General features: G+C 68.5%; 136 protein-coding genes and 2 pseudogenes. 61 read left to right on the plus strand and 77 right to left on the minus strand.

Going from position 1 to position 194,824, the window contains the following annotated elements:
• Nucleotides 1-184: 184 nt before the first annotated feature.
• Nucleotides 185-964: an acyl-CoA desaturase gene (locus HUW62_RS00005; protein WP_163868741.1), complete on the minus strand. Its 780-nt coding sequence runs from the start codon at nucleotides 962-964 to the stop codon at nucleotides 185-187.
• Between the two features lie 86 nt (nucleotides 965-1,050).
• Between HUW62_RS00005 and HUW62_RS00010 the strand changes: the two genes are divergently transcribed.
• Complete coding sequence (locus tag HUW62_RS00010; protein ID WP_176433173.1) at nucleotides 1,051-1,689, plus strand: TetR/AcrR family transcriptional regulator; 639 nt, start codon at nucleotides 1,051-1,053, stop codon at nucleotides 1,687-1,689.
• A 168-nt stretch (nucleotides 1,690-1,857) separates the two neighbouring features.
• Entirely contained in the window at nucleotides 1,858-3,117 is a 1,260-nt protein-coding gene (locus tag HUW62_RS00015; RefSeq protein WP_176433174.1) for a GAF domain-containing sensor histidine kinase, read from the plus strand.
• A gap of 81 nt (nucleotides 3,118-3,198) precedes the next feature.
• Here the strand turns inward: HUW62_RS00015 and HUW62_RS00020 are convergent, their stop codons facing one another.
• The 4 genes from HUW62_RS00020 to HUW62_RS00035 form a co-directional block, all read right to left on the minus strand.
• A complete protein-coding gene (locus HUW62_RS00020) occupies nucleotides 3,199-5,217 on the minus strand; it encodes a hypothetical protein (protein ID WP_176433175.1) in 2,019 nt (672 codons plus the stop codon).
• A 264-nt stretch (nucleotides 5,218-5,481) separates the two neighbouring features.
• Nucleotides 5,482-6,417, minus strand: a complete 936-nt coding sequence (locus HUW62_RS00025) for an alpha/beta fold hydrolase (protein WP_163868738.1) — start codon at nucleotides 6,415-6,417, stop codon at nucleotides 5,482-5,484.
• Nucleotides 6,418-6,424: 7 nt separating this feature from the next.
• A complete protein-coding gene (locus tag HUW62_RS00030) occupies nucleotides 6,425-6,790 on the minus strand; it encodes a MerR family transcriptional regulator (protein WP_176433176.1) in 366 nt (121 codons plus the stop codon).
• Between the two features lie 47 nt (nucleotides 6,791-6,837).
• Nucleotides 6,838-7,770, minus strand: coding sequence for a LysR family transcriptional regulator (locus HUW62_RS00035; protein ID WP_176433177.1), 933 nt, complete (start codon nucleotides 7,768-7,770; stop codon nucleotides 6,838-6,840).
• A gap of 103 nt (nucleotides 7,771-7,873) precedes the next feature.
• On the opposite strand from HUW62_RS00035, the gene HUW62_RS00040 reads away from it, so the two are divergent.
• On the plus strand, nucleotides 7,874-8,278 hold the full coding sequence (locus HUW62_RS00040) for a RidA family protein (RefSeq protein WP_163868735.1): 405 nt from the start codon (nucleotides 7,874-7,876) through the stop codon (nucleotides 8,276-8,278).
• Nucleotides 8,279-8,351: 73 nt separating this feature from the next.
• Here HUW62_RS00040 and HUW62_RS00045 read toward each other — a convergent pair whose 3' ends face one another.
• The 3 genes from HUW62_RS00045 to HUW62_RS00055 form a co-directional block, all read right to left on the minus strand.
• A complete protein-coding gene (locus HUW62_RS00045) occupies nucleotides 8,352-9,341 on the minus strand; it encodes an aldo/keto reductase (protein WP_163868734.1) in 990 nt (329 codons plus the stop codon).
• A 66-nt stretch (nucleotides 9,342-9,407) separates the two neighbouring features.
• The gene (locus HUW62_RS00050) at nucleotides 9,408-10,160 is read right to left on the minus strand and encodes a carboxymuconolactone decarboxylase family protein (RefSeq protein ID WP_163868733.1); all 753 of its coding nucleotides are present in this window, start codon (nucleotides 10,158-10,160) and stop codon (nucleotides 9,408-9,410) included.
• A 192-nt stretch (nucleotides 10,161-10,352) separates the two neighbouring features.
• Nucleotides 10,353-10,514: a hypothetical protein gene (locus HUW62_RS00055; protein ID WP_240356829.1), complete on the minus strand. Its 162-nt coding sequence runs from the start codon at nucleotides 10,512-10,514 to the stop codon at nucleotides 10,353-10,355.
• Nucleotides 10,515-10,565: 51 nt separating this feature from the next.
• On the opposite strand from HUW62_RS00055, the gene HUW62_RS00060 reads away from it, so the two are divergent.
• Nucleotides 10,566-11,957, plus strand: coding sequence for a hypothetical protein (locus HUW62_RS00060; RefSeq protein ID WP_163868727.1), 1,392 nt, complete (start codon nucleotides 10,566-10,568; stop codon nucleotides 11,955-11,957).
• A 12-nt stretch (nucleotides 11,958-11,969) separates the two neighbouring features.
• On the opposite strand, the gene HUW62_RS00065 is transcribed toward HUW62_RS00060, so the two are convergent.
• Together HUW62_RS00065 and HUW62_RS00070 are read right to left on the minus strand one after the other, a co-directional pair.
• Nucleotides 11,970-12,434 (minus strand): hypothetical protein, encoded by a 465-nt coding sequence (locus HUW62_RS00065; protein WP_163868732.1) that lies wholly within the window; start codon nucleotides 12,432-12,434, stop codon nucleotides 11,970-11,972.
• A 113-nt stretch (nucleotides 12,435-12,547) separates the two neighbouring features.
• Nucleotides 12,548-14,143: a PKD domain-containing protein gene (locus HUW62_RS00070; RefSeq protein ID WP_163868731.1), complete on the minus strand. Its 1,596-nt coding sequence runs from the start codon at nucleotides 14,141-14,143 to the stop codon at nucleotides 12,548-12,550.
• Nucleotides 14,144-14,459: 316 nt separating this feature from the next.
• Between HUW62_RS00070 and HUW62_RS00075 the strand changes: the two genes are divergently transcribed.
• Nucleotides 14,460-16,211, plus strand: a complete 1,752-nt coding sequence (locus HUW62_RS00075) for an ATP-dependent endonuclease (RefSeq protein ID WP_176433178.1) — start codon at nucleotides 14,460-14,462, stop codon at nucleotides 16,209-16,211.
• A 64-nt stretch (nucleotides 16,212-16,275) separates the two neighbouring features.
• On the opposite strand, the gene HUW62_RS00080 is transcribed toward HUW62_RS00075, so the two are convergent.
• The gene (locus HUW62_RS00080) at nucleotides 16,276-16,425 is read right to left on the minus strand and encodes a hypothetical protein (RefSeq protein ID WP_176433179.1); all 150 of its coding nucleotides are present in this window, start codon (nucleotides 16,423-16,425) and stop codon (nucleotides 16,276-16,278) included.
• A gap of 185 nt (nucleotides 16,426-16,610) precedes the next feature.
• On the opposite strand from HUW62_RS00080, the gene HUW62_RS00085 reads away from it, so the two are divergent.
• Nucleotides 16,611-17,840: a M56 family metallopeptidase gene (locus HUW62_RS00085; protein ID WP_240356828.1), complete on the plus strand. Its 1,230-nt coding sequence runs from the start codon at nucleotides 16,611-16,613 to the stop codon at nucleotides 17,838-17,840.
• 59 nt (nucleotides 17,841-17,899) lie between these two features.
• On the opposite strand, the gene HUW62_RS00090 is transcribed toward HUW62_RS00085, so the two are convergent.
• On the minus strand, nucleotides 17,900-63,739 hold the full coding sequence (locus HUW62_RS00090; RefSeq protein WP_176433180.1) for a non-ribosomal peptide synthetase: 45,840 nt from the start codon (nucleotides 63,737-63,739) through the stop codon (nucleotides 17,900-17,902).
• Between the two features lie 560 nt (nucleotides 63,740-64,299).
• A complete protein-coding gene (locus tag HUW62_RS00095; RefSeq protein ID WP_176433181.1) occupies nucleotides 64,300-64,905 on the minus strand; it encodes a TetR/AcrR family transcriptional regulator in 606 nt (201 codons plus the stop codon).
• Nucleotides 64,906-65,063: 158 nt separating this feature from the next.
• Between HUW62_RS00095 and HUW62_RS00100 the strand changes: the two genes are divergently transcribed.
• Complete coding sequence (locus tag HUW62_RS00100) at nucleotides 65,064-66,152, plus strand: alkene reductase (protein WP_163866598.1); 1,089 nt, start codon at nucleotides 65,064-65,066, stop codon at nucleotides 66,150-66,152.
• 45 nt (nucleotides 66,153-66,197) lie between these two features.
• Here HUW62_RS00100 and HUW62_RS00105 read toward each other — a convergent pair whose 3' ends face one another.
• Nucleotides 66,198-67,451 (minus strand): cytochrome c, encoded by a 1,254-nt coding sequence (locus tag HUW62_RS00105; protein WP_176433182.1) that lies wholly within the window; start codon nucleotides 67,449-67,451, stop codon nucleotides 66,198-66,200.
• 21 nt (nucleotides 67,452-67,472) lie between these two features.
• Entirely contained in the window at nucleotides 67,473-68,051 is a 579-nt protein-coding gene (locus HUW62_RS00110; RefSeq protein ID WP_176433183.1) for a hypothetical protein, read from the minus strand.
• Nucleotides 68,052-68,485: 434 nt separating this feature from the next.
• Here HUW62_RS00110 and lepB point away from each other — a divergent pair, with 434 nt between their 5' ends.
• The 6 genes from lepB to HUW62_RS00140 all read left to right on the plus strand — a co-directional run bounded on the left by lepB (nucleotide 68,486) and on the right by HUW62_RS00140 (nucleotide 82,232).
• Entirely contained in the window at nucleotides 68,486-69,319 is an 834-nt protein-coding gene (lepB, locus tag HUW62_RS00115) for a signal peptidase I (protein ID WP_176433184.1), read from the plus strand.
• Between the two features lie 143 nt (nucleotides 69,320-69,462).
• Nucleotides 69,463-71,472 carry a TonB family protein gene (locus tag HUW62_RS00120; RefSeq protein WP_368670309.1) on the plus strand — a complete coding sequence of 670 codons (2,010 nt, stop codon included), beginning with the start codon at nucleotides 69,463-69,465 and terminating at the stop codon, nucleotides 71,470-71,472.
• A 272-nt stretch (nucleotides 71,473-71,744) separates the two neighbouring features.
• Nucleotides 71,745-73,418: a hypothetical protein gene (locus HUW62_RS00125; protein WP_163866600.1), complete on the plus strand. Its 1,674-nt coding sequence runs from the start codon at nucleotides 71,745-71,747 to the stop codon at nucleotides 73,416-73,418.
• Between the two features lie 51 nt (nucleotides 73,419-73,469).
• Nucleotides 73,470-74,039 (plus strand): hypothetical protein, encoded by a 570-nt coding sequence (locus HUW62_RS00130; protein WP_163866601.1) that lies wholly within the window; start codon nucleotides 73,470-73,472, stop codon nucleotides 74,037-74,039.
• 232 nt (nucleotides 74,040-74,271) lie between these two features.
• Nucleotides 74,272-81,423 carry an RHS repeat-associated core domain-containing protein gene (locus tag HUW62_RS00135; RefSeq protein WP_176433186.1) on the plus strand — a complete coding sequence of 2,384 codons (7,152 nt, stop codon included), beginning with the start codon at nucleotides 74,272-74,274 and terminating at the stop codon, nucleotides 81,421-81,423.
• Nucleotides 81,424-81,824: 401 nt separating this feature from the next.
• Nucleotides 81,825-82,232: a cytochrome c oxidase assembly factor Coa1 family protein gene (locus tag HUW62_RS00140; RefSeq protein WP_176433187.1), complete on the plus strand. Its 408-nt coding sequence runs from the start codon at nucleotides 81,825-81,827 to the stop codon at nucleotides 82,230-82,232.
• Between the two features lie 19 nt (nucleotides 82,233-82,251).
• Here HUW62_RS00140 and HUW62_RS00145 read toward each other — a convergent pair whose 3' ends face one another.
• On the minus strand, nucleotides 82,252-83,136 hold the full coding sequence (locus HUW62_RS00145; RefSeq protein WP_176433188.1) for an SDR family oxidoreductase: 885 nt from the start codon (nucleotides 83,134-83,136) through the stop codon (nucleotides 82,252-82,254).
• 121 nt (nucleotides 83,137-83,257) lie between these two features.
• Here HUW62_RS00145 and HUW62_RS00150 point away from each other — a divergent pair, with 121 nt between their 5' ends.
• Both HUW62_RS00150 and HUW62_RS00155 read left to right on the plus strand, forming a co-directional pair.
• A complete protein-coding gene (locus tag HUW62_RS00150; RefSeq protein ID WP_176433189.1) occupies nucleotides 83,258-83,980 on the plus strand; it encodes a TetR/AcrR family transcriptional regulator in 723 nt (240 codons plus the stop codon).
• Between the two features lie 71 nt (nucleotides 83,981-84,051).
• The gene (locus tag HUW62_RS00155; RefSeq protein WP_176433190.1) at nucleotides 84,052-84,306 is read left to right on the plus strand and encodes a hypothetical protein; all 255 of its coding nucleotides are present in this window, start codon (nucleotides 84,052-84,054) and stop codon (nucleotides 84,304-84,306) included.
• Nucleotides 84,307-84,348: 42 nt separating this feature from the next.
• Here HUW62_RS00155 and HUW62_RS00160 read toward each other — a convergent pair whose 3' ends face one another.
• Nucleotides 84,349-85,383 (minus strand): DUF3592 domain-containing protein, encoded by a 1,035-nt coding sequence (locus HUW62_RS00160; protein WP_176433191.1) that lies wholly within the window; start codon nucleotides 85,381-85,383, stop codon nucleotides 84,349-84,351.
• A 79-nt stretch (nucleotides 85,384-85,462) separates the two neighbouring features.
• The gene (locus tag HUW62_RS00165) at nucleotides 85,463-86,245 is read right to left on the minus strand and encodes an SDR family oxidoreductase (RefSeq protein ID WP_176433192.1); all 783 of its coding nucleotides are present in this window, start codon (nucleotides 86,243-86,245) and stop codon (nucleotides 85,463-85,465) included.
• Nucleotides 86,246-86,366: 121 nt separating this feature from the next.
• Between HUW62_RS00165 and HUW62_RS00170 the strand changes: the two genes are divergently transcribed.
• Nucleotides 86,367-87,161 carry a helix-turn-helix domain-containing protein gene (locus HUW62_RS00170; protein WP_368670313.1) on the plus strand — a complete coding sequence of 265 codons (795 nt, stop codon included), beginning with the start codon at nucleotides 86,367-86,369 and terminating at the stop codon, nucleotides 87,159-87,161.
• A gap of 3 nt (nucleotides 87,162-87,164) precedes the next feature.
• On the opposite strand, the gene HUW62_RS48340 is transcribed toward HUW62_RS00170, so the two are convergent.
• The 4 genes from HUW62_RS48340 to HUW62_RS00180 form a co-directional block, all read right to left on the minus strand.
• Nucleotides 87,165-87,677, minus strand: a complete 513-nt coding sequence (locus tag HUW62_RS48340; RefSeq protein ID WP_255203126.1) for a hypothetical protein — start codon at nucleotides 87,675-87,677, stop codon at nucleotides 87,165-87,167.
• Nucleotides 87,674-87,898, minus strand: coding sequence for a DUF3592 domain-containing protein (locus HUW62_RS48345; protein WP_255203127.1), 225 nt, complete (start codon nucleotides 87,896-87,898; stop codon nucleotides 87,674-87,676). Before HUW62_RS48345 ends, HUW62_RS48340 begins: the two co-directional genes overlap by 4 nt.
• Entirely contained in the window at nucleotides 87,895-88,035 is a 141-nt protein-coding gene (locus HUW62_RS48350; RefSeq protein WP_255203128.1) for a hypothetical protein, read from the minus strand. Before HUW62_RS48350 ends, HUW62_RS48345 begins: the two co-directional genes overlap by 4 nt.
• Before the next feature lie 86 nt (nucleotides 88,036-88,121).
• Complete coding sequence (locus HUW62_RS00180; RefSeq protein ID WP_163866609.1) at nucleotides 88,122-88,859, minus strand: SDR family oxidoreductase; 738 nt, start codon at nucleotides 88,857-88,859, stop codon at nucleotides 88,122-88,124.
• Between the two features lie 133 nt (nucleotides 88,860-88,992).
• Between HUW62_RS00180 and HUW62_RS00185 the strand changes: the two genes are divergently transcribed.
• The gene (locus tag HUW62_RS00185; RefSeq protein ID WP_176433194.1) at nucleotides 88,993-89,817 is read left to right on the plus strand and encodes an AraC family transcriptional regulator; all 825 of its coding nucleotides are present in this window, start codon (nucleotides 88,993-88,995) and stop codon (nucleotides 89,815-89,817) included.
• A gap of 61 nt (nucleotides 89,818-89,878) precedes the next feature.
• Here HUW62_RS00185 and HUW62_RS00190 read toward each other — a convergent pair whose 3' ends face one another.
• The 3 genes from HUW62_RS00190 to HUW62_RS48355 form a co-directional block, all read right to left on the minus strand.
• Nucleotides 89,879-92,782: a PQQ-dependent sugar dehydrogenase gene (locus HUW62_RS00190; protein WP_255203129.1), complete on the minus strand. Its 2,904-nt coding sequence runs from the start codon at nucleotides 92,780-92,782 to the stop codon at nucleotides 89,879-89,881.
• 508 nt (nucleotides 92,783-93,290) lie between these two features.
• The gene (locus HUW62_RS00195) at nucleotides 93,291-94,037 is read right to left on the minus strand and encodes a hypothetical protein (RefSeq protein ID WP_163866612.1); all 747 of its coding nucleotides are present in this window, start codon (nucleotides 94,035-94,037) and stop codon (nucleotides 93,291-93,293) included.
• Between the two features lie 122 nt (nucleotides 94,038-94,159).
• Nucleotides 94,160-94,294 carry a hypothetical protein gene (locus HUW62_RS48355; protein ID WP_255203130.1) on the minus strand — a complete coding sequence of 45 codons (135 nt, stop codon included), beginning with the start codon at nucleotides 94,292-94,294 and terminating at the stop codon, nucleotides 94,160-94,162.
• A gap of 190 nt (nucleotides 94,295-94,484) precedes the next feature.
• On the opposite strand from HUW62_RS48355, the gene HUW62_RS00200 reads away from it, so the two are divergent.
• Entirely contained in the window at nucleotides 94,485-95,228 is a 744-nt protein-coding gene (locus HUW62_RS00200; RefSeq protein WP_163866613.1) for an SDR family oxidoreductase, read from the plus strand.
• Between the two features lie 40 nt (nucleotides 95,229-95,268).
• On the opposite strand, the gene HUW62_RS00205 is transcribed toward HUW62_RS00200, so the two are convergent.
• Nucleotides 95,269-97,929, minus strand: a complete 2,661-nt coding sequence (locus tag HUW62_RS00205; protein ID WP_176433196.1) for a GAF domain-containing protein — start codon at nucleotides 97,927-97,929, stop codon at nucleotides 95,269-95,271.
• A gap of 55 nt (nucleotides 97,930-97,984) precedes the next feature.
• Nucleotides 97,985-98,413 (minus strand): response regulator, encoded by a 429-nt coding sequence (locus HUW62_RS00210; protein WP_163866615.1) that lies wholly within the window; start codon nucleotides 98,411-98,413, stop codon nucleotides 97,985-97,987.
• 347 nt (nucleotides 98,414-98,760) lie between these two features.
• Between HUW62_RS00210 and HUW62_RS00215 the strand changes: the two genes are divergently transcribed.
• A complete protein-coding gene (locus HUW62_RS00215) occupies nucleotides 98,761-99,507 on the plus strand; it encodes an ATP-binding protein (RefSeq protein ID WP_176433197.1) in 747 nt (248 codons plus the stop codon).
• Nucleotide 99,508: 1 nt separating this feature from the next.
• The gene (locus HUW62_RS00220) at nucleotides 99,509-102,058 is read left to right on the plus strand and encodes a response regulator (protein WP_176433198.1); all 2,550 of its coding nucleotides are present in this window, start codon (nucleotides 99,509-99,511) and stop codon (nucleotides 102,056-102,058) included.
• Between the two features lie 96 nt (nucleotides 102,059-102,154).
• On the opposite strand, the gene HUW62_RS00225 is transcribed toward HUW62_RS00220, so the two are convergent.
• Together HUW62_RS00225 and HUW62_RS00230 are read right to left on the minus strand one after the other, a co-directional pair.
• Nucleotides 102,155-102,529 carry a hypothetical protein gene (locus HUW62_RS00225; RefSeq protein WP_163866618.1) on the minus strand — a complete coding sequence of 125 codons (375 nt, stop codon included), beginning with the start codon at nucleotides 102,527-102,529 and terminating at the stop codon, nucleotides 102,155-102,157.
• A gap of 116 nt (nucleotides 102,530-102,645) precedes the next feature.
• Nucleotides 102,646-102,981 carry a putative quinol monooxygenase gene (locus HUW62_RS00230; protein ID WP_163866619.1) on the minus strand — a complete coding sequence of 112 codons (336 nt, stop codon included), beginning with the start codon at nucleotides 102,979-102,981 and terminating at the stop codon, nucleotides 102,646-102,648.
• A 191-nt stretch (nucleotides 102,982-103,172) separates the two neighbouring features.
• Here HUW62_RS00230 and HUW62_RS00235 point away from each other — a divergent pair, with 191 nt between their 5' ends.
• Nucleotides 103,173-103,373, plus strand: a complete 201-nt coding sequence (locus tag HUW62_RS00235) for a hypothetical protein (RefSeq protein ID WP_176433199.1) — start codon at nucleotides 103,173-103,175, stop codon at nucleotides 103,371-103,373.
• A gap of 36 nt (nucleotides 103,374-103,409) precedes the next feature.
• Here the strand turns inward: HUW62_RS00235 and HUW62_RS00240 are convergent, their stop codons facing one another.
• Entirely contained in the window at nucleotides 103,410-104,324 is a 915-nt protein-coding gene (locus tag HUW62_RS00240; protein WP_176433200.1) for an NmrA family NAD(P)-binding protein, read from the minus strand.
• 104 nt (nucleotides 104,325-104,428) lie between these two features.
• Here HUW62_RS00240 and HUW62_RS00245 point away from each other — a divergent pair, with 104 nt between their 5' ends.
• Nucleotides 104,429-104,980, plus strand: a complete 552-nt coding sequence (locus HUW62_RS00245; RefSeq protein ID WP_176433201.1) for a TetR/AcrR family transcriptional regulator — start codon at nucleotides 104,429-104,431, stop codon at nucleotides 104,978-104,980.
• A 78-nt stretch (nucleotides 104,981-105,058) separates the two neighbouring features.
• Nucleotides 105,059-105,619, plus strand: a complete 561-nt coding sequence (locus tag HUW62_RS00250; RefSeq protein ID WP_240356465.1) for a DapH/DapD/GlmU-related protein — start codon at nucleotides 105,059-105,061, stop codon at nucleotides 105,617-105,619.
• A gap of 49 nt (nucleotides 105,620-105,668) precedes the next feature.
• Here HUW62_RS00250 and HUW62_RS00255 read toward each other — a convergent pair whose 3' ends face one another.
• On the minus strand, nucleotides 105,669-106,775 hold the full coding sequence (locus tag HUW62_RS00255) for a helix-turn-helix transcriptional regulator (protein ID WP_163866624.1): 1,107 nt from the start codon (nucleotides 106,773-106,775) through the stop codon (nucleotides 105,669-105,671).
• Between the two features lie 221 nt (nucleotides 106,776-106,996).
• Between HUW62_RS00255 and HUW62_RS00260 the strand changes: the two genes are divergently transcribed.
• On the plus strand, nucleotides 106,997-108,697 hold the full coding sequence (locus HUW62_RS00260; protein ID WP_176433202.1) for a discoidin domain-containing protein: 1,701 nt from the start codon (nucleotides 106,997-106,999) through the stop codon (nucleotides 108,695-108,697).
• Between the two features lie 50 nt (nucleotides 108,698-108,747).
• On the opposite strand, the gene HUW62_RS00265 is transcribed toward HUW62_RS00260, so the two are convergent.
• The 4 genes and pseudogenes from HUW62_RS00265 to HUW62_RS49585 all read right to left on the minus strand — a co-directional run.
• A complete protein-coding gene (locus tag HUW62_RS00265; protein ID WP_163866593.1) occupies nucleotides 108,748-109,122 on the minus strand; it encodes a hypothetical protein in 375 nt (124 codons plus the stop codon).
• A 190-nt stretch (nucleotides 109,123-109,312) separates the two neighbouring features.
• Nucleotides 109,313-110,803: a glycoside hydrolase family 5 protein gene (locus HUW62_RS00270; RefSeq protein ID WP_176433203.1), complete on the minus strand. Its 1,491-nt coding sequence runs from the start codon at nucleotides 110,801-110,803 to the stop codon at nucleotides 109,313-109,315.
• 349 nt (nucleotides 110,804-111,152) lie between these two features.
• Complete coding sequence (locus HUW62_RS00275) at nucleotides 111,153-111,731, minus strand: TMEM175 family protein (RefSeq protein ID WP_176433204.1); 579 nt, start codon at nucleotides 111,729-111,731, stop codon at nucleotides 111,153-111,155.
• A gap of 22 nt (nucleotides 111,732-111,753) precedes the next feature.
• Nucleotides 111,754-111,861: pseudogene (locus tag HUW62_RS49585) on the minus strand (PEP-utilizing enzyme); the annotation flags it as partial.
• A gap of 32 nt (nucleotides 111,862-111,893) precedes the next feature.
• On the opposite strand from HUW62_RS49585, the gene HUW62_RS00285 reads away from it, so the two are divergent.
• The 6 genes from HUW62_RS00285 (at nucleotide 111,894) to mxcH (ending at nucleotide 118,233) form a co-directional block, all read left to right on the plus strand.
• Nucleotides 111,894-112,025, plus strand: coding sequence for a cadherin-like domain-containing protein (locus HUW62_RS00285; protein WP_163866628.1), 132 nt, complete (start codon nucleotides 111,894-111,896; stop codon nucleotides 112,023-112,025).
• Between the two features lie 162 nt (nucleotides 112,026-112,187).
• On the plus strand, nucleotides 112,188-113,426 hold the full coding sequence (locus HUW62_RS00290; protein WP_176433205.1) for an MxcI: 1,239 nt from the start codon (nucleotides 112,188-112,190) through the stop codon (nucleotides 113,424-113,426).
• Between the two features lie 61 nt (nucleotides 113,427-113,487).
• Nucleotides 113,488-113,817, plus strand: a complete 330-nt coding sequence (locus HUW62_RS00295) for a hypothetical protein (RefSeq protein ID WP_163866630.1) — start codon at nucleotides 113,488-113,490, stop codon at nucleotides 113,815-113,817.
• Complete coding sequence (locus HUW62_RS00300) at nucleotides 113,814-114,089, plus strand: hypothetical protein (RefSeq protein WP_368670310.1); 276 nt, start codon at nucleotides 113,814-113,816, stop codon at nucleotides 114,087-114,089. Before HUW62_RS00295 ends, HUW62_RS00300 begins: the two co-directional genes overlap by 4 nt.
• Complete coding sequence (locus HUW62_RS00305; protein ID WP_163866631.1) at nucleotides 114,086-115,636, plus strand: PepSY domain-containing protein; 1,551 nt, start codon at nucleotides 114,086-114,088, stop codon at nucleotides 115,634-115,636. Before HUW62_RS00300 ends, HUW62_RS00305 begins: the two co-directional genes overlap by 4 nt.
• A 113-nt stretch (nucleotides 115,637-115,749) precedes the next feature.
• Nucleotides 115,750-118,233, plus strand: a complete 2,484-nt coding sequence (gene mxcH, locus HUW62_RS00310; RefSeq protein WP_217911006.1) for a TonB-dependent siderophore myxochelin receptor MxcH — start codon at nucleotides 115,750-115,752, stop codon at nucleotides 118,231-118,233.
• An 81-nt stretch (nucleotides 118,234-118,314) separates the two neighbouring features.
• Here mxcH and HUW62_RS00315 read toward each other — a convergent pair whose 3' ends face one another.
• The 10 genes from HUW62_RS00315 to HUW62_RS00360 all read right to left on the minus strand — a co-directional run bounded on the left by HUW62_RS00315 (nucleotide 118,315) and on the right by HUW62_RS00360 (nucleotide 130,288).
• The gene (locus HUW62_RS00315; protein ID WP_163866632.1) at nucleotides 118,315-120,198 is read right to left on the minus strand and encodes an IucA/IucC family siderophore biosynthesis protein; all 1,884 of its coding nucleotides are present in this window, start codon (nucleotides 120,196-120,198) and stop codon (nucleotides 118,315-118,317) included.
• Entirely contained in the window at nucleotides 120,195-121,784 is a 1,590-nt protein-coding gene (locus tag HUW62_RS00320) for an MFS transporter (protein WP_163866633.1), read from the minus strand. The genes HUW62_RS00315 and HUW62_RS00320 overlap by 4 nt, the downstream gene beginning before the upstream one ends.
• Nucleotides 121,781-123,217: a lysine N(6)-hydroxylase/L-ornithine N(5)-oxygenase family protein gene (locus HUW62_RS00325; RefSeq protein WP_176433206.1), complete on the minus strand. Its 1,437-nt coding sequence runs from the start codon at nucleotides 123,215-123,217 to the stop codon at nucleotides 121,781-121,783. Before HUW62_RS00325 ends, HUW62_RS00320 begins: the two co-directional genes overlap by 4 nt.
• Nucleotides 123,214-123,801 carry a GNAT family N-acetyltransferase gene (locus HUW62_RS00330; RefSeq protein WP_255203131.1) on the minus strand — a complete coding sequence of 196 codons (588 nt, stop codon included), beginning with the start codon at nucleotides 123,799-123,801 and terminating at the stop codon, nucleotides 123,214-123,216. Before HUW62_RS00330 ends, HUW62_RS00325 begins: the two co-directional genes overlap by 4 nt.
• Nucleotides 123,798-125,582, minus strand: a complete 1,785-nt coding sequence (locus HUW62_RS00335; protein WP_176433207.1) for an IucA/IucC family siderophore biosynthesis protein — start codon at nucleotides 125,580-125,582, stop codon at nucleotides 123,798-123,800. The genes HUW62_RS00330 and HUW62_RS00335 overlap by 4 nt, the downstream gene beginning before the upstream one ends.
• A complete protein-coding gene (locus HUW62_RS00340) occupies nucleotides 125,579-127,144 on the minus strand; it encodes a pyridoxal-dependent decarboxylase (protein WP_176433208.1) in 1,566 nt (521 codons plus the stop codon). Before HUW62_RS00340 ends, HUW62_RS00335 begins: the two co-directional genes overlap by 4 nt.
• Before the next feature lie 227 nt (nucleotides 127,145-127,371).
• Nucleotides 127,372-127,677, minus strand: coding sequence for a hypothetical protein (locus tag HUW62_RS00345; RefSeq protein ID WP_176433209.1), 306 nt, complete (start codon nucleotides 127,675-127,677; stop codon nucleotides 127,372-127,374).
• Nucleotides 127,678-128,307: 630 nt separating this feature from the next.
• A complete protein-coding gene (locus HUW62_RS48360) occupies nucleotides 128,308-129,117 on the minus strand; it encodes a protein kinase (RefSeq protein WP_255203132.1) in 810 nt (269 codons plus the stop codon).
• A 46-nt stretch (nucleotides 129,118-129,163) separates the two neighbouring features.
• Nucleotides 129,164-129,409 carry a zf-HC2 domain-containing protein gene (locus HUW62_RS48365; RefSeq protein ID WP_255203133.1) on the minus strand — a complete coding sequence of 82 codons (246 nt, stop codon included), beginning with the start codon at nucleotides 129,407-129,409 and terminating at the stop codon, nucleotides 129,164-129,166.
• A 207-nt stretch (nucleotides 129,410-129,616) separates the two neighbouring features.
• Nucleotides 129,617-130,288, minus strand: coding sequence for a TetR/AcrR family transcriptional regulator (locus tag HUW62_RS00360; RefSeq protein WP_176433210.1), 672 nt, complete (start codon nucleotides 130,286-130,288; stop codon nucleotides 129,617-129,619).
• A 107-nt stretch (nucleotides 130,289-130,395) separates the two neighbouring features.
• Between HUW62_RS00360 and HUW62_RS00365 the strand changes: the two genes are divergently transcribed.
• The gene (locus HUW62_RS00365; protein ID WP_176433211.1) at nucleotides 130,396-131,562 is read left to right on the plus strand and encodes an NAD(P)/FAD-dependent oxidoreductase; all 1,167 of its coding nucleotides are present in this window, start codon (nucleotides 130,396-130,398) and stop codon (nucleotides 131,560-131,562) included.
• Between the two features lie 49 nt (nucleotides 131,563-131,611).
• Here HUW62_RS00365 and HUW62_RS00370 read toward each other — a convergent pair whose 3' ends face one another.
• Nucleotides 131,612-132,490, minus strand: a complete 879-nt coding sequence (locus HUW62_RS00370) for an aldo/keto reductase family oxidoreductase (protein ID WP_163866639.1) — start codon at nucleotides 132,488-132,490, stop codon at nucleotides 131,612-131,614.
• A 91-nt stretch (nucleotides 132,491-132,581) separates the two neighbouring features.
• Here HUW62_RS00370 and HUW62_RS00375 point away from each other — a divergent pair, with 91 nt between their 5' ends.
• Nucleotides 132,582-133,490: a LysR family transcriptional regulator gene (locus tag HUW62_RS00375; protein ID WP_163866640.1), complete on the plus strand. Its 909-nt coding sequence runs from the start codon at nucleotides 132,582-132,584 to the stop codon at nucleotides 133,488-133,490.
• Between the two features lie 20 nt (nucleotides 133,491-133,510).
• Here HUW62_RS00375 and HUW62_RS00380 read toward each other — a convergent pair whose 3' ends face one another.
• Together HUW62_RS00380 and HUW62_RS00385 are read right to left on the minus strand one after the other, a co-directional pair.
• Complete coding sequence (locus tag HUW62_RS00380; protein WP_176433212.1) at nucleotides 133,511-133,789, minus strand: hypothetical protein; 279 nt, start codon at nucleotides 133,787-133,789, stop codon at nucleotides 133,511-133,513.
• A gap of 472 nt (nucleotides 133,790-134,261) precedes the next feature.
• On the minus strand, nucleotides 134,262-135,392 hold the full coding sequence (locus HUW62_RS00385; protein ID WP_176433213.1) for a M12 family metallopeptidase: 1,131 nt from the start codon (nucleotides 135,390-135,392) through the stop codon (nucleotides 134,262-134,264).
• Between the two features lie 199 nt (nucleotides 135,393-135,591).
• Here HUW62_RS00385 and HUW62_RS00390 point away from each other — a divergent pair, with 199 nt between their 5' ends.
• The gene (locus HUW62_RS00390) at nucleotides 135,592-136,221 is read left to right on the plus strand and encodes a DUF2306 domain-containing protein (protein ID WP_255203134.1); all 630 of its coding nucleotides are present in this window, start codon (nucleotides 135,592-135,594) and stop codon (nucleotides 136,219-136,221) included.
• Here HUW62_RS00390 and HUW62_RS48370 read toward each other — a convergent pair.
• The 3 genes from HUW62_RS48370 to HUW62_RS00400 all read right to left on the minus strand — a co-directional run bounded on the left by HUW62_RS48370 (nucleotide 136,170) and on the right by HUW62_RS00400 (nucleotide 138,154).
• A complete protein-coding gene (locus HUW62_RS48370) occupies nucleotides 136,170-136,817 on the minus strand; it encodes a hypothetical protein (RefSeq protein ID WP_255203135.1) in 648 nt (215 codons plus the stop codon). The two genes, HUW62_RS00390 and HUW62_RS48370, sit on opposite strands and share 52 nt — an antisense overlap.
• 111 nt (nucleotides 136,818-136,928) lie before the next feature.
• Nucleotides 136,929-137,060: a hypothetical protein gene (locus HUW62_RS48375; RefSeq protein WP_255203136.1), complete on the minus strand. Its 132-nt coding sequence runs from the start codon at nucleotides 137,058-137,060 to the stop codon at nucleotides 136,929-136,931.
• A 224-nt stretch (nucleotides 137,061-137,284) separates the two neighbouring features.
• Entirely contained in the window at nucleotides 137,285-138,154 is an 870-nt protein-coding gene (locus HUW62_RS00400; protein ID WP_163866643.1) for an aldo/keto reductase family oxidoreductase, read from the minus strand.
• A 57-nt stretch (nucleotides 138,155-138,211) separates the two neighbouring features.
• On the opposite strand from HUW62_RS00400, the gene HUW62_RS00405 reads away from it, so the two are divergent.
• The 4 genes from HUW62_RS00405 to HUW62_RS00420 all read left to right on the plus strand — a co-directional run bounded on the left by HUW62_RS00405 (nucleotide 138,212) and on the right by HUW62_RS00420 (nucleotide 141,516).
• The gene (locus HUW62_RS00405; protein WP_176433214.1) at nucleotides 138,212-139,183 is read left to right on the plus strand and encodes a LysR family transcriptional regulator; all 972 of its coding nucleotides are present in this window, start codon (nucleotides 138,212-138,214) and stop codon (nucleotides 139,181-139,183) included.
• Nucleotides 139,184-139,321: 138 nt separating this feature from the next.
• Nucleotides 139,322-139,651 (plus strand): PadR family transcriptional regulator, encoded by a 330-nt coding sequence (locus HUW62_RS00410; protein ID WP_176433215.1) that lies wholly within the window; start codon nucleotides 139,322-139,324, stop codon nucleotides 139,649-139,651.
• A gap of 1 nt (nucleotide 139,652) precedes the next feature.
• Nucleotides 139,653-140,012, plus strand: coding sequence for a DUF1048 domain-containing protein (locus HUW62_RS00415; RefSeq protein WP_176433216.1), 360 nt, complete (start codon nucleotides 139,653-139,655; stop codon nucleotides 140,010-140,012).
• 310 nt (nucleotides 140,013-140,322) lie between these two features.
• Nucleotides 140,323-141,516, plus strand: coding sequence for a serine hydrolase domain-containing protein (locus HUW62_RS00420; protein WP_368670311.1), 1,194 nt, complete (start codon nucleotides 140,323-140,325; stop codon nucleotides 141,514-141,516).
• Between the two features lie 86 nt (nucleotides 141,517-141,602).
• Here HUW62_RS00420 and HUW62_RS00425 read toward each other — a convergent pair whose 3' ends face one another.
• Nucleotides 141,603-142,694 carry a hypothetical protein gene (locus HUW62_RS00425; RefSeq protein ID WP_176433218.1) on the minus strand — a complete coding sequence of 364 codons (1,092 nt, stop codon included), beginning with the start codon at nucleotides 142,692-142,694 and terminating at the stop codon, nucleotides 141,603-141,605.
• Nucleotides 142,695-142,828: 134 nt separating this feature from the next.
• On the opposite strand from HUW62_RS00425, the gene HUW62_RS00430 reads away from it, so the two are divergent.
• A complete protein-coding gene (locus HUW62_RS00430) occupies nucleotides 142,829-146,437 on the plus strand; it encodes a serine/threonine-protein kinase (RefSeq protein WP_176433219.1) in 3,609 nt (1,202 codons plus the stop codon).
• Nucleotides 146,438-146,443: 6 nt separating this feature from the next.
• Here HUW62_RS00430 and HUW62_RS00435 read toward each other — a convergent pair whose 3' ends face one another.
• A complete protein-coding gene (locus HUW62_RS00435) occupies nucleotides 146,444-147,019 on the minus strand; it encodes a hypothetical protein (protein WP_176433220.1) in 576 nt (191 codons plus the stop codon).
• A gap of 54 nt (nucleotides 147,020-147,073) precedes the next feature.
• A complete protein-coding gene (locus HUW62_RS00440) occupies nucleotides 147,074-148,669 on the minus strand; it encodes a sigma 54-interacting transcriptional regulator (protein WP_176433221.1) in 1,596 nt (531 codons plus the stop codon).
• A 284-nt stretch (nucleotides 148,670-148,953) separates the two neighbouring features.
• Here HUW62_RS00440 and HUW62_RS00445 point away from each other — a divergent pair, with 284 nt between their 5' ends.
• Nucleotides 148,954-150,315: a GON domain-containing protein gene (locus HUW62_RS00445; protein ID WP_176433222.1), complete on the plus strand. Its 1,362-nt coding sequence runs from the start codon at nucleotides 148,954-148,956 to the stop codon at nucleotides 150,313-150,315.
• A gap of 134 nt (nucleotides 150,316-150,449) precedes the next feature.
• Here the strand turns inward: HUW62_RS00445 and HUW62_RS00450 are convergent, their stop codons facing one another.
• Entirely contained in the window at nucleotides 150,450-151,595 is a 1,146-nt protein-coding gene (locus HUW62_RS00450; RefSeq protein WP_368670314.1) for an acyltransferase family protein, read from the minus strand.
• 230 nt (nucleotides 151,596-151,825) lie between these two features.
• Between HUW62_RS00450 and HUW62_RS00455 the strand changes: the two genes are divergently transcribed.
• On the plus strand, nucleotides 151,826-152,125 hold the full coding sequence (locus HUW62_RS00455) for an alpha/beta fold hydrolase (protein WP_217911007.1): 300 nt from the start codon (nucleotides 151,826-151,828) through the stop codon (nucleotides 152,123-152,125).
• 120 nt (nucleotides 152,126-152,245) lie between these two features.
• On the opposite strand, the gene HUW62_RS00460 is transcribed toward HUW62_RS00455, so the two are convergent.
• The gene (locus tag HUW62_RS00460) at nucleotides 152,246-153,940 is read right to left on the minus strand and encodes an LVIVD repeat-containing protein (protein ID WP_176433223.1); all 1,695 of its coding nucleotides are present in this window, start codon (nucleotides 153,938-153,940) and stop codon (nucleotides 152,246-152,248) included.
• A gap of 602 nt (nucleotides 153,941-154,542) precedes the next feature.
• Here HUW62_RS00460 and HUW62_RS00465 point away from each other — a divergent pair.
• From HUW62_RS00465 to HUW62_RS49810, 3 genes and pseudogenes are all read left to right on the plus strand, one after another.
• Nucleotides 154,543-155,736 (plus strand): hypothetical protein, encoded by a 1,194-nt coding sequence (locus HUW62_RS00465; RefSeq protein ID WP_255203137.1) that lies wholly within the window; start codon nucleotides 154,543-154,545, stop codon nucleotides 155,734-155,736.
• Between the two features lie 162 nt (nucleotides 155,737-155,898).
• Nucleotides 155,899-156,216 (plus strand): annotated as a pseudogene (locus HUW62_RS49805) (putative quinol monooxygenase); the annotation flags it as partial.
• The gene (locus tag HUW62_RS49810; RefSeq protein WP_163866868.1) at nucleotides 156,202-156,534 is read left to right on the plus strand and encodes an antibiotic biosynthesis monooxygenase; all 333 of its coding nucleotides are present in this window, start codon (nucleotides 156,202-156,204) and stop codon (nucleotides 156,532-156,534) included. The pseudogene HUW62_RS49805 and the gene HUW62_RS49810, both read left to right, overlap by 15 nt.
• A 73-nt stretch (nucleotides 156,535-156,607) precedes the next feature.
• On the opposite strand, the gene HUW62_RS00480 is transcribed toward HUW62_RS49810, so the two are convergent.
• On the minus strand, nucleotides 156,608-157,504 hold the full coding sequence (locus HUW62_RS00480; RefSeq protein ID WP_176433224.1) for a LysR family transcriptional regulator: 897 nt from the start codon (nucleotides 157,502-157,504) through the stop codon (nucleotides 156,608-156,610).
• Between the two features lie 212 nt (nucleotides 157,505-157,716).
• On the opposite strand from HUW62_RS00480, the gene HUW62_RS00485 reads away from it, so the two are divergent.
• Nucleotides 157,717-160,809, plus strand: coding sequence for a hypothetical protein (locus HUW62_RS00485; RefSeq protein WP_176433225.1), 3,093 nt, complete (start codon nucleotides 157,717-157,719; stop codon nucleotides 160,807-160,809).
• A gap of 83 nt (nucleotides 160,810-160,892) precedes the next feature.
• Here the strand turns inward: HUW62_RS00485 and HUW62_RS00490 are convergent, their stop codons facing one another.
• Together HUW62_RS00490 and HUW62_RS00495 are read right to left on the minus strand one after the other, a co-directional pair.
• The gene (locus HUW62_RS00490; RefSeq protein ID WP_176433226.1) at nucleotides 160,893-161,240 is read right to left on the minus strand and encodes an STAS domain-containing protein; all 348 of its coding nucleotides are present in this window, start codon (nucleotides 161,238-161,240) and stop codon (nucleotides 160,893-160,895) included.
• Nucleotides 161,228-161,677, minus strand: a complete 450-nt coding sequence (locus HUW62_RS00495; RefSeq protein WP_163866657.1) for an ATP-binding protein — start codon at nucleotides 161,675-161,677, stop codon at nucleotides 161,228-161,230. Before HUW62_RS00495 ends, HUW62_RS00490 begins: the two co-directional genes overlap by 13 nt.
• Before the next feature lie 283 nt (nucleotides 161,678-161,960).
• Here HUW62_RS00495 and HUW62_RS00500 point away from each other — a divergent pair, with 283 nt between their 5' ends.
• Complete coding sequence (locus HUW62_RS00500) at nucleotides 161,961-163,118, plus strand: serine hydrolase (RefSeq protein ID WP_163866658.1); 1,158 nt, start codon at nucleotides 161,961-161,963, stop codon at nucleotides 163,116-163,118.
• Between the two features lie 164 nt (nucleotides 163,119-163,282).
• On the opposite strand, the gene HUW62_RS00505 is transcribed toward HUW62_RS00500, so the two are convergent.
• Nucleotides 163,283-163,867 (minus strand): hypothetical protein, encoded by a 585-nt coding sequence (locus tag HUW62_RS00505; protein ID WP_163866659.1) that lies wholly within the window; start codon nucleotides 163,865-163,867, stop codon nucleotides 163,283-163,285.
• Between the two features lie 281 nt (nucleotides 163,868-164,148).
• On the opposite strand from HUW62_RS00505, the gene HUW62_RS00510 reads away from it, so the two are divergent.
• The gene (locus HUW62_RS00510; RefSeq protein WP_176433227.1) at nucleotides 164,149-165,177 is read left to right on the plus strand and encodes a hypothetical protein; all 1,029 of its coding nucleotides are present in this window, start codon (nucleotides 164,149-164,151) and stop codon (nucleotides 165,175-165,177) included.
• 50 nt (nucleotides 165,178-165,227) lie between these two features.
• Here HUW62_RS00510 and HUW62_RS00515 read toward each other — a convergent pair whose 3' ends face one another.
• The gene (locus HUW62_RS00515; protein ID WP_176433228.1) at nucleotides 165,228-165,656 is read right to left on the minus strand and encodes a YciI family protein; all 429 of its coding nucleotides are present in this window, start codon (nucleotides 165,654-165,656) and stop codon (nucleotides 165,228-165,230) included.
• A gap of 282 nt (nucleotides 165,657-165,938) precedes the next feature.
• Between HUW62_RS00515 and HUW62_RS00520 the strand changes: the two genes are divergently transcribed.
• The 3 genes from HUW62_RS00520 (at nucleotide 165,939) to HUW62_RS00530 (ending at nucleotide 168,654) form a co-directional block, all read left to right on the plus strand.
• Nucleotides 165,939-166,472: a hypothetical protein gene (locus tag HUW62_RS00520; RefSeq protein ID WP_176433229.1), complete on the plus strand. Its 534-nt coding sequence runs from the start codon at nucleotides 165,939-165,941 to the stop codon at nucleotides 166,470-166,472.
• 83 nt (nucleotides 166,473-166,555) lie between these two features.
• Entirely contained in the window at nucleotides 166,556-167,491 is a 936-nt protein-coding gene (locus tag HUW62_RS00525) for a serine hydrolase domain-containing protein (protein WP_176433230.1), read from the plus strand.
• A 317-nt stretch (nucleotides 167,492-167,808) separates the two neighbouring features.
• Entirely contained in the window at nucleotides 167,809-168,654 is an 846-nt protein-coding gene (locus HUW62_RS00530) for a C-type lectin domain-containing protein (RefSeq protein ID WP_176433231.1), read from the plus strand.
• A 100-nt stretch (nucleotides 168,655-168,754) separates the two neighbouring features.
• Here HUW62_RS00530 and HUW62_RS00535 read toward each other — a convergent pair whose 3' ends face one another.
• Nucleotides 168,755-169,720 (minus strand): AraC family transcriptional regulator, encoded by a 966-nt coding sequence (locus HUW62_RS00535; protein WP_240356474.1) that lies wholly within the window; start codon nucleotides 169,718-169,720, stop codon nucleotides 168,755-168,757.
• 93 nt (nucleotides 169,721-169,813) lie between these two features.
• Here HUW62_RS00535 and HUW62_RS00540 point away from each other — a divergent pair, with 93 nt between their 5' ends.
• Entirely contained in the window at nucleotides 169,814-170,242 is a 429-nt protein-coding gene (locus HUW62_RS00540) for a nuclear transport factor 2 family protein (protein ID WP_176433232.1), read from the plus strand.
• Complete coding sequence (locus HUW62_RS00545; protein ID WP_176433233.1) at nucleotides 170,239-171,090, plus strand: NmrA family NAD(P)-binding protein; 852 nt, start codon at nucleotides 170,239-170,241, stop codon at nucleotides 171,088-171,090. The genes HUW62_RS00540 and HUW62_RS00545 overlap by 4 nt, the downstream gene beginning before the upstream one ends.
• Nucleotides 171,091-171,135: 45 nt before the next feature.
• On the opposite strand, the gene HUW62_RS00550 is transcribed toward HUW62_RS00545, so the two are convergent.
• Both HUW62_RS00550 and HUW62_RS49815 read right to left on the minus strand, forming a co-directional pair.
• Nucleotides 171,136-172,614: an FAD-dependent monooxygenase gene (locus HUW62_RS00550; RefSeq protein WP_163866668.1), complete on the minus strand. Its 1,479-nt coding sequence runs from the start codon at nucleotides 172,612-172,614 to the stop codon at nucleotides 171,136-171,138.
• A 308-nt stretch (nucleotides 172,615-172,922) separates the two neighbouring features.
• A complete protein-coding gene (locus HUW62_RS49815; protein WP_368670312.1) occupies nucleotides 172,923-173,279 on the minus strand; it encodes a hypothetical protein in 357 nt (118 codons plus the stop codon).
• A gap of 183 nt (nucleotides 173,280-173,462) precedes the next feature.
• On the opposite strand from HUW62_RS49815, the gene HUW62_RS48385 reads away from it, so the two are divergent.
• A complete protein-coding gene (locus tag HUW62_RS48385; RefSeq protein ID WP_255203146.1) occupies nucleotides 173,463-173,795 on the plus strand; it encodes a PPC domain-containing protein in 333 nt (110 codons plus the stop codon).
• A gap of 147 nt (nucleotides 173,796-173,942) precedes the next feature.
• Here the strand turns inward: HUW62_RS48385 and HUW62_RS00560 are convergent, their stop codons facing one another.
• Nucleotides 173,943-174,407 (minus strand): nuclear transport factor 2 family protein, encoded by a 465-nt coding sequence (locus HUW62_RS00560; RefSeq protein WP_217911008.1) that lies wholly within the window; start codon nucleotides 174,405-174,407, stop codon nucleotides 173,943-173,945.
• Between the two features lie 81 nt (nucleotides 174,408-174,488).
• Between HUW62_RS00560 and HUW62_RS00565 the strand changes: the two genes are divergently transcribed.
• Nucleotides 174,489-175,091, plus strand: coding sequence for a TetR/AcrR family transcriptional regulator (locus HUW62_RS00565; protein WP_163866671.1), 603 nt, complete (start codon nucleotides 174,489-174,491; stop codon nucleotides 175,089-175,091).
• A gap of 91 nt (nucleotides 175,092-175,182) precedes the next feature.
• On the opposite strand, the gene HUW62_RS00570 is transcribed toward HUW62_RS00565, so the two are convergent.
• Nucleotides 175,183-175,983, minus strand: a complete 801-nt coding sequence (locus HUW62_RS00570) for a hypothetical protein (RefSeq protein ID WP_176433235.1) — start codon at nucleotides 175,981-175,983, stop codon at nucleotides 175,183-175,185.
• 150 nt (nucleotides 175,984-176,133) lie between these two features.
• Nucleotides 176,134-177,036, minus strand: a complete 903-nt coding sequence (locus HUW62_RS00575) for a LysR family transcriptional regulator (protein ID WP_176433236.1) — start codon at nucleotides 177,034-177,036, stop codon at nucleotides 176,134-176,136.
• Between the two features lie 61 nt (nucleotides 177,037-177,097).
• On the opposite strand from HUW62_RS00575, the gene HUW62_RS00580 reads away from it, so the two are divergent.
• Nucleotides 177,098-177,814 carry an SDR family oxidoreductase gene (locus HUW62_RS00580; RefSeq protein ID WP_163866674.1) on the plus strand — a complete coding sequence of 239 codons (717 nt, stop codon included), beginning with the start codon at nucleotides 177,098-177,100 and terminating at the stop codon, nucleotides 177,812-177,814.
• Between the two features lie 8 nt (nucleotides 177,815-177,822).
• Here the strand turns inward: HUW62_RS00580 and HUW62_RS00585 are convergent, their stop codons facing one another.
• From HUW62_RS00585 to HUW62_RS00595, 3 genes are all read right to left on the minus strand, one after another.
• A complete protein-coding gene (locus HUW62_RS00585) occupies nucleotides 177,823-179,214 on the minus strand; it encodes an SH3 domain-containing protein (RefSeq protein ID WP_163866675.1) in 1,392 nt (463 codons plus the stop codon).
• A 381-nt stretch (nucleotides 179,215-179,595) separates the two neighbouring features.
• Nucleotides 179,596-179,955: a YciI family protein gene (locus HUW62_RS00590; protein ID WP_163866676.1), complete on the minus strand. Its 360-nt coding sequence runs from the start codon at nucleotides 179,953-179,955 to the stop codon at nucleotides 179,596-179,598.
• A gap of 93 nt (nucleotides 179,956-180,048) precedes the next feature.
• Nucleotides 180,049-180,432 (minus strand): helix-turn-helix domain-containing protein, encoded by a 384-nt coding sequence (locus HUW62_RS00595; protein ID WP_163866677.1) that lies wholly within the window; start codon nucleotides 180,430-180,432, stop codon nucleotides 180,049-180,051.
• A 211-nt stretch (nucleotides 180,433-180,643) separates the two neighbouring features.
• Between HUW62_RS00595 and HUW62_RS00600 the strand changes: the two genes are divergently transcribed.
• A complete protein-coding gene (locus HUW62_RS00600; protein ID WP_176433237.1) occupies nucleotides 180,644-181,423 on the plus strand; it encodes an SDR family oxidoreductase in 780 nt (259 codons plus the stop codon).
• A 27-nt stretch (nucleotides 181,424-181,450) separates the two neighbouring features.
• Here the strand turns inward: HUW62_RS00600 and HUW62_RS00605 are convergent, their stop codons facing one another.
• Nucleotides 181,451-182,482 carry an AraC family transcriptional regulator gene (locus HUW62_RS00605; protein WP_163866679.1) on the minus strand — a complete coding sequence of 344 codons (1,032 nt, stop codon included), beginning with the start codon at nucleotides 182,480-182,482 and terminating at the stop codon, nucleotides 181,451-181,453.
• 133 nt (nucleotides 182,483-182,615) lie between these two features.
• Between HUW62_RS00605 and HUW62_RS00610 the strand changes: the two genes are divergently transcribed.
• Entirely contained in the window at nucleotides 182,616-183,485 is an 870-nt protein-coding gene (locus tag HUW62_RS00610) for an alpha/beta fold hydrolase (RefSeq protein WP_176433238.1), read from the plus strand.
• Nucleotides 183,486-183,563: 78 nt separating this feature from the next.
• Here HUW62_RS00610 and HUW62_RS00615 read toward each other — a convergent pair whose 3' ends face one another.
• From HUW62_RS00615 to HUW62_RS00625, 3 genes are all read right to left on the minus strand, one after another.
• Complete coding sequence (locus HUW62_RS00615) at nucleotides 183,564-185,030, minus strand: hypothetical protein (protein WP_176433239.1); 1,467 nt, start codon at nucleotides 185,028-185,030, stop codon at nucleotides 183,564-183,566.
• 106 nt (nucleotides 185,031-185,136) lie between these two features.
• Nucleotides 185,137-185,433: a hypothetical protein gene (locus HUW62_RS00620; RefSeq protein WP_176433240.1), complete on the minus strand. Its 297-nt coding sequence runs from the start codon at nucleotides 185,431-185,433 to the stop codon at nucleotides 185,137-185,139.
• Nucleotides 185,434-185,551: 118 nt separating this feature from the next.
• Nucleotides 185,552-187,000, minus strand: a complete 1,449-nt coding sequence (locus tag HUW62_RS00625) for an FAD-binding protein (protein WP_176433241.1) — start codon at nucleotides 186,998-187,000, stop codon at nucleotides 185,552-185,554.
• Nucleotides 187,001-187,215: 215 nt separating this feature from the next.
• Here HUW62_RS00625 and HUW62_RS00630 point away from each other — a divergent pair, with 215 nt between their 5' ends.
• Nucleotides 187,216-187,791: a hypothetical protein gene (locus HUW62_RS00630; RefSeq protein ID WP_163866684.1), complete on the plus strand. Its 576-nt coding sequence runs from the start codon at nucleotides 187,216-187,218 to the stop codon at nucleotides 187,789-187,791.
• A gap of 212 nt (nucleotides 187,792-188,003) precedes the next feature.
• Here the strand turns inward: HUW62_RS00630 and HUW62_RS49590 are convergent, their stop codons facing one another.
• Nucleotides 188,004-189,455, minus strand: coding sequence for a zinc-dependent metalloprotease (locus HUW62_RS49590; RefSeq protein WP_303626810.1), 1,452 nt, complete (start codon nucleotides 189,453-189,455; stop codon nucleotides 188,004-188,006).
• A gap of 286 nt (nucleotides 189,456-189,741) precedes the next feature.
• On the opposite strand from HUW62_RS49590, the gene HUW62_RS00640 reads away from it, so the two are divergent.
• Both HUW62_RS00640 and HUW62_RS00645 read left to right on the plus strand, forming a co-directional pair.
• Nucleotides 189,742-190,566, plus strand: coding sequence for an AraC family transcriptional regulator (locus HUW62_RS00640; RefSeq protein ID WP_163866685.1), 825 nt, complete (start codon nucleotides 189,742-189,744; stop codon nucleotides 190,564-190,566).
• A 36-nt stretch (nucleotides 190,567-190,602) separates the two neighbouring features.
• On the plus strand, nucleotides 190,603-191,202 hold the full coding sequence (locus tag HUW62_RS00645; protein WP_163866686.1) for a hypothetical protein: 600 nt from the start codon (nucleotides 190,603-190,605) through the stop codon (nucleotides 191,200-191,202).
• A 51-nt stretch (nucleotides 191,203-191,253) separates the two neighbouring features.
• Here the strand turns inward: HUW62_RS00645 and HUW62_RS00650 are convergent, their stop codons facing one another.
• The gene (locus HUW62_RS00650; protein WP_163866687.1) at nucleotides 191,254-192,159 is read right to left on the minus strand and encodes an AraC family transcriptional regulator; all 906 of its coding nucleotides are present in this window, start codon (nucleotides 192,157-192,159) and stop codon (nucleotides 191,254-191,256) included.
• Between the two features lie 112 nt (nucleotides 192,160-192,271).
• On the opposite strand from HUW62_RS00650, the gene HUW62_RS00655 reads away from it, so the two are divergent.
• Both HUW62_RS00655 and HUW62_RS00660 read left to right on the plus strand, forming a co-directional pair.
• Nucleotides 192,272-192,616, plus strand: a complete 345-nt coding sequence (locus HUW62_RS00655; RefSeq protein WP_176433242.1) for a putative quinol monooxygenase — start codon at nucleotides 192,272-192,274, stop codon at nucleotides 192,614-192,616.
• The gene (locus tag HUW62_RS00660; RefSeq protein WP_176433243.1) at nucleotides 192,613-193,791 is read left to right on the plus strand and encodes a metallophosphoesterase; all 1,179 of its coding nucleotides are present in this window, start codon (nucleotides 192,613-192,615) and stop codon (nucleotides 193,789-193,791) included. The genes HUW62_RS00655 and HUW62_RS00660 overlap by 4 nt, the downstream gene beginning before the upstream one ends.
• A 244-nt stretch (nucleotides 193,792-194,035) precedes the next feature.
• On the opposite strand, the gene HUW62_RS00665 is transcribed toward HUW62_RS00660, so the two are convergent.
• Nucleotides 194,036-194,824: hypothetical protein (locus HUW62_RS00665; RefSeq protein WP_217911009.1), on the minus strand; the 789-nt coding region annotated here is incomplete at its 5' end.

Consider the following 194,824-nt stretch of genomic DNA (forward strand, 5'->3'; position numbering starts at 1 on the left):
GGCGAGGTTTGGGGAAGGGCCGGAAGTCGTCCGGTCCGTGACGTGACTTCCCTAGAGCACGGCGTGTGCCAGCCTCTCGCCGTCCTCCCCGTGTGCCGTTTCCCCTCTGAAGCGCCTCGTCCAGGTCAGCCTCCGGGGCCCTGTCCCCGGTGTCCGCGGTCATCGAGGGTGATGACCGCTGTCATCAGGCCCGGGCCTGCGTCGCGTCCAGTTGCTCGGGCCGGGGGATGAGGTAGGCGCGGTCGATGGTCGCCAGCCCCAGCCGCTCCAGCGCGAGGCAGGCCACGAAGCCCAGGTCCACCTCGTAGCGGTGGTGCGAGAAGGACGCCGAGCCCGGATAGGCGTGGTGGTTGTTCTGGAAGCCCTCGCCCATGATGAGCCAGGCCGTCAGGTGGTTGTTGCGCGAGTTGTCCCGGGTGTCGAAGTTGCGCCCGCCCACCGCGTGCCCCAGCGCGTTGACGAGGCCGCCCTGCACCGGGTGGCTCATCATCCCCAGGAAGTACGCCGCGCCCAGCACCCAGCCCACGCTCAGCGCCAGCGCGAGCCCCACGCCCGCATGCAGCGCGTACGGCAGCCACCAGAGGTTGTTTCGGTTGAGGGCGTTGAGCGGGAAGTCGAGGTCCTTCGCGTACTTCGTGTACTCGGGCTTCTGGCGCATCAGCCCGACGATGACGCGCTTGTAGTTGCGAAGCTGCTCGCCCGCGATGCCCAGGAGCCCCACGTTCATGGGGGAGTGCGGGTCCAACGGGGTGTCGGAGTGCTCGTGGTGCAGCCGGTGCATCACCACCCACGCCTTGGGGTCCAGCCCGGTGAACCAGTTGCCTCCCACCACGAGCAGGCGACGCAGCGCCGGGTGCAGCCGGACCGCCTTGTGGGCGAGCGCGCGGTGGTAACCCACGGTGATGACGAGGATGTTGAGCAGGTAGGCGCCGGCGAAGACGAGGCCGCAGAGGATGAGGTACACGGAAGGTCTCCCGAAAACCGGCGGGTAGCCTACTTGCCGGTAACTTACGATTCGGTAACCTACGCTCCAGTAGCCTAGAGGTCAAGGTGGCCAAGAAGCAGCGTCTGACGGGGCCGCAGCGGCGCGCCCAATTGCTGGAGGTGGGCCGCGAGCTCTTCGCCTCGCGGGGCTACGAGGCGACGGCCATCGAAGAGGTGGCGGCGCAGGCGGGGGTCTCCAAGCCCATCGTCTACGAGCACTTCGGGGCGAAGGAGGGGCTCTACGCGGCCATCGTCGAGCGGGAGATGGACGGGCTGGTGCAGCGCATGTCGGACGCCATCGCGCAGGGCAGCGCGCGCGAGCGCTTCGAGGGCGCGGTGGTGGCCTTCCTCTCCTACGCGAAGGAGGAGCCCGCGGGCTTCGCGGTCCTCACGCGGGACTCGCCCACGTCGAGCGCCCGGCGGGGCCTCACCCGCGTCATCGACGACCTGGCGCAGCGGGTGGGAGACATCTTCCAGGCGGAGTTCAGCCGCGCGGGCTTCAACCCCAAGGTCGCTCCGGTGTACGCCAACGCGCTCGTCGGCATGGTGACGCAGGTGGGGGTGTGGTGGGCGGCGGAGGGCCGTCCCATCTCGCTCGAGCACGTGGCGAGGCACGTGGTGGCGCTGGGCTGGATGGGCCTGCGGCACCTGCCGAGCGAGCCCGACGCGCAGGGGTCCCGGCCCAAAGGCAAACACAAGAGTTGAGCCGCGGGGTGCCCAGGCGTCTTCTCTTCGCTCTCAGTGAAGAAAAGAGGGGGAGGCGCCGCGAAACATCCCATTCCCCTTGTCTCAAGTAGGCTGGTCAACAGACGGAGGAGCGGGCGTGGGGATTCCAGCAGTCCTCCGCGCGGCTCCTCGCATTAAGGTCGTCGCATGAAATTTCTGGGTGAGCTGGACGCGGCCTCGCTGGCGCGGACGCAACGGTGCAACCGCCGCCTCGGGGATCCGAACCGGTTGCAGGCCATCCGGGAGACGGGGCTGATGGACACGCCCCCGGAGGAGGCTTTTGATCGCCTCGCCCGCCTGGCGGCGCAGCTCCTCGATGTCCCGTTGACCATCATGTCCCTGGTGGACGCGGACCGGCAGTTCTTCAAGGCGGACTACGGCCTGGCGTCTCCGTTCAAGGAGACCCGGACGTTGCCGATTGACGCTTCGCTGTGCCGCTACACGCTCGAGGGAGAGCCCATCATCTCCTCGAACGCGCCCGCCGACGTGTTCCTGAAATTCCATCCCTCGACAGGGCCTTGGGGAATCGTCGCCCTCATCGTGCTCCCGTTGATCAACCCGGAGGGACACGTGCTGGGGACGTTCTGCTGCATCCAGCCCAAGGTGCGCGAGTGGACCGAGCAGGACCTCACGGTGATGCGGGAGCTGACGGCGTCCATCATGACGGAGGTCAACCTCCGCAATCAGATAAAGAAGCTGAAGACCGAGCAGAACCTCCGGGACACGTTCGTCGCGGCGCTCACCCATGACCTCCGCACGCCCCTGACGGCGGCGAAGATGAGCGTGCAACTGCTGGGCAGGCGCCATGCGGACCTCGCGAGCGTCCAGACTTCTGTGACTCGCGTCAGCGGGAGTCTGGACCGCGCGGAGCGCATGATTCAGAACCTGCTGGACGCAAGCCGCATCCAGGCCGGCAAGCAGGTGGCGCTGGAGATGGGCGAATGCGACTTCCACGCCGTCACGGCGCAGACGCTGGACGAGCTCGCGGCGCTCTACCCGGAGCGCTTCGTCCTGAAGGCGGAGGGCGTGTTCAAGATGAAGGCGGATCCGCTCGGGCTGCGCCGCATCGTCGAGAACCTGGCCTCCAACGCGGCGAAGTACGGCGCGCCGGGCACCCCGATTGAGGTCCTGTTGGACCGGAGCGAACGCCAGGTGTCGCTCCAGGTGCGCAACCAGGGCCTCCCCATCGCCGCGGACGAACTGCAGACCATCTTCGAGCCGTTCCACCGCACGAGGTCCGCGGCGGAGAGCGCCGAGAAGGGCTGGGGCCTGGGGCTTCCCCTGGTGAGGGGCCTGGCCGAAGCGCACGGGGGAAAGGCCACGGTGACGAGCTCCGCCGAGCAGGGCACCTGCTTCACCGTGACCCTTCCGCTTGACACGACGTCCGAGCAGCGGCGCTCGGCATGAAGGGGCCGGCGTCTGTTCCAGGGGCGCGGGCGAAGTCACCCCGCGCTCCCTGGGCTCATGCCTGGAGCCAGGCTCCGTCCCTCAATTCACGTTGAGATAGTAGAGACCGCAATGGCTGTTGTACCCATCCATGTTGACCAGCACGGTCTGTCCTTGCTGGAGGTTGATGCTGACCGAGGACTGGAGTGAGGTGCCGTTGTCGTCGTTGCAGGCCAGGGACGTGCCGCTCGCCAGGTCGAGGACCTCGATGACCGTGTCATAGTTCGAACCCGCGCTGGAGAACGTGTAGGCGCGGGTCGCGGGAGCCGTCCAGAGCGCGCTGGAATCGAGCGCGGAGGGGCTGTACGCGCAGGTCGGGCTCCAATCATTATCGCCGAAGCATGTATCGCTCGACATGATGGGAGAGCCCAGGCTCGACCCCACATTCAGGCCAATCCTGTGGATGTTCAGCTTGAAGTCGCCGCACGCCGAACTGAAGCCATCCACGAAGATGCGCAGGCGCTGACCCGGCACGAGGAAGGGGGTCTGGACCATGGATTGACGCGTGTTGCTGGCATCGTCATTACAGCCCAGGACTTCACCGGTGTCGGCGTCAGTGATGGCCAGGATGGTGTCAAAGGTCGAGCCAAACGTCGAAATCACGTAGTATGAATTGCCTTGAGGAGGCGCAGTCCAGTAGAAGCCCTGGTCCGGCGCGAAGCTCGACACGCAAGTGGGCTGGTAGCTGTTGGACCCGCCGCACGTATTGCCTTGCGCGACATTGGGTCCCAATACCACGCCAAGGTCGAGATCTCCGATGCGCTCGGATGCGGAGACGAGGGCGTAGGACGTTCCTCCCTGAGAGACTTCGAACATGGAGTAGAAGGCCTGGTTCGCGTTCTCCCAGAACAACGCACTGCCAGCGCGTCCATTGCTGGACATGAGGACGAGTGAGGAGTCCAACCAGGTGGGAGCGGCGCTCGTGGAGGTCCACGTCCCGGTTCGATACTGGGTGGGTCCATATCCATTGCTGCCGAGCGTGAAGTCCGAAATCACGATGCGGAACTGGGACTGCCCTGCCCGGGTGGCGGAGTTGACGTCGATGATGGCTCGACGCGGCAGGAGCAGATGGTTGCGCCAGGTGTCACTCGGGTCTCTCGCGTTCTCGTAGCGCAACTCGGTTCGCTCGCTGCCATTGATGATATCGCTCGTCGCCAGGTAGAAGTCACCCGTCGAGCGGTTCGCCGTCAACGAGAGCGCGACGGAGCCTGTCTGGCTTGCTCCAGCGGGGGTGCTGGTCGCGAGGACGTTGGGCCAGTAGATGGGCGAAGGGGTCGAGGGCTTCTCCGCCACGGACAGTCCGAAAAATCCTTCGCTGCCGCATCCGGCGTAAGGAGTCGAGTAGCTATACCAGGCAATGCGCACGATGGGCGCCGACGAGGGCGTGGCACCGTCAGAGACGGCGATGCTGGGGTATGTGATGCTGTGGCTGTAGCAGAGGGTGAAGAGATTCACGTCGGAAGCCGTGGGGACAGGCGCCGTCTGGCTTGCCGGAAACGTTGCGTAGACCACCTGGGAGCCGGTCGACCAGGTCAAGTGGACGTCGCTCCCATGCGCTGCAATCGATGGGTTCCTGGCGGTGCCACTCTTGAAGTCGGAGGTCACCTTGAAGGGAGTGCTCCATGCTCCACTTGGGCTCCTCGAGCGATAGTGGACCTGGCCGGTTCCGTTGCCGTCCACCACGTTCCGGACATAGACGAGCCCGAGAGTCCCATCGTCCGTGGCGGCGAGCGAGGGGCGCACCGCCAGGGAAGGCTCCAGCACGATGGGGTTTGACCAGGACACCCCATCCGCCGAAGCCGAGTAGTAGATCGTTCCATTCAACTCCCAGACGGAGTGCAGCCCGCTGGAGGTCGCGACAGCTTTCTTGCCATTGACGTAGGAGAGGACCGTGTTCGTCACCAGGTTGGAGTATTGAGTGATTGTCGCCAACCCCAATCCTTGTTCCAGCTCTCCAAGTTCGGAAGGGGGCGTGTCCTCACCTGGGCCACAGTTCACCGCGGCAATCATGCCAATGCACAGCAATGAGAGACGGTAGAGGCGGTTGGGAATAGGCAGCATGCCGGAACCTCCATGAGTCGTGGCATATTTCATGGGTCGACGTCCGTGTTCGATGCAAGTAGAGTGCAGGCCTGGATTTCATGCAAGTCAATATTATATTGCAAGACATGTGGTAGGGTGCGGCCGGGTGTCGGGCAATGTGCCGAGGCGTCACTCGGCGTTTCGAGGGGGCCATCATCAAACGTCGCGACAATGAGCTGCGCGCCTCTTGCTGCGAAAAGGCAATCCTCACTTCATCCGCTTCAGCTTGTGTCTGCCCGAATCTCAGTGAAGACCGTCGAGGAGCGCGACGAGCGCTTCCGGCTGTGAGGCGAATGGAGAGTGAGAGGCCGCCAATGACTCGACGGTGAAGGCATTGCCGGGGGTGAAGGCGTTGGCCTCGCGAATCATCAACTCCTGGAGCGCGGGGGCCAGGGCGCGGTCCTGGGTGCAGCGGATGTAGCCGCGAGGAATGCGGCCCCAGCGTTCCTTCGTCGCTCCGACCTTGGAGGTCCAGAGCGACAAGGGGAGGTCCGGCGTCAGGGAGAATGCGAAGGGCAGGAAGTCCGCCATCGGCACGTCCTGGTAGTACGCCGCGCGAAGGGCCTCCAGGTACTCCGTGCCGCCGCGAGGGTTGATGCGCACCGCGCCCAGCTTCCCCGGGTCGCCGAGGAACAGCGTCTCTCCGTAGCCGGTGCGCGCCTCGGGCAGTGCCGCGTAGCCACTGGGGCTGCCCAGGCGCAGCGGGCAATACGCGCTCAGGTAGACGAGCCGACCGATGTGCTGTGGCGCCAGCTCGCCTGCCCGGGTGATGACTGCGCCACCCACGCTGTGGCCCACGAGGACGGGCTTCGTTCCGCCGGCTCCCTGGCGCAGCTTCTCCAGCGCGGCGACCACTGCCGCGGCGCAGTCCTCCAGGGTGAGGTCCGCCTGGAGTGAGCGCTCGTCGCGGAGGCTCACCGTGTCGCCCTTCACATAGGCCGAGGGAAAGCGCGCATTGAGGCCGTGCCCGGGCAGGTTGATGGCCACCACCTGATGACCTCGCGCGGAGAGCGCCTCCGTGACGCGCGTCCAATGGAGGGCGTTGTGCCAGGCGCCATGCACGAGGAGGAATGCGCGACGAGGTTGCTTGCCCCGCTCGGGCGTGGCGGCGAGGGCGGCTTGCAAGGGGAGCGTGCCCGCGCCCAGGAGGGCGGTCTTCATCAGGTCGCGACGCTTCATGAGGTCCTTATCGGGTGGGGGGCTCGGAGCGGGCGTTCGCGCCGAGTGCGCGAGCGAGCCGGTCTCGACGCGCCGTGAGCTCCAGGAGTTGCCGGTCGAACTCCGCCAATCGCTTGCGGTGGAGCGCGAGCGCCTGCGGGCAGACGACATCCGTGACGTCGCGGAGCATGCAGGAGGGAAAGGTGGTGATGTCCACCAGGGAGAATCCCCGTTGGATGAGGTGGGCCACCTGCATCACCCGGGGGACCGACTGCGCGTCGAACTCCCGATAGCCATTCGCGCGTCGATTCGACGTGAGCAGTCCCGTCTTCTCGTAGTGACGGATGGAGCGCGCACTGCAGCCCGCGCGTCTGGCGAGTTCTCCGATGTTCATCCGGCTCTCCTGGAAACGAACGTTAGCCCCTGACACCAGTGTCAAGGTCAAGGCCTGCTGTCGACGGGCTGGGCGAGAGGTGACTTCGCGCTCCATTGCTTGGCCATCAGGTCAATGAAGCGCCGCACCTTCGCTGGCAGATGACGCTTGTTCGGATAGAGCGCCATGATGGGGACGAACTCCGTCTCGCAAGAGGGCAGCAGCGCCTCGAGTCGTCCGCTCGCCAGGTCTTCGTCGACCAGGAAATCGGGCAGGTAGGCGATGCCCAGTCCCGCGACGGCCGCGTCTCGAATCGCCTCGCCGCTGTCGAGCCGAAGGCGGCTCTTCCCCTCCACCATCACCCACGCGCCGCCCTTCTCGCGCAGCCGCCAGCGCTGTCGTCGAGCCCCGCTGCTGAAGAGCAGACACTCATGCGTCGCGAGCTCCTCCAGCGTCGCGGGCTCGCCACGCGCATCGAGATAGGAGGGCGCGGCGCAGATGACCACGCGGTGTTGGGCGACGACTCGGGAGACCAGTCGCGTGTCCGAGCTCGTCACGTTGATGCGCACGGCCAGGTCGTAGCCCTCCTCGATGATATCCGCGACGCGGTCGCTGAAGCTCACCTCCGCCTGCACCTCGGGCCAGGTCCGCAGATAGTCCCGCAACAAGGGAAGGACGAGCAGTCTGCCGAAGGCGCCGGGCAGGGTGAGCCGCAGCACGCCACGGGGTTTGCCCGTTCGCTGCCCGACACTGGCTTCCGCGTCGTCCAGGGCCGCGAGGACCTGCTTGCAATGCGCATGGAAGACGCGGCCGTCGTCGGTGAGGCTGAGGTGGCGCGTCGTGCGATTCAGCAGGCGCACTCCAAGGCGGGACTCCAGCCGGGTCAGGGCCTTGCCGGCCGCCGAGCGGGTCAGTCCGATGGCTCGGCCACCCCCGACGAAGCTGCCCGCTTCCACGACGGACATGAAGGTGAAGATTTCATCCATCTGGGTGCGTTTCATCGTGGCCAGCGACTGTAGCGCCCGCGTCGCTGGAGTGGGGAACGCCGTTCGTCAATGGACTGGGTATATGAGTCCCACAATCACTTCCTCATGGAGACCTCACATGCCAGTGACCTTGCTCAATCCCGACGGCCTCTTGAAGACCGACGTGTACCGACAGGTGGCGATTGCCACCGGCACCCGGCAGGTGCACATCGCGGGACAGGTTGCGTATGACGCCGAGGGGCAGCTCGTCGCGCGGGGGGACCTGGCGGGACAGGTGGCCCAGGCCTATCGCAACGTCGCCATCGCCCTCGCCGCCGCAGGGGCGACGTTCAGCGATGTCGTTCGACTGACGTTCTACGTGGTCGACTGGAAGCGAGAGCTGATGCCCGACTTCCTCGCCGGCATCGCACGCGTCTCCGAGGAGTTGAAGATTGTCCCCGCGCCGGCCTCGCTGATTGGCGTCTCCGTGCTCTTCGAGCCGGGGGTCCTCGTGGAGATTGAAGCCACCGCGGTCGTGGGCTGACGCACGCGGCTCCCTCGCTCATGAGCGCCCCACCGCCGTCGCATCCGAGGGTGGGGCGCGACGCTCGTCGGCCTCAGAGGCCCGTGCGCTTCTCCATGGCTTCGGTGTAGCGCTCGCCTTGCACGGTGATTCGCGCGGCTTCGTCGTCGAGAGTCCGCAGCTCGTCTGGCAGGAGCTGGAGCTCCGCCGCGCCCAGGTTCTCTTCCAGCCGGTGCAGCTTGGTCGTCCCAGGGATGGGCACCATCCAGGCCTTGCGCGCGAGCAGCCAGGCGAGGGCCACCTGGGCGGGCGTGGCGGTCTTCTGCTTCGCCACCTGCCCGATGAAGTCCACGAACCGCTGGTTGGCCTTGCGGGCCTCCTGGGTGAAGCGCGGCACGGTGTTGCGGAAGTCGCCCTTGGCGAAGGAGGTCTTCTCGTCAATCGTGCCCGTGAGGAATCCCCTGCCCAGCGGGCTGAAGGGGACGAAGCCGATGCCCAGCTCCTCCAGCGTCGGGATGACCTCCTCCTCGGGCTTGCGGAACCAGAGCGAGTATTCACTCTGCAGCGCCGCGACGGGTTGCACCGCGTGCGCGCGGCGGAGGGTCTTCATGCCCGCCTCCGACATGCCGAAGTGGCCCACCTTGCCCTGCTGGATGAGCTCCTTCACCGCGCCGGCGACGTCCTCGATGGGGACGTTCGGGTCCACGCGGTGCTGGTAGAAGAGGTCGATGCGGTCGGTCTTCAGACGCTTGAGCGAGGCTTCGGCGACACGTCGGATGTTCTCTGGGCGGCTGTCGTTGCCCACCTGCCTGCCGCTCGCGTCGTAGCTGAAGCCGAACTTGGTGGCGATGACCACCTGCTCACGGACGGGCGCGAGCGCCTCGCCCACCAGCTCCTCGTTGGTGAAGGGGCCGTACGCCTCCGCGGTGTCGAAGAAGGTGACGCCGCGCTCGACAGCGGCGCGCAGCAGCGCGATGGCATCCTTGCGCGCCATCGCCTTCCCGTAGGCGAAGTTCAGGCCCATGCAGCCGAAGCCGATGGCGGAGACTTCGAGGTTGCTCTTCCCAAGTTTGCGCTTCTGCATGGTTCGCTCTCTCTCCAGCTCTCGCGCGACGGGCACGGGAGGCAGGCGGTGACATGATGTCCTGAATCAGGGGGACGTGCCTTCGTTGATGACCCGGAGCGCGTTGAGTGTTCGGGGGTAGCCGATGAACGGCAACAGATGGGTGACGGTGCTGACGAGGACCTTCCGGTCGTTGCCGGCCGCCAGGTTCCCGGCGACGTGTCCGGCGAGCTGGGCCTCACACCCGCCCAGGGCCGCGAGCATCGAGACGGTGAGCAGCTCGCGCGTCTTCAAGTCCAACCCCGTGCGCGTGAGATAGTCACCGAAGCAGTTGGCGGAGAGGAACGCCTGGATGTGGAGCTGGTCCTTGGGCGACTTCTTGTAGAGCTGGTCGACCGTGTCGCCAAAGAGGCGCCGCTGCACGTCGAGCCCCTTCTCCCGGCGACTCTCCGGGGTCGTCGTGGACTGGCCCTCCAGTGGCAGAGGGACTCCGCGCGCCTTCAACACCTCGTTGGTCGCGTGGATGAAGTCGAACACCTTGGCCATCCCGACGTAGGGCACGGCCTGGTAGAGGATCTCCTTGGCCTCCACCGGCGTGACGCCGACGTTGAGCGCGCCACCCAGCATCACCCGGTACTCATTGACGGCGTGGGAGGCGATGAGCGCCGCCAGTTGCACCATCAGCCGCGTCCTCGCGTCCAGGACGGACTCACGAAGTACCTCGTCGAAGGCCCAGTTGTCGAAGACCTCTATCAACTCGGGGTCGGTGACCTTCAATGTCGACGTGTGATTCGGGAACAGGGCGTCGTGGTTGCGCTGCGCTTCCTCACTGATGGCCATGACGGGTTCTCCTCGGAGGGGCGGTGGCGCCTGGCCGCACGGCAGGCACGGCGCTCTGTGTCGACACGAGAAAGCTAGGTCGTGGCTTCGTCGTGGACTATGCGCCGGGACCGCAAAAGGCCCTGAAGCCCAGGTTCACAAAGGAGGAGTGTTCCCGCACCCAGGCTCTTCGACTGGCGCCCCGCGGGCCGCCTACATGTGCTCGCCGGGCAGTTTGCTGGCCTGCTTCACCCATGCGGTGAACTGGGCTTCGTCGAGCGAGTCATCCTCGCGAATGTCGAGGTAGCGCGTGTTCGGGGTCTTCGACTCGCCGGGAGGAAGGGGGCGCAGCGAGCTGCCGTTGAGGAAGGCCACCTTGACGTACTTCGTGAAGCAATGGATGCCGAGGAACCAGCCAGGGATGCGGTGCCTTGGACCTCGAGGTGCTACGCGGGAACGACGAAGCAGGTCAACCTTCACATCGAGCGCCCGTGCGCGGAATGGTTCTATTCTAGCGGGATGGGCTACTTCTTCTCCGGGGGCGCCAACCTTCCATCGCGGCTCTTCTGGCGACTGCTGGGCGCACTCCTTCTCGCCGCGCTGTCGGGCTGTCGCGCCAGCTACGTGCAACAGACCGCGCAGATGCGCGTGCTCGCGGACGTCGGGCGCTACGACGACGCGCTGAAGGAGCTGGACGCCGCCACCACGCGCGAGGAATTGGACCCGCTGCTCGTCGCGGCGGACCGGGGAGGGCTGCTCCACCGCGCGGGAGATTGGGAGGCCAGCAGCCGGGTGCTGGTCCAGGCTTCGGCGCTCGCGGATGAGCACGAGCATGTCCGGGTGTCGGAGGAGTTCACCGGCAACATCCCCTGGCGCATGGGGGCCCTGGAGCGCCAGATGCTGCACACGCTCAACGCCCTGAACTACCTCCAGCTCGGGCGGCCCGAGGATGCGGCCGTGGAGGCGCGGCTGTCGAACGCGCTGAACCTCCAGCGGCACCTGGAGCTGCGGCTCCACGTGAAGATGGAGCGGCACCTCAACGTCATTCCCATCGACGAGGAGCTGCGCCCCTACCTGGTGCAGAGCGCCATGGGGCTCTACGTGAGCGGGTTGGCGCATGAGTTGGCGGGGAACGAGGAGTCGTCCTTCCTCGACTACCTCGCCGCCTGGCGAATCACCCGGAGCGCCCCGCCCGGAGCTCCCTCCCGACTGACCCACCTGGAGCCCAGGCTGCTCGCGGAGGCACGCCGACTCGGGCGTCCGGAGCTCGCGGAACTGGAGCGGCTCATTCCGACACCTGACGCGTCCGCTCCGGGGAGTGAGGCCGGAGCGTTGGTGGTCGTCGTGGAGGTGGGAAAGCTCCCGGAGCGGTGTGTCCTGCCACGTTCGAAGGAGGCCAGTGTCTGGACTGTCTGCCCCCGGCCCTGGAGCCGCGGACAGGTCCGCGTCGAGGTGGCGTCAGGAAGCTGGGGCGCGGAGTCCGTCACCTCCCTGGAGAACATCCTGCTGCGCCGTGGTGCCCTGGGCGTGAGCTCTGATTCGACGCGTGAGGCGAACCTGTGGGCGCGGGTCGGGTCCCTGTCCCTCTTCGTGCTCATTCCTCCGCTGGGCGGCTATCTGCTCGTGCGCTCCGCCATCGAACACGGGACGTTGATGGAGCAGGGCTGGCTCAGTCTTCCCGCCGAGTTCCAGGTCGTTCGCCTGTCGCTCCCACCGGGGAGGCACACCGTGCGCATCCTCGGGGGCGACCAGGAGGAGGCTCGCGAAGTCGACATCGGTCCTCGGGGCACCCAGGTGCTCGTCGTGCCGCTGCGCTGAAGCTCCGCGTCGCTACCGGGCGCGCTGTCCCGCCCGTCTGGCTCCCTCCCGGAACTTCGCCGCATCTTCTGGAGCGAAGCGAGTGAGCAGGTCCAGCTCCGCGGTCACCTCCCGGAGTTCGATGTCATGGGGTTGCATGGAGGGGCCGTGGCCTCCCGAGAGGAACTTCACGTAGCTGCGCCCTGCTTCTTCCCAGCCGCGCATGTACAGCACCTGGATCGCCGTCTCGTCGCGCCATACGACTCGGCGGATGGAGACCACCGCTGTCCGGACGCCATCCTCGCTTCGCGACTCGCTGTGGACGGACTCCGCCATCTGCTTGCCCGCCTCCCAGACCGTGTCCAGCGGGACGTCGTAGGCGTAGTCGTAGAGCTGCTGTCGCAGGTACTCGTCCTCGCCCATCATGTGGCGGATGCCACCACACCCCGTGGCGCAGAGGAGGGAGACGACGAGGAGGCAGCGCGGCGCGAGACTCATGGGCCATCACTCAAGCCCGTGGAGCCTCCCCTCCGCAAGCAGGGGGGCCCGTGTGACTGGAGGTACAGCGCCGACCCGCGAGGGTGTCGCGGGCCGGTGTCCTTCTCGAAGGGTCAGCGGACCTCGAACTCGTAGAGGCGCGTCGCCGGGTCTCCGTTCTGGGTCGGCGTCGTCACGTTGAGCTTGATGTAGCGCGCGGACGTCGCGGTGATGGCGTGGGTCGACGTGCTGTCGGTGTTGCTGCTCACGGTGACGGGCGTGCTCCACGTGGTTCCGTTGCTCGAGGTCTGGATGGTGAAGGCCCGGGTGTTCCAGCCCGTCGATTCGCCGCCCGCGCCCGCATGCTTGAGGGTGAAGCTGCTGACCGTCTGCGCCGAGCCCAGGTCCACCTGCATCCACGACGGGGAGACGAGTGAGCAGAACTTGTCGGTGGTGCCGCCCGAGACGCTGCCGTTGACCGCCTTGGCCGCCGACTCGCTGCTGTTGCATGCCGTCGAACTGGTGGTGGGCTTGTTCAATGCCAGGTTGGTGAAGCCCGCGCCGACCGACACCGTCTGCGTCTTGGTGTGGCTGGTGCCGGCGTTGTCGGTGACAGTCAGGGAGACGTTGTAGTTGCCGGCGCTCGCATAGGTGCGCGAGGGGTTCGTGGCGGTGGAGGTGGTGCCGTCGCCGAAGTTCCAGCCGCGCGAGGTGATGGTGCCGTCGGCGTCGGTGGAGGAATCGGTGAAGGTGGCGGTGAGGCTGCTGACGGTGACGCTGAAGTTCGCCACTGGCGGGGTGTTGCCGCTGACCGCGGTGTTGATGGCCGCCGCGTACTGCGCGCTCGTGCCCTGGGCGGAGCACCGCTGGATGTCGTCGTACAGCCACATGAAGCCGCCACGGATGCCCGCGCTGGTCTTCCATCCGCTCATCCGAGTCTGCACCGAGGCCGGGCTGTCGCCCGCAGTGCAGCCAGTGCCATGCCGGGACCACAGGCCCGGGTCCACCGTCATGCCCATCGCGGTGTTCCAGCTCGCCGGGTTGTTGCCGGCGCCGCCGTCGTACACCTGAAGGTAGATTTTATCGACCGCGCCGCCGAGGTTGTCCCGGAGGTTCCGCCAGAAGGTCTGCTGGGTGTACGGCGCGAAGGTGATTTTGTACCCCTGGCCAATCAGCATCTGTCCGAAGGTGGTGGTCGGGGCCAGGTCGTAGGCGCTCTCGTCATCGAAGTTCACCGCATCCGCGCCGGTGGCGGTCTTCAGCGCCTGGAAGTTCCTGTACAGGATGCTGTTGCTGCCGGTGCCGCAGACCAGGGTGGTTCCGCATCCGGCGGCGGTGCCGTTGACGAGCCTCGCCATGCGCTCGAAGTCCGGGACGCTCCAGGCGCCGATGGACACTTCGATGCGATTGACCGAGGTCGGCGCGGTCTTGAGCGTGGCCAGCCGGGTGGGCCATGCGGCGTCGCCCATGTAGGCGCCGTTCCTGACCACGGGGATGTCGTTGTAGACGAGGTCGCCGTTGTCCTCGATGTGGAAGCTCCACAGGATGATGGTGGTGAAGCCGGAGGCGCGCAGGTCGTCCATCACAGCGGTGCCGCCGGAATAGAACGGGCCTCCGCCGTAGACCGCCGAAGCGGCATTGGCGGTGGGCGCGGTGAAGACCAGGGCGAGCGCGGCGAGTGCTGGCAGCAGGCGGAAGAGGGGTGGCGCGGACTGGCTTGGTTTCGACATGGAGGGCTCCTCGGAATTGAACGACGCGATGGACGACGATGCGCGTTCGAGGGTGAGAGCCATTGCGCTCGCTCACACCCGCACGCGCTCCGGGTCGCCAACGTCGGCGACAGGCCAACCTTGGGAGCGGCGAATTCGCTGTGTCAATCTTTGGATGGATTCAAGCCAGGCAGGAACGTTGAAGTGCGAGTAGAGAAAGGCAGTCTCTGAACGGCCAAGACACGACCGACTGGCCTGGCGCTGCTCGCTGCATGGGTAGGAGGAACACTCCTATTCACTCGCCGAACGTGTCAGCATGGCACCACAAGGTGACTTGATGAGCCCGACCCTCTTCATTGAGCAGCTCACGTTCAGCGGTGGTGCGAGCGTCACGCTCGAACCCGACTCTATCGTCGTCATCGTCGGGCCCAACAACGCCGGAAAGAGTGCGACACTTCGCGATATCCTGCGACTTGCGCCCTCGCGGAGGCATGGCGGAGCGGCGACCCAAGTCGTCACTGACCTGATGGTGGGTCGCTCCGGGACGGTCGATGACTTCCTGGCGCGGATGGCTCCCTATCGTCTGCCGAATTCTCAGAATTATAGCCTCAAGGCGCTTGAGGACTCGACGCCACCCTTGTCACCGCATGAGACAAAATTCCGGGAACTCAACGTCGAACAGGTACGCGAAAACGAGCTCCGAACGTTCTGGGAGCAGAAAGAGGCATCTAGCGTACTCACCGAGTTCTTCTTCTTCCTGCTCGAGCCGTCTACTCGCTTCAGGGCCATTGAGCCTGCCAAGGTCTTCAATCTCGCGACAGACATTCCGTTCTATCCCATCCAGAAGATGTGTGTGGACTCAGCCCTGGCGAATCGGCTTAGTCGCTACTTTCAATCCGCTTTCGGCCAATCACTCATCGTGAATCAGACTGCTGGCTCCAGGATGCCGCTCCATTGCGGCGAGATTCCCATCCTGGAACCCGGCGAAGATCGGATCTCCCTCAGCTACGCCCGCAAGCTTGAGAAGCTCCCGCAGCTTCAGAACCAGGGCGACGGGATGCGCAGTTTTGCCGACTGCCTGCTCCATGTCGCGGCGGTCGACAAGACAGTCGTCATGATCGACGAGCCCGAGGCTTTTCTCCATCCGCCTCAAGCTCGATTCCTTGGAGCGCTGTTGGCGAGGGAGAAGCCCGCTGGCCGCCAGTTGATTATCGCGACCCACAGTGGAGATCTGCTTCGTGGCCTCCTGGATGCCAATCCCTCGTCCCTCAAGATCATCCGGCTCACCCGCGAGGGGGACCTCAACCACGCTCGTGCACTGGATACGGACAAGATTCGCACGCTTTGGGATGATTCCATCCTTCGCTTCTCCAACACCTTGGACGGCCTGTTCCATGAGCAGGTTGTACTCTGCGAGGCAGACGGGGATTGTCGCTTTTATGCCGCGCTTCTGAATGCAAGCCAGCCCGTGGACACGGGCGAGCGTAGGCCCGACGTGATGTTCACGAGCACCGGGGGAAAGCACAAGATTCCGAAGATTGCCGCAGCCCTTGTCAGTATTGGCGTTCCCACCCGCGCAGTTGTCGACTTCGATGTCTTGAACAGCGACTCCCCGCTCCAGGGCGTCATCGAAGCACTTGGCGGCAAATGGAGCGACTTCCATGGGAGCTGGAAGCAGGTCAAATCAGGCATTGAGCAACTCAGGCCGGAGCTGGAGACCGCTTACGTCAAGAAGGAGATCGAAAAGCTCCTGCAGGAGGTTAGTGGCACTACATTTCCGAACGAGACCGCCAAGCAAATCCAGGAGGTGATCAAGCGCGCCTCTCCCTGGGATTCGGCGAAACGGAATGGTCTGGGCGCGGTACCCACTGGGCAGGCGCTTCAGATGGCCGAGAGTCTCCTCGCTGACCTCAAACAGCTTGGTCTCTTTGTCGTCGATTGTGGCGAGATGGAGAGTTTTTACCGCACCATCGGTGGTCATGGAAACGCCTGGTTGGAGAAGGTGTTGCTCAAGGACCTCCATCAGGACCCGCGTCTCGAAAATGCGAGGAAGTTCGTTCGCGGACTTTTTTCCCTCAATCCTCCCTGACTCATTTGGACCTTATGTGGCGAGGCGGGCCCAGGCTTGTGGCCAGGGCTCCGTGTGACTCACGTCACGACGACGTGTCCGCCCTCTCCCGAGCGAGCTGCTCCACCAGCGCGGAGACCCGGAGTGAGCTCAGCATCGTGAAGTGGTCGCCCGCGATGTCATGCACCGTGAGACTTCCGGTGAGCCATTCGCGCCAGCCGAGGTCCTCGCGCACTGGGCCTCGGTGAGTGAGGGGCTGGTTGACGTTGAGGCGATTCAGGTGGCGCGCGGAGCTGCTTGACTACGGATGTAGTCACGCGTACCTTTTGACTACAGGTGTAGTCAAGCGGAAGGGTCCATGGCGGTTCCAGGACGTCGTGGCCCCGCTGAAGTCTCGGAAGCAGGGGAAGGAGTGCGCCCATGGGTACTGAATGGCTGATGACGGACTTTGGCTGGTGGGGCTCCGCGCTGGAGTGTCTGTGGCGGGCTTCCTGGCAGGGGGCGCCGTGGGCCGCCCTGGTCTGGGCGCTGACCCGCGCGGTGCCGCGCATGCCCTCCGCCCTGCGCGCGGGACTGTGGTGGCTGGTCTCACTCAAGTTCGTGCTGTCCCTGGGGACGCTGAGCCCGGTGCCACTTCCCCTTCTGCCCATGCCGGTTCAGGCGGGAGTGGAGTCGATGGGGCAGGGAGCGAGCATGGCCGCCCCGCTCCCCGTGGCTCCCAGCCGCGATGCGCTGCCCTGGCGACAGGTGGGCGCGGCGGTGCTGCTCGTTGCGTGGGGGTTGGGCGTGGTCTGGCAGCTCAAGGGACATGTGCGCGCCTGGAACGCCATGCGTCGCCTGCGCCTTCGCGCGGTGCCCCTGCGCCAACCCGACATCGAGAAGGCCCTCCGCGAACTCTCCTCCGCCGCGGGACTGCGCCGGGTGCCCTGCCTCCTGATGTCCGAGGAGGTGACGAGCCCTCTCGCCATGGGAATGCTCTCACCGGTGGTCGTGCTGCCCGCGCAGGGGGTCCGGTGCCTGGACCTGGAAGCATTGCGGATGGCATTGGCGCATGAGCTGGCCCACTTCCAGCGCCGCGACCTGTGGCTCGGCTGGGTGCCAGCACTCGCGGAGAGCGTCCTCTTCTTCCACCCACTCGTGCGCAAGACAGCCCGGGAGTATGCGCTGGCACGAGAGGAGGCCTGTGATGCCGAGGCTCTGCGTCTCACGGGGGCCGCGCCCGGTGACTATGGACAGCTCCTCCTCGCCTTTGGCGTCACCCGCACCCAAGGCACCGCCGCTGCGCTCGGTGCCTCAGCTCACATCCACACGTTGCACAGGAGGTTGTCCATGCTGGAACACGTCGATGTCTCCGCTCCGCGACGCCGGACTTCGTTGCGAGCGGCGCTGCTGCTCCTGGGCCTCGCGGTCCTCCTGCCGTTCCAACTGGTCGCTCGCGAGCAGCCCGAGTCGCAGCGGGCTCGCTCGGACTCGGCCGCCCAGGAGCTCGCGACTCCGGTTGCCGTTGCCCCGGAGGTGACGGCGGCGATGGCCCCTCCCGCGCCGCCGGCCGCACCGAGCCCCGAGACTGTCCCGGTTCCGGTTCCGCCCAAGCTTCCGTGGACACCCGATGAGGCGCTGTGGGCACCCGAGAGAGCCGACAGGTGCTGAAGAAAGTCCCGTGAGAGGGACGGGCCCGGGCTCATGGCCCGGGCCCTGGGTGAATCACATCACGAGGACGCATCCTCCAGGTCTCGAGCGAGCTGCTCCACCAGCGCGGAGACTCCCGGTGCACTCAACATCGTGAAGTGGTCGCCCGCGACGTCGTGCACCGTGAGACTTCCGGTGAGCCACTCGCGCCAGCCGAGGTCCTCGCTCACAGGGGCTTCGCCAGGAGCCCTGGTGGCTCGGAAGAGCACGGTCCGACCCGTGTAGACGCCGCCGGGCACGTGGCGAAGCTGGGCCTGGGTGAGTCGCTGGTAGACGTTGAAGAGCCGCTCGGCCGTGTCGAGCTCCAGCGTGTGCAATGCCGGAGTGGAACGACGCAGATGTGGGAGTGCCCGAGCCAGCACCTCTCGCGCGCCCAGTCGCTCCAGTTGATTCACGTCCAGCGAGAGGTTTTCCCAGGACACGCCGAGCATCTGTCCGAAGCCCGCGAGCAGCGTGAGCGTGTCGGGCTCGGGCAGCGGCTGCCGGGTGGGCGCATGACTGTCGAACATCACCAGCAGGTCCACCTTCTCGCCCGTGGCTTCGAGCAACCGCGCCATCTCGTGGGCCACGACGCCGCCGAAGGACCAGCCTCCGAGGAGGTAGGGACCCCGTGGCTGTACCGTGCGGAGCTGTGCGAGGTAGTCGCGCGCCAGCGCCTCCACGGAGGACTCGGGCAGCTCGCCGCCGTCCAGCCCGGACGCGGACAGGCCGTAGATGGGCCGCTGCGTGCCGAGCCCACGGACAAGCTCGGTGTAGCCCAACACCGTGCCTCCTCCTCCGTGGACGAGGAAGAGGGGCCGCTCCGTCGACGTGCCCGTGTCCAGGCACACGAGGTTGGGCGTGGGCCGGGGGCCCTGCTCCCGCTGCTCCACCTGTCGGGCCAGTCGCTCCACCGTGGAGGCCTGGAAGAGGGCGGACACCGGCAGCGAGACACCCAATCGCTCACGCAGCAGCGCCATCAGGCGGACGGCCATCAGGGAGTGACCCCCCAGGGCGAAGAAGTCATCGGTGGCTCCGACCTTGCTCACACCGAGCAGCTCCATCCAGAGCGCCGCGACGGTCTCCTCGCCGGGATTGCGCGGGGCGACGTACTCGATGCTCGTGTCGGATGTGTCCGGAGCGGGCAGGGCCCTCCGGTCCACCTTGTCGCTGGAGTTGAGCGGGAGCGCCGCCAGGAAGACGAAGGCGGAGGGCACCATGTACTCGGGGAGTGACTGGTGCAGCACCTCGCGCACCGCCGCGAGGTCCAGGGCACGACCTTCGTCGGTGACGAGGTATCCGACGAGGCGCTTGTCCCCGGGCCGGTCTTCCCGCGCGAGGACGACGGCGCGGCGGACTCCGGAGATGGCTTCCAGCGTGGCTTCGATTTCCCCCAACTCAATCCGGAAGCCGCGCAGCTTCACCTGGAAGTCGAGGCGGCCGAGGTACTCGAACTCGCCGGTGTCCAACCTGCGCACCTTGTCGCCCGTGCGGTAGAGGCGGGCGCCAGGCGAGGACGAGAACGGGTCCGGGAGGAACCGCTCGGCGGTGAGGTCGGGCCTGTCGAGGTAGCCCCGGCCGACCCCCGCGCCTCCGAGGAAGAGCTCGCCGGGAACCCCCAGGGGAACGGGCTGCATGCGCGCATCGAGCACGTGCGTCTGGATGTTGATGAGCGGAGGGCCGAGGACCGGCCGGGATGTTCCGCGTATCGGGTGGCAGGAGGACTCCACCGTGCACTCGGTGGGGCCGTAGGCGTTGAAGGCCTCGAGGTGCTCGTGGGTGGAGAGCTTCGCCCAGAGGGACTCCTCGATGGCCTCTCCGCCCACCAGCACGCGCAGGCGGCGATGCGACGCCAACCCCTCGTCCAGGAGCAGGCGCAGGTGCGAGGGCGAGCAGTCCATCATGTCGATGCCGTGCTTCTCCACCCAGGCGCACAGCAGGGCCGTGTCCTGTCGCCCGGCCTGGGGCACGACACCCAGTGCATGGCCGTCCGTCAGGTGCACGAGCATCTGGACGGAGGCATCGAACGCCAGCGGAGCGTTGATGGCGAGCCGCAGCGGGCCCTCTCCCTTCGAGAACACCCTCTCGGCGAGGGCGACACGCAGGTTCATCACGGAGGCGTGCTGAATCATGGCGCCCTTGGGCCGGCCGGTGGAGCCCGAGGTGTAGATGACGTAGGCGAGGTTCTCGGGTGTGGTGATTCGTGTCGGATTGCTCTCGGGCTCTCGACTCAGTGCCTCGGCGACACTTGGGTCGTCCAGGCACACGACCTCCAGGCCCGGCGTTTCGAGCCGCTCGGCCAGGTGCCGTTGCGTGAGGACGAGGCGCGCACCGGAGTCCTGGAGGATGAAGGTGAGGCGCTCACGCGGGTACGTCGGGTCCGTGGGGACGTAGGCCCCACCGGCCTTGAGGATGGCGAAGAGGGCGACGAGCGCGTCGGCGCCACGCTCCATGCAGAGGGCGACGCGGACCTCGGGCCCGACTCCGCGCGAGCGCAGCCAGTGCGCCAGCCTGTTGACGCGGCGGTTGAAGATGTCGAAGGAGAGCGACCCGCTGTCATCGAGGATGGCCAGGGCGTCGGGAGTTCTTAGGACCTGCGCCTCAAGTCGCTCGTGGATGGCGCCATCCCAGGGCAACTCACGGTGGGTGTCGTTCCATCGCGTCAGCACCTGCTCGCGCTCGGCGACGGGCATCAGCGGCAGCTCGCCCACGTGTTTTTCGGGGGCGTGGACGGCGGCTTCCAACAACGTGGCGAAGTGCCCGGCCATGCGAGTGATGGTGCGCTCTTCGAACAAGTCAGTCCGGTAGGTGAATGCGCCGGAGAAGCCCTCCGGCGTTTCGGCGAGCGACAGCGTCAGGTCGAAGTGGGTGGACCGGACGTCGGGTGCGACGGCTGCGACGCTCAGCGCCTCGGCGCCTTGCCCGGCCTCCAGCGCACCCGTGGGGGTGTTCTGGAGGGTGAACATCACCTGGAAGAGAGGTGAGTGGCTGAGGCTGCGCTGGGGCTGGAGCTCCTCGACGAGCTTCTCGAATGGAACGTCCTGGTGCTCGTAGGCGGTGAGCGTGGAGGAACGGACCTGGGAGAGCAGCTCGCGGAAGGAGGAGCGTGGGTCGACACGGGAGCGGAGGACGAGGGTGTTGACGAAGAAGCCGATGAGGCCCTCCAGCTCGGAAGCCCTGCGGCCGGCGATGGGAGAGCCGACGGAGATGTCGTCCTGCCCGGAGTAGCGGGAGAGCAGGAGCTGGAAGGCGGTCAGCATGCCCATGAAGAGGGTGCTGCCCTCCTGCTTGCAGAATGCTTCCACGGCGCGGGAGAGGGCCTGGGGAAGTTGGAAGTCGACGGTGCGACCGTGGAAGGACTGGAGCGGGGGCCGTGGGAAGTCGGTGGGCAGATCGAGGACAGCGGGTGCCCCGGCGAGCTGGTGCTTCCACCAGGTCACCTGACGGGCCAGCACCTCGTCCTTGAGCCACTGACGTTGCCAGACAGCGTAGTCGGCGTACTGGAGCGGCAGCTCGGGAAGGGGAGACGGGAGGCCCTGGCTGTAGGCCTCGTAGAGGGACGTCACCTCCCGGACGAGCAGACCCATGGACCAGCCATCGGAGACGGCGTGGTGGAGGTTGAGGAGCAGGACGTGCTGCTGGGGCGCGAGGCGCAGCAGCGAGGCTCGGAGCAAGGGGCCGCGACTCAAGTCGAAGGGACGGGCCGCGTCCTGATGTGCCCGCTCACGTGCGAGGGGTTCACGCTCTTCGACAGAGGAGAGATCCTCCAGTGAGAGGGTGAAGAGGGACGGAGGAGAGATTCGTTGGAACGGGGACCCGTTGTCCTCGACGAAAGAGGTGCGGAGGGCTTCGTGGCGGCGGATGAGCTCGGAGAAGGCGCGCTGGAGCGAGACGACGTCGAGAGGGCCCTCGAGACGGAGGGCGGCGGGCATGTTGTAGGTGGGAGTTCCGGGCTGGAGCTGTTCGAGGAACCAGAGGCGCTGCTGCGCGAAGGAGAGGGGCAGCGGTGCGCCGTCTCGCGGGGCGGGGAGCAGCGGCGGGAGAGAGGCTGACTCAGTGGCGCGCTCGACGCGGAGGGCGAGCTGTTCGAGGGTCGGTGCCTCGAAGAGGGCGCGCAGGGGGATTTCCAGCGAGAAGGCGGAGCGGATGCGCGCCATCAACTGGGTGGCCAACAGGGAATGTCCGCCTCGCTCGAAGAAGTGGTCGTGGCGACCCACGGAAGGCAGGCGAAGAATGTCGGCCCAGAGGGCAGCGAGGCGCACCTCGGTGGGCGTGAGCGGAGCGACGAAGGCGTCAGCGCCAGGTGTCGCATCGGGAGAAGGCAGGGCCTTGCGGTCCACCTTTCCGTTGGTCGTCAACGGGAAGGTCTGCAAGGCCACGAGCGCACCGGGGACTTCGTAGGCCGGGAGCCTCTCCGCGAGGAAAGCGCGGAGCGAGGCGGGCTCGGGCGAGCGGGCGTGAGAGGTGAAGTATGCGACGAGACGTTGGTCGCCGGGGACGTCCTCGCGCAAGATCACGAGGGCTTCACGGACGTCGGGGTGGAGAGAGAGGGTGGCTTCGATTTCACCCAACTCAATCCGGAAGCCGCGCAGCTTCACCTGGAAGTCGAGGCGACCGATGAACGCGAGCTCTCCGGTTGGCAGCCAGCGGACTTTGTCCCCCGTGCGGTACATGCGCGCGCCGGGGACGGAGCTGAACGGATTGGGAAGGAAGCGCTCCGCGGTGAGGGACGGGCGCGCGAGGTAGCCACGCGCCACGCCGTCACCAGCCAGGAACAGCTCTCCGGGGACACCGACGGGGACGGGCTGGAGGTGGGCATCCAGGACGTATGCCCGCACATTCGCCAGCGGCGTGCCGAGCGAAGGACGCGGCGCGCCTCGCACCGCGCGGGCCGTGGAGTCCACCGTGCACTCGGTGGGCCCGTAGACGTTGAAGGCGGTGATGTGAGGGTGGGTGGCGAGCTTCTCCCAGAGCGCGTCGTCCACCGCTTCTCCTCCGACGAGGATGCGCAGGGGGCGACGGGAGGCCAGTCCTTCTCCGAGCAGCACGCGGAGGTGAGAAGGCGCGCAGTCGAGTACGTCGACGTGGTGTTGCTCCACCCAGTTCACCAGGAGGGCCGCGTCTTGACGGATGGCCTGGGGCACCACGCACAAGGTGTGGCCATCGGAGAGCTGGACGAGTTGCTGGACAGACGCGTCGAAGGCCAGCGGGGCGTTGAGGCTGACTCGCAGCGGACCCTGAAGACCGGCGAGGGCCGTGGACGCGAGGGCCGCACGCAGGTTCATCACGGAGGCGTGCTGAATCATCACGCCCTTCGGGTGGCCCGTGCTGCCAGACGTGTAGATGACGTAGGCGAGGTGCTCGGGTGAGGTGATTCGTGTCGGGTTGCTCTCGGGCTCTCGGCTCAGTGCCTCGGCGACGCTCGGGTCGTCCAGGCACACGACCTCCAGGCCCGGCGTTTCGAGCGGCTCGGCCAGGTGCCGCTGCGTGAGGACGAGGCGCGCACCGGAGTCCTGGAGGATGAAGGTGAGGCGCTCACGCGGGTACGTCGGGTCCGTGGGGACGTAGGCCCCACCGGCCTTGAGGATGGCGAAGAGGGCGACGAGCGCGTCGGCGCCACGCTCCATGCACAGCGCGACGCGGACCTCGGGCCCGACTCCTCGCGAGCGCAGCCAATGCGCCAGCCTGTTGACGCGGCGGTTGAAGAGGTCGAAGGAGAGCGACCCGCTGTCGTCGAGGACCGCCAGTGCATCGGGCGTGCGCGCGGCCTGGGCTTCGATTCGCTCGTGCAGCGCACCTTCCCAGGGCAGCTCCCGGTGAGTGTTGTTCCAGTTCGTCAGCACCTGCGCGCGCTCGGCGACGGGCATCAGCGGCAGCTCGCCGACGTGCGCCTCTGGAGCGTGGATGACGGCTTCAATCAGCGTGGCGAAGTGCCCGGCCATACGAGTGATGGTGCGCTCTTCGAACAAGTCAGTCCGATAGGTGAATGCGCCGGAGAGGCCCTCCGGCGTTTCGGCGAGCGACAGCGTCAGGTCGAAGTGGGTGGACCGGACGTCGGGTGCGACGGCTGCGACGCTCAGCGCCTCGGCGCCTTGCCCGGCCTCCAGCGCACCCGTGGGGGTGTTCTGAAGGGTGAACATCACCTGGAAGAGAGGTGAGTGGCTGAGGCTGCGCTGGGGCTGGAGCTCCTCGACGAGCTTCTCGAATGGAACGTCCTGGTGCTCGTAGGCGGTGAGCGTGGAGGAACGGACCTGGGAGAGCAGCTCGCGGAAGGAGGAGCGTGGGTCGACACGGGAGCGGAGGACGAGGGTGTTGACGAAGAAGCCGATGAGGCCCTCCAACTCGGAAGCCCTGCGGCCGGCGATGGGAGAGCCGACGGAGATGTCGTCCTGCCCGGAGTAGCGAGAGAGCAGGAGTTGGAAGGCGGTCAGCATGCCCATGAAGAGGGTGCTGCCCTCCTGCTTGCAGAAGGCTTCCACGGCGCGGGAGAGGGCCTGGGGAAGCTGGAAGTCGACGGTGCGACCGTGGAAGGACTGGAGCGGGGGCCGTGGGAAGTCGGTGGGCAGGTCGAGGACAGCGGGTGCCCCGGCGAGCTGGTGCTTCCACCACGCGACCTGCCTGGAGAGGACGTCATCCTTGAGCCACTGACGTTGCCAGACAGCGTAGTCGGCGTACTGGAGCGGCAGCTCGGGAAGGGGAGACGGGAGGCCCTGGCTGTAGGCCTCGTAGAGGGAAGTCACCTCCCGGACGAGCAGACCCATGGACCAGCCATCGGAGACGGCGTGGTGGAGGTTGAGGAGCAGGACGTGCTGCTGGGGCGCGAGGCGCAGCAGCGAGGCTCGGAGCAAGGGGCCGCGACTCAAGTCGAAGGGACGCACGGCATCCTGGTGCGCTCGCTCACGGGCCAGGACTTCACGCTCCTCGGCAGAGGAGAGGTCCTCCATGGGAAGAGAGAAGGAGGACGGGGGGGAGATGGTCTGGAAGGGAGTTCCGTTGTCCTCGACGAAGGAGGTGCGGAGGGCTTCGTGACGGCGGATGAGTTCGGAGAAGGCGCGCTGGAGGGCGAGGACGTCGAGAGGGCCCTCGAGACGGAGGGCGCCGGGCATGTTGTAGGTGGGAGTTCCGGGCTGGAGCTGCTCGAGGAACCAGAGGCGCTGCTGCGCGAAGGAGAGGGGCAGTGGCGTGCCATCTCGCGGGGTGGGGAGCAGCGGAGGGAGAGCGGCTGACTCAGTGGCGTGCTCGACGCGGAGGGCGAGCTGCTCAAGGGTCGGCGCCTCGAAGAGGGCGCGCAGGGGGATTTCCAGCGAGAAGGCGGAGCGGATGCGCGCCATCAACTGGGTGGCCAACAGGGAATGGCCGCCTCGCTCGAAGAAGTGGTCATGGCGGCCCACGGAGGGGAGCCGGAGGACTTCAGCCCAAAGGGCGGCGAGGCGCACCTCGGTGGGCGTGAGCGGGGCGACGAAGGCGGCGGCGACGGGTGTCGCATCGGGAGAAGGCAGGGCCTTGCGGTCCACCTTTCCGTTGGGCGTCAGCGGGAAGGACTCCAGGGCCATGAGCGCGCCGGGGACTTCGTAGGCCGGGAGTCTCTTGGCGAGGTAGGCGCGGAGGGCAGCGGCCTCGGGCGGGCGTGACTGAGAGGTGAAGTAGGCGACGAGGCGTTGGTCGCCGGGCACGTCCTCTCGGAGGAGGACCAGGGCTTCACGGACGTCAGGGTGGCCCGAGAGGGTGGCTTCGATTTCACCCAATTCAATCCGGAAGCCGCGCAGCTTCACCTGGAAGTCGAGGCGACCGATGAACGCGAGCTCTCCATGGGGGAGCCAGCGCACCTTGTCGCCCGTGCGGTACATGCGCGCGCCGGGGACGGAGCTGAACGGATTGGGAAGGAAGCGCTCCGCGGTGAGGGACGGGCGCGCGAGGTAGCCACGCGCCACGCCGTCGCCGGCCAGGAACAGCTCTCCGGGGACACCGACGGGGACGGGCTGGAGGTGGGCATCCAGGACGTACGCCCGCACATTCGCCAGCGGTGTACCGAGCGAAGGACGCGGCGCGCCTCGCACCGCGCGGGCCGTGGAGTCCACCGTGCACTCGGTAGGGCCGTAGACGTTGAAGGCGGTGATGTTCGGGTGGGTGGCGAGCTTCTCCCAGAGCGCGTCATCTACCGCTTCGCCTCCGACGAGGATGCGCAGGGGGCGACGGGAGGCCAGTCCTTCTCCGAGCAGCACGCGGAGGTGAGAAGGCGCGCAGTCGAGCACGTCGACGTGTTGTTGCTCCACCCAGTTCACCAGGAGGGCCGCGTCCTGACGGATGGACTGGGGCACCACGCACAAGGTGTGGCCATCGGAGAGCTGGACGAGCTGTTGGACAGACGCGTCGAACGCGAGCGGTGCGTTGAGGCTGACTCGCAGCGGGCCCTGAAGACCGGCGAGCGCCGTGGACGAAAGGGCCGCACGCAGGTTCATCACGGAGGCGTGCTGAATCATCACGCCCTTCGGATGGCCGGTGCTGCCCGACGTGTAGATGACGTAGGCGAGGTGCTGTGGCGAGGAGACCCGGGACGGCGTGGTGTCCGCTTCACCGGCGAGTGTCGTGGTCACGCCCGGGTCATCCAGGGGGACGACCTTGACGGATGGCGTCTCCAGCCGATCGGCGAGGAGCCGCTGCGTGAGGACGAGCGTGACGCCGGAATCCCGGAGCACGAAGGCGAGCCGCTCGCGAGGATGGGCGGGGTCCAGGGGGACGTATGCGCCGCCCGCCTTGAGGATGCCCAGGACGGCGACAATCATGTCGACGCCGCGCTCCATGCAGAGGGCGACGCGCGACTCGGGCCTGACGCCGTGAGCGCGCAGCCAGTGGGCGAGCCTGTTGGCCTGGCGGTCGAGCTGCTCGAAGGTGAGCGACGTCGTGTCGTCGAGGACCGCCAGCGCATCGGGCGTGCGCGCGACCTGCGCTTCGATTCGCTCGTGCAGCGCGCCTTCCCATGGCAGCTCCCGGTGCGTGTCGTTCCTCGCCACGAGGAGCTGCTCCCGCTCCGCGTCGGAGAGCAGTGACAGCGAACCCAGGTCCGCATCGGGCGCGGCGACCACGGCCTTCAGCAGGGTGACGAAGTGCTCCGCCATGCGCGCGACGGTCCTCTCGTCGAACAGCTCCGTGCGGAAGTCGAGCGCTCCTCCGAGCCCCTGGGACGTCCGGGCAAGCGAGAGCGAGAGGTCGAACTTCGCCGCCAGCCCCTGCGCCTCCATCGGCGTGAGCTTCAGTGCTTCCAGCCCGCTCTCTTCGGAGCGAAGCGCCAGCGCCTGTCGAGGCGTGTTCTGGAGCGAGAGCATCACCTGGAAGAGCGGCGAGTGGCTCAGGCTGCGCTGGGGCTGGAGTTCCTCGACGAGCTTCTCGAAGGGGACGTCCTGGTGCTCGTAGGCCGCGAGGGTGGAGGCGCGCACCTGTGCGAGCAGCTCGCGGAAGCTGGCGCGCGGTGCGATGCGGGAGCGCAGGACAAGGGTGTTGACGAAGAAGCCGATGAGGCCCTCCGTCTCCGCGCGGTTGCGGCCCGCGATGGGCGAGCCGACGGAGATGTCGTCCTGTCCGGAGTAGCGCGAGAGCAAAAGCTGGAAGGCGGCCAGCACGCCCATGAAGAGCGTGGCCCCTTCCGCTTGAGTGAAGGACTCCAGGGCTTGGGTCAGCTCCTCGGGCAGGTGGAACGGCAGCGCGTCACCCTTGGAGGACTGGACCGCGGGGCGGGGCCTGTCCGTGGGCAGCTCCAGCACGGCGGGCGCATCCGCGAGTTGGTGCTTCCAGTAGTCGAGCTGTCGTTGAAGCACGTCACCGCGCAGCCACGCGCGCTGCCAGGCGGAGAAGTCGGCGTACTGCACCGGCAGTGGCGCGAGAGCGGGTGACGTGCCCGTGGCCAGGGCCGAGTAGAGCGCGACGAGCTCGCGCACCAGCACCTCCATGGACCAGCCGTCGGAGACGATGTGGTGCATCGTCACCAGCAGCACGTGCTCCTTCGCGTCCATCCGGAGCAGCGAGGCGCGCAGGAGCGGGCCGGTGGCCAGGTCGAAGGGCCTGAGGGCTTCTTCGTTGATGAGCCGCTGAGCCCGGGTCTCACGCTCTTCTCCTTGCGTGTCGCTCAGGTCCACGAGCGGCAGCGAGAAGGCAGGGGCCGGGCGGATGACCTGCACGGGCTCGCCCTCATGCGAGGAGAACGTGGTGCGGAGGGCCTCATGGCGCCGCACCAGGGCGTCGAAGCTGGCCTCCAGTGCGTTCGTGTCCAGCGCCCCTTCGAGCCGCAGCGCGGCGGGCATGTTGTAGAGGGCACTGCCGGGCTCGAGCTGGTCGATGAACCACAGCCGCTGCTGCGCGAAGGACAGCGGGAGCGCACTCGTGCGCGGCACGGGTACCAGCGACGGCGCGGTCAGCGGGTTCGACTGGGAGGTGGCGTCGATGCGCGCGGCCAGGGTCGCCGGTGTGGGGCTCTCGAAGAGGGCGCGCAGCGGCAGTTCGACGTCGAGTGCCGCTCGAATGCGGGAGACGAGCTGGGTGGCGAGGAGGGAGTGGCCGCCGAGCGAGAAGAAGGAGTCGCTCGCTCCGACGCGCTCGACGCGCAGGAGGTCGGCCATGAGCCTGGCCAGGGTCTTCTCGGTGGGGGTCGACGGCGGGTTCCACGCGGACTGCTCGGAGGCAACGGCCGCGGGAGGCGGCAGGACGTCGCGGTCCACTTCGCCGTCTGGCAGGCGCGGGAGTGCCGCCAGGGACACGAAGGACGACGGCACCAGGTACTCGGCGAGCCGCTCCTCCAGGAAGGAGCGCAGCACCGTCAGGTCGAGCGCGCCCTGGGGCACGAGATAGGCGACGAGGCGCTTCTTGCCGGGGACATCCTCGCGGACGAGGGCGACGGCCTCACGAACGTGAGGGTGGGAGCGCAGCGCGGCCTCGACGTCGTCGCGTTCGCCTCGCGCGTCTCGCGGTGTAGCGCGAGGGGCGACCTGTCCCAGGTTCTCGAGAGAGCCGTCCGCGCGCCAGCGGACCTTGTCGCCGGTGCGGTACAGGCGCGCACCGGACAGGCCACTGAGTGCATCCGGGAGGAAGCGCTCGGCCGTGATTTGCGGACCCTGCCCGTAGCTGAGCGCGTGGTGCACTCCGCCCAGGAACAGCTCCCCGGGGACGCCCACGGGGACGGGCTCCAGGTGCGCATCGAGGACGTAGGCCCGCGTGCTCGAGGTGGTGTCATTCCACTCCACGAGGAGGCGGTGCCGCTCGGTGGAGTCCATGAGCGGCAGCGTGGAGACGGGCGCCTCCGGGTGCTTCACGGCGGCGCGGAGCAGGGTGAGGAAGTGAGCCACCATGCGCGTGGCCGTGGAGGCATCGAAGAGCGCCGTGGCGACCTGGAGCGAGCCCTCGTAGCCAGAAGGCGCTTCGGCGAAGGAGAGGTCGAGGTCGAACTTGGCGGGCGCGTCCCCTCGGTCGACGGAGAGCAGGCGCAAGCCGGGCAGCTCCAGGTCTCCCATGGGCGTGTTCAGCAGCGAGAACATGACCTGGAAGAGTGGCGAGACGTCGAGGCTGCGCTCGGGTTGGAGCTCCTCGACGATCTTCTCGAAGGGGACGTCCTGGTGTTCGTAGGCCCCCAGCGTCGTGGCGCGCACGCGCTCCACCAACTCGCGGAAGGACGCTCGCGGGTCGATGCGCGCGCGGAGCACCAGCGTGTTGACGAAGAAGCCGATGAGGCCCTCGGTCTCCGCGCGGTTGCGTCCCGCGATGGGCGAGCCCACGGAGATGTCGTCCTGCCCGGAGTAGCGTGAGAGCAGGAGCTGGAAGGTGGCCAGGAGCGTCATGAAGGGCGTCGCGCCCTGGCGCTGCGCGAGTGACCTGACGGCGTCGGACAGCTCGGCCCCCAGCGAGATGGGGAGGATGGCGGCCTCACGCGACCCGAGGGCGGCGCGCGGCCTGTCGGTGGGCAGCTCCAGGAGCGCGGGGGCTCCACGGAGCTGCTGCTTCCAGTAGGCCAGCCGTGTCCGCAGGGCTTCGTCACGCAGCCAGCCGCGCTGCCACGCCGCGAAGTCGGCGTATTGCACGCTCAACGCCGGAAGCCTGGCGGGTTCGCCGGACAGATGCGCCGCGTAGAGCGTCCCCAACTCGCGCACCAGCACGCCGGAGGACCAGCCGTCGGAGACGATGTGGTGGACGTTGGTGATGAGCAGGTGCTCGCGCTCCGCCAGCTTGACGAGGCAGAGGCGGAACAGAGGCCCGGAGGTCAGGTCGAAGGGGCGCTCCACCTCTTGCGCCGTCAGTCGTCGGGCCTCGGCCTGACGGTCGGCCTCATCCAGGTGCTGGAGGTCGATGAGCGGAATGGAGAGGGGTGCCGCGGGGTGGATGACCTGGGACGGTTGCCCGTCGATGGAGGCGAAGGTGGTGCGGAGCGCCTCGTGGCGCGAGACGACGTCGGAGACCGCGCGCTCCAGGGCGGCGACGTCGAGCGCTCCTTCGAGGCGAAGCGCCGTGGGGATGTTGTAGAGGGCGCTGCCGGGCTCGAGCTGGTCGATGAACCACAGCCGCTGCTGCGCGAAGGACAACGGCAAGGCGCCGGTGCGAGGCACGGGCATCAGCGGTGGGACTTCCTGCCCCTGTTGCTCCTGCCGCGAGGACTCCAGATACCGGGCCAGTCCGGCGACGGTGGGCGCCTCGAAGAGCTCCCTCAGTGGCAGCTCGACGTTGAAGGCGGAGCGGATGCGGGAGACGACCTGGGTGGCGAGGAGGGAGTGGCCTCCCAGCTCGAAGAAGTCGTCGCTCGGCCCTACTCGCGGGACGCCGAGCACCTCGGCGTAGATGCCCGCGAGCGCTGCCTCCGTGGCGGTGCGGGGCGCTTCGGGTGCCTCTTCCTGAGACGGGGTGCCGACTCCGGGCGGCGGAAGGGCCTTGCGGTCGACCTTGCCGTTCGCCGTGAGCGGCAGCTCGGTCATCGTGACGATGGCCGACGGCACCATGTACGCGGGGAGCCGTTCCTCGACGAAGCCGCGCACGGCGCTCGCGTCCAGTCCCTGCTCCGAAGGCACCACGTAGGCGACGAGTCGCTTGTCGCCCGGCACGTCCTCGCGCACGACGACGATGACCTCACCGACGCTCGGGTGTTGGCGCAGGGCGCTCTCCACTTCACCGGGTTCGATGCGGAAGCCGCGCACCTTGACCTGGAAGTCGGCGCGGCCCTGGAACTCCAGCGTGCCGTCCGTCCGCCACCGAGCCTTGTCGCCCGTGCGGTAGAGCCGCGTGCCCGGAGCCCCGAAGGGATGGGGCACGAAGCGCTCCGCCGTGAGGTCGGGCCGTCCGAGGTAACCCCACGCGAGGCCGTCGCCTCCGACGTAGAGCTCTCCCGTCACGCCGGGAGGAACCAACTGGAGGGCGCCGTCCAGCACGAAGGCCGAGGAGTGGGGCACCGGCCGGCCGATGGGGACGGAGTCGCCCACCGCGTCACCCGCGCGCAGGGCGTGGGTGGCGGAGAACGTGGTGTTCTCCGTGGGGCCGTAGCCGTTGATGAGCACGCCGCCCGGAGGCAGCAGCGCGAGGTGTTCGCGCACGCGCCGCGCGGGCAGCACGTCTCCACCCGCGAGCACCTGGGAGACGCCGGCCAGGGCCTGTGGCTGGTACGTCACCATCTGCTCGTAGAGGGCAGCGGTGAGCCAGAGCGAGGTGACGCGGTGTCGCGCGAGCAGCGCCCCCAGCTCCTCCAGGGACAGCGCGCCAGGGGGCGCGAGGACGAGCCGGGCGCCGTGAAGCAGCGCGCCCCACAGCTCGAGCGTGGAGGCGTCGAAGGCGACCGGCGCCGCCTGGAGCCAGACCTCGTCGGGCCCGAAGCGGATGACGCCGTGGGGCTGCACGAGTCGGACGACTCCCCGGTGCGGCACGGAGACGCCCTTGGGCTCGCCGGTGCTCCCCGAGGTGAACATGACGTAAGCCAGGGCGTCCGCGCTCGCGGGCACCTCCGGAGCCGAGTCCGGCTGGCGGGCGATGTGCGCGGCCTCTTCGTCCAGGACGACGAGCACGACGCCCAGCTCCGGCAGCTCATCCGCCACCGAGGACTCGGTCAGCAGCACGGCGGCGGAGGACTGGCGCAGGACCCACGCCATGCGCTCGGTCGGCCAGGTGGCATCGAGCGGGACGTAGGCGGCTCCCGCCTTGAGGGTGCCCAGCAGCGCGACCACCAGGTCCACGGAGCGCTTCAGGTGCACGGCGACGCGGCCGCCGGGCTGCACGCCCAGTCCGCGAAGATGACGGGCGAGCCGGTTCGCGCGCGCTTCGAGCTGCGCGTACGTGAGGAGCGCGTCCTCGGATTCGACGGCGACGCGGTCCGGTGTGAGCGCCGACTGTCGGGCGAAGAGCTGGTGGATGGCCGCGTCACGCGGGTACTCCCCGGTGACGGCGTTCCACTGCGCCAGGACCTGGTGCCGCTCCTCGGAGGACAGCAGTGACACGAGGCCCAGCGGGCGCTCCGGTGCGGCCGTGACTGCCTCCAGCAGCACGGCGTAGTGGCGCATCAGCCGCTTCACCGTGTCCGCGTCGAAGAGGTCGGTGTTGTAGTTGAGGGCGCCGGAGAAGCCCTGGGGCCCCTCTTCCAGCAGGAGGCTGACCTCGTACTGCGACGTGGTGACGTGCGCGGTGAGCGGAGTGAAGGAGAGCCCCGGGAGCGGGGTGGTCTCGACGGGGGTGTTCTGGAGGGTGAGGGTGGCCTGGAAGAGCGGGCTGCGCGCGAGGTCGCGCTGGGGCTGGAGTCCCTCGACGAGCTTCTCGAAGGGGATGTCCTGGTGCTGGTACGCGGCCAGCGTGGCACCGCGCACGTGGGCGAGGAGCTGGAGGAAGGAGCCTCGCGCGTCGATGCGCGAGCGCAGGACGAGCGTGTTGACGAAGAAGCCGATGAGGCCCTCCGTCTCCCCCTGCTGGCGGTTGGCGATGGGGAAGCCGACGGAGACGTCGTCCTGTCCGGCGTAGCGGGAGAGGACGAGCTGCCAGGCCGCGAGCAGCACCATGAACGGCGTGACGCCCTCACGCTGGGCCAGCGCGCGCACGGAGGCGCTCAGCCCACCCGTGAGCTCGACGGGGAGGAGGGTGCCCTTGTGGGACTGGACGGCGGGACGGGGCCTGTCCGTGGGCAACTCGAGGACACCCGAGGAACCCGAGAGGTGCCCCTTCCAGAAGTCGAGCTGACGCTGGAGCACGTCGCCGCGCAGCCATGAGCGCTGCCACGCCGCATAGTCGGCGTACTGGACAGGCAGCGGTGGCAGCCTGTCCGGAGTGCCCGTGGTCCGGGCCACGTACAGGGTAGCCAGCTCGCGCACGAGGACGCCCGTGGACCACGCGTCGGAGACGATGTGGTGCATCGTCACCAGGAGCACGTGGGCCCGAGGGCCATGCTTCAGCAGCGAGGCTCGCAGGAGCGGCCCCGTCGAGAGGTTGAACGAAGCGAGGGCGTCCTCTTCGATGAGGGCCTGCGTCCGAGCTTGTCGCTCCTCTTCGGACAGCGCGCTCAGGTCCACCACGGGCACGTTGAAGCCCGAGGCGGGACGGATGTGCTGCACGGGCTCACCGCCGCGCACGGCGAAGGTGGTGCGCAGCACCTCGTGGCGGTTCACCAGGGCGTTGAAGGCGTGCTCCAGTGCTCCGACATCCAGTGCCCCGTCCACGCGCAGCGCCGTGGGCAGGTTGAAGAGCGGCGTGCCCGGAGAGAGCTGGTCGATGAACCACAGGCGCTGCTGGGAGAAGGAGAGCGGCAACGCCTCCGTGCGAGGCACGGGCACCAGGGACGGCGCCGCCGGAGTCGTCTCCCCCCGGCTGGCGTCGATGCGCGCGGCGAGGCCCGCCACCGTGGGCTCCTCGAAGAGGGCTCGCAGGGGCAGGTCCACCCGGAACGCGGTCCGGATGCGCGAGGCGAGCTGGGTGGCGAGCAGCGAGTGGCCTCCCAGGGTGAAGAAGCTGTCCTCGGCCCCCACCCGCTCGACGCGGAGGATGGCGGCCATCAGCTCCGCCAGCGTCTGCTCCGTGGGCGTGCGCGGAGCAATCCACGAGGCCTCCACGTCGACGTGCGCGTCCGGCGCTGGCAGCGCCTTGCGGTCCAGCTTGCCGTTCGGCGTGAGCGGCAGCGCCTCCAGCACCACGAAGGCGGCGGGCACCATGTACTCCGGCAGGCCCGTCAGCAGGCCTCGCCGGAGCTCCGTGGCGTCGAGCGTGCTCCCCGCTCGCGGAACCACGTAGGCGATGAGCAGGTCGTCGCGCACCAGCACGGCGGCCTCCTGGAGGCCCGGCTGACGCAGGAGCGCGGCTTCGACTTCACCCAGCTCGATGCGCAGGCCGCGCAGCTTCACCTGGAAGTCGATGCGGCCCAGGTAGTCGAGCGTGCCATCCGCCCGCCACCGCACCTTGTCGCCCGAGCGGTAGAGGCGCGCGCCGGGCCGGGTCGTGAAGGGGTCGGGGACGAAACGCTCGGCGGTGAGGTGGGGCTGATGCAGGTAGCCGCGCGCCAGACCCTCTCCGCCCAGATACAGCTCGCCGGGCACGCCCGTGGGAACAGGCCGCAGGTCCGCGTCCAGGACATAGGCCTGGGTGTTGGACATGGGCCGGCCGATGGGGGCCACCGGCCCGGTGAAGCGCTCCACCGGCCACGAGGTGGCGTCGATGGTGGCCTCCGTCGGGCCGTAGTTGTTGTCCAGGCTCACGCTCGGCAACACCTCGCGCACGCGTGGCGGCAGGTCCGCCGGCAGCGCCTCGCCACCGGAGATGATGCGGCGCAGGCTCGTGGCGGCGCGCAGTCCGGGCTCCTCCAGCAGGACTCTCAGCAGCGACGGCACCACCTGGAGCACGGTGCCGTGGTGTCGCACCACGGTCTCCACCAGGAGGGACGCATCGCGGTGGGCCTCCAGCGGCGCGATGACCAGCGTCGAACCGGACAGCAGCGTGGCGAACAGCTCGGCGACGGACACGTCGAAGCTGAGCGAGGTGAGCAGCAGCGGCCGTGCACCGGGCCCCAGGTCGAACCGGGAGCGCATCCACGCGGCGTGGTTGGAGAGGGAGCGGTGGGTCAGCACGGTGCCCTTGGGCCGCCCCGTGCTGCCAGATGTGTAGATGACGTACGCCGCGCTCTCGGAGGGCACCCACTCACTCAGGGGCGCCTTTGCGTCGGCGAAATCGGTCTCCCAGCCGGCGTCGAGGCACACCACGGCGGGGCCCTCGGGCAACACTCCGAGGAGGTGACGCTGGGTGAGCAGCACCGGGGCAGAGGTGTCCTGGAGCATGAAGGCCAGCCGCTCACGCGGGTAGGCCGGGTCCAGCGGCACGTAGGCGCCACCGGCCTTGAGCACGCCGAAGACGGCGACGGGCACCTCCAGCGAGCGCTCCATGCACAGCGCCACGAGCGTCCCGGGCTTCACGCCCAACGAGCGCAGGTGCGAGGCGAGCTGGCTGGAGCGCGCATCGAGCTGGGCGAAGGTGAGCGAGCCCGCGTCGGAGACGACGGCGAGCGCGTCCGGAGTGAGGCCGGCCCGGGCGGAGAGCTGCTGGTGGACGCAGGCATCAGCGGGGACCGGCGCCGCGGTGTCGTTCCACTCCCGGAGGACGCGTCGCAGCTCGGCCTCGTCCATCAGCGGCAGGGCGGAGAGCGACTGCTCGGGGTTGGCCACGGCCGCGCGGAGCAGGGTGAGCAGGTGCTCCACCATCCGCTCCATGGTGGCGCCGTCGAACAGGTCGACGTTGTAGTCGAGCGAGCCCACGAAGCCCGCGGGCGTCTCCACGAGAGAGAGGTCCAGGTCGAACTTGAGGGGCATCTCGTTGTCCCCGAGTCCCTCCAGCCGCAGCCCGGGTAGCTCCAGCGCGCCCATGGGGGTGTTCAGCACGGAGAACATGACCTGGAACAGCGGCGAGTAGCTGAGGCTGCGCTCGGGCTGCAGCTCCTCGACGAGCTTCTCGAAGGGCACGTCCTGGTGGTCGAAGGCCTCCAGCGTGGTGCGCTTCACCTGCGTCAGCAGCGAGGCGAAGGAGGCGTGTGGCTCCAGCCGCGCGCGCAGCGCCAGGGTGTTGACGAAGAAGCCGATGAGGCCCTCGGTCTCCCCTCGGTTGCGGCCTGCGATGGGCGAGCCGACGACGATGTCGTCCTGGCCGGAGTAGCGCGCGAGGAGCACCTGGAACGCTGCCAGCAGCGTCATGAAGGGTGTGGCGCCGTGCCGCTGGGACAGAGCCTTGATGGCGTCGGAGAGCTCCGCCGACAGCACGACGGCGCGCTGAGCGGCGTTGCGCGTCTGGACGGACGGACGGGGCCTGTCGGTGGGCAGCTCCAGCAGCGCCGGAGCGCCTTCGAGCCGCCGCTTCCAGTAGCCCAGGCGCGTGTGGAGCGCCTCGTCGCGCAGCCAGCCTCGCTGCCAGGCCGCGAAGTCGGCGTACTGCACCGGCAGGGGCGGCAGCTCCGCCCGTGTTCCGGACAGGTGCGCCGCGTAGAGGGCGCCCAGCTCGCGCACGAGCACCCCCGTGGACCAGCCGTCGGAGACGATGTGATGCATCGTCGACAGCAGCACATGCTCCCGTTCCTCCACGCGCAGCAACGCGACGCGGAAGAGCGGGCCCGTGGTGAGGTCGAAGGGCCGCAGGGCCTCTTCGCGGGCACGGCGGTGCACCTCGGCCTCGCGCTCGGAGGCGGGCAGGGTGCTCAGGTCCACCACCGGCAACCTCACGGGCGCGGCCGGGTGGATGTGCTGTACGGCCTCTCCGTCGCGTGAGGCGAAGGTGGTGCGCAGCGCCTCGTGGCGCTCCACCACGTCGGAGATGGAGCGCTCCATCGCCTCCACGTCCAGGTCGCCGACGAGCCGGAGCGCGGAGGGCATGTTGTACAGGGGGCTGCCCGGCTCCAACTGGTCGATGAACCACAGGCGCTGCTGCGCGAAGGACAGCGGCAGCGCCTCCGTGCGCGGCACGGGCACGAGCGGGGGCAGGCCCAGGCCCCGTCGCTCCAGGCGCAGGGCATCCACCTGCCCGGCGAGTGTGGAGAGCGTCGGAGACTCGAACAGCTCACGCAGGGCCAGCTCCAGGTCGAACGTCGCCCGAATGCGGGAGACGACCTGGGTGGCGAGGAGCGAGTGTCCGCCCAGCTCGAAGAAGTCGTCATCGCGCCCCACGCGCGGGACGCCCAGCACGTCGGAGAAGATGCCGGCCAGCGCCACCTCGGTGGCACCCACGGGCACCGCGAAGGCGTCGCCGCCCGAGCCCTCCAGCTCCGGCGCCGGCAGGGCCCTGCGGTCCACCTTGCCGTTCGGCGTCAGCGGCAGGGACTCCAGGCACACCAGGGCCGAGGGCACCATGTACTCGGGCAGCTTCTGGCGCAGGAAGTCCTTCAGCCCCGCCACGTCGACGTCGGGCGCCACGACATAGGCGACGAGGCGCTTGTCGCCCGGCGCGTCCTCTCGCACCACGACGATGGCCTCGCTCACGCCGCCGTGCAGACGCAGGACGCTCTCCACCTCGCCCGGTTCGATTCGGAAGCCGCGCACCTTGACCTGGAAGTCCGTGCGGCCGAGGAACTCCAACGTGCCGTCGTCCGTCCAGCGCACCTTGTCGCCCGTGCGGTAGAGGCGCTCTCCCGCCTTGAACGGGTGGGGCACGAAGCGCTCGGCCGTGAGGTCTGGACGGCCCAGGTAACCCCAGGCCAGACCATCGCCCCCGGTGAACAACTCACCCGGCGCACCGGGGAGCACCGGCTCGAACCACTCATCCAGCACGTAGACGCGAGTGTTGGAGATGGGACGGCCAATGGGCACGGAAGCGCCGACGACGTCGCCCGACTCCAGGCGGTGGCACGCCGTGAAGGTCGTGTTCTCCGTGGGGCCGTAGCCGTTGACGAGCACCGCGCCGGGAGCCACGCGCGAAAGGTGCTCGCGCACGCGCCGCACGGGCAGCACATCGCCTCCCGCCAGCACCTGTCTCACGGAGGCCAGGGCCTCGGGCTGGTGGAGCGCCATCTGTTCGAAGAGGGCCGCCGTCAGCCACAGGGTGGTGATGCGGTGACGCACCAGCACCGCGCCAAGCTCTTCGAGAGTGGGCGTGTGAGGCGGAAAGAGGACCAGGCGGGCCCCATGCAGCAGCGCGCCCCAGACCTCCAGCGTGGAGGCGTCGAAGGAGCTGGGGGCGAGTTGGAGGAAGACCTCCTCGGGCCCGAAGTGGATGAAGTCGCCGCTCATCACCAGCCGGGTGATGCCGCGGTGGGGAATGGCGACGCCCTTGGGCTGTCCCGTGGAGCCCGAGGTGAACATGACGTACGCGAGGCTGTCCGCGTCAGCGCAAGGCGCGAGTGGCGTCACGGGCTGGAGGGCCACCTGCTCCCACTCGGAGTCGAGGCAGACGAGGAGCGGGACATAGGCGGGCAGCTCATCGGCGAGCCGCTCCTGCGTCACGAGGACGGAGGCCCCCGTCCCCGCGAGCATGGCGTTCAGGCGCTCCGCCGGATAGGCGGGGTCGAGCGGAACGAAGGCCGCGCCCGCCTTGAGGATGCCCAAGAGGCCCACGGGCAACTCCAGGCTCCGCTCCAGGCACAGGGCCACGCGCGTCCCCGGCGTGACGCCCAGGGTGCGCAGATGATGCGCGAGCTGGTTGGAGCGCTCGTCGAGCTCTCGGTACGTGAGCGTGCCCACCGTGGACTCGACGGCGATGGCGTCCGGTGTGCGCGCCGCCTGCGCGGTGAAGAGCTGGTGCACTCCGGCTTCGCGCGGGTAGTCGCGGTCCGTCTGGTTCCACTCCACCAGCACGCGCTCGCGCTCCTCCTGAGTGACGAGGGAGAGCGAGGACAGGAGGGCCTGGGGCCGGGCCAGCATGGACTCCACGGCCGTGGCCCAGAGGCGCAGCACGCGCTCCAGCACGGAGGTCTCGAAGCGCTGCTTGTCGTAGACGAGGCGCAGCTCCATCCGGGTGCCGGGCAGGGCGATGGCCACGAAGGGCATGTCCGACTGCTCGGTGCTGGCGAGGTCGCGGACCTGGAAGTCGCTGCCACCGGAGTAGACGGCGTCGTCGACGGGGTAGTTCTCGAAGACGTACAGGCTCTCGAACAGGGGCTGGCCGCGAGGCACGTCGCTCCAGCCCTGGATGCGTGCCAGCGAGGCGTGCTCGTGCTGATTCAGCGCCTGCATCTGCGCGTGGTGCGAGGCGAGCCACGCCACCACCGGCAGGTCGGGCTCCAGTCGGGTGCGCAGGGGCAGCGTGTTGATGAACAGGCCCACCATGTGCTCGATGCCGCTCACTTCGGCGGCGCGGCCCGAGACGGTGGTGCCGAAGACGACCTCGCGCTCACCGGAGTAGCGGGCGAGCACCAGGGACCAGGCGCCCTGCAGCACGGTGTTGGCCGTGAGCAGGTGCTGGCGCGCATACGCATTCAGGGCATGGGTCGTCTCCGCGCTCAGGAAGAACGAGCGCTCGCCCTGTGCATACGGCGCGTCCTGCGTGTCGGGGAGCCGGGCGCCGGGGAGCGGCGTCGGCGCGGTGAAGCCCTGGAGGGCCTCGCGCCAATAGACCTCGCTGCGCGCGGTGGGGTCTTCGCGCAGCCAGGAGATGAAGTCCCGGTACGCGGGAGCGGCCGCCAGCGCGGGACGCTCGCCCTTCGACGCTGCGTCGTAGGAGGCGAACAGCTCCTTGAAGACGAGTCCGAGGCTCCAGCCATCCATCAACAGGTGATGCGAGGACCAGAGGACGCGGTGCAACCCATCGTCCAGCTTCACCACCGTCAGGCGCATCAGCGGCGACTGACGCAGGTCGAAGCCACGGACGCGGTCCGAGGCCATGAGGGCGTCGAAGCGGGCCCTCTGCTCATCCGGTGTCAGGCCGCGCCAGTCGAGCTCCTCCCAGGGCAGCGCGACGCGAGGACTCACCACCTGGAGGGGCTCATCCAGCCCTTCCCAGACGAACGCGGTGCGCAGGGGCGCATGGCGCTCCACCACCGTCTCCCAGGCGCGGCGGAAGAGCCCCAGGTCGATGCGCGCGCCGAACGTCCAGCCGAACTGCGTGACGTACACGCCCGAGCCCGGCCCCATCAGAGAGTGGAACAGCATGCCCTGCTGGAGGGCGGACAGCGGGTAGACATCCTCCACGGGCATGCCCGGTGGCAGCACCCTGTCCTGCGTGGCCTGCGTCAGGCGAGCCAGCGGGAAGTCGGCGGGCGTGTATCGCAGGGCATCGGGCGTCGCCCGGCCGGAGATGAGCAGGCGCAGCGCGTCCCCGAAGGCTTCAACGAGCGCGCGCGCGGTGGCCTCGTCGTGGAGGTTGCGGCTGTAGGTGAGGGAGAGGCGGAGTTGTCCTCCCTGGACGACGGCCGACACGTCGAGCAGATGCGCGCGCGGCGCACGCGGGCTGATGGACGGGCCCTGGGACTCCGGAGCGAACGTGAACAGCGAGGCGTCGCTGGAGGTGGAGTCCACCTGGCCCAGGTAGTTGAGGGACACCTCGGGGACGGGCAGCGCACTCAGGCGTTCACGGGTGTCGTCTTCGCGCAGGTGGCGCAGCAGGCCGTGTCCCAGGCCGTTGGCGGGCAGGGTGCGCAGCGCGTCGCGCGTGGCACGCACGGTGTCACCGGGGCTGTCTCCGGCGCCCACCTGGAGCAGCACCGGGTACAGGGACGTGAACCAGCCCACGGTGCGTGACAGGTCCACGTCGGTGAAGAGGTCCTCACGGCCGTGGCCTTCGGCCTCGACGAGGAAGCGCGACTGTCCCGTGCGAGCGGCCAGGGCGCGGCCCAGCGCGGCCAGCAGCACGTCCTGGAGCCGGGCGCGGTACGCCGCGGGCACCTCACGCAACAGCAGTCCCGTGTCCCCGGCATCCAGGCTCGCGGAGACGGTATGCGACGAGGCGACGGTGTTCGCCCCTTCCGCCCTGTCCCGGGGCAGCGGAACGACGCGGGCGCGGGCCTCGTCGAGCCAGAAGGAGCGCTCGGCGTCGAGCGCTTCGGAGCGGGCATGTTTGTGCAGGCGCTCGGCCCACGCCTTGAAGGACGTCGTCTTCGCCGGGAGAGAGAGCGCTTCGCCACGCCGGGCCTGCCGGCAGAGGGTCTCCAGGTCCTCGACGAGGATGCGCCAGGAGACGGCGTCGACGACGAGGTGGTGCGCCACCAGCAACAGGCGCGCGGACTCACCCGGGCCGAAGTCGAAGTGGACGGCGCGCAGGAGCGGCGCCGAGCCCAGGTCGAAGGAGGTCTGCGCCTCGGTGGCGATGGCCTCCACTCTCGCGGCCCGCGCATCTTCAGACAGTGAGGACACGTCCTCGCGGCGCAGTGAAGGCGCGTGCTCCAGGTCCGTGTTGTGCTGGCTCCACCGGCCGTCCTCCTGCACGAAGCGGATGCGCAGGGCGTCGTGGTGCTTCACCAACTCGCGCAGGGCGGCTTCGACAACCGAGGGCTCCACCGCCTCGCGCAGCCGCAGCATCAGCGCCTGGTTGTAGTGGTGCGGCTCGGGGTTCGCGTCTTCGAGGAAGGCGCGCTGGATGGGCGTGAGAAGCACCGGGCCGACGACGGGCGTCTGCTCGGCGGTGACGGCCTGCAGCCGGGAGACCTCGGGAGCCAGGGTGGCGATGGTCTGCGATTGGAAGAGCTGCCGGGGCGCGAAGTGCAGCCCGGCGCGGCGGGCGCGCGCGACGAGCTGAAGGGTGATGATGGAGTCGCCGCCGAGCTGGAAGAAGTTGTCGTGGATGCCGACGCGCGGGACGCGCAGCACCTGGGCCCATACCGTGGAGAGGGCCTCCTCCACCTCGTTGCGAGGCGCGACGTAGGAGTCGGTGCTCACCGAGTCCGGCGAAGGCAGCGCGGCGCGGTCGACCTTGCCGTTGGAGGACAGCGGCAGCGTCTCCAACGTGACGATGGCCGAGGGCACCATGTACGCCGGGAGCCGCTCACCCAGGTGAGTCCGCAGCGCGCCGATATCCGGAAGCGAAGCACCGGTGTGCGGCGCGACGTAGGCCACGAGCCGTGCGCCCGAGGGGCCGTCTTCGCGCACCACCACGACAACGTCACCGACGGAGGCATGCGTCCGCAGCGCGGACTCAATCTCTCCCAGTTCGATGCGGTAGCCACGGACCTTCACCTGGAAGTCGGCGCGGCCCAGGTACTCCAGCCGCCCATCGACGCCCCAGCGGACGCGGTCGCCCGTCCGGTACAGCCGCGCTCCGGGCCGAGTGCTGAAGGCGTCGGGGATGAAGCGCTCCGCGGTCAACTCGGGTCGCCGCCAGTAGCCTCGTGCCACTCCCGCGCCGCCGATGAACAGCTCGCCCACGACACCCACCGGCACCGGGCGCAGGTGCGCATCCAGGACGTACAGACGGGTGTTGGCGATGGGCCGGCCGATGGAGATGGGGCCGCTCGCCGCATCTCCAGGGGCCACCGTGTGGATGCTGCAACCCACCACCGTCTCGGTGGGGCCGTACTCGTTGATGAGCAGCGTGTCTGGAGCATGCTGGCGCCAGAAGGCGACGCCCTCGGCCGTCAGGGCTTCGCCACCGATGACGAACGCACGCGTGCGACCGGCGGCCTCGCCCGGCGTGAGCTGGGACGCGAGCAGGTGCAGGTGCGTGGGCGTCAGCTTCACGAGGCTGAAGTCGTTGCCCTCGCGCAGGGCCTCACCCAGCCCCTCCACGCCCGCCTCCTCGGGCACGAGCACCACGGGCCTCCCCGCGACGAGCGGAGCGATGAGGCTGGTGACGGTCAGGTCGAAGGAGAGCGGCGAGTGGACCGGGGAGCCGGAGCCCTCCGCGATGCGGTACGTGCGCAGGGCCCAGGTGAGGTAGTTCACGACGCCGCGGTGCTCCACCATGACGCCCTTGGGGAGACCGGTGCTGCCGGAGGTATAGATGAGGTAGGCGAGGTCATCGGCGGTGGCCAGGGGTGCCGGCGCCGTCGTGGGCTCCTTCTCCACCGTGACGTCCCAGTCCTCGTCGACGCGGAGGACATTGAGCGCGCTCGCGGGCAGCGCATCCGCGAGCACCGACTCGGTGAGGACGATGGCGACGTGGGTGTCGTCCAGGAGGAAGGCGATGCGTGAGTCGGGCAGAGCCGGGTCGAGAGGCAGATAGGCGGCACCCGCCTTGAGCGTGGCCCAGAGGGAGACGACCATCTCGGGCGAGCGGCGGAAGTACAGGCCCACTCGGGACCCTCGTCCCACACCCAGTCCCCGCAGGGCGTGCGCGAGCTGGTTGGCCCGGGCGTCCAGCTCACGGAAGGTGAGCCGTGCGTCGCCCATGGAGATGGCAACGGCGTCCGGAGTGCGAGCGACGGCTTCCTCGAAGAGGGCGTGGACGGTGGTGTGCGCCGGGAAGTCCGCGTGCGTGTCGTTCCACTCCATCAGGACGCGGCGCTCTTCGGCCTCGTCCATGAGCGGCAGGGACGCGACGGGTGCATCCGGCTGGTCCACCACGGCGCGGAGCAACGTGAGGAAGTGGGACGCCAGCCGCGAGATGGTGGAGGCGTCGAACAGCGCCGTGGAGAACTGGAGCGCGCCCTGGAAGCCCGACGGCGTCTCGACGAGGGAGAGGTCCAGGTCGAACTTGGCGGCGGCGTTGCCGAAGTCGACGGGGAGGATGCGCAGGCCGGGCAGCTCCAGGTCCCCCATGGGGATGTTGAGGAGGGAGAAGAAGACCTGGAAGAGGGGCGAGAAGCCGAGGCTGCGCTCGGGCTGGAGCTCCTCGACGAGCTTCTCGAAGGGGACGTCCTGGTGCTCGTAGGCCTCCAGCGTGGAGGCGCGCACCTGGGCGAGCAGCTCGCGGAAGGAGGCTCGCGGGTGGATGCGCGCGCGCAGCACGAGCGTGTTGACGAAGAAGCCGATGAGGGGCTCGGTCTCCGCGTGGTTGCGGCCGGCGATGGGCGAGCCGACGGTGAGGTCGTCCTGCCCGGAGTAGCGCGAGAGCAGGAGCTGGAACGCCGCCAGCAACGTCATGAAGGGCGTGGCGCCTTCGCGCTGGGAGAGCGCCTTCACGGCCTCGGAGAGTCGCGAGCCGAGCGAGAGCGGATGGGACGCGGCCTCACGCGATTGGATTGCGGGGCGGGGCCTGTCGGTGGGCAGCTCCAGCAGGGCCGGAGCCCCGTGGAGGTGTTGCTTCCAGTAGTCCAGCTCCGCGCCGAGCACCTCGTCGCGCAGCCAGCCGCGTTGCCATGCGGCGAAGTCGGCGTACTGCACACGCAGCGGCGGCAGCGTCGCCGGTACACCCGACAGATGCGCCGCGTAGAGCGCACCCAGCTCCCGCACCAGGACGCCGGTGGACCAGCCATCCGAGACGATGTGGTGGACCGTGAAGAGCAGCAGGTGCGCGTGCTCCTCCAGGTGGACGAGGGAGAGGCGGAAGAGAGAGTCCGAGGTCAGGTCGAACGGACGAGCGGACTCCTCCAGGGCCAGGGTCCGCTCCTCGATTGAACGGGAGGCCGGGTCGAGGTGGCGCAGGTCGATGCGAGGAATGGTGACGGGAGCCGCCGCGCGGACTCGCTGGAGGGGTTGCCCATCGGCGGAGGGCGTGAAGGTGGTGCGCAGCACCTCGTGTCGGGCGACGACCTCGGAGACGGCGCGCTCGAGGGCCGCGACGTCCAAGGCGCCTTCGAGGCGCAGGGCGATGGGGATGTTGTAGAGGGCGCTCCCCGGTTCGAGCTGGTCGATGACCCACAGGCGCTGCTGAGCGAAGGACAGCGGCAGTGCCTCGGTGCGAGCCACGGGGACGAGAGGAGGCGTCGCCGACGTGCTCCCACGAGCGCTCGCGTTGATGCGCGCGGCCAGGGACGAGACGGTGGGAGCCTCGAAGAGGGCGCGGAGCGGCAGCTCGACCTGGAAGGCCGCGCGGATGCGTGAGGCGAGCTGGGTGGCGAGGAGCGAGTGTCCGCCGAGCGCGAAGAACGAATCCTCGGCGCCGACGCGCTCCAGGCGCAGCAGCTCCGCCATGAGGGAGGCCAGCGTGCGCTCGGTGTCGGTGCGAGGCGCGACGTAGATCTCGGTGAGAACCGCGTCGAGGGCCGGCAGGGCGCTCCGGTCGAGCTTGCCGTTGGCCGTGAGGGGCAGGGCCTCCAGCGGCACGAGGACAGCGGGCACCATGTACTCGGGCAGCCGCGCCAGGAGGAAGGTGCGCAGGGCCGCGACGTCCAATGTCGCGCTGGCCACGACGTAGCCCACGAGGTGCTGGTGGCCCGGTGAGTCCTCGCGAACCAGCGCGACGGCTTCACGAATATCGGTATGGGCCAGGAGCGCGGCCTCGACTTCACCCAGTTCGATGCGCTGGCCCCGCAGCTTCACCTGGAAGTCGAGGCGGCCGAGGTACTCCAGGGTGCCGTCCGCGAGCCAGCGCACCTTGTCTCCGGTGCGGTAGAGGCGGCCACCCGGCTCGACGCTGAACGGGTCCGGGATGAAGCGCTCGGCGGTGAGGTGCGGGCGGTGGAGGTAGCCGAGCGCGAGCTGGGCACCCGCGAGGAACAGCTCTCCTGGGACACCCGTGGGCACGGGCTGGAGGAGCGCGTCGAGGACGTAGGCCCGGGTGTTGGAGACGGGCCGGCCAATGGGAATGGCCGCGCGAGACTCCGACGGTGAGGCGTAGGCGAACGTGGAGTCGATGGTGACTTCGGTGGGGCCGTAGAGGTTGAAGAGGTGGGTCCTGGGGAGCCTGGCGCGGAGGCGGCGCGAGAGGTCGGAAGGCAGGGCTTCGCCGCCGCAGAAGAGGAAGCGGAGGTGGGAAGCCGTCGCGAGCGCGTCCTCTTCGAGGAGGAAGCGCAGCAGGGAGGGGACGAGTTGGAGGACGGAGACGCGGTGCCGCAGGACGCTGGCGAGGAGCGAGGCCGGGTCGCGATGAGCGTCGACGGACGCTAGGACCAGGGGATTTCCCGTGAGGAGCGGCGCCCAGATTTCCCAGACGGAGGCGTCGAAGCTGAGCGGCGTCTTGAGGAGGACCCTGTCGCCGGGCAGGAGCGGGAAGGCGGAGAGGAACCAGGCCATGTGATTGGCGAGGGCCTGGTGCGAGATGAGCGTGGCCTTGGGCTGGCCGGAGGAGCCGGAGGTGTAGATGAGGTACGCGGGGCTGGAGGGCGCCACGGCCACTTCGGTGACGTAGCTGCTCACGCCTTCATCCGCCTGCGCGCCCCACTGAGGGTCGAGGCAGATGACCGTGGGGCCCGCGGGCAAGGCGTCCTGGAGGTGGGGCTGGGTGAGGAGCACCGGGGGCGCGGCGTCCTGGAGCATGAAGGCCAGTCGCTCACGGGGATAGGCCGGGTCGAGAGGGAGCCACGCGGCGCCCGCCTTGAGGATGGCGAGCAGGGCGATGGGCAGCTCGAGGGAGCGCTCCATGAAGACCGCGACAAGGGAGCCCGGACGGACCCCGGCTTGGAGGAGCCGGGCGGCGAGACGGCTGGCGCGGACCTCGAGCTGGGAGAAGGAGAGTGCACCATCGTCCGAGATGAGGGCGGTGGCGTGCGGAGTGATTTCAGCCCAGGTGGAGACCTGACGATGGACGGGGCTGTCGAGCGGGAAGTCGATTGCGGTGTCGTTCCACTCGACGAGGAGGCGGTGTCGCTCGGCGGCGTCCATGAGCGGCAGGGAGGAGACAGGCACCTCCGGCTGCGCCACGGCGGCGTGGAGCAGGGTGAGGAAGTGCGTCGCCAGCCGCGCGACGGTGTCCGCGTCGAAGAGGGCGGTGGAGAACTGGAGCGCACCCTCGAAGCCCGTGGGGGATTCGGAGAGGGTGAGGTCGAGGTCGAACTTGGCGAGCAGCCCCGTCGGCGCGAGCGGGCGCAGGCTCAGTCCGGGAAGCTCCAATTCGCCGGTGGGCGCGTTGAGCAGCGAGAAGGTGGCCTGGAAGAGCGGAGAGAAGCCGAGGCTGCGCTGGGGCTGCAGCTCCTCCACGAGCTTCTCGAAGGGGACGTCCTGGTGCTCGAACGCGCCGAGGGTGGAGTGCTTCACCTGGGTGAGCAACTCGGAGAACGTCACGCGCGGGGCGACCCGGGCGCGCAGCACCAGGGTGTTGACGAAGAATCCGATGAGGTCTTCGGTCTCGGCGCGGTTGCGTCCCGCGATGGGCGAGCCGACGACGACATCGTCCTGACCGGAGTACCGGGCGAGCAGGAGCTGGAACGCCGCCAGCAGCGTCATGAACGGCGTGGCGCCGTGGCGCAGGGAGAGCGCCTTGACGGCCTCGGACAGCTCGGCTCCGAGGGAGACAGGGTGGAGCGCCGCCTCGCGTGAGGGCAACAAGGTCCGGGGCCTGTCGAGGGGCAGCTCCAGCAGGGCGGGAGCGCCAGTCAGCGCGTCACGCCACCACGCGAGTTGCTCCTCCAGGGCCGCGTCTCGCAACCAGCCGCGCTGCCACACGGCGAAGTCCGCGTACTGCACGGCCAGCTCCGCCAGTGGAGACGGACGGCCCTCGCGGAAGGCCGCGTACAGGGCCACCAGCTCGCGCACCAGCACGCTCATGGACCAGGCGTCGGCGACGCCGTGATGCAACGTGACGAGCAGCACGTGAGAAGTCGTGGCCCGACGCAACAACGTGGCCCGCAGCAACGGACCGCGTGCGAGGTCGAACGGGCGCAGGGCCTCCTCCGACGACAACCTCCGCGTCTCCAGGGCCTGCTCCTCGGGAGCGAGCGACTCCAGCGCCACCAGGGGCAGTGGGAACGGCGCGGCCGGGTGGATGCGCTGCACGGCCTGGCCATCCAAGGAGCCGAAGGTGGTGCGCAGGGACTCATGGCGCCGCCGCAGCTCGGTGAAGGCGTGCTCCAGCGCGGGCACATCCAGTGGCCCCTCCAGCTCCAGGGCCGTGGGGATGTTGTAGAGCGAGCTGCCGGGCTCCAACTGGTCGATGAACCACAGCCGCTGCTGCGCGAAGGACAGCGGCAGGTCTCCCGTGCGTGCCGCGCGAGTCAGCGCGGGGGCCTTCGTGGTGCTCGCGCCTTCCTGGGCCAGTGCCTCCAACCGCAGGGCGAGCCGCGCCACGGTGGGCGCCTCGAAGAGCTCACGCAGGGGCAGCTCGACGCCGAAGGCGACCTGCACGCGCGAGAGGGCCTGGGTGGCCAGGAGCGAGTGGCCACCCAGCTCGAAGAAGTCGTCGTGCACGCCGACGCGCTCGACGTGCAGCAGCTCCTGCCACAGCGTGGCGAGCCGCGACTCAGTCTCACCGCGAGGCGCGACGTACTCCCGGGCTTCTGCCTCGCCTGTGCCTTCGGGCGGAGGCAGTGCCTTGCGGTCCACCTTCCCGTGGGCCGTGAGCGGCAGCGCGGGCAGGACGGCGATGGCGGAGGGCACCATGTGCTCGGGCAGCCGCTCCTTGAGGGCGGCGCGCAACGAAGCTGGATCGACCGACTCGTCCTCCTCGGCGACGACATAAGCCACCAGCCGGGTGAGGCCGGGGACATCCTCGCGCACGACGGCGGCGGCCTCGCGAACGGAGGGGAGCCGCGAGAGGACGGACTCGACCTCGCCCAGCTCGATGCGGAAGCCGCGCAGCTTCACCTGCGAGTCGATGCGGCCCAGGTATTCGAGCGTTCCATCGGCTCGCCACCGCGCCCGGTCTCCGGTGCGGTAGAGCCGCGCCCCGGCCACACCGGAGAGGGCATCCGGGATGAAGCGCTCCGCGGTGAGCGCCGACTGCCCCAGGTAGCCTCGCGCCAGGCCGACGCCTCCCACGCACAGCTCGCCGGGCACGCCGACGGGCTGTGGACGCAGTGATGTGTCCAGCACGTACACCTGGAGGTTGGCCCAGGGGCGACCGATGGTGAGGAGCTGTCCGGCCGTCAGCGGCTCGGTGATGGAGGCGCAGACGGTGGTCTCGGTGGGGCCGTACGCGTTGAGGAAGCGCACGTGCGGGGCCCAGCGGCGCACCAGCTCCGGCGTGCATGCCTCACCAGCGGAGACGAGCGTCTCCAACGCGGGGAAGTCCTCGGGCGACAGCTGCGCGAGGACCGAGGGCGTGAGCGTCACCGCGGTGATGGACTCGTCGCGGGCCAGCGCACGCAGGGGTGCTCCGGGGAGGAGTCGCTCACGCGGCGCCATCACCAGGGTGGCACCCGAGAGCAGCGCGCCGAAGAACTCCCAGACCGACGCGTCGAAGCCGGCGGAGAAGAACTGGAGGACGCGGCTTCCAGTGCCGAGCCCCATGGCACGGCCTGTCTGGAGCGCCGTGTTGCACAGGCCCCGGTGCTGCAAGAGGGTGCCCTTGGGGCGGCCGGTGCTGCCGGAGGTGTAGATGATGTACGCGAGGTTGTCGGCGGTGGTGGCCGGCTCCGGTGCATGGGTGGGCCGCGCGGAGATGAGGTCCGCCTCCGCGTCGAGCAGGACGAGCTGCTCGCTCCCCGCCGGGAGGTCGTCGGAGATGGCCTCGGTGGTGACGAGGACCGGCGCCGCGCAGTCGCGCAGCATGAAGGTGAGTCGCTCGACGGGATAGCTGGGGTCGAGCGGGACGTAGGCTCCGCCGGCCTTGAGGATGCCGAGGATGGCGACGGCGGTGTCGAGCGAGCGCTCCACGCAAAGGGCGACGGGCACGTCCTCCCTGACGCCGAGGCCGCGCAGGTGGTGCGCGAGCTGATTGGCGCGGGCGTCGAGCTGCGCGTAGGAGAGCTGCTGGCCTTCGAAGCGCACGGCGATGGCGTCCGGCGTGCGCGCGGCCTGCGCCTGGAAGAGCTGGTGCGCACCGGCGTCACGGGGGAAGTCGCGCGCGGTGGCGTTCCAGTCGACCAGGAGCTGGCGCTGCTCCACCTGGGCCATGAGGGGCAGGTCGGAGATGCGAATGCCGGGGCTCGCCGTGGCGGCCTCCAACACCACGCCAAGGTGGCGCACGAGTCCGTCGATGGTGGCCGGCTCGAAGAGGTCCGTGCGGTACTCGCACGTGCACTCCAGCCCGGCCTCCGTCTCGACGATGGCGAGGGTGAGGTCCAGGCGCGAGGTGCCGGACTCCGAGTACTCGGGGCGCAGCGTGAGGCCCGGCACCTCCAGCGCGGCGGCCGGCTGGTTCTGCAGCACCAGCTTCACCTGGAACAGCGGGGTATGGCCGAGGCTGCGCTCGGGGTTGAGGGCCTTGACCAGCTCCTCGAACGGCAGGTCCTGGTGCGCGTGGGCGCCCAGCGTGACGTCGCGCACCTGAGCCAGCAGCTCGCGGAACGTCATCCCTGGCGTGGTTCGCGCGCGCAAGGCGAGCTGGTTCACGAAGAAGCCGATGAGGCCCTCGGTCTCCACGCGGTTGCGGTTGGCGATATCCGTGCCGATGACGATGTCCTCCTGTCCCGAGTACCGGGAGAGGACGATGTCGAAGCCGGCCAGCAGCGCCATGAAGAGGGTGGTGCCCTCCCGGCGGGAGAGGGCCTGGAGCGCCACGGCCAGCGTGCGCGGAAGCGTGCGGGTGAGGGTGGCACCCTGGAAGCCCTGGATGGCGGGCCGAGGGAAATCCGTGGGGAGTTCGAGGAAGCGAGGCGCGCCCTGGAGGTGCTCGCGCCACCAGGAGAGCTGCGCTTCGAGCGCGTCGCCCTGGAGCCAGCCGCGCTGCCACGCCGCGTAGTCCGCGTACTGGATGGACAGCTCGGGCAGCGGAGACGCGTGGCCCGCGCGGAAGGCGGCATAGAGCGCGGCGGACTCACGCACCAGCACATCGACGGACCAGCCATCCGACACGATGTGATGCAGGGTGAGGAGCAGGACGTGCCGCGACTCGGACAGTCGCAGCAGCGATGCGCGCAGCAGTGGCCCGCGAGTGAGGTCGAACGGGCGCCGTGCCTCTTCGCGAGCAAGGCGCCGGGCTTCCGCCTCACCTGCCGCGGAGGTGAGCGCGGAGAGGTCCAAGAGGGGCAGCGGAACCGGGGCCGCTGGATGGATGACCTGGACGGGCCCCTCACGGAAGGTGGTGCGGAGCACTTCGTGTCGGCGCACCAGCTCGGTGAAGGCGTGCTCCAGCGCGGGGACGTCGAGTGTCCCCTCCAGCCGGAGGCCCACGGGCATGTTGTAGAACGGGCTGTCCGGCTCCAGCCTGTCGAGGAACCACAGGCGCTGCTGGGCGAAGGACAGGGGCAGCTCGCCCGAGCGAGAGACAGGCTGAAGCGGCGGCGGGGCGTGACGCTCCACCGCATGCGCGGAGGTGTCGACCCGACGCGCGAGCTGCGCGACGGTGGGCGCCTCGAAGAGGGTGCGCAGCGGGAGCGTGACGCCAAGCGCCTCACGGATGCGTGAGACGACCTGGGTGGCGAGCAGGGAGTGTCCACCCAGCTCGAAGAAGCTGTCGGTCGTACCGACGCGCTCCAGCCCGAGCACCTGGGCGAAGAGTCCGGCGAGGACCTCTTCCGTGGGAGTGCCCGGTGCGACGTAGGCGCCCGTGGACTCGGGCCGCTCGGGGATGGGGAGCGCCTTGCGGTCGAGCTTGCCGTTGGGAGACAGCGGCAATGCCGGCAGCGTCACGAAGGCCGAGGGCACCATGTACTCGGGCAGTCGCTCCGAGAGGGCGGTGCGCAGCGCCTGCGTGTCCGGCGCGGTGGACGCACCGACGACGTAGGCCACGAGGCGCTGGTCGCCGGGGGAGTCTTCGCGGACGAGAACGACGCAATCGCGGACGCCGGGTGCGGCGAGGAGCGCGGCTTCGATTTCGCCCAGCTCGATGCGGAAGCCGCGCAGCTTGACCTGGAAGTCGGCGCGGCCGAGGTACTCGAGAGAGCCGTCGGGCAGCCAGCGCGCGACGTCGCCGGTGCGGTAGAGGCGCGCGCCCGGAGTGGCGCTGAAGGGGTCCGGGATGAAGCGCTCGGCGGTGAGGTGGGGCTTGCGCCAGTAGCCGAGGCCCACCTGGACGCCGCCGATGAAGAGCTCGCCCGGGACACCGACGGGTGTGGGGAGACCGGAGCCGTCGAGGACGTGGAGTTGGGTGTTGGAGACGGGGCGGCCGATGGGGACGAAGTGACGGGAGTCGCCGCGAGCGCAGTGCCAGAAGGAGACGTCGACGGCGGCCTCGGTGGGGCCGTAGAGGTTGTGGACCTCGGCGGACGCCGGGAGGCGAGCGTGGGCGCGAGCCACCAGCTCCGCGGGGAGCGCCTCACCACTGCACACGACGCGACGCAGTCCGGAGAGCGTTTCGAGCCCCGGCTCCTCGAGGAAGGCGCGGAGCATGGAGGGGACGAAGTGGAGGGTGGAGACGCGCTGCTCGGAGATGAGGCGGACGAGGTAGGCGGGGTCCTGGTGTCCACCGGGCTTCGCGAGGACGAGGCGCGCGCCCGTCATGAGGGGCCAGAAGAACTCCCAGACAGAGACGTCGAAGGAGAACGGGGTCTTCTGGAGGACGGTGTCGGAAGGCGTCAGCGCGTACTGCTGCTGCATCCACAGCAGGCGGTTGACGACACCCGAGTGGGCATTCATGGCGCCCTTGGGGCGGCCGGTGGAGCCGGAGGTGAAGATGACGTAGGCGAGGGCGTCGGGACCGGCCAGCAGCTCGGGCGAGGAGGAGGGCTGGTGAGAGACAGCGTCCCAATCGGAGTCGAGGCACAGCACGCGAGCGGTGTGCTGAGGGAGCACGGCCTTCAAGCGCTCATGGGTGAGGAGCACGGGCGCGTCCGCGTCCTCCAGCATGCCGGCGAGGCGCTCGCGGGGATACGCCGGGTCCAAGGGAACGTAGGCGGCGCCGGACTTGAGGACCGCGAGCAGCGCGACGACGAGGTCGAACGAGCGCTCCAGGCAGACCCCGACGAGGACGCCGGGGCGAGCACCGAGGGAGCGCAGGTGGTGCGCGAGCTGGTTTGCGCGTGAGTCGAGCTGCGCGTAGGAGAGCGTCTCGTCCTCGAAGCGCAGGGCCTCCGCTTCGGGAGTACGGCGAGCCTGGGCCTCGATGAGCGAGTGCAGGCACACGTCGCGCGGAAGGTCGGCCGTGGTGTCGTTCCACGTCCGGAGCCGCGCGAGTTCATCTCCCGTCAGCATCCCAAGCCCATGCATGGGCCGGTCCGCATCCGAGGTGACGGTCTCCAGCAGCACCCGGTAGTGACGCGCGAGCCGCTCCGCCGTCCCCGCGTCGAACAAGTCCGTGTTGTAGGTCAGCGCCGCCGTCAGGACTCCATCGACCTCCTCGACGCCCAGGTCGAGGTCGAACTTCGCCGTCTCCGATTGGGGAGGCAGCAGCTCCATCTCCAGCCCCGGGAGCTTCAGTGGCTCGGTGGGGGTGTTCTGGAACGTGAGGGTGACCTGGAACAGCGGACTGCGGCTGAGGTCTCGCTGGGGCTGGAGCTCCTCGACGAGCTTCTCGAAGGGGACATCCTGGTGCTCGTACGCGGCCAGCGTGTGCTCACGGACCTGGGCGAGCAGCGCGCGGAACGACTGGCGGTCATCGATGGTCGACCGCAGCACGAGGGTGTTGACGAAGAAGCCGATGAGGCCCTCCACCTCCGAGCGGTGGCGGTTGGCGATCGGCATGCCGACGGAGATGTCGTCCTGTCGCGAGTAGCGTGAGAGCAGGAGCTGCCACGCCGCCAGCATCACCATGAAGGGAGTGGCGCCCGCGCGTTGTGCCAGCGTCTTCACCGCGTCGCTCGCCTCGCGCGGCAGAGCGAGAGGCAGCGTGGCGCCCCGGTACGTCTGCGCCGAGGGGCGAGGCCGGTCCGTCGGAAGCTCCAGCGCCTGGGAGGCACCCTCGAGCTGCTGTCGCCACCAGTCGAGCTCCTGCTTCAGCACCTCACCCCGGAGCCACTGTCGCTGCCACAGGGAGAAGTCCGCGTATTGCACGGGCAGCGGAGCCAGCGCGGAGGGCGGTCCTCCCGTCAGCTCGCGGTAGTACGCACCCAGCTCCCTCACCATGACGGCCGAGGACCAGCCGTCCGAGATGATGTGGTGCAGCGTCACGAGGAGCACATGCCGGCGAGGCGCCAGACGCACCAGCGAGGCGCGCACCAGCGGCCCCCGCGCGAGGTCGAAGGGGCGCTGGGCCTCCTCGCGTGCCATCCGACGCGCCTCGTCGTCGCGCGCATTGTCGGCCAGAGAGGACAGGTCCACGACCGGAAGCTCCAAGGAGAGCTCGGTGTGGATGTGCTGCGCGGGCTCACCGTCCCGCGCGATGAAGGTCGTCCGCAGCGCCTCGTGTCTGCGCACGAGCGCATGCAGCGCGGCGCGAAGGGCCTCCACGTCCAGGACGCCTTCGAGCTTCAGCGCGGTGGGGAGGTTGTAGGCGGCGCTGCCCGGCTCGAGCTGGTCGAGGAACCAGAGCCGCTGCTGAGCGAACGAGAGCGGAATGGCCCCGTCGCGCGCGCCCGGGCGCAGCATGAGCCGCACCGCCCCCGTGCCTTCGCCGCTTCTCGACTCAATCCGCCGGGAGAGCTGCTCAATGGTGGGCGACTCGAAGAGGTCGCGCAGCGGGAGTTCCACTCCCATCACGGAATGGATGCGCGAGACGAGCTGGGTGGCGAGCAGGGAGTGGCCGCCGAGCGCGAAGAAGCTGTCCGTCGCCCCCACGTGCTCCACGCCCAGCACCTGCGCGAATACCTGCGCGAGCTGCTCCTCGGTCCGTGAGCGCGGCGCGGTGTCGCGAGTCCCCGAGTCGCTCTGGGCCGGCACTGGGAGGACCTTGCGGTCAGCCCTGCCGTTGACGGAGCGAAGGACCTGTTCGCGCTCCTCTCCCGTCAGCAGGGCAATGGAAGCAAGGCGCGCATCCGGCGCAGCCATCAACGCCTGGAGCGCGACGCTCCAGTGGTGGAGGAGGCGCTCGGGAGTGGAGGACTCGAAGCGCGCGGCATCGAAGAGCAGGCGCAGCTCCAGCGAGTCCCCGGGGATGACGTACGCCTCCAGCGGCGTGTCCGTCTGGTCCACGATGGTGAAGTCGCGGATGCCCAGCGCATCCCCCGCGGAGTTCACCGCGGCGTCGACGGGGAAGTTCTCGACGATGAAGAGGGACTCGAAGAGGGGCGTGCCGCGCGGCACGTCGCTCCACCCGTGCAGTCGCACCAGGGACGAGTGCTCGAACTGGCGCAGCTCGAGCTGCTGGGTGTGGAGCTGCTGGAGCCAGGAGAGCGCGGTGGTGTCGTCGTCGACGTGGACGCGGACGGGCACCGTGTTGATGAAGAGCCCGATGGCGCGGTCGATGCCGGAGACGTCGGCGGAGCGCCCCGAGGTGGTGGCGCCGAAGACGATGTCGCTCTCACCGGTGTGACGCGAGAGCACCAGCGCCCACGCGGCCTGGACCAGTGCATTGAGGGTGAGGTGGTGCTGGCGGACGAAGGTCTGGAGGTCCGCGGTGGCCTTGGCGGGCAGGTGGAACTGGAGGCGCTGCCGCTGAAGCACCGCGTCGGGGTCATGGGGGAGGGCACCGGGCAGCGGCGTGGGCGCGGTGAAGCCACGCAGCGTCTTTCGCCAGTAGAGCTCCGCGGGCTCCATCGGCTGACGCTGGAGCCAGGAGATGTAGTCGCGGAAGACCGTCGCATCCCTCCGGACCCAGACCAGACCCGCGCGAACCTGCTCGTAGGTGGCGAAGAGGTCCTGGAAGAGGAGGCCCATGCTCCAGCCGTCCATCAACATGTGATGCGTCGTCCCGAGCGCGCGCCACGTCTGCTCATCGGTGCGGATGACCGTCAGCCGAAGCAGCGGCGGCGTGCGCAGGTCGAACCCGCGAGCGCGGTCCTCGGCGAGGAGGGCCTGGAAGCGGGACTGCTGCTCCACTTCCCCCACTCCACGCCAGTCGAGCTCCTCCCACGGAAGCGCCGCACCAGGGTGGACGAGTTGGAGGGGTTCCTGCGAGCCGCCCGTGAGGAAGGACGTGCGAAGCAGGGGCTGACGCTGGATGACGGCCTCCCAGGTGCGCCGGAACGCATCCAGGTCCAACGCGCCACCGAAGGTCCACGTCAACTGGGTGACGTAGACGCCAGAGCCCGGCGCCGCGAGGGTGTGGAAGAGCATGCCCTGCTGCAAGGGCGACAGCGGATAGAGGTCCTCCACCGGCGTGCCCGAGGCAACCAGTCGGTCCGAGATGGCCTGCTTCAACCGGCTCAGGACGACGTCCGCGGACTCATGGCCCTTCGTGTCCGTCGACGTGCGCTGGGTGAGCGCGAGCAGCGCGGAGTCCGACTGCTCGGCCCAGGCACCGCCCTCGAACTGCACGACCCGGGCGAGGGCCTCCAGCGTCGGGTGCTGGAAGAGCTGCTGGGTGGTGAGCTGGAGGCCCGCGTTGCGAGCGCGGGAGACAATCTGGATGGAGAGGATGGAGTCGCCGCCCAGCGCGAAGAAGTTGTCCTGGCGCGTGACACGCGGCGCTCGCAGCGCGTCGGACCAGATGGCGGCGAGGACCTTCTCCTGGGGCGTCTTCGGCGAGGAGTCGTCGGGGACCGCGGACTGCTGGCTCTGGCTCAGCGGCGAGGGGAGGGCCTTGCGGTCGACCTTGCCGTTGGGAGTGAGGGGGAGCGCGGGGAGGGAGACGAAGAGGGACGGCACCATGTGCTCGGGCAGGTGCCGTTGGACGAAGTCGCGCAGCGCGGAGGAGTCGAGCGAGTGGCCGGGCTGAGGGACGAGCCACGCGACGAGGCGCCCGTCACCGGAGGCATCGAGGTGGACACCCGCGACGGCCTGGAGGACGGAGGTGTGGCGTGAAAGCGCGGCCTCGACTTCTCCCAGTTCGATGCGGAAGCCACGCAACTTCACCTGGAAGTCGGCGCGGCCGAGGAAGTCGAGCGAGCCGTCAGGGCGCCAGCGAGCGAGGTCACCGGTGCGGTAGAGGCGAGCGCCGGGGACGCCGGAGAACGCATCGGGGAGGAAACGCTCGGCGGTGAGGTCGGGGCGGCCGAGGTAGCCGCGAACGACACCTTCGCCAGAGATGAAGAGCTCGCCGGGTGAGCCGATGGGGCAGGGCTGGCCCGAGGCGTCGAGGACGAAGAGCCGGTTGTTGGCGAGGGGCGTGCCGATGGAAAGCGTGGAGGCGTCTTCGTCGGAGGGAGAAGCGGAGTGGGCGGAGGACCAGACGGTGGTTTCCGTCGGGCCGTACATGTTGAGGAGAGAGGAGTGCGGGAGCGCGGCGCGAAGCTGAGAGGCGAGCGGGCCGGGGAGTGCCTCACCACCGACGAGAAGGTATCGGAGCGAGGAGAGGGCGGCGACCGAGTCCGCGGCGAGCACCCTGGCGCGCGCGAAGGAGGGCGTGCACTGGAGGTGGGAGACAGGATGGCGGCGGAGAACCTCGGGCAGCGTCAGCGCGGTGCCGAGGCGAGAGGCGGCGCGCTCGTCATGGAGGACGACGTGGAAGCCGCGGCAGAGCGTCCAGAGCAGCTCCAGGACGGAGATGTCGAAGGAGATGGAAGTGACGGCGAGCCAGGTGCCGGGAGAGGAACCCAGGCGGTCATCCATGGCGGCGAAGAAGTTGGCGGCGGTGCGGTGGGGCACCATCACGCCCTTGGGCCTGCCAGTGGAGCCCGACGTGTAGATGACGTACGCCAGATTCACCGCGTCCGCGCTGCCGGGAGCCCGTGCTTCCTCATCGCCCGTCTCATCGAGGAGGAGGACGTGCGCGTCCGAGGCAGGCAGTGAGTCGCGGAGGTGGCGCGAGGTGAGGATGAACGGAGCGCGAGAGTCCTGGAGCATCCAGGAGAGACGGTCCGAGGGGTAATCGGGGTCGAGGGGAAGGTAGGCGCCGCCCGCGTGGAGGATGGCGAGCATGGCGGCGACCATGTCGGCGGAGCGGTGGACGAAGAGACCGACGGGAGCGTCCGGACGGAGCCCGAGGGACTGGAGTCGGTGGGAGAGCCGAAGGACGCGCTGGCGGAGGTGACGATAGGAGACGGAGACGTCACCGAAGGACAGCGCGGTGGCGTCGGGGGTGCGCGCGGCCTGTGCCTCGAATTGAAGATGGAGGCAGGACGGGTCGAAGTCGCGTGAAGAGGCGTTGAAGGAGCGAAGGACCTGTTCGCGCTCCTCGCCCGTCAGCAGAGAGAGCGTCCCCAGGCGTGAGTCGGGACTGGAGATGAGGGCCTGGAGCGCGGCGCCCCAGTGGCGAAGGAGGCGCTCGGGAGTGGAGGGCTCGAAGCGCGCGGCATCGAAGAGCAGGCGCAGCTCCAGCGAATCCCCGGGGATGACGTACGCCTCCAGCGGGGTATCGGCCTGCTCACGCGCGCTGAAGTCGCGAATCCCCAGGTCGGCGCTGGCCGAGTTGATGGCGGCGTCGACGGGGAAGTTCTCGACGATGAAGAGCGACTCGAAGAGGGGCGTGCCACGCGGCACGTCGCTCCACCGCTGGAGATGGGGCAGCGGCGTGTGCTCGAACTGGCGCAGCTCCAGTTGCTGGGTGTGGAGCTGCTGGAGCCAGGAGAGCGCGGTGGTGTCGTCGTCGACGAAGATGCGAACGGGCAGGGTGTTGATGAAGAGCCCGATGGCGTTCTCGATGCCGGAGACCTCGGCGGAGCGACCCGAGGTGGTGGCGCCGAAGACGATGTCCTTCTCACCGGTGTGACGTGAGAGCACCAGGGTCCATGCGGCCTGGACCAGCGCATTGAGGGTGAGGTGGTGCTGGCGGACGAAGGCCTGGAGGTCCGCGGTGAGTTGAGCGGGCAGCCAGGCGTTCAGGTGCTGACGCCGGAGCACCGCATTCGGGCTTCGGGGCAGGGCGCCAGGCAGGGGCGTGGGCGCGGTGAAGCCGCGCAGCGTCTTTCGCCAGTAGAGCTCCGCGGGCTCCAACGACTGCCGCTGGAGCCAGGCGATGTAGTCGCGGAAGGAGGTCGCCCCACTGCCGGACGGGCGCCGACCGGAGCGAACCTGCTCGTAGGTGGTGAAGAGCTCCTGGAAGAGGAGCCCGAGGCTCCAGCCATCCACGATGAGGTGGTGCAGCGTCCAGAGGACTCGCCACGCGCGCTCCTCCGTGCGGATGACCGTCAGGCGCAGCAGCGGTGGCGTGCGCAGGTCGAAGCCACGAGCACGGTCCTCGGCGACGAGCGTCTCGAAGCGGCTTCGCTGCTCGGCTTCATCCACTCCGCGCCAGTCGTGCTCCTCCCAGGGGAGGGTGGCTTCCGGGTGGACCCACTGGAGCGGCTCGGCGGCGCCCTCGGCGACGAAGGACGTGCGCAGCAAGGGCTGACGCTGGATGACGGCTTCCCAGGTGCGACGGAAGGCGGTCATGTCCACGGCGCCGCCGAAGGTCCACGCCAACTGCGTGACGTAGACGCCGGTGCCCGGGGCCGTGAGGGTGTGGAAGAGCATGCCCTGCTGCAAGGGCGACAGCGGATAGAGGTCGTCCGCCAGCGTCCCCGTTGGCAGCACGTGGTCGAGCACCGACTGGGACAGCCGCGCCAGGGGGAAGTCGGTGGGCGTGAAGCGGCGGGCGTCGTCGGAGCCTCGCTCGTCGATGAGCCTCCTCAGCGTGTGCAGGCACCGCTCCGCCAGGGATTGAATGGTCTCTTCCCGGTGCGCGGCCTCGCTGTACGTCCACACCAGGGTCAGCCGGCCCTCGAAGACGTAGCCGTTGATCTCCAAGAGGTGGGAGAGCGCCGCATCGGGAGCGCGCAGGGCGCCCAGGGGCTCGCGCGTCGCGGTGAAGGGATTCAGCACCGAGCCGTCACCACCGGACTGGTGGAACTGGCCCAGGTAGTTGAAGAGCACCTGCGCACGAGGCAGTGCGCGCAAATCCCTCGCATGCTCCTCGTCCACCAGGTGGCGCAGCAGGCCGTAGCCCAGGCCCTTGCGAGGAAGGCGCCGCAGCGAGTCCCTCACCGCGCGCAGCCGGTCACCCAGGCTGGTGGTGCCCGAGACATCCAGCGTCACGGGATACAGGGTGGTGAGCCAGCCCACGGTGCGAGACAGGTCCACGTCGTCGGAGAACGGCTCGCGACCGTGGCCCTCCAGTTCCACGCGCAGGCGAGGCTGGCCCATCCAGTGCGTGAGGCTGTCGGTCACCGCCGTCAACAGCACGTCGTTGATGTGCGCCCGCCAGGCAGACGGAGTCTCCTGCAACAGCAGCCGCGTCTGGGCCTCGTCCAGGGAGACTTCCACCGTGCGCGAGGAGGCCACGGAAGCGGCACCGCCCGCGCCATCCCTGGGAATGGAGGCAACCTCGAGTCGCCCCTCTTCGAGCCACCAGGTCCGCTCCCGTGCGACTTCCTCGGTGCGCGCGAAGTCGCTCAGCTTCGAGGCCCAGGCCTTGAAGGACGTGGACCTGGGAGGCAGCGCCACCGGGCGGCCCTGTCTCGACTGCACATACGCCGCGCCGAGGTCCTCCAGGAGCGTGCGCCAGGAGACGCCATCCACGCCCAGGTGGTGCACCGACAGCAGGAGCCGTGAGCCTCGCTCGGCGCCGAGGTTGAAGAGCGCGGCACGCAGGAGCAGCCCTTCAGCCAGCCTGTGGCTCGCGTGGAGGCGAGTGGACGCTGACTCCAGGGCCGAGGGCAACTCCGCGTCGGGCACGGAGGAGAGGTCCACCTGCTCCAGGCGGACAGGCGCCTCCAGGCCGGTGAACTCCTGGAGCCAGGTGCCATCCTGTCGGCGCGTGAAGCGCAGGCGCAACGTGTCGTGGTGGGCGACGACGGAGCGCAGCGCTGCTTCCAGGCACGGGATGTCCACCGGCTCGCTCGACGCGAGCATGAGGGCCTGGGCGAAGTGATGCGGTTCGACGAGCTCCTTCTCGAAGAAGTCGAGCTGGATGGGCGTCAGGAGGGAGGTGCCGAGCACCGGGCCCTGTTCAACCTGTGGCCCACCCTGCTCCTGCGCCACGCGCGCCAGCGCTTCCAATGTCTGGTGTTGGAAGAGCTGGTTGGCGGCCAGATGCAGGCCGGCCTGACGCGCGCGCGCGACGACCTGGATGGCGAGGATGGAGTCTCCGCCCAGCTCGAAGAAGTTGTCGCGCAGGCCGATGCGCGGCACGCCCAGCAGCTCGGTCCAGATGGAGGCCAGCGCCTGCTGACGAGGCGTCTGGGGTTCGACGAAATCTCCCGCGTCGCGCGACTTCAGCTCCGGAGCCGGCAGCGCGCGCCTGTCGACCTTGCCGTTGGGAGAGAGGGGCAGTGCCGGCAGTGACACGAAGGCCGAGGGCACCATGAACTCGGGCAGGCGCTCGGAGAGGGAAGCGCGCAGGGCCTGGAGGTCGAGCTCGGCGGAGGAGACGAGGTACGCGACGAGGCGGGGAGCGGACGCATCCTCGCGAAGGACGACGACGGCATCGGAGACGCCGGGGAAGGCGAGGAGTGACGCCTCGATTTCACCGAGCTCGATGCGGAAGCCACGCAGCTTGACCTGGAAGTCGGCGCGGCCGAGGTACTCGAGAGAGCCATCAGGCAGCCATCGAGCGAGGTCGCCGGTGCGGTAGATGCGGGCGCCCGGAGTGCCGGAGAAGGCATCGGGGAGGAAGCGCTCGGCGGTGAGGGAGGGACGGTTGAGGTAGCCGAGGCCGACCTGGATGCCGCCGATGAAGAGCTCACCCGGGACACCGACGGACGTGGGGCGGCCGGAGGGGTCGAGGACGTGGAGCCAGGTGTTGGAGACAGGGCGGCCGATGGGGACGAAGTGGCGGGAGTCGCCACGAGCGCAATGCCAGAAGGAGACATCGACGGCGGCTTCGGTGGGGCCGTAGAGGTTGTGGACTTCGGCGGAGGAGGGAAGGACGGCATGCGCGCGGCGGACGAGCTCCGCGGGCAGGGCCTCACCGCTGCAGATGATGCGGCGAAGAGAAGACAAAGCCTCCAGCCCCGGCTCCTCGAGGAAGGCGCGGAGCATGGAGGGGACGAAGTGGAGGGTGGAGACGCGCTGCTCGGAGACGAGGCGGACGAGGTAGGCGGGGTCCTGGTGTCCGCCGGGCTTGGCGAGGACGAGGCGCGCGCCCGTCATGAGGGGCCAGAAGAACTCCCAGACAGAGACGTCGAAGGAGAACGGGGTCTTCTGGAGGACGGTGTCGGAAGGCGTCAGCGCGTACTGCTGCTGCATCCACAGCAGGCGGTTGACGATTCCTGTGTGTGAGTTGATGGCGCCCTTGGGGCGGCCGGTGGAGCCGGAGGTGAAGATGACGTAGGCGGGAGCGTCGGCCCCGGCCACGAGAGGCAGCGCGTCGGAGGAACTCGCGGCGACGTCATCCCACTGGGAGTCGAGGCAGAGGACGCGCGCGGAGGAGGGCGGCAGGCTCGCGAGGAGGTGCTGCTGGGTGAGAATGACGGGAGCCTGGGCATCGTCGAGCATGCCGGCGAGCCGCTCGCGCGGATACGCCGGGTCCAAGGGGACGTAGGCGGCGCCGGACTTGAGGACCGCGAGCAGCGCGACGACGAGGTCGAGCGAGCGCTCGAGCGAGACACCGACGAGAGAGCCAGGGCGCGCGCCAAGTGAGCGCAGGTGCCAGGCGAGCTGGTTCGCGCGTGAGTCGAGCTGCGCGTAGGAGAGCGTCTCGTCCTCGAAACGGAGGGCTTCCGCGTCGGGAGCGCGGCGGGCCTGGGCCTCGATGAGCGAGTGCAGGCACACGTCTCGTGGGAAGTCGTCCTGTCGGCCCTGGAAGTCGGAGCTCAGCTGAAGCTGCTCCTCCTGGGTGAGCAGGGGCAGCTCGGACAGCCGCGTGTCTGGGTTTTCCGCCACCGCTCCGAGCAGCGTGTAGAAATGCCCACGCATCCGCTGGATGGTCGCGACGTCGAAGAGGTCGGTGTTGTATTCGAGCCAGCCGAAGATTTCGTCCGGCCGGTCCTCGCGCAGCTCCAGCAGCAGGTCGAACTTCGCCGAGCCCGGGTCGACCAACAGATACGTGGACCGCAACCCCGGCATCGACAGGTCCTGTCGAGGGGTGTTCTGGAAGCTGAACATCACCTGGAACAGCGGGTGACGGCTCAAGTCGCGCGGGGGCTGAAGCTCCTCGACCAGCTTCTCGAAGGGCAGCTCCTGGTGCGCGTACGCGGCCATGCACACGTCCTTCGCGCGACGCAGCAGCTCGCGGAAGGTGGGGTTGCCGTCCAGGTCATTGCGCAGCACCAGCGTGTTGACGAAGAAGCCGATCAGCGACTCCAGCTCCGGCACATTGCGGCCGGCGATGGGCGAGCCGACCGTGATGTCCGTCTGCCGCGAGTGCCGGTGCATCAACGTCTGGAACGTGGCCAGCAACGTCATGAAGAGGGTGGCCCCCTCCTGCTGGCTGATCTCCTTGAGCGTGCGCGTGAGGGAGACCGGGAGGGTGACGAACTGGCGGGAGCCTCGGTACGTCTGCTCGGGAGGGCGAGGCCTGTCGGTGGGCAGCTCCAGCGGCGCGGGCAGGGTGCGCAGGTGCTGCTTCCAGAACGCCAGCTCCGTGCGCAGCCGCTCGCCCTGCATGCGCTCGCGCTGCCAGACGGCGAAGTCGGAGTACTGGATGGCGGGCTCCGGCAGCTCGGGCGACTGGCCGGTGACTCCCGCGGCGTAGAAGGCCATCAGCTCGCGGACGAAGACGCCCAGGGACCAGCGGTCCGTCACCAGGTGGTGCATGGTGACGAGGGCCACGTGGTTGTCGGAGCCCAGGCGCAGCACCTTGCCGCGCAGGAGCGGCCCGCGCGCCAGGTCGAACAGCCGCTGGGACTCCTCGCTGGTGCGCCGCTCCACCTCGACGTCCTGCTCCTCCTTCGACAGGTGGGAGACGTCCTCCACCGGGACGTGCAGGCGCAGCTCCGGCAGTACGACTTGCACGGGGATGCCGTCCTCGCGCGCGGCGAACACGGTGCGCAGTGACTCGTGGCGCCGGACCACCTGATTCACACACCGTTCCAGCAGGGCGATGTCGAGCGCGCCGGTGAACTGGACGGTGATGTGGACGTTGTAGGCGAAGGCGCGACCGCCCTCGAGCTGGTCGACGATCCACAGTCGCTGCTGGGAGAAGGAAGCCGGCGCGGGCCCGGTGTCCTCCCGGCGCGAAATGGTCCGCTCCACCGCCTTGGTGGTCGCGTCCTGGAGCTGACCCTTCTTTTCCTTGAGGAGCAGCTCGTACAGGGCGCGCTGCTTGGGGGTGAGCTTCTCGAGGTTCTTGTTCCCACCGCTCATACAGACTCCGAGCGCCAACCCTGGGGGGACCAGGTGGCGCGAGCACTTGCCGCCCGACATGCTGTCGATGCGGCGTCACGGGATAGAAGGGGCCGGGCTGCGTCACCAATCCTGCCGCACGAATGGCTGACGTCCTGGCTGAGGCACTCGGTGGTCGAGCCACCAGTGAAACATGTCAACAGCTGTATTCAGGTATGCGCGCGAGGCGCTGCAATACGAGACACAGTCTGTCTGGGGGGCTGCTGGGAGTGTCGAGGATGTCGGACATGCTCCCTGCACAATCCCATTGTCCTGGAGATTCTCCAAAATTGGGCACGCACTAGAATCTCAGCATGTGGGACTTTCCGGGCGACCAAGGGGGCGCGGGAATGGCGGGGCTTCTGCCGTGGTTGCCAGAGGGGCACACGGTCAGTGATTCGAACGAGTGCCCCTTCCCATTGCGTGGAATTCCTCCCTGCCCCGGAAGGGTGACGAAAGCGCGCCGCCCCGTGTGAGAGGTCCTGATTCCGGCGGGTTACCTCGTGCGGAGGACCAGGCGAGCAGCTCCGCCATTCCGCGAATCAAGCGGAGGGCGTCCGGCTGCCAATGCCATTCCAAAGGACGTCGATGAAGCGCTCGACGTAGTCGCCGCTCGCGGCCGCGCGCGCCGGCCCGCCGCAGATTCGGGCCGTGAATGCCCAGCCCTGGAGCGCGGCGAGAATCGTCGAAGCGAGCGTGCCGACGTCACACCTGGCCAGCCGCCCTTGCTGCTGGGCGCGAGTGAGCCACGACACCAGCGCGCGGTACGCCTGCTCTGGCCCTGACTCTCCCGTGCACGCACGGTGGGCTTTTCCAGGGTCGACGCCAGCGGCCTGCAGGATTCCGAAACCCGCCTGCAGGTCCTGGAAGAAGTGGGACATCACCTTCGCGTGCTCGATGAGTTGCTCACGAATCGGGCGCTTGTCGGGACCCTTGTCGAGCGCCACCACCCACTCAATCTCCTTGGGCGGGCCGAGCGCCGCGAGCATCAACCCCTCTTTCGAGCCGAAGCGGTTGAAGAGCGTCGTGTGGCTCACCCCGAGCTCGCGCCCGATATCGGCCGCCGAGACGCCCGCGCCGCGTTCAAGGAAGCAGCGCCGCGCCGCGACGAGGATCTGCTCATCCGTGACTTCCCTAGGTCTTCCCATGACAGCGCTCGCAGCCTTGACAACCCGTGGGTCGGAGTTTATTTCTTTCCGGAAAGAAACTAAATCTTCCAGAACATGTGCCCCGGGAAGGTCTACCGCAACACCGTCGACGCTGGCGGTGAGAACGGCGGCCACCTCCCCTGCTCCCCGAGAGAACCATGACGACGACCTCGACGCTCTTCTCCCGTTACACGCTGGGACGCGTGTCCCTCGCCAACCGCATCGTGATGTCGCCGATGACGCGCTCGCGCGCGATTGGCAACGTGCCCAACGAGCTGATGGCCCGCTACTACGCGCAGCGCGCCGAGGCGGGCCTCATCATCACCGAGGGCACGTCGCCGTCGCCTGACGGCCTGGGGTACGCACGCATCCCGGGCTTGTTCAACGCGGAGCACGTCGCGGGCTGGAAGAAGACGACCGACGCGGTCCACGCGGCGGGGTCGCGCATCTTCGTCCAGCTCATGCACACGGGGCGCGTCACGCACCCGGACAACCTGCCGAGCGGTGCGCGCATGGTCGGACCGTCGGCGGTGGAGTGGGACAGCAAGATGTGGGTGGATGGCAAGGGCCAGTTGCCGGTTCCCGTGGCCCACGCGCTGACGGCGGAGGAGGTCGAACGCGCCATCGAGGAGTTCGCGCACTCGGCGGAGCTCGCGATGGAGGCGGGCTTCGATGGTGTCGAGCTGCATGGCGCGAACGGCTACCTCATCGAGCAGTTCCTCAACACCGCCGCGAACCAGCGCACCGACGAGTGGGGTGGCAGCGTGGCGAACCGCATCCGGTTCGCCGTGGAGATCGCGAAGCGCACGGCCGCGCGCATCGGCGGTGATCGGCTGGGCATCCGTGTGTCGCCCTACAGCAGTGGCGGCGGCCTGCGCTCCGACGACGTCCAGGTGGAGGAACTGCACGAGACGCTCGCCGGCGAGCTGAAGAAGCTCGGCCTCGTCTACATGCACGTGGTCGACCACTCCGGGCTGGGCATGCCGACCGTGCCCGCGAGCGTGAAGGACAAGATTCGCAAGGCCTTTGGGGGCACCCTCATCCTCGCGGGAGGCTACGACCGTGCGCGCGCCGAAGCCGACCTCGCGGCGGGGCATGGAGACCTGTTCGCATTCGCCCGCCCGTTCATCGCGAACCCTCGGCTCCCGACGCACCTGCGCGACGGCCTGCCGCTGGCCCAGCCCGACTTCGCGACGTTCTACACGCCCGACGAGAAGGGCTACACGGACTATCCGCTCGCGCCGTGAGCCCGCCGTCCGGAGGCCCGAGTTCCACCGCGCGCCGGCCCGCCCCTACTCGGGTGCGCCTTGTTCAATCCACGTGGAGATGAGGTCGATATCCTCCTCTGGAATGGGAGGAAGGCCCAAGGGCATGCCCAGCACGGCCGGCTGGAAATGCCCGTCCAGCTCCGCGTGGCGCGCGAGCAGGCTCGCCACCAGCCGGGGCGTGCCATCCTCCAGCCGGTCCGGGAGCCCGCGGAAGTGACCGTCCCGTTTGATTCCACGGACGATGCCTGCCCGCGTGGCCAGGTCGAGCGAGACGCCGTCGTAGCCAAAGCCGCCGCTGTTGCCCGGCCCCTGGTCTCCCGCGCGCCTGCTGTCGGAGTGACAGTGGAAGCAGAGGTGGCGTGAGAGCTTCCGCGCGACCTCGGGGTAGTGCACCTCGCGCTCGAGCAGGCGAGGCTTGTATGCATTCGGGCGAGGCTCGACGGCCACCTCGGGCACGGGCTCACGCAGGAAGGTCACCAGGTCCTCGACCTCCTTCGGGCTGAACGAGAACGTGGGCATCTCCGTGTCGGGGAGGATGCTGTGGGGAGCGCTCAGCCAGCTCCGTGTCTGCGCGAGTGACATCCGGCCGCGCACATACCGCAGGTCGGGCGCCCGCCTCCGGGCCGAGGCGACGCGGAACTCGGGTGCACCGTAGCGCGGAGCTGGGAGCGGGGCGTCTCCATGGAAATGACAGCTCGCGCACGCGTTCTTCTCGTAGAGCGCCCGGCCCGCCTCCACGTCACCTCGTGCGGGCTCCCCGGACTCCTCCTCTGTCACGGAGAGGAAGTCGGCGATGAGCCCGGCGTCCCTTGGACCCACCTTCATCCGGGGCATGGTGGCTCCATAGAGGGGTCTCACCACGTGCGGTGCCTGGAGCCAGGCGATGAGCCAGCTCCGCTTGACGCGCAGGCCCAACGAGCCGAGGTCTGGGGTCCTCACCAGGTGCGTGAGGTTCCCCTTCCACCGCTGGACTTCTATTTCCTTGTACCAGAGGTCGAGCCGCCCGGCGGTGATGGCCTGGTGGCACGTCACGCAGTTCTCGCTCAGTGGCGCCGACGCGGGTTCGATGCCGGGCACCACGTGGCACCGATTGCATTGGAAATGCTCCACCGCGTCTCGCGGGCTCTCCAGCGCGCGCTTCGTGGGGGCCAGGACCTTCGTTGGAAGGCGCAGCGCCAGCACGTCGGCGTCGCGGACCAGGACGAAGCCTCCCGCGGCCGTGGCCACCAGGAACGCGGCACCGGCGAGATAGGCCAGCGGAAGGGAGCGAAGGTCCACGGAGGGAGGAGCCAGGCCAGCTCAGTATGTGTTGTTGGGGAAGACCGGGTGCGGGGGCGTATGGCAGAGGTTCGGGAGGATGAACACCTCGCGGGTCACCCCCACCCCGATGACGAGCAGGAGGGACGAGAGCAACAAGCTCGCGAGGGCGCCCCTTTGCCTGTGACGGAACAGCCGGACGCCCGGGCCGTGGAAGAAGGCGGATTGCAGGCTGAAGAGCACCACGGGGCTTGCCACCAGCACCAACAGCATGGGGAGACTCACCGCGCACCTGGCGAAGTCTTCCGCGTCGAAGTTGAGCAGCGGCGCGCCCGCCAGGATGACGGCCAGCAGCAAGACGAACGCGGCACTGACGAGCAGGAAGAAGGCCCGTCGGAACCTGGACGGCCCGGGCGGGTGCTTCGCGGTCGGCCTCTGTGCGTCGAAGAGGACGACGCGGTTCAGGAACACCGCGCCCACGCTCCAGAGGCCCAGGTCGACCCAGAAGGACTGGGTGAAGTCCCGGGTGCTCGCATCCATCGAGTTGATGCAGGCGAGGACCCGGAGCGGCCAGAGGACCGAGGCGCAGAGCATGGAGACGGCGAGGGCGCGGAAACGCATCCGGCGAGGATAGCAGGAGCCGCACCGGGAGTGAGGGGAGCCCCGTCAGCAGACGATTTCGAGACGGGGATGCTCCGCTGGGTCCGGGGGGACGAAGGTCGTGTAGACGTTGCTGTCGCCCCCCAATGCGCGACGCCGTGGCAGGCGGTCGCGGTATCGGTGGTTTGCGATGCATTGTTTTGAGGGTTGAATCAAGTCTGGCTTTATGTGTGGGTTGTCAGGCGAGGGCAGGACGACGCCATGGCTCCAGGCACGCGTGGGCCCAGAAATTCAGGGCATGGCGCGCGCTCTTCGTGGATGCTCCAGTGATGACGGTCGAAACTGAATGCGCCAATTCCCAGCCCCGGCGTCTCTCACGCTGGCACAGGACGGCGGCGATCCTCCTCACGCTGATGGGCTGCCCCGGTGTGGGGCATGCCCTCTTGGGGCGGTGGATGCGCGGAGCGCTGTGGGCAGGGTCCCTCGTGGTGCTCAGCGCGAGCCTGCCGGTCGTGGGCTTCGTCGGTGTGGTGGCGGTGCTGGCGCTGAGCCTTGCCGCCGTCGTGGATGTGGTGCGCGTGGCTCCACCTGCTTCGGGCGTTCCTTCCCTGTGGCGCGCACTGCTGATGGCCGCGGGATTCTGGCTCGGGGGCAGCGTGGCGCTGAAGGGGATTCGCGCCATCGTCGTGGAGCCCTGGCGCATACCGTCCGGGGGCATGGAGCCCTCCCTCCTGCCGGGAGATGAACTCATGGCGGACTCGAGCGTCGCGCCTCCACTTCAGCGTCGCCCTCCGCGACGCGGTGAGGTTCTGGTGTTCGTTCCTCCGCACGCCGCCGAAGCTCCCTATCTCAAGCGAGTCATCGCCGTGGCTGGAGACTCGGTGCGGATCTCGGCGGGCAGGGTGTGGCTGAATGGCCAGCCTGTTCCACGTCGGCGCACCGAGGATGCTTGCGTCGTGAATGGCCCGGCGCGGGTGAACCCTGGATGCGCGGTGTATGAGGAAACATCAGGCACACTCAACTACCGCAGCCAGGGCGGCGAGGATGGAATGTCCCTCCCGGACGAAGGGGGCAACTGCCCGGCACACCTCGCGCTCGAGGGCACGAACTGCAAGGTCCCAGCGGGGCACCTCTTCGTCCTGGGAGACAACCGCGACAACAGCTTGGACTCGCGCCACTTTGGTGCCGTGCCGGAAGTCAACGTTCGCGGTGTGGGTTCCTACATCTTCTTCTCACGAAAGCCCGAGGGCGGCATCCGCTGGGACCGGCTCGGCCAGTGGCTCCGGTGAGCGTGTCCATGGAAACAATCTCATTCGTTCAGGTGCGGTCCGCCCAGGATGGGGATGGAGGACCTGTGACGGCCTCGCCAGTGCGTCATCCGGGCTGCCGTGACGGGGTGTTGGCCGGGACGTGATGTGGACGGCACGCCGCCGTGACGGCTGCATGCGACGGTCTGGCGCAGGTGTTCGCCATGCAGACCGACCCGCGCCCTTCGACCTCGTCTCATTCGCTGGTGGACCCGCTCCTCGGCCAGGTGCTCCACGAGCGCTTCCGAATCCTGGCGCCCCTGGGCGCCGGGGGCATGGGGCGGGTGTATCGCGCCCTGCAACTCCCGCTCGAACGGATGGTGGCGCTCAAGGTGCTGAGCCCCACGTTCCCCACCGCCAATGACCCGGAGTTCCAGCGACGCTTCCTCCTGGAAGCCAGCATCACCGCGAAGCTCCGCCACCCGAACACCGTCACCATCATCGACTACGGGAAGACGGACGACGGGACCTTCTACATCGCCATGGAGTACCTGGAGGGGCGCACGCTGGCGGAGCACCTGGCCGCCGGGCCCCTGCACTGGCCGCGCGCGGTGGATATCGCTCAACAGGTGTGTCGCTCGCTGCGTGAAGCGCACCGGCTCGGAGTGGTGCACCGCGACCTGAAGCCCGCCAACGTCATGCTGCTGGTGGAGGAGGGGAGCGCCGAGCGCGACCACGTGAAGGTGCTCGACTTCGGTCTGGTGAAGCCCTTCGTCGTGCAAGGCGAAAGTCACCTGTCGGTGCCGGACATCACCCAGGGCGGCATGTTCCTGGGCTCGCCCACGTACATGGCCCCGGAGCAGGCGCGCAACCTCGCGGATGCCCGCAGTGACGTCTACGCGCTGGGCGTGCTGCTGTACCAGATGCTCATGGGGCGCCCCCCCTTCCTGATGCAGGACCCGCTGGAGCTCATCTTCGCGCATCACAAGGAGCCGCCACCCCGCTTCCAGGCGGTGCGTCCGGACCTGGCCCTTCCCGAGTCCGTGGAGGCCGTGGTGCGCCGCTGTCTGGAGAAGCAGCCCACGCATCGCTACGACTCCATGGATGCGCTCCTGGAGGCCCTGCGCGCGGCGACGGGCATGGGGACCGCCGGCGCGACGGATACCGGCCCTCGCGAGAGCCTGACCGCGCCCACCCGCATTCCCGTTGCCTTGTCGACGCCATCCACCCCCAGCGGCGCCCAGGGCACCCTGGTGCTGGACATCAGCCTGGACGAGTCCTCCCCACTCCGTCCCGCCGTTTCAAGTCCGAGCCTCCGCCGCAAGGCCATCGTGAGCGTAGCGGCGCTGGGGGCGCTGGTCGTCTGCGGGAGCGGGGCCTACCTGCTCGGTGCACGCCGTCCTCCCATGCCCGTGGAATCAGCGCCGGTGTTCGTCCCAGCGCCTCCGGCCGCGCCGGTGCGCCAGGAGCCTCCCGCCAAGGTGGCGCCGCCTCCTCCTCGGTCCGTGCGCTTCCACATCTCCAGCCAGCCGGAGGGCGCGCGCGTCCTCTGGATGGGCGTGGAGCGGGGCACCACGCCCTTCGTGCTGGAGTTGCCGCCGGACGCGGGTGGCATGGCCACCGCGGAGCTGACGTTCGTACGGGAGGGGTACCGCTCGGACCGCGTGCTCGCGGGGGGCTCAGGCCAGGTGCTCTTGAACCATCGGCTGCAGCGCGAGCGCGGGGGCCGTGTGAGCTCGGGTGCGTCGGCCGTCGGCGCGGAGGCGGCCGGCGCCTCCGAGTGGATGACGGGTCCTTCGCTCAGTGCCCCCATGCCCCTGGATGCCCCGGCCGACGCGAAGCCTTCATCGGAACCGTCCAGGACCGGGGTGGGAGCGCCCGCCCGGGCATCCCCCACCTCCGGGCCCATCCAACTGCCAGAGAACGCGAAGCCCCCCGTGGAGCTCGCGGGGAACCTCCAGCCGGAGTTTCCGCAGGACGCGCGTGCGGTGGGGCGAGAGGGGCTGGTCGTTCTCAAACTGGTCGTCACGGAGCTCGGGGAGGTGCGAGACGTCACCGTGATGCGGGGCGATGAGCCCTTCGCATCCGCCGCGACGCGCGCGGTGCGCACCTGGCGCTACCAGCCGGCGATGCTGGAAGGGCGGCCCGTCTCCGTCTACCGCGTGGTCAAGGTTCCCTTCCGCCTGCGACCCTGAGCGTCCTCCCCGCACCGGCGTCGTCCGCCACTCAACTGGAGCGGAGCCCCGCTCCATTGAAAGAAACGTGCGACGTGCACGTTATGTCCGACAAATCTTCGACGCCGTGGTTCGACGAGGTGTCGTGATGTTGCGTTTGTCGTACCGCCGGACCTGCTTGTCTATTCAATTCCTGATGGGAAACAGCGTTCCCTGTCATGGCACGTCAGGTGTAACGGGAGAGAACGGAACTTCCCAATATGGGAGGATTCCGTGCTCTGAAGGAGCGGCAAATGCATCAGTCATGGAGAGCTGCCATTGCGGCGGCGACGGTGATGGTGGGGGGCGCGGCGCAGGCACATGATTTCGTCGTCTTGAAGCTCGTCAACGGGCGTCAGACGCTCGACGTCACGTCGTACCCGACGACGGTGGTCGTCACGACAGTCGCCCTCAACTCCCATCCCACCTTGCCTTCGACGCTGTTGACCGCGACAGACCCCCTGCTGGCGCCCTACGGCTGGACGTTCACCCCTCCGCTTCCGCAGTCGGTGCCCGTGGATGGCAACCTCATCTCCTACTTCAACGGCACCATCAGCAGCTTCGAGGACTGCATCACCCTGGGCAATGCGGATGACGACCCGACGACACCGGGCCCGCTTCCCAATGCGTCGTTCACCAACACGTTCGCGGCTTCCTGGGACAGCGGTACCGCGCAGAGCAGCGTGCGGGTCAACTGCATGCCCGACAACAGGTTTACCTGCGACGACACGCTGTACTACTCGGACAGCGGCCTGGGGCTCCCCAACACCCGACTGAGCGAGATGGACCCCGCCACCGCGGCCCTGACGCCGCTGGCCAACGCGAGCATGTTCTACGGCGCCACGGCCTTCAACCACCTGGATGGCTACATCTATGCCATCGACAACGCCCTGCTGGGCAAGTCGCTCGTGCGCATCGACGCGAACGGCGTCGTCACCACCGTGGGCCCGCTGCCCGAGCTGAACATCCTCTCCACGTACCGGGCGGGCACCGTCCTCCAGGACGGGACCTACCTCGTCTACGCCGGTCCCGGCTCCAGCCTCATCCCCACGTACGCGCGCATCAACCTGTCCACCGGCACCGTCATCTCCAGCGGCCCCGCTCCGAGCCTGGCGGTCCTCCTCGACTTCGCGGTGAACCCGATTGACAACCTGGTGTATGGCTATAACGACACCACCCACCGGCTCACGCGGTTCGACCCGGCGACGGGCAACACCACCGACTTCGGGCCCATCGGGCCGCCGGATGGCCTCACCGGTCTGCCGGCGCTCTACTTCACGGCCACCGCCGCGGCCTTCGACGCCGCGGGCACCTTCTATGTCTATGGCAGCGACCTGACGGGTCTGGTCCACCCGGTCAACACGCTCTACACCGTGAACCTGACGACGGGGGCCTTCACGGTCGCCGCCAAGGGCGCGGTGAGCCTCAACGGCAACGAGAACTTCGCCTCATGCCCGTTCCCGTCCTCCGTGCAGGCGAAGAACACCACCCGCAACGAGGGGTACTTCAAGACGCATGAGGAGGCGCTGTCCGCGTGCCTCGCCACGGGGGGCGACATCGACCTGGGCAAGGTGGGCGTCGTGCGGAGCATGGAAGAGGCCATGGGCGTCCTGTGGCTGAGCCCCGCCGCGACGCAGCGGCGGGTGCCTCGCACGGAGGAGCAGTCCCTGCTCGTGAAGCTGGCGCGCCAGTCGCTCACCGCGACCTGCAACGAGCGGCTCTTCGGCGCGGCCATGACGACCGGGATTGCTCGCGCCCGCAGCGCCATGGACTCCGGCACTCGCGAGGACATGGAGGCGCAGCTCAACGCGCTGCGCGCCCTCAACGACCAGGGCGCTCGACGCGCGCTGCCCATGTCCTTCAACGGAGGCCCGGCGTCGGCGTCGCATGCCCTCAGCATCGCCGTCGAGCCCAAGGGCAGCCTCTAAGCACCGGTTCGAGTCGTCCCATCGAAACATTCAGATTCTGGAGAAACCCATATGAAGAGCGGGAAGCTGTGGATGGCGGCTGTGGCGGGGGCGCTGGTCCTCGCGGGTTGCAATGAGGAGAAGGCGCCGGGCGAAGAGGCGGAGGTCCCTCCGTCGGGTGGGTTCCTTCCGGCGCGGGCGGACGACTTCCAACCCAACGACAAGGAGAACCAGTTCGAGGTCCGCATCCTGGGGGTGGGGAACCACTCGTACGAGAGCGCCTTCGTCAACGTGGACAGCATGACCGTGTCGGCCGGGGGCCAGCTCCTCCCGGTGGAGATGAAGGCCACGGTGATGGACCTCGCGAGGCGGGACCACGCGGGCCTCGTGGGCTACTTCACGCTGCCGCCGGGGGTGGATTCGGCCCAGGTGGTCGTCCGCTTCGACGAGTACGGTGCCTTCGAGGACGGCTCGCGGATGGGCTCACTCGATGTCCGCACCGTACCCGTCCGGTTCGAGGTCACCCGGGCCCTCCTGGCTCCACGCAAGCACGCGGTGGTGCATGTGGACCTGGCCCGCTCCCTCGTGAGCCCTCGCAAGGGTGACATGCTGGTGCTGCCCATGACGGCGGTGGCCTTCTGACGCACCGCTGAGCCTGGTGGATGGATTCATGGACGGCCGGCTCCTCTTCCGAGGGGCCGGCCGTTCGTGTATTCCACGGCCGGCCAGCAGCCCCGATACGTGCGAGCCCACGCGCAAGCCATTGAGAGGGATTGGACCTTGCCCCCGGGTCTTCCCCTGAATCCACTTTCCGTGTATTGACCCGCACGGGCCGTGCTCTTGGGGAGCACGTTTGTCACATCGAGGGGGCCGCATGAAGTGGACGGGCCGGACGTCCTGGCTGTGTATTGCCGTGGGACTTGTCATCGTGGTGGTGCCTGTCATGGGGGCCGCGCAACTGGCACCCACCGGAGGCCATTACGCGGGACGCGCCTCCGATACCGGCGCCGAGCCGGGCATGGTGAACCTGACGGGAGGCTATGTGGCCTCTGTTCCACTCGACCTGCCGGTCGCGCGAGGCGGCATGCCCGTCCCCCTGGCCATCCGCTCCGGAGCCCAGGGCACTGGCGCCGCGGGCGTGGGCTGGGACATCCCCCTTTCGTATATCCGCCGCGATACGGGCTATGCCCACCGCAAGCCGCAGATGGGGAGCAATGTCGCTCCCGCGGGACGCGAGCAGGTCACCCTCATGCTCCAGGGGCAGGCCATCAGCCTGTTCCCGAAGACAGACCAGACCTGGGTCGCGCGCCATGACGCCGCCGACCTGGTCCTGCGCGAGCAGGGCGGCATCTGGGTGATGTACGACGGGCGGGGGCGGACCTGGAACTTCATCGAGCCCTCCCAGCTCGCGGGCTCCGGTCTCTGGTTGCTCAGCACCGTCACCGGCGCCGACAGCACCGCCGTCAAACTCGACTACGACGTCTCCACCGTCTCCGTCCCGGGCGGAGACGCGGTCTCTCTCGACCTGCGCCGCGTCTCCTACAACCGCCATCCCCAGTCCGACTGTTACAAGCACGAGGTGGGCCTCAACTATGGCCCTTCGGCGACGTCGCCCCTGTCATTGAGCCTGCTTGGCGACCGCGTGCTGACGCGGATGCGCATCCTGGAGCGCCTGGACGTCGAGAGCCGCGACACCTGCACCGGCTCGAAGCAGAGGCTTCACTCCTATGCCTTCACCTATCAGCCGGACGCCGACACCCGGCAGCAACGCCTGAGCAGCGTGAAGATGTACGGCCGCCAGGGCACCCCGGAGGAACTCGTGGCCCTCCCCGTCGTGGCCTTTGGCTACGGCAGTGCGACGACCAACAACAAGCTCGCCTTCAAGAAGACCCAGATTGTCTCGCTGCCCGCCGGGCCGGACGCCACGCGCATCTCCGCCACCGCTCGGGACGGAACCTTCGCGCCCCCCGTGGCCGCCGGCACCGGCTCCGCGACCTGGCAGAGCCTGACCGACGTCACCGGCGATGGCCTTCCCGACCTCGTCTACCCCAAGAACGGCAAGCTCTGGGTGGCCGTCAACCGACCCGCCACCTCCTCCACCATCAGCCTGGGCACGGGCACCTTCAACGCCCAGCTCTCGGACACCGTCCTGACGACGGGTGCCTTCGAGACACGCAGCGCCACCCAGAATCGCTTCGCCAACAGCAGCGCCGCGGTGAACATCGACAAGGTCTGGCGTCAGGCCATCGACGTCAACGGCGATGGCCGCGTCGACCTCATCGACGCCGCCGCGGAACCCGGGCGCTGGGTCATCTACCTCAACACGCCCGGCGCCGGACCTTCCGGAGTCACGTGGGTGCGCCGCTCCTTCAGCATCGGCAATCTCTACACCCATCTGCTGAACCGAGGTCACAACCTCACCGGCAACTATCTGCCCCTCTCCAGCCGGTTCAGCGGTCGCGAGCGCGTCGTCGGAACCTGCTGGAAGTTCATCGCGGGGACCGGCTGGACCGAATACCCCCAGGGCTACACCACGCATGAATGCAACAACCCCGATGCCCCCTCGGGGGAACTCAGCGCCGACGCGGAAAAGACATACACGGATTGGGAGGTGAAGGACGTCAACGGTGACGGCTTTCCCGACTTCGTCTTCAATTCATCGCGCGTCGACGTGGTTCCCTCGTTCCCGTCCATTCCCGGCACTCCGAACCAGGTCTTCAACGCCCCCCGGAGAATCTGGGTCCGGCCGCTCCAGGACACCAGCAACAAGGTCGAGGCCGTGCTCAATCTCTACGGCCTGGCCATCGAGGAGGGCAGCCCCGTCTTCTCCGCCCCCATCACCCTCCTGGCCAACACGGAGTGTGGCGTGGGCCTTTGGACGACCACGGGCGACACCCAGTCGGTGCTCTGCGGCCTCGCCGAAGTCAACGGTGACGGCCTGCTCGACCGCTTCGACAACAGGACCACCGTCAGGCTCGGCACGGGGCGCGGCTTCAGTCCCGTGACGCTGACGCTCCCGGGGCCCTACTCCGTCCAGAAGACCGCTCAGAACACCACCTGCGTCGCGCCGAACCCCGCCCCGCCTGGCGCCACGACTTTTGGCGCGGCGATGAACACGGGGCTTCGAGACCTGACCGGTGATGGGATTCCGGACTTCGTCTCCGTCAGCGGCTCGACCTGGACCGTGGCCATCGGCACTGGCGCCGGCTTCGCACTCCCGGCGGTGACCATCGAGGTGGAGGGCAGCGGCTTCACCTTGTCCAGTGTGACGGACCAGTGCGACGGCCTGAAGTCCTTCACCACCAGCGGCCTCTACGACATCAACGGCGACGGCAAGCCGGACGTGGTGCGCCTCAACGGCTCGAGCCTGGATGTCTATGAGCTCTACGGCCCCAGCCGCCGCCCTGGCAAGCCGGAGGCCGGCCGCATCGTGCAGGTCGACAACGGCCATGGCGCGATAACCGGCGTGAGCTACCGCTCCGCCAAGCAGGACGGCACCACCAAGCACCAGGTGCCCTTCCCCGAAATCGTCGTCACCTCGGTGGGAACCGGGGGAACGCTCGGGCTCGGAGGAGACTTGTCCCCCACGCTGTATGCCTATGGTGGAGCCGAGCTGATGTACGACTCGGCGCTCCAGGCCTTCACGCTTCCCGCCTACCAGCGCTCGGTGGTGGTGCGCGCCCCCACGGAGAAGAGCCAGGAGGGCTACGCCACCATCACCGACACGTATCCCCTCCCTGCCTTGTCGCAGACCTCCAAGCTCGCCCGCTTCAGCCGCTACCTGCTGGCTGGAAAGACTCGCGACATCACCCTCCTCACCGGCGTCGCCACGGATGCGTGGGGCCTGCTCTCCACCGATGTCGCCACCAGCCCCCGGCGGGTCGGCGGCACGCATTTCGAATGGACCGCGAAGCTCTTCGAGGAGACCCCTGTCCCGGGCAACACCAACCAGGGCCTGGATTGCTTCGAGATGGCCTATCCGCTCGACTTCCTCGCGTCCTGGCTCGCCAACACGAATCGCTACGACACCTGCTCTTCTCGTGGCTTCATCTATCAACGCAGCGCCGAGTCCTGGCGGGGCCAGGCCGCTCCGCCTTCCGCCAACAACGTCGTCACCCGCTCCGAAGCGCTCGACGTCGACGACTACGGCCGGGTCATCACCGTCCAGCACTTGAACGACGCCTACCAGGGCGATGACGACATCTGCGTCGAGACGAAGTACGCCGCGCCGACGGGAACGGGCCCTCGGGTGCTTCACGCGCCCATGTCGCGCCGCTTCTGGAACTGCCTCCGGCCTGGCCTGCCCACCTATGCCTCCGAGGCCTGGTTCTATGACGGGCTGACCTCGGGCTCCGTCTCCGCGGGACACCTCACCTCCCACAGCAGGGAGCGCCGCGACGTCAACACCGGGGCACTTCTGAACACCGTGCTCGAATACACGGCGAGCTACGACGCCGCGGGCAACCCCTCCATCGTCACCCGCGTGCGCGAGGACGGCGCCGTCCGCAAGGTGACCCTGACGTACGACACCTTCGGGCTCGCCCAGGAGAGCCAGCGGGTGGATGCCACGGGAGTCCCAGCGCTTGGCTCCATCGCGACGCTCGACCCCTTCACCCTCGACACGCTCAGCACGCTGGACCCCAACCAGACCCGCCTGGGGACGGACTTCGACGGCTACGGCCGGGTCGTGCGCACCACGATGACTCCTCCAGGTGGAGCGCTTGGCGTGCGGTCGACGACGAGCTTCCTGGGCTTCACCGGTGGAGACCCACTGGGCTGGAGGGTCGTCCACAAGTCCTTCATCGACGCGGTCCCCTCGGGCACCGAGGGCAGCGCCACCGGTCAGGTCGCCATCGAGTATCTGGACGAGCTGGGTCGCTCGCGTCGCACCGAGGGCTCACTGGGTGCCAGCTACGGCAATGACGTGATGATCTCCGGCGCCAAGACCTATGACGCCCTCGGGCGGGTGGTGTTCGAGGCCGACCCGTACCCCGCCTCGCAGAATGGAGCGACCGCCTACGGCACCACGCACTTCTTCAACGTCGATGGCACACCCCTGTGTGTCATTCGCGGCCACGGGCCCCAGGCCTACAGCAACGTGACGGATGAGGCCGCGGAGCGCTACCCCGCGTGTTACGCCCGCTCGTTCGCGGACCACCTGGAGACCCACAGCGTCCGCGACGCCGCGTCCCTGCTGTCCACCAGTCCCCAGGCGGGTGTCATCAAGTCCGCCACGATGACGGGCGCGGGGCGGCTGCTCTCCCGGTCGACGTGGAAGAGCAGCTCCCGGCTGGAGTACGCCACCTTCACCCATGACCGGCTGGGGCAGCTCACCAGCATGACCCGCTACCAGGACCCCGCCACCTTCACGGTTCCGGTGCAATGGACCTGGGCCTACGACTCGTTCGGCCAGCGCATCCAGTGGACGGCGCCAGACACCACCGCACAGACGGTCAAGTACAGCAACTGGGGCGAGCCGCTCGAAACCAGTTGGAATGAATCCATCTCGGCACCGACGGGCCCTCGGCTCGTGGTCAGCCGCTACGACGCCCTGGGTCGCCTCACGCATCAGGAACAACGCGTCAACGGCACGGTGGACTCCGAGACGGTGAATGACTTCCTCTACGACACGGGCTCGAGCCCCACCAGTCTCGTCACCCCGAGGAACCTCCTGGGCCGGCTGTCGACGGTCCTCTCTCCGACGGGAGGCGTCTTCTACAGCTACGACGCCTTGGGTCGGCAGGAGGCGCAGGTCTACACCGATGACGTGGGCTACACCTACGTCCAGAAGTCCTGGGCCCATGGTGACGGCTCGCTCGCGTCGCTGGCGTTCTATCTGCCCGACACGGGCTTCAGTGCGGAGTGGGTCGACTACACCTACGACTCCGCCCGCCGCCTCAATGCCATTCATTACTCGGACCGCGCCGGCACCCATCAGCTCTATCAGGCGAAGGTGACGGACGTGTTCGGCCGAGTCCGCGAGTCGGCGCACGCCGATGACGCGGTCCGCGTCGATGCGAGCTACGCCGACGTGGGGCGCCGGCTGCTGAACGAGGCCACGGTCCATTCCAGCTTCGGTTCCCGTCGCATCATCATGCTCGGCTACGACGCCATGGGCCGCGAGAAGTCGCGCCGGGAGATTGTGGATGGCGCGGCCTCGGGACCGAAGACGAACGTGGGCTATGACGCGCTCGGCAGGCTCGCGTCTTCGCTCCGCACCGACGGGAGCACCACGCTGACGAACTGGCAGTACACCTACGACGCGCTCGGCAACCTCGTGAACCAGAACGACCTGGTGGGCACCAGCGACGTCGCCATCAGCGTGGGCGCCGTCGACCGGGACAGGTTGTGCCGCATCGGCTACAACACCAGCGCGGGTTCCTCTCCCTGCAACGTGGGGCATGACTCGCAGGGCAACGTGATTGACTACACGTCGCGGACGGGCTGGCGCCGCGTCACCTACGCGCCGTCAGGCGACGTGCGCTCCATCGAGGGGCCTCCGGGGACCGCCGTCTTCCGCTACGGCGCCTTCGGCTCCGTGAGGAAGATGGAGCTCAATGTCGCCAGCGCGGATGCGAAGGCCGAGTGGAAGCTCGGCGGACTCATCGAGCGAAAGGAGCAGAAGATTGGCGGCGTGAGGACGGAGTTCGTCACCCGCCACATTCCAGGACCGGGCGGCATCGTGGCCACCCGGCGGGGCGTGGGGGACGATTGGGCCTTCCACTTCGGTGAGACGCGAGGGGCCCGCTTCATGACCGACCTCAAGGGCATCTTCGTCCAGGACATCGACTACCAGCCGTTTGGCGAGGCGAAGTCCACCGGCTCCGCGCAGCCGGGCACGCTGCTCTACACGAGCAGTCAGTGGAACTGGGGAGACGCGCTCGCGCCGTTCAATCTCAGCCAGCTCGGCGCGCGCCTCTATGACCCGGCGCTGGGGCGGTTCCTGAGTAGAGATCCGCTCACCGTCCCCCGGACCTCGGCCACCACGAATCCCTACGCGTTCGCGATGAACGACCCGCTGAACCTGTCGGACCCCACCGGGCTGGACCCCTGCGGCGGCGGCGAGTGCCAGGGCGGCGGCGGTGGAGGAGGGGGTGATGTTCCGGGAGGAGGCCCGAGCGTCATCAACGACCCCGACCTCTACATCGTGAAGTCCCTGAACGATTCCCCCGACGACGCGAATCCCCAGTCGGCCTACCGTCCGGTGCCCACCGCCACCTTCTCCCTGGGGCCCTCGGGCGCCCAGACGGTGGGCGGCTTCGCGCTGCGGACTTCCATCATCGCGTTGACCGGCATCGTGATGGACGATTCGTACAGCTTCGATTCGCTCGCCGCGGCGGGTACCACGGTGGAGGAGGCGTTGATCCTCATCGCGAATACGGAGCAGGGCGCCGAAGCCGCGGTCGCCGCCTACAACGCCCGGCTCGACAAGATTTCGAGCTTCTCCGCCGGCGTGGGCGACAACTTCATCTTCTGGTGTCCGGGCTGCACCCAGAACATGCGCAACACCTGGTTGGGGCCCAGCACGTCCGGCGACGCGAATGGCAAGTACCGCCTGCTGGGGTCGCTGGTCGGCATGATCGGCTCGTTCATGGTGCCGTCGCCCAAGGGGGCGCCCCAGGGGAACGTCGCGGCGGAGTTGCGTGCACAGGCCACGGAGGTGTTCGTCAAGTCGTGCAGGGGCCGAGGCAACTGTGGCTACTACGCCATCGCCCTCCACTCCACCCGCAGGGGTGTTCCGATGGCGGCCATCGACGGGGAACCGATGACCACGGATTTCCTCGCGGCCTACTTCAAGAGCACGTGGGTGGAGACCGCGACCAGGCGGGCCGTCACGAAGGCCATGAAGTCCTGGGGGGAGGGGAGCGAGGCCATCGTGTCAGGTGCGCTCAAATCCACGGGGCAGGGCCATGCCTTCAATGCGGTCTTCAGCGGCGGCAAGGTCTACTTCGTCGACGCGACGAAGCCCTGGGTCGAAGTGAATCTCAAGAACTACTCGAACATCTGGATCCTCCGCTCGCATTGAGTCACGGGGAGGGGGAGGTGAAGTGAAGGCCTCCCCCTGTGCCCCCGCGCCACTCTAGAAGCACTCATTCATGCAGGCCGTGCAGGCTGGTGCTGGCGGACTGTTTTCGCAATACGGTTGGCACTGGTTCTCGCATCCCGTGCAGATGTCCCGGCAGTCCGCTCGACACTCCAGTTGGTCCGGACGGCCTCCACAGCCGCCGTAGCACTCCGACAGACAGGGCGTGAGCGCTTGCTGGACCGACTCGATGGTGGCAGCACCGTCTTCCACTGCACCGCCGCATCCCCCAGACAACACGCTGATAGGTAACAGCATCATGAATAGCAAACGCTTCATGGCATGCTCCTCCCGTAGGATGTGAAAGCTTACCAGTGCTTTCACACGGCAGCCAGATGGTCTACTTGAGCATCTACGTCGTCAGGCCTTTTGAGGGCCGGGAGCCAGGAATGTCGCCGACGCTGAAGTGGGGGCTCGGAGCGCTGGTAGGACTTCCGTTGATGTGCTGCGGCTGTGGCGGCATGTGGTTTCGGGGCCAGTTTCCCCATGAGGAGGCACTTGCGAGGGTGGTGAACCATCGTCAGGTCGTTCAGACACTGGGCGCTCCTGTGAGTGGCAGTTTCTTCTTCTCGGGGAAGACGCAGGCTCGCGGCGAGGCCGCGGTCGCCGAGATGGAGATTGCTTTGTCTGGAAGCAAACAGGACGGCGTGCTGCAGGTGAAGGCAGTTCAGACAAGCAAGGTCTGGGGATTCAGCCGCCTCCGGGTAATGGCGCGAGATGGCAAGATGGTCGACGTCGTCGGAGGGTTCTGATCGCTCTTTCGCCGCCGCGTCACCGTTTGCCGCCGTCTGTTCGACTCAGCGTCGCGGCAATCACCTCGCGCATGCCCGTCGGCGTGCGCCCGAGCAGCTTCCGCAGGGTGGGGTCGACGGCCGCGAACTCGCCAGCGCGGCTCGCGCGGTAGAGGCCAAGCGAGATGTCGACTCCGGGAGCGGGCATGCCGGACGCCTGGAGCTTCGCGCGCAGCTCGTCCTCTGACACGGTGCTTCGACGGAGCGGGCGCCCGAGGATGCTCGACGCCATGCCGCACAGCTCTTCGAAGTCGAACGCCTGCGCGGCCGTGAGCGGCGGCGTCGGGCCGTCGTACTGCCCCTCGTTCGCCAGGATGACGGCCGCTGCCTCCGCGAGGTCCGCGTGCGTGGTCCAGGAGACCTTGCCGTCCGCGGGCGCCTCGAAGACGCCTGTCTCCCGTCCCTTCGCCAGCAGGAGCATCGCGCTCGACGCGTAGAAGCCGTTGCGAAGCGCGGTCCACCGCAGACCGGAATCGCTCAGCAACTGCTCCGTCTCGGCATGGTCCAACATGGGGGGAAACGCCGACGAACGGCTCGCCGCCATGTGGCTGGTGTAGACGATGCGCCTGACGCCCGCGGACCGCGCGGCGTCGATGGCGGCGCGGTGCTGGGCGAGCGTGTCGCCGCCATACGCCCGCGCATTCGACGAGACGAGCAGGACCTGGGATGCCCCCTCGAAGGCCTGCGCGAGGCTCGCCGGGTCCGCGAAGTCACCGCGGCGCACCTGGATGCCACGCGCCGCCAGCTCCTGGGCCTTCCCCACGTCGCGGACGCTGACGGCGACCTGGTCCACCGGCACACGGGCGACGAGGCTCTCCACGATGAGACGGCCAAGCTGCCCCGTCGCTCCAGTCACCACAATCATCGAACACCCCTTTGATTCCAGTGGAAACAAATTTCCGTTTCCATGGATAACATAGGGCCTGCTAGCGCCGATATCAACTCGACATTAGCGACGCTATCGGGCTGCGTGTTATCTCCGTCCCATGACGGACCGCGAGAAGTTCGCCGCCGATGACGCGGATGGCTCCGATGTGCGCGCGCGCATCATCGAGGCCGCCGCCGAGCTCATCTCCTCCGGAGGCCCGGATGCCGCGACCACGCGCGCCGTGGCCTCCGCCGCGGGGGTGCAGGCTCCGACGCTGTACCGGCTCTTCGGAGACAAGCGCGGCCTCCTGGCGGCCGTCATCGAGCATGAGATGGCGCGCTACGTGTCGGCGAAGTCCAAGCGCAGGCCGCACCCGGACCCGCTCCAGGACTTTCGCGACGGCTGGGACATGCACGTCGCGTTCGGCCTCGGTCATCCCGGCCTGTTCGCGCTCATGAGCAGTGATCCTCAACTGTTGTCGCAATCGCCCGCCCAGGGCGACGGGGAGGCTGTCCTGCGGCGCCGCATCCGGAACATCGCGCTCGCGGGCAGGCTGCGGGTCAGTGAGGAGCGGGCGGTCGGCCTCGTGTCGGCGATGGGCACCGGGGCCGTGCTCACGCTCCTGGCCCAGCCCGAAGGCCAGCGCGACCTCGGGCTCGCTGACGCCGCGCGCGAGGCGGCCGTGGCCGCGATAACGAGCGAGGCGGTGACCCCGGCGAACGCGGAGGTCCGCGCGGTGGCCACGGCCCTGCGTGCGTCCGTTGCCCGGCTCCGTGTGCTCTCGAAGGGCGAAAGCCTGTTGTTGAGCGAGCTGCTCGAACGCATCGCGGACGCAGAGTGACGAAGGAGTCCGGCGCGGGGCCGCGGGCGCTCCTGCTGCGTCAAGGGAATGGCCTGGGTTAGGTTTCGCGCATGCGCGACCTGCAATCGCACCGATGGATGTGGGTCAAGGCCATCCTCTTCGTCCTCATCGGCCTCGTGGCGTCAGCGCTCATCCTCATGGAGCTGCCGGACTGGCGGACCCTGGTGCTGCTCATCCTCGCCATCTGGGCTTCCTGCCGCGCCTACTACTTCGCCTTCTACGTCCTCGAAAAATACATCGACCCGTCGTTCCGCTTCTCGGGCCTCATCTCGGTCCTCCGCTATCTCCTCAAGAAGAGCCCCTGACCCCGGGCTCCTTGGGATGTGATTGGGAGCGGGTCATGCGTGTCAGGCGGAGCGCTGCTCTTCCGGAACGGCCTCGCCCACCTTGAGGTGCTTTCGCAGCCAGTGCGCCAGCGCGTCTGCCTTGTCCTGCTGGTAGAAACTGGTGATGGCTTCCTGGCGGACCTCGCCGTCGCCGGTGGAGAACTCGAGTGTGAGCTGGTAGCTGCCCACCTCTTTCGCCGGGGGCTTGCGAAGCTGGGGTTCGACGCGGAGTGACAGCACGTCGCTCCACCGGACGTCGAGCCGGTGCCTCCGTTTGAGGTACGGCGGCAGGGAGAGGCTTCGAGACCGGGCGATGAGGCGCAGGTCGTAGTGCCCGGCCCTCTCCCGCGCGCGCGACCACCGCCCGGCGTACACACCGCAGGCGATGACGACTGCCCAGGCCCCCACACCCACGGGAAGCGGTGCGTCGAGGCCCATGGTGCCCGCAGTGAGCAGGAAGCACACCACGGCGGAGCCAAACAGGACCAGGGACACCAGTGCCGCCGTCCACGGCCCTTCCAGCGTCACGCACTCGCTGCCGTCCTCGCGGGCGAAGGTGGACAAGAGCGGTGGCTCCGACTTCCAGGAACTCACCACTGCGCGGCCCAGCCAGAACGCAATCAGGTTGAAGGGAGTCATGAGCATGAACAGGAACAGCTCCGAGCTGTCCAGGCCCGCTTTCAGCACCGCCTCCGAGGGCTGCTCGGGCTGGTAGTAGACGGGGACGCTCGCCCCGACGGGGTAGCGTGCCATCTGCTCCTCCGCGACCCCGCGGTCTCCCGACATCGACTCGGTGATTTGGACGGTGCTGCCCTCGTGGCTCTGCCCGTCGACGGAGTAGGTGTAGGCCAGCTTCAGGCCATGATTGGTGCTCTTGTTCGAGCGCACGGAAGTCACCTCGCTCCGGATGACGGTGCCCTGCACGGAGGGCCAGCTCGCCGTCCGTGCCTGTCTGACCAGGTTGGAGGCGGCGAGATAGTCGAAGGCCGCCGTCATGGTCACCCACGGCAACACGAACACGAGGAAAAAGAAGAGCGAGCCCAGGCGAGCAAACATGACCTCACTCTACAGGGATACTCCGGAACAAGAGGAGGCCCGTTGTCGCCGGGGGGGGGCGCGTAACGCAACTGCAACCTCAACCTGGTTGCTTCTCCAGGTACTCCCGTACGCGCGCGAACGCATTCGGCTGCGTATAGACGTCACCCCGGCCGTTCAGGGCCGCGTCGCACACCACCCGAGCGACCTCCTCCGCCGTCTGTGTCGCGCCGCCGATGGCCGCGAGGACCTCGGCGGGGAGCTTCCCGCTGTCCATCATGCGCTGCCCCAGCGCGTTCTGGCCGAAGTCGGTCGCGATTCGCCCGGGGTAGACGACCACCACGCGGAGGTGAGGGTGCGAGCCCGCGAGCTCGATGCGGAACGCCTCGGAGAGCGACATCATCGCGGCCTTGGCCGCGGCGTAGGCGGCGCGCGGAGGGAGCGGGGTGCGGCCAAGAAGCGACGACACGTTCACGATGGCGCCCGTGCCACGCGCCTGGAGATGCGGCGTCACGACCTGCATGCCGTAGAGCACCGATTTCACGTTGTCGCGAATCATCGCGTCGACGTCGTCGTCGGTGATTTCGAGCAGCGGGCGGCCGATGCCTCGACCCACGTTGTTGATCCAGATGTCGACGCGGCCGAACTTCGCGACGGCCTCATCGAAGATGTGCCGCACGTCGTCGCGCTTCGTCACATCGGCGACGACGGCGTGGGCCTGGTTCCCACAGCGCCTGGCCACTTCTTCGAGCGGACCGGTGCGCCGAGCGGCCAGTACGACCGATGCGCCCCGTCGCGCGAGCTCCTCGGCGACAGCGGCTCCGACACCTCCACTCGCTCCAGTGACAACCACGACGCGGTCCGCGAAATCTCGAGGGCTCATGCTGTCCCTTGTACCCGCCGCCGCCGTCCTCCGATTGGAAGGACCGGACATCTTCACGGTTGCTCCGCGCCGGCTTGAACGGACGAGGTGCCCGCGCGAGAGTATGCGGGTGCCGCGCACGATGGACTCCGTCGCCTCGACGTTCTCTCTTTCCCGCTTCGTCGAAGACGCTCGCGTTGTCATGTCCGTCGCTGGACGCGCCCGCCAACTCGCACGGCTGCCCGACGGGAGAACGACCCTGGTCATTCGAATGTTCGACGAGGGGCGGCGCGGGGATGTGTGCGTCGCGGGCCCCCGAACGCGGGCGCTGTTCAAGAACGTCACCGGTGACGCACGCGCGGTCATCCTTCAGTTCAAGCCTGGCTGGTCGGCGCCGCTCCTGGGCGTGGGAGCGAGCGCGCTGACGGACCGCATCGTCCCGTTGGAAGACCTCTGGGGTCACTCAGGCAGTGACCTCTGCCATGCGCTCCTCGCGGCGCGGGGCCTGCCGGAGGTGCTTGACCGCCTCTCCCAGGCGATGGCCCTTCGCACCCGCCAGACCTTCGAACCTGCCTCGGCACGGCTGGCTCGCCGCGCGGTTCGCTTGCTCGAAGGCGACGAGGTTCGAGTGGAGCGCGTGGCGGCGCGACTTGGCGTCACGGCGCGGCATCTTCGTCGTGCCTTCACGGAGAGCATCGGCATCGGGCCCAAGGACTTCGCGCGGACGGTTCGCCTGCGGCGCGCCGTGAGGCTGGCGGAGACCTCGAAGGACTGGGGTCGCATCGCCGCGGAGGCGGGCTACTACGACCAGTCGCACCTCATCGCGGACTTCAGGGAGCTCATCGGGCTCACACCGGGAACCTTCCTGAAGCGCGCGGGCGAGCGGTTCGGCCCTGGCGAGGCGGAGGCCGGGTTCCACGACGCGGCAGGGAGATGAGCCTCACGCTCCAGCGGAGCGCAGCTCGTCCGGAGCGGTCTCACCCAGCTTGAGGTGCTTTCGCAGCCAGTGTTCCAGCGCTTCTGCCTCCTCCTGGCGGGAGAAATCCGCGATGGCTTCCTGGTGCTCCCCTCCGTGGGCGGTGGAAACCTCCAGGGTGAGTCGGTAGAGGCTCACGTCCTTCCCCTTGGGCGTGCGGAGCTGGGGGACGATGCGGAGCGCCAGCACGTCGCGCCACCGCAGGTCGAGCCGGTGCTTGCGTGCGGAGAAGGGCGGCAGGGAGAGGCTTTTCGCCTGGGCGTGGAGGCGCAGGTCATGGTGCCCGGCCTTCAGGCGTGCGCGCGCCTTTCGCGCGGCGAACACTCCGCAGGCGATGACGAGCCCCCAGGCCCCCACGCCCACGGGCAGCGGTGCGGAGAACCCGCCCGTGAGTCCCCCGAGCGCGAAGCACACGATTCCGGAGACTCCCAAGGCCAGGCTCGTCCTCCTGATGGGCGACGGTGCATCGAGCGTCACGCACTCGCTGCCCTCCTCCCGGAAGAAGGGAGACACGAGGGCTCTGGCTTCGAGGGCCACATCATCAAGGCGCACAGCCAGAGCGCTATCAGGTTGAAGGGCATCAGACCCAAGAGCACGAACAGCTCCGAGCTATCCAGGCCCACCTCCAACACCGCCTCCGAGGATTGCCCTGGCCGGTAGTACACGGGCACGCTGGCGCCGACGGGGTAGCGCTTCACCAGCCGGAGGGCCAGCTCGTCACCTGTACCTGGCGCACCATGGTGGAGATGATGAAGGAGTCCGCGGTCCCCGTGAGGGCCGTCCACGGCAACACGAACACGAGAAACAAGCAGGACGAGCCCGCGCGAGAAGACATGGCCCCTGTCTACAGGGGACCGGGGCATCGGGTTTCGGCGAGGTGCTGGACGCCACCACGCGTCTTCGTTGACGCGCGCAGGGCCGTCAGCTCTGGGCCGTGGGCCGGATGAGAATCTCGCTGACGTCGACGTCAGCGGGTTGTTCGAGCGCGAAGGCGATGGCGCGGGCAATCGCCTCCGGAGGCATCGCGAGCTGCTCTCGAATCGTCTCGAGCTGAGCCTTCACCTCGGGGTTCGACACGTGCTCCGCGAAGTTCGTCCGGGTGACCCCCGGTGAGATGATGGTGACCCGCAGCTTGTCGCCCGCTTCCTGTCGCAGGCCCTCGGAGATGGCGCGCACGGCGAACTTCGTTCCGGCATAGACGGCCTGGTTCGGGACGATGCGATGTCCCGCCGAGGACGCGGTGTGGACGAAGTGCCCGAAGCCTTGCCGGCGGAAGAGCGGCAGCGCCGCGGCGATGCCATACAGGACACCCTTGATGTTGATGTCGACCATGTCCTCCCAGTCCTGGACGCGCAGGTCGTCGAGCGGAGAGATGGGCATGACCCCGGCGTTGCTGATGAGGACATCGAGCCTGCCGTATCGCTGGTTCGCCAGCTCGACGAGATGGGAGACGTCCTCGCGTCGCCTCACGTCCGTGCGCGCATGGAGGGCCTCTCCGCCAGTGCCCGTGATGTTCGCCGCGAGCGCTTCGAGGCGGTCGAGGCCTCGCGCGCCCAGGGCGAGCTTCGCGCCCCGCTGGGCGAGCAGCCGTGCTGTCGCCTCACCGATTCCACTGCTGGCGCCGGTGATGGCAACCACCTTCCCTTCGATTCCCGACATCTGGAGAGCCTCCTGCTTCAAGAGAGGAGGGATACGTAGGGCACGGGCGGAGGGCGGGCTTGGGCATTGTTGGCGGGAGATGCTCCGCCAAGAACGCCCAAGCGCCAGGCGCGGGCCGGGTTAGGTTTGGGGCGTGGGTTCTCCGCTGTCCATCCGCGCCTTCTTCCCTCCCGAAGTGCCGGGCCTGCGAGTGGTGCGCTACAGGACCGATGGGCGGCTGTGGCGTGCGGTGAAGGAGCGCTACTCGGTGATGATGACGTACGCCGGGCGAGCGGAGTGGACGTGTGATGGGGAGGTCCGCTACTCGACGCCGGGGACCCTCGATATCAAGCAGCGTGGAGACGTCTATCGAGACCTCCGTCGTGATGGGCCCGCGTGCTTCCAGGTGTTTGCCTTCGACGAGGCACTCGTCGCCGAGGCGCGAGAGCGAATGCGCCTGCCAGCCTCCTCCCGCCTGCTTCACGCCCAGCTCGCGAGAGAGCTCCCCGCCGCCGCGCCCTTCGTCCGGCTCCATGCCTTGTTCACCGACGAGGGGCCCAGGCCCTCCTCCAGCGCCCTGATGCTCCAGACCGCGGCCATCGAGGCGCTCTCGGCGCTGGTGGGCTGCTTCGGGGCGTCGCCCTCCGCTCCCATGCGGCACTCGAGTCGGTCTGTCCGCAGGGCGTTCGAGGTGTTGCATGCCTCCCTGGAGGAGGGCATCTCGCTGGACGCGCTGGCCGGACATGCGGGCCTGGACAAGTTCCATCTGTGTCGCGCGTTCCGCGAGGAGGTGGGGATGCCGCCCTACGCGTACCTCACCCACCTGCGCGTCTCCCGGGCCATGGGGCTCCTGACCCAAGGGAGGTCTCCCTCGTCCGTTGCTCCCCAGGTGGGGTTCTACGACCAGAGCCAGCTCAACAGGCACTTCAAGCGCATCGTCGGGCTCACGCCGGGACAGTTCGCGCGCTCCGTGCAGTGACGACCTGGTTCACCCGCGGCCGGACCCTGATGGCCCGGCCGCGAGTCATGACGCTGGTCCGTCAGGCACCGGGGCAGGTCGCGGGCTCCAGGTAGAAGCCTTCCCACGAGCCCGCGTCAGCGGGATTGCAGATGCCCCCGTTGCCGGCGTTGCCGCTCTGGATGGGCGCGGCGAGGGTGTTCTCCTTCCAGTTGCGCGCGGTGCCCGTCGACGCTTCGAAGCCATGGCGGTTGCGGCCGCCGTGGACGCCGCACGCGTGGCGGGTGAACGGCTCCGCCGTGCTGAGCGTGGCGTTCACGGTGAGCTGGTCCGCGACCACCGCCACGTACGCGCCGCTCGCTCCCTTGAGCTTGTACTTCGTGCCGCTCGTGACGAGCTCGAAGACCGCGCCACCCGCCTGGGTCGTGCTGATGGCGGCCACCTTGCCCGCCCCGTCGACGGTGAGCCAGTTGTCGCTGCGCTCGCTCTGGATGCGGAAGCAGCCCGCGGCGCTGGTCTCGATGCGGCACGTCGCATCGCAGCCATCGCCCGGCTGGGTGTTCCCATCGTCGCACTGCTCGCCGCTCTCGACGGTGCCGTTGCCGCACACGGGGCCGGTGCCGCCCCCAGGGCAGCTCACCGGTTCGAGGTAGAAGCCCTCCCAGGTGCCCGCATCGGCCGGGTTGCAGGCGCCGCCGTTGCCGCCGTCACCGCTCTGGATGGGCCCGTCCGGCGTCGTCTCCTTCCAATGCGGCGCGCTCCCCGCCGACGCCTGGAATCCAACCCGCGTGCGCGCGCCAAAGCCGCAGGGAATCTGGGTGAAGGACTCCCCGCTGGCGAAGTTGGCGCTCATGGCGAGCTGATTGGTCACCACCGTCAGGAACGCGTCTCCCGAGCCCTTGAGCTTGTACTTCGCGCCGTTCGGAACGAGCTGGAAGATCTGCCCTCCTGCCTGCGTCGCGCTGCCGGCGACGACCTTGCCCGCGACGTCGACGGTGAGCCACTTGTCGCTGCGCTCGCTTTGAATCTGGTAGCAGCTCCCGCCCGAAGTCTCCGTGAACGTGGCCGTGTAGGTGGCCGCGCTGGCGGGCGTGGTGAAGGCATGGATTCGCGCGCCGCCGTCGGACCACGAGGAGAACGCGTAGAACTTTCCGTTCGAGTACTGCGGCGACTCGGCGCCCACCGAGCGCATGACGCCGACCACGCCCGTCGTATCGTGCGGCGCGGCGAACGGTTGCCCGTCCATCAATACCTGGAGTCCGCTCGGCACGCTGGTCACCCTGAGCGGTACGGTGATGGGGTGGATGTCGCGATACACCGTGTGGGTGAGGCCGATGGAGTCGCGCACCGTGAGCGCCAAGCGGTACCAGACATTGGCGGAGCTCTCGCCGATGTTGGGGATGGGCCAGCTTCCACTCGTGATGTCGGTGGTATCGGGCATGGCCGGATGCGTGTGGGTATCGTGATGGAAGGCGATGCTCCAGGTCATCGCGCTCGGCGGCAGCGCGCCATCCTCCAGGTCGCTGGCCGAGCCGGAGAACAGCAGGTCGGTCGCCGCGGTGTAGGTCGCGCCCACGGCCGGCGTCACAATCGTGGCCACCGGCGGTTTGTTGGACGTCACCGTCAGCACCGCCTCGGTGCTGGTGGCCGAGCCAATCCCGTTGGTCACGACCACCCGGAAGCGCGCGCCGTTGTCGGCGAGCTGCGCGGCGTTCAGCACGTAGCTCGTCGAAGTCGCACCGGCGATGTCCACGCCATTGCGCTGCCACCGATAGGTGAGCGGCGGCTCGCCGCTCGCGGACACCGTGAAGGTCGCCGGAGTGCCGACCGACACCAACGTGCTCGCCGGTTGCTGCGCGATGCTCGGCGGCAGCGAAGCCGTGTAGGCGATGCGACCCACCTGGCCCGCGTTGCGCGCCAGGTAGTAGAGGGCGCCGTCCGGCCCCACGTCGAGGTCCACCGGCCCCGGGACGGTCGTCGCGAACAGCGAGGTCGCGCCAGTGCTCGGGTTGATGCGGGAGATCCAATCGTTGGTGAAGTCCGCGTAGAAGTATTGGCCGACGTACGCGCTGGGAAACGCGGAGACCGGTGGGTTGTAGAAGGCCCCGCCGGCGATGCAGTTGCCGAAGGCCGTGCCGGAGCCATGTGGGTACGCGAAGAACGGCGGCGTGAGCCCCGGGCGGTTCGTGAAGTAGCCTTCCGTCATCGGCCAGCCGTAGTTGGCACCGGCCACGCCGCGGTTGATTTCCTCCCAGCCGCCTTCGCCCACGTCGTTGATGAACAGGATGCCCGTGCCGGGCTGGACGTCGAAGGTGAAGGGGTTGCGCAGCCCCATGGCCCAGGTCGCCTTGGCCAGCCCGGTGGCCGTCGCATAGAACGGATTGTCCGTGGGAATGGTGCCGTCCGAGTTGAAGCGCAGCATCTTCCCGAGGGGCGTATTCAGGCTCTGCGAGTTGGAAGAGACCGCGTTTTCTCCGACGGAGACGTAGAGCTTGCCGTCGAGGCCAAAGCGGACCGCGCCGCCGTTGTGATTGGCGGCGTCGAGCGTCGGAAGGTCGGCGAGCACCAGCTCGCTTCCGGGAACCACGACGTTGCCGTTGGCGGTGAAGCGGCTGACTCGATTGTGGATGCTGCCCGCGACGGACGTGTAATAGACATACAGATGATTGTTGCTGGCGAAGTTGGGGTCGAACGCGACGCCCATCAGCCCGCGCTCGTTGCCGGTGTCCACCGCGAGCGTCAAGAAGGGAGTCGCCAGGAGCTGGCCGTTCTGGACGATGCGCAGCGAGCCGTTCTTCTCCGAGACGAACAGGCGCCCGTCGGGCGCGAAGGTCATGGTCGTCGGCCCCGAGAGGCCACCGACGAAGACGGAGTCGGCGAAGTTGGCGTCTTGGACGACCGCGCCCGCGCGAGCATCCCCGAGCTCCGGTTTCTCCGGCGGCGACTCCATCGAGCAGCCCACGACGAGGGCGAGGACCGCGCACATGACGATGCGCGGACTGGGGCCCCACGCTCTGACACTCGTTCTCACCTGTGATTGCATCGCGGCTTCTCCCGGTTGAACAGGCTCACACGGCCCAGGGACTGCGTGAGCGCTGGTGGTGGTGCTGTCCGGTTTTACATCGAAAACCTGTTTGTCTGAGCGACATATCAAGTCTCTCAATTCTTGGATGTAAGGGCGCGTGCACTTAGACAGGCGGTTCCGTCGTGTGCTGCTGGAACCTTGAACCCAAGGAAGAAGGCGAGTGATGCGAAGGGCTCTGTCACGAGCAGGTGACAGAGTCATGTCTGCCCGACGAGAGGTTCGAGGGCGTCCATCCCAATCGGACGTACATCCTCGCCACGGGCAGCTCACACAAGGTGATGAAGGACAAGGAGCAGGTGGCTCTTGATGCCATCATGGCAATCATTGACCGCTCCAGCAGACAAGAGCCGGACACGCTCGACGGTGGAGTGAGTCCTTGCCTGGCTCCAGCAGGTCTGGGCGCGGGGCGTCACTCCCACGCGGACAACAGGTCGAAGTCCTTGGCGGAGAAGCGGCCTGTCTCCAGGCCATTGGTCACCCACGCGGCCTCGAGCCGCAGCGACTCACGCAGGTTCCGGTAGGCCTGGACGTCGCTGAGACTGGGGGCCACGCCGCCGCCGATGTCATCCACTGTCTCGGGTGTCGTCCACATCCGGTCCCCTGGCTTCCGGTCGAACATGAAGTTGTGGTTGTGGACGTGGGCCACCAGCCTGAAGCCGCGCGCGATGTCCTGGGCCACCCGCTCCGTCACCTCTGACCGGAGCTTTCCTCCCACGTGGTCCGCGCCGGAGAAATAGACGCGCACCCGTTCCGGGCCGCGCAGGACGTAGGCGTGGAACTCGGTGGGGTGCTCCAGCATGGGGAAGCGCCGGGCCTGCCGTTGGAAGAGCCTCCACTCCAGGCAGGAGCTGGGGCCGACCGCGCCGGCGCTCCCGTCGAGCACGCGGGCGCTGTTCTCCGCCTCGCGCCGGGCGACGTCCTTCCGGGCCGCGAAGCGCGCCTGCGAGCGCTCCAGGAGGGCGCGCTGCACGAGCGCGGGTTCGCCGAGCCGGGTGCGCAGGGCCTCCCGGTAGCGCTGGCGCTCCGCGTCCTCGGGCGCGTCCGCCCACCACGCGGGGGTGTCGGGAAAGTCGAAGACCTCATGCCGCTCGCCGGGAAGGGGCTTCCCCTCCACCGCGATGACCTCCGTGGGCTGCTCGGTGAGCTCGCAAGGCATCTGCGCGGCCGTGGGGTGGCTCGTTCGACATGCGGGGGCCGACAGTCCGAGGAGGAGGGCGGCTCCGAAGCAGAGGTGTCTTCGCATGAGCGCGAGCATACGGGGGCCTCCGATTCCACACGTCAGGGACGGAATGCGTCCGCGAAGCGCTCGGAGATGATGAGGTCCGAGCCGGCGCCGCTGGACTGGATGAAGTCGCCGGGCGCGGCTCCGTTCAGCCGCGGCTCGACCCGGTAGGGAGGAAGCCACGTCCGCATCCCAACGACGCCCCCGCACTCCTGGCACCGCTTCGCATCCGGCAACCCATACCCCTCCAGTTGAGGGGAGGGACCCGTGGCTGGACTCTCGCCAAAGAAATGTGGACCCCTCATGGTGGAGAGTCCTGCCGGCCGCGCGTACCTTGGGACCATCAACGCCGCGCGAATCGCGGCCACCCCAGGAGTCGACATGAAGACGGTGCTCATCACGGGTTGTTCCTCTGGCTACGGACTCGAGACCGCGCGCTACTTCCACGAGAAGGGCTGGAACGTGGTCGCCACCATGCGCACGCCGCGCGAGGACGTCCTCCCGCGTTCGGACCGGCTGCGCGTGGTGCCGCTCGACGTGACGAAGCCCGAGAGCATCGCCGCGGCGCTGGAGGCGAGCGGGCCCATCGACGTGCTCGTCAACAACGCGGGCCTCGGGCTGATGGGTGCCTTCGAGGCCACGCCGATGGCCACGGTGCGCGACGTGTTCGAGACCAACGTCTTCGGGGTGATGGCGATGACGCAGGCGGTGCTGCCCCAGTTTCGCGCACGCAAGTCGGGCGTGGTCGTGAACGTGACGTCCAGCGCGACGCTGGCGCCGATGCCACTGGTGGCCGTGTACACCGCGAGCAAGGTGGCCATCGAGGGATTCACCGCGTCGCTCGCGTTCGAGCTCGAAGCCTTCAACCTGCGCGTGAAACTCGTCGAGCCGGGCTATGGCCCGAGCACCCGCTTCACGAGCAACGGAAGCGCCCGCATGGAGGGGCTGTTCCCCGAGCCGTACGCGCCTTTCGCGCAGCGCATCTTCGCCGCCTTCGGGCAGCCGGCGGCGGTGACGCGCGAGTCCGACGTGGCCGAAGGCGTCTGGCTCGCCGCGAACGACACGTCGGGGACGCTCCGTTTCCCAGCGGGGCCCGACGCGGTCGCGCTGGCCCGGTCGGCGTGAGCGGGCCTGGCGCGGGTGCGTCAGCCGGCGTGGACCGGGGCTACTCGAACACCCTGGGCCGCTTGGGCCAGTAGATGTGGAACGCCGCCCCGGCTCCCAGCGTGGACTCCACGGCCACGCGCCCACCTCGCGTCTCGACGATCTTCTTCACCACCGACAGGCCAATCCCCGTTCCCTCGACCTTGTCGCGCGCTTCCAGGGTCTGGAAGATGCCCCAGATGCGGTCGTGGAACTGCGGATCGATTCCAGGGCCGTTGTCCTTCACCGTGAAGTCGTGGAAGGCCCCCGCGTCGGTGCAGGTGACCTCGATGCGTGAGTCCGTCCTTCCCGCATGCTTGAGGGCGTTGCTCATCAGGTTCATGAACACCTGCTGGAGCGGCACCCGTTCCGCCTGGAGCGTGGGCATCCCCGCGCCGACGACGATGGTCGCTTCGGCGGGGGGCGCGAGGAGGTCGCGGCTCTCCATCAGCAGCACCCTCACGTCCACCGTCTCCAGCTTCTCGCGAATCCGGCTGACGCGCGAATAGCTCAGGATGCCGTTGATCAACGCCTCCATCCGGTGAACGCGCCCCCGCAGGAGGCGCATCTGCCCGCGCGTCTCCTCGGTCATCGTGTCCGCGAGCCCTTCTTCAATCCACTCGGACAGGCTGGAGATGCCGCGCAGCGGGGCCTTCAGGTCGTGCGACGCGACGTAGGCGAACTGGTCGAGGTCCTGGTTGGTGATCTCCAGCTCTTCGCGGAGCCGCTCCGCGCGCTGGCGGGCGCGGACCTGGTCGGTCACCTCGAAGGCGACCACCGCGATGCCTTCGACTGTTCCGGAGGAGTCATAGATGGGCTGGTAGATGAAGTTGAAGAAGCAGTCCTTGACCACGCCCTGGCGCAGGACCGGGACCTGCAACTCGTTCCCGAAGAACGGCTCTCCAGTCAGGTACACCCGGTCGAGCAACGGAACAATCTGCTCATGCAACTCGGGCAGTGCCTCGCGCACGGGCTTGCCCGCGATGTCGCGATCGCCGATGAGCTGGACGTAGCGCGGATTCGCGAACTCGAAGACATGGTCGCGCCCGCGCATGACGCAGATGCCCGCCGGGGCCTGCATGAACAGCGACTCCAGGCGCGAGCGCTGCCGCTCGGCCTCCGCGAGCGCGGCCTGCTCCCGGGCAAGCAGCAGCGTCCGCTCGTCCTCGACGCGTTTGCGCTCGATGCCGACCGCGATGGAGTTGGCCACGGATGCCAGGACGACCATCGTCTCCGGAGCGAGCGCCTTCTTCGAGAACAGCGCCAGCACCCCCGTCAGATTGCCGTCGACGATGAGCGGATGGCCGGCGAAGGACCGCATCCCCTCGTGCGCCGCCCAGGCGGGGTCGCCCACGCGCGGGTCGTTCAGCACGTCATTCGTGAGGTGCGGCTCGCGGGTCTGGGCAATCTCCAGGACGCCGACGGGCACCCCGCCGTGTGCGCCCTCCAGAGAGGTATCGAGTCCGGCACTCGCCTGGAGCTCGAGCATGCCCCCCGGCGGGTCGAGCACCCAGATGCGGGCGAAGGCCGCGTCCACGTGTGTCACGAGCGCCTCACAGCACCGCCGGAGCTGCTCGTGAAGCGAGGCCAGGCTGGTCAGCGCCGCGCCGATGTCCGCTCCGAGCTGCGCATGTCGCGTATTCGCGCGGGCCTCTTCATAGACCTTCGCGCTCGACAAGGTCGTCGCGATGTGACCGGCGGCGAGGTCGAAGAAGTCCCGGTAGGCGTCATCCAGCAGGCGGCGCGGGCTGACGCCCATCACGACGAAGCCCTGGAGCGAGTTCTCTCCCGAGCGGAACAGCGGGTGCACCATGGCCTCCCGGGCCGGCTCCGGCCACCCACCCCCAGGCCAGGGTCCGAGCGGCTCGGAGCAGGCCACGCGCACGGGGCGCTGCGTGCGGGCGACCTCGGCGAAGGGCCAGAGGCCGACTTCCCCCTCTCTGAGTTCGATTCGCGCGGGGCTCGAAGGTCCACCCTCCTCGAGGCCCAGGGTGGCCGCGAGGCGCACCTCCGTTTCATTGGGCTCGAGCAGGTACATCAGCGCGAACGACACGTCGTGCTGTCCCGTGGAGAGCGTCCGCATCGACTGCGCGCAGGCCTCCTCCACGGTGGCGGTCGGCGCCGCGGCCGTCTGTGCCCCCAGGGCGCGCAGGAGCCGGAGCCGTCGCTCGCTCAAGAGCCGCGGCGTCGTCTCGGCACAGGCACAGAAGATTCCTCCGACACTCCCATCCTCGTTCCAGAGGGGCGCATAGGAGAACGTGAAGTAGGTCTCTTCCAGGTACCCGTTGCGCGTCATCATCAACGGGAAGTCTTCCGACCAGGTCGCCTTGCCGGTGGCGCGCACCCCTTCGAGCATCGGGCCGATGACGTCCCAGATCTCCCCCCAGCACTCGCGCCCGGGGCGGCCCAGGAACTGGGGGTGCTTGTGCACGCCGAGGATGGGGCGATAGGCGTCGTTGTAGAAACGCGCGAACTCGGGCCCCCACCAGATTTCGATGGGATGGCGCGAGGCCAGGCAGATGCTGACCGCCGTGCGCAGGCTCTGCGGCCACTCTTCCACGGGGCCCACCGGGCAGCTCGCCCAGTCGAACTCCCGCATCCGGCGGGCCATCTCTCCATCCCCCGCGAGAAAGGGGGCGTCGAGGGAGGGCGCCGCTTCCGCGAGGACGTCGCTGTGATTCATGTCTCGCATCGCTGGGTATCGCCCTTCCGCCCGGCCACCGTGGCGCGGTGGCGGCTCAGGGCATCTCCACCAGGGTCCAGTACTTGTTGAGCGTGGCCATCACCTCCACGAAGCTGATGAACGTCACCGGCTTGAGCAGGTAGCCCGCGACATTGAGGTTGTAGGCGTCAATCTTGTCGCGCTCGTTGGCCGACGTGGTCAGCACCACCACCGAGGTCGCCTTCAGCTCCGGGTCCGCGCGCAGGGCCCGCAGGAACTCGATGCCGTTCATCTTCGGCAGGTTGAGGTCCAGCAGCACCAGCCGGCGCCCTTCGGGGACCGTCCCGTTGCGCAGCGCCTCCAACCCCTCGAGCCCGTTGGAGGCCACGTAGAGCGGGTTGGCGATGTGGTTCTTCTGGAAGGCCCGGCGGACGTTCATCACGTCCACCTCGTCATCCTCGATGAGGAGGATGTTCAGGGTCTTGTCGTTCTTGTCGCCGACCATGGGTGCGTCATCCAGTCCTGTTGAGCCCGCGGGGGGCGCGCCTCGATTCGGGGGGCCCGAGGGGGCACCCTTCTAGCGTCCACCGTTTTGTCCCTGGCAACGTCTCGAGCCGTCCTGTTCCCTTCCTGACAGGTGCCGTGGAGCCCTGCCCGGCCGATGGGTGACCGGGCCGGCGAGCGCCTCCGGGCGCTTGTGCTCCGAGGGGGCTCGGGAGCCATTGTTCAAGACTCAACCCGCGCTCCGCACGAAACCCGCTAAGCCCACCGCATCCCATGCCTTAACTTGAGTGCCGTCGTGTGACGGATGTATCGCGGTGAGCCGCCGCGGCCCGCGCCAGATATCTCTTCATGGATGACTCCCAGAAGTCGAAGGACCAGCTCGTCGCGGAAGTCCAGGCCCTCCGCGAAGCGTTGCAGCGGAACAATGCCGACCTCGAGCAATTCGCCTATGTGGCCAGCCACGACCTCAAGGCCCCCTTGCGTGGCATCTCCAACCTGGCCCAGTGGCTCGAGGAGGACCTGACTCCCCAGCTCGGGGCCGAGTCGCGCCGACAGTTCGGGTTGCTGCGGGGGCGCGTGCGACGGCTGGAGACCCTGCTCGAGGGGCTTCTCGAATACAGCCGCGCGACGCGCTGGCGCCATGCACCCGAGCCGGTGGACGTCGGTGCCTTGCTTCAGGCGTTGATGGCGCAGCTCACGGCCGGGAGTCCGGCCCGGCTGGACCTCGGTCCGGCGATGCCCATCCTCACCACCGAGCGGCTTCCGCTCCAACAGGTCTTGATGAACCTCCTCTCCAACGCCGCGAAGCATGCGCGCCGCGACGACCTCCGGGTGCGGGTCGAGGTGGTGGACGTGAGGGGCGTCCCCCAGTTCCGGGTGACGGACAATGGTCAGGGCATCGCGTCCCAGCATCACGAGAAGATCTGGAGCCCGTTCCAGACGCTCGTCGCACGCGACCAGGTCGAGGGGGCTGGAATGGGGTTGTGCGTGGTGAAGCGAATCGTCGAGAGCCGGGGAGGTCAGGTGGGCGTCGTGTCGGACCTGGGCCATGGCGCCACCTTCCACTTCACGTGGCCTGACGCGAGGAGGGAGTGACATGAGCGATGACTCGGCTCCTCCCACGTCCCTGGACGTTCCGGACGCGAACGAGACGCTCAAGCTGCTGCTCGTTGACGACGACGAGGTGGACCGGCTCCTGGTCCAGCGGCTCCTGTCCAAGGGAGGGCTCGCCGTGGAGGTGGTGGAGGCCACCAGCGGGCGCGAGGCCCTGGAGTGCCTGAAGGCGCAGTCCTTCGACGTCATCCTCCTGGACTTCCACCTGCCGGCGGAAGACGGGCTCTGGGTTCTTCGCGAACTGGGAAGGATGGGGCCCCACTCGCCCATCATCGTCCTCACGGGGCAGGGGAGCGAACAGACGGCCGTGGAGCTGATGAAGGCGGGGGCTTCCGACTACATCTCGAAGGCGAAGCTGTCCGCCGAGCACCTGACGCAGAGCCTGCGGCAGGCCATGCGGTTGCACATGGCGGAGCAGCAGCACCGGGCGCTCGCCGAGGCGCTGCCGCAGATTGTCTGGACGGCTGGAGCGGACGGCATTCCCGACTACTTCAACCGACGCTGGTACGACTACACCGGCCTGCGCGCCTCGGGGACGCAGGCCGGCGGCGCGCGCGTGGACGTGCCACCGCCCGACGTCTTCCACGCGGAGGACCTCCCAGGCTGCATCGCCCGGTGGCGGGAGTGCCTCCTGTCGGGCGCCGCGTTCGAGAGCGAGTTCCGCATCCGGCGCCACGCGGATGCCACCTTCCGCTGGCATCTCGTCCAGGCGCTGCCGCTGCGCAATGCCCATGGTCGCATCATCCAGTGGTTGGGGACGTGCACCGACATCGATGACCAGAAGCGCGCCTCGGAGACCCTGAGCTTCATGGCGGAGGCGAGCGCCCTGTTGACCGCCTCGCTGGAGATGTCCGTCACGCTCGAGCGACTCTCGACGCTGCTCATCCCCCGGCTGGGTGACTGGTGCGCCGTCTATCTCCAGGAGGACGACGGGCCCATCCGCCAGGTGATGGTCGCCCACGCGGATGCCTCGCGCGTGCCGCGCTTGCGCGAGCTGCACCGGACGCATCCTCCCCTGGCCACGGCGGACCGCGGCCCTGCCCGGGTGCTGCGCACGGGGGAGCCCGAGCTGGTGTCCGAGCCCACCGACGAGGTGGTCCAGGAGGCGCTGGGCCCGCTGGACAGGCCAGGCTCCGACGAGCAGCTCCGGCCGGGCTCGTGGATGGTCGTTCCCCTGTGGGCGCAGCGGCGGGTCTTCGGGGCCCTGCAGATCTGCGCCCTCGGGCCCGGACGCCGCTACACCGCGAGGGACCTGGCGCTGGTGCAGGAGTTGGCGCGTCGGGCGGAGATCGCCATCGACAATGCCCGGCTCTTCGAGATGGCCAAGGCCGAGCACACGATGGCCGAGCAGGCCAACCGCGCGAAGGATGAGTTCCTCGCCGCCGTCTCCCACGAGCTGCGCACCCCGCTGATGGCCATGCTGGGCTGGACGCGGATGCTGCGCTCGGGGCAACTGGCTCCGGAGAAACACGGACGCGCGCTGGAGGCCGTGGAGCGCAACACCATGGTGCAGACCCAGCTCATCGAGGACCTGCTCGACGTCTCGAGGATCATCACGGGCAAGATGCGCCTGGAGGTCCGGCCGGTGAATCCCCACGAGCTCATCGAGGCCGCGCTGGATTCGGTGCGCCATGCGGCCGAGACGAAGGGCGTGTCGCTGCACGCGGAGCTGGACCCGGACACCGGGCCCATCAGCGGTGACGCCGACCGTCTCCAGCAGATGGTCTGGAACCTGCTCTCCAATGCCATCAAGTTCACGGCCCGGGGCGGTCAGGTCACCGCGAGCCTTCGGCGGGTGGAGGATGCCGTGGTCATCGAGGTGCGGGACAACGGCCAGGGCATCCCCAAGGCCTTCCTGACGCACATCTTCGAGCGCTTCTGGCAGGCCGACGGCGGCTCCACCCGGAAGCACGGGGGGCTGGGGTTGGGACTGGCCATCGTGCGGCACCTCACGGAGTTGCATGGAGGTGTCATCGAGGCCTTCAGCGAGGGAGAGGGGCAGGGCGCGCGCTTCAGCCTGAGGTTGCCGGTGGCGACGGCGTCACAGCTCCGGGGAAGCGTGCCCGCGCTCCATGCCACGGCGCGTCTGGGCGCGCCGCCGCTGCCCATCACCGTGCTGGAGGGGCTGCGGGTGCTGGTGGTGGACGATGAGCCCGATGCCCGGGAGCTGCTCTCCGTCATGTTGGAGAGCCGCATGGCCCAGGTCGTCACCGCGGCCAGTGCCCGGGAGGGATTGGAGCAACTGCGGCGGTTCCATCCCCAGGTCGTCCTGTCGGACATCGGGATGCCTGGAGAGGATGGGTACTCCTTCATCCGCAGGCTGCGCGCGTTGCCTCCGGAGCAAGGAGGGCAGACGCCGGCCATCGCGCTGACGGCCTTCGCGCGGATGGAGGACCGCGCCCGGGCGCTGCTCGCGGGATTCCAGATGCACGTGGCCAAGCCCATCGAGCCCGCGGAGCTGGTGGGCGTGCTGGCCGCGCTGACCGGACGCACGGCCCCGTGGGGCGAGCGTGTGCGAAACACTTCCGCCTGAGCGGGTGGCCGCACGGGGTCTGGCTCCAGCGTGCCTGGGCCGCGGCGCGCTCCGGACGCAGCGCCCGAGTGGCGACTCCTGCCTTTCCGGTGCGAATCAGTCGGCTATCGGCTTGTTGAGGCCAGAACGAGAGTAGGTCCAGAACTCCTTGACCCGACGGTGGCGCTGCAACTGGAATGCTTCGACGATGCGCGCGCACTCCTTGCCGCATTGCTTGTCGGCAAGGCGAAACAGGCGCGGCTCGTTGTGGGCGTCGCCGAACAAGTTGTAGATGGTCTGCACGAGAACGCCAACGATTGCCGCGGACGCACGCCTGGCGTTGGCTCCGACGGGGCGCCAAAGCTGGTGCCGGTCGAGCAGCGCGATGCCCGCGTGCACCTGATGATGCTGGTCGCGCAGGCGAATTGACTGTGTGTTGACGGCGAGAAAATCGATGGTGTCGAGGAGTACTCGAGTCTCTTTGGCAGGCATGTCCAGAGGTCAGGTTGAAGGCCAGGGCGCGGAGCAGGGCGGCGCCGGCGGTCGGCCATGGCGCAAGGCCCTCTTCATTCTCAGATGGCTCATGTCGAAGTTCATCACGGGCGACGTCACAAGGGCATGTTGACCGCGACTCCCTCGCGGCCAGAGATCCACGCGCGCAAGTACGGGTTGAGCTCTCCGTAGAATGACACCGATACCAGTTCCGCCACCGCGAAGAGTTCGCGGAGCAGTGGCTCCACATGGTTGTTATGCGTTTCGGCCGCGTCAGCGTCGACGTACTCCTCGATGATGGAGTAGTGACCCGGCTTCTGCGTGACGAACCACTGGTAGCGCAACGTTCCCGGCTCGGTCGCCGCGGCGGAGGCCAATGACCGCGCCACCCGCAGGAACGTCGCCTCTCTGTAGGTCGGTATCTTGAACTCACATAGCACCATGAGACTCATGCGATTCTCCTCCGCGGGCCGTGCTTCGAGGGGCGGTCTTCCTCGTACCATTCAGCGAACTCGAAGTCGCTCGGGTTCCGGTGACGCAGCCGGGCTATCCTCCCCGCATGTCCCATGTCGACTGCGTACTCATTCGTGGCTGCGAGGCTCCGGAAGAGGTGCGTCCAACGCTCCCAAAGCACGACCTCCCCGTGGGTCCGGAGCCGCACGAGAAGCAGACGGTGGAGCAGGTGCTCCTGGACGCCCTGGAGGACGGTCATCTGCGTGGTGTTCCAGGACACGTTGTGAAGGTGTTGCGCGACGAATGCGTGGAGATTCCACCCGCCTGGGCCGCCGAGGCGCCCGAGGAGCTGCTGAAGATGCTCGGCCCGGTCCTCGCGAAGACCTGCTGATGACGCGGCGACCGGGGCCCGAGCAGGTCCCGTCTGTCAGCTCAACCCGCGACGCTGCCTCACCCAGGTCTCGAAGCTCATGGGCGCCAGGCCGTAGGCACGCGCGAGCTCGGGCCGTGCCAGCACTGGCGCGACGTTCATGTACGTCACGCCGTGCGCCACGCCGGGATGCAGCCCGGCCGCGATGGCCTCCTCGACGGTGCCCGACTGGACGGTGTACTCCTTGCCGTCGACGCGGGAGAGAATCTCCGCGATTCGTGGAAGCGTGAGCAGGTCCCCCGCGAGCTGCAGCGTCACGCCGTGGAACCTCGAGGGCTGCTGGATGGCCGCCGCGGCGGCCTTGCCGATGTCCTCCGGGGCAATCAACGGGATGGGCCGATCCTCCTTGATGACCGTGACGAGGAGGCGTTGGTCGACGAAGCCGGCGGGGTCCAACATGGCGTGGTCCATGAAGGTGGAGGGCAGGAGGAGGGTCCAGTGCCGGAAGCCCGCGCCGCGCACGAGCTCACAGGTGGCGAGCTTGTTCTCCCAGTACACCTCGTGGGACTTCCAGCGTCCCTCCGCCCAGCCTTCGGTGTCGCGGTGATTTCCGACGCCGGACGTCGCGGTGTGCACGAACGTCTCGACACCCTCGGCGAGCGCGGCCTCGACGAGGTTCCTCCCCTGCTGGACCTCCTTGCTGAAGTCGATCCCCGACCCCGAGACGATGGGGGACTGCATCGAGAAGACCGCCCGCGCCCCTGCACAGGCGGCGCGCAACGACGCGGGATTGTCGAGGTCCCCAATGACGACCTCCGCGCCCGCCGCCGCGAGGGCCCGGGCGTTCGGCGCCTCCGCATCGCGCACCAGCACGCGCACCGGGGTGTGGCCTTCGGCCAGCAAGGCGCGAGCCGTGGCGCCCCCCTGGCGCCCCGTGGCGGCGGTGACGAGGACGGTCTTCTGGCTGCTCATGGGCTATTCCTGTTGTAAGTGGGGGACCCCACCGTTTAGATTCATGGTCAAATACGGAGGGGCCCCCCGTTTGTCAAGGAAGGGTGCCCGAGGAGAGGAGTGCCGTGGAGTACGTGAAGCCATTGCGCGCGGATGGGCGACGCAACCGGGAGAGGATTGTCGCGGCCGCCACGGAGCTGGTCGCGCGGGATGGCGCGCAGGCGTCGCTGGAGGAGATTGCCCGGAAGGCGGGGGTGGGCTCCGCGACGCTGCACCGGCACTTCCCGTCGCGGCAGGCGCTGTTGGAGGTGGTCTTCCGCGAGGGTGTCGAACAGCTCTGCGCGAGGGGAATCCGCCAGCCAGGCGAGAAGCCCGCCGCCGAGCTGGCAACCTGGCTCGAGGATTTGACGGTCCATACCTCCACCCATCGCGGGCTCGCCGCCGCGCTGCTGACGGGGCCGGAGGGGCTCTCCGCCGAGGACATCTGCTGCACGGACATGGTGCGCGACGTGTTGAGCGCCCTGGTGGAGAAGGCCTCATCGGCGGGCGCGATTCAGGCCGGCGCCACCACGGAGGACCTGATGCGGCTGGCGAATGCGATTGCCGTCGCCAACGAAGACGACCCGCTCACCGCGCGCCGGGTGCTGCGCCTCGCACTCACCGGCATCCAGCTGTGAACGAGGAGCGTGGGGAGACACCGCTGGACGTGAGCGCGGAGCGGGAGCGAGGCTCGTCGAATGCCTCTTGAGCGTCTCATGCGCATCCACAGCCCGGAGTCCGTCGCGAGCGGGGAGCGGGTCTTCAGCTCCGAGTTCGCGGCGATGAGCAGGCGGGTGCTGCAAGTCACCGGGCTGACGTCGCGCCTCAACCTCCTGCCTTTCGAGGACGAGGTCGGCAAGGCGGCGCTGTTCGAGCAGATCCTGGGCAGACCGCTCCCGAGGCGGGCCACGATTTATCCGCCCTTCTACACGGACCACGGCCTCCATCTGGACCTGGCCGAGCGGGTGTTCATCAATCAGGGCTGCACGTTCCTCGACTACGCCGGCATCCGGTTGGGCGAAGGGGTGATGATTGGCCCCAAGGCCACGTTCATCACCGTCAGCCATCCGGTCGACCCGGGCGAGCGGCGGCTGTACCTCACGGGCGCGCCCATCGACGTGGCGGAGAACGTGTGGATCGGCGCGGGCGCGACCATCATGCCCGGGGTCCGCATCGGGCGCGACGCGGTGGTGGCTGCCGGGGCGGTCGTCGTCGACGACGTGCCCGCCGCGAGCCTGGTGACCGGCGCCAAGGCGACCATTCGCCGGCGGTGGTGATTCGAGTCTCCGACCTCGCATGGGGTGGCCCACGAGGGCGGCCCGCGGCTCATCCCGCGACCTCGGCGCTCCGTTCTTGAGCGAGGAGGATCAGCTTGGACCGGCTGGGCACGGCCAGCTTGACGAAGACCCGCTTCAGGTGCGTCTTCAATGTGTTCAACGAGCTGCCCATGTCTTCAGCAATGGTCTGGTTGTCCCAACCATTCAAGACGCGCTCCACCACGTCCAGCTCGCGGGGGGTGAGCCGCTTGCGCCACTCGGCGGGAACCTGAGCCCCATGAAACACCTCCTGGAACAACAGCGCCCAGGGCGTTCTCCCGGGATGGGCTGGCAACCGGAGGAAGGTCACCTTCAAGCTTCGCCCCGGCCGCCGGAACGTCAGGACGTCCTGGCCGGCGAGCATCCGCTGTCCGGAGCGACTGAGCCACTCCAGCGCATCCAGGAGCACCAGGGGCAGGCCGAAACGGCCACAGGGCGCATCGGGGAACCAGCGATGGAGCAGCGCCGTGGAGCGAGGGGTGCGCATCAGCTCGGTGGTGGGAGGGCTCAGCACGATGCTCTCGAGTCCTGTGTGACGGAAGAGCTGCTCCAAGAGGTCTCCCTGACGGACCAGGTCTCCCAGCATGAGGCAGTTGCGAACCGTCCTCGCCAGGATGGGTGTCAGGCGCTGGAGAAAGGCCTGCTCCTGCTCCGAGAAGGCCTTCCGGTTCTCCCGGTACAGGGTGAAGCCGCTGTGCCAGCCAAGGCCCATGTCCAGCAGCACGGACATCACGCGCTCCACGCGCATGTCCATCTCCAGGCAGAGCGAATACATGGCGCTGTTCCACATCTCCTGACGCGACAGCATCTCGGTGTCTCGCAGCACGGTGTTGGGCCGCTGCATCACCGCGAAGCTCACGAAGCACTCGTCTGAAATCTCCGGGTAGCGGTCAAAGAAGGCCTGGGGCATGTCGCGGACCATTGGCCAGTCGTATTGACCGGGCGTCCCTGGCCTGGACACGCAAAGCCCTCCGAAGTCCGCGGCCAGCACACGTGACAGAATCCCGTAGGACTCCGAGAAGACTTCCTTCAAGTCGAGCGAGCTGGTCAGCGCTGTCATCACTTCCAAGAGCACCTGCTCCCCCTGCATGGAATCCGGCGGGTTCTTCATGCGCATGTCCTTCCTCCACGTCTGGCATCAAGGGCCTCACCCCTATGGGTGATGCCCGCCCCCAACAGGCTCGCGTACGGTCCGCGAGCTTCTTCCTGGCCCCAAGGGCCTCGGAGCAGCATGCCATCGATTTCTGGGTCGCCGTGGGAGTCATTTCCGGTCTGGGAATCACCAGGCGCTCGTCCAGAGGAGCGCATCATGCCTGTCCAAGGGGTCGAGTGGAACTCATGCGAATGAAGAGGATGGAGTCGAAGCGAAGTGTCTGGGGCTCGAAGGCCTTGCGGCTCATGACCCTCCTGGCGTCGGCGGGATGCGGCGCCGGAGTGGCTCCAGAGGCCTTGGACGAAGGGCCTGTCGGCGCCCACCGGCTCGGCTTCGAGGCGTTCGAGCGGAGCACGTATCGCGAGCCGGACACGGGCATCTACATCGTCGATGGCGACATGCCGATGTCGGACCTCGAGGAGCTGCGGGAGTACTACGACGGCCTCTCGAAACCCGGCGCCCTCATCGTCCACAACGTGGGGGGGGTGGATGCGACCTGGAGCAGCACCCAGAAGCTCGACCTCCGGTACTGCGTGAGCAGCAGCTTCGGTTCTTTTCATGCCAGGGCCGTGGAGGCCATGGCGCGCGCGGCGAATGCCTGGGAGAGCGCGGCCGACGTCAACTTCATCCATGTCCCGGACGAGGATGGGGTCTGCAACGCGAGCAATCCCAATGTGGTCTTTGATGTCAACCCTGTCGTGGGCCAGAGCTATCTGGCGCGCGCCTTCTTCCCTGACGATGTCCGCGCGAGCCGCAACATCCTCATCGACGTCAGCGCCTTCGGGAGCATCCCGCCCTATACGTTGGCGGGTATCCTGCGCCATGAACTGGGACACACGTTGGGCTTGCGGCATGAGTACACGCGCCCTGACAGTGGCCTCTGCTACGAGGACAGCAACTGGCGGACGCTCACGCCCTATGACTCGGACTCGGTGATGCACTATCCGCCGTGCGTGGGCACCAATGCGGTCGATCTGCACCTCACGCAGCGCGACCGGATTGGCGTCCGGGCGCTCTATGGGCCCGGGAGTGGGAACCTGGCGCTGATGGGGAACAGCTCGGCGTCATCCACCTATTGCACCAGCGCTGGCGAGCATTGCTATTCACCCAATCGGATCAACGACGGCTCGCTGGACAGCACGCTCAACGGCTTCCATAGCTGGACCAATGCCAATGGCGCGCCGCTCCCCCAGTGGGTTCAGGTGGAGCTCGGCAGGCCTCACGTCATCAACCAGGCCGTCGTTGTCGGCAGCAGTGACGGTGTCCCGCAGTCCTATCTGCTCGAAGCCTGGAATGGCTCCGCCTGGGTGACGGTGGCCAACGTCACGGGCAATACGCAGGTGCAGAGAAGCCACTCCTTCGCGCCTGTCGTCACCAGCCGCGTGCGGCTGCTGGGTCGGTTGGGTTCCGCCAAGCAGCCAGGGTATGTCCGCGTGAACGAGATAGAGCTCTACAACACCCATGAGAATCTGGCGCTCGCGGCGAGCACCTCGGCGTCTTCGTCATATTGCCCGAGCGGCTGCTATGCCCCGTCCCGGGTCAACGACGGGAATCCCAGTACTGTGATTGGCGGCGACACGAGCTGGACGAATGCCTGGGGCGTCGGGCTCCCGCAGTGGGTGGAGCTGGACTTTGGTGGCCCGCGCACCTTCCGGCGCATCGAGCTCTATATGAGCGACAATGGCGCCCCTCAGGAGTTCAGCATCCAGATCTGGAGCGGGGGCGCCTGGGAGACCCTCCACGTCGTCCGCAACAACACGTTGGCGCGGACCACCCATACCTCCACGGCCATCACCACCTCGAAGCTGAGGATTCTTGGCCACCTCGGGTCCGTTGCGCAGCCAGGGTACGTGCGCATCAACGAGGTAGAGGTCTACGAGAACTGAGCCGCGGTGGGGTGTCCCCGCGGCTCCTCGGGCGGGGACACCTGGTGCGCTTATCGAGCGCGGACGGTGCAGGAGGTCTTGATGTAGTCCACGTCATCGTAATAGGCGCAGGAGAAATACACATCCAGCCGGGCGGTCGGGGTGCAGTCCTGGCGCCCGGTCTGGAGGGTGAGGTCCGTCTCCAGGTCCACGCACTCGCAGCCCTTGCAGCTCTCCTTCTTGTTCAGACACAGATGGGTCGTGTCCGCGGTGACGACGGTCGCGCAGTATTGCGTGGCGCGCTTGCAACGGGTGTTGCCACACTCAAGGGTCTCCGGGAACGACTGGGTGTCCCCGCCCCCATCGCCCCCATCGTCGTCGCTCGAGCCACCACAGCCCACCACCAGCATGGAGAGAAGCACCAGGTACGCCGCCGTCGCCTTCATGTCGTCCTCCCGAGGAGTCATGGGGGGCGCATGAGCACCCCCCTCCTGACGGGAGGAGACAGGCCGGGCGACACCGTTGCATGAAATCGACCGCGGCCCTCCCGGCGAGACGACCCGACCCCGGGTCAGGCCCTCCTTGACCCGCGATTTTCCTCGGGATTCGGCTCGCCGCCGTCTCCCCGTCGCTCACTCACAACGCGAGGAAGTTCGCGGTCAGGAAGGCGGCGTACCAGTTCATCGGCGTGAGCCCGTTGGTCGTGTAGTCCGCCGTATGATTGTTGGTGGTGAGCTGCCAGGTGGTCAGGTCCCACGGAGACCAGCCGATCCACACGTCGCTGTTGTTGTTCATGAACGTGAGCGCGTTCGTTATCTGGGGTTGCGCGTAGGACTGGTGGATTCCGATACCCATCTCGGACAAGAACAGCTTCTTGCCGTGGGTCCTCGCCCAGTGGGTGACGGCCGTGAGCTGCGCGCCGTAGGACGACTCATCGTTGCTGCCGTAGCCTTCCGGGTAATACGAATGCATGTCGAAGGCATGGTTGTTGGCGCTGTCCGTGATGGACAGGGCCGCGACTGAGTCGAGCGGACCTCCGCCCGGAGCCCAGGTGTGCCAGTGCCCCACGTCCGACCCGCGCGTGTTGGGGACCAGGATCAACTGGGTCGAGCCCGTCGCGCGCACGGCGTTCATCACCGTCTGGATGCCGGAGAACCAGGTGGTCGAAGTCATCGGGAGGTCATGCGGCTCGTTCATGAGGTTCAGGATGACCTGGGGGTTCGTCTTCACCAGATTCGCGAGCTTCGTCCAGACGTCGGCGAGATGGGCCACGGTCAACGTCCCGTCTCCGATGACGCGTTGGACGTAGTTCGTGGTCTGGTTTCCCGCGGCATTGAACGCGCCCGTCGCATAGCGGTTGTAGTTGTGCAGGTCGAGTACCAGGGTGAAGCCCTGGGCTGTCGCCAGGTTGATGTAGTTCATCATGCCGTTCGAATAGTCCGTATCCAGCGGGCCATTGAGCGTGTGCTGGATGCGCTCCCAGGAGATGGGCAGACGAATCAGGTTGAAGCCCCTGCCCTTGTAGTAGGCGAGCTCCGCGGAGATCCGGGTCGATGACGGCATCTCGTAATACGTCTGTCCTGTCCAACCGTCCCAGTCGTTGCCGTACTCCATCCCCGCGCGGTTGATTCCGCGATAGGCCACGCCGGTGGGATAGGTCTTACCCGGGGGCTTCTCCAGCGCGATTCCATCGACCCCGTAGGCCACCGCGGAGGCGCTCTGGAGCGTGAGCTTGTTGAAGGTCGTCAGCGAGCCCTTGAGCGCGCTCATCGGGATGGTGACTCGAGTCCAGTCACCCGCCCCCAGGGAGTCGAAGGTCGGGTTGGCGGAGTTGCCAATGGCGACGCCCGCGTTTCCATCTTCGCCCTCCTGGCTCACGATGAGCCTCAGGCTCTTGATGGCCGCGAGGTTCGCGTTGCCCGGACGGATGGCGAAGCTCACGGCCTTGTACGTATTGGTCGAGAACGATTGGCCCTCAGCGCCCAACGCCAGGGCGCTATCCGCGCCGGAGGTGACCTGCATCGACGAGGTGCCGTAGGCCTTCGTGCTCGTCGTCGAAGCGAGGGTGACGTTGCCCCAGCTGTAGCCGGTATTCCAACCCGGCGTGACGGCATCGTCATACAGCACCGTCTGATAGGAAGTGTCCAGCGGTGGCAGAAGCAGCAGTCCGGCTGTGCTTGACGCGGTTGCTTCCGGGAGCGGCTCGCTCCTGGTCAGGTCCGCTTCGTCGCTCGAAGGCGGGCCACATGCGGCGCCCAGGGTGAAGATGCTACCCAGCAGAACGTAAAGACACTTCCGCGAAACCGGTGGTCGTCGCATTCGGGCCCCCTGCAGTTGGACGCTGATTTAGCGACCACATCTTCAGCGGCAACTGCTCGTTTCCCGTCAATGACAACGATTGTTCTCAAGCGGGCTCAACCCGACCAGCGCGTTCCCATGGGTGTGTAAATGGCGAGCAGGGGCGCAGTGGGATGCTCTAACCTTCATGCGTGGCTTTCTCGAAGCGCCGATCCGGTACCAGCCACATCAGCGCCGCCAGCACATAGACCGCCTCGGAGAAGTACTCATTGAAGAAGGCGCTGACGATGCCGACCAGGTAGAACACCGGCGAAATCTTGCCCTTGAAGTCGCGGCCGACCGCCTGCGCCAGTGCTGACGTCCTGCCCTGCGTCCTCACCATGCAGGTCTGCAATATCCACCAGGCGAAGGCGCACATCAGCAGCACGAAGCCGTAGAGCGCCAGCGGCACGGACGAGAAATGGTTTTCACCCATCCACCCGGTGGTGAAGGGGATGAGTGACAGCCAGAACAACAAGTGCAGATTCGCCCACAGCACGCCGCCGGTGACATGGTCGATGGTGTGCAGGAGATGGTGGTGGTTGTGCCAGTAGATGCCGACGTAGATGAAGCTGAGCACATAGCTGAGGAAGACGGGAATCAATGGGCGCAGGTCGGCGAGCTCGGTGCCGTGCGGCACCTTGAGCTCCAGCACCATGATGGTGATGATGATGGCGATGACGCCGTCGCTGAACGCTTCCAGCCGGTTCTTGTCCATGCAACTCCCCCGGTGTGGCATTCACCACGCCCACGACGGTCGGCAAGCCGTCCTCCCGTGCGAGCGCCGCGCCATGGGTCATCAGGCCCCCTCCCTCCGTCACCAGGCCTTTGATGGCCACGAACAGGGGCGTCCCACCGGGGCCGCGTAGGGCATGGCTCGGTGCCGCTCGTGGGCGGCACCGTCATCTTCACCCCGGAGGCGGACTTCACCGGGACGGCGACGCTCGAGTGCACGGCCAGTGATGGGGCCTGCACGAGCACCGCGAGGGTGACCGTCACGGTCAACCCATGAACCCACCGCCCCTCGTGGCTTGACACCTGCCGGGAGGGCGGGCTACTCCATCGGTCCTACGCTGATTTTGATACTGAATGTCAATTTCAGGCCGAAAATCGACGGGACGCCGCCGCGCTGACGGACAGCGCCGAGAAGCCGGTCCCGTTCGAGGAGAGAGCGATGCGCCGCGGAGCACTGAGGCTTGGTAAGGGCAGCTTCTCGTGGGGGCTCGTGGCGTGCGCCGCCCTGCTCCTGGTCTCCTGCGGAGATGAAAAGACTCCTGCTCCCCCCGGCCCGGATGGGAATGAGGAGGGCTCGCTGTACCTGGTGCATTCCGCCGTGGAGACGAACGGCAGCCGGATGAACTACTTCAGCCTGGTCGACTCCCTGTCCGAAGCCAGGACGCTGGACTACGCGCGCTCGCTGGAGTTGCCGGGCCGTCCGCGTCTGTTCGCGGCGCGGGGCGTGGGCTTCTTCGCCATCGGCTCCGGCGAGTCTCCCACCATCACCCGCTACGAGGTGCGCGATGGCACGCTGGTGGCGGGCGCCAGTCTCTCGTTCCAGAACCTCGGCGTGAGCCGGCTGGGCGCCCAGGCCGTGCACTTCGTGAGCGCCACGAAGGCGTATTACAAGGACGACGCCCAGGGGCAGATCATCGTCTGGAACCCGACGGAGATGGCCATCGAGCGGACGCTGTCGCTTCCGCGGGAGTTCATCAAGCAGGGCTACGTCACCGGGCTGAGCCAGTGGGCCAGCCGCGAGGGCGAGGCGTTCTTCTCGGTGGGCTGGTCCACGTCGACGTACGACTCGGTCCTTCCCGGCACGGTGCTCGTTCGCATCGACACGGCGACGGATGCGCTGAGCTGGACCGAGGACGCGCGCTGCCGCGACCTCTCGAAGACGGCCCGACAGGGTGACACGCTCTACTTCTTCAGCGGCGTCATCAATGGTCTGGGCTACGCGGTCAAGGGCACCGCGGAAGCCGGTCAGCAGGATTGCTTCCTGCGCATCTCCCCGGGGCGGCGGGCCTTCGACACGGACTTCGTCGGCAGCGCGGCCGCCGCGCTCGGACCGAACAAGGTGGGCTCCATCATCGCGGTGACGGAGTCGGGCACCGCCTGGCTCCAGGTCGCGGACACCACCATCACTCCGACGGCGCCGGGCACCACCTACAGCGAGTGGTACAGCAAGGGCTGGAGCTGGTGGCAGGTGCCCTTCGCGACGCTCCGCGACCCCTCGCGCGTCCAGGCGGAGCCCGGAGCCTACAGCGGCTTCACGCTCACGACCGGCTCCAGCTTCCTCGTCAGCCAGAGCGCGGCGGACTACTCCACCTCCACGCTGATGGACCTGTCATCCGGCGCCCCCAAGCCCAGCGTGTCCTTCCCGGGCTTCGTGCTGGACGTCGCTCAAATCCGCTGAGGGGTCCGCCGCGCGGGTGCTCGCCCGCGCGCGCGGCCTCGAAGGGCACGAGGTCTCGTGTATGGACATGCTGGCTCCCACGCTGCTCTGGCTCGGGGTGATGTGCCTCTATGGCGCATGGTGGTGTCGCCACACGGGGCGATGGCCGGACTCCCCGCGCGCGCTCGGGTGTCTGAAGGGAGGGGGCCTGGCGCTCATCCTCGGGGGGCTCGCCGCGGCCCTGTGGGGGGCCGTCACTCCGGGGGCCGCCCTGGGCTCGGCCATGGCGTACATCATGGCGTCGGGCACCTTGCTGGCCGTCCTCTCCCCGCTGGTTCGCAGGCCTGTCTGGGCCATGGCGCTGCTGCTCCCGGTGGGCCTGCTGATGGGCGTGCTGGAGCGCATGTCGTGAGTGCCGGGGCGCGGCGCCACCTGGGTGTGAGCTGGGGGCTGGCCGCCGCGTTGGGGGCCCCGTTGGCGGCGCTGCTCGTCTGCCTCGCCCTGCCCGCGGTGGTTCCCGCCTCGTCGGACGTGCGCTACCTGGTCGCCTGCATCGTCGTCATCCCGTTGATGGCGGCCGCCCCGTGCGCGGCCCTCCTGGCCCGGTCGGCGGCCCGTGCGTGGACCGGCGTCGGGGTGACGAGCGCGGCGGCGCTGCTCGTCCTCTGGAGAGCGCTCACATGAGGCTCAAGTCCGGGACGTACCGCGTCCTCTGGGAGGCGCATGCGTGGGCGGGTGCGACGTCCTCGGTCCTGCTGGTGGGGATGTTCCTGCTCGGCGTCGTCTCGCTGTTCCGTCACGAGCTGATGCCCTGGCAGGAGCCGCGCTTGAGGGCGCCCGCGGTCGCGGACGAGGCCCAGGCGCTGGCCACGTTGCAGCAATGGCTGGACGCGCGTGTGGGCAAGGACCTGCCCCCCCAACTGGATGTGGACCTGCCCGCGCCCCATTCGCCCTGGATTCGGCTCGAGTGGAAGGGTGGGGGCGGCGCGCAGACCGCGGTGTGGGTGGACCCGCGCTCCGGCGAGCAGGCCCCGGAGCGCAGCGACCTGAGCTACTTCCTGTTCCTGGCGCACTTCCTCTATCCGCTTCCGGGCGGCATGTTGATTGCCGGCCTGGTGGCCATCGTGCTGCTGCTGGTGGTGGGCACGGGGCTCGTCATCCAGGTGGGCCGCTTCCGCAAGGAGCTCGTGCGTTTCCGCCCGCGCGAGGCGCTGCGCACCACGTGGGGCGATTTGCACAAGGTGCTCGGCAGCGTGGGCCTGCCCTATCAGGCGGTCATCGCCTGGACGGCGGCCATCATCTGTCTGAACGCCGCGGTCCTCCAGCCGGTGATGGTGCGCACGGCCTTCGACGGCAATCTGGATGCGGGACTGGCGAGCATCGGCTATCCGCGAGGCCCCAAGTCCTCCGGGCAGGTCTCCGAGGCGCCCCGGGTGGCCACGGTCCTGGCACAGGCGCGCGCCGCGCTTCCGGACGCCCGGCACTACCGCTTCTCCATGCGCAACCTGGGGGATGCCTCGGGGTATGTCGATGTCCGGGGCCATGCCCGCCAGGGGCTCCACGAGTTCACCACCGTTCGCGTGTCCCGGACGGGGGAGCTGTTGCACGTGCGCCAGGCGGGAGGGCCCGGTGCCACGGCCCGGCTGCTCGAGGCGGCGTATGTGCTCCACTCCGGGCTCTACGCGGGAATGGGGTTGAGGCTCGCCTACGCGCTCTTGGGCATCTTCAGCGCGCTGTGCGTCGTGACGGGCAATCTCGTGTGGCTGGAGCGGCGAGCCCGTGGGATGCGCCGGGTGGACATCCTCCTCGCGCGCTTCACGGCGGGCGGCTGTGGAGGCGCCGCGTTCGCGCTCGCCGCCGCGTTCCTCGCCAACCAGTTGCTTCCGGACACCTTGCCTCGCCGGCCCCACTGGGAGCACGTCATCTTCTTCGGGAGCTGGTGCGCCTGCGTGCTGGGGGCGCTCGCGTACCCACGCGCCAGGGCGTGGGCCCAGCAACTCCTGGCCGTCTCCGGCGGCATCCTGCTCCTGCTGCCCTGGCTGGACGCCTGGCGCAATGCCCGACGGGTGTTCGACCCCACGGGCTCGCCCTACATGTTCTACGCGGACGTGGGGCTGGCCCTCCTGGGCGCCATGTTCCTGGTGTCGGCCTGGGCCATCGGGCGCATCGCCCCTCGCGACCCCAGGTCCGCCCAGGCGCCGCTGTCGATTCCGGCGCATGAGGGGTCGTGACTGTCTTTCATCCCCTGCGTACACGTCCCTCGTGGCGGTCGCGGGCGGTCTGCTCCAGCGCTCTCTCGTCGTTCGCGGCGCGCGGACTCTTCTCGCGTTTCATGCAAGGCACCATGCGCTTCCTCGTTGAACTTCCGGTCGGGGCCAAGGGCTCCACCTCCTGGGTCCGCTCCTTGTCGCGCCTGGGGGGCGCCTTTCGAGCCGTGGGACTGCTGGCGCTGACCGTGGCCTCTCCCGCGGTGGCGCAGGACGCGGCGGTGCCAGCGCCCGCCCCGGAGGCTCGCGCGACGGTGGGAGTGCTCGCGGGGCGGCTGTCCGCGTGCGAGGGCGGGGACCTGGGCCAGGCCGAGGTCCTGCTGCTCGCGCCGGATGGAAAGTCCCAAACGCCGCGACTCGATGCGCAGCGGCGCTTCGAGGTGAAGGGGCTGGCCCCCGGTTCCTACGAGCTGCATGCCTATGTCCCCGGCTGTGAGGCGAAGGCCTATCGCATCCAGGTGGCGGCGGGTGAGCGCACGGAGCTGGACGCGGTGCTCGACGAGAGCCTCAATCTGGAGACCACCATCGAGGTGACGGGCCGTCAGTTGAGCAAGGGCGAGGAGCGCGCCCTCTCGGCGGAGGCGGTCCGGGTGGTGGAGCTGGAGGAGGCCCGTCAGCAGTCCGCGGACCTGGGTGAGGTGCTCAGCCGCAACAGCGGCGTCAGCGTGCAGCGGACCGGCGGGCTCGGCTCCGCCAGCCGGTTCTCGCTCAATGGCTTCTCCGGCGAGCAGGTTCGCTTCTTCCTGGACGGGGTTCCGCTGGAGCTGGCGGGCTTCGGGCTGGGGCTCGCGAATGTGCCCGTCAACCTGCTCGAGCGCGTGGAAGTCTATCGGGGCGTGGTGCCCGTGCGCTTCGGGGCGGACGCGCTGGGCGGCGCGGTCAACCTGGTCTCCTCGGACGGCGACGAGCCGAGCGGGGCCTCCGTCTCGCTGCAGGCGGGGTCCTTCGGCACGTACCGCGGTACCGCGTCGGGACAGTACACGGCGGGCACCAGCGGCCTCTTCGTGAAGGGCCATGTCTTCGGGGACCTGGCGCGCAACGACTACAAAGTGGACGTGGAGGTCGCCGATGAGAGGGGACGGCTCCAGGCGGCTCGCGTGCCGCGCTTCCATGACGGGTTCACCGCGGCCGGTGGCGGGCTGGAGGTCGGCGTCGTCGAGCGGCCCTTCGCGGAGCGCCTCTCCCTGCGCGTGTTCGGCACGCGCGCCCGGAAGGAGCTGCAGAACAACGTGGTGATGACGGTGCCGTACGGCGAGGCGCGCTCCGCCGAGTCGAGCTACGGAGCGCTGGCGACGTGGTCCCAGGGCGGGCTGCTCGCGGGGAAGCTGCGGCTGGACGGCGTGGGGGGCTACAGCCGGCGCGACACGGACTTCCGGGACATGGCGATGTCCGTCTACGACTGGTACGGCAACAAGGGCGTGGAGCGGCGCCAGCCGGGAGAGCTGGGCGTCACGCCGGCGGACCAGGTGCTCTGGCAGCACAGCGTCCTGGCGCGCCTGCATGCCGGCTACGCGGTCTCCCCGGCCCAGCAACTGCGGCTCTCGCTGGCCCCCACCTTCGTGACGCGCCAGGGAGAGGACCGGCTCAAGCAGGGCACGGACCAGCGCGACCCCCTCAGCGCGCAGCGGGACCTGCTCACGCTGGTGGGTGGGCTGGAGCACGAGCTCATCCTGGGTGACGGGGTGCTCAAGAACGTGGCCTTCGTGAAGGGCTACGCCATGCGCTCGGCCTCGGAGGAGGTGCTCCCGGGGAGCGTCTTCCGCGAGCACGACCAGGCCAGCGAGCGTCTGGGGGTGGGCGACAGCCTGCGGTGGTTCCTCCCGCATGGGCTGCTGGCCAAGCTCTCGTATGAATACGCCACGCGCCTTCCCGGCCCGGACGAGCTGTTTGGCGATGGGGTGCTGGTGCTCTCGAACCTGGGGTTGCGGCCCGAGGTGAGCCACAACGCGAATCTGGAGCTCACCCTGGATGACTGGCGCACCGGAGTAGGAAGCTTCCGGGGCAGCGTCGGAGGCTTCGCGCGACTCGCCGACCAGCTCATCGTGTTGCTGGGGAACGACACCACCCTGAGCTACCAGAACGTGTACGCGGCGCGCTCGCTGGGCGTCGAGGCTTCCGCGGGATGGACGTCGCCCGGTGACTGGGTGGCGGTGGATGCCAACGGGACGTGGCAGGACTTCCGCAATGCGGGCGGGCAGGGGGCCTTCGCGGCCTTCGACGGAGACCGCATCCCGAACCGTCCCTGGCTCTTCGCGAACTTCTCCGCCCGGGTGCAGCGCCGCGCGCTCCTGCTGCCGGGTGACTTCGCCTCCCTCGGCTTCACCTCGCGGTACGTGCACGGCTTCTTCCGAGGATGGGAGAGCCAGGGGCTGCGCGAGTACAAGCAGCAGATCGACGCGCAGCTCACCCATTCGCTGGGCCTCTCCTATGTCAGGGAGGGCTCACCGACGCTGGGGGGGACGCTGGAGGTGCTGAACCTCACGAACGCCAAGACCTATGACTTCTTTGGCGTCCAGAGACCCGGCCGCTCGCTGTCCTTCAAGGTGACGGCGGACTTCTGACGAAGCAGGGCTCGCGCCACCTGTTCGACAGGCACCCTCTCCCCCGCCCACGGAAGGCGCGGGGGAGAGGGGAGGCACGCGTCAGTCGTGCGCGAGCGGGTTGGGCAGCGTCCCGTTCGGATACAGCGCGTGGCGCAGGGCCCGGTCGGTGTAGCGGGTGACGACGAGGCGGTCCCGGTTGAGCGCGTAGCGCGGAATCTCGGGGACCAGCAGGTCGTACTCGGCGAAGCGCTCGCGCAGCTCGGGGAAGCGCTGGTGGAAGCCCAGGATGGTCCTCCGGACCTGTCGCCAGAACGCCTGCTCGGGCATGCCGAGCTGTTCCTCGCACAGCGGCGCGAGGTAACGGAAGTGCCCCACGAAGACCTGGTCCACCACGTGCTGGCGGATGACCGACGGGTGCTTGCGCGGCAGCACGTGGTCATGCCCGTCGGGCTCGGGGCCCCGCTCGGGGACATCGGTGAAGGACACGCAGACATCGTCGACGAAGTCCTTCAGGTACAGCCGGTGGGGAACATCGTTCTGGTCGAAGCCCAGCAGCGTGTTCTGCCCGTGCGGGTTGAAGGTGATGCCGTAGCGATAGAGCACGTGCATCAACGGGATGAGCAGCGTGTCGAACAGGTGCTGCAGCCACGCCTCCGCGCCAAGGCCCGACGCGCGCACCAGCTCCGCGACGAACGCCGTGCCCTGGCCGTCCACGTGCAGCAGCGAGGCGAACGTGCGCACCCGCTCCTCCGGGGCCTGCCGCGCGGCCACCGGCTCGCGCCAGATGCAACCCAGGGTCTCCAGGTGCTGGTACGGCACGTCCGCCACCTTGGAGAGGTACGGGTGCCGCACCGTCACCGAGGCGACCTCTCCGAGGAACACCGTGCGGCACGTCTCCGCGAGGAAGGCGTCGCCTTCCAGGAGGCACTTGAGCCACTGGGTGACGACGGGCGCTCCGAGGGTGCAGTGCGGTGGAATCCCCCGCCAGATGAGCGTGTTGACGATTCTCAGCGGCAGCTTCACGTCGTAACGGCCGGGCGTGGTGATGTTGGCCATGGTCCGGATGGACTGGCCCGGCAGGTACAGGTCGGGGCTGTCTCCCAGCGGCACGATTCGCCGCTGCGCCACGTCCGCGGCGTGCAGCACCTGCACGGCCTGCTCCCACTGCCACGGGTGCACGGGCATCCACACGAAGGCCTCCGGGGAGAGCCCCGCGGAGGTGAGCACGCGGGTGAAGCGGCTCCGCGTCGCCTCGTCCAGCTCGCGCGCGAGCACCGCGTGCTCGGACAGCTCAGACGTCCCGCGGAACTCCGCCAGCCCGCGGTGCACGGCCACCCACAAGAGCCGCACCGGCTGGCGAGACTCCGGGGCGTAGCGGCGCACGTCGGACGCGGTGAAGTTCACCCGGCCCTTGTTCGCCACCAGCCAGTTGTGCCCCGTCATGTGGCACTCCAGCTCCGTGTGGCCCACGGCGCGCAGCTCCGCGGCGGTGTGGCCCCCGTGGGTGATGCGCGCGGCATCCACCGCCAGCGTGGAGGACAGCTCGTTGAAGTACGTGGCCAGCGTGGACGGGTCCGTGCCCAGGGTGGAGGCTGAGTCCGTCAGGAACTGCAACGCGTCCCAGGCCGCCTCGGCGATGCTGTTGCCGAGCATGCTGGTGGCGCTGCGGGTGATGGACGCGGGGTCCACCTTCAGCCACCCGAAGGCGCCTGGCCGCGCGGAGAACACATAGGAGGTCCCGCTCCCCAGGTCGACCCGGTAGCGTCCCTCGCCGGCCTGGACGGGCTTGAGCATCTCCTCGAAACAGAACTCGCCCAGGGCCTTGGCCAGGAGCCGACGGTTGGCCTCGCGCCAGGCGGCGGGGCCCACTTCGGCGAGGGCTGGCACCGGGTGGTCGCCGCGCTCGTCGGGAGCGGGGCTCGCGGCGGTGGGAAGACGCGTCACGGAGGTTTTGAGGTCCAGGGCTTCGTTGTGGGATTTCACGGGGACTCCTTCAAGGAAAGGGACGGCTCACGGACGGCCGGGCGCAGAGCCCGGGACGCCGGGTGGGAAAGGACGCGGAGGGCGAGCACGGCGCCCCCCAGACACACGCCCGCCGCGGCGAGACACACCGCGAGGTAGGCGTTGGCGAAGGCCGCGTGGGCGAGCGGTACGAGGGCGGGCTCGACGGCGTCGAACTGCCCGGTCTCCACGGCGGTGCGGGTGTGCAGGGCTGCCTCGGCCGGGAGCGGACCGGCCGAGAGGGTGGCGCCGAGCCGCGAGGAGAACACGGCACCGAAGAGCGCCACCCCCGTGGCCGTTCCCAGGGGATAGCAGGCATTGGTCAGCCCCGAGGCCATCCCCGCGCGGTCCGCGGGGACCACGCCGACCGCCACGCCCATCAGCGGTGGGAAGAGGACGGCGCCGCCCGCTCCCATCAGCACCAATCCAGCGAAGCTCAGGGCCCACTGCGCCTGGGGCACGGCCGCGCCCAGGGCCAGCAGTCCCAGCCCCGCGCCCTGGAGGGCGAAGCCGCTGGAGACGAGCGGGGCGGCGGAGAAGCGCGCCTGCAGTCGCGCCATGAACATGCCGACGACGAGCAGGCTGCCCGTCAGCGGGAGCAGCCGCAGCCCCACCTGGAGGGGAGAGCCTCCGGCCGCGCGCTGCAGCCACAGGGTGGTGAAGACGAGCACGCCCAGGCTGGACATGCGCGCCAGGAACCCGAGCACCGCGGCTCCCGAGAGCGCGGGAATGCGCAGCAGTTCCAGGTCCAGCATGGCGCCGGGCCGGCGCTGGCTCGCGATGAGGGCCACGAGGAGGACGACTCCCACGCACGCCGGGATGAGTACGCGGGGCGAAGTCCAGCCGACGTCTGGCCCCATCACGAGGGGGTAATGAAGTGACAGCAGCATGCCGATGGCGAGAAGAGCTCCCAGCGGGTCCAGCTTGCGCTGGGTGTCCTGCGGCCTGAGGGCGGGCATCCGGGTCAGTGCGCCCACGACGACGGCCACGCCGATGGGCACGTTGATGAGGAATATCCACCGCCAGCCGACCAACTCGACGAGCACGCCGCCCACCACCGGTCCGAGCGCGCCCGCGGCGGAGGCGATGGCCGCATAGGTCGCGATGGCCCGTCGTCGGTCGGCGCCCTCATACACGGCGGCGATGAGGGCGAGCGCGGGAGCGAACACCATGGAGCCGCCGAGTCCCTGGGCGACCCGGGCGGCGACCAGCGTGCCGGCGTCGGGCGCGAGGCCGCACAGCGCCGAGGCGAGGGTGAAGAGCGTGATGCCCGCGACGAAGACGCTCCGCCGGCCGATGCGGTCGGACAGCGCGCCCGCGGTGAGCAGCAGGGCGCCGAACGCGAGCGAGTAGGCGGAGACCGTCCACTGCACCTGGTGCAGCCCGGCCCCCAGGTCCCTGGCGATGGCCGCCAGCGCGACGTTGACCACCGTCACGTCCAGCGTCATCACCACTCCGCCCGCGCTCACCAGCGCGAAGGTCCATCCGGCCGCGCGCCGCGCGGCGATGCGCGCCGGCGTGTCGACCTCCGGCACGTCACCGGGAACAGCGGGAGCCTCCGCGCTCATGAGGCCTCCGAGACGCGCGTGGCACGGGGCGGCGCCACGTCGTCGGGCACCACCGGCAGGTCGACCCGGCGCGGCTCCGGCGGGTGGGGCCTGGGACGCGCGGTGGCCTCGGGGAGCCCGAAGCGGGAGAAGGCCGTGCGCCGGGGCAGGGTGAACACCTCGCGTCCCGCGACGGCGTTGAGGATGGTGGCGTTGCGGTACGCGGACACGCCCAGGTCGGGCGCGGCGACGCCGTGGCTGTGCAGGTCGGCGTGGGTGACGAAGATGCGTCCGCGCACCTCGGGTGCCAGCTCCACCGAGTAGTCCAGCCGCACCTGGTAGCGGCCCTGCGCGTCCCAGCGCAGCAGCCCGTCCATGGGCCGCAGGAAGCCTGGCGAACGCTGCTTGTACCCGGTGGCCGCGACCACCAGCGACGTCGTGTGCTCGAACGTCTCCTTCGTGTCCAGGTGCCGGCAGCGCAGCACCACGTCGCCCGAGCCGTTCACCGAGGCGTGCTCCACCGCGACGCCGCTGCGCAGCTCCACGTCGGCCAGCCCCCGCTCCAGCTCCCGCCGGTACAGCAGGTCGTGAATCTGCTCCAGCGTCTCCGAGGAGACGCCCTTGTAGTGCCGCCATTGCTCGGCGACGAGCCGGTCCTTCGTCGACTGGGGCAGCGCGTGGAAGTACCGGACGTAGGCCGGCGTGGTCATCTCCAGCGTCAGTTTGGTGTAGTCCAGCGGCGCGAAGGACACCGTCCGCGTCAGCCAGCTCATCGCGGCCCCGCCGGCGAGGTTGCGCTGCAGCAGGTGCAGGGCGACTTCGGCCCCCGACTGCCCGGAGCCGACCACCGTCACGTGACGCGCGGCATCCACGTCCGGCTGCCGGTGCAGGTAGTGGCCGGTGTGGATGAGCTTGTCGGAGGGCAGCGCGGAGAGCGCCCCGGGCACCGACGGCTCGGTGCCGATGCCGATGACGACATCGCGCGCCGTCATGGACAACCGGCGGCCGTCCCCGCGCAGCACCTTCACGGTGAAGCGCTGGCGCTCCGCGTCCCAGTCAATCGCCTCCACCTGGTGCGAGAAGCGCACCGAGGGAAGCTTCGAGGCGGCCCAGCGCAGGTAGTCCTCGTACTCGCGGCGCGTCGGGTGGAAGCGCTCGCGGATGTAGAACGGATAGAGCCGGTCCATCTCGCGCAGGTACGCGAGGAAGGACAGCGGGTGGGTGGGGTCGACGAGCGTCACCAGGTCGGCGAGGAAGCTCAGCTGGAGCAGGGCCTCGTCGAACATCAGTCCCGGGTGCCAGCGCAGCTCCGGCCGGGACTCGAGCACGACCAGGTCCAGTCCCTCCACGGAGGAGGCGAGCGCGGCGAGCCCGAGGTTGAACGGCCCGCAGCCGACCGCGACCACGTCGTGCTCGGAGTGCAGGGGGAGAGCATCGGAAGTCACGGCATTCATGGGAGGTCTTCCTCGGAGCGGGGGTAGACGAGCAGCGTGGCCGTCTTGTCAGGCAGGGTGATGGGGCCGATGACCTGGAAGCCGGCGGCGGTGAAGGCGCGCAGCGACGGGGCGTTGCGTGCATCGGGCTCGGCCACCACCCGGGTGCAGCGTGGGTCCGCGGCGAGCAGCCCCGTGGCCACCTCGCGCAGCAGCGCCCGGCCCAGGCCGCGCCCGGTGCTTCCGAGCTCGCCGATGGCGACGTGGACACCCAGGTCGTGAGGCCGCTGGGCGTAGTGTCCCGCCAGCCTGTCCCTCACCACCCGGTACACCTCGAGGTATGCCACCGGGGCGCCCTCGAAATGGAGCATGCACGGCAGCGAGTGGTCCGCGGCGAGCTGGCGCTCCAACTCGGCCCGCCAGCGCTCCTCGGGCCAGGCCTGCTTCCAGAACGCGGCCACATGCGGGGCGTGCATCCACCGCGTCACCCGCTCCAGGTCCTCGGTGACGCTGGCGGGCCGGAGCGACCAGGGCTCGGTGACTCGTGCCACCGGAGGTGCCGGCACGTGGGCGTCCGCGGCGTCTTGTCGTGGCGCGGTCATCATCGCGTCACCTCGCGCAGGGGATTGGGCGCGTCGAGGTAGACGGACTGCGCGTCCAGTGGCGCGAGCACCTCGTCGATGCCGTGCAGCCGTGTGAGCAGGTTGCTCTTGCAGGGCAGGGTGTCGGCCTCCAGCCACCGGCGGGCCAGCCGGTCTCCACGAGGCCCCGCCGAAGCCAGCGACGGCAGCGCCTCCCGCAGGCGCCCGGCCATCACCGCGAGCAGCCGACGCTCGTCTCCCAGTCCATCGACTCCCAGGCACCCGATGACCGCGAGGGCCTGGTTGCGCAGCAGGTAGTAGGAGAGCCGCTCGTCGACGATGTCGTCGTCGACCACCGCCAGCGTCGACGTGTCCACGCCGAGCAGCCCGAGCAGCCGAGGCAGGTGGGACGCCGCGAGGTAGTAGCCCTGGTTGTCGCGGAACGCGGAGCCGGTGACGCGGCCCTTCGCATCGAGCTGGACGAGGGTGTTCTGCTGGTGCGCCTCCAGGCCGATGCCGGTGGCCGCGTACAGGTGCAGCATGGGCACCAGCACTCGGTCCGTGTAGTCGGCGACCCACTGCTCGGCGGCGCCCGCGCCGAGCGCGGCCACCATGGTCCCCAGCAGGCTGCGCCCGAGGCCCGGGCGCGGCGCCACCAGCCCCACGAGGCAGCGCAGGTCGGCGATGCCGGCGGGCACCTCGCGCACCGCCACGTCCAGGCCGGTGACGTCCGGACCCTCCGCCCGGGAGGGCTCGTCCACCGCCAGCCACGCCGGGTCTCTCACGATGGAGAAGCGGGGATGGGCGGCGAAGGTCTCCCGCGCGTAGCCGGCATCCAGCAGCCGGTGGATTTCCAACCCGCGGCGCAGCTCCGTGCGCGTGGACTCGCGGCGGGAGTTGGTCAGCCGCAGGCCCATCGACAGCTTCAGCATCACCGAGACGTCGGGCCGGTAGACGGTGCGCACGCTGGAGGTGGCCCACCAGCGCGGCCCGCTCTCGCCCAGGGGCGTCAGCAGGCCCGCCTCGATGAGCGCGGCGATTCTGGGCCGCCGCGGCAAGTCCCGCGCTTGCCAGGGATGCGCCGGCACCAGCACCCGGCCGTCCTGTCGGGGCAGCTCCGAGAGGTCCGCGAGCAGGGCCACGGTGTCCCTCCCGGAGAGCGAGGGCGAGCCGACGACGGCGTCGTGCGACACCACCGAAGGGGCCGCGGCGAACCAGTGCAGTCGGAACGAGCCCCGCAGCTCCGGGGAGAAGTCCGCGTTGTCCGTGGCGGAGAGCCCGTCCCGGCTCTTGGGGGCCGGGTGGTGCAGGTGTCCGAGAATCAGCGCCTGCTCCGCCGCGAGGAAGCCATCCACGGGGGGAGGAGAGAGCGGGTGCTCGCGGCGGTGGGCCACGAAGTCCGCCGCGCGGCGCACCGACTCGGCCGTGCGCTCGACGAGGTCGGCCGTCTGGCCCGAGGGAATGCCGCCACGGCGCGCGCCGCCTCGCCGCGTGGCCTCCTGGGCCACCAGCGCCACGGCGAGGACAGGGTCGGCGGGGGAGAGTGCTCCGCCCGGGCCCTCGAGGAGCACCGGCCCGAAGCGGTGCCACCCGCTCGGCGAGCAGTGCGTGACTTCGGTGCGCAGGCTGAGCCCGGTGCTCGGCAGCGTGACGCGCAGCGGCCCCGGGTGGACCGGGGTGTGGGTCTCCACGAGCCAGCAGCGCAGCAGCGCTTCCAGGTGGGCATGCTCCGCCGCGCGGCGCGGGTCCGCGTCGTTCAGCGGGTCCGTTCCGGAAGCCGCGTCCAGGGGAAGGGCGGCGCTCATGCGGCCCCCTTCTGGAGGCGGGGCGAGCAGGCGCGGCCGGCCGAGAGCACGGCATCCACGAGGGCGTCGATGTCCTCGGGGGTCGTGGTGGGGTTGAGCAGGGTGAACTTGAGGCACACCCGCTCCGGTGAGTCGGGCCCGTCCAGCCGGACCGAGGTGCGCCCTATCAACGCGGCCCCGGTCTCCATCATCCGGCGGCGCATCTCGCCGTTGATTTCATCCTCGCGCTCGGGAGCCTCGGAGCAGCGGTAGCGGAACACGACGGTGGTCAGCTCGGCGGGGGACACCAGCTCCAGCTCGGGCTCGGCCGCGATGCGCTTCTCGGCGTGCAGGGCCAGGTCGTGGCAGGCATCCACCATCTCCCCGAGGCCCCGGCGCCCGTGCGCCAGCAGCGTGGCGGCGACCTTCACCGCGTCCGGCCTGCGGGTGGTCTGCAGACTGCGGCCCAGCAGCCCCTCATAGCCCGCGTCCGCGTCGTCCACCGGGTTGAGGTAGGCGACCTCGCGCTCCAGGGCGGTGAAGGCACTGGCGTTGGAGACCAGCAGCACGCTCGTCGCCGCGGGCTGCCAGCCCAGCTTGTGCAGGTCCAGGGTGATGGAGTCCGCCAGCTCCAGGCCCGCCAACCGGCCCGCGAGCCGCTCCGAGAAGAGCGCCCCGAAGCCGTACGCCGCGTCGACGTGCATCCAGATGCCGTGCTCGGCGGCGATGGCGGCGATTTGCGGCAGCGGGTCGATGCTGCCGAAGTCCGTCGTCCCCGCCGTGGAGACGATGGCCAGCGGCGTGTGCTCCGGACCCAGCTCCCGAAGGAGGGTGGCCAGCGCCTCGGGCCTCATGCGTCGGCGCGAGTCGGTCGGAACGGGCCGCACGGCGTCCTCTCCCAGGCCGAGCGCCGCGCAGGCGCGGTGGACCGAGAAGTGCGCCAGCTCCGAGCACAGCACGACGGGCCCCCGCAGCGTGCCCACGCCCTGACGACGGGTGTCGATGCCACGGCGCAGCGCCGCCGCGTCCCGCGCCAGCAGGAGGCCCAGCAGGTTGGACATCGAACCGCCCGGGGTCAGCACCCCGTCGGCCTGATGGCCAAGCCCGGCCAGCTCCACCAGCCCCTGGATGAGCCAGCGCTCCATGGCGATGGCCGACGGCCCCGAGTCATACGTGTCCAGCGAGGCGTTGCTCGCGCTGGCCAGCGCGTCCGCGGCGACGGCGACCGCCAGCGGGGGCGGCTGGAGGTGTGCCACCGCATGCGGATGCGACAGGTGGAGCCCATACTCCACCAGCACCCTGCCGACCCGGGCCAGCGCGGCCTCGGTGCCGATGCCCTCCTCGGGGATGCCCTTCACGCCCAGCGCCGCCGTGGCCGCGGCCAGGATGTCCGCCGGAGTCCCCGCCCTGAGGGGACCATGGGGCCACCGCGCGACGGCCAGCGCGCTGCCCACCGCGCCCGTCAATGCCGCGGACACCGCGGCCAGCCCCTCCCGAGAGCCCGCCAGCACCGACGACGGGCGGCGGGGCCAGTGGGGTGCCAGGTTCGGCACCCGCTGTCCTTCTTCAGTCTCTGCCTGCATGTCTGCTCCTTCTGTGTTGACTTGGATAATGCGAATCGATTTCAACGTCTGGACACACGTCTGCCATTGCGTGGGTGGACACGCGGGGACTGCGTTTCAGCTCACAGGCACACTACGGCCGAGGCCTGACATGCCGCGGCGTGGGGCGGTTTCGAGACACAATGCGGCCCTGGCGTGGACAGACACGCTGCAGGCGCGGTGAATGGGGGGCCGTGGGCGTTGAAGCCCTAACCAGGTCGGAATGGCTCCCCTGTGTCAGGTTCCACCCGCTCCAGTCCTGGATGCACCACCGGTGGGAGGTCCTCCCAGGTGATGAGGGGGTGGGGCGGGACCGCGAGGTGAGCCCATTCCTGCTCGTCCTCGTTGGTGGTGACAACGGTACTGTCTTTGCCACCCTGATGTGACATCGCGATGATTTCCGGCTCGCTCGCGTCGAAGAACAGCCGGCCCGAGGCGACGCGGTGGAGGCCGTCCCGAGGGCACGCGTGCGCGCTGGTGTACGTCGCATGGCTCAGGCTTCTGCCTTTCGCCATGGAGTGAGTGGTGGCCTCCTGCCTCATGGCGGAGTCGTCCTCCCCACCCTCTGTAACGAGCAGCGTGGCGAAGATGACAAACCAACCCGCGATGCAGAGCCGGCCAGCCCCTTTCGTGAGCCGCGCCATCTGTATTTTTCCGTGGATTCGGTGATTTTGAGAGTTAAATTCAAAATCAGGATATACCCGATGAATCCGACAGGCGCTACCTCTTTCATCCAGGATTGGGGTGTTGCGATATGTATTTCGACGTCCGAGACATATCGTCAGCGGGGTGGGTACTTCCTCGCACCGTCACGCACCGCGAAGCCCCTGGTATGGCAATCAGGGCTCGGAACCGCACATGTGATCCACTCCTCCGGAGGTCGCTCTGCCCGGGGCAATCACAGACAGATTCCGCGACAGGTCCGGCGGTTCACGGGTGGTGTGCCATGGTGTCGCGCCCAGCGACTCCCGAACCCACCGAGTACCCGGCCATCGCCGCGTCCGTGGCCCGCGCGAGCCTCAGGGGGCGGGACGAAGGATTTCTTGGGATGCGGGCCAGGCCATTTCCTCTTTCCCCCCGAAAGGCTCGGGGAGCGTCCGAAGTGGCATGACGAAGTCTTGACCGACTGACCTGCCGTGAAGGCGTCAGTCGAGCATTCCATGGAGGCTGATATCCAATCGGCTGTTGACCAGTCCCAGGAGGCTCTCCAAGGCAAGCTGGTCCTGCTTCAGCCGGGGCGCGAGCTCCATGCGGACGCGCTCGAGAAGCAGCTCGCGGGCATCGGCGACCCTGCGCGCGACGCCGGAGCGCGAGCCCCCATACATGAGCGTCAGCCGGTCCATCGTGAACCCATGGAAATGGTGCAAGCGCAGCAGGGCCCGCTCCTGCTCGGGGAGCACGGCCACCGCCTTGCGGAGCGACTCGACGAGGAGCTGGCGTGCGTCTTCGCGCAGCAGCGCGTACTCGGGGGCGCGACGAGCCACGCTGTGGGCCCTTGCCTGCGCCAGCGTGTGCCGTGCCGCGTCCACCCGGGGGCGCAGGTCGTCGGGAGGCGGAGGGCGGCTGGTGAGCCCGGGGGTTTCGCGGCATCCGGTGAGTCCCTCGAGGGCGGCCGTCAACTCGGGCGCGTTCTGCACCGTCACCGCGTCCGCCTTCTCCAGCCCCTTGCCGGCTTCAAGGAAGACCCGGAGCACCTCCCTCCAGGGACGCGGCTCCCTCATCCACTCCGCCAGGGTGATTCCCTCCACGAGCTCCATGGCCAGGAAGACGGCCTCGCCATGGGTACCCACGTCAAGGAGGGTGACGACGTTGGGATGCGCGAGTCGGGCGAGCGCCTGGGCTTCGCGCAGCAGCCGCTGCCGCAGGTCGTCTCGTTGGTGTCCCTCGGGGCGAAGCCTCTTGAGGGCCACCCGGCGGCCCAGCTCCGGGTCATCCGCCGCGTAGACGACGCCCATCGCTCCCGACCCGAGGGGTCCTGTCACCACGTAGCGGGAGACCCTGTCACCCGGCCTCGGGGATTGGGAGGGCGTCCGTGGGAGCTCCGTTCCATTCCCCGCCGCCAGGGCCCCACCGACAATCCGCGCAGCTTTCCACGTGCGCCAGGACGGAGACCCGGTGCTCTTCGGAGAGCAGCCCGGCGAGAAGGTCCGTCAGCGTCACTTCCTGAGGACATGAGGGCGTGGGGGCCGATTCCGTGACGCGTTCCGGTTCGCCAGACGGGGTGGATGGGGGAACTCGGTCACGCATACGACCCCTCAGGAAAATCTAGGAATACAGGTTGGTCAAGTCTTGGGAGTTTGACCATCAAGGAGAGCGCCGTGGCCCCTTCCAACGGAGGACGCACTGGGGGTGTCTGTCATTCACTCGCCCTTACGCACTTCCTGACGTGGCATTGCGTGCGTGAAGGATTGCGCCCGCTTCGACACCGTCGGCCGGGCGCCGCTCGGCGACGCGTCAGCGCGATGCCGCGATGCCCGCGAGGATGAGGTCGATGCCGGCGAGGAACTCGGCGAGGTCATCGTGTCCGGGCAGTTGGGCCGCGACCTTCCGAGTGAAGGGATACTCGTGGGCGTCGAGCTGCTTCCACCGGGCCGACATCGTGTCGAGAAAGTCAGCGCGGTCCACGGACGGCTCGAACAGGCGGCCGTTCGCGGCATTCTGGATGCTCACGCCAACGATGTAGCTCAACAGCGCCGACGCCGACGTGAACTGGGCGCGGCCCGAAACCCCCAACGCCTGGACCTGACGTCCGATGCGCTCGAATATCCTCAGCGTCGGGGTCTCCCACGGCGCGCGAGAGAGCTGCGCGCCCACCCACGGATGCGCATCAATCGTCTCGAACACGCCGACCGCGATGCCGCGGATGGCTTCGTGCGGGGTGGCGACGACGGGGACTTGGGTCATCGTGCGGGCGACGACGGCATCGGTGGCGGCGACGAGCAGCTCGCCCTTGTTCGCGATGTGCCAGTAGAGCGCGCCAGGTCCCGTCGCCAGCCGCGAGGCAAGCGAGCGGAAGGTCAACCCGCTCTCCCCCTCTTCGTCGAGCAGCTCAATCGCCGCGTCGACGATTCGCTCCCGTGAGAGCGCGTCCTCACGTCGTTCCGAGCCGCGCTTCGTGGTTCCCATGGCCCCATCTTGACAGAAATGGAACGGCGTTCCAATGTTGTTATGGAACGGCGTTCCATGGGCCGCGACGGCGTCGCCGGGCGGGCTTCGCCTTGAAAGGAATCACGATGACTTCCATCGCAATCATTGGCGCTGGGCTCGGAGGGCTGACGCTCGCTCGTGTCCTGCACGTCCACGGCATCGCCGCCACCGTCTACGAGGCCGATGCATCCGCGGAGGCGCGCACGCAAGGCGGGATGCTCGACATCCATGACTACAACGGGCAGCTCGCGCTGAAGGCAGCCGGACTGTTCGACGAATTCCGCCGAATCATCCATCCAGGAGGCGAGGCTTCGCGGGTGCTCGACCCGCACGGCGCGGTCCTGCTCGACCAGCCCGACGACGGCGGCGGCGTTCGCCCCGAGGTGCATCGTGGAGATCTGCGGCGCATCCTGCTCGACTCGCTGCCCGACGGCACCGTCCACTGGGGGCGCAAGGTCATGGCCATCCGCCCGCTCGGCGAAGGGCAGCACACGGTGACGTTCGCGGACGGGGCGAGCGTGACGACGAGCCTCGTGGTCGGTGCGGACGGCGCCTGGTCGAAGGTCCGGCCGCTGCTGTCCGAGGCGAAGCCCGAGTACGTCGGCACCTCGTTCATCGAGACGTACCTGCTCGACGCCGACGCGCGCCACCCGGCCAGCGCGAAGGTCGTTGGCGGCGGGGCGCTCTACGCGCTCGCGCCCGGCAAGGGGATTGTCGCCCACCGTGAGACGAACGGCGTCCTGCATACCTACGTCGCGCTCACCCGGCCGAAGGAGTGGATTTCGGGCATCGACTTCACGGACCCGAAGGTGGCGAAGGCTCGAGTCGCGGCGGAGTTCGACGGCTGGGCGCCAGAGCTCACCGCGTTGATTACCGACGGGGAGACCGCCCCCGTCCTCCGAATGGTCCATGCGCTCCCGCCCGGACATCGGTGGGCGCGCGTGCCCGGGGTGACGCTTCTCGGCGACGCCGCGCATCTGAACCCGCCCGACGGGGAGGGCGCCAACCTGGCGATGTACGACGGCGCCGAGCTCGGCAAGGCCTTGGCCGCGCACCGGGGCGACTTCGAAGCCGCGCTGGCCGAGTACGAAGCCGCCCTGTTCATCCGGAGCGCGGACGCCGCCGTCGAGGCCGCGAAGGTCCACGCGCTCTGCTTCGACGACGCCAACGCCCCGCACGGGCTGATTGACCTGCTGACCGGCGGCTCCGCGACGATGCCGTCCACGCCGTTCCGGCAGGGCACGTCGCCCTGACCGGAGTCGACACGACAGGGTTCTCTCCAGCTCCGCTTGGGAGGTGGAATCAGGCGGAGCCGATGCTCGCCACGGTGTCCAGCGCCTTGACCGCATCGTCCGGAAGCTTGAGTTCGGCGGCGGCGAGGTTCTCCCGAAGGTGGGCGACGGATGAGGTTCCGGGAATCAAGAGGATGTTGGGCGAGCGACGAAGGAGCCAGGCGAGCGCGACCTGCATGGGCGTGGCGCCGAGGCGCGCGGCGACGTCAGACAACGTCGACGACTGCAGCGGGGTGAAGCCGCCGAGCGGGAAGAACGGCACATAGGCGATGCCATCGCGGGCGAGCTCGTCGATGAGTGCGTCGTCCTCTCGATGCGCCAGGTTGTATTGGTTCTGCACGCAGACGATGTCGCAGATCTCGCGGCCTTCCGCGATTTGCGTGCGCGTGACATTGCTCAACCCGATGTGCCGAATCAGTCCCTGCTTCTGGAGGTCGGCGAGCGCGCGGAGCGGTGCCTCCAGAGAGCCCTCGGCGGGGTGATGCACGCTGAACATGCTGCGGAGGTTGACCACATCGAGCACCTCCAGCCCCAGATTGCGGAGGTTGTCGTGGACCGCCTGGGTCAACTCCTCGCGTGAAAGGGCAGGGAGCCAGGAGCCATCCGCACCCCGCCTGGCGCTGACCTTGGTGACGATGGTGAGACCCTCGCGATAGGGGTGCAGCGCTTCGCGAATCAACTGATTGGTGATGTGCGGGCCATAGAAGTCGCTGGTGTCGATGTGGTCGACCCCGCTCGCGACGGCCTCACGCAGCACGGCGAGGGCCGCATCCCGGTTCTTCGGCGGGCCGAACACCCCGGGCCCCGCCAGTTGCATGGCGCCATAGCCGAGCCGCTTCACGCGGCGCGCGCCAAGGCTGAACGTTCCGACCTGCTCGATGCTGGACATGCGCTCTCCTTTGAAGACGAGGCAAAGTAGGCCGCCGCCGGGCTGACGAGAATCAGGTACAATCCGCACGGGCTGTGCGGAGTGGCGAACAATGAAGGTCGACCTGAGCGATTTGAATGCCTTCCTGGCGGTGGCGCGCGCCGGAGGCTTTCGCGATGGGGCGCGCAGCAGCGGAAGCAGCGCGTCCGGCCTCAGTGAGGCGGTGCGCCGTCTGGAGGCCCAACTGGGGGTCAGGCTGCTCAACCGGACGACGCGCAGTGTCGTCCTCACGGAAGCAGGCGAGGGGTTGCTCGCGCGGCTCGGCCCCGCCTTGACGGAGGTGGAGGCGGCCCTCGACGTGGTGAATGGCTTTCGAGACAGGCCGGCGGGGGTGTTGCGTCTCAATGTGCCGGTCAGCGCGGCGAGGCTGGTTCTGCCCCGCATCGTTCCGCCCTTCCTCGCGGCCTACCCAGAGGTCCGGTTGGAGGTGATGACGGACGAGAGTTTTGTCGACGTGCTCGCGGCCGGGTGCGACGCCGGCATCCGCTACGATGACCGATTGGAGCAGGACATGATTGCGGTGCCCATCGGGCCCCGTGTCCAGCGCTTCGCCGCCGCTGCTTCCCCCGCCTATCTCGAGCGCCATGGTCGTCCGTTGCATCCCCGCGACTTGCTCGACCATGCCTGTCTGCGCGGACGCTTCCCGAGCGGGACGATGACGTCGTGGGAGTTCGAGCGGGGCGCTGAGGTCGTCAAGGTCGAACCATCGGGGCCGTTGATAGTCCGGGTCGGAGGAGCGACCGACCTCGCCGTTGACGCGGCCATCGCCGGTTGCGGCATCGTGTACCTCTTCGAGGACTGGCTGCGCCCGCATCTGGACCGGGGCGCCCTCGAGCCCATCCTCGAACCCTGGTGGCAGTCCTTCTCCGGACCGTTTCTCTACTACCCCGGGCGGCGTCTCGTGCCGACGCCGCTCCGGGCATTCGTCGACTTCATCAAGGCCTCGGCGGAGCCTTCCTGACCGGTGTAACGACGCAAAGCCTATGCAACCGGATGCGCGAAAAAGTATCGGGCTCCAGGCTTGAAGTCGGTTGCCTTCGGTGAAGCCAGGAACTTCTCCAGTATGTTGATGGCCTCGCCCTGAACAAAGTTGCCGGCCCTGAAGAAGGCTGAGCAATCAAGCCCGGTTGTCGCCTCGAACTTCTCGCGCAATACAACAGTCAGGGGGGTCTGGGTGATTTCGAAGTCAGACAGTGTGTAGTGAAAGCCCCGGGAGGACCAGTTGAAGCCACCTTCGGTGATGAACGTCGGAGGATTCATGGGGGACAAGCTCCGGTGGCGTGGCGACCGGGTTCCAGACAGGGACAGCCTCTCAGTTGAAGCAGAGGGAGATCGTCTCGGTATGGTCCGAACGCTCCGCGATACCGACCTGTTCGCAGCGCTCGCCGGCTCCGCAAGGGAGCCCGATGCTGCATCGTCGATGACAAAGGCGGTCACCTGTCTCGGGTGCGCAGGTGCCGGCATCCACCCCTTCGGGGACGGCAGGGGGACATTCCTGGCTGACGTAGCAAAGCTCGAGCGCGGCTGTGCACTTCTCGGAGAAGGAGCACGCCGCGAACGAGGACGCTGGCACCTGGGGGGTGGAGCCGGAGTCGCCGGCGGGGGGGAGCTCGAAGCCGCCAGAATCAGGGGTGTCCTCGGAGTCGGAGTCGTTGCATCCGGAGGTGGCCAGGAGCAGGAGGGCGGCGGAGAGCAGGAGGGAGCGGCGCATACGGACTCCTTCAACGGGTTGTTAGAAAGGGCCCCAGCAATCAGTGCATATGAGGACCTGCGAATCCGAGGCCTCGCAGATGCCGTTCCCACAGGTGCCGCAATCCGCGAGGCATGAGCCGTTCTGTTCGAAGATGGTGCAGATGCCGTCGCCGCAGGGAGGGCAGTCATCGGTGCACACGCCTTCTTCGCCACTCTGGCAGATGAAGTCGCCACAGAACGGCTGGCAATCCGCGGGGCAGCTCAGGTTGTTCTCCTCCGGATAGCACCTGCCATCGCCACAGACAGCGGGGTCTGTGTACATCCAGCGAACGGTCTTCACGTCCGTCGCGCTCATGCCAGAGGTCTGTCCCATGAGGTACTCCCTCCCCCGGAGGGAGCGGAGGGTCGGCGCCCCGTTCCTCGAGAAGGCATAGGGGTGGTAGTGCATGATGGAGCCCTCATCGTAGTCATAGATGTCGCCGGAGCTCGGCGTCGACCCGACGCAGTACTGGTTGAAGGCGTGCGCATACCCGGGCTGCACATTGGCCCAGAGGACTTCGACGTAGGTGTCCCGGTCGCAGCGGCTCTGCTCGTGCCACATTCCCAGCGCGTGCAGCAGCTCGTGGATGGTGCTGCCCGTGCCGCAGCCGTCCGCGAGATTGATGACCTGTCCGCCGCCGACGCGCCCTACCTGTGAGTTGCACTCGGTGGCGTTTCGCGTGATGTAGATGTAGTCCGCGTACCCGGCGGTGCGCGGAAAGAAGTTCACGCCCGGGTTGTTGGCCTCGATATGGGCGATGGCGTCTGTCACCCGGTACTGCATGGGAAGGGCCGGGTCGATGACGTACGGCACGTTGCCCGAGCTCCAACGGCTGCCGCTCGCGTAGGTGATGCTGCCCATGCCTTGCACTCCGTCCGTGAGAGCGCGCTCCAGTGCCTCGCGGTGGGTGGGAATCACATCCGCCGGCCCCAGGTCGATGTCTCCCTCGAAGATGGCGCGGCCGCCTTGCACCGTGAAGGTGACTTGCGCGGGCTCGCCACGGATGACCGCCCAGCCGGTGCCAACCGCGCCAGAGGTGGAGGGCGTTCCCGCGCCTGCGGGAACCTCGGAGGAATGGGCGTCGCCATCGACCTGGCAGCCAGCGAGCAGCGTGAGGACGGAAACGGCCATGAGGGAGCGGCAAAAAGACACGGAACTCTCCAATCTTCGCCAAGGGGCGATGAGGTTTTGGATAGTACGCCGCACGTCAGCCCGTCGCGCCGCCGCGGATGTCCTGCTCCGCAATCGTGTGAGCCGTGCCGCGTAGGGGCTCTGGAAGTCCCGCGGCGTACACTGTTCCTGTCCTCCCCACTCCGAACCCCGAGTCTCCATGTTGGCAAGCAAGGCATGCTGGGTCCTCTTCGCCGCCCTCTGTCTGGCCGTGGGCCTGTATCCCGTGAGCTACTTCCTCGCGGCCTCGAACTTCGGGCTCCGTGCCTCGAAGAGCATCGAACTCCTGGCCGACCCCGTCTGGAACGCGGCCTTCTACACGCACATCGCCCTGGGAGGACTCGCGCTGGCCGTCGGCTGGACCCAGTTCGTCACGAGACTGCGACTCAAGCGCCCCGGGGCGCACCGGCTCCTTGGAAAGGTCTACGTCGGAGCAGTCCTGTTGAGTGGACTTGCTGGCGTCTACATCGGCTTCTTCGCCACGGGGGGCGTCGTCGCCGCGTCGGGCTTCATCAGCCTGGGCATCGTCTGGCTCTCCACCACGGCCTCCGCCTATCGGCTCATCAAACGCCGGCGAATCGAAGAGCACCGGCTCATGATGACCTACAGCTATGCCGCCTGTTTCGCGGCGGTCACCCTGAGACTCTGGATGCCCGTCCTGATTCACGCCATGGGCGACTTCATCTCGGCCTACAGAATCGTCGCCTGGCTCTGCTGGGTTCCCAACCTCGGCGTGGCCTACGTCATCTCGCGCAGACAGCTCCAGGCGCGAGAGCTCGTGCCTTCATGACGAGCCCTCGGTCCTGGACGCGAGGTCGTCTCGCGCATGCCGTCTGACTTCGCCTGCTCATTCGACATCATGGGACAGGTGACGCCGGGACCCTGGCTGCCGGTGACGGTGCCACCGCCGGGCGCTTGAGAGTGCCCCACGTCGCCCAGGGGGCCGGGCCCTTCGTGAAGCCAGGGGCGGGTCTGTGTCGTGTGCGTCTGCCAGAAGGGCTTCTCGAAGGGGCTCTTCTCCTCGGACGAATTCGCCGGCGCCGCGTCCCACAACGGCCCCAGCACGACTTCCACGGGCGGCGGCGGGGGCGTCAGGCCCAGCAGCTTCTCCAGCTCCGCCTTTCGACGGGTGCCCTCGAAGGCCGAGTCGAGCTCGCTCTTCGTCGGCTTCACCTTGGCGATGTCCTTCTCGCTGTAGGGCGGCGGTTTGCTTTCCTCGACGGCCGTCGTGTTCGCCTTGAGCATGGCCTCCTCGGGCGTCTGTACCGGCTTCTCCGCGGCCTTGCGTGCCGCCTCCGCCTTCTGCCGGGCTTCCTTCGCGCGGCGCTGCGCCTCGGCGGCATCGACCTTCGCTGCACTGCCACCCGTTGCTGTCACTGCCACCATGGGGCTTCTCCTCTGGATGGGGCAGCGAGTCGCCGCCCATGCATTCGAGGAGAAAGAGGGAGGAGGCTCTCCCCCGTCCCAAGAAACTCAGCGCTTCGCCTCACTCCGCTGTCACGCGAGCACCTTCTGGAGCTCCGGCTGGCCGCGGACGCCCAGGACCTCCAGCCGCGCCCGGGCCTCCTCGGCCAGCGTGAGCGCCCTCGCCACGGTCTCGTCGTCGTGCGCGGCCTCGCCCGCCCACACGGCCTCGTTGATAAACTCCTCCGCTTCAGGACATATCGCCCGGAAATTCTTGGGATGCCCTCGGGCTCATTCCCCCGTTCCCCTGACCGCATCGGCGGGCCCGCGCTGAATCGCGCACGGAGCGAAGGGGGGAATCCACTCTGGCGATGCGCCGTGAATCCTCATCCTGAAGGAGTTATTCCATGAAGTCGGTCGCCGGCGGCCAGCCCCTCACGGAATCGCTGTCAGCGGGCGATTCCGTCGAGCGCGGCGATGCTCTTCGCCGGCAGCGCGAGTGACGCCGCGGCCACGTTCTCTCGCAGGTGCGCGACCGACGACGTGCCCGGGATGAGCAGGATGTTCGGTGCGCGGTGCAACAGCCACGCGAGCGCGACCTGCATCGGTGTCGCGCCCAGCTCGCTCGCCACTTCCGACAGCGTCGAGGACTGGAGCGGCGTGAAGCCTCCGAGCGGGAAGAACGGCACGTAGGCGATGCCCTGCTTCGCCAGCGTGTCGATGAGCGCGTCGTCTCCGCGATGCGCCAGGTTGTAGTGATTCTGCACGCACACGATTTCGGTGAGCGCTTGCGCCTGCCCGACCTGACGTGCCGTCACGTTGCTGAGGCCGATGTGGCGGACGAGCCCCTCGCGCTTGAGCTCGATGAGGACGGCGAGCTCCTTGTCGAGAGGGCCTTCCGTCGGCGTCATGCTCATCATGCGCAGGTTCACGACGTCGATTGCGTCGAGCCCGAGGTGGCGCAGGTTGTCCTGGATGCCCTCGCGGAGCTCGGTGGGCGATAGCGCCGGGAGCCACGACTTGTCCTCGCCACGCCGCCCACCCACCTTCGAGACGATGACGATGTGCTTGGGATACGGATGCAGCGTGGCGCGAATGAGCTGATTCGTGACGTGGGGCCCGTAGGCGTCGCTCGTGTCGAAGTGGTCGATGCCGAGGGAAATCGCCTCGCGCAGCACCGCCGCGGCCGCTTCCACATCACGCGGCGGTCCCCAGACGTGCGGGCCCGCGAGCTGCATGGCGCCATACCCCATGCGGTGCACCGTCAGCGATGTGCCAGGGAAAGTGAATCGACCGCCGAGCGTGTCTGTATTCGTCATGGGCTCGAATCTAACGCTGGCCCCGATTCACACTAGCAAATAGCATGAATGCCAATCATGAATGCTGTGAGTGCCAGGGAACTCGACCTCAACCTGTTGCGCGTGCTCGTCGCCGTCGCCGACACGGGCTCGGTCACGAAAGCGGCCGCGGGGCTCTACCTCACGCAGTCGGCGGTGAGCGCGGCGCTCGCCCGGCTCAGCGTGTCGTTGGACACGCCGATGCTCGCGCGCCACGGCCGTGGCGTGATTCTGACCAGCCGGGCCGCGCGCCTCGTGACCGAGGTCCGCCCGCTGCTCGAGGCGATGCTCCAGGCCGCGCTCGCACCGGCGCGCTTCGACCCCCGCACGAGCGAGCGAATCGTCCGCCTCGGGCTGGCCGACTTCGCGGACGAGTGGCTGCTGCCGCCGCTGTTGCGCCGGCTCGGACGCGACGCGCCCAAGATGCGGCTCGTCTGCACGCCGGTCCAGTTCCGCACGGTGGTCGACGCGCTGGCGACCCGCCGGGTCGACCTCGCGGCCACGGTCATCGACACGCTGCCGCGCGGCATCCTGCGCACGCCGCTCGTCCGTGGCCACTTCGTCTGCCTGTTCGACCCGCGCCACGTGCGCCTCGGCGCGAGACCCAGCAAGCGCGCGTATCTCGCGCAGGAGCACGTCATCGTCTCCTTCAACGGAGACCTCCGCGGCACGGTCGAGGACAGGTTCGGCGTCGAGCGACGCGTCCGGTGCTCGGTCGCGAGCTTCAGCGCGATTGGAGCCATCGTCGACGGCGGCGAACTGGTGGCGACCTTGCCCGAGGCCTTCGCGGCGCAGCTCCAGCGGCAGCGGCCGCATCTTCGCACCGCGCCCTTTCCCTTCGCGCATCCCGCCGGCGGCATGGACCTGCTCTGGCCCGCCGCGCTGGACGAGGACGAGGCGTTCGCCTTCGTGCGCGCCGCGATGCTCGATATCGCCAGGCAGACGCCCGCGGTGAGGCCCAAGCTCGAAGCCGCGGTCCGCGAGCTCACGGAGCCGATGGTCCCGTCCTGACCCGGTGGTCCGGTCTGCGGCCCGCACGTCAGCGACGTGAAGGCGTTCATGCCTTCCCGCCAGGGGGCTTGCGCTGCCGCTATTCTGCGTTACTATGTACCGGTAGTCAGCAGTGCTGAGTAGTTCGGGGAGTGTTTCGTGGGCAAGCAGATGACGGAGATGCTCAAGGGCACGCTGGAGGGCATCGTCCTGGCGATCCTGTCCTTGCGGCCGGAGTACGGCTACGAAATCACGGCGCGGCTGCGGGAGATGGGCTTCACCGACATCGCCGAGGGCACCGTCTATGCGTTGCTCGTCAGGATTGAGCAGCGCGGTCTGGTGGGGGTGGAGAAGGTCCCGTCCGAGAAGGGGCCGCCGCGCAAGGTGTACTCGCTCAACGCGCAGGGACAGGCCTATCTCGAAGACTTCTGGCGGACGTGGAGCTTCCTCACTGAACGGCTCGACCAACTCCAAAAAGGAGGCAGATGACATGTTCATCTCAAGGTTCATCTCGAAGGTGATCGGCGAGAAGACGCAGTGGCGGCGGTACAAGGCGCGCACGAAACAACTTCCCGCGAGCTATCGCACGGCGGTCGAGGCGCTGGAGCGGTACCTGATGTATTTCGGGACGGGAGGCGACGGGACCGCCATCTATGCGGACCTCGTCGACCTGTTCGAACAGAGCGCGGCGAACCGGACCCCCATCCGCCAGGTTGTCGGGGAAGACCCCGTGGAGTTCATCGAGACGTTCGTCCGGAACTACCCGAAGGGGCAGTGGATCCTCCGGGAGCGGGAGCGGCTGACCCGCGCGCTCGAGCACGCCGCCGAAGAAGAAGCGAAGGGCCTTTGATGCAGACACAGCACGGCGCCCACGTGCTGCGTTCGTAACGAACTCCACGCTGTCAGCGCACCAGAACCGAGCAAGGACGCCGTCGAGCCCCAGGGCTCCGACAGGCATTGCGACGTCGCGATTCACCGCGCTCTTGAAACACGAGCAGCAACAGACCCGGGACGCCAGCTCGCGAAGCACGAGGGCAGGCGTCGCGTCGCTGTACAAGCAATGCGTTTCAGACCCTCTCACAGAGCAAAGGAAGTGAGTCATGTTGGAGACGACACGCGTACCCGTGGTGCACGGACACGTCGAGGACGGCTGGGGGAAGGTGGCCGATGTCTTCCGGGCGAACTTCGAAGGGACCCCTGGTGAGGTCGGCGCGGCGTGCTGCGTCTACGTGGATGGCCGTCCCGTCGTCGACTTGTGGGGCGGCCTCGCCGCTCGCGAGGCGAACCGTCCATGGAACGAAGACACCCTCGCGCTGGTCGCATCCACGACCAAGGGCGCGACGGCGATCTGCGCCCATCTGCTGGCACAGCGCGGCGAACTCGAGCTGGACGCCCCGGTGGTCAAGTACTGGCCGGAGTTCGGCGCTGCCGGCAAGGCGCATATCCCCGTGCGCTGGCTGCTCTCACACCAGGCCGGTCTGCCCGTCGTCGACGGTCCGCTGACGTTCGAGGATGCCTGTGCGTGGCACCCGGTCATCCGGGCACTCGAGGCGCAGAAGCCGGAGTGGCAGCCGGGCACCGAGCACGTCTACCACGGCATGACCTTCGGGTTCCTGGTCGGGGAGGTCGTGCGGCGAATCACTGGCAAGTCGCTCGGCACCTTCTTCGCCGACGAGGTCGCCGCCCCGCTCGGGCTGCGCGCCTGGATGGGGCTGCCCGAGGCGCAAGAGGGGAGGGTGGCGCAAATCGAGTACGCCGCTCCATTCACATTGGAGGAGATGACCGCCGGGATGATTGAGACCACGGGCCTCGATAGGGAGACGGTCATCGCCTGGATGAACGCCGTGTGGGGCCCGGACTCCATCCAGGCCCGCGCCGGCCAGCTCGGCGGCGCCTTCGACCACACCAGCGGCTACATGAATACGCGTGCCTTCCGCGCCGCTGAGTTCCCTTTCGGGAACATGTTCTCGGACGCGCGTTCGCTGGCGCGGATGTATGCGGCCACGGTGAGCGACGTCGACGGCGTGCGGCTGCTGAATCCGGAGACAGTGGAGAAGATGACCGTCGTCCACACCGACAAGACGAGGATGAACGGGCTGCCGCCGGGACTGGATGTTCCGGCCAACCGCTCCTTCAACATGTCGCTCGGGTTCTGGCGAGCCTGCCCGCCGATGCCCCTCGTCGGGCCCGGGTCGTTCGGCCATCCCGGCTCCGGCGGCTCGATTGGCTTCGCCGACCCCGATGCCAGTGTCGGCTTCGGCTACGTCACGAACCTCTGGTCCTTCCGGATCGGCGAACCGCGAGCGTCAAACCTGGCCGCGGCCGTCGTCGCCTGCCTCGGGGCTCGACGCTGAGGCGCTGCTCGACTCACCAGGAGCTTCGTCCGGCGCGTTCCATCGCGAAATCGTGCCCGCGCGGTGGGCTGGCGCGAGGAGACGGCTCAGCGCGCGGAGAGCGAGATGGCGCGCAGGTTCTTCTCCGCGCCCCCGAGGACCATGGAGGTGCCATCGGCGGAGAAGGCGATGGCTCGAAGCGAGCGGGTGCCGGCCTTGTACGCGCTCCATCGCCCATCGTTTCCCAGCTCGATGACCAGGCCGTTGTTGGTTCCAATCACACCCAGACCCTCTCCGCGAAAACAGATGGAGTCGCCACGGGTGTTCGTGCCGCCCGTTACTCGGCGTGCGAGTGTGCCCAACGAGTGGCGCGCGAGTTCGGCGCCGCTCGCCGCATCCAACACGAGCATGTCATGGCTCACTCCTCCGCCGACGGTCATCAACCGGTTCGACGTGGGGTCGAGGGCCATGGCGGCGACGGTGCCCTCGGTGACGAGCCGCGACGGCGCGCGCTGCCATAGCAGGCGGGAGTCGGCGACCCGCACCGCGGAGATGCGGGAGAAGGAGGTGGCTGTGTAGAGGACATCGCCCTCGGGCGACAGGACCGCGCACACCTCCTCATCGAGCCACTGGGACGGCAGCAAGGGCTGGCACCCGAGGGAGGTCCGGGAGACCCGCACCATGGACGGCTCCGGCGTCACCAGGGCAGGCACGGCGGCGGCGAGGGCCGGGTCCACTCGGCGTGTCTCTGTCTTGACTACGTCTCCGTCGCGGAACGTCTCCGCCCAGTTCGGCGACTGTGCGATGAACTGCTCGTCGTCAATCCATGCAAAGGGGCGCATGACGGGCAGGGTGTGCGCGACCTGGAAGGTGTCCAGGTCTATCAACTGGCAGCAGGCTGCTCGGCCAGCGAGCAGCGGGCCTCCCGTGAGGAGCCAGCGTCCGCTGGGCGAGAGCGCACCGGGGCCCAGCGGGCCCGTCAGCTCGGCCTCGATTTCAAGGCGGGTGCCACTGCGCCGCAGCAGTCGACCGGGCTGGTCGGCATGGCCGGGCGCCTCGATGACCAGGAGCGAGCCCCGTGGCTCGAAGGCGAGGAACCGGACGTACGGGACGGTGTCCTTCGCCAGGGGCGTGGACGCCGCGCGGGGAGGCGCGGGTGCGAGCCTGGGAAGCAACTCCGTGCAGTCGATCAGTCGCATGCGGGGATGATATCCCGTGAGCGTCAAGACCTTGTCGACTTCATTTCGGTGGGGCGCGGAGTCAAAGGAGACACTCGACGTCGTCGCGGCCGGGGCCGGCGAAGGCAAGCGGACATGATAGGGTTTGCGCCCTCATGGACCTGCAAGCCGAACTCCGTATCGCCCTGGCGGAGGGCTTTGTCTCGCGCGACGAGGCGGACGCGTTGCTGGAGGAGGCGCGGCGTCGAGGGGTCGGGCTCCTGGCCTTGCTCGCGGAGAAGGGGCGGCTCTCGGCGGCGGAGCTCCCATCGCCGCGCGTCCATGCCGCGCGCTCTCCTGTTCAGGACGCCGATGCGACAGTGTCGGACGGCAAGGGCGCCCATCTCGGGAAGCCCTCGGACTCGGAGCCCGCCTTTCCGGTGCCCGGCTGGGAGCGCTATCAGCCGGTGCGCTTCCTGGGAAAGGGCGGCATGGGGCAGGTCTTCCTGGCGCATGACCCACGGCTGCGCCGCCAGGTCGCCCTGAAGTTCGTGCTCGGTGGCGCCCCCGAACTGGTGCGCCGCCTGCTGTCCGAGGCGTCCGCGCAGGCTCGCGTGGAGCATGAGCGCGTGTGCAAGGTGTACGAGGTGGGCGAGGTCCAGGGACACCCGTACATCTCCATGCAGTACGTGCAAGGACTGCCCCTCCACCAGCTCGCCTCCGCGCTGACCGTGGAGCAGAAGGTGCTGGTCCTGCGCGACATCACCGAGGGCGTCCATGCCGCCCATCGTGCCGGGCTCATCCACCGCGACCTCAAGCCCTCCAACATCCTGGTGGAGCGCGCCGAGGACGGTCGCCTCCGTCCCTACGTCATGGACTTCGGCCTGGCGCGCGACTGGAAGGAGGGCGTCACCGCCACCGGCTCCGTGCTGGGCACGCCGCACTACATGGCCCCCGAGCAGGCCCGGGGAGAGGTGTCCCGCCTGGACCGACGCGCGGACGTCTACAGCCTGGGCGCCACGCTGTACCACCTGCTGACGGGCCAGGCCCCCATCTCCGGAGACAATGCCCTGGAGGTGCTCGCGAACGTGGCCACCGTGGAGCCCCGCCCGCCGCGTGCGCTGGATGCAGCCATCCCCGAGGACCTGGAGGCCATCGTCCTCAAGTGTCTGGAGAAGGAGCGTGGCGCCCGCTACGGCTCCGCGCGCGAACTGGCGGAGGAACTGGAGCGCTTCCTCGCGGGAGAGCCCGTGCGTGCGCGCCCCGTCGGGCCGGGCTACCGCCTGCGCAAGCGGCTGCGAAAGCACCGCGTGCTCGCCACCGTCGTCGGCCTGGCGCTGGTGCTGACGGGCGCGGCGCTGGGACAGGCCGCGTACACCCGCCAGGAGGCCGCCCGCCGTGAGCGCCTGGCCCAGCGCTTCACCGAGCAGGTGGAGCGCGTGGAGGCGCTGGCCCGCTACTCCGGCCTGTCGCGGATGCACGACACGCGCGAGGACCGCGAGGAGCTTCGTGGGCACCTGGAGGCGCTGGCGGGGGAGGTGCGCGACGCCGGTGCGCTGGCCGCCGGCCCGGGCCAGTACGCCCTGGGGCGCGGCTTCCTGGCGCTGGGAGAGGAGGCCACGGCGCGCGGGCACCTGGAGGCCGCGTGGCGGCAAGGCTACCGCGAGCCCCGCGTCGCCTGGGCGCTGGCGGTGGTGCTGGGACACCTGTACCAGGAGGCGCTGCTGGACGTGGAGCGCCTGCCGGACGCCGCCCAGCGCCAGGCTCGCCGAGAGACCCTGGCGCGCGACTACCGCGAGCCGGCCCTGACCTGGCTGCGCTCGAGCGAGGGCGCGGAGGTGCCCTCCACGGACTACGTGGCGGCGCTGTTCGCCTTCTACGAGGACCGGCTGGATGAGGCGCTGGCACGGCTGGAGCCGGCGGGACGGCGCAGGGCGTGGTTCCACGAGGCGCACCTGCTGCGCGGCGACATCCTCCAGACGCGGGCCGCGCGGCGCTGGAACTCGGGGGACCGGGACGGCGCGCGCGCGGACCTGGAGGCGGGACGCAGGGCCTGCGCGGACGCGGCCGCCACCGCCGAGAGCGTGCCCGACGTCCACTTCGCGCTGGCGAGGCTGGAGTACACCGCGCTGGTGATGGAGCTGTATGGCCAGGGAGACGTCCAGCCCCCGTACACCCGTGGCCTGGAGGCGGTGGCGCGGGCGCTCGCGGCCGATGCGGGCTTCGCGCGGGCGAAGGTGTTGGAGGCACGCTTCCACAACCGCATGGCGGAGCACGGGATGATGCGGGGCGAGCCGGTGGAGCCGCTCCTCGAGAAGGCGATGGCCTCCGCGAGGGAGGCGCTGGCCTTCCGCCCCGAGCCCGTCAAGGCGCGCATGGAGCTGGGGCAGAGCCTGCGGCGCCAGGCCCGCGCGCTGGAGGCCCGGGGGCTGGACCCCAGCGAGCCGCTGCGACAGGCCATCGAAGCGCTGGAGGGCGTCCCCGAGAAGGCGCGGGATTACGAACTGCACGCCACGCTCGGCCTGGTCTTCAGCATCCAGGCCGACCGCGCGGAGGCCACGGGAAAAGACCCGCTGCCCGCTCGCGGACGGGCCATCCAGGCCTACCGCGAGGCCATCCGCCTGAACGAACAGCTGCCAGATGCCTGGCTCAACCTGGGAACGAACCACCTGTCGCGGGCCACCTTCCCGAACTCGCCCGACGCGGAAGGAGACCTGGAAGGGGCCCGCGTCGCGCTGGAGAAGGCCCGGACGCTCAACCCGGGAAACTTCGTGACGTACTTCCTGGGAGGCCAACTCCACCAGGAGCTGGCGGGCCGGCGCTCGCGCCAGGGCGGTGACGCCCGGCCGGACCTGGAGACGGCGCTGGACCTCTACCAGCGTGGCATCGCCATCAACGCGCGCATCCCCCAGTTCCACCTGGGGGAGAGCGCGGTGTTGCTGGAGCTGGCACGAGAGGCCTGGGACCGGGGAGGGGACCCGTTCCCCCTGTTGGAGCGTGCTCGGAGCGCCTGCGCGCGGGCCATCGCCGTGGCCCCCAGGCAAGGCTATGGACAGAACAACCTGGGCGAGGTGCACGCCGCGCGCGCCCTGTACCGGTGGCTGCTGGGTGAGAATCCGGAGGCGGACGCTCACGAGGCCGAGACGGCCTATCGCGAGGCGCTCGCGCTGCTGCCCGGCCTGGCCCATCCCTGGGCCAACCTGGCGAAGCCGCACCACCTGCGCGCTGTGTTCGCGCTGGAGCACGGACGCGACCCGTCCCCGGCGCTGGCAAAGGCCCTGGAGGCCCTCCGCGAGGCCTTCGCGCGCAATCCCGAGGAGGCCCAGGCCTGGCTGTACCAGGGGCGGGTCCACGAGGTGCGTGCGAACTGGCTGGCCTCGCGCGGCCAGCGAGAGGCCGCGGGCATGGCCTTCGACGAGGCGGCACGGGCCTTCGAGAAGGCGCTCCAGCTCAAGCCCGGGCGACAGGACCACCAGGTCGCTTTCGGTCAATTCTGCCAGGCGCGCGCCCTCTGGGCGGAGGCCTTGGGGCAGGCGCCTGGCCCGTGGCTGGAGCGAGGGTTGGGTGTGGTCGACACGCTGCTCATCGCGCGTCCGGAGTGGGCGGAGGCGCTGCTGCTGCGCGCGAGCCTGCTGCGGGTGAAGGAGGCGAGGCTGACCTCCTCCGGTGAACAGCGGGTGGGGGGCGGCATGCGGGAGGCGGCTGACGCGGCGCTCGCGCGAAACCCCCACCTGGGGCACCTCTGGGCGCGGCAGGCCCCCTCGGTGGCCCAGGCCGCGCCCTGAGGGGACTCACCTTGGCCCGCGGGCGTCCTCCTCTTCATTCGTGGAGGTCGCTACCTCCAGCTTGCCGATGATGACGTCCATGGGAGGGATACGCGCCGCGCTCCCCTGGGGGGCACAGCCAGGGCCGCCCGTGTTTCCCACGAATTTGATCTGCCCGGAGGAGACCCCTGGCGCGAGGGTCAGCTGACAGCTCTGACCTTTCTCGAGGGTGATGGTCCCAAGGGCTCCCATCTTCTTTTGACATTCATCGGCGAGGGTGAGGCATTTCGGCTGCGGCTGGGAGAGGTCGAAAGTCATTTCTCCAGCGAAGAGGACGTAGGTGGCGGCCTGGCATTTCGAGTCGAACGTGATGGTCCCCCCGGGGTCGACGCAGCGGTTGACGTCGCCGAGGCCATCCACCTCGACCGCCGTCTGACCGCTGGTCTTGAGGGCAGGGCAATAATATTGCCGGACCGGCCCCTTCCCGGCCCCGTTGGCGCTGTCCCCGGGTCTGGCATTTCTCCCGCCGCATCCCAGCGTTCCCAGCAGCAGCCCCGCCATCACCCAACGACGAACCCAAGCCCTCGACTCGTTCCTGCTCATGTCTGTCCAATCCTCCTGAGTGATTCAATTGCAATGGTCGGACCAGCGTGCCCTTCAGCCCAGGCCGAGCTCCTTGAGCCTGCGGCCCAGCGCGCGCCGGGAGACCTCGAGCTGGCGCACCATGGCGTCCAGGTCCCCCTTGCAGGCGTGGAAGCACCGGGTGAGTTCCTCCACGCTCAGGTCTCCGGCGGTGCGCAGGTCGGGATTGCGCTCGATGAGGTCATAGATGGAGGTGCGGTGGATGCCGAGCCGGTCCGCGGCGGCCTGGAAGTCCCAGCCTCCCTCGCGCAGCGCGGTGAGCAGCTCCGCCGAGGAGATGTCCGCGGGCTTGCGGCGGGAGGCGGAGGGCGCCGAGGTGGAGGGCGCGCTGGTGGGGCGGCCCACGAGGGGAGTCCCGACGGGGAACAGCTCCTCTTCGAGCTGGGCGTCGAGCCTCAGGCGTGACTGGCCGCGGCTGCCGATGACGAGCTGCCTTACCACGTTGCGCAGCTGCCGGAGGTTGCCTGGCCAGCCGTGCCGCACCAGGCGCACCGCGAGCGGGGCTGGGAGCCAGGGCTCGCGGAAGGGGTCCCCGGGACTCAGCCGGTGCGCCTCGCCCAGCGCTTCCAGTTCCTCGCGGGCGAAGTGGTGGAAGAGTGGCCCCACATCCTCGGGCCGCTCGCGCAGGGGGGGCACGCGGATGGAGTAGCCGGCCAGCCGGTGCAAGAGCGGCGCCTTGAAGCGGCCGTCGCGAATCTGCTCCTCCAGGTGCGCGTCCGTGGCGGCCACCAGCCGCACGTCCACGGCGATGGGCGTGCGCGAGCCGACCGGATAGAGCTCCCCTGTCTCCAGCACGCGCAGCAGCATGACCTGGACCTCGGGGGGCGCCTCGCCCACCTCATCCAGGAACAACGTGCCGCCCTGGGCCGCCTGGAAGAAGCCGTCCTGGTCCTTCACCGCGCCGGTGAAGGCCCCCTTGCGTGCGCCGAACAGCTCGGAGGCCGCGAGCTCCCGGGGGATGGCACCCAGGTTGATGCTGACGAAGGGCCGCAGCCGCCGGGGGCTGCGTTGGTGGATGGCGCGGGCGATGAGCTCCTTGCCGGAGCCCGTCTCGCCCCGGATGAGCACGGACACTCCCAGGTCCGCCACCTGCTCGACGTGGTGGCGCACCCGCTGGATGCCGGCGCTGGCTCCCACCATGCCCAGCATGTCCTGGCCCCTGGGGGATGGGGGCTCCGCCAGGTGCAGCAGCAGCACCACGCGGCCAGCCAACACCAGCGGCACCCCGGCGGCGACCTCTTCCGAGGACAGCTCCCAGGGCCCCTGGAGCGGCTCATCGCCGAGCGAGACCTTGGCGCCCTCGGCCGGTGACAGCCGAAGGCCTCCGTGCGGGCCGGGCGAGAGGACCAGCGGCTTGCGGCTGATGAATGGGTCGGCCAGATGCGAACCCAGGGCCGAGCCAGGAGGGATGAAGGCCGGGGCATTGCGGGACAGCTCCACCTCGCGGCCGGCGGCGAGCGCCTCAAGCAGCACGCGGTCCCCCACGCGGTGGGGCTGGGGATGCGAGACGACGGTCAGCGCAGTGAGGAGCGGTGCGCCGTGAGGGTGCCGCTCCTCGCCAGACTCGGGAACGTTCGCCGTGGAGAAGTCCTCCAAGGGGGGCTCGCGCATGAAACTCCAGAGGGGACCGCCGCGGGAGCCGTGACTCTACTTCGGCCCGCTCCGCTCGTTCCTCTCACGAAGCAGGGTGACTGCCGACCCGGCCCGTCGGAGCGAATCGAGCAGGACGACGGTCCACACGTGGCGGCGTGGGCTCGACGCGTGGAAGCGCCTCTTGAAAGGGGCGCTGGCGGGGGCGTTGCTCGTGGGGCGCGTTTCCACGGCGTGGCATCCGCGTTGCTCATGCGCCGCCCGACTGCATTCCGCGGTCTGCCGTCTCTCCAAGGAGTCCCATCATGCGTACCTGGAAGAAGCCGCTCCTCTCCGCCGCCGTCGCACGGCGTCCTCGTCTTGGCGCCGGGCTTGGGGCCCTCTTCATGGGCCTGGTCGCGCTGAGCACGGGTTGCGGCGAGGCAGCGGAGTCGGGCAACGAAGAGACCTTCTCCGCCCTCGCGCCGCAGGACCTGCAGGGCACTCCAGTCACCTGTCAGCAGGTCAAGAACGCCAATCCCTCGGCGAGGGATGGTGAGTACACGCTGTACTTCAATGGCTATCGCTTCCAGCCCTGGAAGGCCTGGTGCCATGACATGGTCGGCACACCCACCGAGTACCTGACGCTGAAACAGACGGGCACCACCTCCAACTACTCCCAGTACACCGTCGGCGGGGAAACGATTGGAGAAACCGTGCGCACGACCTATTTCAGGCTGCGCATCGACCCCCTCACCCTGCGCGTGAACACCGCGGACCAGCGCTTCTCCTCCTCCACGGGAGGGCTCTACTTCATGGGCTCCCTGGTGAGCTCGATGCCGTACGCCTCGGCCATGTCCTGTAACAGGAGCGCCGTGGGCGCAGCCAACCTCGACCTGCGCGACACCCCCTTCAGCGTGGCGACCAACCAATTCTCCCTCGGGGGGGAGCTTCCGTCTGGCACCAGCAACTACAGCCAGTCGGACCAGGTCGTCGACATGCTGGGGGGCGGCTGGTGCGGCTGGAACTCGCTCACCGGCATCAGCAACCCCTCCAACCAGAACGGCGGCCTGTTGCAACTCAAGCTCACGCACAACAAGCCCAGGTCATGCGAGGAACTCAAGGACGCCTATGGCTATTCGGGGGATAACGAATACACGCTGTACATCAATGGCAACCCCAACAAGCCCTGGCAGGTGTGGTGCCGGAACATGGCTGGCACGCCCCTCGATTACCTGGTGTTGAGGAATGTGGGCGCCTCCAACTACTCCCAGTACACCGCTGGGGGCGCCTCTCCAGGCATCAGCGTGCGCACGTCCTACTCCAGGTTGCGCATCGATCCACTCAACCTGTACGTGGTCATCACGGACCGGACCTTCACCACTTCCACGGGGGGGCTCCTTCACGGCAACAGCGTCCCGGTGAACTCGATGCCGTACGCCACGGCCATGTCCTGTGATGGGACCGCCTCGGGCATGGCCAATCTCGACCTGCGAGGCACCTCCTTCAGCGTGTCGAGCAACCCCTTCGCCCTCAGTGGCTATGTGCCGGTCGGAAACACCCAGGTCATCAACGCCCAGGTGTTCAACCTGACAGGGGGCGGCTGGTGCGGTTGGAACTCGGTCTACGGTTTCACCGACCCCCTCAACGGCACCAACGAGCACCTGTCCCTGGTCTACACCCCCTAGAAGTCCTGTCGCGCCTGGAGCCCGAGGCTCACCCCCTCAGCCTCGGCGCTCCGCTCTTGCGCGCTGATGAGGGGCGTGGGCCATGCGCTGGAATGCAACGCATGGGGGAAGATGCGCGCATCCACCCGGTGGGGTTAGCGGGTCGCGGCTTGGGGCGAAGGCTCGTGGGCGAGCCGGGTCTCCAGCCTGGAGCGCCACTTCAGCGCGGGCCGCTCCACGCCGTGGTGAAGCGCGAGTGACGCGAGCAGCACCGCTACGGCGCCACCCAGCAGCGTGGCGGGGTGGAAGGTGTCCAGGCCATAGGGCTCCAGCGCGACACGGACGCCGTGCTGCACGGCCTTGTGGGTGAGATAGACGGTGAAGCTCAGCACCGCGAAGGTCCTCACGCCGGGGATGCGGGCGCACACGCGCGAGGCGGTGGGGCCCGCCATGGCCACGAGCAGCGCCGCGTAGCCCACCGACGTCAGGGGGAAGGCGAGCATCGTGTGGGCCAGGTATCGGAAGTGTTCCTCGTTCAGCCAGAACACGCTGGCCAGGCAAGCGACTCCCACCAACGCCAGGCCTCCGGCGCGGGCCCCTTGTGTCCATCGCTCCCAGGCCGCGGGCCGGAAGACGCGCAGCGCCGCGAGCAATACGCCACACGTCAGTCCGTCGAGCCGCGCGTACGTCGGGTAGTACAGGAGCGTGTCGTAGCCACGCCACCCGGCTTCACCCGGCCCGAGCATGGAGAAGTGGCGCTGCCACAGGCCGGCCCGCAGGAGCATGCCTGCCACCATCAAACCCACCGCGCCCGCGAGGAGGTGTGGTGCCCGGACGCGCCCGCGCAGCGCGAGCACGGAGAGGGGCAGCACCAGGTAGAAGTGTTCCTCCACGCACAGCGACCACGCGTGGGAGAAGCCGTTCAGGCTCAGTCCGAAGTTCTGCGTGAAGGTGAGGAAGCGCCATGCGGGTGTCTCCACGGGGCGTTCACTCCACGCGGGAACGAAGAGGTACAGCGCCACCACGATGAGATAGGGCGGCAGGATGCGCATCGAGCGCCGCAGATAGAAGCGCTTCAGGGAGGGTGTCTCGCCCCGTGCCACCGGTTCCAGGAGCTGCGAGCCGATGAGGAATCCGCTCAACACGAAGAACAGCTCCACGCCCGTCCATCCGAAGTTGGCGAGCATCCGGTAGGTCTCGTGGTCGTCGGGGCGCGGGTAGTGGAAGAGGACGACGATGACGATGGCCAGGCACCGGAGCAGGTCCAGGCCGGCGAGGTGGCGCGGTTCGGTGGCGTTCAGCGGAGTCGGCTCTCAGCGGTGGGGATGCGCTGGATGCTAGGGGACATCGCCAGGCGTGCGGCACGAAATCCCGCGCCCCGGATGCACTTCGTCAGGCCTCGCCTTCGGGAATGCGGGGAGAGCCGGGACGCCGTGATTCTGGCGCACGCCAGGGCGGGCCTCCCCGGCGGATTCGCCCGCAGCCGCATCCGTGCCGCCTCGCGCTGTCGGGTCGCGAACTGAGACGCGCTGTGATTGCCGCCCCCGCAGGGCGGATATCGGATGCGCTGTTCTCCGGCAAGACGACGGTGGCCGCGTGGAGGACGAAGCCCTCCTGGTACGCGGTCTCGAAGCAGGACAGGACGACCGCGACGGAGCTCGAGCGATTCCTCGCCCAGCGCATGAAGGCGACGACCATCGAGCTCGACTCAGGACATCTGTCGCTCATCACGCACGCGGAGGAGATTGCCAACCTCATCTTGCAGGCCGCCAGAGCAGCTCCCGCCTCGAAGCCGGCGAGCGTCCCCTCCGAGCGTGACGGCGGACGCTAGCCGTCACCCAGACGCCCGACGTCGACGACTCGCATGCGCGGGCGGCGGGACTCCATTGGGCTGGGAACCCAAAGGCGGGACGACACGGCCTCCTGTGGCCGCGCCGCCCCGGATGCCGGGCTAGAGCTCGTTCATGATGAGCAGGCCGCGCGACGTGTCGACGATGTACACGTAGCCGTCGCCGGGGACGCGGATGCCGAGGGCGCCTTCGAAGACGTCGTCGGTGCGCCCCGGGTCCGTCTCGCGGTGGGTATTGTAATAGGCCACCTGCCGGGGCTGCGTGGGATTGGACACGTCCAGCACGCGCACACCCTCCTGGTACCATGCGACGTACAGGCGCGTGCCCACCAGGAGGATGTTGTGGATGGAGGTGGTGGGCCGGAGCCTGAACTCGCCAATCTTCACGATGTGCGCCGGGTCACTGGCGTCCAGCACGCGCAGGTGCGCGCCATGGTTCTCACCGCCCTCGAAGACGAGGGTGCGCCCGGCGAAGGTGCCCACCGCGTTGTGATGGGCCGTGGTGTTTGGGTAGGTGTAGGTCCCCAGCAGCTTCAGGTCGTTCGGGTCCTCGACGTCGACGACCTTGAGGCCGCCCTCGAAGTGACTGATGTAGAGCTTGCCCTGGTAGGCGAAGGCGTCATGCGCCCCGTCGTAGGGGCCCACCAGGGGAAGCGCGAGCCGCTGCAGCAGCACCGGCTCCAGCGGCGTGGACACATCGAACACGAGCGTGTTGCTCGAGGGCCAGAGCCCCATGCCGTAGAGGCGGTCCCCATCCACCAGCACGGTGTGCACGGCGAAGGGGGCGCTGGAGGGCACGCGGCGCACGAGCCGTGGGTCCGCCGGGTTGGAGATGTCGAAGACGACGATTCCGGTGTCCTGGCTGGCGACGTACAGCGCGTTCTCCTTGACCCACACGCTGTTCCAGAGCTGGTCGTCGGGGAGGCTGATGACCTTCTTCAGCACGGGGTTGCGCCGGTCCGTCACGTCGAAGACGGTGATGCCGCCCGGCTTGCCAGGACGAAGGTACGCATTGGCGGAGACGACGTAGGCGTGGTTCTTCGCGACGAAGATGTCCAACGGGGTGCCCTGCGCGACGTACGTCTCCGACACGAGCGAAAGGCCGCCGGAGGACTCGACCTCGCCTTCGCGCCACAGCATGCGGTGGGCGTCGGCGGTGGCCCGCTGCACCACGCGACCGTTGACGCACCGGGCGAAGCAGCCCGTGAAGGAGCGGTTGCTGGGGGCCTCACATCCCGCCAGCACGGTGGTGGTGCTTCCCCCGTCCCGGGTCAGGTTGTGGGTGCCAAGGAGCAGGCTGTCCGCGTCGCGCTCCTCGCGTGTGACGGGCGCGTAGAAGAACCTGCTGGGGCCGCCGTCGCCGACGAGGCCCATCGTCACGGTGTAGTACGAGCCCGCCACTCCGCCGTCCGCCAGCGCGGTCTCCTGGCGCAGCCGGACATGGTAGAGGCCGTCCCGAGGGACGTTGGCGAGCGTTGGCGAGTCGCAGGCGGACAGGTCGAAGATGGCCGGGTCGAGGCAGCCTCCAGCGGGGCTCTCGCCCACCTGAGGTACGAGCGCGCAGGACGAGAGCACGCCGGGGTCACCCGTGGCGTCTCCCAGCTCCTCCAGCACGGTGTACGTGCCGTCCCATGGCGGCGTCCCGGCATCGGGCGGCCCCGCGTCGGGAGTGCCCGAATCCTCGGGGACGCCTGCATCGGGCGTGGGCTGGGGCGAGTCGCGGCAGCCTGGAGCCGCGGAGAGCAGCAGTCCCCAGGTGACGAAGAGCACCCAGGACGGGCGAGGGGAAGACAGCATCGGGAGACCTCAAGGGGGATGCCACGCATCATTGCGGGCATCAGGATCAAAGCGGCTGCCCCTTTGAGTTCGCTCTGCCCGTGGGAATACTTGCCCGGTGGAGGGGAACAGGGCGTGCGCGGTGGGAAATCGCGTGCGCTGGGCTTCTCTGGTTTCGTGTTTGCAGGCCATGCGGCCCGACGGCTGGACCGCGGCTCGCGGCGGCACGGCCCCTCCCCTCCAGGACGCCCACGCCCATCGTGAGCATTGGGAGGGGACCCTCATCGGGGATGAATGGAATGTTCATGTAGGGCCCTTCGGCGTACTCAACCAGCTTCGGGAGGATCCATCCGCCCGCGCTCAGCGTCACCTGGGAAAGCGAGAGGCGGAGCGCGCGCGGGAGACGGGCCGCCGGGAGGGGGACAAGTGCATGGCGCGGGATGATAGACAAACACCGCTGGGGAGGCGAACCACGGTAGATGGAGTGCATGTGCTCGCGACCCGAGCGCCACGGTCGCGCAAGGCAAAGACGAATCGCCAGGCCCGTGTGTGGCGCTTCGCCTTGCGCTGGCCTCCGTCTCTACCTGATGCCAGACCTTGGATTTGAGCGACAATGACGGCCAATGTCGCCCCACCTCGCCTCCTTCATCTGTGTCCTCGCTGCATTGCCCGCCGCCGCCAACGTGGCCGCATCCACGCGCACGCCAGCGGCCTTCACCCTGTCGCCAGGTCTCGCGCGCACGCGCTCGGAGGTGCTCGGCGAGAAGCTGGACTTCGATTGCGCGGAGGCGGAGCGCGAGGCCGCGTGCCGCTTCGAGGCGCGCTACCGGCTGCGCAATGGAACCTCCGAGGTGGAGGTCATCGATGCCGCCTTTCTGGGACTCCGTACGCATGAGGTGAGCGTCCGATTCGACGAGGAGCCTCTCCCGGTGACGGAAGAGCAGGTCGACCCCAGCGCCACGTCCGGAGCCGGGGAGACAGCACCTGTGCGGTCGCCACCGGCGAATACGTTCCGGCGGCTCGAGCAGCGCTTCGGCTTCACGCTCACGCTTCCGCCCGGGAAAGAAGGGGACCTGGTGGTTCGCGGTGTGGTGCGACTCGAGCGGCGTTTCCTGTCATCGGGGTATGTGTGGCCCGCGGTCAAGGCGAGGCATGTGCTGCTGTCTCCCGGACCGGCGCGGGCCACGCACTGGGACATCGACTATCTGCTGGGCCCCATCCGGACCTGGGCGGGCAACCCCGAGCTGCACGTCACCGTGCGGGTCCCTTCCACATGGGAGGTGGGCAGCAGTCCGGACGCATCCGCGCGGACACCGCCGGTGGCCACGGACTGGCGGCTTCGGCACGAGGGCTCGCAGGTGGTGGCGGAGCGGCACCTCACGGCGGCGAGCGCGCCCGAATGGCTCAACGTCACGCTGACGAAGCCCGTGCCGTGGTGGACTCCGGGCGGTGTGCAGTTGGGCCTGGGCCTGCGGAGCCTGGACGGGATCCGCTTGCTGGCGCGGCTCGGCTACCAGTTCGCCGCGCCCGAGGCCTTCCTGCATTCGTTCTCGGTGGAGACGGACTTTCACAAGCAGCTCGTCCTCACGCCCCTCTCGCAGTATGCGACGCCCCAGGTCGCCATCATCCCGAGCCTCGGGCTCGGCCTGGGTGTGCCGGTGCAGGTGCTTCCCGACGTCAGGCCGGGGCTGCGGCTCCTCGTGGACCTGCATTTCGGCCCGGTGGGAGCCGTCCTCAACTGGGACCACTATCCGGAGCTGGGGGCGGGCACGGACTCCTTCTCGCAGTTCCTCCTCCTGTTGCAGGTAGGACTGTAGGCCGGCTTTCGCCCATAGATGATGACTATCCATCCATTGACGCCAATGGATTCACGGTGGCCGGACGCGAGGTCTATATGTGGACCCATCGCGGGCGGGTTGGCGCCCTGAACGCAGTCCAGCCCATCCGCCAACCACTTGCACGCGCACGAGGGTGAATCCATGACGACGCAATCACAGAAGGCGGAGAACGTTCACGTGGGCCTGCTGGTCCGCCTGGAGGCGAAGGCAGGCAAGGAGGCCGACGTGCAGAAGTTCCTGGAGGGCGGTCTGCCCGTGGTCCAGGCAGAGCCGGCGACAGCGCAGTGGTTCGCGCTGCGCTTCGGTCCGACCACCTTCGGCATCTTCGATACCTTCGCGGACGAGGCCGGCCGCGAGGCGCACCTCGGCGGAAGGGTGGCCGCGGCCCTGATGGCACAGGCGCCGGACCTGCTCTCGCAGCCGCCGTCCCTCCAGCAGGTGGACCTGCTCGCGACCAAGGCCCAGGGCACTCCGGAGGCCTCCGACAAACGGGCCCTGGTCGTGCTCCTGGAGGCCAAGGCGGGCAAGGAGGCCGACGTCCAGAAGTTCCTGGAGGGCGGTCTGCCCATCGTTCGGGACGAGCCCGCCACGCTGCACTGGTACGCCCTGAGGCTCTCGCCGACCACCTTCGGCATCGTGGACACCTTCCCCGACGAAGCGGGTCGGCAGGCGCACCTGAGTGGCAAGGTCGCCGCGGCCTTGATGGCCAACGCCCCGGAGCTGCTCTCACGGCCGCCGTCCATCGAGAAGGTGGACGTGCTCGCTGTGAAGCGCTGAGCGACCTCCGGCCGCAAGGGCCGCGGGCGTGGAGGGCACACCGTCAGCAGGGGTGGCCCTCGCCCGTTTCCCTTCAGGCGCCTGGACGCGCGCGCGCCGCGCTCTCCAGCAGCGTGCGCCAGAAGAGCTTCGCGGCCGGTGGCGCGGTCCTGTCTCCCGAGCGCATCAGGGACACGGTGCGCTGGAGCGACGGTTCGACGAGCGGACGCGCGGTGGTGGCGCTCGCCGAGGGCAGGAACGAATGCTCGGGCATGAAGGCGAAGCCGACGCCCGCGGCGACCAGGCTCTGCACCCACTCCTCGCGTTCAGTGCGATAGCTGGCGTACAGCACCACCTCGCGGGACGTGCACAGCGCGCCGACCTGTTCGCGCATCTCGCAGGCGAGCCGGTCGACGTAGGGCTCATGGGCCAGCTCCTTCAGCGGCACGGTGTCCCACGCGGCGAGCCGATGTCCGGGCGGGAGCACCACGAGGTAGCGCTCTTCGTAGAGCGGCGCGACGACGCACCAGTCAGGCGTGGGCGCGGCGGCGTGGGTGATGACGAGGTCCACCTCGGCTTCCTCCAACTGCCGCACCACCGTGTCGCGGGTGCCGACACGGAGCTCGACCTCCACGCCGGGCGCGGCGGCGCGAAACGCCGCCAGGTCTCGGGCCAACCTCGCGGGGCCGATGGTGCACAGCACGCCCACGCGCAGCGGCACCTGCTTCAGCCGGCGGTGGTTCTCCGCGATGAGCGCCACGCTCCGGTTCTCATCGTCGATGCGCTGGAGCCGGGGCAGCACCTGCCGGCCCAGGGGCGTGAGCTTCGCGCCGCTCCTGTCACGAAGCAGCAACGGCCCTCCCAGCTCGCCCTCCAGCTTCTTGATGGCGGCCGTCAGCGTGGGCTGGGCCACGTGGCAGCGCTCCGCCGCGCGCGTGAAGCTGTGGGTCTCCGCCACCGCCAGGAAGTACCGGACCTGATGCATCTCCATGGGGCGCAGGCTCGCTCTTGATTCGAGGGCAGGCAACCCGAGCGTGCCTCCCCGCATCTGGAGGAACGCAGCCGCGTCCGCGCTGGACGCAGCCGCCGTGGCCCGAGCGAGACACCCCAGGGGTTTCCTGGGATGGGCCTGCCTCCTTGAGTGGCCTCGCTGTTGCTAATGCAGCCGTGGAACGACTCTCTCCTCGACGGATTGGAACAGCCATGCCTTCAACGGTAGCGCAGGTCCCGCCCACGCCCACCCCTGTCATCAGCATCCCTGTTGAAGAGCCGTTTGATGTCGTCGGTGACGATGGAGAGTTCCGCCTCATCCAGACCGGCCCCTCCCTGGCCCTGGTGGGAGTCAACGACGACGACATGCTCCAGGGCTACCTCAGCTCGTCCACCGTCGCCTACCTCAGCCGCACCTCGGGGAATCCGAGCCGGCTGGACCCCTGGACCTCGTTCACCGTCGAGAAGGACTCGACGCAGTCCGCCCTCGCCTTCGAAACCGAGAAGCGCATCGGCGTGGTCTCGCTCGGCGACCTCGTCTACATCTTCTGGATTGACACCCAGAACAACGCCTTGTGCGCGGTCCGCATCGTCCCCGGAAACACCCGCTCCAAGACGGACTGGTGTCGGCTCTCGTTGCCGCCCGCCACGGCCGGTGCCAGCAAGACGACCGTGAAGGTCCTCTCCAAGGGCGTGTCGGCCTGCGCCGGCAAGGGCGAGACGGAGATTCTCGTCAACTACCTCGTCTGGGACTCGGCTCACAACGCGCTGCAGGTCTGCCACCTCGTCCTGGATGTCAACGACTACAATCCCATCACCAACGACTGGTCTCCCGTGGTGTCGCCCTGGTACACGACGGCCCCCGCGACCAGCCCCAGCCAGACGTCCTCGAACCTCTCGAACCTCGACCTGCGCACCATCCTGGTCACCCAGCCGGGGGCCACCACCACCAGCCCTTCCGTCAACAGCATCATCGCGGCGCTGTGGGACGAGAACCACTCCACCACGACCACGTTCTCCTGGACGCTGGACACCGCGTGCCACGCGAACGCGACTCCCGCGCAATCGCCCATGCTCCTCTCGTGGCCTTCATCGGTCAAGAGCCGCAAGGCCTCGGGCATGAGCCTGGCGGTGGACCCCGCTGGACGGCTCGTCGCCCTGTTCGCCGACTCCAACGCCAGTCATCAAATCTCCATCGCCGTGATTCCAGACATCCGGCCGCTGCGCCAGATTGACTCCTCGGCCGCCCCCACCTGGACGGAGTTCGGCAAGATCTTCACCTCGGCGACCGAGGACACGGAGGGGCCCCTCTCGATGTGCTTCTCGGTCGGCCTCGTCCCCGAGACGTCGAGCGAGGACTCCGCCACCCTCCCCATCATCCTGGGGCTCGCCTGGGTCCGCTGCTCGAATTCGCCGGGCTCGCCCATCCAGATGTCGTCCCTGAAGTATGGCGACTTCAAGCTCCAGACGATGCTCCACCCGCCGACCCAGCAGAACGCCGGCAAGCGCGTGCTGACGGCGATTTGCGACCCATTCCCCATGCCCCTCCCGGCACCCGAGGTCTGGGGGAATGCCAGCCCCGACGGCATGGCCGACTGGAACCTGTTTGACTATGAGATGAACACCACTCAGGAAGATATCGTCCTGAATGAAATCAAACTCTCCGCGAGCCTGGGAATACAGTACTCCTCGAGAGATACGGCCGCCACGGGCCCGTTCGGGGGCTACAAGACGGGAGTCGCTTGGGGCATCACCGCGAAGGCTGGCGCCTCCGGACGCTTCGCGTGGCAGGACGGGAAGTTCACGGCCCAGAGCATCAAGGTGGCGACGAAGGCCTACCGTCATCCGTACTTCCCGCTCGATGACGCGTCTCCCTACCTGGTCCGTCCCTACGGGTGCTACTTCGGACGGTCCCTGTTCTGGCTGCGCTCCCAGTACGGGACGGCGACGAACCTCAACTTCAACCACGACGCCAACTTCAGCCCGGCGCCCCTGGTCGTGGCCCACTGGCCCGTCGTCTCGGACGATGCCGATGAGACCATCGCTGGAGACTTCTTCACCTACGCCTGCACGCCGGGCATGGTCGACTCCTATACAGCGGAGGCGATCAACGACCGCATGTTCAAGCTGTATACCGAGTGCGTGAGGAGGCTGGGGGCCGCCGGAAAGACACCGGCGGAGATTCAGCAGATTTTCACGGCTCCGGATGGGACCGACCTCAGCACGTTCTACACGGGGCACAACTACGTCACGGCCGTCATCGGGAAGTACGGCACCAAGACGGACCTCAACGGTCAGAAGTACCTCAAGTTCGCCATGAGCGGCAGCTCGGTCTGCGACGGCCAGTACCGGGTGTCGAGCGGAACGACCACGGGCTTCGGCGTCCACCTGGACGTCAACGTCTATGCGGGGTTCGTCGAGACGGCGGAGATTGGCAGTGAGAACGGCGGCCTCTCCGCCTCGGGGGAGACGTACCTGGGTGGAACGTTGGACTTCTCCTTCTCCTTCACGCGCGATTCGACGAGCAACGCCTCCAGCGGCGTGGGCCTCTACACGTATCTGAATACGCTCGCGCCGACGCAATCCATGTCGGCCCGGCTCTACTTCCTCAAGGAGGCGTATCTGTGGGCGCTCGAGCTGAAGTACTTCCCGAGCATCGCTCGGGATTGGTACCTCCAGTCCTTGAGCGATGCGGCGGCCCACGGGGAGTTCACGTCCCCGGTGGCGCAGCCCAACCTGGGCATGCTGGCGGGCACCACGTCGGCGGACGATTTGCTGCTCTACGAGCAGTCGCTGCCCACGCGTTTCCTGTTCGTCGTCACCGGGTGGGACCAGGGGCCGAGCGCGAACACGCCCATCAATGTGCCCAGGGATTTGCCGGGTGGATACGATATCGCCACCTTCAATGGGGTCGTCAGCAACGGCGCGACCTTCAACCTGCCAGGGCCCTGCGATGTGGCCTATGGCGCGAATGGCCACTACCGCTTCATCGCGGGGCTGACGGGCGCCGTCACCTTCAACACCGCCACCTTCGGCGACCCGGGGTCTGGCACCACGAACAAGGGCTACTACCGGCAGGTCGGCTTCCCCAACCGGACCCAGTACAACGTCCCGCAGGACTTCGACAAGGTCTGCGGCGAAGGGGAGACGGCGAACGTGGGAGACGAGCCGACGACGGTGGCGTTCGGCACCGGCACGAATTGGAACGTGGTCGGCGGGGTGTCGGGGAACATCACCGCCTCGGATAACGTGTTCGGGGATCCCGCGATTGGCTCAGCAAAGGAGCTGCGAGTCCTGCGGGGGTAACACTTCCCGAATCGAGCGGCATTCATGGAGCTGCGGATGGGGCCCTGGAGGACAGGGCTCCACCGCTGACGGCCGGTCCAGGGCTACTTGAAGCTGTTCAATGCCTCCTGCTCGTTGTCGAAGACCTCGAAGACGGTGATGAGCTTGGTGATGACCAGCAGGTCCTCGATCTTCCGAGAGGGGCTCAGCAGCTTGAGCTTGCCGCCCTCACGGTTCGTGGTCGTATAGGAGCTGATCAGCTCACCCAGTCCGCTGCTGTCCAGATAGGTCACATCGGTGAGTTTGATCAGCAGGTTCTTCTTTCCGCCTTCCAGCGCGTTGCGAACGGTGCCACGGAGGACGGGCGCCCCGTCTGCAATGGTGATCTTCCCGGCGAGGTCGAGGATGGTCACGCCGCCGGACTGCCGCTCATTGATTTTCAACTCAGACATGGGTCTTTCTCCTGTGGTGTGGTGGGTGCTGCGGGCTGCTGCTTTGACAGTCGAACGACACTGCCTCCCTCGGGAGCGAGCGAGAACTCGACCGTGTCCATGAGCGCGCGCATGAGCAGCACGCCCCGGCCCGAGAGTTTGAGACGGTGTGCCGGGTCGAGCGCGTCCGGAAGCGCGGAGACATCGAAGCCGGTTCCCTCGTCTCGGACGGAGATGGTCACCCGGTCCGCCAGCGAGACGAGCATTACTTCCACATGTCGGCTTTCGATGCTCTGATTCCCGTGTTGGATGGCATTGGCCACGGCCTCCGCCACGGCCAGCTCCACGTGCTCAGCGACTGCATCCGGGAAGCCCGATTCCCGCAAGAAGGCTCGCGTGGCCGTGGTGACGTCACCGATGAAGGTGAGGCGGCTTTCTCCAGACAGCTTCAGAAACATGTGTATCCAGGGCCGTGGACGCGCGGTCGTGAGAAAGCCAACCGACCGCCTCATTGGGAGTATCCATGAATGTCTTCTTTCGCAAATAAATTCGTTTTATCGGATTTCAGGAGTTGGCTGGAGAGAATGACTCAGTGTCCACCGTCCTGGTGTGCAGCGACCCGTGGGGTCCACGCGGACACGCGCACTCCGGCGACGCTGTGAGACGTTGGGCGATGGGTACCCCACGCGCCGCGCCGGCCACCGCATCCTCTTCTCCGTACCCACCTTCGGAGGAACGCCCATGCGTGCCGAGCTCCTGCTCACCCTCATCCTTCCGCTGTCTCTCGCCCGGGCCCAGGGCCAACCCCGCACCGTGCCCGCCGTCGTGCCGCCGCCGTTCGCCCAGGTCATCGAGCGCGAAGTGCCGGCCCTCATGAAAGAAGCCCATATCCAAGGCGCGGCCGTGGGGCTGATTGTCGGAGGCAAGCTGGTCTACGCGAAGGGCTTCGGCTTCGCGGACCACGCGGGCAAGGTGCCAGTGACGTCCGACACGGTGTTCGCCGCTGCCTCGTTGGCCAAGCCCATCGCCAGTTGGGTGGCGATGCGTCTGGCCGAGCAGGGGAGCGTGCGGTTGGATGAGTCGGTGGCCGATGTGGTGTCTCCATGGCCGCTGGCGAAGAGCCACTTCGACCATCGCCTGCTCACGATTCGCCGCCTGCTGTCGCACACCGCGGGGACGACCTTGGGCGGGTATCAAGGCTGGCTCGACTTCAAGGAGCTGCCGAGCCTGGAGGAGTCGCTGGCCGGGAAGACCAATGGACGCGGCGCGGTGGAGCTGTTCGCGCCGGTCGGCGTGAAATTCCAATACTCCGGCGGCGGCTACACCCTGATGCAGCTGGCCATCGAGCGGAGCACGCGGCGCAAGTATTCGGACCTGGCGCGTGAGCTGGTGTTCCGGCCGCTGGGCATGAAACACAGCAGCGTCGCCATGACGCCGGAGGTGCTGGCCGGCGCGGCGCAGGGACACGACGACGAGGGAAGGCCGGTGCCGATGCGTTACTACGTCGAGCAAGCGCCTTCGACGCTGACCACCACCGTCCGCGACTTCGCCCGCTGGATGATTGCTGGCATGGCGAACACCGCTGGCGCGCATCCACTGACGCCGGCGCAACTGGCCCAGCTGTACACGCCCGCGGAGCTGAGCACGCCGCGCGCGCCCGGTGATGGGGTCTACGGCCTGGGTCACTTCATCGAACGCCTCGGCGACGGCAGCACCGCCGTCGGTCACGATGGACGCAACCAGGCGGGCTTCCGCGCCAACTTCTTGATGCGTCCGCAATCCGGCGACGGCATCGTCTTCTTCAGCAACTCCCGCAGCGGTCTGGCTTTGGACCGCATCGTCTGCCTGTGGGGCGCCGACGTGGCCAAGGTCGATGCGGCGACGACGTGCAAGAAGTAGCGGAGCGTTCTACCGGGTGCCCGAGTCCCTCCGGAAGTCGCCTGTCAATAGCGCATGCCTTCGGTTGTCTCGCGGCTGTCTTCCGATGCCCGGATGTCCCGCGCCTTGCTTCAGGGGAAGCGAGGTCTGGCGAACGCTGACAACCGTCCTGCCCGGAGGCCGTGTCAGAAGCGTCCGCCGAGTCCCACGACGGCGCGGTCGTTGACGATGCCGACGGACGGCGTGAGCGTCAGGGGAAGGGAGAAGCCTCCACGTCGGTGCGCCTCGCGTCCCTGGAGTCTCTTCGGTGCACCGGCGCGCGGCGGTTCCTCCGTGGGGCAGTCCACCTCGCTCCCGGTACACGTGTCGAGTCCCGAGGGGTCGAAGATGGCGATCCCGAGCAGGGCCAACCCGGTGGCCAGGCCGATGGCCCCGCCGACGGCGACCGGGATTCTGCAGTCCGTCGCTTGCCCGTCCAGGAGGAACGGCACGCAGAAGAGGGCCCCGAAGAGCGCGCCGCCGCCCGTGGCCAGGATTGGCACCAGCAGGAGGATGAGGGGGAAGTCTCCCTGGGCGTCACCGGTGCTGACCTCCTGCGCTCGCAGCCGGTTGTGCTCCACGCGCCCTGGCGGCTGGGGCGCACGTGCCTCCAACAGGCTCAAGGACCGGCGGCCTCCAGAGAAGTCGAAGGCGCGGGGCTGCGCGCGGACCAGGCCAGGGACCAACAGCACCAGCCACAGTCCGACGAGAACGACGGGGTGTCTTTTCATGGGGAGTCTACCGAGAGGTGGCTCCGGCCGGCCACGGCCACTCGAGGGGTGGCGAGTGCGGCCCCTTGACGTGGGGCGCGCCGGTTTATTCACGCGAGGCCGTGGTGCGGTGCGGTGGGCACGGCTCGGCCGGATTTCGGGGAGGCACGGGTGCCGGTGCTCTTCCTGCTTCTGCGGCAGGCCTCCATGGTTCAAGCTGAAGAAACTCATGACGGAGCAGGCCACCTGGCTCGACGACCCATCGCGGGGGAGCGGACCTGGCGCCTGAACGAGGACTGACCGTGGAAATCCGACACCTCTCCGCACCCGCCTGGTCGGCGTTCAAATCCTGGCTGCTCAAGCTGCCCGGCGTGCCCGTCTCCCGCCTCCGGCTCCTGACGGGTGGCTGTCCGGCGGAGGAGCTGCCCGCGCTCGCGAAGGAGCTCAAGCGCGTGCGGGCCGACTTCAAGAAGCGCCCCAACGAAGTCTCGGCCCCCGCGGACGAGGGACTCCGGAAGGACTACGCGGCGCTCGGCGTGCCCTGGTCCGCGTGGAGCGAGGTGGCGAGCGAGGTCCAGCGCGACCTGAAGCGCAAACGGTACGCGCGCTGGACGGGGGTGGATGCGCTCGAGTTCCCCGACGGGCCATCCGCCCAGGACCTCGTGACGGTCCTGTTGTTCGGAGGCGTGGAGCAGGTACGCCCCCATCTGCTGCGCCGCGCGTCGCTCGCCGCGGGCTCGCTCGAGGCGCTGTGGTGCCGGTGGCTCGCGGGTGAGCCGCTCGAACCCGAGACGCTGCGCTCGTTCGCGGGTGAGCCGGAGCGACTGGCCGAACCCCTCTACACTCCAGGCCGCGAGGAGGTGCTGCCGCTGTACTTCGTCGAGCCGGACACCGCCCGCGCCGAGCGTGCGCTGGAGGTCGCCTCGGCCCAGCCAGGCGCGTCCCGGTCGCAACCGCTGATGGACTTCCTGCGCTCCCTGCTGGGCCTGTGGCGTCAGGAGACTTCGGTGGAGGAGGTGAAGGAGCGCTTCGATGCGAGCATGGCGAGAGTCTCGCCCTCCGAAGTCGTGCAGTTGATCGCGCCCGCCTATCTGTATGGCCGATACATCGAGGCACTCCCCGCGCACGTGCTGCTGGAGCGGGTGGGCTCGCGTCTGGAGCGCATCGCCGTGCCAGCCAAGGTCGCAGATGTCCAGCCCGTGATGGAGGCCCTCGCCGCGCTCGAGGAGTTGACGGCGATGGGCCTGGGCCTGCGCGTGGAGCAGGGGCCCGGGAAGGTCCTCCTCTCCGCACAGGAGCCGGAGGCTGGGGCAGGGGACGAGTTCCTGTAGCCCCGCCGGAGGGCCGGGAATCGCCGCGCGTCTGTCTCGCCGTGCCGCGGCTACGTCGTGCCGGGCTTTTCGCCGAGCCGCTTCGCACGCTCCTCGGCCTCTCCTGGCACGTCGAACTCCGTCGGGTCGAACAGCGGCCGGAGTTCGACCTCCAGCTCCTCGCCGTCTTGCACGAGGAGGCTGAAGGGCGCGCGTCTGGCCCACTCGATGGCCTCGGCGAGCGTCTTGACTTCGAGCAGGCTGTAGCCGGCGATCAGCTCCTTGGCTTCGGCGAACGGGCCATCGATGACCTTGCACTGGCTCTTGCTGTACCGCACGCGCGCGCCGCTGCTCATCGGCGTGAGGCCGGCGAGATCGAGCAGCACACCGGCCTTCCGCAACTCCTCGTTGAAGTCGTGCATCGCGACCAGCGCCTCGTCGGTCGGCTTCTGGCCTGCTTCCGATTGCTTGTTCGCCTTCACCATCAGCATGACTTTCATCGCGTGTCTCCTGGTGACTCGGTGGGTTTCTCCGAGGCGACGAACCGTGCGCCGCAGGATCGACATCCACGATGCGGATTCTTGCCGCGAGCGAGGGAGGGCGTAACGCTTGGATTTTACTCGGACGTCAAGTTTGCCAGCCTGGCTCAAGTCTCCGAGCGCCGAAGGTCACCGGACCTCCGCGCGGGCAAATCGGAGCCTTCGCGCGATGACGCATCCATGACGGACGGAAGGAACCGCCATGGAACACCGAAGGGCGGCGTCCTTCATCGTGATGCGCCCATGTCCTCTTCCCGCTCCCGTCTGTTCCCGACGTTCGTCGTCACCGCCGCGGGCCTGCTCCTCGGCGCGTGCAGCCACTGCACCGCCGCGCAGTCCCTCTCCGTCCGCGAGCTGAACATCGTCGACGAGCACGGCCAGGCACGCATCCGCATCGGCGCGCCCCTGCCCGACCCGAAGGGCCTCAAGCGCGCCGTCACGGTCTACGGCCTCCAGTTCATGGACCCGTCCGGTCATGAGATTGGAGGACTTGCGATGATCGACTCCCTCGGCATTCGCGGGCTGTGCTTCGACAGCGAGGAGGGCTACGAGGCGATGTGCGTCAGCCTCATCCAGGGCCAGCCCAACATCACCTTCCGGCACGACTGGAAGGAGCGCATCACCCTGGGCGTGGTGGACGGCATCGCGGGCATCGTCCTCCATGACGCTCAGGGGCAGCCGCGCTTGAAGCTGGAGGTCGACAAGGATGGCGCGACGCGAATGGTCGGCGCCGCTTCCACCCCCCGGTCCGCAGCGCCAATCCCGGCACCTCATTGAGGCGGCGGCCCTCGTGTACAGGCACATGCGGTTGTCCTGGTGTAAGAGTTCTCCGTGCCCCGTCGTGACGGACTCGTGGACTCGTGAGACTTCCAGCCATCCCCGCCCCGCTTCTGGCCTTGTTGCTCCTCGTCCCGGTGCACTCGCGGGCTGATCCGGCGAAGACCCGGCGGGCCGCCACCGCGCCAGGGCCCGCCGCGCGGCGAGCCGAGCCCACCGTGGCGCTCGACCGTGCGCTCGAGCGGCGCATGGACGCCATCCTCGCCGAGGAGATGCAACGGCAGGAACTGCCGGGTGCCGTTGTCGCGGTCGTGCGGGGTGGGATGGTCGTCGCGAAGAAGGGGTACGGCGAGAAGCGCCGGGGCGGTGGTGAGCGGCCGGACTCCGCCACCGTCTTCCACATCGGCTCGCTCTCCAAGGCGCTGGCCGCGGTGGGCGTGCTGACACTCGTGCAGCGCGGCCAACTCGGCCTGGATGTGCCGGCCGCGCGCTACCTGCCCGAGCTTCCCCCGGCCTGGCGCGCCATCACCGTGCGTCAGTTCCTGGCGCACTCAAGCGGCATCGGGGACAAGGTCGGCCAACCCGCGACCTGGCAGGAGGCGCTCTCCGGCTATGCCGGGGTGCCGCTCACCTTCGCCCCGGGCGCGCGCACGGACTACACCAACTTCAACTACGCGGTGGTCGGCAGGCTGGTGGAGTCGGCCAGCGGCCGGCCCTTCGTCACCTTCATGCGCGAGGACGTCTGGGGCCCCGTGGGCATGGTGGACACGGGCTACCCGGCCACCTCGCGCAACCTCGCCACCGGCCACGAGCGGAAGAGGGGTGCCTGGCGGGAGATGCTCCCCGAGCCCCAAGGACTCTACGGTGTGCCCTCCGGGTTCCTCTCCACGACGCTGGACGACCTGGTGCGGCTGCATGCCGCGCTGGAGCGCAACGTCGCGCTGGACGCGCGCATCGTGGCGCGGCTGGCGGAGGCGGCCTTCGGGCTCGAGCTGCGCGCGCTTGGTGAAGAGGGCTGAGGTTGGGGAAGTGCCTTCAGCCCGCCTGACCTGAGGTGTCATTTGCAAGTCGTAGAACCGTCGAGGTCCTCGGCGACGAGGACACGAGAGGTGTCGCGACTCTCGCAGCTATCGAGACCTTCTACTTCCACTTCAGCGACGAAATGGAGCGCTCCTCGATTGCAGGGCTGGTGCCGCTCACATGGATAGTCCATTCCAGCTGAAAGTTGCCATTTGCCTTGCAATGGGGCTGGCATCAATGGGCGTTCATTGACTTTGCCTGGAGGTTTTGACTATGCATTGAAAGTATTTCGGTTTCCGAAAATGAGGATCGGGTCATGGGCCAAGCGGGAATGGCAGTCCGTGCAGGTGTCTTGCTGTCTGCAATCACATGGGGTGGATGCGGCGAGGGCACTGGGCCGCAGCCCGAGCAGGCGGTGGAGGACTTCGGCGTCTCTTCTCAGGCAATCGTCTACGGTGGGCATGACTATCTCTTCGTGACGACTCCCAAGACCTGGCAGGAAGCCAACTCAATCTGCAAGGTCAGCGGCTATGAGCTCGTGACGCTCAACGACGTCGGCGAAGAGGGCTTTCTGCAGACTCACGAGAGCCGCCTGGGTCTGTACAACTGGTGGATTGGGCTCAACGACTTGGGGCAAGAGGGTTTCTTTGTCTGGTCCGGAGGGGCCTCCAATTACTGGAATTTTGCTTCGGGTGAGCCCAACAACGACGGTGGGGAGCACTGCGTCGCGGATCGCTATCAATGGCTGCCATCGATTACTTCCGAGCAGTGGAATGACTGGCCTTGCGGCAGGACCTTCCCGTTCATCTGCGAAAAGGCCCAGGTGCCCGAGGCCAGCAATGGTCGCTTCGAATACTCGGCGTCGAGCACCTCCAATGGGACGGTCAATACCAGCAACTACTCAATCTATCTGAGGGCTGGGCAATTGTTCGTGGTCGGAACATGTGGCGTTGCCGGCGCATCCAACGTGGGTGATACCTATTTGCGAATCAACGGCCCAAATGGACAAGAGGTCGCGAGCAACGACGACATCAGCGGGGCATGCGGAACGGCATCGAACATCTCGATAGTTGTTCCGACGTCGGGAAACTATGTCATCAAGGCGGGTTGCTATTCGAGCAGTAGTTGCGGCGGTGTCGTGGCGTATTCCTACTCAAGCTAGCAGGCTGTTGAAGAAGCCCGGTTTGTAGGCCTGTGGCTGGGTTTCTCATGCCCTCCGCTCCCAACCTTGTCATCGGAGGAGGCCGGAGGGCGAGGGTCGCCTATGTGTCGAGCGGCGCCCGCAATGCTTCATTCGGTGTGGGCGTCCGCCGATACGCGCCGGGTCCCACGCCCCAGCGACGCTTGAAGGCCTTGCTGAAGGCGGGCGCGCTCGTGTAGCCAGCGCGTTCGGCGATGGCCTCCAGGCTGTCGTCGGACTCATGCAGCCACCGCGCGGAGCGGGACATCCGCCAGTTCGACAGGTAGTTCAGGGGCGTCTCCCCCACCAGCGAGTGGAAGCGCGCGGCGAACCCGGAGCGCGACAGGCCCACGGCCGAGGCCAGCCGCTCCACCGTCCAGGGCGTGCCGGGCTGTTCGTGCATCAGGGCCAGTGCGTTCCCGATGGCCGGGTCCGCCAGCGCCTTCCACCCCGCCTCCCCAGACCGCGCGAGCAGCGCCTGGGCCCGCAGCGCCTGCACCAGCAGCACGTCCGCCAGACGGCCGACCACCAGGGCGCTTCCCGGTCCAGGCGCGGCGGTCTCCGCGGAGAGCAACTGCACGGTGGCGGCGAGCAACGGCGTCCTGCCGGACTCCTGCGTGGACAGGTGGATGATGGGCGGGAATGCCCGCAGCAGCGGGTGCGTGGGGTCCACACCGAACTGGAAGCAGCCGGTGATCAACGTGGTGGTCGCGCCCGGACCTCCCTGCCGGACGGCCGTGCCCGACGAAGCCCGGAGCTGCTGGTGGGTGATGAAGTCCCGAGGAACCTTCCGGGAGCCGTCATCCAGCACGTGAGCGGTGGCGCGAGGCAGGAGCACCACGTCACCCGCGGACACGAACACTGGCTTCGCCACTCCTTCCACCTGGAGGCGCAGTCCTCCCCGCGCCACCACGTAGAAGGATGCATTGACCTTGCGGGGCAGGCGCATCGCCCACGGCGCACCCATTTCGAAGCGACCGAAGAGCAGCGTCTTGAACCGCAGCGTCTCCAGTACATCGGAAACCACGTCGGTCTTTTCGTCTGGCATCGCTGGACGCTCTGACAGTTCTTTTGGACGCAGTGACATTGAGCGTCCATAACGGCATGCACATTCTAGGTCCACCCCTTGATGGAGATTCCCATGGACCTCGCCGTTTCAACCTCGGACCTGCCCCGCCTCATGGACGCGCACCTCGCGCTCATCGGCACGGACGTCGAACGCTGGCTGGGCCTGTTCGCCGCGGACGCCGTCGTTGAGTTCCCCTACGCGCCCTCGCTCGGCATGCCTTCCCGACTGGAGGGCATCAACGCCATCCGGGCCTACTTCGAGCCCATCACCCAGCGCTTCCAGGGGCTCACCTTCACGGACGTCCAGCGCTACCCGACCACCGACCCGAACGTCGGATGGATGGAGGTCCACGGCTCGGCGACGTTGCTGCCGTCACACTTCCACTACGAGCAGGACTACGTGATGCGCCTGCACATCCGCGAGGGGCGCATCGTCCGCTACCGCGAGTACTGGAATCCCCTGGCCGCGCCGGCGGGAACCTTCGGCAAGGAGCAGGCATGAAGCCGCGCATCCTCGTCACCGGCGCCTCTGGCAACACGGGACGTCCCATCGCGGAAGCACTGGCCTCGGAGGGGTTCCGGGTGCGGACCGCCACGCGGAGCACGACACCTCCGTTTCCCTCCACCGACCATGTCCGCTTCGACTGGACGGATTCCACCTCCCACGACGCCGCGGTGGACGGCGTGGACCGGATGTACCTGCTGGTGACCGCGATGGTGGACCCATCCCTCTTCATGATTCCGTTCATCGAACGGGCGTTGGCCAGGGGCGTGCGGCGCGTCGTCCTGCTCGGCGCCTCCGCCATCGCGGAGGGAAGCCCGGGACTGGGACAGGTGCACCGCTTCCTGCGCGAGCACGCACCAGAGTGGAGCGTGCTGCAGCCGTCGTGGTTCATGCAGAACTTCTCCAACCCCCAGAACCAGCACGGGGCCAGCGTCCGGCGCGACGGCCTGCTGATGACCTCCACGGACAAGGGGCGCGTCGGGTTCGTGGACGCGGCGGACATCGCGGCGGTCGGCGTCCGCGCGCTCGCGGATGAGCCCTCCCATGACACCGCGCACGTCATCACCGGCCCCCAGGCGCTGAGCTACGACGACATCGCGGCGGAGATGTCCCGGGTGTCGGGTCGCCCCATCCGGCATGTGCATGCGGGCCCGGAGGAGGTGCGCCGGCACATCCAGGAGGGGACGGGCATGCCGGAGGCCTACGCGAACCTGCTCGTGGGCCTGGACATGACCATCCGGGAGGGGGCCGAGGACCGCGTGACGGACACCGTGCTGCGCGTCACCGGGCGGGCTCCGCGCACATTCGAAGCCTTCGCCCAGGCCCACGCCGACGTCTGGCGTTGACACGACAGGCTGCCGGGTGGAGTCCGCTCCGGCGAGCGAAACGTGTCACGTCGAACGGGGCGGCCCGAACCATCGGGTCAGGGCCTCACGCAGACCCTGGTCCGTGCCCTCGCCGACCCACGCGACGTGTCCGTCCGGTCGAATCAGCACCGCGACGGGCGCGGTGACCGCGCCGAACACCGGGAGCTCCCACGCCCCCGTGTAGCGAGCAACAACCCGTCGCACCCGGTCCGCCCAGGGAGAGATGTCGAGCGTGCCGGGCTCGCCCAGGTCGAGCAGCACCGGCCGCGCGTCGTGCAGCAGGTGGAACACGCGCCGGGGGCCGTCGTCGGTGACCAGGTCGAGGTCCGGCACGCGGCGCCCGAGCAGCGGGTGTCCGTTGCCCAGGTCGTAGTGGATGTCCAGCCCCGACAACATCGCCGCGTATTGCTTGCGGGGCCCGTCCATCTGGAGCAACTCCGCCAGCGTCTCGCGCACGGCATCCATCCGCGCGTCGCCGCGGCTCAGCGCGGTCTGCGCCATGGTCTTCCGCAGCGCACGGGCCGCGACGGGATGCCGCTCGGCCTGATAGGTGTCGAGCAGGGTCTCCGGCGAGACGCCGCGCACGACCTGGGCCAGCTTCCATCCCAGATTCACCGCGTCCTGCACGCCGAGGTTGAGCCCCTGTCCGCCCATCGGCGAGTGCACGTGGGCCGCGTCGCCGGCCAGGAGCACCCGCCGGTCGCGGTAGGACGCCGCCTGCCGCGTCATGTCGGTGAACCTGGAGAGGGACGTGGCGCCGCGCAGGCCGTAGTCCGACCCGTAGAGCGCGACGAGCCCCTCTCGCAGCGTCTCCAGGGTCGGCGCGTCGCCCGTGACGACCCGCTCCTCTCTCAGCACGACGCCCACGCGTCCGTGCTCCAGCGGGCCCATGGCGTAGGTGCCCTTCTCGTCCCGGCGGATGCCGAACGCGGGTGCTTCGGCCATCTCCACCTCGCCGATGAGGTAGCTGATGGACGCGTCCCACCCCGGGAACTCGATGCCCGCCGCCTTGCGGACGAGGCTGCGCCCCCCGTCGCACCCGACGAGGTACTTCGCCCGCAGCGCACGGTCGTCGGACAGTCCGACATCGACGCCGGTGTCGTCCTGCGCGAAGCCCGTCACCTCGTTCCCACGGTAGAGGGTCACCGCCAGCTCGCCCACCCACTCAGCGAGGATGCGCTCGAAGCGCTCCTGCACGAGCGCGAGCCCATGGTTGTGACGCGTCGGGAAGTCGCTGAGGTCCAGGGGCGCCTGCCCGAACGCGACGTTCTGGACCGCTTTCCCTTGAGAGACGAAGCGCTCGACGACCCCGCGCTGATCAAGCACCTCCAGGCTGCGCGCGTGCAGTCCGCGCGAGCGCGAGCCGACGACCTCCTGGCCGGCGCGCCGCTCGACGATGGCCACGTCCACCTTCGCCAACGCCAGCTCCGCCGCCAGCATCAGCCCGGTCGGGCCCCCTCCAGCAATCACCACCTCGTGCTGTGTCACCACGTTCGGATGCATCTCTTCGCCCTCCTGCTTCTGGAGTGAAACGGGTGAGGGTGGAGCATGACCGGGGGGGCTTGCGGCAATACCCGGGGTCTGGCATTTGCTGGCAGTGGAGAGAAGGGGAGGGCTGCCGTGGCGCCTCGCTCTCTCTCACTGACGCACCGCATGAAGTGGCCCCGTTGCCAGGCGCCCCCTTATCGTGGGCCATGGGCCGAGCTTGTTCGCGGGGCTCTCGAAGCGTGTCGACTTGAAGCGGGTGCGCCGGCTGGGGTTCGGCTCGGGGGCGGTGGCGATGCGGTACGAGCCGAGAAGGTAGCACCAGGTCAGGAGCGAGCCGCGAACCACCTCGACGCGGCTCGAATGACTTCATCGGGATGCGGAGTCGTATCACTCGCCCACGCGACGAAGCCGTCAGGGCGCACGAGCAGCGCGGACAGACCGCGGCGCTCCTTGGCGTCGTGAGCCACGTATCGAACGCGGTCAGCACAGGCAAGACGTGGCTCTACGCGAAGCGGGGCTCCGCGCCCACGTCCACCAGCTACGACTGCTCGGGCTATTGCGACATCGAGCGTCCGGAGGGAGGCACCTGGTACATCCGGTTGGAGGGGCGCTCGCCGTACACGGACACCACCCTGACCGCGGACTACACCGCGCCCGAGACGACGCCGCACATGGGCCATGGCGCCACGGTCAACAACTGGCCGCCTCGTCTGCCGACGTCCACCGCCTATGATTGCGCGTCCGTGAAGCCGGGCCGTGTCCGGCAGGAATGCAGCATCCCCTCACCCCAGGCCGGGGACTGGTACGCGGCGGTGCGGGACCAGGCGGGCGCGTCGGTGCCCATCCTGCGCGCCTCCTACGCGATGACGCCGGGTGAGCAGCTTCCCGCGCTGACGTCCCACGTCTCCCTCTCGGGACAGAAGGGGCCGCGGTACTCGCAGAAGCAGTGGAAGCTGGAGGTGCCTCCCGGTCAGAGCACGCTGTGGTTCGCCACCGAGCACGGGACGGGGAGTGTGAATCTGAAGGTGAAGCGCGGCGGCCGTGCCGTGGACGGCGCCACGCTGGACTGCGCGACGACGGGCACTGGCAACCTGAAGCAGTGCACGTTCGCCAACCCGCAGCCGGGGACGTACTTCGTCAGCCTCACCCTGGCCGCCAACAGCTACAACCTGTGGGTGCTGCCCAGCTTCCGGTAGCGACCCCACCTCCCGGGCTTCCGTGAGCGCTGTCTCACGGAAGTCTCGGGGAGGCTCTTCGAGGGGACGTAACGGGTGCTCATGGGCTCCTGGCGTCCTCCTCGACGGGGCTGCTCCGCACTGCCCTCGAGCATCTGCGGCCGAGCGCTACAGCGAGGACGCGCCGGCTCCGCCGAGGTCCTCGGGCGTGAGCTTCAGCGCCTCGCTGATCGCCAGGACGTCCTGGTACTCGCGCCAGTGCTGAATCCGTCCGTCGCGGACCCGCAGCACGCCGATGAGGGTCGCCGAGGCGCGCCGGCCGGTGGTGGTGACCGTCCCAGCCAGCTCGTATTCGACGACGAGGACCTCGGGGTCGCCGGTCTGATGCGTCGCCAGTTCGCGGAACTGCTCGAAACGCACGGGCAGGACCGCGCTTCTGGCTCGGTAGAACGCCAGCCATGCCTCGCGGCCCTCATGGCGTCGCATGCCCGGAGGGGAGAACGGGGTCTCGACCACGACATCCTCGGCCAGCAGCTCCGCTGGGAGGAGCGTCGCGCCTTCCCCAAGGAGGGCTTCCTGCATGCACCGGTAGATGGTGAGAGGACTCGCGGCTCCCGTCGCCGACTGTGACATGGTCGTGCCTCCTGGGACAAGATGAGTGTGACTCAGGATTTATAATGAGTCTGACTCACTTTCTCAAGGAAGGGACGGCTGATGGCGCGAGAGGGTGGGCCGCCCGCAGGCGGTGGTGCGGGTGAAAAACCTGTTCGTGCGGATGCCCGCCGCAATCGCGCGCGCATCCTGGATGCGGCCGAGGCCGTGTTCGCGGAGCAGGGCGCGTCTGCTTCGACGGAGGCCGTGGCCGCGCAGGCCGGCGTCGCGATTGGGACCGTGTTCCGGCACTTCCCGACCAAACCCGAGCTGCTCCAAGCCGTGGTGATGCACCTGCTGGACCGACTCATCACGGAGGTCGATGAGATGGTCGGCAATCAGGACGCGGTCACCGCCCTGTTCGAGTTCTGCTCCCGCGTCATGGAGGTCAGCGCCCGAAACAGGGCGGTGTTCGCCCGACTCGCCGAAACCGGGGTCCAGGTCCGCGTCGGCGATGCGCTGGCCCGCCTCCGGCCCGGCATCGATTTGCTGCTCGAACGCGCCCAGAGAGCGGGCACCGTCCGCGACGACCTGCGCCCCGCCGAGTTGATTGCCCTGCTCGCGGCCCTCTGCCAGGAAGCGCTCACGGATGAGTGGAGCAAACCATTCCGCCAGCGCGCGCTCACCCTTCTCTTCGACGGCATGCGGCGGACCGCGAAACGTTGACCGCAATCCCTCGCCGGACAGAGGCCCTGACAGCCCCGGGGCCGGAGCCAGCGAGGCGTCCGGCCATGGGCAGATGTCGTGGGGCGAGAACTCAGAGTCCTTCCCACCACCAGGCATGGGCGGGGCTGCCTGCGAGCACCTCTTCCGAAGGCCGCCAATCGTAGGCGAGCTCGGTGGAGAGCGCCCGGGTCCGGCGCACGAGGTCGCGGACACGCACGGCTTGAGGGGTGGCCTGAAGCTCCTCGAGGCTGAAGCGGCCTGATGCGACGAAGTCCTCCGTGGCGAAGAGGTCCGTGCCCGTGAAGGGGTTCCTCGCGATGAGCTCTCCCTTGCGAATCTGGCGGGTGAACATGTCTCCGAACAAGGTCGACGGCCCCAGGTTGAACCACATCGCTATCAACTCGGTATCGCCCGCTGCTTCAGCGCCCAGCATGACCTCCTCCACGACATTGATGAGGGAGAGCGCCACGAGCGGTTCGGCATCCGGACCCGTCAGCTTCCCGGCATCCACCATGCGGCGCCACAGCGAGCTGCCGGCGTCACAGTAGAGGTGGGGCGGCTCGATGTACCCCGCAACCGGGCTGCGTTCGCCCTCTGCTTCGTCTGTCTCGTCCGGGGGATTGTCGTGGAGGTACGTGAACCGCTTGATGCCCTTGAAGAACCCGCTGCGCGTCGCATGGTCGGGGTGGTCGGCCACGTCGAACTGGTACGTGAAGCGGCGGGCAAGAAGGATGTCCATCACCCGGAAGTGGGTGAACGAGCAGTCGCACTCCCCCTGGAACTTGAAGAGCCGAGCGAATTGACTGCGCGGGGCCATGTCGCCAGGTGGCGCCCGCCGGTCGAGTACCCGCACCGCCGCTTCCACCATGTCCTCGATTTCGTGCATCGACATCCAGGCAGCGTAACCCAGGGGCATCGTGGAGCGGCATGACGAGGACGCTCGAACAGAGACGAGCCTGTCGACGGGGCGCGTGGGTGCAGGGCCGCGAAGAGGCGCCGCGGCCTCGCGGGTCATGGAAGTGCCAGCGCGGGGCGTCACCAGTCATGGCCGCCCCGCGCCGTGCTTCATCACCCAATCGAGCACCCGGCGTGCCCGCGTGGAGAGCTGCCTCCGTGAGGGATACACCGCGAACAGCTCTCGCGGTTCCAGGGTGCGCCCCTTCACGGTGAGCGGCACGAGCGCCTTGCCATGCGGGTCGACCATCTCCCTGGGCGCGCTGACCACGCCCAGTCCCTCCTGGGCGGCCGCCATCGCCACCCGCGGGTCGTTCACCGTGACGCGAACATCCGTTGGACGGACCTCCTCCACTCCGCCGTCACGGCGGCGCAGGCGCCACACGCCGCGAGGCAACGTCATCACCGCCGGCACCTTCTCGAGCGCCTCCCGGGTCAGTTGAGTCTGTCCCTTCAAGGTGTCTTGCACGAAGCGCGGGGAGGCCGCGAACACCGACTCGATGCTCCACAGCCTCCGCGCCACCAGCTCGGCGTCCCGGATGGGACCCACCCGGAAGGCGAGGTCGAACCCCTCTTCCACCAGGTCCACCACGGAGTTGGTGAGCGTCAGCTCCACATCCACTCGCGGATGCCGGGCCGCGAAGGAGAACAGCAAGGGGGCGATGCGCTGGGCTCCAGACGTCACGGGCGCCGTCACCCGCAGCCTGCCGGCGGGTTCTTCCTCCCGGTCCACGGACTGGTCGAGCACCTCCCCAAGCTGGTCCAGGAGCGGACCTGCTCGCTCCAGCAGCCGAGTCCCTTCCTGCGTCAATCCCACGCGCCGCGAGGTGCGTTGGAGGAGCCGGGTCCCCAGCGTCTCCTCCAGGAGTGCAATCCTGCGGCTGACCGTGCTGGTGGGAATTCCCAGTCGCTTCGCGGCCTCCACGAAGCTCAGCTGCCGAGCCACGGCCACGAAGAGGCTCAGGTTCTCGCTGACCATCATTCCATTCATGGGATGGAGCCTTTCATATCGTCCCGTGGTTGCAACCCGGGCCACGCGGTAGTCATGGGCCATGACCCTTGAACAACAACATGTCGTGGTGGTGGGAGGCTCCTCTGGCATCGGCTTCGGAGTGGCCAAGGCAGCGCTGGAGCAAGGCGCCTCCGTGACGCTCGTGAGCCGTTCCCCCGAGAAGCTGGCTCGAGCCGCTGCCCTGCTCGACAACCCGGGCCGCGTTCGGACCTGGTCGGCGGATGTCACACGAGAGGACGCGGTGCGCCAGCTCTTCGAGTCGCTTCCGCCCGTGAACCACGTGGTCGTCACGGCGGTGGAGGCTCGCTACCTCGGCATCCGTGAGATGGATTTCGCCGCCGCGCGCCGCATCTTCGACTCCAAGCTCATGGCGGCGTTCCATGTCGCCAGGCATGCCCGGCTCCAGCCCGGCGGCTCACTCGTCTTCACCACGGGGATAGCCTCGGTGCGCCCCATGCCAAACGGTTCTGTCATCGCGGCGGTGAACGGCGCCATCGAGTCCGCGGTGCGCGCCTGGGCCTTGGAGCTCGCGCCAGTGCGGGTGAATGCCCTGTCGCCGGGTTGGATTGACACCCCCGTCTGGGATGCCATCGCGGGTGACGGCAAGGGCCAGGTCTTCGAGCAGCACGCGCGCCGGCTCCCCGTGGGGCGCATGGGCACGACCACCGACCTGGGCCACGCCGCGCTGTTCCTCATGAGCAATGGGTTCACCACTGGCGAGGTGCTGCGCGTGGATGGTGGCCATCCCCTGGTCTGAGCACGGGACTACGGCCGCGTGACGTGCACGAGGCTCGTCATCGCGTCCACGTACAGCGTCGTGTCGTCGGCGTACAGCGGCAGCAGCGGGGTGACGGACACCTGGTTCAGCTTCGTCTTGCGGAGCTGCTGCGTGGCGGGGTCCTTGAACACGGCGAACGGGACATCCTGGATGACGTAGGGCTCACCATCCACGTGGCCGATGAGCATCAACACATGACCGGGAACGACGATGAGGTCACCCACCTGCGCCTCGGCCAGCGCGCGCAGCCGCTCGGCGTGCGAGTCTTTCGCCGTGAAGAGGCGGTGGTTCAGCGCCGCGCTCCTGCCTTGCATCCCGGAGTTGGGCGGGAGGATCAGCCCCAGGGCGCGGTACACCTCGCTGGTCAGGCCGCTGCAGTCGCGCGCATTGAACTGGTGCCCCCAGCCGTAGCGCTCGCCGAGGAACTTGAACGCCTGGCGGAGGATGTTGGCGCGTGTCATCGGCAGATATCCCGGCGCGGTGTCGGCGGTGCGGCGCAACAGCGCGCTCTGGAAGGCCAGGGTGCCATCCTGCTCGCGCACCGGCAGCAGCACCGGCCACGACGCATAGCTGCTGGCGCCGTTGACGGGCTCGCCGGGGGCCACGTCGGCCCGAGGCAGTGTGACGCCCATGTCGAGCTCCAGCTCGGACACCGCGGGGGCTTCCGGCGTGAAGACGGTGCGCACCTGGTCGCCCGTGACGACACGTCCGGGCGCCTTCGCCACGTAGGAGAACACCGTGTCCGCGGTGCCTTCCGCGACATCCGCGCGCCGGACCCACGCGGGGCCCTGGGTCGTCAGGACGAACAGCCACTGCTGGTCCGCGCTGTGGTGCGCGATGACCACCGGCTCGCCCGGGAACAGGTTGCCGGCCTGCAGGCTTTCGTAGTCGCGCTGATTCTCCGCCGCGAAGAATCGCCGGTCGGACGGCAGTGAGCGCAGGGGCGTGCGCCGCACGCTGAGGCCGTAGCGCGCGGTGGAGGCTTCGGGGATGTGCTCGGTAGCGGTGTTCTGGCGCGGCTCCTCGAGCATCGCCTCCGTCACCGGCCGGCCCTGTTCGTCGATGGCCGCCTGGATGGGCGTCTGCCGCGCATCCGTGACCCAGCCGGCCACCTGCGCCCGGGTCAGCGTGGTCGGAATGCGCTTCAAGTCGACGAGGCCGCCATCCGGACCGAAGGCGAGCATGCGCTTCGCCGCCACCTGGTCGGCATCGAGCAGCACCTCGTCGGGAGACGGCGCGCGGCGGATCCAGAACTCGGGCGACAGCATGTCTTCGCTGAACGCGGGCACCCCGGCCGGAGACACGGTGAGTGCGGACGGCGCGGCGCAGGCGGCAAGGCTGGCGGTGGTTCCCATCACCGCGAGCGAGAGCATCCGCATGCGCAAGGTGCGTGCGCCAGCTCGGCATGTCGTCGCACGTGGCTGAGGGGAGGGGGATGCCAGGCGGCTCATGCGTTCAACTCCCTGAGGGAAAGACGGCTCCAGGTGGCCGTGCGCGCGGGGGCGGGCAGGTCATCCCACTTGTGGCCGGTTGCCCACCCTCAAGCAACGAACTCTCAGCGCGAGCTATTTCGCCTGCGCGCGGCGTTTTCTCTGGAGGCACCCCGAGGATGTCCGAGTGGCGGATGCCGCCGTGGAGGACGCCGGTGGCGATGTCAGGAGATTCGGGGGCACGCTGCTCGGGGCGCGTCCAGGTGCCGGCCGACGAAGGGCGCGCCGCGCCCTCACCTGGACTCTCTCCCTGAGTTCATCGACGGTGCTTCAGTCTTCCTCGTAGCAGACGCCGACTTCACGCAGCTCGACCGTCGACCACTCGGCCGCGGGACACTCGCTGGCGATGATGAGCGCCTCTGCCCGGGTAGGGCAGTCGAAGAGGACGTAGCCCCCGACAATCTCCTTGGATTCGGCGAACGGGCCATCGCGGAGGGTGCGCTGGCCGTCTCGGACTTCGACCCGTACCCCTTCGGAAACGGACCGGAGCGAGTCGCTGGCCTTGAATATACCGCGGGACTTGAGGCCCTCGACGAAGCCCACCATCCGCTCCATCTCGCGATTCCCCTCCTCGGGCGTCCGGCTCCGCTTGCGCTTGCCCTCCTCGAGGATCAACAACATGTACGTCATCACGCGCTCCGTTCGTGGGTGGCTCCAGAGCGTCCCCCATCCGCCCTTCGAGCAGAAGCGTTTCCTGCCCGGAACAACTCTCGTCGTTGTCCGTCACTGACCCTTGGGCGCTGACCGTTTGCGCCGTCCTGGTGTCGGCCGCTTTTCGGCCCACGACAGGAGTTCGTCGAGCGCGGGGCAAAGCGACTGCCCCCACTCGGTCAGGTGGTACTCGACCTTGGGCGGCACCTGCGCGTGGACGGTGCGTGTGACGATGCCGTCCTGTTCGAGCTGGCGAAGTTGCTGGGCGAGCATCTTCTGCGAGACGGCGGGAATGGCGCGCTCGAGGTCGGAGAAGCGCAGCGTCTTCCCTCCAAACAGGTGGAAGAGGATGACCAGCTTCCAGCGCCCCTCGAGCATCTGGATGGCGTCCTCGATGCCGCTGGCCGCTGTCGCGGGCGTATGCAGGTCATGCTTACCCAGAAGTGTGTACCCCACCTTTTCGTGCGTTCTTGTGCATCCGAAATGTACATCTTAGAGATGTGGCCATGCGAACGAGGCCATCGACATCGGCCCGGTGGCTCGCCCATGTCGAGCTTCTTCGCCCGCGAAGCGACCGACCTGCTGGCGGCTGAGAGCGCCGTCGCGCTGGACGAACGCTTCGCTTCGCCGTGAGCGGTGACCTCCTCACCTGCCTGGAGAGCATGCCATGAGCTTTGACCTGGAAATGAAAGGACTCCGCGCGCTCGTCACGGGCGGCACCAAGGGCGTCGGCGCAGCGGTGGTCACCGCGCTGCGCGAGGCAGGCGCTCGCGTCGTCGCCACCGCGCGCTCCGTGCCGAGCGACGCGGACGGAGTGCATTACGTGGCGGCCGATTCCACGACCGCGGAGGGGTGTGCGCAGGTCGCGCGCGAGGCGCTCGCGCACCTCGGCGGCATCGACATCGTGGTGAGCGTGCTCGGCGGCTCGACGGCACCGCCCGGTGGCTTCGCCGCGCTCGGTGACGAGGAGTGGAAGAAAGAGCTCGACCTCAACTTGATGGCCGCCGTCCGGCTCGACCGGGCCCTGCTGCCGTGGATGCTGGCGCAGGGCTCGGGCGTCATCGTGCATGTCACCTCGATTCAGCATGAGCTGCCTTTGCCCGAGTCCACCACCGCGTACGCGGCCGCGAAGGCAGCGCTCTCGACCTACAGCAAGTCGCTCTCGAAGGAGGTCAGCCCGAAGGGCGTGCGCGTGGTCCGTGTCTCTCCGGGCTGGGTCGAGACCGAAGCGGCCGTGGCCCTCGCCGAGCGCCTGGCGGCTGAGGCGGGCACCGACTACGAGGGCGGCAAGCAGCTCATCATGAGGGCGCTGGGTGGCATCCCCATCGGGCGGCCCGCCAGGCCCCATGAGGTCGCCGACCTCATCGCCTTCGTCGCGTCGCCGCGCGCGGGAGCCATCACCGGCACCGAGTACGTCATCGACGGCGGGACGGTGCCCACGGCGTGAGGGGCGCCTTGCAGGATCAGGCAGGATTCATGAGCAATCCGGCAGGACTTCACGAGCACGGCTCCGGTAGCGCCCCGGGCTCATCCCTGTCCAGCGCTGGAAGGCGCGTCGCAGGGCCCGTGCATCCGAATAGCCCACGCGCCGCGCGATACCCGCGACGTTGAGCGAGTCGTCGGCAAGCAGGCGGCGGGCCTCCTCCAGGCGGGCGTCCCCGGTCACTTCGCGGAATGTCCGCCCCTCGGCCTTGAGTCGGCGCTGGAGTCCGCGTGGGCTCATGCCCAGGCGCGCACACACGCTGGCGAGCGACGGCTCTCCTCGCTCCAGGGACTCTTCGACCTGGGCCTGGAGCTGTTCACGCCAGCCCACGGGGCGTGTCGCCTCGCGCGCCAGCAGGTCCACGTGGCGAAGGAGCAGGGCGTGCAATCCGTCATCCGCATGGCGCAAGGGGAGGGCGAGCATGTCTCGGGGCAGCGTGAGCGTGCAGGACTCCTGACGGTAGGCCAGCCGCGTCGTACCGAAGGCCTCGGCGAGGACGTCCTGCCCACGCGGGGCCGCGTGGGTGAAGCCCACATGGATGGGAATCAACGGCTGTCCGGTGGCCTCGCGCGCGAAGGTCAGGAGCCGCGCGAGCGTGAATTCCGCCTCCTGTCGTCCAGGCCCGGCGGGGCGGTGCGGGCAGCGGTAGCGGAGCGTCGCGCGGCGCTCCGACATCGCGAGCTGGAGCTCGGCGCCTTCATGCAACAGCCGCAAGTGACGGCTCGCGAGGTGGAGCCCCGCGCCCAGGGTCGCTGCGGTCCGGCACAGATAATCGAAGAGGTCGAACTGGCCGGGCTGGAAGGTCGTGGCCAGATGGAGCCCGAAGTGCGGGTCGCCGACAGCCGCGGCCGCCTTCTCCCAGAGCAGGTGGCCACGAGGCAGGGCGATTCGCGTGTGCGCGTCCGTCAGTCGTGTCCGGTCGACTCCGGCACCGCGAGCCAGGGCGTCGGCGTTCGCGCCCTTCGCGGCGACTGTGTCCAGGATGAGCCGGGGCAATCTCGTGGAGACAATGGGGGTGGCCATGGCGATGCCCTCGTCGTCCGGACGCTACGCACAACAAGGGTCCGGCTCAAGCGCGTGAAGGTGGCGCGAGAGGTCCCCTCTTCGTCGCCAGCGGTCCCTTCCGCGCCATGGGGCCCGGCGCTACTCACTGGCCATGCGAACCCCTTCGTCAATTCCCCTCGACGCGCGGCTCCGGGCGGAGGCCCCTGGGCGATTCATCGCCCTGAGCCATGGGCAGACACACTACCTGCTGGATGGCCCCGAAGGAGGCTCCGCCGTGGTGTTGATTCCCGGTGCCACACTGCCGCTGTTCGTCTGGGAGCCCCTGGTCGAGCCGCTCGTGCGCGCGGGCCACAGGGTGCTGCGCTATGACCTGTTTGGCCGAGGGGACTCGGACCGACCGAAGGTGAGATACGGCCCGGAGCTGTTTGAACGGCAGCTCACGGAGCTGCTGGCCGCGCTGGGGCTCCACGCGCCCGTGCACCTGGTGGGACTCGCCTTCGGCGGGCTGCTGGCGGTGCAGTACGTGGACCGGAATCCGGAGCGCGTCCGGAGCCTGTGCCTCATCGAACCGGATGGCTTCGGGACGAAGCTGTCGCCAGGGGTTCGGCTCATGCACGTGCCCGTGCTGGGGGACGTCCTCTTCGCGGTGATGGGCGAGCGGCAACTGCGAGCACGGCTGCCGGGCTATTCACGCCGCCCCGAGCTCATCGCGGAGCTCGAGGCCCGCTTCCTGCCCTCCACGCGCATCGAGGGATTCGGCCACGCGCTGCTCTCGACGCTGCGACACATGGCCATCCACACCGCGGCGCCTGTCTTCCACCGTGTGGCCGCGCGCCGCGTACCCACGTTGCTGCTGTGGGGCCGCGACGACCGAATCACGCCCCTGCACATCGCCGAAGAGGTCCGCGCGGCCCTGCCTCACGCGGAGTTCCACGTCATCGACGAAGCCGGGCACCTGCCCCACTACGAGCGTCCCGACGCGGTGGCCCCATTGCTCACGGAGTTCCTCGGGGGACACTGATTCCCAGGCGGCAGGTGCTCCTCTCCGACGAACGCTCCCCTGGAAGTTCCGCGTCACCAAGACGCGCGGGGCGAGCGCCTACTCCAGAGCGGGGCCCGGAGGACATGCGAGGTCGGCGGGCAGGGACCACAACTGGGGCTCGGCCGTGTCGTCCTTCGCGCTGAAGTAGACCCGTTCCCCGACGCGGGCGAAGCCCTGGGGAGACGACCCTCCCGAGATGTTCGCGGCCTGCCCCGTGGAAATGGCCGTGCCCCGCGTCACCCAGGGCTCGTTGTACGAGGCGGCCGACGCGGCCCCGCCGAAGAGCACCGCGCCCATGCCCGTGGCGTAGAGCGGGGACCAGTAATACTCCGAGATGCTCAGCTCCACGGGGAGCTGCACCGTCCCCGCGGCGGTGCCATTCGTCACCCAGAGGCCCACGCGCAGCGCGGCGGGGCCGGGGAAGGGGCTGCCGATGGCCACGGAGAAGTAGAGCCGTCCGCCGGAGCTGGCCGTGTTCTGCAGATAGGGCGTCGTCCCCTCCATGCCCGCGTAGGGATTGGGCAGCACCTTGACGGTGGTCTTGCCTCCGCCAGCGAGGGACAGGCCATACAGCCCCATGCGCCGCGTGGTCTCATCCGCGGACGTCAGATACACCGAGGACCCCAGCGCCCCGAGCAACCGCATCCTCCGGCCGAACGCGTCCAGGCGCACGGTGCCAGCCGGGCTGCCATCCGTCTTCCACACCTCCGTGTTGGGGCCGTCGAGCAGCGTGAACAGTCCCGGGGCTCCGCTGTCCTCGCTCCTCGCGTCACCCAGGAGCACTCCCTCGGCGTCCAGCCGCTTGACGAAGGAGGTCCCGGAGGCCGTGCCATCGGTCCGCCACAGCGCGGTGCCGCTGCCCGGCCCGACGAGGAAGAAGAGCAGGGCGCCGCCCACCCTCAGGCTCGGCCCCTGGAGCGCGGCGAGCACCCCGAAGTTCACGACCCGCACCGTGCCCGAGGCCGTCCCGTCCGAGCGCCACAACTCCACCTGTGTCCCGCCCCCCACTGGGACGCCCCGGAAGAACGACAGCGCGCCGTCCATCGCGGTGGGGAGGAACAGGGAGGAGCCCGCCGCCCCCGGCATCAGGTCCGCCACCAGGTGGGTGCCGGCCTCCGTGCCGTCGCTCACCCAGAGCTCGTTGCCGGTGTCGGGCGTCCACACCCGGAAGAAGACCTGGCCGCCCACCGGGACCAGGCCGCCGAGGCCCCTGTTCCGAAGGGGTGTCACCGCCGGGAAGGACTTCACAGGGAAGGTGCCCGCGTCCGAGCCGTCGCTGCGCCACAGCGCGCCGCGGCCATCGCGTAGGTTCACGGCGAAGTAGAGGGTGCCCTGGGCGTCCACCAGATTCTCGGGCGCGGGCTCGTCCCAGGGCGGGTCGTCGCCCGGAGGCATGACGACCTTCACCCGCTGGGCGACGCCCGGCGCGCAGGCCTGGGCCTTGACGGTATCGGGCGCCGAGTCCGGTTCCGCGCACCCCATCAATCCCAGACACACCAGGGCGAAGCCATGTTTCGAATGCATGTCACTCCCTTCAAAGCCAGGAGGACACGGTGGGAGCCACCAGGATACGGAGCAACTGCCTTCGAGCGCATGTCGGTGCGCGAAGGCAGACACTTCGACCCGGGTGTCAGTGCGCGACCGCCGGAGCCGCTGGCGCGTCGGGGACCCACGCGATGAAGGGCGCCGCCTCCGGCACGTTGCTCTTGAGCTTGTCGCAGGGCACGTGCGTCATTCCAAAGGATTCACTGCCTCCCGCGAGCAGGAAGCAGGTCTCCGTGCGCGGGTCGATGAGGTAGACGAACGTCGAGTCGATTTGAACGATGTGGAACGGGGTCTGCTTCGCGAGCTGGACCCGCGTGACTTCGGCATGGGGGTAACACGCGGAGAAGAGCAGGGCCGTGAGTGTGAGGAGGAGTGGGCGCATGACTCGCCTGACGCGGAGCGCGCCGGTTTATTCACGCGAGCCGGAATCTCGGAAGGGCTGCCCCTCTGTCTGGGTGCAGCCGAGCCGACCTCTGGCGCGCCTCCTGACGTCACGTGAGTCAGAAGATGCCTTGTCCCGGAGTGAGGATGCGGTCCGGGTCGTAGCGCCGCTTCGCGTGCTCGAACCGCTCCCAGGCGGGGTGGAAGTGGCGGCGCCAGTCGGCGGTGCTCAATGGCACGGCATCCACGGGATAGAGCTTCCCGCCGATGGCCGTGAGCCGGTCGAAGATGACGCGGTTCTTCTGTACGAGGGACGCGACGTTCTCCGGCGTCGGTGGAATGGCGGTGCGCAGCAGCGAGAAGAGGAAGACGTGTCTGTCGTTGGGGATGCGCAGGAAGGGCGTGGTCAGCTCCGAGGCGCGGAAGGGGTAGAGGAGGATGGGCCCCTGCCCCATGTCGGCCTCGGTGGTCTGCGAAAGGACCTCCTGGACGAAGGACTCGGCGGACCGGGCGGGGACGAACATGTCCAGCCACGGATGGGGGAAGCCCCAGACGCCGAGTTGCTTGAGCAGCTCCACCAGCGGAGCGAGCCGGTTGGCGAAGTCGAAGTAGCTGCCGTCGCTCACCTGGAGCGTTCCCGGCTCGTAGCCCAGGCCCGCGAGCAGCCTCGAATCGTGCGGCTCCGCGCCCGGGGTGAAGTACTTCACCCCCTCGAGCTGATACGCCCGGCCCCCGTTGGAGGCGACGGCGGAGCCCTCGACGTAGTCGAAGCGACCGTCCTCGATGAGCCGCCGCTGGTCCTCCATGAAGCGGTGGAGGTCGTTGTACAGCGCGATGTACGTCCGAGCGCGGGGCGGTACTTCGACGAGCCGCACCCTCGCTCGCACGATGATGCCGAACTGGCCCAGGCCCGAGCGCACGGCGTCGAACAGGGGCCGCTCACGCCAGCGCGAGCACCGCACGAGCTCACCCCGACCCGTGACGACGTCCATCTCCAGGACGTTGTCCACCTGGAGGCCCCAGCGAAATGCCTGCCCGCCGATGCCCCCCGCCGACAGCGTCCCGCCGATGCTCAGCTCGATGTAGTCGGTCAGCACCGGCGGGCTCTTGCCGCTGGGAAGCGAGGCCTGGAGCAGCTCGTGCCACCGGACGCCCGCATCCACCCAGGCGCTGTCCTCGCCCACTTCGTGGATGGTCGACAGCGTGGACATGTCGATGACGATGCCCGCCGTCACCTGGGACTGTCCGAAGGTGCTGTGGCTCTCACCGAGGCCCCGTGCGGCGGCGATCTTCAGGCCCTGGCGTCGCGCGAAGCGGACCATGGCCACGATGTCCTTCACCGAACCGGGAACGAGCACTGCCCACGGCGTGCGGTGGAGGATGTGACCGAAGTCCTCCGAGGCCGCGGTCCGCGACGTCGTGTCCATCAGCAACTCGCCATCGAGCGGCGGCAGGGAGACCGCGCCAGCCTCCAGCGTGGAGGCCCAGCTCCGGCTCATGGGATTGAATGCGACTGCCACCAACGCACCTTGGAGCAACGTCCTCCGGGAGACGGTTCGACTCGACATTCACTCCTCCTTCTGCGTCGGAGACTTCTATCCCGCCGCCGCTGCCCCCAACAATTGCCCCCTCCCCTCGGGCTTCATCTCATAAGGAACTGGAGTGGAGCGAGCTCCCCTTCGAGGACGCGAGCGCGAAGTACACGATCAACGACATCAGCGAGGACGGCCTCGGAGAGGTCTTCCCCGAGGAGCCCGCGCACTACCTCGTCCATGAGGGCGACGTGGTCATCGACGGCCCCGTGAGTTTTGGTGCGGCCGACGACGAGGACGTCACGCTGCACGTCATCGACGGTGACCTCACCGTCAACGGCCCGCTCTTCTTCATCCAGGGCGACTTCTACGGGGCGCTGTTCGTGACAGGGTCGATCTTCTGTCAACAGGCATTCGTTGGCGTGGACGCGATGCTCTACGTCGGCAAATCGATGCACGTCGAGGGGTTGCTCGTCACCACCCTCAGCAAGCCCGCGCACTTCGCCGTCAAGGAGGTGCTGCGCGCCGGGAGCTGGCTCGAGGCTTCGGGGGATGGCCTCTTCGAGATTGGCCAGAAGCCCCAGGCGCGGCTGCTCCGCGTCGGGAAGAGCAGCTACCACGCGTTCTCTCAGTACGCGGAGGAGGCCGAAAAGCGGGCCAAGGACGAGGGTACGGAGGTGCAGAAGCCGCGCTATTTCGGTTTCTCACCGAAGGAAGCGAGCTCGGTCAAGGGCATCCTCCATCCTTCCCTCATCGAGGGTGAAGAAGGCATCGGCGCGAGTGACATCCGCGAAGCGATGGAAGAAGGCAAACCGCTCTTCGCCTGACCGGTCGTTTCGCGGCCGCGGATGGCCGCGGCGTCGCGCGAGCCATCTCCACCTGGATGCGGCTCCAGGAGTGCGTGGGCGGAGGAGACGAGGTGCCCGAACCTCGACGCCAGGCAGTTTCCTCGGCGGCTCCGCCCACGTCTCCATGACATGCACCGCGCGACCGTGCGCGCCTCACCCGCGGGCGCGCAGGCGCGTTGTCATGGCTGGGTTCAGCGGACGTAGCACTGCGTGCGTTCCGGAATACCGTCGAAGGTGGTGTCCATCAGGACGCAACCGCCGCGCCTGACGGCCAGATTCGACCGGCCGTCACCGTCCCAGTCGCCGACGAGGTACTGGTCTTCGCTCGCGCCATTGCCGAAGCACTGCGTGATATCCGCGGCACCGTCGAAGTTGGTGTCCATCAGGACGCAACTGCCGCGCCTGACGGCCAGATTCGACCGGCCATCACCGTCCCAATCGCCTACGAGGTACTGGTCTTCGCTCGCTCCATCGCCGTAGCACTGCGTGGCCTCCGGAACTCCGTCGAAGTTGGTGTCCATCAAGACGCAACGGCCGCGCCTGACGGCGAGATTCGACCGGCCGTCACCGTCCCAATCCCCGACGAGGTACTGGTCTTCGCCCCCGCCATTGCCGAAGCACTGCGTGGCCTCCGGAACACCGTCGAAGGTGGTGTCCATCAAGACACAACTGCCGCGCCTGACGGCCAGGTTCGACCGGCCGTCACCGTCCCAATCGCCGACGAGGTACTGGTCTTCGCTCCCGCCATTGCCGAAGCACTGCGTGCGATCCGCGACACCGTCGAAGTTGGTGTCCATGAAGACGCAAGGGCCGAATCGCGTCGCCAGGTTCGACCGCCCGTCGTTCTCCCAGTCGCCGACGAGGTACCCATCGGGACGGGGCGGGGAATACAACTCCTTCAGCGCGGTGATGTCGCCGGACGTGAACTCACCCGTTTCCACCGAGCGGAAGCAGGAGTTCATGATGGAGGCGCCGACAGCCGCCGTGGTCGGCGTGCCCGGGATGTGAATCGCGCCGACGCCGGCGTCGCCCTCGTTGCCGCCACTGCCGCAACTGATGCCGCGGTTGTAGTAGTCCGAGTGGCGGAACCCGAGGGTGTGGCCAATCTCGTGCGTGATGACGTGCTCGATGACATCCACGCCGTACTGGCTGAGCTGGCCACCGATGGTGATCTGCCCATACGGATTACCGTTCGACGGGAACCCGGCGACGCCGCCATTCATGTTCGGGTCAATCACGGCATTGATGGTGAAACCGCAGTCAGCGCTCGGCGCCCGCCCCATGGCGAACGTGAGGGGGAGTTCGTCGTAGTTCTGGATGGCGAGATCGAGCGCCGTGCTGAACGCACCGGTGAACGTCGAACCGTTGATGCAAATCTTCGCCAGCGACGAGCTGACGAGGTTGGTGGTCCGGTATTGCTCCTCGGGAGTGTCACCGGCCTGGAGCATCTCGCGCGACGCCGCCAGGGACACCTCGGCGTCCCGCCCGACGTAGACCTTCCCTTCGACGACCATGATGTCGGCGGCGGGGAAGCCCGCCTTGACCAGGTTGCCGACGATCTCCTGTGTCTCTTGAGGTGGCTCGGCACACCCGAACACGAGGGCCGCACATCCCGCTGCCAGGACGATACTTCTCGCAATCATGGAGACTCCTTGCATGTTCTTCTCTTGCGCACGTGGGGTGGAGGAGTCCTCGGCGGAACGACGTCCTCCCCGCCCGTGCGTGCGGAGGCTTGCCCGTCGAGGAGCGCGAGACTCTACGGGGACTCCTGTCTCTCTTTCCTCTGAGTACCCCCTGCCTCGGGGAGGTGCTCCTGGACCTCCCAATCATTGGCGGCTGGACTTGGCGAAGGGCCTGCGCGCCGTGCGCGAGGCGTGGGCCCGCCGGCGGGCTTCCCACGCGCCCCGCGAGGGAGGATGGTGGAGACCCATGGCCCAACTGCTGACCCTCCTCGAGTCCGAGCAGTTCCGCGTGCTCGACTCGCGCTGCCGGCATCCGCGCGCGGGGCCCGCGGAGGAGCGGGGCGGGGACCCGGGACACCTGGTGCTGCTGCGCCGCGGCTGCTTCAGCTACCACCGGGGGCTTCGGCGCTTCGTCGCCGACCCCTGCACCGCGCTGCTGCATCACCCGCGCGTGGACTACCGGGTCGGCCATCCAGGCGCGGAGGGAGACGATGCGACGGTCATCAAGCTCGCACCCTCGCTCTTCGACGAGCTGTGGGGACGGCGTGGCCCGGACCATCCGGAGCTGGGGCTGAGCGCCGCGGTGCACCTGCGCCACGCGCGTGTGTGTGCCGCGCTGCGCGACCCGGCTGGAGACCGGCTCTCGCGTGAGGAGTCGGTGTTCGCGTTGCTCGAGGTGGCCGCCTCGGCCAGGCAGCGCGCGGAGGCCCCCGCGCGCGGAGACCGGGGCGCACGACGCCGCACGGTCGGACGCGTGCGCGCGCTGCTCGCGGCCCAGCTCTCGGCGAACCTCTCGCTCGACACCGTGGCGCGGGAGGCCCGTTGCTCGCCCTTCCACCTCATGCGCCTCTTCCACGCGGAGACGGGGCTGTCCCTGCGCGCCTACCGCCGCCAGTTGCGGGTGCTCACGGCACTGCAGCGGTTCGCGGAGGGCGAGCGGGACCTCGCGCGGCTCGCGCTGGAGCTGGGCTTCTCGCACCACAGCCACCTCTCGCAGAGCGTGCGCCAGGTGCTGGGCAGCAGCCCCGCGCGCCTGCGTGCGGAGCTGCAGCGGGTCCGCGCAGGTTCCTGACAGCGGGGCGGCGCGCACGCCTCTAGCTTCGCGTGCATGAACCCCCTCCACCTGCTCCGGCCGCTGCTCTTCGCCTGCTTGCCCGTACTCGCGTTGTCCCCGCTCCCAGGGCTTGCCCAGGAGCGCGCGGCCTCCGCGCCAGCCCGGCGCGATGGCCAGCGCGACTTCGACTTCGAGATTGGCACCTGGCGCACGCAGTTGAAGCGGCGCCTGCGTCCGCTGACGGGCTCGAACACCTGGGTGGAGATGAAGGGCACCACCGTCGTGCGCAAGGTGTGGAACGGCCGCGGCAACCTCGTGGAGCTCGTGGCGGAAGGGGAGGGTGGGCGCTTCGAGGGCCTGAACCTGCGCCTGTACAACCCTCAGACGCGCCAGTGGAGCCTGCACTTCGCGAGCAGCCGCGATGGCACCCTCGCCGTGCCGACCGTGGGCGAGTTCAAGGACGGACGCGGTGAGTTCTACGCCCAGGAGCGGCTCGACGGGCGCGCCATCCTGGTGCGCTTCGTCATCTCGGACGTGACGCCTGATTCAGTCCGCTTCGAGCAGGCCTTCTCGGAAGACGGCGGGAAGACCTGGGAGGTGAACTGGATTGCCGAGGACACGCGGGTCGACGCGGCGGCCAGCGGGGCGAAGTAGGCGCAGGCACCTCTCGAGGCGGCACGGCCCGCTTCCGCGGGGGCAGGCCGCCTAGCTCGCCCGCGCATAGCGTCCCGGAGACTGGCCCACGCGCCGACTGAACGCCGTGGTGAAGGTGCTCGCCGAGCTGTACCCGACGCGCTCGGCGACTTCATTGATGGCGAACTCCCGGCGGCGGAGCAGCCCCCGCGCAACGGCCATCCGCCAGTCCAGCAGGTACTCCATCGGGGGCAGGCCCACGGTGCGCGTGAAGCGATCGAAGAAGGCCGAGCGCGAGAGCGCCGCGCTCTTCGCGAGCTGTGCCACCGTCCATGACCGCGTGAGGTGAGCGTGCATCTGCCGTATCGCGGGGGCGATCCGCGCATCCGCCAGGCCGCGCAGGAGCCCCGGAGGCGCGTCGTCGCTCGCGGTCGACCGCAGCGCCTCGATGAGCAGCAACTCCACGAGACGTGTGAGCACGAGCTCACGGCCCGAGCGCTGGTCGCTCGCCTCGTCGCGGACGAGTTGGACCAGCGTCGAGAGCCGCTCCACGCCGCGCACGTGCACCAGGGCCGGCAGCAACGACACCATCAGGGCCGCGTCGGGTGAGTCGAAGACAAAGTAGCCGCCGAGCGTGCGCACGTCGGGACGGCCGCCGCGCGTGCCGTAGCGCACCTCACCCCTCGAACCCTTCGAAGAGGACGCCGCCTTGGCGTCGATGCGCTCGGGCACCACCGGCTCGAAGCCGGACATGGTGAAGCCCGGCGTGGCCGGCATGAGCACGAAGTCGCCCGCCTGGAGCGTGAGGACGGGCTGGCCGTCGACAGCGAGTCGGCAGCTCCCTTCGAGCACGGCGCTGAAGCTCGGCTGACCAAATTCCGAGTAGCGAACCCCCCAGCGGCCCGCTCCGCTGATGCCCTTCGAGAAGACGGCGCGTGGTTGGAGGAGGGTGATGACTTCCGTGAGTGGGTCGGTCATGGCCGGACTCTAACAAAAGAAATATGGACCCCGCATGGTGGAGCGTCCGGTCGGCCGCGCGTACCTTGGGACCATCAACGCCGCGCGAATCGCGGCAATCCAAGAGGTCGACATGAAGGCAACGTTCGGGTTCCGGGCGACAATGACTGCTGCCCCGGGACGAGGCGATGAGCTGGTGGCCTTGTTGCTCACCGCGGTGAGTGACACAGGCCTTGTCACCAACAAGGACTGCGTCCTCTATCGGGTGGGGCGCTCCGCGAGCAACCCGGACGTCGTCCACGTCACGGAGGGGTGGACCACGAAGGAGGCGCACGCCGCGAACTTCTCGAGCCTGCGGTCCCAGGCGCTCATCGCCAGGCTCGCCCCGCTCGTCACAGGCGAGGCGCAGTATCAGGACGAAGTGCCCGTCGGCGGCACGCTCGAGGCGGGAGCGGTCGCACTGGCCCGGTCGGCATGAGCAAGCTCGGTGAGGCATGGACGTCGCTGAGCGGGTTTCTGCTGCTCGGCGTTGGATGGCTCGCATTCGAGCACTACTACTTGTGGGTGCGGCTGGTCCGGGATGTCGGCCTCCCCAAGCCGGCCGCGTGGACGCTGACCTGGAGCCTGGTCGTCCTCGCCGTCAGTATTCCCGTGGGCGTGTTCGCGAGCCGCCTGGTGCCTCCCGAGTGGTCCGTGTGGTGGCTCACGCCGGTCTATGTGTGGATTGGCGTGTCCACGCTGTTGCTCATGTCTCTCGTGGTGGCGGACGTGCTGCGGGTCGGCGCTTCTTTCTCGCTCATGGGCTCCGAACCGATGGATGCGGGCCGCCGGCAGGCGTTGGCGCGCATGAGCGCGTTGGTCGCGGTGACGGCCGGTCTGGTCGCCAGCGGCTGGGGGCTTCGAGAAGGCCGGAGGGTTCGCGTCAAGCGGGTGGAGGTTCCGCTGAGGAAGCTGCCACCCGAACTCGATGGACTGAGCATCGTTCAACTGTCGGACATGCACATCGGGCCGATGATCGGGCGGGACTTCGTCGAGCACGTCGTGAGGACGGTGAATGAGCTGGCCCCGGACGTCGTGGCCATCACGGGGGATTTGGTGGACGGAAGCGTCGAAGACCTCGCGCGGCATGTCGCGCCGCTCGCGAACCTCAGCTCCACGCACGGCACCTACTTCGTCACGGGCAATCACGAGTACCACGCGGATGCGAGTCGGTGGTGCGAGCACCTCGGCCAGCTCGGCGTGCGAGTCCTGCGCAACGAGTACGTGGAGCTGGAGCGCGATGGGCAGGTTCTTCACCTGGCGGGTATCGACGACTACGAGTCCGCCCACTTCGACATCGGCCACCGGGTAGACCTCCCAGGGGCCGTGGCGGGTCGGGACACGCGCCGGGCGTTGATTCTTCTGGCGCACCAGCCCAAGGCCATCCACGAAGCTGTCCGGCACGGAGTCGACCTGCAGTTGTCGGGGCATACCCACGGAGGGCAGATGTGGCCGATGGGTTGGCTCCTGCGCTTGGGGCAACCGGTGGTCGCCGGGCTCGCCAGGTTCAGCGAGACCTGGGTCTACGTCAGCAGCGGCACGGGCTTCTCGGGGCCTCCCATGCGACTCGGTGCTCCCGCGGAGATTACACAGCTCGTCCTGCGAGCAGTCTGACGAGATGCCCATGCGGCGGCTTGAGTCTCGTCTTGGAAACGCAACGGTACCGACAGCCTCCGAGGCCCGATGTGTCGCCGACCTTCGGAGTGCGCTCGCGCGCCTCCTTCGATGATTCGGGAGGGGCCTCCACTGCCTCCCGCGTCTTTGCTCCTCCAGTGAGAGCGTTGGCTGAAGCGATGCCAGCCACCCATTCCGGTGGTGGCATCGCTCCAGGCTGGCCGGGCCGGTGTGGCGTCCGGACCTACCGCACCTTGCCTTCTGGATCCGAGATGCCCGCGTGGCGGAGGGCGCTCGCCTGGGAGGAGTTGGGCGCGGTCTGTACGACGGGGACTCGCTCGTTGCCGACGTTGACGTACCCCAGGCCCTGGATGCCATTGGGGCCACCGGGCAGTCGCAGCCCGCTGCGCAATGCCCCGGGTTGCCGCATCACGGTATCGAAGGAGTCCTGGGACGTCGTGACCATCCCCCGGAGGTTGCCCTGCAGGGGGATGTGCTGCCAGTGCAGTTGCTCGTTGTTGTGGGAGGGATTGGGGCCATTCACCGTCCTGTTGAAGTTGTCGTTGCGGGAGGCCTCGGACTGCCGCGACCAAAGTGGCGAGCGCTGGAGGGGATTGCCCGCGGGCAGGCCGGCCTGGTCCGCCACTCTGGAGCCAGGCACCCGGCCGCCGTTGTCGGTGGTCGAGGCGCGCCACCTGTTGCTGTTCTGGAGCAGGTTGGGGCTGAGCACCATCTGCACATTGTTCGGATTGCTACCGACACCGTAGCCTTGCGCCTGCCAGCCGTCCTGCTGCGTACCCTGCGCGCGGGTGTAGACCCCCAGGGCGCCCCCTCCTCGCGTGTCGGCGGGGCGGTGGTAGCGCCCGTTGGGCCCCTCACGGTGATAGGCGGAACCAAGGCGGCCGTTATCGAGGGCACTCCCCACGAACCCCGGGGGGACGCCGTGCGTGAGGGCGGCGGTGTTGTCCAACCGGAGCGGTGGGGCCGCGTTCCCCGGAGCCATGGCTGGCGCGGGGCCCTGGGGGTCTACACC

The sequence above is a fragment of the Myxococcus sp. AM011 genome (assembly GCF_013372595.1).
Lineage (GTDB): Bacteria > Myxococcota > Myxococcia > Myxococcales > Myxococcaceae > Myxococcus > Myxococcus eversor.

What these genes read in the sequence shown, in the direction of transcription:
- HUW62_RS00540 (WP_176433232.1), top strand. Translation starts at nt 169,814, where the DNA reads ATGGACCTCGCCGTTTCAACCTCGGACCTGCCCCGCCTCATGGACGCG.
- HUW62_RS00345 (WP_176433209.1), bottom strand. Translation starts at nt 127,677, where the DNA reads ATGGCGAAAGGCAGAAGCCTGAGCCATGCGACGTACACCAGCGCGCAC.
- HUW62_RS00335 (WP_176433207.1), bottom strand. Translation starts at nt 125,582, where the DNA reads ATGAGCGCCGCCCTTCCCCTGGACGCGGCTTCCGGAACGGACCCGCTG.
- HUW62_RS00600 (WP_176433237.1), top strand. Translation starts at nt 180,644, where the DNA reads ATGAGCTTTGACCTGGAAATGAAAGGACTCCGCGCGCTCGTCACGGGC.
- HUW62_RS00200 (WP_163866613.1), top strand. Translation starts at nt 94,485, where the DNA reads ATGAAGACGGTGCTCATCACGGGTTGTTCCTCTGGCTACGGACTCGAG.
- HUW62_RS00145 (WP_176433188.1), bottom strand. Translation starts at nt 83,136, where the DNA reads ATGATTGTGGTGACTGGAGCGACGGGGCAGCTTGGCCGTCTCATCGTG.
- HUW62_RS00030 (WP_176433176.1), bottom strand. Translation starts at nt 6,790, where the DNA reads ATGAACATCGGAGAACTCGCCAGACGCGCGGGCTGCAGTGCGCGCTCC.
- HUW62_RS00050 (WP_163868733.1), bottom strand. Translation starts at nt 10,160, where the DNA reads ATGGCCATCAGTGAGGAAGCGCAGCGCAACCACGACGCCCTGTTCCCG.
- HUW62_RS00575 (WP_176433236.1), bottom strand. Translation starts at nt 177,036, where the DNA reads ATGAATGGAATGATGGTCAGCGAGAACCTGAGCCTCTTCGTGGCCGTG.
- HUW62_RS00190 (WP_255203129.1), bottom strand. Translation starts at nt 92,782, where the DNA reads ATGTGCGCGGTCCTCGCCCTCGTCGTGGGCTGCTCGATGGAGTCGCCG.
- HUW62_RS00370 (WP_163866639.1), bottom strand. Translation starts at nt 132,490, where the DNA reads ATGTCCAGCATCGAGCAGGTCGGAACGTTCAGCCTTGGCGCGCGCCGC.
- HUW62_RS00100 (WP_163866598.1), top strand. Translation starts at nt 65,064, where the DNA reads ATGACGACGACCTCGACGCTCTTCTCCCGTTACACGCTGGGACGCGTG.
- HUW62_RS00570 (WP_176433235.1), bottom strand. Translation starts at nt 175,983, where the DNA reads ATGTCGATGCACGAAATCGAGGACATGGTGGAAGCGGCGGTGCGGGTA.
- HUW62_RS00160 (WP_176433191.1), bottom strand. Translation starts at nt 85,383, where the DNA reads ATGTTTGCTCGCCTGGGCTCGCTCTTCTTTTTCCTCGTGTTCGTGTTG.
- HUW62_RS00520 (WP_176433229.1), top strand. Translation starts at nt 165,939, where the DNA reads ATGTCCTCTTCCCGCTCCCGTCTGTTCCCGACGTTCGTCGTCACCGCC.
- HUW62_RS00415 (WP_176433216.1), top strand. Translation starts at nt 139,653, where the DNA reads ATGTTCATCTCAAGGTTCATCTCGAAGGTGATCGGCGAGAAGACGCAG.
- HUW62_RS00225 (WP_163866618.1), bottom strand. Translation starts at nt 102,529, where the DNA reads ATGCCTGCCAAAGAGACTCGAGTACTCCTCGACACCATCGATTTTCTC.
- HUW62_RS00240 (WP_176433200.1), bottom strand. Translation starts at nt 104,324, where the DNA reads ATGAGCAGCCAGAAGACCGTCCTCGTCACCGCCGCCACGGGGCGCCAG.
- HUW62_RS00130 (WP_163866601.1), top strand. Translation starts at nt 73,470, where the DNA reads ATGAAGAGCGGGAAGCTGTGGATGGCGGCTGTGGCGGGGGCGCTGGTC.
- HUW62_RS00020 (WP_176433175.1), bottom strand. Translation starts at nt 5,217, where the DNA reads ATGCTGCCTATTCCCAACCGCCTCTACCGTCTCTCATTGCTGTGCATT.
- HUW62_RS00095 (WP_176433181.1), bottom strand. Translation starts at nt 64,905, where the DNA reads ATGGGAAGACCTAGGGAAGTCACGGATGAGCAGATCCTCGTCGCGGCG.
- HUW62_RS00210 (WP_163866615.1), bottom strand. Translation starts at nt 98,413, where the DNA reads ATGGTCGGCGACAAGAACGACAAGACCCTGAACATCCTCCTCATCGAG.
- HUW62_RS48355 (WP_255203130.1), bottom strand. Translation starts at nt 94,294, where the DNA reads ATGCGGACGTGGCTTCCTCCCTACCGGGTCGAGCCGCGGCTGAACGGA.
- HUW62_RS00460 (WP_176433223.1), bottom strand. Translation starts at nt 153,940, where the DNA reads ATGCTGTCTTCCCCTCGCCCGTCCTGGGTGCTCTTCGTCACCTGGGGA.
- HUW62_RS00090 (WP_176433180.1), bottom strand. Translation starts at nt 63,739, where the DNA reads ATGAGCGGTGGGAACAAGAACCTCGAGAAGCTCACCCCCAAGCAGCGC.
- HUW62_RS00045 (WP_163868734.1), bottom strand. Translation starts at nt 9,341, where the DNA reads ATGCAGAAGCGCAAACTTGGGAAGAGCAACCTCGAAGTCTCCGCCATC.
- lepB (WP_176433184.1), top strand. Translation starts at nt 68,486, where the DNA reads ATGCGCGGAGCGCTGTGGGCAGGGTCCCTCGTGGTGCTCAGCGCGAGC.
- HUW62_RS00275 (WP_176433204.1), bottom strand. Translation starts at nt 111,731, where the DNA reads ATGGACAAGAACCGGCTGGAAGCGTTCAGCGACGGCGTCATCGCCATC.
- HUW62_RS00320 (WP_163866633.1), bottom strand. Translation starts at nt 121,784, where the DNA reads ATGAGCGCGGAGGCTCCCGCTGTTCCCGGTGACGTGCCGGAGGTCGAC.
- HUW62_RS00610 (WP_176433238.1), top strand. Translation starts at nt 182,616, where the DNA reads ATGCGAACCCCTTCGTCAATTCCCCTCGACGCGCGGCTCCGGGCGGAG.
- HUW62_RS00495 (WP_163866657.1), bottom strand. Translation starts at nt 161,677, where the DNA reads ATGTTTCTGAAGCTGTCTGGAGAAAGCCGCCTCACCTTCATCGGTGAC.
- HUW62_RS00435 (WP_176433220.1), bottom strand. Translation starts at nt 147,019, where the DNA reads ATGAGCAGGAACGAGTCGAGGGCTTGGGTTCGTCGTTGGGTGATGGCG.
- HUW62_RS00550 (WP_163866668.1), bottom strand. Translation starts at nt 172,614, where the DNA reads ATGCATCCGAACGTGGTGACACAGCACGAGGTGGTGATTGCTGGAGGG.
- HUW62_RS00640 (WP_163866685.1), top strand. Translation starts at nt 189,742, where the DNA reads ATGGCCCAACTGCTGACCCTCCTCGAGTCCGAGCAGTTCCGCGTGCTC.
- HUW62_RS00565 (WP_163866671.1), top strand. Translation starts at nt 174,489, where the DNA reads ATGGCGCGAGAGGGTGGGCCGCCCGCAGGCGGTGGTGCGGGTGAAAAA.
- HUW62_RS00265 (WP_163866593.1), bottom strand. Translation starts at nt 109,122, where the DNA reads ATGAAGGCGACGGCGGCGTACCTGGTGCTTCTCTCCATGCTGGTGGTG.
- HUW62_RS00530 (WP_176433231.1), top strand. Translation starts at nt 167,809, where the DNA reads ATGGGCCAAGCGGGAATGGCAGTCCGTGCAGGTGTCTTGCTGTCTGCA.
- HUW62_RS00445 (WP_176433222.1), top strand. Translation starts at nt 148,954, where the DNA reads ATGCGTACCTGGAAGAAGCCGCTCCTCTCCGCCGCCGTCGCACGGCGT.
- HUW62_RS00295 (WP_163866630.1), top strand. Translation starts at nt 113,488, where the DNA reads ATGGACATGCTGGCTCCCACGCTGCTCTGGCTCGGGGTGATGTGCCTC.
- HUW62_RS00195 (WP_163866612.1), bottom strand. Translation starts at nt 94,037, where the DNA reads ATGCCTTGCGAGCTCACCGAGCAGCCCACGGAGGTCATCGCGGTGGAG.
- HUW62_RS00155 (WP_176433190.1), top strand. Translation starts at nt 84,052, where the DNA reads ATGCGCGACCTGCAATCGCACCGATGGATGTGGGTCAAGGCCATCCTC.
- HUW62_RS00065 (WP_163868732.1), bottom strand. Translation starts at nt 12,434, where the DNA reads ATGAGTCTCGCGCCGCGCTGCCTCCTCGTCGTCTCCCTCCTCTGCGCC.
- HUW62_RS00250 (WP_240356465.1), top strand. Translation starts at nt 105,059, where the DNA reads ATGCGCATCCACAGCCCGGAGTCCGTCGCGAGCGGGGAGCGGGTCTTC.
- HUW62_RS00430 (WP_176433219.1), top strand. Translation starts at nt 142,829, where the DNA reads ATGGACCTGCAAGCCGAACTCCGTATCGCCCTGGCGGAGGGCTTTGTC.
- HUW62_RS00615 (WP_176433239.1), bottom strand. Translation starts at nt 185,030, where the DNA reads ATGCATTCGAAACATGGCTTCGCCCTGGTGTGTCTGGGATTGATGGGG.
- HUW62_RS00385 (WP_176433213.1), bottom strand. Translation starts at nt 135,392, where the DNA reads ATGGCCGTTTCCGTCCTCACGCTGCTCGCTGGCTGCCAGGTCGATGGC.
- HUW62_RS00650 (WP_163866687.1), bottom strand. Translation starts at nt 192,159, where the DNA reads ATGACCGACCCACTCACGGAAGTCATCACCCTCCTCCAACCACGCGCC.
- HUW62_RS00485 (WP_176433225.1), top strand. Translation starts at nt 157,717, where the DNA reads ATGCCTTCAACGGTAGCGCAGGTCCCGCCCACGCCCACCCCTGTCATC.
- HUW62_RS00135 (WP_176433186.1), top strand. Translation starts at nt 74,272, where the DNA reads ATGAAGTGGACGGGCCGGACGTCCTGGCTGTGTATTGCCGTGGGACTT.
- HUW62_RS00405 (WP_176433214.1), top strand. Translation starts at nt 138,212, where the DNA reads ATGAATGCTGTGAGTGCCAGGGAACTCGACCTCAACCTGTTGCGCGTG.
- HUW62_RS00375 (WP_163866640.1), top strand. Translation starts at nt 132,582, where the DNA reads ATGAAGGTCGACCTGAGCGATTTGAATGCCTTCCTGGCGGTGGCGCGC.
- HUW62_RS00340 (WP_176433208.1), bottom strand. Translation starts at nt 127,144, where the DNA reads ATGCAGGCAGAGACTGAAGAAGGACAGCGGGTGCCGAACCTGGCACCC.
- HUW62_RS00585 (WP_163866675.1), bottom strand. Translation starts at nt 179,214, where the DNA reads ATGCGGATGCTCTCGCTCGCGGTGATGGGAACCACCGCCAGCCTTGCC.
- HUW62_RS00255 (WP_163866624.1), bottom strand. Translation starts at nt 106,775, where the DNA reads ATGCGCATGAAGAACCCGCCGGATTCCATGCAGGGGGAGCAGGTGCTC.
- HUW62_RS00035 (WP_176433177.1), bottom strand. Translation starts at nt 7,770, where the DNA reads ATGAAACGCACCCAGATGGATGAAATCTTCACCTTCATGTCCGTCGTG.
- HUW62_RS00425 (WP_176433218.1), bottom strand. Translation starts at nt 142,694, where the DNA reads ATGCGACTGATCGACTGCACGGAGTTGCTTCCCAGGCTCGCACCCGCG.
- HUW62_RS00125 (WP_163866600.1), top strand. Translation starts at nt 71,745, where the DNA reads ATGCATCAGTCATGGAGAGCTGCCATTGCGGCGGCGACGGTGATGGTG.
- HUW62_RS00075 (WP_176433178.1), top strand. Translation starts at nt 14,460, where the DNA reads ATGAGCCCGACCCTCTTCATTGAGCAGCTCACGTTCAGCGGTGGTGCG.
- HUW62_RS00440 (WP_176433221.1), bottom strand. Translation starts at nt 148,669, where the DNA reads ATGCGCGAGCCCCCCTTGGAGGACTTCTCCACGGCGAACGTTCCCGAG.
- HUW62_RS48365 (WP_255203133.1), bottom strand. Translation starts at nt 129,409, where the DNA reads ATGCGTGACCGAGTTCCCCCATCCACCCCGTCTGGCGAACCGGAACGC.
- HUW62_RS00220 (WP_176433198.1), top strand. Translation starts at nt 99,509, where the DNA reads ATGAGCGATGACTCGGCTCCTCCCACGTCCCTGGACGTTCCGGACGCG.
- HUW62_RS00465 (WP_255203137.1), top strand. Translation starts at nt 154,543, where the DNA reads ATGTCGCCCCACCTCGCCTCCTTCATCTGTGTCCTCGCTGCATTGCCC.
- HUW62_RS00110 (WP_176433183.1), bottom strand. Translation starts at nt 68,051, where the DNA reads ATGCGTTTCCGCGCCCTCGCCGTCTCCATGCTCTGCGCCTCGGTCCTC.
- HUW62_RS00390 (WP_255203134.1), top strand. Translation starts at nt 135,592, where the DNA reads ATGTTGGCAAGCAAGGCATGCTGGGTCCTCTTCGCCGCCCTCTGTCTG.
- HUW62_RS00025 (WP_163868738.1), bottom strand. Translation starts at nt 6,417, where the DNA reads ATGAAGCGTCGCGACCTGATGAAGACCGCCCTCCTGGGCGCGGGCACG.
- HUW62_RS49815 (WP_368670312.1), bottom strand. Translation starts at nt 173,279, where the DNA reads ATGGCCCATGTGCGGCGTCGTCTCGGGCGCGGTGTAGTCCGCGGTCAG.
- HUW62_RS00560 (WP_217911008.1), bottom strand. Translation starts at nt 174,407, where the DNA reads ATGTCACAGTCGGCGACGGGAGCCGCGAGTCCTCTCACCATCTACCGG.
- HUW62_RS00380 (WP_176433212.1), bottom strand. Translation starts at nt 133,789, where the DNA reads ATGAATCCTCCGACGTTCATCACCGAAGGTGGCTTCAACTGGTCCTCC.
- HUW62_RS48350 (WP_255203128.1), bottom strand. Translation starts at nt 88,035, where the DNA reads ATGTCTTCTCGCGCGGGCTCGTCCTGCTTGTTTCTCGTGTTCGTGTTG.
- HUW62_RS00290 (WP_176433205.1), top strand. Translation starts at nt 112,188, where the DNA reads ATGCGCCGCGGAGCACTGAGGCTTGGTAAGGGCAGCTTCTCGTGGGGG.
- HUW62_RS00325 (WP_176433206.1), bottom strand. Translation starts at nt 123,217, where the DNA reads ATGAATGCCGTGACTTCCGATGCTCTCCCCCTGCACTCCGAGCACGAC.
- HUW62_RS00040 (WP_163868735.1), top strand. Translation starts at nt 7,874, where the DNA reads ATGCCAGTGACCTTGCTCAATCCCGACGGCCTCTTGAAGACCGACGTG.
- HUW62_RS00015 (WP_176433174.1), top strand. Translation starts at nt 1,858, where the DNA reads ATGAAATTTCTGGGTGAGCTGGACGCGGCCTCGCTGGCGCGGACGCAA.
- mxcH (WP_217911006.1), top strand. Translation starts at nt 115,750, where the DNA reads ATGCGCTTCCTCGTTGAACTTCCGGTCGGGGCCAAGGGCTCCACCTCC.
- HUW62_RS48385 (WP_255203146.1), top strand. Translation starts at nt 173,463, where the DNA reads ATGACGCCGGGTGAGCAGCTTCCCGCGCTGACGTCCCACGTCTCCCTC.
- HUW62_RS00625 (WP_176433241.1), bottom strand. Translation starts at nt 187,000, where the DNA reads ATGTCGAGTCGAACCGTCTCCCGGAGGACGTTGCTCCAAGGTGCGTTG.
- HUW62_RS00500 (WP_163866658.1), top strand. Translation starts at nt 161,961, where the DNA reads ATGCGTGCCGAGCTCCTGCTCACCCTCATCCTTCCGCTGTCTCTCGCC.
- HUW62_RS00515 (WP_176433228.1), bottom strand. Translation starts at nt 165,656, where the DNA reads ATGAAAGTCATGCTGATGGTGAAGGCGAACAAGCAATCGGAAGCAGGC.
- HUW62_RS00365 (WP_176433211.1), top strand. Translation starts at nt 130,396, where the DNA reads ATGACTTCCATCGCAATCATTGGCGCTGGGCTCGGAGGGCTGACGCTC.
- HUW62_RS00205 (WP_176433196.1), bottom strand. Translation starts at nt 97,929, where the DNA reads ATGAATCACAGCGACGTCCTCGCGGAAGCGGCGCCCTCCCTCGACGCC.
- HUW62_RS00400 (WP_163866643.1), bottom strand. Translation starts at nt 138,154, where the DNA reads ATGACGAATACAGACACGCTCGGCGGTCGATTCACTTTCCCTGGCACA.
- HUW62_RS49590 (WP_303626810.1), bottom strand. Translation starts at nt 189,455, where the DNA reads ATGATTGCGAGAAGTATCGTCCTGGCAGCGGGATGTGCGGCCCTCGTG.
- HUW62_RS00490 (WP_176433226.1), bottom strand. Translation starts at nt 161,240, where the DNA reads ATGTCTGAGTTGAAAATCAATGAGCGGCAGTCCGGCGGCGTGACCATC.
- HUW62_RS48360 (WP_255203132.1), bottom strand. Translation starts at nt 129,117, where the DNA reads ATGGGCGTCGTCTACGCGGCGGATGACCCGGAGCTGGGCCGCCGGGTG.
- HUW62_RS00590 (WP_163866676.1), bottom strand. Translation starts at nt 179,955, where the DNA reads ATGACGTACATGTTGTTGATCCTCGAGGAGGGCAAGCGCAAGCGGAGC.
- HUW62_RS00165 (WP_176433192.1), bottom strand. Translation starts at nt 86,245, where the DNA reads ATGAGCCCTCGAGATTTCGCGGACCGCGTCGTGGTTGTCACTGGAGCG.
- HUW62_RS00330 (WP_255203131.1), bottom strand. Translation starts at nt 123,801, where the DNA reads ATGATGACCGCGCCACGACAAGACGCCGCGGACGCCCACGTGCCGGCA.
- HUW62_RS48370 (WP_255203135.1), bottom strand. Translation starts at nt 136,817, where the DNA reads ATGGTGGCAGTGACAGCAACGGGTGGCAGTGCAGCGAAGGTCGATGCC.
- HUW62_RS00260 (WP_176433202.1), top strand. Translation starts at nt 106,997, where the DNA reads ATGCGAATGAAGAGGATGGAGTCGAAGCGAAGTGTCTGGGGCTCGAAG.
- HUW62_RS00070 (WP_163868731.1), bottom strand. Translation starts at nt 14,143, where the DNA reads ATGTCGAAACCAAGCCAGTCCGCGCCACCCCTCTTCCGCCTGCTGCCA.
- HUW62_RS00480 (WP_176433224.1), bottom strand. Translation starts at nt 157,504, where the DNA reads ATGGAGATGCATCAGGTCCGGTACTTCCTGGCGGTGGCGGAGACCCAC.
- HUW62_RS00305 (WP_163866631.1), top strand. Translation starts at nt 114,086, where the DNA reads ATGAGGCTCAAGTCCGGGACGTACCGCGTCCTCTGGGAGGCGCATGCG.
- HUW62_RS00150 (WP_176433189.1), top strand. Translation starts at nt 83,258, where the DNA reads ATGACGGACCGCGAGAAGTTCGCCGCCGATGACGCGGATGGCTCCGAT.
- HUW62_RS00605 (WP_163866679.1), bottom strand. Translation starts at nt 182,482, where the DNA reads ATGGCCACCCCCATTGTCTCCACGAGATTGCCCCGGCTCATCCTGGAC.
- HUW62_RS00170 (WP_368670313.1), top strand. Translation starts at nt 86,367, where the DNA reads ATGGACTCCGTCGCCTCGACGTTCTCTCTTTCCCGCTTCGTCGAAGAC.
- HUW62_RS00580 (WP_163866674.1), top strand. Translation starts at nt 177,098, where the DNA reads ATGACCCTTGAACAACAACATGTCGTGGTGGTGGGAGGCTCCTCTGGC.
- HUW62_RS00660 (WP_176433243.1), top strand. Translation starts at nt 192,613, where the DNA reads ATGAGCAAGCTCGGTGAGGCATGGACGTCGCTGAGCGGGTTTCTGCTG.
- HUW62_RS00655 (WP_176433242.1), top strand. Translation starts at nt 192,272, where the DNA reads ATGAAGGCAACGTTCGGGTTCCGGGCGACAATGACTGCTGCCCCGGGA.
- HUW62_RS00545 (WP_176433233.1), top strand. Translation starts at nt 170,239, where the DNA reads ATGAAGCCGCGCATCCTCGTCACCGGCGCCTCTGGCAACACGGGACGT.
- HUW62_RS00645 (WP_163866686.1), top strand. Translation starts at nt 190,603, where the DNA reads ATGAACCCCCTCCACCTGCTCCGGCCGCTGCTCTTCGCCTGCTTGCCC.
- HUW62_RS00620 (WP_176433240.1), bottom strand. Translation starts at nt 185,433, where the DNA reads ATGCGCCCACTCCTCCTCACACTCACGGCCCTGCTCTTCTCCGCGTGT.
- HUW62_RS00505 (WP_163866659.1), bottom strand. Translation starts at nt 163,867, where the DNA reads ATGAAAAGACACCCCGTCGTTCTCGTCGGACTGTGGCTGGTGCTGTTG.
- HUW62_RS00085 (WP_240356828.1), top strand. Translation starts at nt 16,611, where the DNA reads ATGGGTACTGAATGGCTGATGACGGACTTTGGCTGGTGGGGCTCCGCG.
- HUW62_RS00215 (WP_176433197.1), top strand. Translation starts at nt 98,761, where the DNA reads ATGGATGACTCCCAGAAGTCGAAGGACCAGCTCGTCGCGGAAGTCCAG.
- HUW62_RS00360 (WP_176433210.1), bottom strand. Translation starts at nt 130,288, where the DNA reads ATGGGAACCACGAAGCGCGGCTCGGAACGACGTGAGGACGCGCTCTCA.
- HUW62_RS00230 (WP_163866619.1), bottom strand. Translation starts at nt 102,981, where the DNA reads ATGAGTCTCATGGTGCTATGTGAGTTCAAGATACCGACCTACAGAGAG.
- HUW62_RS00535 (WP_240356474.1), bottom strand. Translation starts at nt 169,720, where the DNA reads ATGCCAGACGAAAAGACCGACGTGGTTTCCGATGTACTGGAGACGCTG.
- HUW62_RS00180 (WP_163866609.1), bottom strand. Translation starts at nt 88,859, where the DNA reads ATGTCGGGAATCGAAGGGAAGGTGGTTGCCATCACCGGCGCCAGCAGT.